Source organism: bacterium Scap17 (assembly GCA_013376735.1).
In the GTDB taxonomy this organism is placed as follows: Bacteria; Pseudomonadota; Gammaproteobacteria; order Pseudomonadales; family Halomonadaceae; genus Cobetia.
Map to the genome: position 1 here is coordinate 2991714 of VINJ01000001.1, position 230686 is coordinate 3222399.

At 63.4% G+C, this 230686-nt stretch carries 192 protein-coding genes, 5 tRNA genes, 5 pseudogenes and 2 riboswitches (2 of these 204 only partly in view); of the genes and pseudogenes, 88 read left to right on the top strand and 114 right to left on the bottom strand.

Annotation, left to right across the window (positions count from 1 at the left end; all coding sequences use genetic code 11):
* From FLM52_12655 to FLM52_12675, 5 genes and pseudogenes are all read right to left on the bottom strand, one after another.
* Window positions 1-1043: the 5' portion of a DAK2 domain-containing protein gene (locus FLM52_12655; protein ID NVN56630.1), read on the bottom strand. It extends 811 nt beyond the left edge of the window; only the first 1043 of its 1854 coding nucleotides appear in the window; its start codon is at window positions 1041-1043; its stop codon lies beyond the left edge, outside the window.
* A gap of 617 nt (window positions 1044-1660) precedes the next feature.
* A pseudogene (locus tag FLM52_12660) lies at window positions 1661-2599 on the bottom strand (sensor domain-containing diguanylate cyclase).
* A gap of 450 nt (window positions 2600-3049) precedes the next feature.
* Entirely contained in the window at window positions 3050-3754 is a 705-nt protein-coding gene (locus FLM52_12665; GenBank protein NVN56631.1) for a glutathione S-transferase, read from the bottom strand.
* Between the two features lie 53 nt (window positions 3755-3807).
* Window positions 3808-4086, bottom strand: coding sequence for a hypothetical protein (locus FLM52_12670; GenBank protein NVN56632.1), 279 nt, complete (start codon window positions 4084-4086; stop codon window positions 3808-3810).
* A 225-nt stretch (window positions 4087-4311) separates the two neighbouring features.
* Window positions 4312-5532 carry an argininosuccinate synthase gene (locus FLM52_12675; GenBank protein ID NVN56633.1) on the bottom strand — a complete coding sequence of 407 codons (1221 nt, stop codon included), beginning with the start codon at window positions 5530-5532 and terminating at the stop codon, window positions 4312-4314.
* 312 nt (window positions 5533-5844) lie between these two features.
* Between FLM52_12675 and FLM52_12680 the strand changes: the two genes are divergently transcribed.
* A complete protein-coding gene (locus FLM52_12680; protein ID NVN56634.1) occupies window positions 5845-6540 on the top strand; it encodes a ribonuclease T in 696 nt (231 codons plus the stop codon).
* A gap of 153 nt (window positions 6541-6693) precedes the next feature.
* On the opposite strand, the gene grxD is transcribed toward FLM52_12680, so the two are convergent.
* Window positions 6694-7026 (bottom strand): Grx4 family monothiol glutaredoxin, encoded by a 333-nt coding sequence (gene grxD / locus FLM52_12685; GenBank protein NVN56635.1) that lies wholly within the window; start codon window positions 7024-7026, stop codon window positions 6694-6696.
* Window positions 7027-7342: 316 nt separating this feature from the next.
* Here grxD and argF point away from each other — a divergent pair, with 316 nt between their 5' ends.
* Both argF and FLM52_12695 read left to right on the top strand, forming a co-directional pair.
* Window positions 7343-8260, top strand: coding sequence for an ornithine carbamoyltransferase (gene argF / locus FLM52_12690; GenBank protein NVN56636.1), 918 nt, complete (start codon window positions 7343-7345; stop codon window positions 8258-8260).
* Between the two features lie 126 nt (window positions 8261-8386).
* The gene (locus tag FLM52_12695) at window positions 8387-9469 is read left to right on the top strand and encodes an ABC transporter ATP-binding protein (protein ID NVN56637.1); all 1083 of its coding nucleotides are present in this window, start codon (window positions 8387-8389) and stop codon (window positions 9467-9469) included.
* Window positions 9470-9556: 87 nt separating this feature from the next.
* On the opposite strand, the gene FLM52_12700 is transcribed toward FLM52_12695, so the two are convergent.
* From FLM52_12700 to FLM52_12710, 3 genes are all read right to left on the bottom strand, one after another.
* Window positions 9557-10429: an AraC family transcriptional regulator gene (locus FLM52_12700; GenBank protein ID NVN56638.1), complete on the bottom strand. Its 873-nt coding sequence runs from the start codon at window positions 10427-10429 to the stop codon at window positions 9557-9559.
* A gap of 230 nt (window positions 10430-10659) precedes the next feature.
* A tRNA-Ala gene (locus FLM52_12705) sits at window positions 10660-10735 on the bottom strand.
* 75 nt (window positions 10736-10810) lie between these two features.
* Window positions 10811-10886 (bottom strand) — tRNA-Ala (locus tag FLM52_12710).
* Window positions 10887-11186: 300 nt separating this feature from the next.
* On the opposite strand from FLM52_12710, the gene uvrY reads away from it, so the two are divergent.
* The 7 genes from uvrY to FLM52_12745 all read left to right on the top strand — a co-directional run bounded on the left by uvrY (window position 11187) and on the right by FLM52_12745 (window position 16718).
* Window positions 11187-11849 carry a UvrY/SirA/GacA family response regulator transcription factor gene (gene uvrY, locus FLM52_12715; protein NVN56639.1) on the top strand — a complete coding sequence of 221 codons (663 nt, stop codon included), beginning with the start codon at window positions 11187-11189 and terminating at the stop codon, window positions 11847-11849.
* Between the two features lie 295 nt (window positions 11850-12144).
* Window positions 12145-14151 carry an excinuclease ABC subunit UvrC gene (gene uvrC, locus FLM52_12720; GenBank protein ID NVN56640.1) on the top strand — a complete coding sequence of 669 codons (2007 nt, stop codon included), beginning with the start codon at window positions 12145-12147 and terminating at the stop codon, window positions 14149-14151.
* Window positions 14152-14401: 250 nt separating this feature from the next.
* Entirely contained in the window at window positions 14402-14950 is a 549-nt protein-coding gene (pgsA, locus tag FLM52_12725) for a CDP-diacylglycerol--glycerol-3-phosphate 3-phosphatidyltransferase (GenBank protein ID NVN56641.1), read from the top strand.
* 156 nt (window positions 14951-15106) lie between these two features.
* Window positions 15107-15181: transfer RNA gene (locus FLM52_12730), tRNA-Gly, on the top strand.
* A 112-nt stretch (window positions 15182-15293) separates the two neighbouring features.
* Window positions 15294-15367: transfer RNA gene (locus FLM52_12735), tRNA-Cys, on the top strand.
* A 489-nt stretch (window positions 15368-15856) separates the two neighbouring features.
* Window positions 15857-15941, top strand: a tRNA-Leu gene (locus FLM52_12740).
* Between the two features lie 327 nt (window positions 15942-16268).
* Window positions 16269-16718 (top strand): STAS/SEC14 domain-containing protein, encoded by a 450-nt coding sequence (locus tag FLM52_12745; protein NVN56642.1) that lies wholly within the window; start codon window positions 16269-16271, stop codon window positions 16716-16718.
* Window positions 16719-16762: 44 nt separating this feature from the next.
* Here the strand turns inward: FLM52_12745 and FLM52_12750 are convergent, their stop codons facing one another.
* Window positions 16763-18196, bottom strand: a complete 1434-nt coding sequence (locus FLM52_12750; GenBank protein ID NVN56643.1) for a hypothetical protein — start codon at window positions 18194-18196, stop codon at window positions 16763-16765.
* A 277-nt stretch (window positions 18197-18473) separates the two neighbouring features.
* On the opposite strand from FLM52_12750, the gene FLM52_12755 reads away from it, so the two are divergent.
* Together FLM52_12755 and FLM52_12760 are read left to right on the top strand one after the other, a co-directional pair.
* Window positions 18474-20204 carry a proline--tRNA ligase gene (locus FLM52_12755; GenBank protein NVN56644.1) on the top strand — a complete coding sequence of 577 codons (1731 nt, stop codon included), beginning with the start codon at window positions 18474-18476 and terminating at the stop codon, window positions 20202-20204.
* A 176-nt stretch (window positions 20205-20380) separates the two neighbouring features.
* Complete coding sequence (locus FLM52_12760; GenBank protein ID NVN56645.1) at window positions 20381-21313, top strand: lytic transglycosylase domain-containing protein; 933 nt, start codon at window positions 20381-20383, stop codon at window positions 21311-21313.
* A gap of 147 nt (window positions 21314-21460) precedes the next feature.
* On the opposite strand, the gene FLM52_12765 is transcribed toward FLM52_12760, so the two are convergent.
* The 4 genes from FLM52_12765 to FLM52_12780 form a co-directional block, all read right to left on the bottom strand.
* Window positions 21461-23020 (bottom strand): phosphoenolpyruvate carboxykinase, encoded by a 1560-nt coding sequence (locus FLM52_12765; GenBank protein ID NVN56646.1) that lies wholly within the window; start codon window positions 23018-23020, stop codon window positions 21461-21463.
* Between the two features lie 309 nt (window positions 23021-23329).
* Complete coding sequence (locus tag FLM52_12770; protein NVN56647.1) at window positions 23330-24244, bottom strand: Hsp33 family molecular chaperone HslO; 915 nt, start codon at window positions 24242-24244, stop codon at window positions 23330-23332.
* A 154-nt stretch (window positions 24245-24398) separates the two neighbouring features.
* Window positions 24399-24791: an RNA-binding protein gene (locus tag FLM52_12775; protein ID NVN56648.1), complete on the bottom strand. Its 393-nt coding sequence runs from the start codon at window positions 24789-24791 to the stop codon at window positions 24399-24401.
* Window positions 24788-25498, bottom strand: a complete 711-nt coding sequence (locus FLM52_12780) for a GMP/IMP nucleotidase (protein ID NVN56649.1) — start codon at window positions 25496-25498, stop codon at window positions 24788-24790. The genes FLM52_12775 and FLM52_12780 overlap by 4 nt, the downstream gene beginning before the upstream one ends.
* A gap of 201 nt (window positions 25499-25699) precedes the next feature.
* Between FLM52_12780 and nudE the strand changes: the two genes are divergently transcribed.
* Entirely contained in the window at window positions 25700-26296 is a 597-nt protein-coding gene (nudE, locus tag FLM52_12785) for an ADP compounds hydrolase NudE (protein ID NVN56650.1), read from the top strand.
* Between the two features lie 224 nt (window positions 26297-26520).
* On the opposite strand, the gene FLM52_12790 is transcribed toward nudE, so the two are convergent.
* A complete protein-coding gene (locus tag FLM52_12790; GenBank protein NVN56651.1) occupies window positions 26521-26880 on the bottom strand; it encodes a hypothetical protein in 360 nt (119 codons plus the stop codon).
* A 647-nt stretch (window positions 26881-27527) separates the two neighbouring features.
* Here FLM52_12790 and FLM52_12795 point away from each other — a divergent pair.
* Together FLM52_12795 and FLM52_12800 are read left to right on the top strand one after the other, a co-directional pair.
* Complete coding sequence (locus FLM52_12795) at window positions 27528-29039, top strand: DUF853 family protein (GenBank protein NVN56652.1); 1512 nt, start codon at window positions 27528-27530, stop codon at window positions 29037-29039.
* Between the two features lie 808 nt (window positions 29040-29847).
* On the top strand, window positions 29848-31461 hold the full coding sequence (locus FLM52_12800) for a diguanylate cyclase (GenBank protein ID NVN56653.1): 1614 nt from the start codon (window positions 29848-29850) through the stop codon (window positions 31459-31461).
* A 112-nt stretch (window positions 31462-31573) separates the two neighbouring features.
* On the opposite strand, the gene ilvD is transcribed toward FLM52_12800, so the two are convergent.
* The gene (gene ilvD / locus FLM52_12805; GenBank protein ID NVN56654.1) at window positions 31574-33418 is read right to left on the bottom strand and encodes a dihydroxy-acid dehydratase; all 1845 of its coding nucleotides are present in this window, start codon (window positions 33416-33418) and stop codon (window positions 31574-31576) included.
* 428 nt (window positions 33419-33846) lie between these two features.
* On the opposite strand from ilvD, the gene FLM52_12810 reads away from it, so the two are divergent.
* Window positions 33847-34188 carry a DUF1508 domain-containing protein gene (locus FLM52_12810; protein NVN56655.1) on the top strand — a complete coding sequence of 114 codons (342 nt, stop codon included), beginning with the start codon at window positions 33847-33849 and terminating at the stop codon, window positions 34186-34188.
* Between the two features lie 96 nt (window positions 34189-34284).
* On the opposite strand, the gene lon is transcribed toward FLM52_12810, so the two are convergent.
* The 9 genes from lon to nrdR form a co-directional block, all read right to left on the bottom strand.
* Window positions 34285-36735, bottom strand: coding sequence for an endopeptidase La (lon, locus tag FLM52_12815; GenBank protein NVN56656.1), 2451 nt, complete (start codon window positions 36733-36735; stop codon window positions 34285-34287).
* A 196-nt stretch (window positions 36736-36931) separates the two neighbouring features.
* The gene (locus FLM52_12820) at window positions 36932-38212 is read right to left on the bottom strand and encodes a DUF945 domain-containing protein (protein ID NVN56657.1); all 1281 of its coding nucleotides are present in this window, start codon (window positions 38210-38212) and stop codon (window positions 36932-36934) included.
* Window positions 38213-38327: 115 nt separating this feature from the next.
* Window positions 38328-38801 carry a phosphatidylglycerophosphatase A gene (locus tag FLM52_12825; protein ID NVN56658.1) on the bottom strand — a complete coding sequence of 158 codons (474 nt, stop codon included), beginning with the start codon at window positions 38799-38801 and terminating at the stop codon, window positions 38328-38330.
* Window positions 38798-39931, bottom strand: a complete 1134-nt coding sequence (gene thiL / locus FLM52_12830; GenBank protein NVN56659.1) for a thiamine-phosphate kinase — start codon at window positions 39929-39931, stop codon at window positions 38798-38800. Before thiL ends, FLM52_12825 begins: the two co-directional genes overlap by 4 nt.
* Window position 39932: 1 nt before the next feature.
* Window positions 39933-40448, bottom strand: coding sequence for a transcription antitermination factor NusB (gene nusB, locus FLM52_12835; GenBank protein NVN56660.1), 516 nt, complete (start codon window positions 40446-40448; stop codon window positions 39933-39935).
* Window positions 40445-40927 (bottom strand): 6,7-dimethyl-8-ribityllumazine synthase, encoded by a 483-nt coding sequence (ribE, locus tag FLM52_12840; GenBank protein NVN56661.1) that lies wholly within the window; start codon window positions 40925-40927, stop codon window positions 40445-40447. Before ribE ends, nusB begins: the two co-directional genes overlap by 4 nt.
* 111 nt (window positions 40928-41038) lie before the next feature.
* Window positions 41039-42193: a 3,4-dihydroxy-2-butanone-4-phosphate synthase gene (gene ribB / locus FLM52_12845; protein NVN56662.1), complete on the bottom strand. Its 1155-nt coding sequence runs from the start codon at window positions 42191-42193 to the stop codon at window positions 41039-41041.
* A gap of 156 nt (window positions 42194-42349) precedes the next feature.
* Window positions 42350-43606: a bifunctional diaminohydroxyphosphoribosylaminopyrimidine deaminase/5-amino-6-(5-phosphoribosylamino)uracil reductase RibD gene (ribD, locus tag FLM52_12850; protein ID NVN56663.1), complete on the bottom strand. Its 1257-nt coding sequence runs from the start codon at window positions 43604-43606 to the stop codon at window positions 42350-42352.
* Window positions 43607-43748: 142 nt separating this feature from the next.
* Window positions 43749-44237 carry a transcriptional regulator NrdR gene (gene nrdR, locus FLM52_12855; GenBank protein NVN56664.1) on the bottom strand — a complete coding sequence of 163 codons (489 nt, stop codon included), beginning with the start codon at window positions 44235-44237 and terminating at the stop codon, window positions 43749-43751.
* Window positions 44238-44636: 399 nt separating this feature from the next.
* On the opposite strand from nrdR, the gene FLM52_12860 reads away from it, so the two are divergent.
* Both FLM52_12860 and FLM52_12865 read left to right on the top strand, forming a co-directional pair.
* Complete coding sequence (locus tag FLM52_12860; GenBank protein ID NVN56665.1) at window positions 44637-44885, top strand: GlsB/YeaQ/YmgE family stress response membrane protein; 249 nt, start codon at window positions 44637-44639, stop codon at window positions 44883-44885.
* Between the two features lie 363 nt (window positions 44886-45248).
* Window positions 45249-47147, top strand: a complete 1899-nt coding sequence (locus FLM52_12865; protein ID NVN56666.1) for an alpha-amylase — start codon at window positions 45249-45251, stop codon at window positions 47145-47147.
* Window positions 47148-47259: 112 nt separating this feature from the next.
* Here the strand turns inward: FLM52_12865 and FLM52_12870 are convergent, their stop codons facing one another.
* The 10 genes from FLM52_12870 to FLM52_12915 all read right to left on the bottom strand — a co-directional run bounded on the left by FLM52_12870 (window position 47260) and on the right by FLM52_12915 (window position 59709).
* Window positions 47260-48471 (bottom strand): glycosyl transferase, encoded by a 1212-nt coding sequence (locus tag FLM52_12870; protein ID NVN56667.1) that lies wholly within the window; start codon window positions 48469-48471, stop codon window positions 47260-47262.
* Between the two features lie 41 nt (window positions 48472-48512).
* A complete protein-coding gene (locus tag FLM52_12875) occupies window positions 48513-49409 on the bottom strand; it encodes an HAD-IIB family hydrolase (GenBank protein NVN56668.1) in 897 nt (298 codons plus the stop codon).
* A 304-nt stretch (window positions 49410-49713) separates the two neighbouring features.
* Complete coding sequence (locus FLM52_12880) at window positions 49714-51015, bottom strand: TRAP transporter large permease subunit (protein ID NVN56669.1); 1302 nt, start codon at window positions 51013-51015, stop codon at window positions 49714-49716.
* Window positions 51015-51659: a TRAP transporter small permease gene (locus FLM52_12885; GenBank protein ID NVN56670.1), complete on the bottom strand. Its 645-nt coding sequence runs from the start codon at window positions 51657-51659 to the stop codon at window positions 51015-51017. Before FLM52_12885 ends, FLM52_12880 begins: the two co-directional genes overlap by 1 nt.
* A gap of 166 nt (window positions 51660-51825) precedes the next feature.
* Entirely contained in the window at window positions 51826-52908 is a 1083-nt protein-coding gene (locus FLM52_12890) for a TRAP transporter substrate-binding protein (GenBank protein NVN56671.1), read from the bottom strand.
* A 102-nt stretch (window positions 52909-53010) separates the two neighbouring features.
* Complete coding sequence (locus FLM52_12895; GenBank protein ID NVN56672.1) at window positions 53011-53895, bottom strand: FadR family transcriptional regulator; 885 nt, start codon at window positions 53893-53895, stop codon at window positions 53011-53013.
* A gap of 222 nt (window positions 53896-54117) precedes the next feature.
* Entirely contained in the window at window positions 54118-54399 is a 282-nt protein-coding gene (locus FLM52_12900) for a hypothetical protein (protein NVN56673.1), read from the bottom strand.
* 277 nt (window positions 54400-54676) lie between these two features.
* Complete coding sequence (locus FLM52_12905) at window positions 54677-55939, bottom strand: serine hydroxymethyltransferase (GenBank protein ID NVN56674.1); 1263 nt, start codon at window positions 55937-55939, stop codon at window positions 54677-54679.
* A 232-nt stretch (window positions 55940-56171) separates the two neighbouring features.
* The gene (locus FLM52_12910) at window positions 56172-58913 is read right to left on the bottom strand and encodes an FtsX-like permease family protein (protein NVN56675.1); all 2742 of its coding nucleotides are present in this window, start codon (window positions 58911-58913) and stop codon (window positions 56172-56174) included.
* Window positions 58906-59709: an ABC transporter ATP-binding protein gene (locus FLM52_12915; protein ID NVN56676.1), complete on the bottom strand. Its 804-nt coding sequence runs from the start codon at window positions 59707-59709 to the stop codon at window positions 58906-58908. Before FLM52_12915 ends, FLM52_12910 begins: the two co-directional genes overlap by 8 nt.
* A gap of 233 nt (window positions 59710-59942) precedes the next feature.
* On the opposite strand from FLM52_12915, the gene FLM52_12920 reads away from it, so the two are divergent.
* Together FLM52_12920 and ppk2 are read left to right on the top strand one after the other, a co-directional pair.
* A complete protein-coding gene (locus FLM52_12920) occupies window positions 59943-60542 on the top strand; it encodes an arylesterase (GenBank protein ID NVN56677.1) in 600 nt (199 codons plus the stop codon).
* A 183-nt stretch (window positions 60543-60725) separates the two neighbouring features.
* Window positions 60726-61661 carry a polyphosphate kinase 2 gene (gene ppk2 / locus FLM52_12925; GenBank protein NVN56678.1) on the top strand — a complete coding sequence of 312 codons (936 nt, stop codon included), beginning with the start codon at window positions 60726-60728 and terminating at the stop codon, window positions 61659-61661.
* A 39-nt stretch (window positions 61662-61700) separates the two neighbouring features.
* Here the strand turns inward: ppk2 and FLM52_12930 are convergent, their stop codons facing one another.
* Complete coding sequence (locus FLM52_12930) at window positions 61701-62621, bottom strand: DMT family transporter (GenBank protein NVN56679.1); 921 nt, start codon at window positions 62619-62621, stop codon at window positions 61701-61703.
* 144 nt (window positions 62622-62765) lie between these two features.
* Here FLM52_12930 and FLM52_12935 point away from each other — a divergent pair, with 144 nt between their 5' ends.
* Window positions 62766-63791, top strand: coding sequence for a zinc transporter ZntB (locus tag FLM52_12935; protein NVN56680.1), 1026 nt, complete (start codon window positions 62766-62768; stop codon window positions 63789-63791).
* A 39-nt stretch (window positions 63792-63830) separates the two neighbouring features.
* On the opposite strand, the gene FLM52_12940 is transcribed toward FLM52_12935, so the two are convergent.
* Window positions 63831-64154 carry a SelT/SelW/SelH family protein gene (locus FLM52_12940; protein ID NVN56681.1) on the bottom strand — a complete coding sequence of 108 codons (324 nt, stop codon included), beginning with the start codon at window positions 64152-64154 and terminating at the stop codon, window positions 63831-63833.
* A gap of 222 nt (window positions 64155-64376) precedes the next feature.
* Here FLM52_12940 and FLM52_12945 point away from each other — a divergent pair, with 222 nt between their 5' ends.
* The 5 genes from FLM52_12945 (at window position 64377) to FLM52_12965 (ending at window position 70547) form a co-directional block, all read left to right on the top strand.
* Window positions 64377-65816, top strand: a complete 1440-nt coding sequence (locus tag FLM52_12945) for an MFS transporter (GenBank protein NVN56682.1) — start codon at window positions 64377-64379, stop codon at window positions 65814-65816.
* A gap of 279 nt (window positions 65817-66095) precedes the next feature.
* Window positions 66096-66536, top strand: a complete 441-nt coding sequence (locus tag FLM52_12950; protein ID NVN56683.1) for a PAS sensor domain-containing protein — start codon at window positions 66096-66098, stop codon at window positions 66534-66536.
* A 263-nt stretch (window positions 66537-66799) separates the two neighbouring features.
* Entirely contained in the window at window positions 66800-67045 is a 246-nt protein-coding gene (locus FLM52_12955) for a hypothetical protein (protein ID NVN56684.1), read from the top strand.
* A gap of 193 nt (window positions 67046-67238) precedes the next feature.
* Window positions 67239-68900: an energy-dependent translational throttle protein EttA gene (ettA, locus tag FLM52_12960; protein NVN56685.1), complete on the top strand. Its 1662-nt coding sequence runs from the start codon at window positions 67239-67241 to the stop codon at window positions 68898-68900.
* A 270-nt stretch (window positions 68901-69170) separates the two neighbouring features.
* On the top strand, window positions 69171-70547 hold the full coding sequence (locus FLM52_12965) for a DUF2254 domain-containing protein (protein NVN56686.1): 1377 nt from the start codon (window positions 69171-69173) through the stop codon (window positions 70545-70547).
* 172 nt (window positions 70548-70719) lie between these two features.
* Here the strand turns inward: FLM52_12965 and FLM52_12970 are convergent, their stop codons facing one another.
* From FLM52_12970 to ftsB, 14 genes are all read right to left on the bottom strand, one after another.
* Complete coding sequence (locus FLM52_12970) at window positions 70720-70881, bottom strand: DUF1328 domain-containing protein (protein ID NVN56687.1); 162 nt, start codon at window positions 70879-70881, stop codon at window positions 70720-70722.
* Window positions 70882-71312: 431 nt separating this feature from the next.
* A complete protein-coding gene (locus FLM52_12975) occupies window positions 71313-71696 on the bottom strand; it encodes a hypothetical protein (GenBank protein NVN56688.1) in 384 nt (127 codons plus the stop codon).
* An 8-nt stretch (window positions 71697-71704) separates the two neighbouring features.
* Window positions 71705-72622, bottom strand: coding sequence for an LpxL/LpxP family Kdo(2)-lipid IV(A) lauroyl/palmitoleoyl acyltransferase (gene lpxL, locus FLM52_12980; protein ID NVN56689.1), 918 nt, complete (start codon window positions 72620-72622; stop codon window positions 71705-71707).
* Window positions 72623-72682: 60 nt separating this feature from the next.
* Complete coding sequence (gene alr / locus FLM52_12985; GenBank protein NVN56690.1) at window positions 72683-73834, bottom strand: alanine racemase; 1152 nt, start codon at window positions 73832-73834, stop codon at window positions 72683-72685.
* 378 nt (window positions 73835-74212) lie between these two features.
* Window positions 74213-75583 (bottom strand): TolC family outer membrane protein, encoded by a 1371-nt coding sequence (locus tag FLM52_12990; protein ID NVN56691.1) that lies wholly within the window; start codon window positions 75581-75583, stop codon window positions 74213-74215.
* 373 nt (window positions 75584-75956) lie between these two features.
* The gene (rpoS, locus tag FLM52_12995; GenBank protein ID NVN56692.1) at window positions 75957-76934 is read right to left on the bottom strand and encodes an RNA polymerase sigma factor RpoS; all 978 of its coding nucleotides are present in this window, start codon (window positions 76932-76934) and stop codon (window positions 75957-75959) included.
* 61 nt (window positions 76935-76995) lie between these two features.
* Window positions 76996-78225 (bottom strand): peptidoglycan DD-metalloendopeptidase family protein, encoded by a 1230-nt coding sequence (locus FLM52_13000; protein ID NVN56693.1) that lies wholly within the window; start codon window positions 78223-78225, stop codon window positions 76996-76998.
* A gap of 4 nt (window positions 78226-78229) precedes the next feature.
* On the bottom strand, window positions 78230-79144 hold the full coding sequence (locus tag FLM52_13005; protein ID NVN56694.1) for a DUF368 domain-containing protein: 915 nt from the start codon (window positions 79142-79144) through the stop codon (window positions 78230-78232).
* A 35-nt stretch (window positions 79145-79179) separates the two neighbouring features.
* Window positions 79180-79950, bottom strand: a complete 771-nt coding sequence (locus FLM52_13010; protein ID NVN56695.1) for a protein-L-isoaspartate(D-aspartate) O-methyltransferase — start codon at window positions 79948-79950, stop codon at window positions 79180-79182.
* Between the two features lie 71 nt (window positions 79951-80021).
* Window positions 80022-80768 (bottom strand): 5'/3'-nucleotidase SurE, encoded by a 747-nt coding sequence (gene surE, locus FLM52_13015; GenBank protein NVN56696.1) that lies wholly within the window; start codon window positions 80766-80768, stop codon window positions 80022-80024.
* Between the two features lie 51 nt (window positions 80769-80819).
* On the bottom strand, window positions 80820-81881 hold the full coding sequence (locus tag FLM52_13020; protein ID NVN56697.1) for a tRNA pseudouridine(13) synthase TruD: 1062 nt from the start codon (window positions 81879-81881) through the stop codon (window positions 80820-80822).
* A gap of 106 nt (window positions 81882-81987) precedes the next feature.
* The gene (gene ispF / locus FLM52_13025; GenBank protein NVN56698.1) at window positions 81988-82488 is read right to left on the bottom strand and encodes a 2-C-methyl-D-erythritol 2,4-cyclodiphosphate synthase; all 501 of its coding nucleotides are present in this window, start codon (window positions 82486-82488) and stop codon (window positions 81988-81990) included.
* Window positions 82489-82579: 91 nt separating this feature from the next.
* Window positions 82580-83389: a 2-C-methyl-D-erythritol 4-phosphate cytidylyltransferase gene (locus FLM52_13030; protein NVN56699.1), complete on the bottom strand. Its 810-nt coding sequence runs from the start codon at window positions 83387-83389 to the stop codon at window positions 82580-82582.
* Window positions 83389-83763, bottom strand: a complete 375-nt coding sequence (ftsB, locus tag FLM52_13035; protein NVN56700.1) for a cell division protein FtsB — start codon at window positions 83761-83763, stop codon at window positions 83389-83391. Before ftsB ends, FLM52_13030 begins: the two co-directional genes overlap by 1 nt.
* A 153-nt stretch (window positions 83764-83916) precedes the next feature.
* Between ftsB and FLM52_13040 the strand changes: the two genes are divergently transcribed.
* On the top strand, window positions 83917-84228 hold the full coding sequence (locus FLM52_13040) for an NGG1p interacting factor NIF3 (GenBank protein ID NVN56701.1): 312 nt from the start codon (window positions 83917-83919) through the stop codon (window positions 84226-84228).
* 52 nt (window positions 84229-84280) lie between these two features.
* Here the strand turns inward: FLM52_13040 and FLM52_13045 are convergent, their stop codons facing one another.
* A complete protein-coding gene (locus FLM52_13045; protein NVN56702.1) occupies window positions 84281-84865 on the bottom strand; it encodes an NUDIX domain-containing protein in 585 nt (194 codons plus the stop codon).
* A gap of 142 nt (window positions 84866-85007) precedes the next feature.
* On the opposite strand from FLM52_13045, the gene FLM52_13050 reads away from it, so the two are divergent.
* Complete coding sequence (locus tag FLM52_13050; GenBank protein NVN56703.1) at window positions 85008-85637, top strand: CoA pyrophosphatase; 630 nt, start codon at window positions 85008-85010, stop codon at window positions 85635-85637.
* A gap of 257 nt (window positions 85638-85894) precedes the next feature.
* Window positions 85895-86560 (top strand): 2OG-Fe(II) oxygenase, encoded by a 666-nt coding sequence (locus tag FLM52_13055; GenBank protein NVN56704.1) that lies wholly within the window; start codon window positions 85895-85897, stop codon window positions 86558-86560.
* A gap of 12 nt (window positions 86561-86572) precedes the next feature.
* On the opposite strand, the gene FLM52_13060 is transcribed toward FLM52_13055, so the two are convergent.
* Together FLM52_13060 and FLM52_13065 are read right to left on the bottom strand one after the other, a co-directional pair.
* A complete protein-coding gene (locus FLM52_13060; protein ID NVN56705.1) occupies window positions 86573-87979 on the bottom strand; it encodes an MFS transporter in 1407 nt (468 codons plus the stop codon).
* Window positions 87980-88226: 247 nt separating this feature from the next.
* Complete coding sequence (locus tag FLM52_13065; protein NVN56706.1) at window positions 88227-88961, bottom strand: class I SAM-dependent methyltransferase; 735 nt, start codon at window positions 88959-88961, stop codon at window positions 88227-88229.
* Between the two features lie 364 nt (window positions 88962-89325).
* Here FLM52_13065 and FLM52_13070 point away from each other — a divergent pair, with 364 nt between their 5' ends.
* The 6 genes from FLM52_13070 to thiC all read left to right on the top strand — a co-directional run bounded on the left by FLM52_13070 (window position 89326) and on the right by thiC (window position 97328).
* Window positions 89326-90327: a lipid A biosynthesis acyltransferase gene (locus FLM52_13070; GenBank protein ID NVN56707.1), complete on the top strand. Its 1002-nt coding sequence runs from the start codon at window positions 89326-89328 to the stop codon at window positions 90325-90327.
* 256 nt (window positions 90328-90583) lie between these two features.
* Entirely contained in the window at window positions 90584-91771 is a 1188-nt protein-coding gene (locus FLM52_13075; GenBank protein ID NVN56708.1) for a sugar dehydrogenase, read from the top strand.
* A 510-nt stretch (window positions 91772-92281) separates the two neighbouring features.
* Complete coding sequence (locus tag FLM52_13080; protein ID NVN56709.1) at window positions 92282-93022, top strand: glycosyltransferase; 741 nt, start codon at window positions 92282-92284, stop codon at window positions 93020-93022.
* Entirely contained in the window at window positions 93015-93740 is a 726-nt protein-coding gene (locus tag FLM52_13085) for a glycosyltransferase (GenBank protein ID NVN56710.1), read from the top strand. Before FLM52_13080 ends, FLM52_13085 begins: the two co-directional genes overlap by 8 nt.
* Before the next feature lie 218 nt (window positions 93741-93958).
* A riboswitch (TPP riboswitch) is annotated at window positions 93959-94085 on the top strand.
* Between the two features lie 146 nt (window positions 94086-94231).
* The gene (tenA, locus tag FLM52_13090; protein ID NVN56711.1) at window positions 94232-94891 is read left to right on the top strand and encodes a thiaminase II; all 660 of its coding nucleotides are present in this window, start codon (window positions 94232-94234) and stop codon (window positions 94889-94891) included.
* A gap of 160 nt (window positions 94892-95051) precedes the next feature.
* Window positions 95052-95192: riboswitch (TPP riboswitch) on the top strand.
* 126 nt (window positions 95193-95318) lie between these two features.
* Window positions 95319-97328 (top strand): phosphomethylpyrimidine synthase ThiC, encoded by a 2010-nt coding sequence (thiC, locus tag FLM52_13095; GenBank protein NVN56712.1) that lies wholly within the window; start codon window positions 95319-95321, stop codon window positions 97326-97328.
* 129 nt (window positions 97329-97457) lie between these two features.
* Here the strand turns inward: thiC and FLM52_13100 are convergent, their stop codons facing one another.
* The 4 genes from FLM52_13100 to FLM52_13115 form a co-directional block, all read right to left on the bottom strand.
* A complete protein-coding gene (locus FLM52_13100; GenBank protein ID NVN56713.1) occupies window positions 97458-97736 on the bottom strand; it encodes a peptidylprolyl isomerase in 279 nt (92 codons plus the stop codon).
* A gap of 200 nt (window positions 97737-97936) precedes the next feature.
* Window positions 97937-98305 carry a phasin family protein gene (locus tag FLM52_13105; protein NVN56714.1) on the bottom strand — a complete coding sequence of 123 codons (369 nt, stop codon included), beginning with the start codon at window positions 98303-98305 and terminating at the stop codon, window positions 97937-97939.
* 467 nt (window positions 98306-98772) lie between these two features.
* Window positions 98773-100092 carry an NERD domain-containing protein gene (locus tag FLM52_13110; GenBank protein NVN56715.1) on the bottom strand — a complete coding sequence of 440 codons (1320 nt, stop codon included), beginning with the start codon at window positions 100090-100092 and terminating at the stop codon, window positions 98773-98775.
* Window positions 100093-100221: 129 nt separating this feature from the next.
* Window positions 100222-101424, bottom strand: a complete 1203-nt coding sequence (locus tag FLM52_13115) for a GNAT family N-acetyltransferase (GenBank protein NVN56716.1) — start codon at window positions 101422-101424, stop codon at window positions 100222-100224.
* A 376-nt stretch (window positions 101425-101800) separates the two neighbouring features.
* Here FLM52_13115 and FLM52_13120 point away from each other — a divergent pair, with 376 nt between their 5' ends.
* Window positions 101801-102043 (top strand): DUF4190 domain-containing protein, encoded by a 243-nt coding sequence (locus FLM52_13120; GenBank protein ID NVN56717.1) that lies wholly within the window; start codon window positions 101801-101803, stop codon window positions 102041-102043.
* Between the two features lie 159 nt (window positions 102044-102202).
* Window positions 102203-103375: a nicotinate phosphoribosyltransferase gene (gene pncB, locus FLM52_13125; protein ID NVN56718.1), complete on the top strand. Its 1173-nt coding sequence runs from the start codon at window positions 102203-102205 to the stop codon at window positions 103373-103375.
* A gap of 165 nt (window positions 103376-103540) precedes the next feature.
* Here pncB and FLM52_13130 read toward each other — a convergent pair whose 3' ends face one another.
* The 4 genes from FLM52_13130 to gap all read right to left on the bottom strand — a co-directional run bounded on the left by FLM52_13130 (window position 103541) and on the right by gap (window position 109340).
* Entirely contained in the window at window positions 103541-104335 is a 795-nt protein-coding gene (locus tag FLM52_13130) for a dienelactone hydrolase family protein (GenBank protein ID NVN56719.1), read from the bottom strand.
* A 167-nt stretch (window positions 104336-104502) separates the two neighbouring features.
* Complete coding sequence (locus FLM52_13135; GenBank protein ID NVN56720.1) at window positions 104503-106908, bottom strand: diguanylate cyclase; 2406 nt, start codon at window positions 106906-106908, stop codon at window positions 104503-104505.
* A gap of 338 nt (window positions 106909-107246) precedes the next feature.
* Window positions 107247-107639, bottom strand: a complete 393-nt coding sequence (locus FLM52_13140; GenBank protein NVN56721.1) for a hypothetical protein — start codon at window positions 107637-107639, stop codon at window positions 107247-107249.
* 696 nt (window positions 107640-108335) lie between these two features.
* Complete coding sequence (gap, locus tag FLM52_13145) at window positions 108336-109340, bottom strand: type I glyceraldehyde-3-phosphate dehydrogenase (GenBank protein ID NVN56722.1); 1005 nt, start codon at window positions 109338-109340, stop codon at window positions 108336-108338.
* Window positions 109341-109705: 365 nt separating this feature from the next.
* Here gap and FLM52_13150 point away from each other — a divergent pair, with 365 nt between their 5' ends.
* From FLM52_13150 to FLM52_13170, 5 genes are all read left to right on the top strand, one after another.
* Complete coding sequence (locus FLM52_13150; protein NVN56723.1) at window positions 109706-111556, top strand: phosphogluconate dehydratase; 1851 nt, start codon at window positions 109706-109708, stop codon at window positions 111554-111556.
* A 55-nt stretch (window positions 111557-111611) separates the two neighbouring features.
* Window positions 111612-112637: a glucokinase gene (glk, locus tag FLM52_13155; GenBank protein ID NVN56724.1), complete on the top strand. Its 1026-nt coding sequence runs from the start codon at window positions 111612-111614 to the stop codon at window positions 112635-112637.
* A gap of 37 nt (window positions 112638-112674) precedes the next feature.
* A complete protein-coding gene (locus FLM52_13160; GenBank protein ID NVN56725.1) occupies window positions 112675-113553 on the top strand; it encodes a D-hexose-6-phosphate mutarotase in 879 nt (292 codons plus the stop codon).
* Between the two features lie 204 nt (window positions 113554-113757).
* Window positions 113758-115440 carry a glucose-6-phosphate isomerase gene (locus FLM52_13165; protein NVN56726.1) on the top strand — a complete coding sequence of 561 codons (1683 nt, stop codon included), beginning with the start codon at window positions 113758-113760 and terminating at the stop codon, window positions 115438-115440.
* Complete coding sequence (locus tag FLM52_13170) at window positions 115440-116423, top strand: carbohydrate kinase (protein ID NVN56727.1); 984 nt, start codon at window positions 115440-115442, stop codon at window positions 116421-116423. The genes FLM52_13165 and FLM52_13170 overlap by 1 nt, the downstream gene beginning before the upstream one ends.
* Before the next feature lie 243 nt (window positions 116424-116666).
* Here the strand turns inward: FLM52_13170 and FLM52_13175 are convergent, their stop codons facing one another.
* The 10 genes from FLM52_13175 to FLM52_13220 all read right to left on the bottom strand — a co-directional run bounded on the left by FLM52_13175 (window position 116667) and on the right by FLM52_13220 (window position 129082).
* Entirely contained in the window at window positions 116667-117791 is a 1125-nt protein-coding gene (locus FLM52_13175) for a porin (GenBank protein ID NVN56728.1), read from the bottom strand.
* A gap of 495 nt (window positions 117792-118286) precedes the next feature.
* Window positions 118287-119672 carry a TRAP transporter large permease subunit gene (locus tag FLM52_13180; GenBank protein NVN56729.1) on the bottom strand — a complete coding sequence of 462 codons (1386 nt, stop codon included), beginning with the start codon at window positions 119670-119672 and terminating at the stop codon, window positions 118287-118289.
* Window positions 119669-120253, bottom strand: coding sequence for a TRAP transporter small permease (locus tag FLM52_13185; GenBank protein ID NVN56730.1), 585 nt, complete (start codon window positions 120251-120253; stop codon window positions 119669-119671). Before FLM52_13185 ends, FLM52_13180 begins: the two co-directional genes overlap by 4 nt.
* Before the next feature lie 97 nt (window positions 120254-120350).
* Complete coding sequence (locus FLM52_13190) at window positions 120351-121340, bottom strand: TRAP transporter substrate-binding protein (GenBank protein NVN56731.1); 990 nt, start codon at window positions 121338-121340, stop codon at window positions 120351-120353.
* A gap of 380 nt (window positions 121341-121720) precedes the next feature.
* The gene (locus FLM52_13195; GenBank protein ID NVN56732.1) at window positions 121721-122701 is read right to left on the bottom strand and encodes a hypothetical protein; all 981 of its coding nucleotides are present in this window, start codon (window positions 122699-122701) and stop codon (window positions 121721-121723) included.
* Window positions 122702-122804: 103 nt separating this feature from the next.
* Entirely contained in the window at window positions 122805-123356 is a 552-nt protein-coding gene (locus tag FLM52_13200; GenBank protein NVN56733.1) for a dihydrofolate reductase, read from the bottom strand.
* Window positions 123353-124147: a thymidylate synthase gene (locus FLM52_13205; protein ID NVN56734.1), complete on the bottom strand. Its 795-nt coding sequence runs from the start codon at window positions 124145-124147 to the stop codon at window positions 123353-123355. Before FLM52_13205 ends, FLM52_13200 begins: the two co-directional genes overlap by 4 nt.
* A 217-nt stretch (window positions 124148-124364) precedes the next feature.
* Entirely contained in the window at window positions 124365-125168 is an 804-nt protein-coding gene (locus FLM52_13210) for a prolipoprotein diacylglyceryl transferase (GenBank protein NVN56735.1), read from the bottom strand.
* Window positions 125169-125295: 127 nt separating this feature from the next.
* Entirely contained in the window at window positions 125296-126078 is a 783-nt protein-coding gene (locus FLM52_13215; GenBank protein NVN56736.1) for a sulfite exporter TauE/SafE family protein, read from the bottom strand.
* Between the two features lie 73 nt (window positions 126079-126151).
* Window positions 126152-129082: a response regulator gene (locus tag FLM52_13220; protein NVN56737.1), complete on the bottom strand. Its 2931-nt coding sequence runs from the start codon at window positions 129080-129082 to the stop codon at window positions 126152-126154.
* A gap of 57 nt (window positions 129083-129139) precedes the next feature.
* Here FLM52_13220 and FLM52_13225 point away from each other — a divergent pair, with 57 nt between their 5' ends.
* Window positions 129140-130102: a hypothetical protein gene (locus FLM52_13225; GenBank protein ID NVN56738.1), complete on the top strand. Its 963-nt coding sequence runs from the start codon at window positions 129140-129142 to the stop codon at window positions 130100-130102.
* On the opposite strand, the gene ptsP is transcribed toward FLM52_13225, so the two are convergent.
* Entirely contained in the window at window positions 130095-132395 is a 2301-nt protein-coding gene (gene ptsP, locus FLM52_13230; protein ID NVN56739.1) for a phosphoenolpyruvate--protein phosphotransferase, read from the bottom strand. The two genes, FLM52_13225 and ptsP, sit on opposite strands and share 8 nt — an antisense overlap.
* Before the next feature lie 311 nt (window positions 132396-132706).
* Window positions 132707-133180: pseudogene (locus FLM52_13235) on the bottom strand (RNA pyrophosphohydrolase).
* Window positions 133181-133440: 260 nt separating this feature from the next.
* Here FLM52_13235 and FLM52_13240 point away from each other — a divergent pair.
* Both FLM52_13240 and FLM52_13245 read left to right on the top strand, forming a co-directional pair.
* Window positions 133441-134097 (top strand): HAD family hydrolase, encoded by a 657-nt coding sequence (locus tag FLM52_13240; protein NVN56740.1) that lies wholly within the window; start codon window positions 133441-133443, stop codon window positions 134095-134097.
* Between the two features lie 258 nt (window positions 134098-134355).
* On the top strand, window positions 134356-135747 hold the full coding sequence (locus tag FLM52_13245) for an FAD-dependent oxidoreductase (protein NVN56741.1): 1392 nt from the start codon (window positions 134356-134358) through the stop codon (window positions 135745-135747).
* A gap of 110 nt (window positions 135748-135857) precedes the next feature.
* Here the strand turns inward: FLM52_13245 and FLM52_13250 are convergent, their stop codons facing one another.
* The 6 genes from FLM52_13250 to FLM52_13275 form a co-directional block, all read right to left on the bottom strand.
* Window positions 135858-136361 (bottom strand): sigma D regulator, encoded by a 504-nt coding sequence (locus FLM52_13250; GenBank protein NVN56742.1) that lies wholly within the window; start codon window positions 136359-136361, stop codon window positions 135858-135860.
* A gap of 126 nt (window positions 136362-136487) precedes the next feature.
* The gene (locus FLM52_13255) at window positions 136488-137048 is read right to left on the bottom strand and encodes a disulfide bond formation protein B (GenBank protein ID NVN56743.1); all 561 of its coding nucleotides are present in this window, start codon (window positions 137046-137048) and stop codon (window positions 136488-136490) included.
* Between the two features lie 272 nt (window positions 137049-137320).
* Window positions 137321-138919 carry a glutamate--cysteine ligase gene (locus FLM52_13260; protein NVN56744.1) on the bottom strand — a complete coding sequence of 533 codons (1599 nt, stop codon included), beginning with the start codon at window positions 138917-138919 and terminating at the stop codon, window positions 137321-137323.
* Window positions 138920-139083: 164 nt separating this feature from the next.
* Window positions 139084-141507 carry an RNA-binding transcriptional accessory protein gene (locus FLM52_13265; GenBank protein ID NVN56745.1) on the bottom strand — a complete coding sequence of 808 codons (2424 nt, stop codon included), beginning with the start codon at window positions 141505-141507 and terminating at the stop codon, window positions 139084-139086.
* Window positions 141508-141667: 160 nt separating this feature from the next.
* A complete protein-coding gene (msrB, locus tag FLM52_13270) occupies window positions 141668-142165 on the bottom strand; it encodes a peptide-methionine (R)-S-oxide reductase MsrB (protein ID NVN56746.1) in 498 nt (165 codons plus the stop codon).
* A 143-nt stretch (window positions 142166-142308) separates the two neighbouring features.
* Window positions 142309-143070, bottom strand: coding sequence for an SDR family oxidoreductase (locus FLM52_13275; protein ID NVN56747.1), 762 nt, complete (start codon window positions 143068-143070; stop codon window positions 142309-142311).
* A 576-nt stretch (window positions 143071-143646) separates the two neighbouring features.
* Here FLM52_13275 and FLM52_13280 point away from each other — a divergent pair.
* The 5 genes from FLM52_13280 to FLM52_13300 all read left to right on the top strand — a co-directional run bounded on the left by FLM52_13280 (window position 143647) and on the right by FLM52_13300 (window position 148653).
* Window positions 143647-144210: an FxsA family protein gene (locus FLM52_13280; GenBank protein ID NVN56748.1), complete on the top strand. Its 564-nt coding sequence runs from the start codon at window positions 143647-143649 to the stop codon at window positions 144208-144210.
* 641 nt (window positions 144211-144851) lie between these two features.
* Entirely contained in the window at window positions 144852-145145 is a 294-nt protein-coding gene (locus FLM52_13285) for a co-chaperone GroES (protein NVN56749.1), read from the top strand.
* A 57-nt stretch (window positions 145146-145202) separates the two neighbouring features.
* Complete coding sequence (gene groL / locus FLM52_13290; protein NVN56750.1) at window positions 145203-146852, top strand: chaperonin GroEL; 1650 nt, start codon at window positions 145203-145205, stop codon at window positions 146850-146852.
* Between the two features lie 351 nt (window positions 146853-147203).
* Window positions 147204-148022, top strand: coding sequence for an RNA methyltransferase (locus FLM52_13295; GenBank protein ID NVN56751.1), 819 nt, complete (start codon window positions 147204-147206; stop codon window positions 148020-148022).
* A gap of 427 nt (window positions 148023-148449) precedes the next feature.
* Complete coding sequence (locus FLM52_13300; GenBank protein ID NVN56752.1) at window positions 148450-148653, top strand: hypothetical protein; 204 nt, start codon at window positions 148450-148452, stop codon at window positions 148651-148653.
* 254 nt (window positions 148654-148907) lie between these two features.
* Here FLM52_13300 and FLM52_13305 read toward each other — a convergent pair whose 3' ends face one another.
* The 8 genes from FLM52_13305 to FLM52_13340 all read right to left on the bottom strand — a co-directional run bounded on the left by FLM52_13305 (window position 148908) and on the right by FLM52_13340 (window position 161009).
* Window positions 148908-150587 carry a 30S ribosomal protein S1 gene (locus tag FLM52_13305; protein ID NVN56753.1) on the bottom strand — a complete coding sequence of 560 codons (1680 nt, stop codon included), beginning with the start codon at window positions 150585-150587 and terminating at the stop codon, window positions 148908-148910.
* A 315-nt stretch (window positions 150588-150902) separates the two neighbouring features.
* Window positions 150903-151622 carry a (d)CMP kinase gene (locus FLM52_13310; GenBank protein NVN56754.1) on the bottom strand — a complete coding sequence of 240 codons (720 nt, stop codon included), beginning with the start codon at window positions 151620-151622 and terminating at the stop codon, window positions 150903-150905.
* Window positions 151619-153850: a bifunctional prephenate dehydrogenase/3-phosphoshikimate 1-carboxyvinyltransferase gene (locus FLM52_13315; GenBank protein NVN56755.1), complete on the bottom strand. Its 2232-nt coding sequence runs from the start codon at window positions 153848-153850 to the stop codon at window positions 151619-151621. The genes FLM52_13310 and FLM52_13315 overlap by 4 nt, the downstream gene beginning before the upstream one ends.
* 68 nt (window positions 153851-153918) lie before the next feature.
* Window positions 153919-155058: a prephenate dehydratase gene (gene pheA, locus FLM52_13320; protein NVN56756.1), complete on the bottom strand. Its 1140-nt coding sequence runs from the start codon at window positions 155056-155058 to the stop codon at window positions 153919-153921.
* 13 nt (window positions 155059-155071) lie between these two features.
* Complete coding sequence (gene serC / locus FLM52_13325; protein NVN56757.1) at window positions 155072-156166, bottom strand: 3-phosphoserine/phosphohydroxythreonine transaminase; 1095 nt, start codon at window positions 156164-156166, stop codon at window positions 155072-155074.
* Between the two features lie 58 nt (window positions 156167-156224).
* On the bottom strand, window positions 156225-159002 hold the full coding sequence (gyrA, locus tag FLM52_13330) for a DNA gyrase subunit A (protein NVN56758.1): 2778 nt from the start codon (window positions 159000-159002) through the stop codon (window positions 156225-156227).
* Between the two features lie 247 nt (window positions 159003-159249).
* On the bottom strand, window positions 159250-159798 hold the full coding sequence (locus FLM52_13335) for an acyl-CoA thioesterase (protein NVN56759.1): 549 nt from the start codon (window positions 159796-159798) through the stop codon (window positions 159250-159252).
* 131 nt (window positions 159799-159929) lie between these two features.
* Window positions 159930-161009, bottom strand: coding sequence for a YHYH protein (locus FLM52_13340; protein NVN56760.1), 1080 nt, complete (start codon window positions 161007-161009; stop codon window positions 159930-159932).
* A 393-nt stretch (window positions 161010-161402) separates the two neighbouring features.
* Here FLM52_13340 and FLM52_13345 point away from each other — a divergent pair, with 393 nt between their 5' ends.
* Window positions 161403-162323, top strand: a complete 921-nt coding sequence (locus tag FLM52_13345) for a recombination-associated protein RdgC (GenBank protein ID NVN56761.1) — start codon at window positions 161403-161405, stop codon at window positions 162321-162323.
* A 62-nt stretch (window positions 162324-162385) separates the two neighbouring features.
* On the top strand, window positions 162386-163654 hold the full coding sequence (locus FLM52_13350) for a glycerol acyltransferase (protein NVN56762.1): 1269 nt from the start codon (window positions 162386-162388) through the stop codon (window positions 163652-163654).
* Between the two features lie 102 nt (window positions 163655-163756).
* Here FLM52_13350 and FLM52_13355 read toward each other — a convergent pair whose 3' ends face one another.
* Window positions 163757-165298 carry a TrkH family potassium uptake protein gene (locus tag FLM52_13355; protein NVN56763.1) on the bottom strand — a complete coding sequence of 514 codons (1542 nt, stop codon included), beginning with the start codon at window positions 165296-165298 and terminating at the stop codon, window positions 163757-163759.
* 331 nt (window positions 165299-165629) lie between these two features.
* On the opposite strand from FLM52_13355, the gene FLM52_13360 reads away from it, so the two are divergent.
* From FLM52_13360 to FLM52_13455, 20 genes and pseudogenes are all read left to right on the top strand, one after another.
* On the top strand, window positions 165630-166343 hold the full coding sequence (locus FLM52_13360; protein ID NVN56764.1) for a beta-ketoacyl synthase chain length factor: 714 nt from the start codon (window positions 165630-165632) through the stop codon (window positions 166341-166343).
* Between the two features lie 8 nt (window positions 166344-166351).
* Window positions 166352-167155 (top strand): 1-acyl-sn-glycerol-3-phosphate acyltransferase, encoded by an 804-nt coding sequence (locus tag FLM52_13365; protein NVN56765.1) that lies wholly within the window; start codon window positions 166352-166354, stop codon window positions 167153-167155.
* A 144-nt stretch (window positions 167156-167299) separates the two neighbouring features.
* Window positions 167300-167569, top strand: a complete 270-nt coding sequence (locus tag FLM52_13370) for an acyl carrier protein (protein ID NVN56766.1) — start codon at window positions 167300-167302, stop codon at window positions 167567-167569.
* Window positions 167529-167831, top strand: coding sequence for an acyl carrier protein (locus FLM52_13375; GenBank protein NVN56767.1), 303 nt, complete (start codon window positions 167529-167531; stop codon window positions 167829-167831). The genes FLM52_13370 and FLM52_13375 overlap by 41 nt, the downstream gene beginning before the upstream one ends.
* A complete protein-coding gene (locus tag FLM52_13380; protein NVN56768.1) occupies window positions 167828-168445 on the top strand; it encodes a hypothetical protein in 618 nt (205 codons plus the stop codon). Before FLM52_13375 ends, FLM52_13380 begins: the two co-directional genes overlap by 4 nt.
* A gap of 72 nt (window positions 168446-168517) precedes the next feature.
* Window positions 168518-170557, top strand: coding sequence for an AMP-binding protein (locus FLM52_13385; GenBank protein ID NVN56769.1), 2040 nt, complete (start codon window positions 168518-168520; stop codon window positions 170555-170557).
* 17 nt (window positions 170558-170574) lie between these two features.
* Entirely contained in the window at window positions 170575-171417 is an 843-nt protein-coding gene (locus FLM52_13390; protein ID NVN56770.1) for a glycosyltransferase family 2 protein, read from the top strand.
* The gene (locus FLM52_13395; protein ID NVN56771.1) at window positions 171414-172469 is read left to right on the top strand and encodes a glycosyl transferase; all 1056 of its coding nucleotides are present in this window, start codon (window positions 171414-171416) and stop codon (window positions 172467-172469) included. Before FLM52_13390 ends, FLM52_13395 begins: the two co-directional genes overlap by 4 nt.
* 113 nt (window positions 172470-172582) lie before the next feature.
* Complete coding sequence (locus FLM52_13400; protein NVN56772.1) at window positions 172583-174187, top strand: aromatic amino acid lyase; 1605 nt, start codon at window positions 172583-172585, stop codon at window positions 174185-174187.
* Window positions 174188-174216: 29 nt separating this feature from the next.
* On the top strand, window positions 174217-174714 hold the full coding sequence (locus tag FLM52_13405; GenBank protein ID NVN56773.1) for an acyl-CoA thioesterase: 498 nt from the start codon (window positions 174217-174219) through the stop codon (window positions 174712-174714).
* Window positions 174714-175310 carry a hypothetical protein gene (locus tag FLM52_13410; GenBank protein ID NVN56774.1) on the top strand — a complete coding sequence of 199 codons (597 nt, stop codon included), beginning with the start codon at window positions 174714-174716 and terminating at the stop codon, window positions 175308-175310. Before FLM52_13405 ends, FLM52_13410 begins: the two co-directional genes overlap by 1 nt.
* Window positions 175307-177715, top strand: a complete 2409-nt coding sequence (locus tag FLM52_13415) for a hypothetical protein (protein ID NVN56775.1) — start codon at window positions 175307-175309, stop codon at window positions 177713-177715. Before FLM52_13410 ends, FLM52_13415 begins: the two co-directional genes overlap by 4 nt.
* A gap of 115 nt (window positions 177716-177830) precedes the next feature.
* On the top strand, window positions 177831-179225 hold the full coding sequence (locus FLM52_13420) for an FAD-dependent oxidoreductase (GenBank protein ID NVN56776.1): 1395 nt from the start codon (window positions 177831-177833) through the stop codon (window positions 179223-179225).
* Complete coding sequence (locus FLM52_13425) at window positions 179222-179938, top strand: DUF3261 domain-containing protein (protein ID NVN56777.1); 717 nt, start codon at window positions 179222-179224, stop codon at window positions 179936-179938. Before FLM52_13420 ends, FLM52_13425 begins: the two co-directional genes overlap by 4 nt.
* Window positions 179931-181274 carry a beta-ketoacyl-[acyl-carrier-protein] synthase II gene (locus FLM52_13430; GenBank protein ID NVN56778.1) on the top strand — a complete coding sequence of 448 codons (1344 nt, stop codon included), beginning with the start codon at window positions 179931-179933 and terminating at the stop codon, window positions 181272-181274. The genes FLM52_13425 and FLM52_13430 overlap by 8 nt, the downstream gene beginning before the upstream one ends.
* A gap of 68 nt (window positions 181275-181342) precedes the next feature.
* Window positions 181343-181771 (top strand): annotated as a pseudogene (locus FLM52_13435) (hypothetical protein).
* A gap of 104 nt (window positions 181772-181875) precedes the next feature.
* Entirely contained in the window at window positions 181876-182649 is a 774-nt protein-coding gene (gene fabG / locus FLM52_13440; protein ID NVN56779.1) for a 3-oxoacyl-ACP reductase FabG, read from the top strand.
* A complete protein-coding gene (locus FLM52_13445; protein NVN56780.1) occupies window positions 182649-183902 on the top strand; it encodes a beta-ketoacyl-ACP synthase in 1254 nt (417 codons plus the stop codon). Before fabG ends, FLM52_13445 begins: the two co-directional genes overlap by 1 nt.
* A 217-nt stretch (window positions 183903-184119) precedes the next feature.
* Window positions 184120-184599 carry a heavy metal-binding domain-containing protein gene (locus tag FLM52_13450; protein ID NVN56781.1) on the top strand — a complete coding sequence of 160 codons (480 nt, stop codon included), beginning with the start codon at window positions 184120-184122 and terminating at the stop codon, window positions 184597-184599.
* Window positions 184600-184782: 183 nt separating this feature from the next.
* Window positions 184783-185505 carry a hypothetical protein gene (locus FLM52_13455; GenBank protein ID NVN56782.1) on the top strand — a complete coding sequence of 241 codons (723 nt, stop codon included), beginning with the start codon at window positions 184783-184785 and terminating at the stop codon, window positions 185503-185505.
* Between the two features lie 6 nt (window positions 185506-185511).
* On the opposite strand, the gene FLM52_13460 is transcribed toward FLM52_13455, so the two are convergent.
* The 14 genes from FLM52_13460 to FLM52_13525 form a co-directional block, all read right to left on the bottom strand.
* Complete coding sequence (locus FLM52_13460; GenBank protein ID NVN56783.1) at window positions 185512-186066, bottom strand: adenylate/guanylate cyclase domain-containing protein; 555 nt, start codon at window positions 186064-186066, stop codon at window positions 185512-185514.
* A complete protein-coding gene (locus FLM52_13465) occupies window positions 186050-187054 on the bottom strand; it encodes an IS481 family transposase (GenBank protein ID NVN56784.1) in 1005 nt (334 codons plus the stop codon). Before FLM52_13465 ends, FLM52_13460 begins: the two co-directional genes overlap by 17 nt.
* Window positions 187035-187403, bottom strand: coding sequence for a hypothetical protein (locus FLM52_13470; protein ID NVN56785.1), 369 nt, complete (start codon window positions 187401-187403; stop codon window positions 187035-187037). The genes FLM52_13465 and FLM52_13470 overlap by 20 nt, the downstream gene beginning before the upstream one ends.
* A 9-nt stretch (window positions 187404-187412) precedes the next feature.
* Complete coding sequence (locus tag FLM52_13475; GenBank protein NVN56786.1) at window positions 187413-187955, bottom strand: hypothetical protein; 543 nt, start codon at window positions 187953-187955, stop codon at window positions 187413-187415.
* A gap of 112 nt (window positions 187956-188067) precedes the next feature.
* Window positions 188068-188427, bottom strand: coding sequence for a RidA family protein (locus tag FLM52_13480; GenBank protein NVN56787.1), 360 nt, complete (start codon window positions 188425-188427; stop codon window positions 188068-188070).
* A gap of 288 nt (window positions 188428-188715) precedes the next feature.
* Entirely contained in the window at window positions 188716-189606 is an 891-nt protein-coding gene (locus FLM52_13485; GenBank protein NVN56788.1) for a universal stress protein, read from the bottom strand.
* A gap of 180 nt (window positions 189607-189786) precedes the next feature.
* Window positions 189787-191274 carry a SulP family inorganic anion transporter gene (locus tag FLM52_13490; protein ID NVN56789.1) on the bottom strand — a complete coding sequence of 496 codons (1488 nt, stop codon included), beginning with the start codon at window positions 191272-191274 and terminating at the stop codon, window positions 189787-189789.
* A 264-nt stretch (window positions 191275-191538) separates the two neighbouring features.
* Complete coding sequence (locus tag FLM52_13495) at window positions 191539-192594, bottom strand: DMT family transporter (protein ID NVN56790.1); 1056 nt, start codon at window positions 192592-192594, stop codon at window positions 191539-191541.
* 6 nt (window positions 192595-192600) lie between these two features.
* Entirely contained in the window at window positions 192601-193461 is an 861-nt protein-coding gene (locus tag FLM52_13500) for an HAD-IB family hydrolase (GenBank protein ID NVN56791.1), read from the bottom strand.
* 129 nt (window positions 193462-193590) lie between these two features.
* Window positions 193591-194580 (bottom strand): cyclodeaminase, encoded by a 990-nt coding sequence (locus tag FLM52_13505; GenBank protein NVN56792.1) that lies wholly within the window; start codon window positions 194578-194580, stop codon window positions 193591-193593.
* Between the two features lie 82 nt (window positions 194581-194662).
* Complete coding sequence (locus FLM52_13510; GenBank protein NVN56793.1) at window positions 194663-195772, bottom strand: pyridoxal-phosphate dependent enzyme; 1110 nt, start codon at window positions 195770-195772, stop codon at window positions 194663-194665.
* A 3-nt stretch (window positions 195773-195775) separates the two neighbouring features.
* Window positions 195776-197251, bottom strand: a complete 1476-nt coding sequence (locus tag FLM52_13515) for an aminotransferase class III-fold pyridoxal phosphate-dependent enzyme (GenBank protein NVN56794.1) — start codon at window positions 197249-197251, stop codon at window positions 195776-195778.
* Between the two features lie 96 nt (window positions 197252-197347).
* Window positions 197348-198901, bottom strand: a complete 1554-nt coding sequence (locus FLM52_13520; protein ID NVN56795.1) for an NAD-dependent succinate-semialdehyde dehydrogenase — start codon at window positions 198899-198901, stop codon at window positions 197348-197350.
* 237 nt (window positions 198902-199138) lie between these two features.
* Window positions 199139-199687, bottom strand: coding sequence for a hemerythrin domain-containing protein (locus FLM52_13525; GenBank protein NVN56796.1), 549 nt, complete (start codon window positions 199685-199687; stop codon window positions 199139-199141).
* A 312-nt stretch (window positions 199688-199999) separates the two neighbouring features.
* Here FLM52_13525 and FLM52_13530 point away from each other — a divergent pair, with 312 nt between their 5' ends.
* Entirely contained in the window at window positions 200000-201367 is a 1368-nt protein-coding gene (locus tag FLM52_13530) for a replication-associated recombination protein A (protein NVN56797.1), read from the top strand.
* 140 nt (window positions 201368-201507) lie between these two features.
* On the opposite strand, the gene lolA is transcribed toward FLM52_13530, so the two are convergent.
* The 3 genes and pseudogenes from lolA to FLM52_13545 all read right to left on the bottom strand — a co-directional run bounded on the left by lolA (window position 201508) and on the right by FLM52_13545 (window position 206569).
* Window positions 201508-202176, bottom strand: coding sequence for an outer membrane lipoprotein chaperone LolA (gene lolA / locus FLM52_13535; protein ID NVN56798.1), 669 nt, complete (start codon window positions 202174-202176; stop codon window positions 201508-201510).
* Window positions 202177-202372: 196 nt separating this feature from the next.
* Window positions 202373-203947, bottom strand: a pseudogene (locus FLM52_13540) (DNA translocase FtsK).
* Window positions 203948-205576: 1629 nt separating this feature from the next.
* Window positions 205577-206569: pseudogene (locus tag FLM52_13545) on the bottom strand (hypothetical protein).
* Between the two features lie 86 nt (window positions 206570-206655).
* Here FLM52_13545 and FLM52_13550 point away from each other — a divergent pair.
* The 3 genes from FLM52_13550 to infA all read left to right on the top strand — a co-directional run bounded on the left by FLM52_13550 (window position 206656) and on the right by infA (window position 208754).
* Entirely contained in the window at window positions 206656-207372 is a 717-nt protein-coding gene (locus FLM52_13550) for a leucyl/phenylalanyl-tRNA--protein transferase (GenBank protein NVN56799.1), read from the top strand.
* A 36-nt stretch (window positions 207373-207408) separates the two neighbouring features.
* Entirely contained in the window at window positions 207409-208212 is an 804-nt protein-coding gene (locus tag FLM52_13555; GenBank protein NVN56800.1) for an arginyltransferase, read from the top strand.
* A 323-nt stretch (window positions 208213-208535) separates the two neighbouring features.
* A complete protein-coding gene (gene infA / locus FLM52_13560; protein ID NVN56801.1) occupies window positions 208536-208754 on the top strand; it encodes a translation initiation factor IF-1 in 219 nt (72 codons plus the stop codon).
* Between the two features lie 575 nt (window positions 208755-209329).
* Here infA and clpA read toward each other — a convergent pair.
* The 3 genes from clpA to FLM52_13575 all read right to left on the bottom strand — a co-directional run bounded on the left by clpA (window position 209330) and on the right by FLM52_13575 (window position 213778).
* Window positions 209330-211594, bottom strand: a complete 2265-nt coding sequence (clpA, locus tag FLM52_13565) for an ATP-dependent Clp protease ATP-binding subunit ClpA (protein ID NVN56802.1) — start codon at window positions 211592-211594, stop codon at window positions 209330-209332.
* Between the two features lie 33 nt (window positions 211595-211627).
* The gene (gene clpS, locus FLM52_13570) at window positions 211628-212029 is read right to left on the bottom strand and encodes an ATP-dependent Clp protease adapter ClpS (protein NVN56803.1); all 402 of its coding nucleotides are present in this window, start codon (window positions 212027-212029) and stop codon (window positions 211628-211630) included.
* 486 nt (window positions 212030-212515) lie between these two features.
* Window positions 212516-213778, bottom strand: coding sequence for an NADP-dependent isocitrate dehydrogenase (locus FLM52_13575; GenBank protein ID NVN56804.1), 1263 nt, complete (start codon window positions 213776-213778; stop codon window positions 212516-212518).
* Window positions 213779-213878: 100 nt separating this feature from the next.
* Here FLM52_13575 and FLM52_13580 point away from each other — a divergent pair, with 100 nt between their 5' ends.
* The 11 genes from FLM52_13580 to FLM52_13630 all read left to right on the top strand — a co-directional run bounded on the left by FLM52_13580 (window position 213879) and on the right by FLM52_13630 (window position 225519).
* Window positions 213879-214640 carry a pseudouridine synthase gene (locus tag FLM52_13580; GenBank protein ID NVN56805.1) on the top strand — a complete coding sequence of 254 codons (762 nt, stop codon included), beginning with the start codon at window positions 213879-213881 and terminating at the stop codon, window positions 214638-214640.
* A complete protein-coding gene (locus tag FLM52_13585; protein ID NVN56806.1) occupies window positions 214640-215089 on the top strand; it encodes an NUDIX hydrolase in 450 nt (149 codons plus the stop codon). The genes FLM52_13580 and FLM52_13585 overlap by 1 nt, the downstream gene beginning before the upstream one ends.
* Before the next feature lie 141 nt (window positions 215090-215230).
* Window positions 215231-216412, top strand: coding sequence for a tRNA 2-thiouridine(34) synthase MnmA (mnmA, locus tag FLM52_13590; protein NVN56807.1), 1182 nt, complete (start codon window positions 215231-215233; stop codon window positions 216410-216412).
* Window positions 216409-217044, top strand: a complete 636-nt coding sequence (hflD, locus tag FLM52_13595) for a high frequency lysogenization protein HflD (GenBank protein NVN56808.1) — start codon at window positions 216409-216411, stop codon at window positions 217042-217044. Before mnmA ends, hflD begins: the two co-directional genes overlap by 4 nt.
* Before the next feature lie 143 nt (window positions 217045-217187).
* Entirely contained in the window at window positions 217188-218555 is a 1368-nt protein-coding gene (gene purB / locus FLM52_13600; protein ID NVN56809.1) for an adenylosuccinate lyase, read from the top strand.
* A 270-nt stretch (window positions 218556-218825) separates the two neighbouring features.
* On the top strand, window positions 218826-220070 hold the full coding sequence (locus FLM52_13605) for a cupin domain-containing protein (protein NVN56810.1): 1245 nt from the start codon (window positions 218826-218828) through the stop codon (window positions 220068-220070).
* Window positions 220067-220498: a GNAT family N-acetyltransferase gene (locus tag FLM52_13610; protein NVN56811.1), complete on the top strand. Its 432-nt coding sequence runs from the start codon at window positions 220067-220069 to the stop codon at window positions 220496-220498. Before FLM52_13605 ends, FLM52_13610 begins: the two co-directional genes overlap by 4 nt.
* A gap of 337 nt (window positions 220499-220835) precedes the next feature.
* On the top strand, window positions 220836-221588 hold the full coding sequence (locus FLM52_13615) for a hypothetical protein (GenBank protein ID NVN56812.1): 753 nt from the start codon (window positions 220836-220838) through the stop codon (window positions 221586-221588).
* A gap of 199 nt (window positions 221589-221787) precedes the next feature.
* Window positions 221788-223098: an isocitrate lyase gene (gene aceA, locus FLM52_13620; GenBank protein ID NVN56813.1), complete on the top strand. Its 1311-nt coding sequence runs from the start codon at window positions 221788-221790 to the stop codon at window positions 223096-223098.
* A gap of 464 nt (window positions 223099-223562) precedes the next feature.
* Complete coding sequence (locus FLM52_13625) at window positions 223563-224066, top strand: glycine zipper 2TM domain-containing protein (GenBank protein NVN56814.1); 504 nt, start codon at window positions 223563-223565, stop codon at window positions 224064-224066.
* Between the two features lie 475 nt (window positions 224067-224541).
* The gene (locus FLM52_13630) at window positions 224542-225519 is read left to right on the top strand and encodes a lipid A deacylase LpxR family protein (GenBank protein ID NVN56815.1); all 978 of its coding nucleotides are present in this window, start codon (window positions 224542-224544) and stop codon (window positions 225517-225519) included.
* A 157-nt stretch (window positions 225520-225676) separates the two neighbouring features.
* On the opposite strand, the gene FLM52_13635 is transcribed toward FLM52_13630, so the two are convergent.
* Window positions 225677-225961 (bottom strand): hypothetical protein, encoded by a 285-nt coding sequence (locus FLM52_13635; protein ID NVN56816.1) that lies wholly within the window; start codon window positions 225959-225961, stop codon window positions 225677-225679.
* Between the two features lie 498 nt (window positions 225962-226459).
* Here FLM52_13635 and FLM52_13640 point away from each other — a divergent pair, with 498 nt between their 5' ends.
* On the top strand, window positions 226460-226942 hold the full coding sequence (locus FLM52_13640; protein ID NVN56817.1) for a peptidylprolyl isomerase: 483 nt from the start codon (window positions 226460-226462) through the stop codon (window positions 226940-226942).
* A gap of 202 nt (window positions 226943-227144) precedes the next feature.
* On the opposite strand, the gene FLM52_13645 is transcribed toward FLM52_13640, so the two are convergent.
* The 4 genes from FLM52_13645 to FLM52_13660 form a co-directional block, all read right to left on the bottom strand.
* Complete coding sequence (locus FLM52_13645) at window positions 227145-227843, bottom strand: DUF3047 domain-containing protein (GenBank protein ID NVN56818.1); 699 nt, start codon at window positions 227841-227843, stop codon at window positions 227145-227147.
* Window positions 227844-227925: 82 nt separating this feature from the next.
* Window positions 227926-228573 carry a CDP-alcohol phosphatidyltransferase family protein gene (locus tag FLM52_13650; GenBank protein ID NVN56819.1) on the bottom strand — a complete coding sequence of 216 codons (648 nt, stop codon included), beginning with the start codon at window positions 228571-228573 and terminating at the stop codon, window positions 227926-227928.
* 59 nt (window positions 228574-228632) lie between these two features.
* Window positions 228633-230396, bottom strand: a complete 1764-nt coding sequence (locus tag FLM52_13655) for an ABC transporter permease (protein ID NVN56820.1) — start codon at window positions 230394-230396, stop codon at window positions 228633-228635.
* On the bottom strand, window positions 230372-230686 hold the 3' end of the coding sequence (locus tag FLM52_13660) for an ABC transporter substrate-binding protein (GenBank protein NVN56821.1). 969 nt of this gene lie beyond the right edge of the window; the window shows 315 of its 1284 coding nt (coding positions 970-1284); its start codon lies off the right edge, out of view; its stop codon occupies window positions 230372-230374. Before FLM52_13660 ends, FLM52_13655 begins: the two co-directional genes overlap by 25 nt.

Sequence of the window (230686 nt, forward strand, 5' to 3'; positions counted from 1 at the left end):
ACGCCCGGCCAGGCCACCGGCGCGCAGCTGGCGCTGAGCGCCTCTTCCAGCAAGCTATCCAGCGGCAGCAGCGTCAGCGAGAAACCGTGCATGTCCAGAGAGGTCATCAGCGGTTGCGGGCCGACCACGGCATGGATGCCCAGCGCCTGCAGCGACGGATGGGTCAGCGCTTCTTCCAGCAGCAGGCTGCGCTCCAGCGCCGAGCAACCGCCCAGATCATTGATCAACAGCAGATGGCCGCTGGCCGGCAGGTCGCCGCCGACATCCTTGCGCGAATGACCCTGCACCAGCGCCGTGACCACGGTGTCCATGACCGCATGCACGCCGTGGGTGCCCGAGTCGCTGCCAAGCTCCAGCGCCATGGCGCCCGGCTCGCCGTGAATGCCCAGCCCCAGTTCCGGTGCGCGCTGCTCACGCGGCTTGCCGGGATGACGGCCGACATTGAAGGCCACGCCCAGGGTTGAACAGCTGTCGGCGACGCGACGCGCGATGGCGGTGATTTCCTTGAGGCCCGCCCCGCGTGCCGCCAGCGCACCGGTGACCTTGTGCACCAGCAGCGTGCCGGCCAGCCCACGTGGCTGCGGGTTGTCGGGCAGCGCCACATCGTCGGCGACGATGACCATCTCGACCTTGAAGCCTTCCTGGCGCGCCCGCTCGGCGGCCAGCCCGAAGTTGAGGCGATCCCCGGTGTAGTTCTTGACGATCAGCAAGGCCCCGGCCTCACCGGTGACTTCGCGGATCGCCGCCAGCACGGCGTCCACCGTCGGCGAGGCGAACAGCTCACCACACACGGCAGCCGTCAGCATGCCAGCACCGACGAAGCCTGCGTGCGCGGGTTCATGTCCCGAGCCACCACCGGAAATCAGCGCGACCTGATCACGCGCCCAGTCATCACGCACTACCAGGCGCATGCCACTGGCGGGGTCTGACAGCCGCACGCCACTGCCATCCGGGTGGCGCAGTCGTGCGCAGCCTTCCAGGGCCTCGCCGACGACCTGGCGTGGCTGATTGATGAACTGTCGGCCAGACTCGCTGCTACTCATCCTTCTCTCCTTGAGGACACTCGCCCTGCTGATAAAGGCGGCACTTGAGGCCGCCGCTCATGCCTGTCCTGTGCCACGACGCTTCCATGACGCTCGGGGGCCTCGACTCATCCTGCCTTGCCGTTCCCCCCAGCGTCGTTCGCGACCTTGCCGGATGCAATAGTCCTATCAGAAAATGATGGCATTCGCGCTGCAGCGTTGTGCCACGCCCATCAGTCGAGTGGCCTGAAAGACAAAAGCCCCCCGACGCCTGCGCGTGCGGGGGGCTTGGAGTGCCGAGTGTCACCGGGGCGTGTATTCAGGGTCATGCCTCTCACCTTTCCTCTCTCACCTTTCTTCTCTGGCCTTGATGCCGCGGCTGGCTGTCTCGCTGGCAGGGCCGGTGGCAAGGGCGCCTGACGAGGTGGTGGCGATGAGGCAGGCCTCAGTGCCGGTGCCGGCTCCAATTTGGGCTCCGGTTCCGGTTCCGGTTCCGGTTCCGGCTCCGGTTTCGGCGCAGGTCTCAGCTTCGATTCAGCCTCCGGATGCAGCCAGGAAGGCAGCCGACTGGCGGGGGCCTGCAGATTCGAGGTCTGGTATTCGCTGGCAGAGCATTCCACCGGCGCGTGCACCCTGAAGCCGTGCTTGCCGTGGTGCTTGACTCGATACATCGCCTGATCGGCCTGTTCCAGCGCCAGACCGAAGCGATTGTCGGCATCGCGCCCGAAACAGATGCCGATGCTCAGGCCGACGCAGCCGAGGCCACCGCTGATCTCGAGGGGATGCGCGAAGCGCTCCAGCCAGCGACGGGCGATATGTTCGACACGCGGCAGTGTCATGCGGGGCAGCTGAAAGAGGAATTCATCGCCGCCGAAACGCGCCGAGAGATGCTGGTGGATGCTCAGTCGGTGCAGCTCATCGTTCAGGCCATGCGCGACCAGCACCAGCACTTCATCGCCGGCACGATGGCCGAACTGGTCATTGACCTGCTTGAAGCCGTCAAGGTCGATGAAGATCAAGGCACTGTCATCGGCCAGCGGTCGCTGATGCCAGCTGTTGATGGCCTGACGATTGGCAAGCCCCGTCAGGGCATCGGTGCTGGCCAGCGCATTGAGGCGCGCTTCGTAGTCTTTCTCATGACTGATGTCGGCATGCGTGCCCAACAGGCGCAGGGCATCGCCGTGCTCATCGCGTTCGACTACCCGCCCGCGGTCGGCGACCCAGGTGATGCTGCCATCGCGAGCCAGCATGCGATGCACGACCTGATAGACCTCGGTGCGCCCCTCCAGGTGGTCATTGAGGTTGGCGAGCACTTCCTCGCGGTCTTCTGGGTGCAGGTGCTCACGCCAGACATCGAAATGGGCGTTCAGCTCGCCCGGCTGGTAGCCCAGCATGCGTCCCCAGCGATAGTTGAAGATGGTGAGCTTGCCGCTGGGCACCTCGAGTTGCCAGAGGCGCAGGCCGGTACCGTCGAGCGTCGCCGACAGTTTTTCCTCCAGTCCCGCCAGTCGGCGTTCAAGGCGGGCCTTGTCGCGCTCCATCTGCTTGAGTGCTTGTTCCAGTGATTGTTCACGCAGACTCTTGTGTGCCATGCCAGGCCCCCGGTCGACTCCTTGTCCTGCATCCTGTTTATCCATCGGCACCAGGGCGAACTCCCTGTTCGCTTGCCGATGCATCGCTCACGGTCTTCTGTTCTGTCTTGTCGTTCTGTCTTGTCGTTCTGTCTTGCGATGCTCTTCCTGGCATCCTTCGCGCTTCGCTACCCAGCCTGGTGACTGGGCGGCTGTCGCCCGCTCGAGGTCAATAAGCATTAACTGTAGCTTAAATATCTAAAGCAGAACCTACCGATATAACGTTAAGATGTGACAGCTCGGATGCCGAAAGAATCCCGACGAAAGTCTAAATGACATCAATAGCGCAGAAATGCGCAAGCCATGTGATGTTTGCGCAGCGCGCCCAGGCATCAACGCATCAGCACCTCAGAGCACAAAAGCATCAGCACCTCAGGGCGCAAAAACATCAGCGCGTCAGAGCGCCAGCTCGCCACCCTTGGCCACGGCGCGCTGAAAGGCCTCGCGCTGACGGATGCGGGCCAGCCATTCCTGGATATTCGGGTGATTCTTGAGCCCCTGGCGCGCATCAAGCACCTGGATCGGGAAGCTCATCTGGATATCGGCACCGGTCAGCGAGTCACCGGCAAGCCACTGGCGATGCTCGAGACAGGTATCCATGTAGGCGAGATGCGCCTTGATCTCCGGGCTGATGAAGCTGTCATTCACGCCCTTGGCCAGCTTGCGCGCGATCGGGCGCACCAGCCACGGCACCGGTGGCTTGTCGAGACGCGAGAATACCAGCCTGAGTATCAACGGCAGCATCGCCGAGCCCTCGGCGAAGTGCAGCCAGAAGCGATAGTCACGCTCGGCCTGGCTGCCGGCGGGCGGGCGCAGGTGTGCGGTGCTGACGCTGCCCTGGCCGGCGTACAGATCGATCAGGTATTCGATGATCGCCCCGGACTCGGCGACCACCACCGGCTCGGCATTCTCTCCCGCCAGCGTGGTGTCGGTGATGATCGGCGCCTTGCCCAGCGGGTGTATCTCCTTCAGCGCCCTGGGCGCACGCATGCTGTTGCTGTCGCGGGCATAGGTCTGCAGACGGTATTCAAGATTCAACTCTTCCAGCAGCCACAGGATGCGCTGCGAGCGCGAGTTTTCCAGATGGTGAACCGTGATCATGGGCGTGCTCCTGAAGGTAGGGTCAAGTGCGCAGCGGTCAGCTCCGGGGGCGATCAGCGCTCGAAGATGCTGTCACCCAGGTCATCGATGGTGCGCTTCGCCTTGAGCAGGGTCAGCTCCACGGCGCCCTCTTCGCCCGGCACGGTGTCGGAGCGCTCGAAACGGTGCTCCAGCATCTCGCCGCCTTCCACCGGCTTGCGGATCACGCCCGACACCCGATATTGACCATCGTGCTTCTGCGGCATCGCCACGATCAGATAGCCCTTGTATTCGGTGGCTTCCGGTTCCTTGACCGGCGCAGGCTCGCCTGCGGCAAACAGTTTCTTCAGCATACCCAGCATGATACATCTTCCTTGGCCGGCTCTCGTGACGCTCGCCGGCGGTTCACGTGCAGAAATGAGAATGAAATGGCGCTTGTGTCAGCATCACATGCCCCCGTGGGGGTGAACAGCGCTCGGCCGACCACCAGATAGCACGACGCCGACCCCTATGGCAGCGAATGGCTGCAGCAGGGGCCGGCGTCATGGTGTTCCGAGATCAGGCTATCGGATCAGAGATTACTCGATGCCACGTCCCTTGCTGGCCGCGATACGCAGGCGCAGGGAGTTCAGCTTGATGAAGCCGGCAGCATCTTTCTGGTCGTAGGCGCCCGCATCGTCTTCGAAGGTCGCGATGGACGCATCGAACAGCGAGTCTTCGGACTGACGGCCGACGACGATCACGTTGCCCTTGTAGAGCTTGAGACGCACGACGCCGTTGACGACCTTCTGGGACTCATCGATGGCCGCCTGCAGCATGCGACGCTCCGGGCTCCACCAGTAGCCGTTGTACACCAGCTCAGCGTACTTGGGCATCATCTCGTCCTTCAGGTGGGCCGCTTCGCGGTCCAAGGTGATGGATTCGATGGCACGGTGAGCACGCATCATGATGGTGCCGCCCGGTGTTTCGTAGCAGCCACGCGACTTCATGCCGACGTAACGGTTCTCGACGATGTCGAGACGGCCGATGCCATTCGCGCCGCCGACCTTGTTCAGGTACTCGAGCACTTCGTGAGCGGCCATTTCCTTGCCATCGATGGCAGTGATGTCGCCCTTCACGTAGGTCAGGTCGATGTAGGTCGCGTCATTCGGCGCCTGCTCCGGGCTGACGCTCCAGCGCCACATCTCTTCTTCGCACTCGGTCCACGGGTCTTCCAGCACGCCACCTTCGTAGGAGATGTGCAGAAGGTTCGCGTCCATGGAGTACGGAGACTTCTTCTTGTTCTTGGCGTAGTCGACTTCGATACCGTGCTGCTCGCAGTATTCCATCAACTTCTCGCGGGAGTTTAGGTCCCACTCACGCCACGGCGCGATGACCTGGATACCCGGCTTCAGCGCGTAGGCGCCCAGCTCGAAACGCACCTGGTCGTTGCCCTTGCCGGTCGCACCGTGGGAGATGGCGTCGGCGCCGGTCTCATTGGCGATCTCGACCAGGCGACGCGCGATCAGCGGACGTGCGATGGAGGTGCCCAGCAGGTACTCGCCTTCATAGATGGCGTTGGCACGGAACATCGGGAAGACGTAATCGCGGACGAAGGTCTCGCGCAGGTCTTCGATGTAGATCTCCTTCACGCCGAGGGCTTCTGCCTTGGCACGCGCCGGCTCGACTTCCTCGCCCTGACCGAGGTCAGCTGTGAAAGTCACGACTTCACAGTTGTAGGTTTCCTGCAGCCACTTGACGATGACTGAAGTGTCCAGGCCGCCGGAGTAGGCGAGAACGACCTTTTGCACGTCGGACATGCTTGACTCCTGAGTTGATGCTTGTAGTTCCCGCGTACCACTGATGAACGCCGTGGCCGCAGGTGGGGTTGGATCGCCCGGTCCAGACGAGCGAAGGCCGCGCACGCGCAGCCGCTCATCTACCCGAATCACGATGTGACGCCGATTATAGCGAGGCTGGCACCTCACCGATACTGCCAGCGGGGTCAGAGACACCCCGGCAGGCGGCCAGCGCCGCGACGCGCCCTTTTCGCCCTGCTACAATTGGCCACCTTGAGCGTCGGCGATACGCACGGCGCAGCACGAGATGCAATGACGGGATTGGAGATCTTGATGACCCAGGCGAGCGAGCGCACGCAGATGGCACAGCGCTTCCGTGGCTTTCTGCCAGTGGTGGTCGACCTCGAGACGGGTGGTTTCAATGCCGCCGGTGATGCAATGCTCGAGATCGCTGCCGTCACGCTGACCATGGACGACGATGGCAACATGGTGCCGGATGCGACCTATGCCTTCCACGTGGCCCCCTTCGAGGGCGCCAACATCGAACAGTCGGCACTGGATTTCACCGGTATCGATCTCGACAACCCGGTGCGCAAGCAGGTCGCGGTGGCCGAGAATCAGGCGCTGGGCGAGATCTTCAGCCCGGTGCGCAAGGCCATCAAGGCGCACGGCTGCACGCGTGCGGTGCTGGTCGGCCACAATGCGGCCTTCGACCAGGGCTTCCTGAACGCGGCAGTCGAGCGTTGCGGCATCAAGCGCAATCCGTTCCACCCGTTCTCGTGCTTCGATACCGCTTCGCTTGCGGGTCTGGTCTATGGCCAGACGGTACTGGCGCGCGCCTGCCGTGCCGCCGGCATCGAGTTCGACAACGCCTCCGCCCACTCGGCGCGTTATGACACCGAACGTACCGCGGAGCTGTTCTGCGCGATGGTCAACCGCTTCAAGGACCTGGGCGGCTGGGACCTGGCGATGAAGGAACAGGGCATGAATGACGAGGTGCCGGTCTCGCTCGACGCGCCCGCGCCCTGACTGGCAGAGCTTCTGACAGCTTCTCCGGCTGACAGGCTCCCCTAGAGCCAGAAAAGAAAACGCCCCCGCAGCCAGGCTGCGGGGGCGTTTTTCTGAACGGCATTTGCCTAGATCAGCGCGTGTCAGATCCAGCAGGTCAGATCAGACTGCCGATCACTCGGCGGAAGCTGCCTGAGCGGCCTGCTTGATCATCGGCTCCAGCTCGCCGCTCTGGTACATCTCGACCACGATGTCGCAGCCGCCGACCAGCTCGCCGTTGATCCACAGCTGCGGGAAGGTCGGCCAGTTGGCGTACTTCGGCAACTCGGCGCGGATGTCCGGGTTGTCGAGGATGTTGACGAAGGCGAAACGCTCGCCGCAGGACATGACGGCCTGCACGGTCTGCGCAGAGAAACCGCACTGCGGCAGCTGCGGGGTGCCCTTCATGTACAGGAGGATCGGGTTCTCGCCAATCTGCTTTTCGATCGATTCGATGGTAGTGCTCATGTGCAATCCTCGGACGGTGGGCGCAAGGCCCGTGAGTGTCATTCCCTCATTCTACTGGGGGTAAGCCATGAATTCAGCCCCCGATAGTGCCCGAGTTGTGGATTGCTGTCTGCAGCAGCGCGCATCGGCCCTGCAGCGCGCGCCATGGCTGCCCTGATAACGGCGCGAGCGTTGCACGCTCGCGCCGAGCTGGCTAGGATGGCTCTTTTGACAGGCAGCGCCATCCGGGCGCCGTGATCGTCGGCGACCTCCTTCCCTCCGACGCATGGCGCCCTTTTCAATGGTGCTGTCCGAGACCCTGACAGGAGCCCGCTCGATGGCCACCCGGCATTTTCTGACCCTGCTTGACCTTTCTCCGGAAGAACTCGACTACCTCATCCAGCGCGCCATCACCATCAAGGATGGGCTGAAGAAGGAAGGTCCGGTCTATACGCCGTTCGCCAACCGTACCCTGGCGATGATCTTCGAGAAGTCCTCCACGCGTACCCGCGTGTCCTTCGAGACCGCCATGGCGCAATTCGGTGGCCATGCGCTGTTCCTGTCACCGCGCGACACCCAGCTGGGCCGTGGCGAGCCGATCGGCGACACCGCACGCGTGCTGTCCGAGATGGTCGATGGCGTGATGATCCGCACCTTCGCCCACTCCGACATCGAAGCCTTCGCCGACGCCTCCAGCGTGCCGGTCATCAATGCACTGACCGATGACTATCATCCGTGCCAGCTGCTGGCCGACGTGATGACCTGGACCGAGTGCCGTGGCCCCGTGAAGGGCAAGACGGCGGTGTGGATCGGTGATGGCAACAACATGTGCCATTCCTGGATCAACGCCGCACGTCAGTTCGATTTCACTCTGCGCATCTGCTGCCCGGAAGGCTATGAGCCGGACAGCGAGATCGTCGCGGCCGCCGGCCAGCGCGTCAGCATCCATCGTGATCCGCAGGAAGCCGTGCAGGGCGCGGACCTGGTGACCACCGATGTCTGGGCCTCCATGGGTCAGGAAGAAGAGCAGCTCAAGCGTGAAGCCGACTTCGCCGGCTTCCAGGTCGACGAAGCCATGCTCGACAAGGCCGCCGACGACGTCATCTTCCTGCACTGCCTGCCGGCACACCGCGGCGAAGAGATCAGCATGGGCCTGCTGGATGACCCGCGCGCCGTCGTCTGGCAGGAAGCGGGCAACCGCCTGCACGCCCAGAAGGCACTGCTCGAGTTCCTGATGCTGGGCCGCCAGGACTGAGCCATCAGCACTGAAGCTCAGGACTGAGCCGCCGCCTGCATCCACGCAGGCGGCGCTCGCGTATGCTCAAGCGAGACGGACACTCCCCTGCCCCGTTGCCTTCATCGCCATCCGGACTGACCTGCCATCATGCAACCGCTCCTTCAGATCGATTCGCTGGAATGTCGCTACGACACCACCGTCGTGACTCGCGACATCAATTTCTCCCTCAACAAGGGTGACATTGCCTGCCTGCTCGGCCCCTCCGGCTGCGGCAAGACCACGCTGCTGCGCGCGATTGCCGGCTTCGAACCGGTGGCGGTGGGCGAGATTCGTCTCGAAGGCGAGGTGCTGTCCAGCGCGACTTATCTGACCGCGCCAGAGCAGCGCCATGTCGGCATGGTCTTCCAGGATTACGCACTGTTCCCCCATCTGAGCGTGGCGGACAACGTGGCCTTCGGTGTGCGCCGCATGACCCGTGAAGCGCGCAATGACAAGGTGACGGAGCTGCTGACCCTGGTCGGCCTCGCCCACCTCGGCGAGCGCTTCCCACATGAACTGTCCGGTGGCCAGCAGCAGCGCGTGGCCCTGGCTCGCGCGCTGGCACCGGAGCCGCGCATTCTGCTGCTCGATGAGCCGTTCTCGAATCTGGACGTGGAGCTGCGCCGTCAACTGAGCCAGGAGGTGCGGCGGATTCTCAAACACCTCGGCATCAGCGCGGTGCTGGTCACGCATGACCAGAATGAGGCCTTTGCGATGGCCGACCAGATCGGCGTGATCCACGGCGGTCATCTGCAGCAGTGGGACACGCCGTTCAACCTGTATCACGAACCCGCCACGCGCTTCGTCGCCAACTTCATCGGCCAGGGCTATTTCATCCCCGGCACGCTGAAGGACAACGAATGCGTGAGCACGGAGCTGGGCGTGATTCGCGGCAACCGTGCCTATCCGTATGCACCCGGCACGCCGGTGGATGTGCTGCTGCGCCCGGATGACCTGGTGTTGGCCGAAGGGGATTCGGAAGCGACCGACCTCAAGGCACGCGTGCTCAGCGCGACCTTCGCCGGTACCAGCACCCTCTACCGGCTGGCGCTGCCTTCCGGGCGGGAAGTCGAGGCCGCCTTCAACAGCCATCACGACTACCAGCCCGGTGAGCAGGTCATGCTGCGCATCCAGGCCGATCACCTGATCCTCTTCGAGCGTGTCGAGGAGAGTGAAGCGGTGCTCTAGTACCCCACGAGCAGGATGATCGCCAGCCAAGAAAAAACGGCCTCCTTTCGGATGGCCGTTTTTTCTTGCCCCGCTGGTGGCGTGTCGCTATTTGAACTGACTCCATTGCTTGGGCGACTGCCCGTACAGACGCTTGAATTCGCGACTGAATTGCGACGAGCTCACATAGCCCACGGCCATGGCCGCCTCGCTGACGGTCTTGCCATTGGCGATCTGCATGGCAGCGGTGTTGAGGCGCATGGACTTCACGAACTGGATCGGCGACATCGTGGTCGCCTGCTTGAACTTGCGGTGGAAGACGGCGCGACTCATGCCGACCCGCCCGGCCATGTCTTCAATGCTGACCGGCTCATCCAGTCGACTGGACAGGTAATCGATCGTCCGCGCGATCTCATTGCCAACCCCGAAGGCCCGTCGCGCCGACTCCCCCGCCTCACCCTTCAGGACGGCGTAGTAAAGCTCCCGCAGCCGCCCTTCTCCCAGTATCGCCGCGTCAAGGGGGTTCTGCGCCACCTGCAGCAGTCGCAACAAGGCATCGCTGAAGGCGGCGTCCCAATGCGCCAGGGCAAGCCCCGGCGGCAGCGGGCCGCTGCCCGGCTTGCGTACAAGCCCCGCGGCGCTTTCCATCTCGATGGCAAGCTCCGTCATCACCCGCGTGTCCAGCGAGACGTACACGCCCAGCAGCGGAGTTTCTGGCGAGGCCGTGGGGGCACCCGCCTCGACCGGCATCGAGATGGGACAGCACAGATACTGGCGGCTGTCGTAGACATGCCGCTCGCCGTCCAGTATCGCCTCCTTGGCACCGCTGACGATCACCACCACGGCGGGTTCATAGATGGCCGGCGCGCAACGCACGGGCTCTGTCATGCGAAAGAGCTGCACGCCCTTCACTGCGGTCCCTCGAATGCCTTCCTCGTGGGCGAGGCTCGCCACGAGTCGTGTGATCTCTTGTCTGCTCATGTCGCCAATCTAGCGCCATGCCTGCCTCTCATCAACGACTTGAGATGATCAGGCAACGATTGACGGCAATTTCAGCCAATCACGAACCCGGGTGAGATTTACCACCTATTCCAATCAGCATTGGCAGACCCGGGCACCGGTAGCTATATATGTGAAGCAGACAGGACCGAGCTGAAAACCGGGCACAAAAAAGCGGCCACCCCGAAGGATGACCGCCTTTTCAAGAATTCTGGTGGAGCCTAGCGGGATCGAACCGCTGACCTCAACACTGCCAGTGTTGCGCTCTCCCAGCTGAGCTAAGGCCCCTAATCAGACTGTCATGTCATGTGTCACCTGCAGGCAAGTGGGCACGTGAAACCTGGACAGACTTGTCGTGAATCATGGTGGAGCCTAGCGGGATCGAACCGCTGACCTCAACACTGCCAGTGTTGCGCTCTCCCAGCTGAGCTAAGGCCCCGTCTTCACGATGAGGCGCATGTTACAGAGCGACGAATACGTCGTCAACCTCTTATTTTTGCTGCGCTTTGTGGAGAGCGTGAAGTCTACGGTTCACATCGCGAGGCACGGTTTCCCGCAGGGGCTCGCTCACTGCCACACGGCCGACGACAAGGAGCAGGGATCACGCTAGCACTATATCAGCAGTGGTTATCCTGAGCGCGACTCACTGGATGACAGGGCATCGACAAGCCCTTGTCCAATGGGTACATTGGATCGCGCATTCACTTCACTACTTATTGACACCTTTACTGGAGCCGCCTTGATCAAGGTTCTTGTCGCTGACGACCACCACCTGGTGCGTACCAGCATCGTCCGTACCATTGAGCTAGAGGATGGGCTCAAGGTGATTGCAGAAGCCTCGGATGGCGAAACCGCGATCAAACTCTGCCGTGAGCACAGCCCGGATATCGTGCTCATGGACATACGCATGCCCGGCGTTGATGGCCTGGAAGCCACGCAGAAGATCGTGCGCAGTCTGCCCGACGTCAGGGTCATCGTGCTGACCGCCTATCTGGAAGAGTCCTTCGCCAAACGCCTGCTGGAAGCGGGAGCCTTCGGCTTCATCTCCAAGGGCACGCCCTTTGACGAGATGATTCGCGCCATCCATCAGGTGGCCGCAGGCGAACGCTATCTATCCCCGGAAATCGCCCAGCGCCTGGTGTTCTCGGGCATGGACACCCAGCGCAGCAATCCCTTCGATCAGCTGTCGAGCCGCGAGCTGCAGGTGGCGACTATGATCGTCAATTGCCATCGCGTCAGCGAGATCTCGGACCGCCTGCACCTGAGCCCGAAGACGGTCAACACCTACCGTTACCGCATCTTCGACAAGCTTGGCGTAACCAGCGACGTGGAGATGACGCATCTGGCCATGCGTCACCAGCTGCTGGATGACTACGTGCTGGACCGTCCTGACGAGGCTTGAACAAGCACACCTTGCTAGCCCGTCACACACTGCAGGCCCGCGCTGCTCGTGACACTCCCGAGAAGCGCCGTCAACGCCTCATGCAAGAACGCCACCTTCCCGGGTGGCGTTCTTGCATGAGGCGTTTCTGTCTGAGGCGTTCTTGAGTGGCACGTCCTGATCGGGCCGGTCATGACAGCAGGCATTGCAGCATGGCGGCGTCGCCCCCATGCCTGCGAGCAATCGCCCTTGTTTGATAGACTCGAGGCATCTCTGGACGAGGAACCTCATGGCCAAGCAGCACACTGATCCCACGATGACGGACACCACTTCTCAGTCACCCGAGAATGAGCAGCCATCAGGCAATCCTGCCCAACCTGAAGGCTCGCCAGCCCATGATGCCAGCGCGCGGGCTGACAGTCGCGCACGCAGCGATGCCGCACGGGTCTCCAGCCGTCTGATCACCAGTGACGCCAGCAGTGACCTGCTGCAGGGCAGCGAGGCAACCGGCTTCGATGCCCGCCATTTTCTCAAGCATGTCAGCGATGCACCGGGCATCTACCGCATGCTGGATAGCGCAGGCGACGTGCTGTATGTGGGCAAGGCCAAGCGCCTCAAGGCGCGCCTCTCCAGCTATTTCCGCAATACCGGCCTGAATGCCAAGACCCAGGCATTGGTGGGGCGCATTGCCGACGTGCAGGTCACCATCACCCGCAGCGAGACCGAAGCTCTGCTGCTGGAGCAGACCCTGATCAAGGAGCTGCGCCCGCCTTACAACATCCTGCTGCGTGACGACAAATCCTACCCTTACGTCTTCATCAGCCAGCATCACGACTATCCGGCGCTGGAGTTCAAGCGCGTGCGCCACAAGCGCAATGACGGACGCTACTTCGGCCCCTACCCGAGCAGCGTCGCGGTACGCGAGTCCTTGACGCTGATGCAGAAGATCTTCCGCCTGCGCAATTGCGAGGATTCGGTGTTCGCCCACCGCGAGCGCCCGTGCCTGCAATATCAGATCAACCGCTGCACCGCGCCGTGTGTCGACTACATCAGCAAGCAGGATTATCGGCGCGACATGGAACATGCGGTGATGTGCCTGAACGGCCAGAGCGACAAGGTCACCGACGAGCTCAGCCAGGCGATGGAAGACGCGGCCATGCGGCTGGAATTCGAGGAAGCGGCTCGCCTGCGTGATCAGGTCGCCCAGCTGCGCCGCATGCAAGAGAAGCAATACGTCGACACCGGCACCGGCAACGCCGACATCCTGGCGCTGGCCGAGCGCCCCGGCGGGCTCTGCATCAGCGTGGTCTCGGTCCGCCAGGGTCGTATGCTCGGCGCACGTCACTTCTCGCCGAGCAATGGCCTGGACCTGACCAGCAGCGAGCTGCTGACCAGCTTCGTCAGTCAGTACTATCTCGGCCAGGACAGGGAGATGCCTGATGAAGTACTGACCTCGCTGGCCCTCGAGGACGCCAACCTGCTGGAAGGCGCCTTGAGCGAGAAGGCCGAACGCCGGGTACGGGTCGCGCATCAGGTGCGTGGCCATCGCGCCCAGTGGCTGACACTGGCGCAGACCAACGCCGAGCAACATCTGGCCACCCAGCTGGCCAGCCGCCAGCAGCTGTCCAACCGCTTCCTGTCGCTGCGCGATGCGCTGGGACTCGATGAAGTGCCCAAGCGACTGGAATGTTTCGACATCTCCCACAGTCATGGCGAGGCGACCGTGGCCAGCTGCGTGGTCTTCGATCATGACGGCCCGATCAAGTCGGATTACCGGCGCTTCAATATCGAAGGCGTGACGGCCGGCGATGACTACGCCGCCATGCAGCAGGCGCTGACGCGGCGCTTCAAGCGCCTGCAGGAAGGCGAAGGCAAGCGCCCGGACATCCTGCTGGTCGATGGCGGCAAGGGGCAGCTCAACATGGCGCGCGGGGTGTTCGAGTCACTCGGCGTGACTGACATCATCCTGCTCGGGGTGGCCAAGGGCACCACGCGCAAGGCAGGGCTCGAGACGCTGTTCATCGAGACGGTGCATGACACCCTGGATCTTGACAGCCACTCGCCGGCGCTGCACTTGATCCAGCATGTGCGCGATGAATCACACCGCTTCGCCATCGCCGGTCACCGCGCCAAACGCGACAAGGCGCGGCGTACCTCAAGTCTGGAGGGAATCGCGGGAGTCGGCCCCAAGCGGCGCCGCGAGCTGCTCAAGTTCTTCGGCGGACTGCAGGGGGTGAAACAGGCCTCCAAACCGGAACTGGCCCGCGTGCCCGGCATCAGCGAATCGCTCGCCGAGCTGATCCACCAGGCGCTACATGGCTGATGAATCAGACGCTGCATGGCTGCCTCCCGTGCACGACATGGTGGCCTCTGGCACCATCGACTCAACGCTCAAGGAAGAGTGACAGAGCGTTGGCTTGAATAACCTGCCGTTTGGCATGGCTGAATGCACCGCCGGCAGGCTAGAATAGACGACTTGTGCGGCGTCAATCGAACGGCTTTCTTCAGGGGCTCGACTCGCCCTCGATTGCGCCCAGCCACCTACGCTTCATGCAAGGACTCGTGCCGTCACGATGAGCATCCCCAATATCCTGACTCTGATCCGCATCCTGTTCATTCCGCTGCTGGTGGTATGTTTCTATCTGCCTTATGCATGGAGCCTGCCGCTGACGGCGCTGCTTTTCGCACTGGCCGCCATCACCGACTGGTTCGATGGCTATCTGGCCCGCCTGTGGAATCAGACCACGCCCTTCGGCGCCTTCCTGGACCCCGTCGCCGACAAGCTGATGGTCGCGGTGGCACTGGGCCTGCTGATAGAACGCTACGACAGCCTGTGGATGACCATCCCGAGCCTGGTCATCATCGGTCGCGAGATCGTCATCTCGGCACTGCGTGAGTGGATGGCCGAGATCGGCAAGCGCGGCAGCGTCGCGGTGTCCTGGGTCGGCAAACTGAAGACGGCTGCCCAGATGCTCGCCCTGTTCATGCTGCTGTTCTTCGCCCCGGGCAGTGTCGGAGGGGACACCGGCCTCGCCCTGCTGTATATCTCGGCTGCGCTGACGCTGTGGTCGATGATCAGCTACCTGCGCGCCGCCTGGCCGGAACTGGTGCGCTCGGTCTGACACCCCGTTCAGCCACGAGATGCTGCGAATGCCTCAACGCCCACCGCCCCTATGGCCGGTGGGCGTTTTCGTTTCCAGCGACCTGACTCGCGAGACAATTTTTCATTAACTGTTTGACAGCATGGGAATTATCCGTATAATTCGACCTCGAGTTCAGCGGGAATAGCTCAGTGGTAGAGCACAACCTTGCCAAGGTTGGGGTCGCGAGTTCGAATCTCGTTTCCCGCTCCAGTAACACAGGTAGCGCAACATCCACCTGATTTACTGACTCATGTATCTGCAGCATCATCAGTGGATACTCCTCGGATCAGACATCAGTTTCGACTGACATCTCGATCATTGAGGCTGGATGGCAGAGTGGTCATGCAGCGGACTGCAACTCCGTGTACGCCGGTTCGATTCCGACTCCAGCCTCCATTTCAGATACCGAAACATCCCCTGTTTCTCTCTGGAATGGCTATGACACCCTCCCCCTTCAGGTCGTCACACTTCCCTTGCTTGTTTCGATTTGCATTGCTGCAACCCTGGCGCTTTTTCGCTTGGCTATCGTCTGATCTACCTCTTGCCAAGTCGTTGCCTTGCCACGTGATATCTCTGTTTTAATCTGTCCAGTGATTCTGACAGTCACCCTGATCCCATGAAGGATTTCTCCTGTGCGCCTTCGCGCTCGGTACTGACCCTCTGTTTTCCTGCCCTTCTCCACCGTGCACCTTTTCGCGTTGCTTGTCGTGATCATGCCGGGCAAAAATCGCTCTGCTCTTCCTGTCTCAATGTCACCGCTCACGAAGACCATTCAGCGTCGCAATTTCATTGCATAACAGTCAGTTGAATCACGTATTCAGCAAGGTGTCATTGCCATTAAAGTTGACCTTGATGTGAAATATGATAAGTTATGCGCCAGTCTGCGCGGCCATGGTGGAATCGGTAGACACCGGAGACTTAAAATCTCCTGCCTTCGGGCGTGCCGGTTCGAGTCCGGCTGGCCGTACCAGATCAAGCAAGAGTCAGTCTGAATTCAAGAGCGCCGCTCCTCTCACGAGGGGCGGCGCTTTTTCATGCCTGATACTTTTCATGCCTGATACTTTTCGTGTCCGATGCTTTTCTTACCTTAACACTGCCCCGCTCGTCATGCCTCGCGCGGCCAGATGCCGAAGGAGGTAACCGTAGCTGGCAGTTCCTCGACACGAACAGTGCCGACAATCGCCCGGCCAGACGCCCGCAAGCGGCTTACATGCGACTACACTGAAGAGGTAGCGACGCCAGCGCTGGTTTCCAGCCCGGCTCGCCCAGCCAACATGCATCAGTGCAGGAGCCAAACATGCTGACACTGCTCAAGAGTCCCGCCGATCACGTTGTCGCCCTGCATCTCGCGGGGCATATCGATCAGGCTTCGCTCGCCCCCATCATCAAGGAATGCGACGAACGCCTGGCGCGCCATGAGCGAATCTCGCTGCTGGTGGAGATTGAACGCTTTGGCCTGATCACGCCCGCCGCCCTGCTCAATGATATCGGCTATGCCCTGCGCCATCTGGGAGACTTCGAGCGCGAAGCCATCATCAGCAAGGCCGACTGGCTGCGCCACGTCACCGAGTTCAGCAAGCACCTGGTGCGCTCCATCGAGGTACGCCACTTCTCCCCCGACGAGCGCGAAGCTGCCTACGCCTGGGTGGCCGAGCCGCCGCGCGGCGGCTCTGGTCTCGGTGCTGGTGCCAATGAAGCCCCTGCCGGCCGTGAGGCGCAGTCTCCGCCTGAGCACCATCAGGCCTGAGATGCCAGCCATCCGGCGCCCCTCCCAGACACCCTGCCACCTGCTCATGGCAGGGTGCGCGTCAGCACCAATCCCGCCAGCAGCAGCGCCCCCATCGAAACCGCCCAGAGCGTCATCGCGCGCTCCACTTCCGCTCGCTCTGCACAGCGCAGCAACTGGAAGACCGTGATCAAGGGCAGCATGTAGCGCGTCTCGATAAGCTCGCGCGTGCAGATCATCAAGGCGAGCATTACCAGCAGCAGACCACCATGCCCCAGCCGCAGCGGTGCTCTCAGCCACCAGAGCGCCATGCTGGTAGTCAGCAACATGGTGACCCACAGCCCCACCGGGTGGTCATTGAGCCATGACAGCCAGGTATTGCGGATCGTCCAGCGCTGGAAATTGTAGTCATGCGTCACCTCAAAGCTCATCACCAGCATGACCCACACACCCGCCAGCGCCCCCAGCAGCAGAATGCCTCGCCATGGCCAGGCGCCCTGGGTGCACAGACGCCACAGCAGATGCCACTGCCTCGGCAAGTCGGCCAGCCACAATGGCAGAAACACCACGCCGATCACGCCCAGGTAATAGCCGAGATTGCCGGTGTGCCAACCGGCCTGATGACGCGTGGTATCGCCCATGGCAATGCCATCATTCCAGAGAACAAACCCGATAAAGGCGGCCACCGGAATCACGGCCACCCACCACCAGCGCACGATCAGGCCCCACCAGACGGAAAGCTGGCACAGCGGCGAGCGCAGCGGTGGTGCCATGCCGACAGCCTGCGAACAAACCCCAGGCTGCGCTTGCGTCATGAACAGCAATAGACCGCCCCACAGCCCGAGCAGCACGATGCTGTCCTGCCGCAAGCCGAGCCCGGCCAGGATCAACACCAGCAACAGCAGACGCCGCTCACGCACCAGCGCAACGAGCTGCAGCGCGATCAGGGCGATGATCCACGGGTCGGTATACACCAGCACCAGATAGGGGAAGATGATCGGCAGCCATAGCCACTGCCAGCTCTGACGATTCGCCTGTTGCTGGGCATCGTTCTCATCGAGCATGGGGTCAAGGCGCCGATAGACGCTCGGCAGCGCCCGCCAGACCATGCACACCATGACACTGAAGCCGAGCAGCGACAGGCCCCGCACCCAGTCAACCGAGGGCATTTCAGGCCAGCGCCCGGCCAGGGCGTCAGCCGCGAGAGGAAGATTGAGCCACTCCCCCAACGTCTGAAGCGTCACGAGCACCACCGCCATGGTGGCGTGATATAGCGTCAGGGTGGTCAGCTTGGGATGCTGACCCCAGTCGCCGGCGAGAAACTGGCGAATCTGCGCGAAATGCACTCCCTCATCGACGAAAGGGATCGGCAGGAAAAGACTCACCAGCCACAGGGAAACGCTCAGGCACGCCCCCAGTGCGAGCAACACAAGCCCCACCTTCAAGGGCCAGCGATGTCTGGCGCGCGCGTATCCCATGCGCTGATCGAGTGATGACATATCCCTGTCTCCTTATCGGCTCCTTATCAGGACTCCCCCGAAAGAGCCGATCGTGGCCCTCTTCAAGGGGAAACCCCGTGTCACCAGTATCGTCAGGCCGATGAGGATCTTTCCAGTCTGTCCATGCACTTTGCCCCTCCAAGGCTCGCGGCAGTACAATGCGCTCAGTCTGCTTCGCTGATGCGCCTGTAAAAGGCGTGCCGAAGACCTGCCTGTTCATGCTTCGCGACTGCGAAGCGTACCGATCAAAGCGACAAGTCGAGGGATCGCTGAGCCCATGCGTGCCAGTCAACTGCTGATTTCCACTCTCAAGGAAACCCCGTCCGACGCCGAAGTCGTCAGCCACCAGCTGATGCTGCGTGCCGGTTTCATCCGTCGCCTGACCTCCGGCCTCTACACCTGGATGCCACTGGGCCTGCGCACACTGCGCAAGGTCGAGCGCATCGTGCGTGAAGAGATGGACCGCTCCGGTGCCCAGGAACTGCTGATGCCAGCCGTGCAGCCAGCCGAGCTGTGGCAGGAGTCCGGTCGCTGGGAGCAGTACGGCCCCGAGCTGCTGCGCGTGGTTGACCGTCACCAGCGCGACTACTGTGTCGGCCCGACCCACGAGGAAGTCATCACCGACCTCGCGCGTCGTGAGCTGAACAGCTACAAGCAACTGCCGGCCAACTTCTACCAGGTCCAGACCAAGTTCCGCGACGAGATTCGTCCGCGCTTCGGCGTGATGCGCTCGCGCGAGTTCGTGATGAAGGATGGTTACTCCTTCCACTTGGGCGAAGAATCCCTGAAAGAGACCTATCAGGTGATGTACGACACTTACGTGCGCATCTTCACGCGTCTGGGTCTCGACTTCCGTCCCGTCATCGCCGACAACGGCTCCATCGGTGGCACCGGCTCCCACGAATTCCACGTGCTGGCCGCCTCCGGTGAAGACGCCATCGCCTTCTCCACCGGCTCCGATTTCGCCGCCAACATCGAGAAGTGTGAAGCGCTGCCGGCACCGCTGGGCGAGACGCCTGAGCGCGCGGCACCAACCCAGGAGATGCAGCTGGTCGACACGCCGAACGCCAGGACCATCGCCGCACTGGTCGAGCAGCACGGCCTGGACATCAAGAAGACCGTCAAGACGCTGATCGTCAAGGCGGCCGAAGGCGTCGAAGGTGGTCTGATCGCGCTGATGGTGCGTGGCGACCACGAGCTGAACGAGATCAAGGCCGAGCACCTGCCGCAGGTCGCCGAGCCGCTGACCATGGCCAGCGACGAGGAAGTGCGCGCCGCCGTCGGTGCCGGTTTCGGCTCCCTCGGCCCGGTCGGCCTCGAGATGCCGATCATCATCGATCGCAGCGTCGCGCTGATGAGCGATTTCGGTGCCGGTGCCAATATCGAAGGCAAGCACCACTTCGGCCTCAACTGGGAGCGCGATCTGCCGCTGCCGGAAATCGCCGATATCCGCAACGTCGTCGCCGGTGATCCGTCACCGGACGGCAAGGGCGTGATCGATATCGCACGCGGTATCGAGGTGGGTCACATATTCCAGCTCGGCACCAAGTACTCAGAGGCCATGAATGCCACCGTGCTCGACGAGAACGGCAAGGCACAGCCGCTGTCCATGGGCTGCTACGGCATCGGCGTGACCCGCGTGGTCGCGGCTGCCATCGAGCAGGGCAACGACAAGGGCGGTATCGTGCTGCCGGAAGCCATCGCGCCCTTCCAGGTCGCCATCGTGCCGATGAACGCCCACAAGTCCGTGCGTGTCAGCGAGACTGCCGAGCGCGTCTATCAGGAGCTGACGGCTGCCGGTTACGACGTGCTGCTGGATGACCGTGATCTGCGCCCGGGCAACAAGTTCGCCGACGGCGAGCTGCTGGGCATTCCGCATCGCCTGGTGATCGGTGATCGTGGTCTCGACAATGGCGAGTACGAGTACAAGGGTCGCACCGACGCCGAAGCGACCATGATCGCCGTCGACAGCCTGCTGGACTTCCTGGCCGAGCACAGCGCGAGCTGAACTCGAGCCGCCTGAGCCACTCGCTCACGGCTGACGCTAGCGCAGCACCCGGGACAGCCCGCTCCTCTTCTCGAGGGGCGGGCTGTTTCTTTACATGCATTCACCACGCGATCCGATTAACGTCAACGCCACTGGCACGGCATAATGACGCCATGACGGATACGCAAGGACTGCGCATGACCCTCTCATCGACTTCTCCTGCAGTGCCGCCCGTGACAGGCGCTGCAGGCAATACCTCACGTCGTCGCCTGCGCCCGTGGCTGGCCGCTGTCCTGCTGACGCTGAGCGCCGCGTCTACCGGACTGACAAGCTCCCCGGTGCAGGCCGCCGCCGCGATCCCCGAGCATGGGCTGTCGCCGGGGCTGCGTGACAGCCTGCGCGAGGCCTTGGCCGAGCCCGAGGCCTTCGAGGACCCCATCGATGCTCTACACTGGGTATTGAGCATGCAGCAGCGGCTGGAGCGCTACATGCCCGACCGCGCCGCGCGCATCGACCTGCTGCGCAAGGTGCGCCGCGAAGCGACGCGCACAGGCCTGGCACCGGAGCTGATCCTGTCCGTCATCCAGGTCGAGAGCGCCTTCAAACCCACTGCTGTCTCCCACGCCGGGGCGCGCGGTCTGATGCAGGTCATGCCGTTCTGGAAGCGTGAGATCGGCGAGCCCGACGACAACCTGCTCGATCAGGACACCAGCCTGCGCTACGGCGCCACCATCCTTGCCCACTACCTCAAGCGCGAGAAAGGCGACATCACCGATGCGCTGGCGCGCTACAACGGCAGCCTCGGCAAGACCTGGTACCCGGAGCGAGTGATGCGTGCCTGGACAACCCGCTGGTGGTATCAGCCGCCGGCGCCCTTCGTCGCCGAGCGCTCGCCCGAAGGCCTTGCCGACACCGCCGACGAAGACCTTGCCAAAACCGCCAACGAAGGCGCGTCACGCCGCACCGAGGCCAGCAACACTGAGCCCAGCCTCGAGCAAAGTGCTGGTGTTGAGCTAGATGAGGGTATCGAGCAACATACCGGCGCTGCGCAAGGCCCGGAGCCGCTCGCCGCCGAGGACACCTTCGACGGCCCTGCCAACCGCTCGCTGGCCGCCGGCGGCAGTCCCTGACAGGCTCTGACACGCCCGACAGCGCCTGACATGACCTACTGGCATGACAGCAGCTGTCGATGAGAAAAGCTGTAGACACGAAAAAGCCTCGCCCGGAATACCGGGCGAGGCTTTTTGCTTACCGCTTGCGATCAATCCCGCTGATCGTCAGACCAGGGTCGGGCCTGCCGCGATGATCGCCTCATCCACGCCGGCGAACTTCTTGAAGTTCTCGACGAACTTGGCTGACAGGTCACGCGCCTTGCTGTCGTAGGCGGCGCGATCTTCCCAGGTCTCACGCGGATCGAGCAGGCTGGAGTCGACACCCGGCACGCGCATCGGCACATCCAGGTTGAGCACGTCGATGTGACGCGTCTCGATGTCCGCCAGCGCACCGTTCTGGATCGCGCTGATGATGCCGCGCGTGGTCGGGATGGAGAAGCGTGAGCCGCCCTCACCGTAGGAGCCACCGGTCCAGCCGGTATTGACCAGGTAGACGCGTGAACCGAAGGCCTCGATGCGCTTGACCAGCAGGTCAGCGTATTCACGTGCCGGACGCGGGAAGAACGGCGCGCCGAAGCAGGTGGAGAAGGTGGCTTCGAGACCGGCGGTGGAGCCCATCTCGGTGGAGCCGACCTTGGCGGTGTAGCCGGAGAGGAAGTGGTAGGCAGCGGCCTGCTTGCTGAGCACGGACACCGGCGGCAGCACGCCGGACATGTCGCAGGTCAGGAATACGATGGCATTCGGCTCGCCGGCACGGTTTTCCGGCACACGCTTCTCGATGTGCTCCAGCGGGTAGGCGGCACGCGAGTTCTGGCTCAGACGGTCATCACCGTAATCCGCGCCACGACGGTCATCCAGCACCACGTTTTCCAGCACGGCACCGAACTTGATCGCGTTCCAGATCACCGGCTCGTTCTTCTCGGACAGGTCGATGCACTTGGCGTAGCAGCCGCCTTCGATGTTGAAGACGGTGCCTTCGCCCCAGCCATGCTCGTCGTCACCGATCAGGTAACGCGCCGGGTCGGCGGACAGGGTGGTCTTGCCGGTGCCGGACAGGCCGAAGAACAGCGTGGTCTCGCCGTCATCGCCGACGTTGGCGGAGCAGTGCATCGGCAGCACGTCCTTTTCCGGCAGCAGGAAGTTCTGCACCGAGAACATGGCCTTCTTCATCTCACCGGCGTAACGCATGCCGGCCAGCAGGACGCGGCGACGCGCGAAGTTGATCAGCACGACGCCGTCGGAGTTGGTGCCATCACGCTCAGGCTCGCAGGTGAAGTGCGGCGCGTTGAGGATGGTCCATTCACTCTTGTCCTTGGCATTGAAGCTGTCCGGACGCACGAACATGGTACGCGCGAACAGATTGTGCCAGGCCGTCTCGGTGGTCACGCGGATCGGCAGGTAGTGCTCGAGATCAGCCCCGACATGCAGCTCGGAGACGAAGCTGTCGCGCTCGCCGAGGTAGTCCTCGACGCGCTCCCACAGGGCGTCGAAACGCTCCGGGCTGAACGGGCGATTGACGCTGCCCCAGTCGATGGCGTCCGAGGTGGACGGCTCGTCGACGATGAAGCGGTCGTTCGGGGAGCGTCCGCTACGGGTTCCCGTCTCCACGACCAGCGCGCCGTTGTCGGCCAGACGTCCTTCGCCGCGAGCCACTGCCAGCTCGATCAGCTCTGCGCTGCTGAGATTGGTGTGAGTGGTCACCGCACTGTCTTGATGCTTGCTCATTCGCGTCTCCGCGGCTCAGGGCCGCCCTCTCTCTTGATGGCTGAAGCCAGATGCCCGAGGTACATGCCACAGGCTTATTTTGTGATCGATCGTTGCTGCCCGATCGCGCATGACGGCATGCCATGACACCGTCGATACCACCGGCACAGGGCATCCGGCCCTGTACTGGCAAGGCATTATGGCAAAAAGGGTGTCGGGCGGAAACGCCCATTGTTGCAACACCTTGGCGCAGGCGCCGCCGCCTGACAGACGACGATATGTCAGACAATCATCGTCCCTGGGGCCAGTCGCCGGCGCATTGGGAAAAGCTCAATGCACGACGGGACTTTCGGCGCCAGGATCTTCGATGATCGCTTCCACTTCCGCGGCACTGAAGGAATAGCGGGTATGACAGAAGTGACACTGGGTGGCCAGTTCGCCCTGCTCGGCGACGATCTGACGCAGCTCGTCGGCGGCGATGCTGTGCAGGGCAGCGCCCAGACGCTCGCGCGAACAGGTGCAGCCGAAACGCAGCGCCTTGGGCTCATAGATGCGCACGGTTTCTTCGTGATAGAGACGATGCAGCACTTCCTGCTGGTCCAGCGTCAGCAGCTCCTCGGCCTTGAGGGTCTCGGCCAGGTGCACGACGCGCTCCCAGGCATCCGGGTCCTTGTTGGCGTCATCGTTGGGCAGCTGCTGCAGCAGCACGCCGCCGGTGCGCTTGCCATCGGCCATCAGCCACAGGCGGGTCGGCAGCTGCTCTGACTGACTGAAGTAACTCTCCAGACAGCCGGCGAGGCTGTCCTGATCGATGGCCACGATGCCCTGATAGCGCTTGCCTTCGCGCGGGTCGAGGGTGATCACGATCTGGCCCTGGCCAACTAGCTCCTGCAGACTGGACTCTTCCGTCGGCAACACCGCTTCATCGCCGAGACGTGCGATGGCACGCAGCTCACCGCCGGGGTTCGACTCGGCCATCAGCTGGCGCACGATACCGGTGCCGCGCACTTCCAGCGTCATGGTGCCATCGAGCTTGATGGTCTCGGTCAGCAGCGCCACGGCCGCCAGCATCTCTCCCAGCTGGCGCGAGATGGCCTGTGGGTAGGAGTGACGATCGAGCACCTCGGCGTAGGCCTTGTCGAGTGTAACGATCTCGCCACGCACGTTGGTGGCATCGAACAGGAAGCGCTGGATCTGATCGAAGCTCGGCGCGGCCGCTTCGTCAGCTGAATGGGTATCTTGCATGTCGTGTTCGCTCATTGAGGGACCTCAAGGCAGGCGTGAAGGGAGAGCGCACAAGCGCCCCCTTGTCAGGCCGCCAACAACGATGTGCTGACACACATCGGTATGGAAATTCTGCCGGTCGGTGCAACTGCACCCGGCGGTGACTGACGCTGGCTCAGCTATCGGCATCCTGACGCTGGAAGCGATGGATGTTGCGACGCTGTTTCTTGTCAGGGCGGCCGGGAGGCGGCGTCATGCCCTGATTGCCGAGGCGACGCGTCTCGGCCTCACGCTCACGGCGCTCGCGGGACTCCTGCGTCTCCTGATAGAGCTTCTGGGCCTCGGGCGCGCCACGGCGCTGGTCGCTGAGGGCCAGCACCTCGATGACGAGGCGATCCCAGCCCTGCGGCACCTCGATCACGGCGCCGATCTCGACGGTCTTGGAGGTTTTCACCTTGCCGCCGTTGTACTGGATCTTGCCGCCTTCGATGGCCTTCTTGGCCATGCCACGCGTCTTGAAGAAGCGCGCTGCCCACAACCACTTGTCGATACGTACCTGATCGCTCATGTCGCCTCCTCGCCCTCCCCGTCGCTCGAGACTCCGGCATTGGCCACCTCGGGCCCCGCGCCTTGTGTCAGCACTGCAAAGCCGTCCAGGCCGTGCACACGTTCGAAATCACGCGCAGGGCGCTTCGAATCCGGCTGACGCACGCCCAGCAGATGGGCAATGCCATAGGTGTGGGCACTTTCCAGCACCTGCGGATTGTCATCGATGAACAGGGTACGCGCCGGATCGAAGGGCTCGATCTCGTTGAGCTTGTGCCAGAAGGCCTGCTCTTCCTTGGCGTGACCCAGATCCGCGGACGACACCACGGCGTCGAAGTAGTCGCCCATGCCGGTCAGCGCGAACTTGAGATCGATGCCATGACGGTCGGCGTTGGTCGCCAGCACCACGCGTTGCGGCTGATCGCGCAGCCAGGCGAGGAAGTCCTCGGCCTCATGGCGATAGCCGATCAGATGCTGCACTTCACGCTTCAGGGCGACGACGTCGAGCTCGAGCTCACGGCTCCAGTAATCGAGGCTGTACCAGTTGAGCGTGCCGGACTCGCTGATGATGCGCGCCTTGAGATCGGCCTGCAGCGCCTCATCGAGTCGGTGCAGCTCGCAATAGCGCCTGGGGAGGTGTTCGAGCCAGAAGTGGCTGTCGAAGTGAAGGTCAAGCAGAGTGCCGTCCATGTCCAACAGCACGGTGTCGATAGTGTTCCAGTCAAGCATCGGGTTCTGTCAGCCAGAGGGAAATTTGGCCTCATAGTGTAAAGCATGGCCCACGGGCGCGCATGTGCATCGAGGGGGGATGGCGGCTTGTGATTGCCCCGCTCGCGGCGGCCTGCCACGATGAGCGACAGTATTCTCTCTTCTCATACTGCCTCGCGAGGACTTGCGATGGATGATGCGCCAGATACCGTTCACCCGACCATGAATCAATCAGACGCCAGCCACACGCTGACGCCGCCGCGGATCGACTCACGCCGCGAGGTCGCTCGCTCGCGCCTGTTCGCCGTCGAGGCGCTGGAGTTGACCTTTTCCAATGGCGCCACCCGCAGCTTCGAGCGCCTCAAGAGCGGCGGTCACGGCGCGGTGATGATCGTCGCCATGCCCGACCCCGACCACGTGCTGATGATCCGCGAATATGCCGCTGGCCCTGAGCAATATGTGCTGACTCTGCCCAAGGGACTGATCGACCCGGGCGAGGACCCGGTGACCGCCGCCAATCGCGAATTGATGGAAGAATGCGGTTATGCCGCACACAACATCGAACCACTGGCCGAACTGAGCCTGGCGCCCAACTACATGGATCACCGCATGAACGTGATGCTGGCGCGCGATCTGTTCGAAAAGCGCCTGCCGGGCGATGAACCGGAACCGCTGGTCGTCGAGCGCCACCGCCTCGATGAGCTGCCGGCGCTGCTGGCGCGTGAGGACTTCCACGAGGCGCGTGCGGTCGCGGCGCTGTTCATGGCCCGCGAACGCCTGCTGGCCGGGGAAGATACCTACAGCCCTCGCTGGTGGTAAGGACTTGGTGGCAAGCGCCGATGACAAGCACCTGAGGGGCCAGCCCCCTCTTTCCTGCCCCCTCACCCCCTGCTTTGCATGCCCCAATACGACGACAAGCCCCCGCCAAGGCGGGGGCTTGTCGTTTCACTCGCGATGCGCTCAAGCAAGTCGTGCTGGCGACTCGTTCAGGCACCGCAAGATCCATTGCGGGTCTGGCCTGAGACCAGACCGTCAAGACATGCTTATTCAGTCTTCATGCTGCCATCGGCGGTATTGGCCGAACCGGATTCCGGGCTGACGCCCATGTGGTCTTCACCCTTGTCCATGACCTTGCCGTGCTTGGCGGACTCAGGCTGGGCCGTGCCGCCTTCCACCATCATGGAATCCTTCTTGGTGTTGGCAGAACCACTCTCGGTATTGCGTTCGCTATCGTGATGCACCTTGCCACCTTCATGACCCGCAGCGGTACCACCCTCTACCTTGGTGGAGTGGGCGCCAGTGTTGGCGGAACCGGTGTTGCTGGATTCGTGGTGATCGGCAAAGGCAGCAGTGGTCGGCAGTGCCAGGGCAGTCGCGAAAAGTGCAGCAGTCAGCTTCTTCATGATCCATCCTCCAGTAGCGGTCTGTTGCAAGAGACGAGCAGATGATTCGCTCGGCCGTTGCCGGTAAGCCTTCAAGAATCTCGAGACTGGATGTCTCGAGTTCCAGGCTCCACAAGACATTCCTGCTTATCTCAACGACGTCTTGTGGTACTGCGTAAAATCCTTGCGGCGCATGTATCGACCCTCTCCTGCGCGTCGGCTGCTTGTCGGAGCATTCTTCAAAAAACGTCACCAGAGTTGTACCCGAACCTGATGATGTCATTCTTGACGAAAACCTCAATCTGCCGAGACGTGTTGCGTCACATGCGCCCTGATGCCTAAAGATATGGAACTAAGGGGCCGAACTTTCAAGCAGAGAAGGGAAAGAAAAATATCTTTCTTCCAGATTTCCTATACAAGAGTGAGATATCGACTCGCGTTTAATTAGCGCCCATATAGGCTGCTGGCCACTCATCAGGCGGTTTTTTCACGCATCGATTGTCTGACGCCATGCGTCAAGTGGCGCAAGATGGCTTGCAGCATTTTACTCAACGAAACATTTTGTAACCCTACAGTTCCATGACATCGCCCATCTCTGCGGTCATCGGCAGTGGTCGCCACACCTCCTTCTGCATGCACCGCCACCACCTGAATGACAGGAGACTCACATGCCAGACGTGCTGATCGGGGGGCTCGCAGGACAGGGACCCAAGGGTCACATCACGCTAGCCGGGGCACTGGCCAATCGTCACGGCCTGGTCGCCGGTGCGACAGGTACCGGCAAGACCGTCACGTTGCAGGTGCTGGCAGAAGAGTTTTCGCGCATGGGAGTGCCGGTGTTCACCGCCGACGTCAAGGGTGACCTCTCCGGTATCGCCGCGGCGGGTGCCGCGCATCCACGCGTCGATGACCGCCTCGCCAGCCTCGGCATCAATGACTGGCAGCCTCAGGCCGCGCCCGTCAGGCTGTGGGATCTGTTCGGCAAGAGCGGACATGCGGTGCGCGCCAGCGTGGCTTCCATGGGGCCTGAGCTGATGTCGACCCTGCTGGAATTGAACGACACCCAGAGTGGCCTGATGCACCTGGCCTTCGATCATGCCGAGCGTGAAGGGCTGGAGCTGATCGACCTCAAGGACCTGATCAGCCTGCTCAAGCATATCGAGCGTGAACGCGAAGCCTTTGAGGAGCGCTACGGCAGCGTCAGCCCCCAGAGCCTCGGTGCCATGCTGCGCCGAGTGCATGTGCTGGCCACCCAGGGCGGCGAGCGCTTCTTCGCCGAACCCGCGCTCGACATCCATGACATGCTGGCGACCACGGGCGAGGGAGACCAGACACGCGGCTTCATCAATCTGCTCGATGGGCGTGAATTGATGCAAAGCCCACGCCTCTATACCACCTTCCTGCTGTGGTTCCTGTCGACGCTCTTTCGCACCCTCCCCGAACGCGGCGATGCCGACCGCCCGGTGCTGGTGTTCTTCTTCGACGAGGCCCACTTGCTGTTCGATGCCGCTCCCAAGGCATTGCTCGAGCGCCTCGAGCAGACGGTGCGCCTGATTCGCTCCAAGGGAGTCGGCGTCTACTTCGTGACCCAATCCCCCGCCGACATCCCCGATGACGTGCTCGGCCAGCTGGGCAACCGGATCCAGCATGCCCTGCGTGCCTTCACTCCACGCGACCAGAAGGCCGTCAAGACCGCTGCCGAGACCTTCCGCCCCAACCCGACCCTCGATACGGCTCAGGTGATCACGGAACTTGGTGTGGGCGAGGCACTGGTCTCGGTGCTCGACAACAAGGGTACGCCCACCCAGGTGGAGCGCACCTTGATCGCGCCGCCGCGTGGGCGGATCGGCCCGTTGAGTGACAGCGAGCGCGCAGCGCTGCTGGCAAGCTCATCACTGGCCGGTCGCTACGATGAGGTGATAGACCGTGAATCGGCTCACGAGCGCCTCGAGGCGCAACTGACGAGCTCGGCGACAGCCCAGGTTCGGACGGAGGAGACGCCAGCCGCGACGCCTGACATCGAGCAAACAAGTCCGGTGGCCGAAAGCGCCCCACGCAAAGGCGGCAGACAGCGTCAAGGCATCATCGAAACTCTGCTCAAGTCCGTGATGCGCGCCTTGGGATCGCAACTGGGACGGACCCTGATTCGCAGCCTGCTGCGCTCCTTCACTCGCCGCTGAGGCTCGCTGCTTTCAGTCTGACACCACGCCAACAGCCTGAGGCGCTCCTTGGCAAATAGACGCTTCCCCCGACAATCAAGCTCTCGAGACTGAGAGGCTCACCCTTCACGAAAAGCAGGACATCACCCATGGGAATTTGACCATGGGTGATGTCCTGCTTTCGCTATCCAAGGCTGCTGACATCATATCGTCGCGCAAACTTCATTCGCTCTCGGCAAGGAGACGCCATACTGATGTTTGCTGCTTATCGGCAGCACACCATGACACACACTCGATTGCCACTACTCTCGGGGAGACTTGACGATGTGCATGAGCAATGAAGCATTGGAATTGTGGCTGAACGACAACTGGTTCTCGATTGAACTGGCGTTGGAAGCCATCGAAATGGAAGCGACAGCGGAACCTCAGCTGGCCGAAGCCGCCTGAGCCAGGAGCGTTACGCATGACAACAGCGGGATCCTGCCGGCCCCATCGGTGACACCAGGTGTGAACGGCACAGGACCCGGATTACAGGACAAGCGGCACACAGACTCTGCCACGCATGGCGATGCATCATGGTGGGCAGAGAAAGAACTTGTCGGGGAGGCCGTCGATCAGCCATCGACCGGCCTCCCCGTTTCTTTTGTACCACCAGATTCACGACCTGGCGCGCCTCTAGTCCAGTCACACCTCGAAAGGCGCCGTCATTCTTACGTATATAAACAGTTGATTATCTTCTCCAGTAAAACACCCATTCATCGCTCCGAGCCAGCATAATCGATGTATGGCCATTCCCCTCTCCCCGCAACATGCAAGATAAGGATGTCACATGCTGCCTACCCCGCCCGCGCGACCATCCTCCTCGGGACGTTCGAATCCAGTTGATACCTCAGAGCTCTCGCCACAGGCCGCCGCCGCGACTGTCTTCCTCAATGAGAATCTCGGACCCGCCCAGCTGCAAGCGTTGTTTGCCCTGACACTCGCGCCTGCGGGAACCTTCAGCGAACAGCTCAGAGAGTACCTGGTGACCGCTTGCCGCCTGCTGGGGATGACCACTGGCATCCTCGGCCACGCAGAGGCCAATCGCTATGAAATCATGGCGGCGGTCAATCCGCCGCCCGGCAAGGTCGAGGGCGCGATCGCACCGCTGAACGAGACCTACTGCAATGAAGTCGTTGAGCAGGCTGGCTGCATCGCCTACGCCAATATCGCGACCACGCCAGCACTCGAGGCTCATCCGGCTCTCAAGTCGATGCCCTTCCAGAGCTATATCGCCGCACCGGTATGGACCGAAGGCCGTCTGACCGGCACCGTCTGCTTCGGCGACGACTCACCGCGCGCGACAGATTTCAACGCCAGCGATCGTGCACTGGTCGAGACACTGGCCAGCCTGCTGGGAGGCTTGATCGATCGCGAGAATGAACGCAAGCGGCTCGCCAGCGAACTGAGCAACCTGCGCCTCGCCTACCAGGAGATGGAGCTGCTGTTCTCACGCTGCCAGCTCCCGATGGCGATCATGGACTTCCATGGCCATTGGACACGTCTCAATCCGGCGCTGGCCCAACTGCTGGGGACGGAGAGGAGTGAACTGCAGCGCGGCGCGCTGGAGGATGTCTCCCATCCTGCTGACATGCAGGCCTGTCAGGAGGCGCTTCTGGCCATGCAGGCCGGCGAGATCACCCACTTCGAGCAGCCGCATCGCTATCTGGGCAGACAGGGGCAGATCATCGAAGTCATGCTGCATCTGGATGTGATCGACAGCCACTCCGGCGTCATTCTGAGTCAGCACCAGGACCTCAGCGAGCAGCGCTCCCACGAGGAGAGCCTGGCCCGCATGCGGCACAAGCTGGCCAGCATGGCACCCTCGGGCCCGGCCGTGCCGTCGGTGCTGGACAAGCTGTTGCCCGCCGAGATCTTCGAGCAACAGCTGGATGGAGAGATCGCGCGCAGTGCGCGCCACGGGCAGCCACTGTCGATTCTGCTGCTGAATGTGGATGCCTTTACCGACTTCAATCGTCAGTACGGCCGCGCCGCAGGAGACCGCGCACTGCAGCAGGTCTCCACCATCCTGCGCAACGCGACACGCAAGAGCGACCTGCTCAGTCAGCGCGACGATGGCTCGCTGATTGCGGTGCTGGGCCAGACCGATTCCAGCGGCGCCATCATCCTCGCCGAGCGCGTCCGCCATGCCACGACAGAACTGCATGGCCTCGAGGGACCAGTCACCTGCAGCATCGGGCTGACCTGCTATCACCCGGCGCCCGATACGCTCACGCTGGCCAACCGTCTCGAGCTCTGCGAGCGCGCCCAGCACGCACTCAAGAAGGCCAAACGCCAGGGACGCAATCGCGTGCGCTTCCTTGAGCTTGAGCCGGTCATCCCGACGGACACCTTCGCAAGCCCTCAGTCACCGAGCGGCTCTCCCTCGCCCGACCTGCCCTGAGTGGCAGCTTTCGAGTGTGCGCCCTGCCACGGATGCCCCTCAGGCACATCCCCATCAACGACAACGGCCACCCCTTGGGGTGGCCGTTGTCGTTTGACTCCTGCAGGCTTGCTCAATCCAGCTTGCTCAGGTCGCGCACGGCGCCCTTGTCAGCAGAGGTCGCAAGCAGGGCATAGGCCTTGAGCGCCGCGGAGACGCGACGATTGCGCTGGATGCTCGGTTTCCAGGCATCCTTGCCACGGGCTTCCATCGCCTCGCGACGCGCATGCAGCTCGGCATCGCTGAGCTGGACGTTGATGGTGCGGTTCGGGATGTCGATCAGGATGGTGTCGCCATGCTCGACCAGACCGATGGCGCCGCCCGCCGCCGCTTCCGGAGACGCGTGGCCGATGGACAGGCCCGAGGTGCCGCCGGAGAAACGTCCATCGGTGAGCAGCGCACACGCCTTGCCCAGCCCCTTGGACTTGAGATAGGACGTCGGGTAGAGCATTTCCTGCATGCCCGGACCACCCTTCGGCCCTTCGTAGCGGATGATCACGACGTCGCCTTCCTTGACCTTGTCGGCCAGGATGTCTTCCACCGCCTGATCTTGGGACTCGCAGACGTAGGCACGGCCTTCGAAGACCAGGATGGAGTCATCGACGCCAGCGGTCTTCACCACGCAACCATCCAATGCGATGTTGCCGTACAGCACGGCCAGGCCGCCCTGGGTGGAGAAGCAATGGTCGTAATCGCGAATACAGCCCTGGGCGCGATCACCATCCAGGCTCGGCCAGCGCGCGCTCTGCGAGAAGGCGGTCTGGGTCGGAATACCGCCCGGGCCGGCGCGATAGAACTCGAGGACCTCATCAGTGGGCGAGCGCATGATATCCCACTCTTCCAGCGCCTCAGACAGCGAGTCGCCGTAGACGGTCGGCACTGAGGTATCCAGCACGCCGGCACGATCCAGCTCGCCCAGAATCCCCATGATGCCGCCGGCACGATGGACATCCTCGATGTGATATTTCTGGGTGTTCGGCGCCACCTTGCACATCTGCGGCACGTTGTGGGAAAGCTTGTCGATGTCGGACATGGTGAAGTCGACACCGGCTTCCTGAGCGGCAGCCAGCAGGTGCAGGATGGTGTTGGTGGAACCGCCCATGGCGATGTCCAGCGTCATCGCATTGGTGAAGGCGGCGCGGGAGCCGATGGCCCGCGGCAGAAGGTGCTCTTCATTGCCTTCGTAGTAACGACGGGCCAATTCGACGATGCGATGACCGGCAGTCTCGAACAGGCGACGACGATCGGAGTGCGTGGCCAGTACGGTACCGTTGCCCGGCAACGCCAGGCCCAGCGCCTCGGTCAGACAGTTCATGGAGTTGGCCGTGAACATGCCCGAGCAGCTACCACAGGTCGGACAGGCACTGCGCTCGATCTCGGCGACCGTCTCGTCGTCGACGCTGTCATCGGCAGCGATGACCATGGCATCGACCAGATCGAGACCGTGATCCAGCAGCTTGGTCTTGCCGGCTTCCATCGGGCCACCGGAGACGAAGATGACCGGGATGTTGAGGCGCATGGCGGCCATCAGCATCCCCGGGGTAATCTTGTCACAGTTGGAGATGCACACCAGCGCATCCGCACAGTGGGCATTCACCATGTATTCGACGCTGTCGGCGATCAGGTCGCGCGACGGCAGCGAATACAGCATGCCGTCGTGGCCCATGGCGATGCCATCATCGACCGCGATGGTGTTGAATTCCTTGGCGACGCCGCCGGCCTTCTCGATCTCGCGCGCGACCAGCTGCCCCATGTCCTTGAGGTGAACGTGGCCCGGCACGAACTGGGTGAAGGAGTTGGCAACGGCGATGATCGGCTTCTGGAAGTCGCCATCTTTCATGCCGGTGGCGCGCCACAGGGCGCGAGCGCCGGCCATGTTACGACCTGCGGTGGTCGTACGGGAGCGATACTCTGGCATGGTGTCCTCGTCAATAGTGCTTGGCCGCTCTCCTGTGCGAAGAGGGACTGATTCATGGAATCGCGCCTGGCAGGGTCAAACTGACGCCGCCCTTCTGCGCAATCCGCTGCAGAATCACTCCGCACGGGAGCGGCTTCTGTTTTGGTCAGGCGGCGCCCCCCATGGGGTACGCACACCTGGTGTCCAGAGGAGACGCGTGCCTCACGGGTCAACGCTGTCAGCCTGGGGCCAATTCTGTCATGTACCGGCCCTGCTTGCCTACCAGATAGCACCGTCCACGCCACGCGCAGCCCCGAAAGATGCCGACAGGTGCCGAAAGCGTTGAATCAAGCGGCCTCTAGCGTGGGCCTGCGGCGGGAGGCGCTGATTACACTGAAGGACGACACATCAGGCAATGCCAGACACCCCACAAGGAACAGGAGTCACCCATGGCCGGAAAATTCGTCATCACTCGGGGCAAGGACAGCAAGTTCTACTTTGCGCTGAAGGCAGGCAACGGCGAGAAGATCCTGCAGAGTCAGGGCTATGCCGACAAGCGCGGCTGCCTGAACGGCGTGGAGTCCGTGCGCAAGAATGCCGTCGAGGAAAAACGCTTCACCCGGGAAGTCGCCAAGGACGGACGTTTCTATTTCACCCTGCTGGCTGCCAACAGCCAGCAGATCGGTCGCAGCCAGATGTACAAGTCGGAGTCCGGGCGCGACAACGGAATCGCCAGCGTCGGGCGCAATGCCACTGAGGCGGCCGTGCTGGAACAGCTCGATACCGCCTGAATGCACACGATGGCCCACTGCAAAGCAGAAGCCCCGCCGATTGGCGGGGCTTCTGCTTTTCGTCGGATGTCGCCATCCATTCTGCGCCCTGCGCTGTCAGTGTCGCTGTGCGCTGTCAGTGTCAAAGACCACACGCGAGACATCCGCGTAGCGAGCCGCGAAGTGCACGATCATGCCTTCCTTCAGGTATTCCGGCAGCTCATCGTAATCACGCTGATTGGCCTGCGGCAGGATCAGCTCGTAGATATCACTGCGCCGCGCGGCAATCACCTTCTCGCGGATACCGCCCACCGGCAGCACCTGACCGGTCAAGGTCAGTTCACCAGTCATCGCCAGCCCCTTGCGCGGGGCCTGACGCTTGGCCAACGACATCAACGCCGTGGTCATGGTCACACCGGCGCTTGGGCCATCCTTGGGCGTCGCGCCCTCGGGCACGTGCAGGTGAATGAAGGACTCGTTGAAGAAGTCCGCCTCGGCATCATAGGCCTCGAGATTGGCCAGGGTGTAGGAGTAGGCGATGTTGGCGGACTCCTGCATCACGTCACCCAGCTTGCCGGTCAACTTCAAGCCACGTGTCAGGCCATGCACCCGGGTGGCTTCGATGGGCAGGGTCGCCCCACCCATGCTGGTCCAGGCAAGCCCGGTCACCACGCCTTCGCCGGCCAGAACCTTCTCGCGACGGAAGATCGGCGCCCCGAGGAATTCCTCGAGGTTCTTGACCGAGACCTTCACGGTCGCAAGCTCTTCTTCCAGCAACTTCACCGCCGCCTTGCGCACGATGCGGTGCAGCTGTTTCTCCAGCTGGCGCACGCCGGCTTCACGCGCATAGCCCTCGATGACCTGACGCAGCGCGGCATCACTCAGATTGATGCGCTTCCTGGGGATGTTGTCGCGGGTCAGCAGCTTCGGCCACAGGTGGTGCTTGGCGATCGCCACTTTCTCCTCGGCGATGTAGCCGGAGAGGCGAATCTGCTCCATGCGGTCCAGCAGCGGGCCGGGGATGCTGTCCAGCGTGTTGGCGGTACACACGAACAGCACCTTGGAGAGATCGAGACGCACATCGAGATAGTGATCGAGGAAGTCGACATTCTGCTCCGGATCGAGCACCTCGAGCAGCGCCGAGGCCGGATCGCCCTGGAAGGACTGCCCCAGCTTGTCGATCTCATCGAGCATGATCACCGGGTTCTCGACCTTGACCTCCTTGAGCGCCTGCACCAGCTTGCCGGGCATGGCACCCACGTAGGTGCGGCGATGCCCCTTGATCTCGGACTCGTCTCGCATCCCACCGACCGAGAAGCGATAGAACTCGCGCCCCAGCGCCTGGGCGATGGAGCGCCCGATGGAGGTCTTGCCGACCCCGGGTGGCCCCACCAGCAGCAGGATCGAGCCGCCGACATCGCCCTTGAAGGTGCCCTCGGCCAGAAACTCGACGATGCGTGACTTCACGTCATCCAGCCCATCGTGATCGCGATTGAGCACGGTGCGCGCGTGGGCCAAATTGAGCTGATCGGTGGAGGTGATTCCCCACGGCAGCGAGGTCAGCCAGTCAAGATAGTTGCGTGTGGTGCCGTATTCCGGCGAACCGGTCTCCAGCACCGACAGCTTGTCGAGCTCGTCATCGATGCGCGACTGGACACGCTCCGGCACCTTGAGCTCGTCGAGACGGCCACGGAAGGTATCGACGTCGTTCTCGCGATCATCCTTGGAGATGCCCAGTTCACGCTGGATGACCTTGAGCTGTTCGCGCAGGAAGAATTCGCGCTGATGCTTCTCCATCTGCGCGTTGACCTGCTGGGAGATCTCGGTCTGCAGCTGTGCGACCTCGATTTCCTTGCGCAGCAGAGGCAGCACCTTCTGCATGCGCTCCATCACTGGCAGCGACTCCAGCACTTCCTGCAGCTCAGCACCCTTGGCCGAGGTGATGGCGGCGGCGAAATCGGTCAGCGGGCCGGGTTCATGCGGGCTGAAGCGGTTGAGGTACTGCTTGAGCTCCTCGCCGTACAGCGGGTTGATCGGCAACAGCTCCTTGATGCCGTTGATCATCGCCATCGCGTAGGCGCGGGCCTCGTCGCTCTCGGCATCGACCGGTTCGCGCGGATAGGTGACCTCGACCAGATAGGGAGGCTTGCGCGACAGCCAGCGCGTAATGCGGAAGCGACGCAGTCCCTGGGCGATAAACTGTACCTGGTCATCGCCGTCTTCGGGCTTGTGGACGCGCACGGCAGAGCCGATCTCGGGAAAGTGCTCGCCCCCCAGCTCATCCACTTCGACATCGCCGACGAAGGCCAGGCCGACAGCATGATGCGGCGTATTGCCGACCAGCTGCATGGTCTCGGCCCAACGCTGCTTGTTGATCACCAGCGGCTGAACCTGGGCCGGGAAGAACGGGCGATTGTGAATCGGCAGCAGGTAGATGCGCTCCGGTAGCTGGTCGCCACTCGGCACCAGCCCACCCGAGGCGGAAGAAGAAGGCTCTTGTGACTGGCTGTCATCCTCGAAGCCGGCAAGAATATCGTCGTTATCGGAAATCTCTTCGTGACGTGGCATGCAACCCTCATGAAACCAGGCCTCGATTGAGGCGATCATCTCCACCAATGCGGCCAGTGAGCCACTTTATCAAGGCACGCTTGCCGCGCCGGGGACGCAACACTGCGTGTTCAGAGTGGCACCGGATGCGCCCCCCTGGAAACGACAATGCCCGCCATGAGGCGGGCATTGTCGTTTCCAGCATACTGCGCGACGCTCAGTAGATCGGAGTGCCGTTGATCTTCACGCTGTCACCATCGATCTCGACCACCAGGTTGCGGTCGGCGGCCTGCGGAGAGACACCTGCCATCATGGCCATCATCGGCGGTACGTTGCGGAACTCGAAGCGCCCGCTCAGACGATTCAGGAAGGCCCGCTGAGCCGGCACGGTCTGCAACTCCTGAATGGACAGATCAGTGATGTCGGCACCATCAAGAATCATCTGGCCATCACCCTGCATGTCGACACCGAAGGCATCGCTTTTGGCATTCAGCGATTCCAGTGTCATGCGCGGAGAGGTGCTCAGCATGGTGAACAGCGGCGCTTCGACCTTCTCGAGCATGGCGACCTGCTGCGCTTCGCTCAGCTCCTCGAACGGCTTGCCCGCTTCTTCCAGCAAGCCCTGCAGCTGGGTGATGAAGTCATAGACGGCCGCACCCTGCAGACGATCGATCGAGATGGACACGTCGCCGCTGGCCATCTGCTGATCACCCGCGCTGACATCCTGCACCGACAGCTTCATCAGATAGCGCAGCTCGGTCGGGTCCAGACGCGTTTCACCGCTGTAACGGATATCGCTGGCGACCACTGGCGGCTGACCGGTGCCGTTGTCGATGGTCAGGGTGTCCAGCACGATCTTGTCGTCCTGGCGGAAGTCATTGTCCGCCCCGCGATAGATGCCGTTGAGGCTCAGAGTGCCGACGCTGACCTTCTCGGCGCCATTGGTGATATCGAACGGCGTGATCTCGCCATCCACGGTAATTTCCGGCGTGTCACCACCATCATGGGAAGCCAGCAGCTCGCCACCCTGGAAGTCGATGCGCGTACCGCTCTCCGGGTCCTGCCAGTCAAAGGCCGGCAAGGTCAGGGTAGTATCGCTAGCGCCGCTGAAGTTGTCGACGCTGCCATCGAAGGCGATCGCCTTGCCATCACCGAGCACTTCGGCGAAGACGTCGCGTGACGGCGTACCGTACAGCACCTTGACGTTGCCCTGCATGGTGGTCGACAGCAGGCCGTGGCCGGCTTCATAGGGCAATAGGATGCGCATGGGACCTTCCCCGTCCCCGGTGGCGAGTTCCATCTCTACCCGGCCCGCGGAGCCGAACCAGCCGCTGTCGACATCCTCTCGGGTCGCCTTGATGTCGGAGCTCCTGTCGAGCTCTGCCACCATGCGGGCCATCTCATCTTCAAAGCGCTGGCTTGAGTAAGCCACGCCGCCGACATAGCCAGCTGCCCCGATGACGACCACTGCCGTCGCGGTTACCAGTCCCTTGCCCATCGCATTAACCCTTGTCCGTTATTGGAGCATCACACCGTCTGCGCGGTGCCTCTTGTCGCATCTGCTTCCATCAGTGAAACATGTGCATGAGCCTCGCCGCCAAGGCAGCGAGGCGTCAGTGCAACCACAGCCACAGATGCATCGTCGACCAGGCATAGATACCGGCGAAGATGTCATCCAGCATGATGCCGAAGCCACCGGCAACCCGGCGGTCGGCCCAGCGAATCGGCCATGGCTTGAGAATATCGAAGACCCGGAAGACCACGAAGCCCCACAGCGCTGCCTGCCAAGAGAATGGCACGGCGGCCATCGTGATCCAATAGCCGACGAATTCGTCCCAGACGATCCCGGAGTGATCATGCACGCCGAGATCGCGCGAGGTGCGATCACAGATCCAGATCCCGACCAGCGAGGCGACCAGCACGGTGGCCAGATACGGCCACAGCGTGAGGTTGGTCATCAGCCAGTAGAACGGGATTGCCGCGAGAGTACCGAAGGTACCCGGTGCAAAGGGCGCGGTACCGCTGCCCAGCCCGAAGGCCAGGAAGTGGACGGGGCGCCGCCAGACACTGGCGGGTGCGCGATTCATGGTGCCACCCCGTTCTCGTTGCGTGACGACGCATCACCACAGGAGCCATCTGTCCCAGAGGCCTGTGTGGCAGAGACCTGTGTGGCAGAGACCTGTGTGTCAGAAGCCTGTGTGTCAGAAGCCTGCGAGGCAGAGAAATGCTGCCAGCTCTGCCCCGTCGCTGCCTGCTCAATGCCATTGTCCATCAGCATCACGCGTGGCGCATCGCCGCCCGCCGCCTGCATGCGCCCGATGACATTCAAGGGCAGGTTGAGCGAGCGCAGGGCAAGCCTGGCCGTCTCGAGGTTCTCCTGGGGCAACGTGAGCAACAGTTCGTAATCGTCGCCGCCATTGAGGACCGCCTCGCGGGCACCCTGCTCGCCCAGCGCCGTGACCAGCTCCGGCGCCAGCGGCAGTACGCCAAGCTCCAGCGCCGCCGACAGCTGACTGGCACGACAGATGTGTGCCAGATCGCCCATCACGCCATCGGAGACATCCAGGCCCGCACTGGCCAGCTCACGCAGCGCCAGCCCCGCATCGACCCGCGGTTCTGGTCGCAGGTAGGCCGCCAAGCAAGGGTTCAGCACATCGCGGACGCCATCCTGCCAGGCCTTGAGTCCGGCATGCGCCAACCCCGGCAGACCGGTGACCGCGATGAGATCGCCCTCGCGGGCGCCGTCACGCCGCAGGATCGGGCGGGCCACGCTGCCGGCCTGCTGAGCAGGCTCGAGCACGCACGGCAACTCGCCATGCACGGTGATCGTGATAGAGAGCGGGCCGCGCGTGACGTCGCCGCCGACCAGCGCGATGCCGTAGCGATCCGCCAGCGCGTGGAAACCGGCCGCAAAACCATGCAGCCAGTCTTCATCCACGTCCGGCAACGTCAGCGCCAGCAACGCCCAGCGCGGGGTCGCACCCATCGCCGCCAGATCAGACAGATTGACGGCCAGGGCACGATGGCCAATGGACGCCGCAGGCGCATCCGGCGGGAAGTGCACCCCCGCCACCGAGGTATCGACACTGACCGCCATCTGCATGCCATCACTGGCGGCAAGAAGTGCACAGTCGTCTCCCGGCCCCAGCAACACGCCCGGTGCCCCGGACAGATCGCGCTGGAAGTAGCGGGCAATCAGCTCGAATTCACCTGGCATGTCAGCGCAGGCGGGCCTGGGTCACCTCGGCGCTGCGCAGCTTGACTGCCAGCTTGTCGAGGATCCCGTTGACGTACTTGTGCCCGTCGGTGGCACCGAAGGTCTTGGCCAGCTCGACCCCTTCGTTGATCGCCACGCGATACGGCACTTCCATGCGCTTGGACAGCTCGTAGGCGCTCAGACGCAGGATGGCCAACTCGATCTCGTCGAGATCCTGCAGGCGGCGGTCGAGCAGCGGGCTGATGCTGGCATCCAGTTCTTTCTGGAAGCGTGGCACGTTGTGCAGCAGCTCGTGGAACAGGGCCTGGTCAGCGATGCGCATCACCTCGACCCAGTTCTCGTGCAGTTCGACATCATCGTCGATCTTTTGACCACGGAACTCGGCCTCGATGGTGGTCATGTTCTTGCCGGTCATCTGCCACTGGTAGATGCCCTGCACGGCCAGCTCGCGAGCGGCGCGCCGCGCCTGCTGCTGCCTGGACGGCTCGCGCTCGGTACGTTCATTGCGTTCGCTCACGCGTCACCTCCCATGGCCTTGAGCAGGGAGACCATTTCCATCGCCGCCATGGCCGCTTCGGTACCCTTGTTGCCAGCCTTGGTGCCGGCACGCTCGATGGCCTGCTCGATGGAATTCACCGTCAGCACGCCATTGGCGACCGGGGTGTCGAATTCGAGCTGCAGACGGGACAGCGCGGAGTTGCACTCGCCGGCGACGTATTCAAAGTGCGGCGTACCACCGCGGATCACCGCACCCAGCGTGATGACGGCGTGCGGCTTGACCTTGGCCAGCACGGCCTTGACGGCCAGCGGAATTTCCCAGGCACCCGGCACGTGGATCAGGTCGATGTTTTCCTCATCGACGCCGTGGCGTACGAGAGAATCGACCGCGCCTTCCACCAGGCTGTCGACGACATGGTGGTTGAAACGCCCGACGACGATGACGTAACGGCCATCGACATTGGTGAAAGTGCCTTCGAGTTGAGCAATCGGTTGCATGGTCAGTCCACAATGCTAGCGCCCCGGAGAACCGGGGCGGGGATATCAATCATACCGGGGCAGGTCGCCAGAAGCGCGCGACCTCCCCCGCCATTTGGGGTGCCGAAGCGCTTACGCGCCTGCGGCGTCTGCGTCTGTCTCGCCTGCCGTGTCATCACTGCCGACCAGTTCGACCACTTCGAGGCCAAACCCGGACAGGGCAGAGAATTTCCACGGCGAGCTGAGCAGACGCATCCGGCCGACACCGAGATCCCGAAGGATCTGGGCACCGGTACCGGTGGTCAGATAGTTGCCCGCACCATCGGATTCGTTGGTGCGCGGGGTACGACGTCGGCCGAGGAAGACATCGAGACGATCCTTGTAATCCAGCGTGTCGCTGCCGGTGTCCAGCAGTACCAGCACGCCGGCATCGGCGGCGGCGACTTCAGCGAGTGCATCATTGAGCGCCCAGCTGCTGCTGCCCGGCTGACGCAGGGTCAACAGGTCGCGCATCGGGTCCTGCACGTGCACGCGCACGGTAGTCAGAGACTCGGCATTCGGCGTGCCCTTGACCAGCGCCAGGTGGTGACGGCCCTGGATGCGATCGCTGAAGCAATGCAACGTCAGCTCGCCGAAGGCGGTCTCGACCTGCTCGCTATCCAGCACTTCCACGGTCTGCTCATTGTGGATGCGATATTCGATCAGATCCGCAATGGTGCCGACCTTGAGGTCGTGCTCGGCGGCGAAGCGCTCGAGCTCTTCACGACGCGCCATGCTGCCGTCATCGTTCATGATTTCACAGATCACGCCGGTCGCGCCAAAGCCCGCCATGGACGCCAGATCACAGGCCGCCTCGGTATGGCCGGCACGACGCAGCACACCACCCGGCTCCGCCATCAGCGGGAAGATGTGTCCCGGCTGGACGATGTCCTGCGGGCGCGCATTGCGCGCGGCAGCAGCCTGCACGGTCCGGGCGCGGTCAGCCGCCGAGATACCGGTGGTGACGCCTTCGGTGGCCTCGATGGAGAGCGTGAACTTGGTGCCGAAGCCGGAACCGTTGGCCTGAACCATCAGTGGCAGCTGGAGCTGTTCGCAATGCTCACGCGACATCGGCATGCAGATCAAGCCACGCGCGTGGCGTGCCATGAAGTTGATGTGCTCGGCTGTCACGGCTTCCGCGGCGATGATGATGTCGCCTTCATTCTCACGATCCTCGTCATCCATGAGGATGACCATCTTGCCTTGCCGGATATCCTCGACGAGTGCTGCGATGCCTGATAGCGCCATGCTTGCTCCACTTTACGGGCTGCGCCGGCCCATGCCGGACCCACGCGTAGTATCAAAAAGTCGGGCGTCAGGGTACCCCGCCACCCCGTTTTGCGCCAGCACCCAGCGACGCCGCTGTCGCCAGACGGCGGCAAGTGCTTGCGTGACAACAAGAAATCAGTCGTCGCTCTCCTGTGGGCCTGGCGATGCTACTGGCACCGCGGTGATGCGCCAATCACGCCCCACCGCCCGAATATCGCGAATCTCGACCCGGCGCTGCTGCGCCATGTGATCCAGCCCCGGCAGTGCCAGCAGCGGACGAGCCTCACCACCCAGCAGCGTAGGCGCCATGAACAGCTGCATCTCATCGACCAGGCCTGCCTGGATCATGGCCCCGGCCAGCACCGCGCCGGTTTCCAGCAGCACCTCGTTGGCCTGCTCGTGCTCGGCCAGATAGCGCAGCAGAGCCTCAAGGTCCACGCGGCCATCCACGCCGGCCGGCAGCGTCACCACTTCGGCACCGGCTGCCTCCAACAAGGTACGTCGCTCAGCCAGCGCCGCTGTCTCATCCGCGACACACACCAGCAGCGTACGACCGGATTGCGCCAGTATGCGCGCCGCCAGCGGCAGACGCAGGTGGCTGTCCACCACCACGCGCAACGGCTGACGCGCCACCAGCGCCTCGAGTCCCAGCGGGTGGTCGTCGAGACCGAGCTGGTCGGCGCGTACATTGAGGCGCGAATCATCGAAGATGACCGACTCGATGCCGCTCATCACCACGCTGGAGCGGGCGCGCAGACGCTGCACGGCGCTGCGCGCTTCAGGGCCGGTGATCCATTGGGACTCCCCGGAAGCCATCGCCGTGCGACCGTCCAGACTCATGGCCTGCTTGAGGCGCACGAAGGGCCGACCGCGTTCCATGCGTGACAGGAAGCCGGGATTGAGCGCTCGCGCCTCCTGCTCCAACACCCCGACCGTCACCGCGATGCCCGCACCCTGCAACAGCGCGATGCCGCGCCCGGCAACCTGCGGATTCGGATCACGCATCGCGATCACCACCCGCGAAACGCCCGCCGCGATCAGCGCCAGCGAGCAAGGGCCGGTCCGCCCGGTGTGAGAGCAAGGCTCCAGCGTCACATAGGCCACGCAGCCCAGCGCGCGCTCGCCCGCCTCTGCCAGCGCATTGACCTCGGCATGCCCTTCCCCGGCACGCACATGAAAGCCGCTCGCGATCACCTCGTCAGTCTCGGCCTCTACCAGCACACAGCCGACACGCGGATTGGGCTGCGTCGTGTAGCTGCCCAGCCGCGCCAGGCGCAGGGCGTGGGCCATGTGGCGCGCATCACGCGCCGAGGGAGCACTGCGTCCGCGAGAGTGACTGTCGCGAGAGTGGCTGTCACGGGGAGCATGAGAAGCATGGGGAGAAAGAGACATGCGATACCTTGGCGTGAAACGAGAGAAGGTAAGGCGTAGCCCAGGCGGTGACCAATACTTCGAGGCCTGAGCCACGCAGCGTGACGCGACAGAGCCAGCAGATACAGGCCTCGAGGTCATCTGCAAGGATGACCTCGAGGCATCAGGGCCGCGAATCTTCCTCGCCAGGCAGGAAGCTGGGCTCCTGGGCGAGGCGGTCGATCTCGGCGCGGAACTCATCAAGGTCCTGGAAGCGACGATAGACCGAAGCGAAGCGGATATAGGCGACCTGATCCAGCCGCTTGAGCTGCTGCATGACTTCATCCCCGATACGCCGCGCCTCGATCTCACGTTCGCCGGTGGCACGCAGACGCTGGCGAATGCGCTCCACCGCGGCCTCGATCAGTTCGGAGGACACCGGGCGTTTTTCCAGCGCACGCAGCATGCCGGCACGCAGCTTGTGCTCATCGAAGCTCTCACGCGAGCCGTCACCCTTGACCACGCGCGGCATGACCAGCTCCGCCGTTTCGTAGGTCGTGAAACGCTCACCACAGGCCGCACACTGGCGCCGACGCCGCACCTGGTCACCCTCGACCACCAGCCGGGAATCCGTGACCTTGGTTTCATGAGTTCCGCAGAAGGGACAGTGCATGTTGGAGAGCCTGCTTGGGTGCGAGGTGGCTGCGACCCCGCGCGAAGCACAGCGAGGAAGTGGCGCAGCGCAGCCGAATGACAGCGAATGGCGGGTATTGTAACCGTTAAGGCCCCGCCACGGGAGCCTATGTCAGCCCCGACCTATCTGAACTGGCCTTGGGGAGAGACCAAAGGGCGACAGGAGTTTCCTGCATTGTCGCCCCGGGAGAGCGGACACCACGGCGAAAGCGTCAATCAACCTGCTCGGCAGGCTTGAAATCCCCGCGGGATAACCGAAAGATGACATCAGGGTGCAGCGCCTCACGAGGACGCCTGCCCGAGCTGTGGAATCCTTTCACGACTGGCGGCAGATGATCTCTGCCGCGAGACTGATCACGATGACGCAAGGAGCTGCAACATGGGAATCATTGCATGGATCATATTCGGTCTCATTGCCGGCATCATCGCCAAGGTGATCGTGCCCGGCAAGGACCCGGGTGGCATCATCGTCACCAGCATCATCGGCATCCTGGGGGCCGTGGTCGGTGGCTGGGTCGGCACCCTGATGGGCTTCGGGGAAGTGACGGGATTCAATCTGGCCAGCTTTGTCATCGCCGTGCTCGGCGCCGTCATCCTGCTGATCCTGTATCGCGTGCTGCGCAAGTAAAGCGTGTCTTGAAGCGCATTGGCGTCAGCCGGCCTCAGGCCACATGACGCCCGACAGGACGGCCAGCCGGCTCATGCAGGCTGGCCGTCCTGCCTTGCAGGCTTGACGAATCTGGCCCGAGGCGTGCATGACTCAAGGGTAAAGACACCAGGCCGTCACCCACGAGCGCCGCTGAGCCGATGCGCTATTCAGGCATTTCACCAAGCGACGGCCAGCCGACTTCATCTGATATGTGATTTCCAGTCTTGCCACCGGCCCCGCAGGATTGCGCCGGCGGGCTTAACGAAGATCACCCGCGACACGCTCTGCCCATTGAGACTCACGCGCAGAGCCAGACCGCTTCTGCTGCCACGAGGATTGCCCATGTCCGATACGTCATCTTCCGATCACTCGACTTCCACTGCCTCCGATCCTGCGCCGAGCGAGGGCAACGCCAGGCCACGCACCAGAGTCTCTCTCGCCAAACGCCTCTCGCAGGCTGATTTCCAGGCCCACGCCACACGTCTGCTCGCCGAGATCTACCCGCAGCGTCATGAAGAAGTCCTCAGACGCCTGGAGACGGTGTTGGATTTCCATCGCACGCGCCTCAATCCCCGCGTACCGGAAGGCGAGCCACTCTGGAGCGAGCGCGACCAGTGGCTGATCACCTACGGCGACAGCCTGCAGCAGGAAGGCGAGGCACCACTGGCGACTCTGCACGACTTCCTCGCCAGCCGACTGGACGACAGCCTGTCCGGTGTCCACGTGCTGCCCTTCTTTCCGTGGAGCAGCGATGACGGCTTCAGCGTCATCCACTATCGCGAGGTCAATCCGGCCCTCGGCGATTGGCAGGACATCCGGCGCCTGAGCAAGCACCGCGACCTGATGGCAGACCTGGTCATCAATCACTGCTCGCGCGAGTCACTGTGGTTCGCCGACTATCTGGCCGGTGTGCAGCCCGGTCGCGACTACTTCATCGAGATGGACCCCGACACCGATGTCTCCGAGGTGGTGCGCCCGCGCCCGTCTGCCCTGCTCACGCCGGTGCATACCCGTCGTGGCCTGCGCCATCTTTGGGCAACCTTCTCGGATGACCAGATCGACCTGAACTTCGCCAATCCCGATGTGCTGCTCGAATTCATCGGCATCCTGCTTTATTACCTCGAGCAGGGCGCGGGCATCATCCGCCTCGATGCAGTGGCCTTCCTGTGGAAACGTCAGGGCACCACCTGCATCCACCTGCCGGAGACACATGCCGTGGTGCGCCTGCTGCGCGCCATCGTCGACCATCTGGCGCCGGGCAGCCTGTTGATCACCGAGACCAACGTGCCCCATGCCGAGAACATGTCCTACTTCGGGCTCGACCGTCTGTCACAGCACGACCTCGCCACCATCGAGGGCAGCGCCCAGGCCGATGAAGCACACCTGATCTATCAGTTCACGCTGCCGCCGCTGACGCTGCACACCCTGACCTCCGGCGATGCCAGCGCCCTGACCCAGTGGGCCGCCAGCCTGCCGTCGTTGCCCTCCGGCTGCAGCTACTTCAACTTCACCGCCAGCCACGACGGCATCGGCGTTCGCGCCCTTGAGGGCCTGCTGCCCGACCACGAGCGCGACACCCTGGTGCGACTGGTGCATGACTTCGGCGGCTACGTCAGCATGCGCGCCAACCCGGGCCGCGCCGACACCCCCTATGAACTCAACATCAGCTACTTCGATGCGCTCAAGGGCACGCGGCGCGGCCAGGACCCGTGGCAGATAGAGCGTTTCATCGCCAGTCAGACCCTGATGCTGAGCCTGCAGGGCATCCCGGGGCTATACATCCACTCGCTGACCGCGACCCCCAATCACCAGGAAGGCGTCGAACGCGATGGCCATCTGCGCGCCATCAACCGCCGCAAATGGCAGCGTGATGAACTGGAAGCGCTGCTGGCAAGCCCCAACACCGCAACCCATGAGGTCTTCCACGCCCTCAAGCGCCGGATGGCACTGCGCCGCAACGAACCCTGCTTCCACCCGGATGCCGACCAGAATGTCTTCGATGTCGGCCCGGACTTCTTCGTCTTCGAGCGCGTCACCCATGAAGGGCGTCGCCTGCTGTTCGCCCTCAATGTCACCGATCAGCCGCGCGTGCTGCCGCTGCCGGCAAGCTGGCAAGGCGTCGCGCTGACCGACCATCTGTGCCACGACAAGGCCTACGACCCCACCATGGCTCGCCGTCCCTATCAAGCGGCCTGGCTGATGGAGCAAACCGTGCGCCCGCCGGCCATCGAGGTCGCCTGACGCCCTCTTTTTCTCCTCCTGCCAACGACAACGGGGGCTGCCAGTGGCAGCCCCCGTTGTCGTGGGTCTTGCTGTTTCCCCCCGCGAGCCTTGCTGTTACCCGCCGCGAGCGTTACTGGTTGTCCAGCTCCACCGCTTCATGCATGCGCTCGAGCAGGTCCGGCACGGCTGACTGCACCCGGTTCCAGCTCGGGATGAAGGGCTTGTCGCGCGGATTGTCGAGGAAGGCGCTGCCGGCATCCATGATGTTGGCGGCAAACAGCTCCACCGCCGCTTCCTCACTGTGGCGGTCGACCGTCAGACCATTCATGACGGCATCGTTGTAGTAGGTCTCGATCAGATCCAGCGCGATGCGGTAGTAGGTGGCCTTGATGGTGCGGAAGGTCTCGCCGTGGATCTCGACGCCCAGCGTGGCCAGCTTGCGATACATGGCCTTGGCGATATCCAGGCTCATGCGGTTGAGCCCGCCCAGTGCGTCCTCCTCGGACAGCGGCTGGTGCTTGTGATCATAGGCATCGGCGATATCCACCTGACACAGACGCTTGGTGGAATAGTTGCGATGCACTTCCGAGAGCACACCGATCTCCAGCCCCCAGTCACTGGGAATGCGGATATCCGCCAGCACGTCGGTACGCATCGAGAACTCGCCGGACAGCGGGTAGCGATAGCTGTCGAGGTAATCCAAGTACGGCAGCGGGCCATAGACCTTCTTGAGCGCACGGATCAGCGGCGTGACCATCAGACGCGCCACGCGACCGTTGAGCTTGCCCTGGGCAATTCGCGAGTAGTAGCCCTTGCAGAACTCGTAGTTGAACTGCGGATGCGCCACCGGATAGATCAGCCGCGCCAGCAGGCCACGGTCATAGGTGACGATGTCACAGTCATGCAGTGCCACCGCTTCGGCGATGCCCGAGGACTGTACGTAACCGGAGCAGTACCAGACATTGCGCCCCTTGCCGGCCTCCATCGGCGCCAGACCATGCTCGGTCAGCTCCTCGTCCAGCGCACGCAGGCGCGGACCATCATTCCACAGGATGCGGTGATGCTGCGGCAGGTGCGAGAAGAACTCCTTGGCATGCTCGAACTGGTCACGGTCGGCGCGGTCCAGCCCGATCACGATCTCGCTGAGGTAGGGCACCTTGGCCAGCTCCTCGACGATATGCTTGAGCGCGGGGCCTTCCAGCTCGGAATACAGCGACGGCAGAATCAGGCTCATCGGCCGCTTGCGGGAGAAGCGCATCAGGTCCGCTTCGAGATCTTCCACCGGACGATCGGTCAGGTTATGGAAGTTGGTGATGATGCCATTCTGGTAAAAATCGCTCATGTCAGCTCCTTGTCATGCCGAAGACACGCATCAGGCAGGCATCAGATGCCCAGACCTCTGGATGTCCATTCTTCCGGCTGGCCATTGGCCAGCCAGTGACGCAATCCCTCGACCCATCCCTGCGGTCCGGGGGAATTGGCGCAAAAACAGCGGCGCTCATCCGCCAGTGTCGGGTAGTCGCCAAGCTCACGATCGCGCTGTGAGGTATCGCCGACGCCGGGAATCAGCACAGCATTGTCGACAGCGGCCAGCAGCGGCAGGTCATTGGCGCCATCGCCGAAGCCCAGTGTCCAGGGGCGCATCCGCTCACATAGACGGTAGCGGGCGATCAGATAGCGTGCCGCTACGCCCTTGTCGCTGTCCCCGGTCACATGGTGGAAGCGCCCACCACGTGTCAGCTTGAGGCCATGACTGGCCAAACGCGCGCGAAAGCCCTCGAGACGCTCCGGCGCGTCGCGCCACACCAGCGGTTCACTGGCATCACGCTGTCCCGCCAAGGCCGCATCCGCCTCCCCCAATCCCGTCAGCTCGCTGATTCTCGCCACCGACATCGAAGCGAAACCCTCGAAGGCGAATTCCGCGCTCAGCTCCTCCAGTACCGCGAGAATCCTGTCGCGGGGCATCGCCACCGCGATACGACACAGGCCGTGTGCATCCGGGGCGCTGGCCGCTTCCAGCGGGTAGGCGCTCAGCCAATCGGCAGGCAGTGCCACCACGCCGCCGTTCTCGGCGATCCATGGCTGGCCCGCCAGGCCCAGCGAGTCCATCAGCGGCGCCAGTTCGGCCGCCGTCTTGGAGGTATTGGGGACGACCCAGGCACCGCGCGCGCGCAGGCGGGTCAGCCAGCTGCGCGCCGGGCCCGGCGAGTAATCATGGTGATCCAGCAGCGAGCCATCCAGATCGGTCAGCAACAACAGCGGTGCTTGAGTCTCTGACATGTGAACTCTCCTCGTGAAGTGCTGCAGCGTGTCGGGGGTCACCTCGGCAGGATCTCGTGGCACCGGACAGGCATTGCAAGAGCATTGCAGGGAATGTGCCAAGATGGTGCAGCCTCCATGTCAGCCTGCCCTCTCTCGCCATGACGATGTTTATGCACCCGCTCATTTGCACCATCAAAGAGCACAAAGCCTGCCTTGCATGATGTCACGCCTCATGGCGGCGCAAATTCAACGTCACCAACGACGACGCCCTCGCATCTGCGAGGGCGTCGAGTTCTGGGCAAGTGGGCAACGTCTGTTGAGACTAGACCAGCCACAGCGACAGTTGCGGCCACAGCAGCAACATCGCCAGCACGCACAGCTGGATGGCGATGAACGGCAGCAGCGAGACGAAGATATCCTTGAGGCTGATGCCTTCCGGTGCCACGCCTTTCAGATAGAAAGCAGCAGGCCCGAAGGGTGGCGACAGGAAGGACACCTGCATGTTGACCGCGAACAGCACGCCGAACCATACCGGGTCGTAGCCGAGCTGAACGATGATCGGCACGAAGATCGGCAGGGTCAGCATCGCGATGCCGATCCAGTCGAGGAACAGCCCCAACAGCAGCAGGATCGCCATCATCACCATGATGATCGCCAGCGGCGGGATATCCAGGCCGAGAATCATGCTCGACACGAAGCGGTTGCCGCCCATCAGGTTGTAGACCCCGACCAGCGCCGCCGCGCCGATGCCGATCCAGATGATCATGCCGCAGGTGTTCATGGTCTGGGACAGCGCACGCTGCATCAGGGTGATGGAGAACTCACCACGCAGCATCACCGCCACCAGCACACCGAAGCTGCCCATCGCCGCGGCTTCGGTCACCGAGGCCACGCCACCGTAGATGGAGCCCAGCACCAGCCCCGCGATGACCGCCGGCACGCCGATGGCCTTGAGCAGCTCACGCTTGCTCTGGAAGCTGGCGCGGCGCTCTTCCTCCGGCATCACCGGCCCCAGTGAAGGGTTGCGCAGACAGCGGATCAGCACGTAGATGATGTAGCTTGCCATCAGCACGATGGCCGGGGTGATCGCCGCGGTGAACAGGTCCGCGATCGACTGGTTGGCGATCAGGCCATAGATGATCAGCACGATGGAGGGCGGCATCATGGTGCCCAGCGAGCCGCCGGCACACACCACGCCGATGGCGATGTGCTTGTCATAGCCGAGCCTGAGCATCTGCGGCAGCGCCAGAATCCCCAGCAGCACGATCTCGCCGCCGATGATGCCGGACATCGCGGCGAGGAAGAACGCCACCACGATGGTCTGGATTGCCACGCCGCCGGGCAGGCGCCCTGCCATCACGCGCATGGCATTGAACAGGTCCCTGGCGATCCCCGAGCGATCCAGCAGCGAGGCCATCAGCACGAACATCGGCACCGCCACCAGCGAATACTCGGTGACGAAGCCATAGACACGACTGGTGACCAGCGGCAGCGCCATCGGACCAAACCAGCCAAAGGTGTAGGCCAGCGCGACCAGGCCGGTGACGAAGGCCAGCGGCAGGCCGGTGACCAGCAGCGCGAAGATGCCGCCGACCAGCAGCATCGTAGCCGTTGCGATATCCATCAGCGCGGCTCCTTGTGGTCAGCTGCGGCGCCGGGAGTGGCGCCGGAGGCATCATGAGACTCACTGCCGCCCTCGGGCGGACGGGGCGAGAAGAAGGTCTGATAGAGATGCCACAGCGCCTGCAGGGTCATCACCGCCAGCGCGAACAGGATCACGCCCTTGGTCAGCGCCGGAAACGGCGGATTCCACGAGGTGCCGGAACGCTCCAGCTGCCACTCGCCCAGCGGACTGTGCGAGGCACGCCAGAACATCACCCAGCCCGCATAGCTCATCGCCAGACAGAAGACGAACGTCATCACGTCATTGAAGCAGTCCAGCACGTAGCGAAAGCGCGTGCCGACCAGGTCGTAGAGCACGCGCACGCGAATATGGCGATTGTTGGCCAGTGCCGCCGGGCCGCCCAGCGCGAAGCTGGTCGCGACCAGGAAGATCACCGTCTCGTGTACCCATGAGGTCGGTGAATCGAGGCCGTAACGCATCACCACCTCGAACACGCTGATCGCCATCGCCAGCAATACCAGCCACGCCGCGGCGCGCGTGCCCTTGCCCACCAGGCGGTCCAGCGGCGTGCGCGTGCCCAGGTTCGGGTCGTGGTCATCCGACGCCTCGGGTAGCCCCGGCGACGCCACATCATGTTCTGCCATATCGAATTCCTTGCTGACTCGCTGCCCCAAGGAGAATCGGCGCGCCCAGTGAGCACGCCGACCTTGATCTCCCGCGTCTTCATCGTTCTACGATCGTGTCGCCAAAAGCGTGGCTAGCTGCCTCTTGCCACGCAGCAGCTGGCGCCCATCCCGCGCGCCAGCGGGCTCACATCAGGTTGCGGTCGGTCAGGAAGCTGACCACGGACTCGTAGACCTTGCCGGTCAGCTCATTCTTCTCGGCCCACACCTTCCACTCCTGCTGCGCGATGCGACGGAACTTGGCGCGCTCCTCCGGCGCCATGTCGATCACCTCGATATCCGGATTGGCACGCGCCGCGCTCACCGCCTTGATGTCACGCGCCTTGAGGGTGAAGACCATGTCGTAGGCCATCGCGTCGGTAGCGGTCTCCATGATCGCCTTGAGATCCGCCGGCAGGCCGTCCCAGATGCCCTTGTTCATCGACACCGCCACCATCGGCAAGGAGTGGAAGCCGGGGTAGGACGGGTACTTGGCGAAGCTGTGCAGGCCCTGGTCATCATTGGTGGCGAAGACGGTGTAATCCGCCGCGTCGATCACGCCCTTCTCCAGGCCGGTGTAGACCTCGGAGCCCGGCAGGTTGACGGGTGCCGCGCCGGCCTTCTGGAAGATGTTGTAGACCATGCCTTCCGGCGCACGCACCTTGAGGCCCTTGAGGTCATCGACGGTGCGCACCGGCTTCTTGGAGACGAAGGACTCAAGCCCGGTAGCGCCCGCGCCGATCAGATGCACGCCGTAGGGCTCGACCAGCTCGTTGTAGAGCTCCTCACCGCCGCCGTGCTGCATGTACTCGAGATATTCCAGCGGGTCACCCCAGGCACCCACCAGGTTGCCCAGCATGCCGAAGGCCGGATTCTGGCCCGAGAAGTAGGACGGATCGGTCAGGTGGCCCTGCAGGATGCCGGCGCTGACGGCGTCAAGCGTCTGGTTGGCCTGCACCACGGCATTGACCGGCAGGATCTCGATGGCGATGCGGCCATCCGACATGGCCTTGATGCTGTCGGCCCAGGCCTTCTTGACCTCGAACTGCGGCTCCCCGGCCGTCTCGGAGGTCTGGAAGGTCCATTCGTACTCGGCGGCCCAGCTCGGTGTGGCGATCAGCGTGGCGGCCACGGCAGTGGACAGCGCCAGCGCCTTGAGCGTGACACGGGCGGGAGCGGCAGTGGTGCGCGGCGAGGTAGTAGTGAGCGACGAGATAGTGGAACGCGGCATGGTGAAACTCCTGGCTTGTTGTTATGACGTGTTATGACGTTCTGTGGTCAATCGAAGACGTGCAGGCACTTTCTGGCGTGGCGAAACGCCGCGAGGTGCCGTTCACTCGCTTGACAGCGGTGCAGACAGGCTGGGCAGCTGGCCGAAGCGACGCAGCAGCTCCAGCGGTTCCTGGGCGCGCCCGGCAGGATGGCTGCCTTCAGGGCCTGCAGGCATGGCCAGCCCGAGGTCCTGGCCGGTGCGGTCCAGCACATGCAGGCTCGCGGCGTGGGCGGCATCGGGCTGGCGCAGACGAATCGCTTCCATCACCGCGCGATGGCGGCCGAGGCTGTCACCCAGCTCCGAGGCATTGTGATTGGAGGTCGCCACCAGCAGGCTGATCGACGGCTTGAGCACATGGCCAAGCTGCGCCCAGATGACGTTGTGGGTCGCGGCGAAGATGGCGTCATGGAAGGCGATATCGGCGCGGTCGAACTCCTCCATGGCGCTGCCGCCATGCACCGCCGCGGCCATGCCGTCATAGGCCTGCTCGATGGCGGACAGGTCCTGGGCGGTGGCCTCGGTGGCCGCCAGGGCGGCGACGAAGGGTTCGATGGAGATGCGGAAGGCGTAGATGTCCCGCGCCAGCTGCGGATGTGGCATCGCGTAGCGTGTCATCCAGCCGGTCACGCGCGGATCGAGCAGATGCCACTCGCTGAGCGGATTGACGCGGGTGCCCTGGCCGGTGGTGCGGGTGAGAATCCCGGCATTGACCAGGCTCTGAATCGCGGTGCGCACGGTAGCGCGGCTCTGGGCGTGCTGATCGCACAGGTCCAGCTCACGAGGAATCAGGCTGCCCGGCGGGTAGCGATTCTCGAAGATGGCCTGCGCCAGCCATTCGGCGACATCGACACGCGCGGTCGAGGTGTCGCCGGGTGAGGCAGACGTTCCAGAAGAGGCATTGGCGCGCGGGCTGCCGCCAGCGGCACTCGTGGGAGGCGTGGTCATGATCGAACGTTCCTTGATGGCGTGGCGCGTCATTTGTAGCTCGCGCACATCCTTCACGGGATGCATCGCGGCGCGCTCTTGTCCGTCAAGGAATAGCTCATGTCAGACATGCCAACAAGACACCCTAGACCAAGGGCGAGACCCGACTTTGGTCACACCTTTACGCAACTCCCTGTTGCAAAAGGGCTATTCAGGTACTGGCAATTTCCCCCTGTGCTGGCGTCAGGCCGTGAATCGCACGCGACCGATCGACACTGTACGCTCGGCACCGCTGTCCGCGACCACCGTTCTCAGCGCTTCCTCACCTGCCGCGCCGAAACTTGCCGACAGCTCGATCTGGCTGACGCCCTGGGCGACCAGCTCACTGACCAACCGCTCGGCGGCTCTCAGCGTCCCCAGCGTGGCGACGGAAATGCGGACCTCGCCGCTGCCCTGACTGCTCAGTGAGGTATTGCCGCTATTCTCGACCAGGATCAGAAAGGCATGGTGCTGCATGACGGCCATGGAAGCCTCCTTGCACGAAGATGAGCAGAGTGTGTCCGGCATCGAGAATAGCGTAGCGCGTCCACTCCCGGGCACAGGCTGATCTTTCTGAGCGCCGGTTGACCACTCTCCCACCCCGCTGCGCACCACGCCACTCGGCCTCGGCTGGCCGTGGTGCGGGCACAAAAAAACGCCTGCCGCTTGCGCGACAGGCGTTTCTCGTCTGGTGCATGACAGCGCTACACCACTGTCAGCACTGCTGCGATGAGGGCCAGCCGAGCTGGCACCTCGTCACGCCTCAGGCGTAGACCGGCAGACGTGCACAGACGGCGGAGACCTTGGCCTGCACCTCGGCTTCGGCAGCGGCGGAATCGCCAGCGACCATCGCATCGAGGATGTCGCAGATCCAGCCGGCCAGTTCCAGACACTCCTGCTCCTGGAAGCCACGCGTGGTGACGGCCGGGGTACCGATACGCAGACCGGAAGTGACGAACGGCGACTGCGGGTCACCCGGTACGGCGTTCTTGTTGACGGTGATGTGGGCACGGCCCAGCGCCGCGTCAGCGTCCTTGCCGGTCAGGCCCTGCTTGACCAGAGACAGCAGGAACAGGTGGTCTTCGGTGCCGCCGGAGACGACTTCGAAACCGCGCTCCAGGAACACGGACGCCATCGCCTTGGCGTTCTTGACCACTTGCTTCTGGTAAGCGGTGAAGGCCGGGTCCATCGCTTCCTTGAAGCAGACTGCCTTGGCCGCGATGACGTGCATCAGCGGGCCGCCCTGGCCACCCGGGAAGACAGCGGAGTTCAGCTTCTTCTCGATGTCGGCATTGCCTTCGGCAGACAGGATCAGGCCGCCACGCGGACCGCGCAGGGTCTTGTGCGTGGTGGTGGTGACGACGTGGGCGTGGGGCAGCGGGCTCGGGTAGACGCCAGCGGCGACCAGACCGGCCACGTGGGCCATGTCGACCAGCAGGTAGGCACCCACTTCGTCAGCGATCTTGCGGAACTCGGCCCAGTCGATGATCTGGGAGTAGGCGGAGAAGCCGGCGATGATCATCTTCGGCTTGTGCTCACGGGCCAGACGCGCGACTTCGGCGTAGTCGATCAGGCCGTTCTCGCCCAGACCGTACTGTACAGCGTTGTAGTGCTTGCCGGAGAAGTTCGGACGTGCACCGTGAGTCAGGTGCCCCCCCGCGTCCAGGCTCATGCCCAGAATGGTGTCGCCCGGCGAGACCAGCGCCTGGAAGACGGCACTGTTGGCCTGGGAACCGGCGTGCGGCTGAACGTTGGCGTAGGTAGCACCGAACAGTTCGCAGGCACGATCGATGGCCAGCTGCTCGACCTTGTCGACGAACTCGCAACCACCGTAGTAACGCTTGCCCGGGTAGCCTTCCGCGTACTTGTTGGTCAGCTGGGAGCCTTGCGCCTGGATGACGCGGGGGCTGGCGTAGTTCTCGGAGGCGATCAGCTCGATGTGAGCTTCCTGGCGAACGACTTCGTCGTCCATGGCGCTCAGGAGCGCATCATCGAAACCGGCAATCTGCATGTCACGGGTGAACATCGGGTGTCCTCGCCTGAAGGGTGATGACGACAGCGAATTCCGGCACGGCCGGCTCGCCATCTGGGGGTAAGATCAGGACCAGCATGATACCTCAGCCAGCGGTCCGATTCACATGAATCAGCATCATTGTTAACGCAAGACGGCCCCATGACCGAGACAACGATCATGAGGCCGCAGGTTGACGTCGTCAGGCGTCATCATCCGGCGCAGCGATGACGAGGCCTGATGGCCCTTACTGCAGGGCGCGCAGCCCCGCCATCGGCGGCTGACGCCTAACGTCTCTCGACAGCCAGAAGCCCAGCCCGCCGATCAGCACGCCACCCGCCAGCGGCAGCAGCCCCCACAGCCACGGATGCAGCACCACCGGCAGCCCCAGCCAGCCGGAATAGAGTCCGACCGCCGCGCCTTCGGCGAGCATCGCCGCCAGCAGCCCACTGAGCAGACCGAGCAACACGAACTCAGCGGCCTGCAGGCGGGCCAGCAGCCCCTGACCGGCGCCGAACACCTTGTACAGCGCGCCTTCGTGCTCACGTGCCGGACGACTGGCCACCAGCGCCGCGTAGAGCACGCTGGCCCCCGCCAGCAGCACCAGCCCCAGAATCAGCTCCACCGCGCGCGATACCTGGGCGATCAGCTCCTGCACGCGGGTCAGGATGGCGTCGATATTGATCAACGACACGCTGGGATAGTCACGCACCAGTGGCGCCAGCTTGCGCTCGTCCTCGAGATGAAACGCCGTCATGTAGCTGTGAGCGAAGCTCTCGAGCGCACCGGGCGGGAAGATGACGTAGAAGTTGGGCAGGAAGCTGTCCCAGTCGACATGGCGCAGATTGACCACCTGCGCCTTGACGGTCTCGCTGCCGATGGTGAACGACAGGCTGTCACCGATGACCAGCCCCATGCGCTCGGCAAGCTCTTCCTCCATCGACACCGGCACGCCCTGCGCGGCGGCGAGGCGGCGGCGCGTCTCGCTGTCTGCCTCGGCGAAATCACTGATCGGCACCCACTCGCCCGCCAACAGGCGGTTGTGGTCCGGCAGATCACGATGCCAGGTCAGGTTCAGCTCACGCTGCGGGACGCCCTGCTGCTCGCCGTCCCCCTCGTCGCTGCGTCCTTCCTGCATGCCGCCTGCCGCCGGCTGATCCGACTGGGCCGACGTATTGCTGCCAGCAGCCTGGAGTCCCTGCTGGGTGCGTCCCAGCAGGGACTCGCCCTTGAGCGCCGTGATGCGTCCACGCACCATCGGGTAGAGCTCGCTCTGGCTGTCGCCGGCCTGCTCATCCACCATCGCGGTCAGCTGCTCGCCGAAGGCCTGCTGCTCTCCGGGCTGGATATTGATCGCGAAGTGATTGGGCGCATCGGTCGGAATCTGCGCCTGCCAGCGGGTGATCAGATCACCGCGTACCAGCGCGATCAACGCCATCGCCGCGAAGGTCACGGCAAAGGCCACCAGCTGACCGAGGCTGGCACCGCGCCGCCTGGCCAGCATGCCGCCGGCGAGGCGAATCGGCCGGCTCCAGCCGCCCTGACCGCGCATGCGTGCCACCACCTTGAGCATCAGCGACAGCAGCAGCTGCCCCACCACCATCAAGAGCCCCAGCGCGATGATGCCACCAACCAGCAGGCCGGCCGCCAGCATGAGGTCACCCGAGTAGAGCCACATCAGGGCGCCAAACACCAGACTGGCGATCGCCACCACCACCCACGCCGAGGCAGGCAGCGGGGCCAGTTCGCGCCGCAGCACCTTGAGTGCGCTGACCTGACGCAGGCGCAGCAGCATCGGGCCGGCAAAGCCGACCAGCACCGCCAGCGCCGTCAGAATTCCCAATGCCAGCGGCAGCGGCCCCGGTGCGGGCAGCTCCAGCGGCAGGAAGCGCTCCAGCAGCGCCACCAGTCCCATCTGGCCCAACAGGCCCAGCACCGCACCCCCGGTACTCGCCAGCAGGGCCAACCAGCCGAGCTGGGCCGCGAACAGCCGTGACAGTTGACGCTGAGAGGCGCCGAAGCAGCGCCACAGCGCGGCGCTATCCAGGTGGCGCTCCACATAACGGCGCGTCGACATCGCCACCGCGACCCCGGCCAGCAGCACCGCCACCAGCCCGGCCAGACTCAGGTACTTGTCGGCACGCTCCAGAGAGCGCCCGAGACGCGGGCGGTCTTTGCGCACGTCCTTGAGACGCACCTCGGCGTTGTCGGCACTCGCCAGCAGCGGCGCGATGGCATCACGTGCCTGCTGCACCGCCGTCGGATCGCCCGCCGCCAACAGGCGATATTCCATCCGCGAGCCGGGCTGGATCAGACCGGTGGCGTCGAGATCTTGCATGTTGAACATCAGGCGCGGGCTGAACTCGGAAAAGCCACCCTGCTGATCAGGCTCACGCGTGATCAGGCCACTGATGGTGAGCTGCTTGCGTCCGACCGTCAGGGTATCGCCGACCTCGGCCGACAGCGCCATGGCCAGGCGCGGCACGATCCACGCCTCGCCCGGCGGCGGGATCTCCGCGCGCGAGCTGGTACCTGGCGCCTGAGCCTCCTCGTCCGTGGCGTCCGACTCCAGCTCCACCCGGCCGGCAAGCGGATAGCCCGGCGACACCGCCTTGAGACTCGACAGCACGAAGCTGTCGCCGTGGGAGGCCATCGAGACCATGCCCAGCTGCGGCGACATCTCAAGCCCCGCCGCGCGGAAGGCCTCGGCGAAGCGCGGATCGAGCGGGTTGCTGGACTCCAGTACCAGGTCCCCGCCGAGCAGCTGACTCGCCTGGCGATTGAGTCCACGGTCGAGACGATCCAGGAAGAAGCCGATCATGGTGGTCGCGGCGACCGCCAGCATCAGTGCCAGAAAGAGGGCACGCACATCACTGGCGCGCAGGTCACGCAGCAGGCCACGCAGCGCCAGCGGCAGGCGCGCCCCACGCGGGCGCTGCGCATTGGCGGAAGATGTCGCCGCGCGGTCAGACACCCGGGACTCAGACATCGTCGCCTCCTTGTGGCGTCGCCACGGCCGGCGCACTCGCCTCATCCTGCCACTCCACCAGCTTGCCGGCCTCGAGGTTCAGGCAGCGATCACAGCGCCTGGCCAGCGTCAGGTCATGGGTGACCAGAATCAGCGTGGTGCCCCGCTCACGGTTGAGGGTGAACAGCAGCTCCGCGATGCGCTCGCCGGTGGCGGTATCCAGATTGCCGGTCGGCTCATCGGCGAACACCAGCCCCGCCCCCGCGACGAAAGCGCGCGCGATGGCCACGCGCTGCTGCTCGCCGCCGGACAGATGACGCGGCAGGTGATCGAGCCGCTCTCCCAGCCCGACCCGCGTCAGCCAGTCACGTGCCTGTGCCTCGATATCGCCCTGCGGAGCCAGCTCCAGCGGCATCAGCACGTTCTCCAGCGCCGTCAGCGTCGGCAGCAGCTGGAAGTTCTGGAACACGAAGCCGACCTGCCCCGCACGCAGCGCCGCACGGCCATCCTCGTCAAGCCCTGCAAGCGAGCTTCCGAACAGACGGATATCGCCCTCGCTCGGGCTGTCCAGACCCGCCAGCAGCCCTAGCAGCGTCGACTTGCCGGAACCGCTGGCCCCGATGATGGCGACGCTTTCCCCGGCCTGCACGGCAAGCTCCAGGTCTTCGAGGATGGTCAGGCGCCCTTCGCCACTGGTCACCCGCTGCGCCAGTCCGCTCACTTCCAGCACCGGTGCAGGCGTTGCGCTGGCCTGCGCGTCTGACGAGGTTTGATCCGACGCAGGGGTCACGTCGTTAATGGAGGCGTTATGTGACATCGTGTCTGCTCGCTTATGGTAGAGAACGGGGTGGGCACGAACTCCAGACCCCGAAACGGGTATGAATAGTGTGCAGATGATGGAGATGATGAATGCAGAAATGGCTAGTGAATCGCCGTGACACCCAGTGCCTGGCGAGCGGTGGCAGAGCCCTCGGCACGCCGGGACTCAAGCGGCTGCGCAATGCCCTCGCCAGTACGGCACTGAGCTTCGTGGCCGTGCTGACACCTCAGATGGCGCTGGCCGACGCGCCGGCCCCGTGGCTGGTGGTCGGTGACTCCATCTCGGCCGGCTACGGCATCGACAGCAGCCAGGGCTGGGTCGCACTGCTCGACGAGCGCCTCGAGGACCGCCTGGGCAACGATGCGCCTGAGGTCATCAATGCCAGCATCAGCGGCGACACGACCGAAGGCGGCCTCAATCGTCTGCCGGCACTGCTCGAACGGCACGACCCTGCACTGGTGATGATCGAACTTGGCGGCAACGACGGCCTGCGTGGCCTGCCACCCGCCCGCATGCAGGCCAATCTGGCCAGCATGATCGAGGCTGTGGAAGACGCCGATGCCCAGCCCGTGCTGCTCGGCATCGAGATTCCACCCAATTACGGCCCGGCCTACACCGATGCCTTCCGTCAGGTCTACCGGGATCTGGCCGACGAATATTCCGTGCCGCTGGTGCCCTTCATCCTCGAAGGCATCGCCACGGCCCCGGCCAGCGAGAAACTGATGCAGCAGGACCGCATCCACCCCACCGCCAAGGCACAACCGCAGCTGCTCGACACCATCTGGCCGACACTCGCGCCACTGGCGCAACACGCGACGTCAGCGGAGTGATCAATATCAGGCACGGCGCATGTCACGCCAGCTTGCATGCGCCTACCTTGCCGCGAGATGACAATCCGCGCCTGCCTGATCAGTGCCTGTCAGGCAGGCCATCTGGGCCATGAGACCTTGCAGCGCTGACGTCATCAGCCCGAGTCGTCGGGGCCAGGCCCCATCCTCACAGGGAATACTGCCATGAGTAAATCCAACAACAGGAAGGCGGATGCCGGCAAGGCGCATTCGAAGGCCAAGGATGCCAAGAGCAAGGATGCCAAGCGCAAGGACGCCAAGGGCAAGGCCGGCAAGAAGCACGCCACTAGCGATGCCCCGCGCATGACGCTGGGGCCGGTCTCCAGTGACGCCTACCCCTACGACGAGCGCCTAAAGCGCAAGGTCTATGAGGCCGAGAAGCGCGCGCTGCAGATCGAGCTGCTCAAGGTGCAGCATTGGCTGCGTGACAGTGGCGGACGTCTGGCCATCGTCTTCGAGGGGCGTGACGCCGCCGGCAAGGGCGGCACCATCAAGCGCTTCATGGAGTATCTGAATCCGCGTTTCGCGCGCATCGTCGCCCTCGACAAGCCCAACGAGACGGAAAAGGGCCAGTGGTATTTCCAGCGCTACGTCTCGCGCTTTCCCACCAGTGGCGAAATCGTGCTGTTCGATCGCAGCTGGTACAACCGCGCGGGTGTCGAGGCGGTGATGGGTTTCGCCACGCCGGAGGAAGTCGAACGCTTCCTGGTTCAGGTGCCCCAGCAGGAGCGTCTGTGGGTCGAGGATGGCCTGCACCTGGTCAAGCTGTACTTCTCGGTGTCCCGCGAGGAGCAATCGATCCGCTTCGCCAAGCGCGCCGCCGACCCGCTGACCCACTGGAAGCTGTCACCGATGGACGCCGTGGCGCAGGAGAAATGGGATGAGTACACCGATGCCGCCGAGGCCATGTTCGCGCGCACGCACAGCGATCATGCGCCCTGGACGCTGATCCGCTCCGACGACAAGCGCAGGGCCCGTATCGGCGCGCTGCGTCATGTGCTCAGTCAGCTCGACTACCCCGGCAAGGACAAGAAGATGATCGGCACCCCGGACCCGCTGATCGTGGTGGATGCCGATCGCCTCATCCTGCCCGACGACTGACGATCGAGTGACGGGCGGTGCACTGACGGCGCAGCTCGCTCAGGTCGACCGTGACAGCTCCGCCGGTGCCTTCTGTAGCTGCTGCAGACCGAGTCCGGCCAGAATCAGCACCAGCCCTGCCAGCGTCGAGGTCAGAATCGGCTCGCCGACGATGAAGTGCAGCAGCGTCAAGGAGATGGGCGGCGACAGGAAGATCAGATTGGAGACCTTGGCGGTGCGCGATACCTTGTGCACCGCCAGCTGCCAGAGCACGAAGGCGATACCCATCTCGCACAGGCCGACATAGATGCCCGCCGTCAGCGCCTGGGGGTTGGCGCCTGCGCCGATGAAGCTGCCGAAGCCCGGCCCGAAGGCCACCAGCAGCGTCAGCACCGGCAAGGCGATGCTGAAGTTCTGCCACTGGGCGACCAGCGGCGCGCGCGAGTCACGCGCATTGAGCAACCAGTAGAGCGCCCATAGCAGGGTCGAGCCCAGCGCCAGCCCGACGCCCAGCGGGTCGGCGAAGGCGACATCGAATATCTCGCCACGCGTGGCGATGGTCCACACACCGGCGTAGGCGATCAGCCCCGCCGCGACGTCGATGCGCGTCAGGCGCTGCGCGAGAATCGGTACGGCAAGAAAGGCCATCGCCAGCGCCCAGGTGTAATTGAGCGCCATCGCCTCCTGGCCCGGCAGTCGCGCGTAGGCGCCGAACAGCACCAGATAGTAGCCGACCGGATTCATCAGCCCGGCCCAGAGTGCCGTGCGCCAACCGCCCCGCCAACCGGTGGTGAGCGCTTCGCGCAGCTTGCCCTGACGCCACATCAGCACGCCGATCAACAGCCACGACACCAGTGCTGCCAGCCATACCAGCTCCAGCGGCGACATCTGCGCAAGTGCCAGCTTGAAGGCGGTCGCCACCGTCGACCACAGGGCCACGGCTCCCAGACCGTAGAGCATGGCTTCCCTATCCTGACTCATGGCATCCTTCCTCGCATTTCGGGTATCGCCTTCCTGGCGATGAGTGGCATGGCGATGGCAGCGATACTGCCCACGGCCTGACATTCGAGCATCGCGTGCCCTGCCCGCTGCTGCAAGCCGCGCCACCAAAAAGGAATTTCGTGAATGAGTGATGCCACCGATACGCAAGCCGCGCCGACACCTGCGCCCCCGGCGGGAGATGACTCGGCCACGGCACTGGTCAGCGCCTATCGCCTGGATGGCAAGGGCGGCGCCAGCCTGCTCGATGATGACAGCCTGCGCGAGCAATGGCAGGACCCCGACGCGCTGATCTGGATGCACCTCGATTACACCCGCGGCGACGTCAATGACTACCTGGACGACCTTGCCCAGCTGGATGAGCCAAGCATCGAGGCCCTGACTGAGCTGGACACCCGCCCGCGCGTGGCGCGCTTCGGCGGCGGCATGGTCACCACGCTGCGCGGTATCAATCTCAATCCCGGCGCCGCGCCGGAAGACCTGCTGTCACTGCGCCTGTGGATGAGCCCGACCCGCCTGATCACCCTGCGCCGTCGGCCGTTCCAGTCGATCACTCAGGTGCGTGAGCAACTGGAAGTCGGCCAGGGCGCGGAAAGCATTTCCTGGCTGCTGGCGATGCTCAGCGATGCGCTGGTCGATCGCGTGGCGGAGCTCAGCCATCGCCTCGATGAGCAGCTCGCCAACCTCGAGGAAGACCAGCTCAATGATGTCGAGATCGACCCCGATGACATTACCCGCCTGCGGCGCCCCCTGATCACTCTGCGACGCTTCATGGGGCCGCAGCGCGACTGTCTGGCACAACTCTCCCAAGGGCCATTGTGGATCGATGAGCAGGCGCGTCTGGACCTGCGCGAGATCGCCAATCAGCTGTCGCGCTACGTGGAGGATTTTCAGGCCATGCAGGAGCGCGCGCTGATCATCCATGAACAGCGCATGAGTGAGCACAACGAGCAGCTCAACCAGCGCATGTATCTATTGTCGGTGATCACCGCCGTTTTCCTGCCGCTGGGCTTTCTCACCGGGCTGCTGGGGGTCAACGTCGGTGGCATACCGGGCAGCGACAGCCAGTGGGGCTTCGCTGCCTTCGTCGGCATCACGCTGGGCGTGGTGGCGATGCAGCTGTGGCTGCTCAAGCGCAAGAAATGGTGGTGAGCGCACCCATGGCGTAGCGGAGCTGCTGGAAAACCCTGCTTACTGGCCCTGCTCACGACTGGCGCGGTCGATGTGGCCCAGATCGCGCTCTGGGTCGAGCACATCTCGCACGCGCTGCTTGAGATCACGACTGTCGGGGAAGCCGCCGTCGCGCTTGCGCTCCCAAAGTACCAGCCACTCCGAATCAGGAGTGGCCTGGCACAGCACCTCGAAATGGCCGCCGTGACTCGGCGCCAAGGCCACCTCACCGAGGTCTTCCCCGAAGGTGGACAGCAGTTCCTGTGCATACCAGGCCGCTCGCAACAGCCAGTTGCAGCCGGTGCAGTAGTGAATCCGGACTTTCAGCGTGGATGCCTGATCCATGGTGGTGCCTGCTCCAATCAATGATGTAATGATCACTTCACTGCACTGTCGCGCAATGGTCAACACCATAAAGCTACACACAAACTTTACATAAACTATACTCGGCGCAGTCATTCCTTCAGTTGAGGTCGCACTGCGATCGATCCTTCTTCAACCGGCAGTACGGACGTGATCTGCATCACGACTTCCCGTACACGACGCCGATAGCGGAGCCCTGGCCACATGTCACCCCTGCCTTCCTCTACCGAGGCCTCCTCACCGACAGACGCTCAAGACCGCGAGACTGAGCGGGAGTCTGCAGACAAAGCCCACGAGAGGCCGTCGGGCAGCGGACAGAGTCGCTTCTTCGAGCGCATGACCGGCGATGAAGATTCGCGCATGTGCAAGGACATCTCCGAGGATGCCTGTCACCAGCAGCCCGGCAACTTCTGGCGTCACCTGCTGGCCTCGCTGGGCACCAAGCTTGCCGACGAGATGGCCAGTGCACGACTGGTATTGCCGTGGCTATTGGGGTTGATCGGGGCGCCGGTGTGGATGGTGGGACTGCTGGTGCCGATTCGCGAGGCCGGCGCCCTGCTGCCTCAACTGCTGGTGGCAGGCTTCATTCGCCCACTGCCGCAACGCAAGTGGGTGTGGGTCGCCGGGGCCTCCACCCAGGCCTTGATGGCGCTGGGGCTGATGATGATCAGCCTGCTGGCCGAGGGCAACTTCACCACGCGTCACGGACTCGATGGCACACTCGCGGGCAGCCTGGTTCTGCTCCTGTTGATCCTGCTGTCGCTCGGGCGCGGAGTGGCTTCCATTGCTACCAAGGATGTGCTGGGCAAGACCATCGCCAAGCAGCGCCGTGGGCGCCTGATGGGCTGGAGTGGCAGTGTGGCGGGGGCGATGACCCTGCTGGCCGGCGTCGCCTTGATGCTGCTGGGCGAGCAGCCCGGGCAGCAGGTGCTGGCGATACTGATGGCTATCGCGGCGCTGGGCTGGACACTCAATGCCCTGTGCGCCGCCATGATCCGTGAGGACAGCGGTGCCACCAGCGGCGGCGCCAATGCCTGGGAGACGGTGCGCGACGGGGTCATCCAGCTCAAGCATGACGTCGCCTTTCGCAACTTCAATCTGGCACGCGCCCTGCTGCTCTCAAGCGCCCTGGCACTGCCCTATATTGCCTTGCTCGGCCAGCAGCAGAGCGGTGAGAGTCTGGGCGGCCTGGGCGCGCTGGTGGTGGTATCAGGACTGGCCGGGATGCTGGCCAGTCCCATCTGGGGCAGGCTGGCCGACACCTCCAGCCGCCGCGTAATGCGCAACGCAGGGGCCGGCGCCGCTGTCTGCTGCGCCCTGGCCGGCAGCATGGCCTGGTGGCCGCAGGCGCTGGCCGACAGCATCTGGAGCTACGCGCTGGTCTACGGGCTGCTGGTGATCGCCCACGCCGGTATCCGCCTGGGACGCAAGACCTACGTGGTCGATCTCGCCACCTCTGACAATCGCGCCCTCTACGTCGCACTCTCCAACACCCTGACCGGCGTGCTGATGCTGGTACTGGGGTTGTTGATCGGCGGGCTCGCCCAGTGGCTGGGCAGTGAATGGTTGCTGATGATTCTGGCGGTCGTCGCGGCCTGTGCCGCGCTTTGCGCGCAGCGCCTGCCGGAAGTGGAGGACGACTGAGCATCCGGGGCGGGCGTGACGGCTCCCCTGCTACCCCTTTTACCTCTTTACCCCTCTCTCCCCCTTATGTATCTGATCGACTCTCACGCTGACAGGGCCTGACAACGATGTCGGGCCCTGCCACATTAGCGGCTGCGATTGCATAAGCCGCGTCTCCCCGCCATAGTGAAACCGATCATGGTGCTGGAATGTCCGGGCACACGGACAGGCACCCTACTACCCGTACTCTCGGGCTCGGTCTTCAGGACCGGGTTCTCAAGCCGCAAGGATCAGAGTCAGATGAAAAGACCTCACATGATCAGCCCCGAGCTGCTCGAGAGAGTCGTGAATGCCTCGGACGATGGCATCGTAGTGGCGGAACAGGAAGGCGATGAGAACATCCTGATCTACGTGAATCAGGGCTTCGAGCGCCTCACCGGTTACAGCGCCGACGAGATTCTCTACCGCGATTGCCGCTTCCTGCAGAATGATGACCGCGATCAGCCGCAGCTGGACAACATCCGTGCCGCGCTGCGCGACAAGCGCCCGTGCCGCGAGATACTGCGCAACTATCGCAAGGATGGCAGCCTGTTCTGGAATGAACTTTCCATGACACCGGTCTTCGATGAGCATGACAACCTGCAGTATTTCGTTGGTGTCCAGAAGGATGTCACCGGCCTGATGACCGCCAAGGAAGAGCTGGAACGCCTGCGCGCGGAGCACCCCAGCGAGTCCAACTGATCGCCACACGCTAAAGATCAGGCGCCGCATTGCGCCAGCAACGACAACGCCCACCCCACCGGTGGGCGTTGTCGTTATGGGCCTCTCGCCTTTGGCAATTGGCGAAAGCCCTGACAGGCCGAGCGAAAGGCTTGCCATCCTCGCCGACGGGCGGTATATAGCCAGAGAGCCTTCGGCGCATCGCCGCTGGCGGTGCCCGGTAGCACAGGCCAGTCCAGGCGCTGGATATCGGGCAGGTCGTTCCAAGATCGTGAGGTCCGCCCATGGCCCGTGAACAATTCCTCGATGATATCGATGCCACGGCACTCGCCGAAGACAGCCCCACCGAAGTGGACTTCGAGCTGTCGCCCTCCAGCGCACCTGCCAAGCCACAACGCAGTGACTCCCGCCAACGTCTTGAAGCCCTGCTCGAGGAGCGCGCCTTGGCTCGCTCCATCCGCGAAGGCTGGGACGATGAAGCCGACGACGATGACCTGATCGGCGCCAGCGACTGGGGCGAAGAGGAGTAAGCTCGCCACCAGCGGCGTGCAGGGGAAGGGAAGCCGGGGAGCGGTCAGGCCATGGAAGGGGTCGACGTCAGGACAGGGAATGTCATGCAGTGAGTCGCCGCGCTCGCCTGGCACAGGCTGCCCGGCTGGCCAAGAGTGACGCCGGGCACTATCATCTGCGCGTCATTCCATTCTCCAACCAAATTGGGATTCCATGGCGCAATACGTCTATACCATGAACCGGGTGGGCAAGGTCGTTCCCCCGAAGCGCGAGATTCTCAAGGACATCTCGCTGTCCTTCTTCCCGGGTGCCAAGATCGGTGTGCTCGGTCTCAACGGCTCGGGCAAGTCCTCGCTGCTGCGCATCATGGCCGGCGTCGATCAGGACTACAACGGCGAAGCACGTCCCATGCCGGGTCTGAATGTCGGCTACCTCCCCCAGGAGCCGGAACTGGATGATTCCAAGAACGTGCGCGAGTGCGTGGAAGAATCCCTGGCCCACATCAAGAACGCCCAGGCCGAACTTGATGAAGTCTATGCCGCCTACGCCGAGCCGGACGCCGATTTCGACGCCCTCGCCGCGCGTCAGGCCAAGCTGGAAGACCTGATCCAGGCCTCCGACGCCCACAACCTCGAGCGCAAGCTGGAAGTGGCTGCCGAAGCGCTGCGTCTGCCGCCGTGGGATGCCAATGTCGGCGTGCTGTCCGGTGGTGAGCGCCGCCGTGTCGCACTGTGCCGTCTGCTGCTCTCCAGCCCGGACATGTTGCTGCTGGACGAGCCGACCAACCACCTGGACGCCGAATCCGTCGCCTGGCTGGAACGCTTCCTGCACGACTACTCCGGCACCGTGGTGGCCATCACCCACGACCGCTACTTCCTCGACAACGTCGCCGGCTGGATTCTCGAGCTGGACCGTGGCCAGGGCATTCCCTTCGAAGGCAACTATTCCTCGTGGCTCGAGCAGAAGGACGCTCGCCTGCAGCAGGAAGCCAAGCAGGAAGCCTCACGCAACAAGGCCATCCAGCAGGAGCTCGAATGGGTTCGTCAGAATCCCAAGGGCCGTCAGGCCAAGAGCAAGGCGCGTCTCAACCGCTTCGAGGAAATGCAGTCCGGTGATTTCCAGAAGCGCAACGAGACCAACGAGATCTACATTCCGCCGGGACCGCGTCTGGGCGACAAGGTCATCGAGCTGCACAATGTCACCAAGCGCTTCGACGACAAGCTGCTGTTCGATGATCTGTCCTTCACCATCCCCCCGGGTGCCATCGTCGGTATCGTCGGCGGCAACGGTGCAGGTAAATCCACGCTGTTCAAGCTGGTGACCGGCAAGGACACCCCGGACAGCGGTGAAGTCGTGCTGGGCGAGACCGTCAAGGTCGCCTACGTCGAACAGCTGCGTGATGGCCTGGAAGACAATCAGACTGTCTGGGAGGCCGTCTCCGGTGGTCAGGACATGCTCAACATCAACGGCCATGAAGTCTCGTCGCGCGCCTATGTCGGCCGCTTCAACTTCAAGGGCACCGACCAGCAGAAGCGTCTGTCTGATCTGTCCGGTGGTGAGCGTGGCCGTCTGCAGCTGGCCCAGACCCTGAAGCAGGCTGCCAACGTGCTGCTGCTGGATGAGCCATCCAACGACCTGGACATCGAGACCCTGCGCGCGCTGGAAGAGGCTCTGCTGGCCTTCCCGGGCTGTGCGATGGTCATCTCGCACGACCGCTGGTTCCTCGATCGCATCGCGACCCACATCCTCGCCTACGAGGGTGACTCCAACGTGGTGTTCTTCGAAGGCAGCTATACCGAGTACGAAGCGGACTATCACGCGCGCGTCGGCAACGATGCTCCCAAGCGCATGAAGTACAAGCGTATCGACGCCTGATGAGCCGGCGGGGTCAGCCACGCTGATCGACGCAAGTCTCAAGACGCCCTCACCGCTCACCCGGTGGGGGCGTCTTGCCATCGGGCCCTGCTGTCCGTTCCAGTCTGTCCGTTCCAGTTCGTCCGCTCTGTCTGCGCTGTTCTGCTTCTTCCCCACCTCCTCACCTCCTCACCTCCAGACCCCTCCTGCCAGCACGTCATGCTGACTTGCAGTGATCGACGCGAGCCGTCATAACAGGAGCTTGCCAATCCATCCGTTCGGGAATCGTCTATGAATCGCTGGCTACAGCAACCCCTCATGTGGCTGCGAACCTGGACCACCAGCATCGCCTATCTCCCCAGCATGCTGGCCATGGTCTATACCCTGCTGGGATTGATCTCGGTGATGCCCTCCGGGCTGCCGGATCCTTCCTCGCTGCCGAACAGCGACTTTTTCGAAGCACTGGCCTTCAAGGAACATGACACCCCGCGCACCCTGCTGGCGGCACTGGTCGGCGGCCTGATCTCGCTGATGGTGTTCAGCTTCACCATGGTGATGAGCGTGCTCACCCAGGCAGGCGCGCAGTTCTCCCACAAGTTGCTGCTGGGCCTGGTGACCGAGCGCCACCACCAGCTGGTGCTCGGCCACTACCTGGGCAGTCTGCTGTTCCTGCTGGTCAACCTGATGGTGCCCAATACGGGAGACTCCCCGACCCTGTGGCGCTCGCTGGCCGTCTATCTGGGCGTGCTGATGATGGTCAATTGCCTGGGGATGTTCGTCTACTTCATCCATCAGGTCTCTCAGTCGGTGCAGATCAACGCCGTTGCGCGGCGCCTGTCCGGACGCACCCGCCTCTCGCTGGAACGCCTGCGTCAGCGCAATCGTGACGATGGCTTCTGCGAGCGCGAGGTCAGCCGTGACGACGACCAATGCCAGCTGTTGCGGGCACGCCGGCGTGGCTACATCCAGCAGGTCGACTTCTCGGCGCTGCGCCAGCTGGCCATCAAGCATGACATGGTGGTGCATCTGGATTTCGCGCTGGGCGCCTTCATCGTCAGCGGCATGCCCTTGATGCGCATCGAGTGGCCCAACGGCCTGCCACAGGGTGCGACGGCGGGGGAAGAACTCGATGAAGAGCAACAGGCCGAACTGATCAAGAATCTGCGTGCCACGCTTGGCTACCTGGATGGGGAGTCCGTCGAGGACCTGCACGAGCACGGCCTGACCCAGCTGATGGAAGTCGCCATCAAGGCACTGTCACCCGGCATCAATGACCCCGGCACGGCACGACTGTGCATGCACCAGCTGACGGAGCTGCTCAGCGAGCGCATGTCGGTGCCGCTGTGCAATTGTTGTGTGGATGATCACAAGGCCGTGCGCGTCAGCTGGCAGATGGAGTCCTTCGCAAGCCTCCTCTACCGCTCCATCACGCCGATTCTGCATTATGGCCGTGATGACCTCTCGATCTGCCTGGCCCTGCTGGAGCTGTTGAAGACCCTGTCCCTGATGGGCGCGCAATACGGCCATCTGGTGCTGCTGCAACAGCATGCCGACAAGGTGGTAGAGGCGATTCTCGCCCAGGCCGAATTCGAGGTGGATCGTCGCTTCATCGAACACAGCCTGCAGGCCGGTCATCATCGCCTTAACCTGCCCAGCCCTCAGTGGTAAAAAAGGCCAGCGCCTGAACGAGCAACGCCCGCGACGGTCGATCACCGTCGCGGGCGTTGCTGTCTGTGAGCCGTACTATCCATGAACGTACTGTCTCAAAGTCTACTGTCCGATCACGTGACAGCTTGCGGCCTATTGCCGTCAGTCTGACCCGTGGCAGGGAATCAGAGCCTCACGGCTTGCGGCGGCTCTTGAAGAAGGACACCAGGAACAGCACCAGGAAGATCACGAACAGGACCTTGGCGATGGTCGCTGCGGTGCCGGCGATGCCGCCGAAGCCCAGCAATGCGGCAATGACAGCGACGATCAGAAAGATGATGGCGTAGTTGAGCATGTCAATTCCTTATGTCATGTGAGAATTGTCGCAGCGGAGTCAGGCCCTGACGGATGACGCCTCAGGCGCACTCCAGAGTGCTGAAAACAGCGGTCAGGAGGCGTGTCAGCCACCTGACTCGTTATTGCCAAAATGGTAATAAACTAAAGCTTTGTCAACATGATGTCGCACTTAAGTAAAAGAATTTCCCGCAGCCCTTCTGATGGGTTGAAAGCCTGCCCCGTCATCCGCACGTCTTGTGATAGGCACACGACAGGCGGCACTCGGTTGACCGCACGCATGCAGCTCGGGCAGATGATGTTGCTTGTCGGGTGCCGCCTTACACAGCAAAGGCCCCCGTTCGGCGAGATGCCGAACGGGGGCCTTTGCTGTGTGCATCACTCGTGTCATCCCCCTGACAGCGGCGGATGATCGTTGCCGGAGGTATCGGTTTACAGTGCGGCGATCAAGGCCTCGGCGTAGGCGACGAGATCGGGCTCGCTCATCACCTCGACGCGGTTCAAGCCACTGTCGAGGCTCGCCGGCTGACCGTGGCGAACCAACAAGGTACGTGGATAGCCCGCACCGCCGATGCGCTCACTCATCTGTGCATGAGCATCGCTGAGATAGACCCCACGGGTCTGCTGCACGCATAAGGTCACCAGTGGCAGACCGCCACGGGCAAGCGCCGCCTCGAAGGCAGGCAGTGCCGGACGCTGACGTTCGGTGCAATCCGGGCACCATTCCGCGACCTGATTGAGCACGAAGGTATCGCCAGCGGCCAGCCGCGCTTCCACCTCCGCCAGGGCGGCGTGAGAAGAGATGTCGTTGCTCATGGTTCACCTCAGTACAGGGACGGATCGGTTTTCTCGGGACGTGTCTTGAAGCGACGGTGCAGCCACAGATACTGCTCGGGATGCTTGCGGATCGCCCCTTCGATGAAGGCGTTGATGCGCGTGGCATCGGCGACGTCATCGCCGCTCGGGAAGTCGTCCAGCGCCGGCAGATACTCCAGCGTATAGGTACGATTGTCCGGATTGCGGTGGAACATCAAGGGCATCACCGGCGCGCCCGTCATGCGGGCGATCTTGGCCGTCAGCTTGATGGAGGCGGCATCGATGCCGAAGAACGGCGCGAACACGCTGACCTCGCGGCCGAAGTCCTGATCCGGTGAATACCACACGCCATGCCCGCTCTTGATGCGACGTACCACACCCCGCAGGTCGTGACGATCGATGGCGGTGCCGAAGATGCCATTGCGCGCACGGGTCATGAAGCGCTCGAACAGCGGGTTGTCGTGGGGGCGATAGACGACATCGGCCGGGAAGAACAGCGAGTGCAGTGCGCCGCCCAGGTCCAGGGTCGAGAAGTGGATGCCCACGATCAGCGCCCCCTTGCCCTGGGCCATGGCGCGCTCCATGTGCTCCTGCCCCTTGAAGGTCACGCGATCACGCATGTGCTCAGGATCACGACACCAGCCGGTGGCCGTCTCGAAGATACCGATGCCGTTGGCGTGGAAGGTCCTGCGTACCTGACGCGCGCGCTCCGCCTCACTCCACTCGGGAAAGCACAGCTTGAGGTTGGTGTCGGTGATGTGACGACGACGCTTGCCGAAGCGCCATGCCAGCTCACCCAGGCCACGCCCCAGCCACAACTTGGCACACCAGGGCAGATAGGCCGAAGCCTTCATGGCACCGATGCCCAGCCAGGTCAGCCAGTAGCGGGGGTGTGCAAAACTCTCGGGATAGCTCTTCTTGGCCATGACTCTCTCGTTCGACGGGCAACGGCGGCCATTGTAGACCGCGCGAGCCTTGCCGTCAGGTCAGGCGTGCGTATCCAGCGGCTGAGCGCTGGCCAACTGCGCGACATCCTGGTCGTCCGCCACACTGCCAACGCCACCATGATAGTGTCTGGGCACGCGCGGCAGCAGCCCCGTCAGCAGCGTATAGCTGATGGTGTCGCAACTGGCGGCGACGCGATTGACCTCAAGCCCCTCGCCCCACAGCACCACCCGTGAGCCGATACCCGCCTCGGGCAGGTCCGTGATATCCACCGTCAACATGTCCATCGACACCTTGCCGGCCAGCACCGTTTCCTGGCCATCCACCAGCACCGGCGTGCCATCCACGGCGTGGCGATCATAGCCATCGCCATAGCCGCAGGCGACGACACCGATACGCGTGGGACGCGTCGCCACGAAGCGCCCCGAGTACCCCACCGGCTCACCGATGGCGATCTCACGCACGGCAATGATGGCCGAAGACAGCGTCATCACCGGCTTCAGACGCCGGCTGGCGTCATTGGCACCTTCCAGCGGGTCTGCGCCGTAGAGCATGATTCCCGGGCGGTTCCAGGCCGCATGCGTCTCTGGCCAGGCAAGCGTCGCCGGTGAGTTGGCCAGACACAGTGGTAGCTCTGCCTCGGCCGCCAAGGCCGTCACCGCCGCCATCTGCAGCTGGAAGTAGTCTGGTGTCAGGCTGTCAGCGCTGGCGAAGTGCGTCATCAGGTGCAGGTCACGCGCCTTGTCACTTGCCTTGAGGCGCGCCTTGGCATCCAGCACCTGCTCGGCCGTGAAGCCGAGACGATGCATACCTGAGTCGAACTTGATCCAGCAGGACAAGGGCTGCGCAAGCTCACTCTGTTCGAGGGCCGCCAACTGCCATTCACTGTGAATGGCGCACCAGAAGTCATGCTCGGCCGCTAGGGCGTACTCCGCGGCCTCGAACACCCCCTCAAGCAGTACCACCGGATGAGAGATGCCGCCCGCCCGCAGCGCCAGCGCCTCCTCTATCGTGGCCACCGCAAAGGCGGGCGCGAGGTCTGCCAGTGCCTGTGCGCACGCCACCGCGCCATGCCCGTAGGCATCCGCCTTGATCACGGCCAGGGCGCGCGAATGCGGCGCCAGCTCGCAGGCCAGCTGATAGTTGTGACGCAATGCATCGAGATCAATATCAGCGCGCAGTGGGCGAGACATGAGGGGACTCCAGAGTGATAGGCGAAGATGGCAAACAGCAGAGCAAGCCCCTCAATTATTTTCCATCATCGCCGTCAGGTCACGCTGAAAACCACCAAACTTTCCCCAAATCACTGATATAAACCACTGCCTGTTAAAATACAGGCAGGATTTTCGACCAATACCACCACGAAACCGCCTGTCTCGAGGCCGCGCTGCCCTTGTGCACTGATCTTCGGCGCCTTTCTGGCTAGTCATCACTTGCCTGATGAACACAAGCTTAAGCATCAGTGGCCTGACCCACTGATGCTCTCAAACGCATGCTCGCGAAACGCATGCCCCCCGCAGGCAGGGCCTGTGGGGGGCATGCAGCACGTGGCGACAGCCAGCGCAGGACGATCAGGGCGTCACGTTTTCCAGCTCGTCGGAACTCTCATCATTCAGCACCAGGGATACCTGACGATCTGCCTTGAGGCTCTCGTTGAGGTCACGCACGCTATTGATATCGATGATACCTGCCGCCTGACGCAGGTTGAGCAGGTCGAGCACATAGGTGTAACGCGAAGAGGCGTAGTCCGCCAGCGCCTGATACAGGGCCTGCTCGGCGTCCAGCACGTCGACGATGTTGCGCGTGCCGACTTCATAACCGGAGCGAGTCGCCTCCAGTGCGCTGCGGCTGGAGACGATCGCCTGCTTGCGCGCCTTGACGGTCAGGACGTCGCTGCGCACCTGGCTGTAGAGCGAACGCACGCTCTGGGTGGTGGAGCGCTGCTGGTCGAGCAGGTCGTACTGGCTCTGCTCGAGCAGATGGGTGCTCTGACGTACCTGGGCGGAGGTGCGGCCACCGGTATAGATCGGCAGGGAGGCCTGGATACCGATCTGGTTGTATTCCTGATACCCCCCGGCAGTATCGATGTCGGTTTCATCGTAGGAGTAGGTCGCGAAGGCACCGACTTCCGGCAAGTGGCCTGCGCGGGAGGTCTTCACATCGCCTCTGGCGACATCGACACCCTTCTGGGCAGCACCGATCAGCGGGTTGTTGGACAATGCCATCTCGACCCACTTGCTGCGGCTGGCCGGCACCGGCGCTTCGATCGCCAGATCTTCTTCCAGGCCATCGATGGAATCGTACTGCTGGCCCGTCAACTGCTGCAGGGCCTCGAAGCTGACCTGAAGATCGGCTTCGGCCGCAATGCGCTGGGCGCGCGCATCATCGAAGGATGCCCTGGCTTCCTGCACGTCCGTGATCGCGATCAGACCGACCTCGAACTGCTGATTGGCCTGGTCCAGCTGGCGGGAGAAGGCCTTTTCCTGAGCAATGCGCGCATCGAGAACATCACGATTGTTCAGAATGGTGAAGTAGGCAGACGCCACGTCATAAAGCAGCTGCTGCTGATCGGAATCCAGCAGCAACTTCTGCTGACGGGTGGTGTCCTTGCTGGTCGCGAGCTCATACCAGTCGGCGGCATCGAACAGCTGCTGGTTCACGTTGATCACGATGTTGCTGTCGGTGTAATCGCCCTCGGTGCCGCTCTGGGAATTGCCGGTGACATCGGTACGCGACACGGTTCCCGTGGCAGTGATCTGGGGCAACAGGTCAGCAAGCTCGATACGCTCATTGTCCTCGACGCTCTGATAGAGCGAGCGAGAGGAGGACAGGCTGGCATTGTGGGTCAATGCATCACGGGTGATGTCGAGCAGATTGGCAGCCTGAGCCTGGGTCGCAAAACCCATCGCCAGCACCAGTGGCAGTATGCGAATGTTGGCCATGTATGCGTTGTTCCTGATCAGTGACAGTCGTGACCTGCATGGCGCCTCGAAAGCACCAGGACAAGGTAAAAGGTAGCTCACACATCGGCTGGACTACTGCCTCAGCCCTGCTCAAGCGGGTCGTGAAAAAGTGGCCTTAGTCTAATCGCCACCCATTTGGGCGTCCAGTTAGTTGGCTAACGTTATTGCACGATACAGCGTTTCCAAATTGACAACAATGTCAGGGAGCACCCTGCGCTCGAACGTCAGAACCCCCATTCTGCCAGTATAATGATGACACAATATGAAAACGGCCCACTCGAATCACGAGCGGGCCGTTTTCACTGGCAACCTGCATCAAGGCATCTACAGCCATGACGACTGTGCCCGCGCATCATTCGAAGATGGATTCGAGCGTCAACCCCTGCTTCTCGAGCATGCGTCGCAGCTTCTTGAGCGCCTCGACCTGAATCTGACGGACCCGCTCACGCGTCAGACCGATTTCCTCGCCCACTTCCTCCAGCGTCGCGGCTTCGTGACCACGCAGCCCGAAGCGACGCACCACCACTTCCATCTGCTTCTCGGTCAACTCCGCCAACCACTCATCGACATGCGCCTTGACGTCGACATCCACCAGGCTGGACTCCGGGCTGGTGTCATTCTCGTCGGCGATGGTCTCGATCAGCGGCTTGTCGCTCTCACCGCCCATCGGATAGTCGACGGATGACACGCGCTCATTGAGCCCCAGCATCTTCTTGACGGTATCGACCGGCTTGTCGAGGAATTCGGCGATCTCCTCCGCGGTGGCCTCATGATCCAGTTTCTGGGTCAGCTGGCGCGCGGCACGCAGGTAGATGTTGAGTTCCTTGACGACATGAATCGGCAGACGAATGGTGCGTGTCTGATTCATCAACGCCCGCTCGATGGTCTGGCGAATCCACCAGGTGGCGTAGGTCGAGAAACGGAAACCGCGCTCAGGGTCAAACTTCTCCACCGCGCGGATCAGCCCCAGATTGCCCTCCTCGATCAGGTCGAGCAGCGACAGACCACGATTCAGATAGCGCCGTGCGATCTTGACCACCAGACGCAGGTTGGACTCGATCATGCGCTGGCGACCGGCGGGGTCGCCCGCCTGCGCCAGACGCCCGAAGTAGACTTCCTCCTCGGGCTTGAGCAACGGGGAGAAACCGATCTCGTTGAGGTAGATCTGGGTCGCATCCAGGCTTTGGTAGTGCTTGCGCTCTTCACGATTCAAGGCGCGTTCGAATGCCGCCTCTTCCGCTTCTGCCTCAAGCGTATCGTCGTCCTCCTCGACATCCTCAAGGGACAACTCAACCTCAGCCTGATCGATATCCTTTTCCAGCATGCTCATGTCGATACCCCGTTGTCTCTGGTCTGGTGCCAGGAACTTGTTGTTGTGGCAGCGGTGGGAATCAGCGTTTAGGCAGGAATTTCAGTGGGTCCTTGGGCTGCCCATCCTCGCGAATCTCGAAGTGCAGCTGAGCACGTTCAGCGTCAGTGGCTCCCAGAGTGGCGATGACCTGTCCGGCGTCGATCACATCGTTCTCTGATACACGCAGAGTGTCGTTGTGGGCATAGGCGCTCAGATAGCGGTCGTTGTGCTTGAGAATGATGAGGTTACCGTAACCACGTACTCCGCTTCCGGCGTAGACCACGATTCCCGGCCCTGCTGCCTTGACAGGTTGCCCCTTTTGACCAGCGATATCAATGCCGCCGGTGACACTCTCGGACTCGCCGAACTTGCCGATGATCTCGCCTTGCGTAGGCCACTGCCAGTCAACGTTTTTTACCGGAACGTAGGTCTTCTTGGCCGGTGCAGCCTTGACGGTTTCGCCAGCGACGTTGGTGCCCTTTTCAACCTTGGCAGCCTCATTTTTCACGCTAGCGGCCGCTTTCTCGCGCTCTGCCGCGGCGGCAGCGACGGCTTGCTCGGCCTTTTCCTTGGCGGCCTTGCGCGCCTCGGCCTGGGCGGCGGCCGCACTGGCAGCCGCCTGGCTGGCTGTCTGACTGGCCGAACTGCTGGCTTGCGCAGCACCGCTGCTGACCTGCTCTACGCTGTCATTGGCGGCGTTGCGCGCCGTCTCGGCGAGCGCCTCTTCACTGCCTTCCTGGTAGACAGGCCCCAGCCCGGCCGCCGCCGCGGCCCCGGTGGCGGCCGATGACACGCCACCCGAGCCGGTCGTCAGCGACTGGGCCTGGCGGGTGCGCTGTTGCTGCTGAGCCATGGCGGACTCATCCGGTGCCAGCCAGTCCGGCAGTTCGCTGCCGCCGGCGATCGAACCATCGCTGCCCCCGCCCATCGGCGTGGCAACGACGCCACCGCCCGAGGAGACGCTCGTACCGGAAGCGCCCGCCGCTCTCGCCGGCAGCTGGGTATTGGGGTCCAGACGCAGCGTCTGCCCCGGCTGCAGGGTGTAGGGCGGATTCAAGCCGTTCATGCGCGCCACATCCCGGAAATCCTGACCACTCTGCCAGGAGATGCCATACAGGGTGTCACCGCGCTGAACGGTATAGGTGTCGGAGGTGATACGCGCATTGCCGGCGTTGAGGTCCTGAACCTGCGGGCGAGTGGTCGCCGTGCTGCAGGCTGTCAGCGCACCCAGCGCCAGACCTGCCAACGTCAGTTTGATTCCCTTGTCCATCCTGTCACGCATGTTCCTGCTCCTTGCGGGAATTGCTGGAGTCGTCATCCGGACCGGAGCGTTCTCCGGCAAACCAGACAAGCAATACGCCGGCCAGCATCAGGGCGAGTGCCGCCCACAGCTGGGCAGGCTCACCGGTCACACTGGTGTAGGTATCCGGCATCATGAACTGGTAATCCAGCGGAACCTGTTCACCCTTGGGTCCCAGACGATAATCGGTGATGGTGCGCCACGGCCACAATACCGGCAGCGAGCCGAGAATGAAGCCCGTCAGCAGCATCAGTGTCGCGGTGTGATGATGACGAAACAACCACGACAACAAACGCGAGAAGGTGAACAGCCCGATGGCGCAGCCGCTGCCGAACAGCACGATCAGCTGCAGATCGAAGCTCTTGATGCCAGTCATCACCGTGCCGTAGAGGCCCATGGTCAGCAACAGGAAGCTACCGGAGACGCCCGGCAGCAGCATGGCACTGATGGCGATGGCACCGCCGACCACCAGCACCCAGGAGGCATCGGTGGCGGCAGGCAACAGGCTGGGCAACTTGCTGGCCAGCACCAGCCCCAGCGCGAACCACACAAGATACCCGATCCGGAAGGTGGTGATACGCCGCGCGACCACCACCCCGGAGCACACTACCAGCCCGAAGAAGAAGGCATTGAGCAGCAGCGGCTGGGCCTCCATCAGCCAGGTCACCAGATGCGCCACGCTGATCAGGCTGGCGAAGATGCCAGCGGCCAACGGCAGCAGAAAGGCCAGATTCAAATGCTGCCACAGCGCCTTGACGCCCTGCTCACGCCATACGCCGATGGCGGAGGGGCCGAAGCGCTTGATGGACTCGATCAATTCTTCATAGATGCCGGTCACGAAGGCAATCGTGCCGCCTGATACCCCGGGCACGGCATCCGCCGCTCCCATGCCAGCGCCCTTGAAGAACACGCTCAAAGCTCGTTTCACCTGATCACTCCCTCGAGCAACGGCACGAAGCGCACAGCCTCGAACCGCTGAATATCCTGAGTGTCGCCGACGCGGCGCACTCGTGTCAGCCACTGACGATCACTGTCGTCCTCGGCCAATGGCACGATCATCACCCCCTGCGGGGCCAACTGCTTCAACAACGCCTGCGGCAGATGCGGCGCGCAGGCGGTCACCACGATCAGATCAAATGCCGAGTCATCATCCTGCCAGCCATGCCCACCATCGGCATGGCGCAACTCGACATTGTCGAGCCCGAACCAGCCAAGGCGTTGTGCGGCCCTGGCGTGCAGCACGGCGATGCGCTCGAGCGAAGACACCCGAGCGAACAGACGCGCCAGCAGCAATGTCTGATAGCCCGAACCGGTGCCGACCTCCAGCACCCGACACTCCTCGCGCGGGCGCGGCGCTTGCGCGAGGGCAAGCTCCGTCATGCGGGCGTGCATGTAAGGCTGGGACAGGGTCTGTCCCTGCCCCAGCGGCAGTGCGGTATCTTCATAGGCACGGTGCGCCAGCGCCTCATCGAGAAACAGATGACGCGGCTCACTGGCCATCAGCTCCAGCACCCGCTCATCACGGATGCCGGCATCCTCCAGGCGCGCCACCATGCGGTCTCGCGTACGCTGGGACGTCATGCCGATACCGCTCAGCTGCGCCGTGTCCGGGCGCCTGAGATGCAAGGGCCCGGCGATTCCCGCTGCGCTGTCTGACTGCGCATGCGGGAAAGCGTTCTGATACACGTCCTTCATGGTCTTGATTCATATCCTGTCGAGCGAGGACTTCACAACGAAATCTTGAGCCTTGGCTGGCGCTACGTCGCTCAGGTCAGCGCCTCGAGCCACTGCGCCACATCGTGACGCGCCCCATGGGAGGTGAGATCCGTCATCAACGGCGTGATGGACACATAGCCCGCCGCGATGGCGGCGAAGTCGGTGTCATCGCCATCATCGATGCCATCGCCGGCCAGCGCGATCCAGTAGCGGGTACGGCCACGCGGGTCCTTGACCTCGATCGGGGCGCCCGCCGGGCCACGATGGCCCTGACGCGTGACGCGAAAACCACGAATCTCGCTCCACGGCACATCCGGCACGTTGACGTTGAGCAATGAGCGCGGCGGCAATGCCAGGGTCTCGGCCGCGCCGACGAGGCTCGCCGCCACGCGTCCGGCGGTCTCGAAGTGGGTCTTGCCGCACAGTGACATCGCGATTGCCGACATGCCCAGCGAGCGCCCTTCCATCGCCGCCGCCACGGTGCCGGAATACAGCACGTCATCGCCCAGGTTGGCACCATGGTTGATGCCGGAAATCACGATGTCAGGCTTCTCGTCCCAGACACCATTGACGCCCAGATAGACACAATCCGCGGGTGTGCCGTCAACGCTGTAGAAGCCGTTCTCCATCGCGGACAGCAACAACGGCCGACTCAGCGTCAGCGAGTTGCTGGCTCCTGAGCGGTCACGGTCCGGCGCAACTACACGAATGTGTGCCTGCCCGGCCAGGGCATCATGCAGCGCCTTGAGCCCCGGAGCGTGCACGCCATCATCATTGGAAAGCAGAATCCTGCGCATCATCTCACTCCTTTGCGAATCATCGGATGGCCGTCATGTGGCCTGACGACACTACAGCAGCGGGTGGGCGATCAGCTCACGCAACAGGCCCGTCGCGAAGCTGCCACGCGGCAGATCGAAGTGCAGCCAGACACTGGCTTCACTGCCTTCGGTTTTTGCCTGCTCTGGCGTGATGTCCCACTCCAGGCGCGGCTTGCCTGGCATCAGGCGCAGCGGACGACGCTCCGCCTTGGCGCCGGCCTTCTCGAGCCCCTCGCACAGCTGCGGCCAACGCGTGGCCAGGACCTGCTCGAGCTGGGCGACCTGCGCATGAGCCTCCGCATGCCCGGTGCCCCACAGCGAGCCAGTGGGATGAATATCGCCACTCGCCAGGCGCTGCGCCAGCGTCTCGGTCGACTCGCTGCCGTCGGTGACGAAGCGCGAGCCCGTCCCGTTGAGCGCAAACACCTCACCGCTCAACGCCGTCGCCCAGCAATTCGCCTTGAGGCGCGCCGCCAGCACCTCGTTGAACAGGAAGCTGCGCGCGGTCGACAGCAGCATGCCGCTGCGGTCATCACGCTTGCGCCAGCCACGCACCAGCACGGCACGTGCCCGGCCGAGATTATGTCCCTGATGCCCGAAACGCTGCGGCCCGAAATAGTTGGGCACACCATCACGTATCAGCGTCTGCCAGCGCGCCTCGAACTCGGGATGCGCGACGGCCTCACCGCTGACACGCAGCGCGAAGCGGTTGCCGCGATGCACGCCACGCTTGAGCTTGCGCGGATGACGCACGCTGGCCAGCACGCGGACGCCCTTCTCGGCCAGTGCATCGCCGAGATCCTGCGGCGCTTCACGCCCGGGCAACCACACGGAGACCCACTGCTGGGTGATCGCCTGCTTGTCCTTGAGACCGGCCACGCCGATATCACGCGGCGCGACCTCGCATAGGCTGGCCAGTTCACGGCACAGTTCATCGGTGGTCAGGCCGCGTTTCTCGACCCACAGCCACTGATGCTCACCGTGGCCTTCGGGCACGAAGTCCATCAGCTCGGTGACCCGGAAGTCCTCCGGCGTGTGGCGGAAGTCGCCTGCTCCCAGCGGGCCGCCATGCGCATGCGGCCAGCGCTGCATCAACTCGGATTCCTTGACCCACGCCTCGCTGCCCGCGGCATCCAGCGCCGTCAGCGCCTCGGCAAACAGCGCATCCGCCTCGGGCAACTCGGACATGTCATTCACTTCAGACATGCTCGGCTCCGCCCGCGGTCGGCAGCGCGCCCAGCAGCACCACGGCCTCGGCGGCGATGCCTTCCTTGCGACCGGTGAAGCCGAGCCGCTCGGTGGTGGTGGCCTTGATGTTGACGACCGCCAGCGGCACGCGCAGGTCTTCGGCGATCACTTCCCGCATCGCCTGGATGTGCGGCGCCATCTTCGGCGCCTGCGCCATCACGGTGAGGTCGACATTGCCGACCCCGAAACCGGCGGCATTGACCAGCCCGATCACGTGGCGCAGTAGGCCACGGCTATCAGCGCCGGACCACTCGCTGTCGGTGTCCGGGAAATGCTTGCCGATATCGCCCATGCCACAGGCGCCGAGCAGCGCATCACACAGTGCATGCAGCAGCACGTCACCGTCGGAGTGCGCCACGAACCCATGCTCGTAGGCGATCTTCACGCCCCCGATCATCAGGTGATCGCCATCGCCGAAGCGATGCACATCAAAGCCGTGGCCGATGCGCAGGGCCATCGGCACATGGCCAGCCTGTTGGGGAGAGGTCGCGGATTGCGCAGAGGCAGTGGCAGCAGCGGGTGTTGCAGATTGCTCAGTCATGTCAGGCAGACGTCCGGGGGCTATCGGGAAGCGCCTCGCGCGCGGCCAGCAGCAGGCGCGCCATGGCGAGGTCTTCCGGATGGGTGATCTTGAGATTGTCGCGGGCGGCGGCGACCAGCACGGGGGCACGGCCACAGGCCTCCAGTGCCGAGGCCTCATCCGTGATGAGCGCGGGGTTCTCCCCCAGCGCTTCACGCAGCGCCCGTCGCAACAGGCCCAGCGGGAAGGCCTGCGGCGTGAAGGCATGCCACAGGCCGACGCGGGATTCGGTGTGCGAGATGCTCGGCGCACGCTCTTCATCGCCGCCACTGCCATCGCCACCGCCACCGCCATGCGGGCGCGAGTCGCCGGCCGGCGCGGCGCGTTTCATGGTGTCACTGGCGGGGGCCGCGAGGATGGCGCCATCGGCACTGCGGCGAGCGGTCGCGACCAGCGCATGGATATCGGCTTCGCGAACACAGGGACGCGCGACATCGTGCACCAGCACGAGGTCATCGTCATGGGCGTGGCGGCTCAGGCAATCCAGGCCCGCCAGCACGCTGTCGGCACGTTCGCTGCCACCATCGGCGCGCAGCCAGTCCTGCCACGGCACCATCGACGGCGTGAAATAGCCATCATCGGCGCCCAGCACCAGACAGAGCCCTGCCTCGGGCAAGGCGCGCTTGAGCGTCGCCAGCGTCGCCTCCAGCACGCAGCCGCCGGGCGACAGCTCCAGATACTGCTTGGGGCGGTCGGCCTGCATGCGGCTGCCCACGCCGGCGGCCGGCACCAGATACCACAGTCGGGGCTCTCGAGAGACGTCTGATGGCATCATGGCGTGATCACCTTGGGCAGCCCGCCTTCCAGGCCCTTGCCCTCCAGCGCACCGTCCGCCACTTCATCGGGTGAAGACGCCTTGCGTTCCGGCACCGCGACATTGGGCACCCACAGGAACTGCTCGTCCTTGCGCACCATGCCGAGGTCATTGCGTGCACGCTCCTCGATGGCCGCCAGACCATTCTTGAGGTCGACCACTTCCGCACCGAGCCGCTGATTGCGGTTGTCCAGCACCGCATCTTCCTTGGAAAGCTGCTGCACGCGTGCGCGAATATCGAATAATTCGGTGATGCCATTTTCGCCCCACCACAGCCGATACTGGAGCAGTGCCAGCAGCAGCAGCAGTGAGATATTGATCCATTTGAGCATGGCGATGTCCTTGGCCGTTGCAGCGCGCATTATGCCATCATCCGGGAGCGTGACGCAGGCACTGCCAGCATCCGTTGCCACGCTTGACGTCCCCCTGTCGATCAGGGCCACCTGATGACAGCGACCTATCACCCTTCTGCCAGGAGTCATCCGATGTACAAGCTTGCGTTCTTCGTCCCGGAGAATGACGCCGAACACGTCAAGGAAGCCGTCTTCGCCACCGGCGCAGGGCGTATCGGCGACTACGAGGCCTGCTGCTTCGAGACACGCGGCACCGGCCAGTTTCGGCCACTGGCCAGCGCCAATCCGCATATCGGGACCTGCGGCACGCTGGAGCGCGTCGCCGAACTGAAGATAGAGCTGGTATGTGACGATTCGCTCATCGCCGCTGCCGTGGCGGCGCTGCGCGAGGCCCATCCCTATGAAGAAGTCGCCTTCGATTGCTGGCGACTGGAAACGTTCTGACCCCGCGCGTCCCGAAGAACGAGGCACGCGAGGTCAGCAATGGCCAGACGATCTAGCTCGCAGGCAGGAAGGTGGTGTTGAAGAAGTGCTCGCGGGTGTCCAGGTCGATCTGCTCGAGATGCAGCGGGAAATGCTCGTCACCCTCGCCGTGGCGGCGGTCCTCGAAGTAGCGGCGCAGCGTCACTTCCATGGTCGGGAAGGCCAGCGACTGCCAGGGAACCTCCTCTTCGGCGAACAGCGCCACCTCGAGGCTCTCGACGCCGGCCGAGTAGTCGCTGATCAGCTCGGCCCGAAACAGCATGTAGACCTGATTGATGTGCGGCAGGTCGATCAACGTATAAAGCCCCTGCAGCTTGACCTCGGCGCCGGCTTCCTCCCGTGTCTCGCGAGCAGCGGCGTCGCTGGTGGTCTCGGCGTTCTCCATGAAGCCGGCCGGCAGGGTCCAATAGCCCAGGCGCGGCTCGATGGCACGCCGACAGAGCAACACCTTGCCATCGCGTACCGGCAGGGTGCCCGCGATGATGCGCGGATTCTGATAATGGATAGTGCCGCAGCTGTCACACAGGTAGCGCAGACGATCATCGCCCTGCGGCACTGCCAGACGCACCGTTTCACCACAGTGACTGCAGTAATTCATTCGCTCTCCCATGAAATCTCAAGGCACCCTTCAGTGACATCCCGTCTCAGCTTCCTCGCTGCGCGGTGGACCCAGTGGCATGGCAGTCGCCTTGACCGCCAGGACCCTCGCGCCACATGATGGATGACTACGAGGAAACGACATGCTAGAAGCCCTGCGCCAACGCCTGCAAGCACATCAACCCCTTGCGACCGACCACCAGCTGCCACGCGCCGCCGTCCTGATCGCGCTGATCGATCGTCCCGAACCGACGCTGCTGCTCACGCGGCGTGCCAGCCATCTCAGCCAGCACCCCGGCCAGGTGGCCTTTCCCGGCGGCAAGGCCGAACCCGATGATAGCAATCTGTTGGCCACCGCGCTGCGCGAAGCCGAGGAAGAAGTCGCGCTACCGCCCAGCGCCGTGGAGGTCTTCGGCCAGCTGAGCGACGTGATTTCCCTGCACGGCATGCATGTCACGCCCTTTGTCGGACGCATTCCCGCTGACCTGCCGCTGCGCGCTGACCCCGGCGAGATCGAGCAGATCTTCGAGATGCCGCTGAGCATGTTGCTCAAGGACGAGCGCGAGCATACCGACGTGATCACCGTCGGTGACGAGACCTGGTACGTGCCCAGCTATCGCGTGGCCGACCAGGTGCTGTGGGGGCTGTCCTCGATGATGCTGGTCGAACTGATGGCCATCGGCTTCGGCCATGCCGTGAGCCTCAAGGCAGCGCCACCGCCTGGTGCCCCGCTGCGCCATCTGCCGCCGCGCCCCGTGCCGCCTCGGCCCTGAAGCTCAAGACCCTGAACTCCTGAACTCCTGAACTCCTGAACTCCTGAGTTAATGAGCTCCAGAGCTCCAGAGCACCTGAACCAGGCAAGGTGTGTTCCCGCCAAGCGGCTCGCCATTGCCCTGATGTCATCGCCCTGATGTCATCGCCCTGATGGCATCGCACCGCTGCCATTGCCCCGACAATATTGCACCGACAATGGCACTGGACTATAACTCCTCGCCCACGATGCCATGCCACTTCCCGTTCGGAGCGCCTGATGCCCGCTGCACCTGCACCCGCCCCACTGCTGGACCCTGTCGCACTGAACCTGCTGATCGATGAACTGGTCGAGCATGGCTACAGCGTGCGCCCCGATTTCCTACCGCGCCAGGTCATCGCCCAGCTCAATGATGAACTGACGGCGCTGGAGACGCGCCAGCAATTGACGGCGGCGGGTATCGGGCGCGGACGCGAGCATGATCTGCGCCCGGACATCCGCGGCGACGCGATTCGCTGGCTGGACCGCAATTCGCGTGCCCAGCGCGCCTACCTGGAAGCGATGAACGTGCTCAAGGATGAGCTCAACCGCGCCCTCTATCTGGGGCTGTTCGAGTATGAGGCCCACTTCGCCCACTATCCGGTCGGCAGCTTCTACAAGAAGCATCTCGACAGTTTTCGCGGCCGCGGCAATCGCCTGATCTCCAGCGTGCTCTATCTCAATGAGGACTGGCCGCGCGATGGCGGCGGCGAGATCGTGCTCTACGACCCCGAGGATGACAGCCGTGAAATGGCACGCGTCACCCCCGAGGCCGGCACCTTCGTGTGCTTCCTTTCCGAGCAGATCCCCCATGAGGTGCTGCCGACGCATCAGGCGCGCGCCAGTGTCACCGGCTGGTTCCGGCGCAACAGCTCACAGGGCAATCTGGTCGACCCGGCACGCTGATCTGAAAGGTGACTATTTCGGGAGCATTCGCTCTTCCTGCAAGGCCTGCTCCTCCTTGACCTCGATCTCCTCGAGGCTGTCCAGCGAGGCCTCCGTGATCAGCTCCGGCATGTCAGCGACCAGCTCACGCGTGACCTCGACCAGCGGGTCATCGGCTTCGGCATCACGCAGGTGCTCCTCGGCGGCCTCGACCAGTTCAGGCCCGACCGCAAGCTCGGTGCCCAGCGGTGTCTGCGGGGCATGGGTCTCGAAGGGCGCCAACGGCTGTGGCGCCGGGCGCATCACGCGTCGCCAGACGAAGAAGAGCAGCATGCCGCCACCCATCACCGCCAGACTCAGCGCCATGCCGGGCATCGCGCCCATTTCGGCCATCGGCAACGATACCGCCGGCGGTGACAGGGTCGACCCCACCGCATTGATCAACAGCAGGCCCTGACTCATGCGCACCAGGGCGCCGGCGGGCGCACGGTCGGCAGCATGGCTGACCGCCACCGGATAGAGGGTGAAAGCGGCGCCGCCGAGCAGGAACAGCACCGTCAGCTGGGCGATGCCCTCGCGGGCCGGCCCCATCAGCAAGGCGGCGAAGCCGACGATGGCGATCGACAGAATGATCAGCACCTGCTGGCGATCATGGCTGTCAGACCAGCGGCCGATGGGGTATTGCAGCAACATGCCACCAAGAATCACCAGCGCCATGCGTTGACCGATCTCCGCGGTGCTCAGGATGCCGCCATCGCCCAGCGCCAGAGGCAGCAGACTGTAGATGACCGCCACCACCAGTCCCGAGGCCAGGCAACCGAACACGCCCGTCGGTGTGATGCGAATCAGGCGCCACGGGCTCAGGGGTTCGGACTGTTCGATCAGCGGCGAGACACGCGGCAGCAGCACCAGCGGCAATACCGAGGCCGCCGCCAGCATCGCCACCAGCATGAAAGCTGCCTCGAGGCTCAACATGGCAGTCACGCCCAGCAGCAGCTGACCGAGCACCCCCGCGCCGTAGAGCACGATCATGTAGAGCGCCAGCAGACGCCCGCGCACGGCGGGGTCGGCGGCGCTCAGCAGCCAGCTCTCGATGACCAGATACACTCCGACCAGCGACCAGCCGATCATCATGCGCAGCAGGAACCACACCACCGGGTGGTCGCCCAGCCCCATGGCCAGTGCCGCGACCGCCACCAGCGAAGCGAAGCCGGCATAGGCGCGGATATGGCCGATGCGCAGCAGCAGGCGGTCGTTGACCAGCGCGCCGAGCCCGAGGCCCAGATAGTAGGCCGAGCTGATCAGGCCGATCGCCTCGCTCGAGACGCCGGTGGCAGACAGCCGCAACGGGACCAGCGAGGTCAGCATGGCGTTACCGATCCCCAGCAAGGCAAGGCCGAGCAGGGGTGCAAGGGACATCAACAGCAGATGACGGGGCATGACCAGATCCTCGGCCGGCCGCCAGTCAGCGATCAGCCAATGCCGCAAGGTGCGGATATCGTCGGGAGGGGGAATTTGCCCTGCGAGAATACGTCAAGGCGCGGGCAATATAGTGACAGTCCGCGCCAAATCCAAGCCTTTTTGCGCCATTTGGCGACCATGTCTTCTTTCGTGCCGCTGCGCCCTGTCCTGCGCTCTATCCATGCCCTGTCCCGCGCCCTGTCCCATGCCCTGCCCCGCGCTCTTGTCAGGCGGATCGGGGCACGCGGAAGATGACACTGTCGTTGGCGACCTGCTCAAGCTCGAGTCCGTGCGTACGCGCCAGCCAGGCAAAGGTCGCCGGGCTGAACAGGCACACATGCGTCGGGTCACGCAGGTAGTGCCAGCGCCTGAGCGCTTCCGGGTCATCCGAAGCGGGCTGGGTCATCACCCCCAGCAGGCCGCCGGGCTTGAGGCAGCGCAACCACTGGCGGAAGACTTCTCCCGGGGCGTAGAGATGCTCGATCACCTCGGTGCTGACGATGAAGTCATGCTGGCGGGTGAGCGCGGCCGGGTTCGGATGATAATAGAGGTCGTGAAGCGTCATCGGATGGCCCGCCTCCTCGAACATCTGCGCCAGGGCAGGCCCCGGTCCACAGCCGAAATCGAGCCCGCTGACACCGGCCGCGAGCCGCTCGCACATCGGCGTGAAGAGCCTGGCCAGGAAGCTTCGATAACGCGGGTCTGCCGGGTCATTCTCGTGCTGGTCGTAGATGTCCTGCTCTGCCCTGGCATCCAGGCGCTGGGACGGCGCCAGATACAGCAGATGACATTCCGGGCAGCGCAGGTAATCGCGCTCATCGGCGGGCGGGCGCTTACCGGTGTCGGGGCATGGCCTGCGTCGCTGTACCAGGTGCAGTACATGCTGGCTCCGGGGCGCCTCACACAGCGGGCAGACAGTATCTGAAGGCGGATAGGGAACGGGGGAATCAGGGGCTGACATCAGGACTCCGCGGCAAGGGACACTGGCGATGAAGGTCGATGTCACCACACGGCTGGCGGTGACAACTCGCCGCCACGCGCGACACCGCGGCGGCACGAGCAATTCCGCAGCAGGTGAACGTATCGAAGGTGGCGACGGTCTGAGTGCTGAATGATACCCCGCGCCAGTGTATTGCGCCTGCCGCGATGGAGCCTGCAGGCACCGCCCCCCTCTGGCACAATGAACATCATTCGAGTGCGGCACCGCGACACCTGACGATGTCACGGCGCCTGCCTTCGCGTCAGACAGTCGCGATCTTTCACGCCAGACCACCGGAACTTCACGTGTGACGATGGACAAGACTCTCAAGCGGTTCGAACAGGCCATGGAACAGCGCCTGACTCCTCTCAAGGCCAACTCCGTGGCCTGTCTGTGGCAACGACTGGCCGGGCTCAGCACCCGCCAGCTCTGGTGGCTGGCGCGCCCGTTGGCGCGTGTGGTGCAGCTGTGCAATCCCCGCGAGCGTCGGGTCACGCGCCAGAATCTTGGCCAGGCCTTCCCGCAGCTCGACAAACAGGCGCGCGCGCGTCTGGCAAGCGACAGCCTCGCGCATTCCACCGCCACCATGCTGGAACTGGGCAAGGTGTGGCTGGGCGATGAAGACGCCGTGCGCGATTCGATTCTCGAGGTCCACGGCCGCAACCTGCTCGACGAGGCGCGCGCCGAGGGGCGCGGTGTCATCGTGCTGGCGCCGCACTTCGGCAACTGGGAAGTGCTCAATTTCTGGCTCTCCAGCCACTTCCCGTTCACCGCCATGTACGAGCCGCCCAAGTTCGAGCGCCTCGACCCGATCATCCGCAATGGCCGTGAACGCATGGGCGCGAGCCTGGTGCCCACCAACTCGCGCGGCGTGGCTGCCTTGCTCAAGGCACTCAAGCGCGCCGAAGCGATCGGCATACTGCCGGATCAGGAGCCGGGTCGTGGCAGCGGCGTCTTCGCCGACTTCTATGGCCGCCCCGCCTATACCGCCACCCTTTTGCCCAAGCTGGTGGCGAGAACCGATGCACGCGTCGTCACCGGTGTCGCCCAACGCCTGGAAGATGGCCATGGCTTCGCCATCCACTTCCTCGCCGCGGATGAAGGTGTCTATTGCGAAGAGGAAGTCGCCTCGGCACGCGGGGTGAATGCCTCGGTGGAAGCGGCGATCGCCTTGGCGCCGGCCCAGTATCAGTGGGAATACAAGCGCTGGCGCAAGAGCCCGCAGGAAATGGAGCAACAACCGGGCTGGCAGGAAGCCCGCTTCTATGCGCGCACCTATTCCTTTTTCTCGCTCAAGGGCTGGCGCCGCTACTTCAAGCATCGCCGCAAGGCCAGCAAGCGCGGCTGAGGGCAGCACTGGCGCAACAGGCCATCAGCTCCCAGACTGAATGCGCATGGCTCAATGACAGGAGGCAAGGATGCCGATCGAGACTCACGCCGCTCACGTCGCTTACCTCACAAGTGGCGCATCGCCCCGGCGCCCCTCACTGTCTCGGGCAGTATCGACACGCCTGCCGGCAAGTCTGGTGACAGGCTTGGCGACAAGGTTGGCAACACGTGTGGCGACACGCCTGGTCACAGGTGCCGCGGCGGCCTGTCTCGCCTTGTCTCTACCAGCCCAAGCCAAGACAGATGCCGCTTCCTCACTGTCGCTGGTGAGCGCTCAGCAAGTGCCCAGTGATGCCCCTGCGCTCAAGCTGCCTGAGGGCGCCACGCTCGAGCGGCTGGCCTCACTCGACAGTCCACGCATGCTGCATCTCACTGACGCTGGCGAGCTGCTGATCGGCTCGCGGGCCGAGCGTGTCTATCGCGCTCAGCTGACGCCGGACGGCAACCTCTCTGCCGTGAAGACGCTGGTCGAACTGTCGGGCTACCCTCACTCGCTGGTGGTACGCGGCGACAAGCTCTATGTCGCGACCACTGCAGCCTTGCTGATCGCCGACTATTCACACGGCGAATCTCTCACCCGCGATGACTTTCGTGAGCTGATCGCCCTGCCCGGCGGCGGTGGCCACAACTCGCGCACCCTGAGTCTCGGGCCTGATGGCGGCCTCTATCTGGCGCTGGGCATCCAGGGCAATTGCTCGAATCAATATCTCGCAGGCAGCGAGCAGGGCTACTCCTTCAGTGAACGCCGAGGCGGCGTGCTGCGCCTTGAGGAATCCGGCGATGCCCCGCACTGGCAACCCTGGGCCAGCGGGCTGCGCAACCCGGTGGGCCTCGCCTGGCAGCTGGGCATGGAAGATGAGCCGCGCCTGCTGGCCACCAACAACGGCCCCGACCACTGGGGCTATGAGCAACCTCGCGAGCTGGTGGTCGCAGCCCGCGAAGGCAGCTTCCATGGCATGCCCTGGTATCAGTGGGTCGATGGCCGCTGGCATACGGATGACTGCATCACGAGCGATTCACCGCGCGAGCGTGACGAGATTGCGCCGCCACTGGCCGAGGTTCCCGCTCGCAGTGCGCCAATGGGAATCGCGATGGTACCGCCAGATCATCCATTGGCCGCAGGCATGGATGTCGTGGTGGCCGTTCACGGCAGCTGGGGCACGGCGCCCTCCGGCAACGCGGCGGGTGACCCGGCCAGCCGTCGTGAGCCTCGCCTGCTGGGCCTCAAGCTGGCGACGCCAGACACTGAAGCACGTCTGGTGCCAGTGCTGACCGGCCTGCAGGACAGCAGCAGCGGTCAGCGCTGGATTCGCCCGCTCGATGTCCTGTTCGGCCCTGATGGCAGCCTGTACTTCACCTCGGATAGCGGCGCGGCTGGCCTCTATCGCCTCACCTTCGATTGATGGCCTCACCTTCAGCAGAACGGGCTTTTGAAGCGAGGCCCTGGCCCTTAGTCACGCGCTCTCTCCAAGCCCTCTCTTCAGGCTCTCTTTCCAGGAGATGCTTGGCAGAGAGCCTATGAACAAGACCTGTGAATAGGGCCTATGGACAGGGCCTGTAAATAGGGCCTGTAAATAGGACCGATGAATGAAGTGCTTGCCTGCTGCAGACTCTAGAACCTGGTCGTTCATGCCCCGCCTTCGAATTACAGAAATGTAGTCCCGTGCCCCCGCATGCACCCAATGGCCTTCTGGTCATCATGTGGCCACTGAGCGACACTGGCCCGACGCCAAGCGTTTAATGAACGATGACGCGTTGAGGGAGCGTCTCTCGCTCGTGCATCTAGCCTACGAACTCCTGCGTATGATCCAACGAATACGCCATCGTCGGAGCCTGCCGCCATGAATCAGCAGCCACCCTCAGCAGCACGGACGCCTGCCAGCCGTGACTCCTTGCCGAGCACATGCACGCATCTGACGCGCGCTCCCTGGCTGAGCATCGTGATGCCGGTGCATGACGAGGCAGCCGGCATCGTGCAAACCCTGATCGCCCTGAATCGCCTGCGCGCGGGAGGGGACTGTGAAGTGATCGTGGTGGATGGTGGTTCGACGGATGGCACCCCCTCACTGGCCCGTCCGCTGTGTGATGCCGTGCTGAGCAGTGAGCCGGGCCGAGCACGCCAGATGAACGCCGGAGCCGCGCGCGCGCGCGGGGAATGGCTGCTGTTTCTGCATGCCGATACCGACTTGCCCGACAATGCGCTGGCATTGCTGAAAGAGGCCGTCACGACGCATCGCCGCAGCGACTGGGGCCGCTTCGATGTCAGCATCAAGGGCGAGTCGCCGTGGTTACCGGTGATCGCCATCATGATGAATCTGCGCTCGCGGCTGACCAGCATCAGCACGGGCGACCAGACCCAGTTCGTGCAGCGCTCTACCTTCGAGGCCATCGGCGGCTTTGCCGACATGCCATTGATGGAAGATATCTGGTTGAGTGCCCAGCTCAAGCATCTGACACCGCCAATGAACCTGACAGCGCGCGTTACCACCAGCGGTCGACGCTGGGACACCCAGGGCGTCTGGCGCACCATCGTCAAGATGTGGGGACTGCGACTGGCGGCCTGGTGTGGGGTCTCTCCCACACGTCTGGCACGCCTCTACGGCTATCGCGCCGCGGCGCAGGCCTGTGAGCAGCGCGGCATGCCCCATGCGTGATGCGACGTTGCCTACCTTGCCCACAACTGATGCCGCGTCAGAGGTGCCCCCGACTCTCATCATCTTCGGTCGCCTGCCCATCGCCGGCCACTGCAAGACACGTCTGATCCCCGCACTCGGCCCAGAGGGCGCAGCTCGACTCTATGAGCGGATGCTGAGCCATATCGTTGACCAGGCCTGCGCCGCGCATCTCGGCAAGGTCGTGGTGATGCTGACGCCCGCTGCCGAGCCGTCGAGTCAGGCCCCTGAACAGGCGGCTCTGCAGGTGGCGCTGGAAGCCCGGCTGCGAAGTACTGTCGATGCTTCTGCCAACCTCACCTTCGAAGCACAGCCGCAGGGGGATCTCGGTGAGCGAATGTCCCGGGCCATGGCCCGACATCTGCCCGAAGGGCCGGTGCTGCTGATGGGCTCCGACCTGCCGGCGCTGGACAGCCAGCGTCTGCGCGAGGCAGCCCATAGACTGCGCACTCACGACGCGGTGCTGCAGCCCACCGACGATGGTGGCTATGGCTTGATCGGCCTCAAGGCACCCTGCCCGCAGGCCTTCCTGCTGCCCCGCTGGAGTCATGCCCATGTCTGCCGGGACACCCTGACGCTGTTGGCACGGGCGGGGAGAACGACCGCTTGCCTACCGATCAGTTGGGATGTCGATGAGCCACGTGACCTTGCGCGACTGTCGCGCCACCTGCCGGCGCTCATGGCCGACATTACCGCTTGAGGCTTTCATGAACCCGCCCACGGCTTTCTACAAACCCGCTCGAGGCTCATCACAAGCCCGCTTGAGGCTCATTACAAGCCCGCTTGAGGCTCTTTATAAGCCCGCCTGAGGCTCTTCACACCTTCGGCATGCCTCCCAAAGTCGTATGCATTTTTGCTCACACTGCCCTTCTTCTGCGCCGCAGGGCTGTTACACTCGCTGCATCGTGACTCATATGTCACAGCTTGACGGGGTGCCGGTAAGACCGGCTGAGATGTCATGCGCAGGCAACGTCCTTGCGTGAATGACGATCCCGCCGAACCTGATCCGGCTAGTACCGGCGTAGGGATCAAGCGCGAAGCGATGCCACTCGATATCGTCACCACTTTCTCACGGTGACTGTCGGCACCTCCCCCGCTTTTCCCCTGCTCCTGTTCCGGTACTGGCCACACTTGCGCCAGAGACCTGTCGTCCCATCACGGGTCGTCAGCACGCTCACCGAGGGATGTGTCATGCCCAGTTTCAACGACCTGACCAGTGCCTGCGCCGAGGAATGGCGTGACTATCTCGAGCACGACTTCGTTCGCCAGCTGGGCGAAGGTCGTCTGCCGGAGGAGTCCTTTCGCCACTACCTGCAGCAGGACTACCTGTTCCTGATCCACTTCGCGCGTGCCTGGGCACTGGCCGCCTACAAGAGCCGCACCCTCGCGGAGCTGCGTCAGGCCACGGCCAGTCTCGACACCATCCTCAATACCGAGCTCGATCTGCATATCGGCTACTGCCGCGAGTGGGGCATCAGCGAGGATGACCTGAGCGAGCTGCCGGAATCGCGCGCCACCCTGGCCTATACCCGTTACGTGCTCGATTGCGGCCAGCGCGGCGACCTGCTCGATCTGCACGTGGCGCTCGCGCCCTGCCTGATCGGCTACGGCGAGATCGCCGAGTGGCTGCTCGATCAGGACACCACCGAGATCGAGAACAACCCGTACGCGGACTGGATCGCGATGTACTCAAGCGATGACTTCAAGGAAGCCGTCGAAGCCGAGCGTGAATGGCTGGATGCGCGGCTCTCGGAAGTCTCGGAGCGCCGACTGGGTGAACTGGTCGATGTCTTCCGGGACGCCACGCGACTCGAGATCGACTTCTGGCAGATGGGTCTCGATCGCGCCTGAGTCATGACGGACTGACATCCCGGCGCTCGCCATGAGTCGCTCGGGATGACGCCATCCTCCATGGATGGCATGGCTGACAGGCCAACAGAGCCTGGATGCGAGAACGCTCCCCGCGGCAAGCCTGACGCTTCGGACAACACCCTCTCGCATTGAAATCTGCACACGCTTGACGGGGTGCCGGTGGAACCGGCTGAGATCCTGCATGCATGCTTCGCCGCCCTGACGCGCGAGCTTGCCAGCAAGGGGTCCCGTGGAACCTGAACCGGTTAGGACCGGCGTAGGAATCAAGCTGATGGCCAGCCGCTGCGCGCGGCCGCCTCGCTCCCGGGCCACCTGTTGGCAAGGAGTCGGCGACGACCATCCTCTCCCTGCGCACGGTCTTCCCATGATGACGTCAGCCGTGACGTCGCCCTTTGAGGAGACCTGCATGAGCACTGCCCCGACAACCCAAGACCCGCAAGCCACCAACGCCGCCGAGTCACCGCTCGCCTCGCAGCCTGAGTCTGCCCCCAAGGCACGCGCGCGCGCCGGTCGCAAGGATGGCAGCCGCCACCTCGCCAGCGAAGCACAGGTCGACGCCGCCGCCATCGCACCGCTGAGCGGCTCGCGCAAGATCTATATCGAAGGCTCCCGTCCGGACATCCGCGTGCCCATGCGCGAGATCGTCTGCTCGCCGACCCAGACCTCCAGCGGTCTGGAAGAGAACCCGCCGATCGTCGTCTACGATACCTCCGGCCCCTACACCGACCCGGCGGTCGAGATCGACATTCGCCGAGGTCTGGCGCCGCTGCGTGAACAGTGGATCGAGGAGCGCGGCGATACCGAACAACTCAATCAGCTGAGCAGTGAATACGGCCGCGTGCGTCAGGCCGACCTGCGCCTGGCGTCACTGCGCTTCGAGCTCAACCATCGCCCACGCCGCGCTCTACCGGGCAAGAATGTCACCCAACTGCACTATGCGCGCCAGGGCATCATCACGCCGGAGATGGAGTACATCGCGATTCGCGAGAACCAGCGTCGCATCGCGCTGCGTGAGGAATATCGGGGCAGTGACTCCGTGGAAAGCATCCTGGGCCATCAGCATCCGGGCCACAGCTTCGGCGCCAACCTGCCCGACGAGATCACCGCCGAATTCGTGCGTGAGGAAGTCGCACGCGGTCGCGCCATCATCCCCGCCAACATCAATCACCCGGAAAGCGAGCCGATGATCATCGGTCGTAACTTCCTGGTAAAGGTCAACGGCAATCTGGGCAACTCGGCGGTCACCTCCTCCATCGAGGAAGAGGTCGACAAGATGACCTGGGCGATCCGTTGGGGCTCCGACACCGTGATGGATCTCTCGACCGGCGCCAATATCCACGAGACCCGTGAATGGATTCTGCGCAACTCTCCCGTGCCCATCGGCACGGTGCCGATCTATCAGGCGCTGGAGAAGGTTGATGGCGTGGCCGAGAACCTCGACTGGGAAATCTTCCGCGATACGCTGATCGAACAGGCCGAGCAAGGCGTCGACTACTTCACCATCCATGCCGGCGTCCTGCTGCGCTACGTGCCGCTGACCGCCAATCGCGTGACCGGCATCGTCTCGCGCGGTGGCTCGATCATGGCCAAATGGTGTCTGGCGCATCATGAGGAAAGCTTCCTCTATCGCCACTTCGAGGACATCTGCGAGATCTGCAAGGCCTACGACATCAGCCTGTCACTGGGCGATGGCCTGCGCCCGGGCTCGGTGGCCGATGCCAATGACGCCGCCCAGTTCGGCGAGCTCGAGACCCTCGGCGAGCTGACCAGGATCGCCTGGCAGCACGATGTCCAGGTCATGATCGAAGGCCCGGGTCACGTGCCGATGCACCTGATCAAGGAGAACATGGACAAGCAGCTCAGCGAATGTGACGAGGCGCCCTTCTACACCCTCGGCCCGCTGACCACCGACATCGCCCCGGGCTACGACCACATCACCTCCGGCATCGGCGCCGCGATGATCGGCTGGTTCGGCTGCGCCATGCTCTGCTACGTGACCCCCAAGGAGCACCTGGGCCTGCCCAACAAGGACGACGTCAAGACCGGCATCATCACCTACAAGATCGCCGCACATGCCGCCGATCTGGCCAAGGGCCATCCGGGCGCGCAACGTCGCGACAATGCGCTCTCCAAGGCGCGCTTCGAGTTCCGCTGGGAAGACCAGTTCAATCTGGGCCTGGACCCGGACACCGCACGCAGCTTCCACGACGAGACGCTGCCCAAGGACTCGGCCAAGGTCGCCCACTTCTGCTCCATGTGCGGGCCGAAGTTCTGCTCGATGAAGATCACCCAGGAAGTGCGCGATTACGCCAATGAGCATGGCCTGACCGGCGATGCCGACAGCGTGATGGCCGGCATGCAGGAGCAGGCCGACAAGTTCAAGCGTGAAGGCAGCCAGCTCTATCAGGAGGTCTAGCCAAGCGCCTGACGCACAGGAAAGCTGACTTTCCAAGCGACACAAAAAACGCCCCAACCAGTGATGGTCGGGGCGTTTTCGTCACATCCTGCCAGAGGCTCATGACATCTCATGAGCGTGACAGAAGGCTCACGTGCGGCTGGTGACTTCCAGCAGGTGATAACCGAACTGGGTCTTCACCGGGCCCTGCACGGTGTTGATGGGGGCGCTGAACACGACTTCGTCGAATTCCTTGACCATCATGCCCGGACCGAAGGCACCCAGGTCGCCGCCACTGCGGCCGGACGGGCAAGAGGAGTGCTCGCGAGCGGCATCAGCGAAATCGCGGCCGTTCTCGATTTCGGTCTTGAGAGCTGCACACTGTTCTTCGCTGGAAACGAGAATATGACGCGCTGTGGCCTGTGCCATGTCTATCACCTGTCACTGATCGAATAAATGCCGCCGGCAATCACCGGCGGCGTGGCAGGTCATTGTGGCCCAAGGCAGCGCTCGCCGCTAGCGTCGCGCGCCTCCCCACCTGCTCAGCGATACTCCAGACACGCGAACGCCCATCCGGAAGACCGGATGGGCGTTGAGGACGCTCGCCTGAGAGCGTCGGCAGCAATCGCTTACTTGGCGACTTTCTGCATGGCCTCGGAGGCGGACTTGGCGTTGCTTTCTGCCAGTTCCTGACCTTTCTTGGCGTATTCCTGGTTCAGCTCGACCACTTTCTGGGTGTCGTTCTGCAGCTTCTCGCCCAGAGTCTTGACGGTTTCCTGCTGCTCCTTGACGAAGTTCTTCAGACCTTCGCTGTCCTTGATCTCGAGCATGGAACGCGCCTGGGTCAGGGAAGCATCAGCATAGGACTTGGTCAGTTCCATCTGTGCGCCGATCAGCTTCTCGCTGTAATCGATGCTCAGGGCGCTGAACGCACGCAGCGGAGACAGGAACATATCGTCGAACTGCTGAGCGGACTTCTCGAAGTTGGCATTGAACATGTAGGCACCTCCAGGGTATTGGCATCACACTGAAATGAACCGGAGCGTTGCTCCGTTCGGTTATCAGGACTGAACCGGGCTGGTGCACCGTAGTGACCGAGCCATCATTATCAAGCCGTCACTATCAAGCCGTCGCGGTCAGATAGTGCTATCGACCAGGTTCCATCCTCGCTGCAACGCAGCATAAGACAGTCTTTGTTGCACTGCAACATCAAAAACATCGCAACGACTGGTCTGTACGCCCTGATTGATGCAGTTGGCTGATTACACTGGAGAAAAACAATCAGAAGCCGAAAAGAAAATTGACGCCTTGGGGCCCCGTCATGCCACACACCACGCCCCTGGAGCACCAGACTGGGCCAAAGTGCTGGGCCATAGGGCTGGGAGGATAGAGAACTAGGACAGAGGGCTGAGACAGAAGCCCGAAGCTGAAAGGCTGAACTTGAGGAGAGCGCCGTGCTTATCCCTCACTGGCATGAGGCGTCGCGACAGCGTTTGCAGAGCAGGCGCCCGCCCAGCACGCGCGCCTGCTCTGTCTGGCGACAGAAGTCGACACTCTCGCTGGAGAGCCAACGCCGACAGCCCTGGCAGCGCGGCAAGCCATCCTCATCCTGTGACTGGGCGGAAGACGCGCCCTGCTGATTGCCGGGCACAGTCCCCGGCTGCTCGCCTGCCGTCTGCGGGCTAGCGGGATCTGCTTGGCTGTCCTGGTGCCGGGCCTGCCCCTGAGCCTGGTCCAGCGCCGGGTGCCCGGGCTGCCAATGCGCGGCCTGCAGCCCTCGCCCCCCAAAACCGCACTGCCGTTTCAGGGCAGCTGTAGATGTCACGCCACGCTGGACCGCCAGCGTCGTGTCATCCGGCGCTCCCTCCTTGTCCTCAGACTCTACCGCCATGGCAGCGCTTCCACCTGAGGTCCGCGCCAGCTCTTCAGGCGATGGCGGCGGTTGCCATAGATAGGCCAGCGGGGACAGCGGAGTGGCAGCGTCGTCCTCCGTCGCGCGCACGTCAGCGGCCAGGCCCAGCTTTGCCACCCAATCCGTATTGGGGGCCACATGCCGGGTCGCGATGGCGCGCCCCAGCTGGCGCAGGCGGCGCTGATCAAGGCGGTGGGTAAAACTGCGCAGCCGTGTCACGTAAGCGGTCTTGCCACTCACCTGCAGGCACTGACGCTTGAGGCGCGCGAAGGACAGCAGCGCACGACTGTCCACGATATCTTCCGGCGGTCGGCTGACCTGAGCCGCATCGGCCACCAGGATGCGATAGCGCAATTGCGGCTGCAGCGTCATCCCCAGCCGCACAGGCAGCAACGAGGAGGCCTCCAGCCATTGCATGATGGCGCGGCTACGCTCAGGGATCGTCTGCAAGGGACACGGTGTCACGGCATGCGCCATGGCACCATCTCCGCCAGTGGGTGTCTCGCTCCCCCGCGCGACTCGTCCGCCATGGGCCAACAGCTCACCGAAGGGGGTGATCGAGAGCGTCAGATCAAAACAGGAGGCATCCAGCACCCAGACCTGCATGAGGCTGTTGATCAGCAGGTGATCGATCTCGATCACGCCCTCTGCCTGCGTCAGGCGCACATCATGCAGCACGACCCAATCATCCCGCGTCCCCAACAAGGCATCCAGCTGGCTTGCCAGTGCACGGCGACGCGCCTGACGGGCACGTATCGCACGCAGGGCCTCCAGCACCTTGTGGCGCTCAGGTGCGGCAAGCGCAGCATCCTGCGCCAGCACCTCGAGCACCAGCAGATCGTATTCCCGTGAATCGCAGTCCTTGATCAGCATGGGCGCCTCTGGATTAGAGCATTCATATATAACTCAGTGTAGCGCTCCATTCGCAATCTTTCTTGCCTCTGACTCCGCGGGAGAATCCGCCAGCGGATAGCGGATGACAGTCACGAGGCCTGAAGGTCATCACTCCTGCGCTGGCTGGGGCGCGGCCTCCCGGTAAGGCAGCATTGCCGTCACCTGCTGTCGCGCCTTGCTGATCCAGCGTGCCTCCTCCTCGACCGCCTCTGCCACCGCCTCCTGAAGCCCGGGATGCATCAGCCAATGCAGCGACCCGGTGGCATACGCCGCGAAACCGCGGCTGATCTTGTGCTCACCCTGAGTACCGGGGTCGAAGCGCTTGAGCCCTCGCTGCAGACAGAATTCGAGCCCCTGGTAATAGCAGACCTCGAAGTGCAGACAGTCGGCATGCACTTCGCTGCCCCACCAACGACCATACAGGCAATCACTGCCGATCAGACACAAGGCTGCCGCTACCGGCACGCCCTGCTCATCGCGCGCCTGCACCAGCAGCAACCGCTCGGGCATGTGGCGCCTGAGCTGCTGGAAGAAATCGAGCGGCAGATAGGGCCGCTGGCCTCGCTCGAGATAGGTCATGCAGTAGCAGCGGTAGAAGGCCGCGATGTCATCAGGGCCAATCTGCGCTCCCTCGAGCCTGGCCAGCGTGAAGCCCTGCTCGGCGACCTTGCGCCGCTCGCGACGGATCTCCTTGCGCCGTTTGGAGCGCAGACTCTCGAGCCAGGTGGCGAAGTCAGGCTCGCCGCGTGACTGCCAGTGATATTGCATCCCGGGACGCGAAATCAGCTCCGGAATCGCCGCCTGCCAGTCTTGCCGCTCCTGTGCCGAGGCAAACAGCAGATGAAACCCGCTGTGCTCATAACGACGCAGCGCGCTACCCGGCTCAGCCGCGGGTGCGATACCCGCCTTGAGGTGCGGCCACAACCAGGCAAGCAAGGCACGCCGGGCAGCGGGCGACGTCAACTGCGGCGAGGTGACAAGACGCGGCCCGTCACTGGGGGTGAACGGCACGGCAGTCAACTGCTTGGGGTAATAGCGACCACCGGCCTGCTCCAGGGCCTCCGCCCATTGCTGGTCGAACACATATTCGCCACGCGAGTGCAGTTTGAGATAGCGCAGCAGCCCTGCCAGCAAGCGGCCGTCGGCGTCTCGCACTACCAGATGGGCAGGATGCCAACCACTGGCGGCGCTGGCCGCACCGCAGCTCTCCAGCGCGCTCAGATAGGCATGTTGCAGGAAGGGATAGTCATCGCCTGCCAGCGCATTCCACTCACTGACGGTGAGGGCGTCGAGGGAATTCAGCACCTCCAGGCGCCAACCCTGCTTCTCTGCGGCATCTGCGGCGCTCGCAACCTGCTGCTGGCCTGTCGCAGCCCCTGCCGCGTGAGCCGCCGCCCCTGTCGCCGCCTCATCCTCTACCTGCCATTGCCCTGTCACCGTACTCTCCTCATGGTCTTGCCATGCCCACCGCTGATGCAGACATGCCGCATATCCCAGGACATGCTAGTGTGTCGTCATGATGCAGGACAACGAGACCCACATGACAGAGACTCCCACGCCGCCCGACGACACGTCCACGAGCGGCTCGCAGACCCCGGGGCGCACTCAAGAGTCCTCGCAAGGGCCCTCTCAAGGCCCGTATGCGCCGACCCCGCCCGCGCAGGACACCCATGCCAGCACGAATCTCATGGCAGTGGCCGCCTTCGCCCTGAGCGTGCTCGGCTGCCTGCTCGCGCCTGCGGCACTCGGCGGCGTCGTGTGTGGCCACATTGCGCGCAGCCAGATCCGCCGCAGTGGCGAAGCCGGTGACAGCTGGGCCCTGGCCGGGCTGATTCTCGGTTATCTGCTGATCGCCCTGTCGCTGGCCGGCCTGCTGATGTTCGGCGGCATGATGCTGACCATGTTCGGCATCATGGCCTTCAGCACCTGACCAGCGCCTGGGCTCTCCGGCTTGAACGTGCAGCGCGCCTGCACGGATAATGCGTCGACATTGCTTCCCCGTGCCAGCGGGGCATGCCTGCCTCTCGCAGCGCCTGCCCTGCCAGCGATTCCGGTTCCCCCGAGCCGCCTTGATACTGAGCGAGCCTCGATGTTGTACTCGATTCTCGATAATGATTTCTACAAGTTCACCATGCAGAACGCCGTGGTGAAACTGTTTCCGTATGCGCGCGCTCGCTACGCCTTCATCAACCGTGGCGAGCATTCGTTCCCGCCGGGGTTCGGCGAGGCCTTGCGCATCGCGGTAGACAACATGGCCGAACTGGCATTGAGCGTGGAAGAGAAATCCTTCCTCGAGCTTCACTGCCCCTTCCTGGACCCGACCTACCGCGACTTCCTGGCGGGCTTCCGCTTCGATCCCTCCGAAATCACCATCACCCAGACCGGTGATGAGCTGGAGGTGCATATCGAAGGCTACTGGTATCGCACCATCCTGTGGGAAGTCCCGCTGATGGCGATGATCAGCGAGCTCTGGTATCAGCTGGGCGGAGATCAACGCGACAGCGATCAGGCCCTGCGCGACAGCACCCTGGCCAAGATCGAGCACTACAAGCGTCTCGGCATCCGCGTGGCGGAATTCGGTACTCGTCGTCGGCACTCCTACGATGTGCACGACAAGGTGGTCGCGGGCCTCAAGGATCACGGCCGCGGCTGCTTCATCGGCACCAGCAACGTGCACATGGCGCAGCGCCATGGCATCAAGCCGATCGGCACGCACGCCCATGAGTGGTTCATGTTTCATGCCGCGCGCTTCGGCTTCAAGATGGCCAACATCCTGGCGTTGGAGAACTGGGTCAAGGTCTATCGCGGCGACCTGGGGATCGCCCTGTCTGACACCTTCACCAGCCAGGCCTTCTTCAAGAGCTTCGACAAGAAATTCGCCAAGCTGTTTGACGGCGTGCGCCACGACAGTGGTGACCCCATCGACTTCGCCGAGACCACCATCCGTCACTATGAGTCGCTGGGGATCGACCCCAAGACCAAGACCATCGTGTTCTCCGATGGCCTGGACACCGACAAGGTCGATCGCATCGTGCGCTACTGCGCCGGACGTATCGGCATGTCGTTCGGCATCGGCACCAACTTCACCAATGATGTCGGCCCGCAACCGATGAACATGGTGATCAAGATGACCGAAGCCCGCCCCGAGGGTCAGGAATGGGTGCCGGTGATCAAGCTGTCGGATGTCTCGAGCAAACACACCGGTGACCCCGACATGATTCGTCTGGCGCACCAGGTGCTGTCGCTCAAGGAGCTGGATTGAGCCGCGCGCTCAGCGAGAGCTGAGCGCCTTGCCATGGCCTCCTGCCAGAGGCCTTGAAACAGGCTCATGAACCAGCTTCTGGAAAAGCCCCATGAAAAAGCCCGCCCGGAAACTTCCCGGGCGGGCTTTTGCATGTCGATCCCCTTCAGCACCGGTGACGGCGGCTCAGGTCTTGACTGACTTCTTCGGTGTCTTGAAGACCTCATTGAAGAGGTTGAGCATGACCTGCCAGGAAGCCGAATCTGCGGCTGCATCATAGCCCAGCGGCAGATCGTACCTGGCCGCCTTGGCATCCGACTCCGGATTGGTGAAGGCGTGCCTGGCGCCCGGATACTGGATCAACGTGGTGCGCGTCTCGAGTGACTGGAAGGTCGCGACCAGCTTGTCGAGATCCTCCTGCGGCACCAGCGTATCGGCCGCGCCATTCTGGATCACGACCCGGCCGGCAAACGGCTCGGGCTCCGTCACGGCAATCGACGGGCTGCCATGGAAGCTGACGACCGCCTTGAGCGGCGCTCCGGTCAGCGCCATGTTGAGCACCACGGCACCGCCGAAGCAGTAGCCGATTGCCGCCATGCGCTCGCCATCGACTTCCGGGCGTGAGCGCAGCACCGCCAGCGCCGAATTGAAGCTGGATTCGGCCTTTGGCCAGTCACTCATCACCGCAGAGGAAAAAGCACCGGCCTCCTTGGGGTGCTCGGCCGTGCGCCCACCACCATACATGTCGACGGCCATGACCACGTAGCCCAATCCTGCCAGCTGTTCGGCGCGCTTGCGGGCGTAGCTGTTCAAGCCCCACCACTCATGTACCAACAGGATACCGGGACGGCGCCCCTGCGCCTTGGCATCGCGTGCGATCAGGCCGACGTGCTCCTCACCATTGGCCCGATAGGTCACCGTCTCCGTCACCACCTGCGGCCCCTCGAGACGATTGACCAGCGGTGCATCCTCGGCGGCCATGGCCTGTCCGGCAGAAAATACCGACTGTGCAAACAACAGGGTGCCAGCGCACCAGCCACGTAACATTCGCATCGTCTACTCCTTGTATGACGTGATCCACTTGCATGACGCGATCCACAACCCGAGACACCGGCTGCCGGTGTGCCCGATTGATCACCGGTGTTGGCTCAATTGTCCTCGCTCAAGGACTGCGATGCCAGCACCACCCGATCGCGACCGCTGCGCTTGGCACTGTAGAGCGCCATATCGGCACGGTGCAGGTAGCCGTCCCGAGTCTCCCCCGACTGGGGTGTCGCCACCCCCATGCTGATGGTGCAGTGCAATGTGAGTGACTTGAAGCGAACTTCCAACGCCGCGATCTGCTGTCGCAGTCGCTCGGCCATTCCGACACCGGTGGCCGTGCCGGCATCGGTGAGCAGGACGGCAAATTCCTCGCCGCCCAGACGCGCAAAGCAGTCGTCGCGCCGCAGCTGGGCACGACACGCCTCGCCAAGACTGATCAGTACCTGATCGCCCGCCGCATGACCGTGAGTGTCATTGACGCGCTTGAAGTGGTCGATATCAAACAAGATCAACGCCACCTGCTCCCGCGATGACGAACTCAGCAGGGTATCGAGCGTGTCGAGGAAGCTGGCGCGGGTCATGGCGCCCGTCATGGCGTCCGTCATCGCTTCATGCTCACGCCGCTGTTCGATCAGCTTGCGCTCATGAATGTTGCGCGACACCGACAGCACGCGCTGATAACGCCCGGTGGCGGGGTCCATCGAGGGCGTCGAGATCGACTCGAACCACAGGGTATGCCCGGCCTTGTGTTGAATTCTGAAGTCAATGCGAAATACCTCGCCGAGACAGGCGGCACGATGGACTTCATGGGCGATGCGCTGCATGTCGTCAGGGTGGATGAGCTGCTTGATCTCATGACCGATGACCTCCTGCGGCCGGTAGCCACAGAGCTTTTCCACCGAGGGGCTGATGTACTGACAGATGCCGTGGGAGTCCTCGATGCTGACCAGATCGCTGACGGAGTTGAGGATGAATCGGTAGCGCTCCTCGCTCTGGCGCAGCTCATCCTCGATACGGTATCGAGCGGTGGCATCGTCACAATAGCCATTCCAGATCACGCCGCCCCCGGGGGAGTCGATCATCTGCGGCAAGCCGACACAGGCCAGTCTGCGCTCCTGACCATCCGGATGCTGATAGCGTATCTCCGCCTCCCAGGGCGATTGCTGCTGGGCACTGGTCTGCAGAGACGCAAGCAAAGACTCGCGCTCGCGATCCTCGATGCGCGCCAGCAGCAGCATGGGGTCGTCGATGACGGCCTGTGGATCGAGCCCCAGCACTTGCGAGGCGACCGGCGAGAGGTAGGTATAGCGCAGCTCGCCCTCCTGACTCAGGCGACACTGGAAGAGGACACCGCGCATCTGCTGGACAAGGTTATCCAATTGGCGCCGATGCGCTTCGCGCTGAGTGACATCACTGAGCTTGCCGAGCACGGCAGTGACCTTCCCTTCAGGGGAGTAACTCAGCTGCATGTCATCTTGGAGGTAGCGCTTGCGCCCATCCACATGCACGAAGGCGTAACACAGGCTCAAACGGCTATGGCGCTCCCGCACGGCCTCGCCGAAGCGCTGCTGACAGATGGCCAGCTCATCCGGCACCAACCGGGCCCGCCAGAGACCCGGGCTTGCCATCAGCAGGTCATGTGAAAGCCCGGTGAGTGCCTCGCTGCCTGCCGACAGATACTCCAATTCCTCTGGCGGCCATTCACCAGCGGTCGCGTAGTGCGCGCCGGGTGTCTCATCCACCCGCCGCGCCAGACGCTGCTGTTGATCGACCACATGCTCGAGACGTTGATGTACCTGAGTGATGTCACGCGCCATCACGGCCACCTGACGCCCCTCGTCGGCGAGCGAGCGCCCCAGACTGACCATCTGGACGGACAATCTGGATTCCCCCCGCGGCAGCGACAGGCTGATATCGCATTGCCAGGGCTCGGCTCTCTCCAGGCTACGCAGGACATGAGGGAGGTAGAGGTGCTCAAGCGAGAGGCGGGAATGTGCACAGGCCGCGCCGTGATAGAGATGCCAGGCCGGGTTGGCATGACTGATCACCAGGCTTTCATCCTTGAGCAGCAGGATCGCCATCGGGTCACGACTGCGCACCATCATCAGACGATAGGCACGTGCCAGCTGCCGCTCCTGCTCATTGGCCTTGTCACGCTGCGTGATATCCGTCACTCGTCCACACAGCGGATGCCCCACGCCGGAACTCCACAGACATTCCTCGAGCAACAACAGCTTCCCGCTGCGGTCGCGCATGCGATACGTCGTGCGCTCGACCTGCCCCATCGAGGCGCGAAAGTCACTCAACCGCTGCCGGTCGGCGGTGATCACCAGCGAAAGCCAGAGCTCCGGCTGCTTGAGAAAATCCCGCACCGTATATCCCAGCAGGCGTTCCGTCGCTGCATTCATGGCAATCAGGCGCTGACCATCAGCACTGAGCGTGAACAACACATCTGCCACGACAGCATAATGATGCTGCAGCAAACGACTATCCGCGAATGATTCAAGCAACGTGAACCCCCTTCTCTGTCATGCGGTTAGCTCAAGAATGCCCTATCCATGACGCTGGCAGCCAGCAGCCCTCCCACTCCCAATGCCTGATTGCGCGAAGATCCAGGCAGATGACGGCATATGAACGATTGCGACCTTTCCTTCTTGCGTCTGACTATCTCCCTTATCGGCAGCGGACGCGCAATGCTGTGGTCAAGTATCACGCAAGCGGCGCCGAAGGGAAAACCTCATGGATGCAAAAAGCCCGAAGCATAAGCTTCGGGCTTTTTTGAGAGCTGGCCTTGAGCAGAGCTGGCCTTGAGAAGAGCTGGCCTTGAGAAGAGCTGGCCTGGAAAGATCTAGCCTTGCGCGGAACGCGGCATGGCATCGCCGATGAGCGCGGAGGTCGGGGCATCAGGTGCGCGGCTACGGCCGTCGTTGCTCTCGCCAGCCGGCTGGGCAGTCGCGCGCGGGGCATTGCGCTTTTGGCGCCGCGACTGCCGGCTGTCCTTGTCCTGCTGGGCGGAAGGCGCCTTGTCCGGCAGGCGCGCCCGCAGATGATCGAGCAACACGCGAAAATCATCCGGCTCCATGCCGATGCGCTCCGCTGCGGCACTTTCCTGCCATAGCACATAGATCGCCGGCTGCTCACGCCCCAGGTCCATACCCACGACCTTGCCCTCACGCTGGGTACGCGGGTCACGCAAGGTAGCACCGATCAATTCATGAGCTTCGCGGATGGCATCGTGCATCTGAGACAGCCTGCTGTGGAAGTCGAGATAACTGCCGGAGAGTATGCGGCAGTGTGGCAATACCTTCCCTGAATTGCGCACAACAATGGATCACTCGCAGGCCATAGGGCCGCCTGCATGATTTGACGTTGTCATGACCTGGCTCACCAATGGATGCAAGGCCAACAGGTGCGAAGTGTAACACACCGCCACAGTTTCGCTAATTTCACTCGACCGTGCATTACGATGACGACATGTTGCCCACCTTTCTCGACGTATCAGTGCACGTTTCACACCACCTGAACCAATCCTGTCGCGATCGTGCTAAAAAAAGTTGCCATAAGACCACGCCACTGACGCAAGGCAACGACACCTTGCGCTCTGAAACACCTCCCGCACTTTCATGGTGCGCAAAAAAAAACCTCTCCCATTGGGAGAGGTTCAAGAATGGATGACGCGATGTCATTCCGAGCAGCATCGAAGCCGGTCTTGGCGCCAACCCTGACCGACCACCGATTCAAAGGGGACGAATGGCATTGCCTTGTCCGTGGAGCCTGAGCGCGACGCGAGAATCCTCGGGCCACTCGTCCTCACCTGTTGGGAGCCTGCCCTGCTATCTTGCCGACAGACTGGCAGTCCCCCGAATTCTGGCTGCCCCGTGCGGCCTTGTCGTTTGATCGTTGATGGATCAAGGGCCGCGCGGGGCTCATCAAGCGGTTACTTGGCGGCTTGCATCGCCAGCGCAGTGTCGAGCATACGGTTGGAGAAGCCCCACTCGTTGTCGTACCACGCCATGACCTTGACCAGGCGATCTTCGCTGACGCGGGTGTGGTTGCTGTCGAAGGTGGAAGAGTGTGCATCGTGGTTGAAGTCGATGGACACCAGCGGCAGCTCGTTGACGGCCAGCACGCTGGAACCTTCGGCGGCCTTGGCCACGATGGCGTTGATCTCTTCGATGGAGGTATCACGCGACGCGGTGAAGGTCAGATCGACCAGCGACACGTTGATTACCGGCACGCGGATCGCCAGACCATCCAGCTTGCCGTTCAGTTCCGGCAGCACCAGACCCACTGCCGCAGCGGCACCGGTCTTGGTCGGAATCATGGAATGGGTCGCGCTGCGGGCACGGTACGGGTCGGAGTGGTAGACATCCGACAGGTTCTGATCGTTGGTGTAGGCGTGAATGGTGGTCATCAGGCCATTCTCGATGCCGACTTCATCATTCAGCGCCTTGGCGACCGGCGCCAGGCAGTTGGTGGTGCAGGACGCGTTGGAGACGACCTGATGCTCGGCCTTCAGCACATCTTCGTTGACACCGAACACGACGGTCGCATCGGCATCGCCGCTTGGCGCGGAAATCAACACACGCTTGGCGCCGGCTTCGATGTGCTTGGCAGCGGCAGCACGCTTGGTGAACAGACCGGTGCATTCCATCACCAGGTCGATGTCCAAGCTGGACCACGGCAGCTGGGCCGGGTCACGCTCGGCCAGGATGCGGATCTTGTCGTCACCGACGAACAGATTCTCCTCGTCGTGCGAGACGGTTTCGGCGAAACGGCCGTGGACGGTATCGCGGCTCAGCAGGTGAGCGTTGAGCTTCGGATCACCCAGATCGTTGATGGCGACGACCTGGATACGATCGTTGTACTGACCTTCATACAGCGCACGCAGCACGTTGCGACCGATGCGACCAAAACCATTGATGGCGACGCGTAATGTCATGACTCAACTCCTGTGGCGTATGGCGGGTGCAGGACCAGACCTGATCGAAGAACGCCAGCTTGCAATACGTTCCATGAAATTATCCTACACGCTTTTCCCATAATTTGGCCGAAAGTCGTCCAGTCTTCAAGCAGTTTTTTTGTTAAATTTACCGAATATTCCGAACAAAACCGTTTCTCGAGCGCCATGACGCGCTACTGTAGGCTACCCCGGCAACCAAACGACGCGACACGGGTGATGCGAGAGGCTTTACACCGCCATCACCACTAGCTAGCGTCGCCGGGCAGCAGCACGCCCACACAGCGGGAAACGCTTTCTTTCGCCAGCCTCGGCGCCCTGCGCCGCCTGATACATGAGGTAAGAGCATGTCAGTCAACCAGACCGTAGAGCACGTGACCCAGCGCATCATCGACCGCTCCCGCGAACGCCGCGCCGCCTATGAGCAGTTGATGGAAAGCCAGCAGCGCCGCGGCGTGCACCGCTCCGAGCTCTCCTGTGGCAACCTGGCGCACGGCTTTGCCGCCTGTGGCGAGACCGACAAGAATCGTCTCAAGCTGATGAACTCGGCCAACCTGGGCATTATTTCGTCATATAACGACATGTTGTCCGCCCACCAGCCCTTCGAGGACTATCCGCGCATCATCAAGGAAGCCGTCCAGGCGATGGGCTCCACCGCCCAGTTCGCCGGCGGCGTGCCCGCGATGTGCGATGGCGTGACCCAGGGCCAGCCGGGCATGGAGCTGTCGCTGTTCTCGCGTGACCTGATCGCCATGGCCGCTGCTGTCGGCCTGTCGCACAACATGTTCGATGGCGCCCTGTTCCTCGGTGTGTGCGACAAGATCGTCCCGGGCCTGTTCATCGCCGCCGCACGCTTCGGCCACCTGCCGACGCTGTTCGTGCCGGCCGGCCCGATGCCCTCCGGCCTGCCCAACAACGAGAAGGCGCGTGTCCGCCAGCTGTTCGCCGAAGGCAAGGTCGGTCGCGATGCACTGCTGGAAGCCGAGTCCGCGTCCTACCACAGCCCGGGCACCTGCACCTTCTATGGCACCGCCAACTCCAACCAGCTGATGGTCGAGCTGATGGGCCTGCACCTGCCGGGCGCGTCCTTCGTCAATCCGGGCACGCCGCTGCGCGAAGCCCTGACGCGTCACGCCGCCGAGCAGACCATCCGCAACAGCGAAGTCGGCGGCGACTACCGTCCCTTCTATCGCCAGATCGATGCCCGCGCCATCGTCAATGCCATGGTCGGCCTGCTGGCCTCCGGCGGCTCCACCAACCACACCCTGCACCTGGTCGCGATGGCCGGCGCAGCGGGCGTGACCATCACCTGGGATGACTTCACCGAGCTTTCCGCGGTGGTGCCGAGCCTGACGCGCATCTACCCCAACGGCCAGGCCGACATCAATCACTTCCAGGCGGCCGGCGGCATGAGCTTCCTGATCCGTGAATTGCTCAAGGCGGGTCTACTCCACGACATCCCCACCCAGGACGGCGGCACCCTGGCCGGCTATGTCCGCGAGCCCTTCCTCGAGAACGGCAAGCTGGTCTGGAAGGACGGCCCCACCGACAGCCTCGACGAAGATGTGCTGCGTCCGGTGGCCAACCCCTTCGCCCCGACAGGCGGCCTGACCGTGCTGGACGGCAACCTTGGCCGCGGCGTGATCAAGGTCTCTGCCGTCAAGGAAGCGCATCGTCTCGTCGAGGCACCGGTGAAGCTGTTCAGCGATCAGGATGAGCTCAAGGCCGCCTTCGAAGCCGGCGAGCTGGAGCAGGACATGGTCGCCGTGGTGCGCTACCAGGGCCCGCGCGCCAACGGCATGCCGGAACTGCACAAGCTGACGCCCTACCTCGGCATCCTGCAGGACCGCGGTTTCAAGGTCGCGCTGGTGACGGATGGCCGCATGTCTGGCGCCTCGGGCAAGGTCCCGGCCGCCATTCACATGACGCCAGAAGCGCTCGATGGCGGCCCGCTGGCACGCCTGCGCGAAGGCGACGTGGTCCGTCTGGACGCCAATGCCGGCACCCTCACGGCGCTGGTCGATGAAGCCGAATGGGCCGAGCGCGAGGCCGCGACCATCACTCGCGACAGCTACCATCACGGCCTGGGCCGCGAGCTGTTCTCCGGCATGCGTTCACTGGTCGGCGGTGCCGAGGAAGGCGCTTCCAGCTTTGCAGGCTACGGCGACCTGCCGGGCAGCGGCCACGACCTGGTGTGATGGGCACACCCTGTCACTCTCCTGAGGCACTGACGCAAAGGAAGGATGCCGGACGATGACCCGCGACACCTCCCATCGCCTTGCTCTGGTAGGCGATATCGGTGGCACCAATGCCCGGCTGGCACTTGTCCAGCCGGGCAGCCACACCCTGCAGCACATCCAGACGCTCGCCTGCGCCGAGCATGCCGGACTCGAGGAGGCCATCCAGGCCTACTATCGGATGCTGGGCCTGTCAGAGGCCGAGCAACCCGTCGAGGCCTGTCTGGCCTTCGCCTGCCCCGTGCATGATGAACGCGTCAGCATGACCAACAATCACTGGACGTTTCTCAAGCGCGAGGTGCGCGACTCACTGGGGCTCGAGCGCTTCAAGTGCCTCAATGACTTCACCGCCATGGCGCTGGGCGTGCCCCATATCGAGGCCAGCGAACGCCTGGCCATCGGTGAGGAGCTCACCGAAGGTAGTGGCGATGCGGCCTCGCCACGCCTGGTGATCGGCCCCGGCACCGGGCTGGGTGTCGCGGGGCTGGTACGCGGCACGCACAACTGGATTCCGCTCGCGACCGAAGGGGGACATGCAAGCTTCGCCCCCACCGACGAGATCGAGGATGGCCTGCTCGGCATCTTCCGCCGTCGCCATGGTCGCGTCTCGGTGGAGCGCCTGTTGTGTGGCCAGGGCATGCTCGAGATCTATCAGGCCCTGGGCGAGCTTCGCGGCATGGCGACGCCTCTCGACAGTGCCGCCAGCGTCAGCCAGGCCGCCCATGCGGCGGCAGTGCAAGATGAAGCCTCCATCAGGAGCGAGGCACTGGCACTCGAGGCGGTGATGCGCTTCATGAAGATTCTTGGTGCGGTGGCCGGCGATGCAGCCCTGACACTGGGGGCACGCGGCGGTGTCTATCTGTGCGGTGGCGTGCTGCCGCGCAATTTGGATCTGCTGATGCGCAGCGATTTCCGCCACGCCTTCACCGACAAGAATCGTCTGAGCCGTTACAATGCCGCGATACCCACCTGGGTGGTGACCGCGCCGTGGACCGGCCTGCTGGGCGCCGCCGAGGCTCTGCACAATGAAGAGGTGACATGATGCATTGTCACCTCCTGAACCATCGAGGTAGCTCGAGATGATCCCCGAAAGTCTGCGCGAACTGATCGCCGACACCGCTGGCCAACGCACTGTCGAATGGCAGGGCCGCTCGCTGTTGATCCTCAACCAGGCGTGGGGCGAGCTGGTGGTCTGCCACCAGGGGGCTCAGGTGCTGCACTATCAGCCGACGGGCGATTCTCCCTGGCTGTGGGTGACGGAAACGCCCGCCTCCCTGCCGGGCAGCATTCGCGGCGGCATTCCGCTGTGCTGGCCCTGGTTCGCGGATGAGTTCCCCGAGGGCGAAAGCGAACTGCACGGCCCCGCTCGCAAGGCCGACTGGCGCATCGATGCGGTGGACGAGGAAGAGGAAGGCGTCGAGATCCATGCCTCACCGGTCTCAGCGCTGCATGCCGCCCTCTCTCCGCGTGTGGTGATCTTTGCCAGCCGTCGCTTCCTCAAGGTCGAGCTGATCACGGAAAACCGTGGCGACGCCCCCGTCAAGATGACCGGCGCGCTGCATACCTACTTCGCAGTGCCAAATGCCTTCGCGTGTCGTGTCACCGGTCTGGCCGGCGCCAGCTACCTGGACAAGCGCCAGGACTTCTCGCGCTTCGACCAGCAAGGTGAACTGGGCGTGCGCGGCCCGCTGGACCGCATCTACCAGACCAGCCGTGTCCAGGTGCTCGAGGACGGCAAGCGTCAGCTGCGCATCGCCAAGCAGGGCTCTGACTCCACGGTGGTCTGGCATCCCGGTGACGCGCCGCCGGCCGACACCAGCGTCGAGAATGCGCGCAGCTTCCTGTGTGTCGAGACCGCCTGCACGCGCCTCGATCCGGTCTGGCTGCCACCGGGCGCTCAGCATCTGCTGGCCCAGCACATTTCACCGCTGAGTGTTGATGAGGCAAGCGGCGAGTGAATGACAGCCGGCCACGCGGCTCACGGCGTGGCCGGCACCTTGCGCACCTTGTCGACCAACCGAGAGTGCTTTGCGCCTGAATCGTGTCATCGCCACGACTCCCGGCTGACAGCGACTTTCGCCTCGCCTGCAAGCGTGCGTCGGGCCGCCACAGAATGCGACCCGCCCCGATGAACTTCCACAACCCATACGATGGACACTTCCATGCTGCAATTGACCCGTAGTGTTTCCTGGCAGGCGCTGACCCGGCTGGGCGAGGTGACCCGCAACGACCGCATCCGCGATTACTTCGTGGCGGATCCCAAGCGCTTCGAGAAGATGAGCCTGCGCGTGGGCGGCCTGTTTCTCGACTACTCCAAGCACCACATCTCCGATGAGGTAATGGAGGCGCTGGTCGAACTGGCTGAGCACTCTGCACTCGTTCAACGTCGCGCGCAGATGTTCTCCGGCGACATCATCAACGTCACCGAGAATCGCCCGGTGCTGCACACCGCACTGCGCAGCCAGACCAACACGCCGGTCATCGTCGATGGCAAGGACGTGATGCCGGAAATCCACAAGACGCGCGAGCAGATCCGCGCCTTCTCGGAAGCCGTGCGCAGCGGTGAGTGGAAAGGCTTCGACGGCCAGCGGATTCACGACGTGGTCAACATCGGCATCGGCGGCTCTGATCTGGGCCCCAACATGGCCTGCCGTGCCCTGCTCAAGCATCGCCACCCGGAGCTGAACTTCCACTTCGTCTCCAACGTGGATGGCAACCACATCCAGAAGGTGCTCAAGCGCCTGGATCCGGCCACCACGCTGTTCATCGTCTCCACCAAGACCTTCTCCACCCAGGAAACCCTGCTCAACGCCAAGACGGCGCGCCGCTGGTTCCTGGAGCACGCCGGCGAAGATGCCGATGTCGGTGCCCACTTCGTCGCGGCTTCCACCAACCGCAAGGCGGCCAAGGAATTCGGCATTCGCGAAGAGAACGTCTTCGAATTCTGGGCCTGGGTTGGCGGTCGCTACTCCATGTGGTCTTCCATCGGCCTGCCCATCGCCCTGTCCATCGGCTACGAAGGCTTCATGGAGCTGCTGGAAGGCGCCCATGAGATGGACCAGCACTTCATCAATGCGCCGATGGCCGAGAACATGCCGGTCCTGATGGCGCTGATCGGCATCTGGTACATCAACTTCATGGGTGCCGAGACCCAGGCCATCGTGCCTTACGACCAGGCCCTGCATCAGCTGCCCGCCTTCCTGCAGCAGCTGGACATGGAATCCAACGGCAAGTCGGTCGACATCTTCGGCCGTCCGGTGGACTACAAGACCGGCCCGATCGTCTGGGGCGAGACCGGCTCCAACGGTCAGCATGCCTTCTTCCAGCTGCTGCACCAGGGCACCCGCTACGTGCCCATCGACTTCATCGCCTCGCTGAAGCCGGAACCGGGCACCGAAGAGCACCACTTCGCGCTGATCACCAACATGCTGGCCCAGGCCAATGCCTTCATGGAAGGCAGCCAGGATGGCAGCAACCTCGATCCGCACTACAATTGCCCGGGCAACCGCCCGTCGAGCACCCTGCTGCTGGATGAGATGACCCCGCGCAATCTCGGCGCACTGATCGCCCTCTACGAGCACAAGGTCTTCGTGCAGGGCGTGATCTGGAACATCAACTCCTTCGACCAGTGGGGCGTGCAGCTCGGCAAGCGCATCGCCGGGGAGATCAGCGCGCGCATCGATACCGACGTGAAGGCCTTCGATCCGTCCACCCAGGGCCTGCTGGCACTGGTCCGTGAGCACTTCCCTGCCGGTGGCGCCACCCAGGCAGATGACAGCAACGACAAGCCGGGCAAGCAAGCCAAAGGCTCCACGACGACCACTCGCAAGGAAACCTCCTCCTGATGACTCCGGTAATCGCGTTCGGCGAAGCGCTCGTCGACATGCTCTCCAACAAGCTCGGCGGCCAGGCCGTCGAACAGGAAACCTTCACGCCCTACGCGGGCGGCGCACCGGCCAACGTCGCGGTGGCCTGTGCCCGCCTCGGCCTGCCGAGCCACTTCGTCGGCATGCTGGGTCAGGACAGCTTCGGTGACTTCCTGCACGACGAACTGAGCGCTCATGGCGTGCAGATGGAACACGTCAAGCGCACCAGCCATGCGCGCACCGCGCTCGCCTTCGTGTCTCGCGATGAAGAGGGTGAACGCCGCTTCGACTTCTATCGTCCGCCGGCCGCTGACCTGCTGTTCCGTCCGGAACACGCCGGGCCTGAGCTGTTCGCGACTCCCGCCATCTTCCACCTGTGCAGCAACAGCCTGACCGACGCCGGCATCGCGGACACCAGCTTCGTGCTGGCATCACGCGCACGTGCGGCAGGCTCTCTGGTCAGCGTGGATGCCAATCTGCGTCACAACCTGTGGCCGAACCAGCAGGTCGATGTGACCCTGGTCACGCGCCTGCTGGACAACGCCGACATCCTCAAGCTGTCCCAGGAAGAGGTCGAGGCACTGACCGGTAGTCAGCCACAGACCGACTGGCTCGAAGCGCGCCTGAAGGCCGGTGTGCGCCTGATCGTGCTCACCGATGGCCCGGGCGTGATTCGCGCCCTGGTGCGCAAGCAGAGCGGCGACACCGAGACCGTCAGCATCACGCCGCCCACCGTCAAGGCGGTCGACACCACCGCCGGTGGCGATGCCTTCATCGGGGGCTTCCTGTCAGCGCTCAGTGAAGCCGGCATCCATGCCGACAACCTGAGCGACTGGTGCGAAGACGAGAGTCATCTCAACGCCGCACTGGAGCGTGCTGCAGCCTGCGGCGCCTTCGCCGTGACTCGTCCGGGTGCCTATGCTGCATTGCCCAAGCGTGAAGACCTCGACGCCATGCAGTAAATGGTGACGCGCCACCGCTGATCTACCAGCAGCCGGCGCCAGTTTTGCCATGAAAAGCGCATGACAAAAGCCCCCTTGATCATCAGATCAAAGGGGCTTTTTGGTGGTCATGACGCTCGTGCTTGCGTAGTGACCACCCTCCCTTCATCGCACAGGGAGTCAGTCATCACGGAAGTGACAGACGTAAAAAAGCCGGCCCCGAAGGACCGGCTTTCGTTAGCTTGCTAGACGATTGAAGACGTCTTAGAAGCCGTAGTAAATGCCGACTGCAGCACCGTCACCAGCGTCACCGGAACGATCGTATTGGGCGTACTCGATGAAGGTGTACATCGCGGAAGAGATGTTGTAAGTGGCACCGACAGTGAATTCGTTGAAGCTGTCATCACCACCATTACGAATAGCGATCAATGAGTCTTCATCAGCGTCGACATACTGATAGGCACCATAGACATCGCCCATGCCATAGCCGTAGCGCGCACCGATACCATAGAAGTCAACATCTGCATTATCTGCATCAGCTGCATATCGCTCGGCTTTTACAGCAACGCGCAGCGCATCGACGGTATACTGAGCGGTCAGGCCGTACTGCTCACCGATATCGCCCTGAGCTTGACCTGAGTCCACAGCAGAGACATCACCAGTGGCAGGATCAACGGATACATTTTGAGTCTCTGCACCATCGAACTGACCTAAGTCGTCATATACTGCAGCAACGGAGAATCCACCAACGGTGTACTTGGCGCCAGCATAGAAGGATGCTTCATTCGAGTCACGAATATTTTCATCTTCACCGTCGCCTTTGAAAACTGAGCCGACTGCAAACTGCAATCCACCCATGACCGGTGACATGTACTGCAGCTTATCGCCTTCACGAAGGTTGCCACTGTTTACATTAGTGTCAACGCGACTATCTGGGTTAGTTGAAAAAGCGACACTGGAATCACTCACATCGAAGTATTCGTTGTTGGTGATCGGATCCTGGATCCAGTCATCCATCAGCTGATCCCAGGAACCGATACGCGCATCACCGAAGGAGCCCTTGGCGCCGACGTAGGACTGATCGCCATCGTTCAGACCGTTACCACTGCCCTTGGATTCGTCAGCGTCGTATTCCCACTCGGCCTTGAAGTAACCGACGATGTCGTCGTTGATCTTGTGCTCGCCCTTGGCACCGAAGGTGGAGCCGTTGTCACCCAGTTCGCTTTCCTCGTCACCGTTGAGCTGGTCAATATAGGTGTATGCCAGCTGAACGTTACCGTAGATGTCCAGCTTGGTGCCGTCCTGGTTGTAGACGGTTGCAGCGGAAGCGGAAGTAGCAGCCAGGGCAGCAGCGCCGGCGATGGCAGTAGCCAGAAGTGTCTTTTTCATCGCGATAGTTCCTTAACTAGCGTTAACTGTTCGATCGTGTCTGCCGGTGGCAGTGGCCGAGGTTCCGGGCGCTTGATGACGCCTCTAAAACTCTGTGGCCTAGTTATTATCCAATGCTCGCAGGGAAACCATATACCGGGCTTTCAGGATGTGCAACAGAAAAAAACACTGTTTTCGATCACCACTCCTGAACCTATCCATCGGTCGGTTGTCTGGCGTGAGCATACTCTAGGGCCCACGAATGAAGGATTCATGACAACCATGCGTCTTGACGCCGATTTCTGCAGCATCGAGCGCATCGCTGAGCGTTAATCCCGGATTCATTGTGGAAAAACCTCGTTTGCGACAAAAGTCGCAGATCAAATACCCGCCAACTGCTGTGCTTGTCTGATGCCAAGCTGTGGTTTCCTCTCAGCTTTATCTTCATCAAAGGCACCGTCCCTGTGCCAATGATTCATTGATGAGTCTGCTATCAAGATCTGCAGATAGTTATCGTCAACTGCTCAACCAGTTGGGCAGGAACAGCGAGATAGCCGGCACGTAGGTGATCAACACCAGGAACAGCAGCAACAGCGACAGCCACGGCAATGCTGCCCGAATGACCCAGGTCATCGGCTTGCCGGTGATCCCCGCCGTCACGAACAGATTCAGCCCCACGGGGGGTGTCAGCATGCCGATCTCCATGTTGACCACCATGATGATGCCGAGATGGATCGGGTCGATCCCCAGCTGCGTCGCGATGGGGAACAGGATTGGCGCCATGATCAGCAGGATGGCCGAGGGCTCCATGAAGTTGCCCGCCGCCAGCAGCAGCAGATTCATCACGATCAGGAAGCCCCACGCCGGCAGTCCCCAGCCGATGATGGTTTCGGCGATGGTGTGCGGAATGCGCTCCGTGGTCAGGACATGCGCGAACAGCATCGCGTTGGCGATGATGAACAGCAGCATCATCGAGACACGCGCGCCATCCAGTACCACCTTCTTGACCTCCTGATCGGTGAAGGACCCCAAGAGACCGGCAGGTACCTGCCACAGCGCGCGCAACCCCGCACTCCCCCAGGCTTCGTTGCCCTTGCGCCACGGCACGTTCTTCAAGGGGCCCATGTCGCGATAACCCACCACGGCGATGAACCAGGCATACACCGTGGCCACGGCCGCGGCTTCGGTGGGACTGGCCACGCCGCCATAGATCGACCCCAGCACGATGAAGATCAACATCAGACCGCCCATGGCGATCAAGCCGGAGCGCGCAAGCACCCGTATGCCCGGGAAAGGCTGAGCCGGCAACTTCTTGATCCGCGCCGCGATATAGATGGCGACCATCAGGATACCGCCCATCAGGAGGCCCGGAATCAGGCCGGCCATGAACATCTTGGCCGCCGAGACCTCCGTGGCGGCGGAATACACCAACATCACGATGGACGGTGGAATCAGAATACCCAGCGTACCCGCATTGGTGATCACGCCCGCCGCGAAGGACTCGGTATAGCCCTGGCGCACCATACCCGCGATCACGATGGAGCCGATGGCCGCCACCGTGGCCGGAGAAGAGCCGGACACGGCGGCAAATAGCATGCACGCCAGCACGGAGGCCATCGCCAGCCCCCCGCGCACATGGCCGATAGCGTCGGTGGCGAAGGTGATCAGGCGACGTGCCACGCCGCCGGTCGAGAGAAAGGTGCTGGAGAGAATGAAGAACGGGATCGCCAGCAGGGTGTAGTGATGCGACAGGGCTTCGAACAGCTTGATCGCCACCGACCCCAGTGAGTCACTGGAAAACAGCAGGATCGTGGTGACGCTCGAGAAGCCCAGCGCAAAGGCGATCGGCATGCCGAGAAAGATGCCGCCGAACAGCAGCGCAAACAGAGTGGCTATGGTCATCGTGGTGTTCCCTGATCACTGTCACGGCCAGCATCGCCGTTATCCTGGCCATCCGGCTCATCCGACTGCACCAGGTGCATGCTGTCCTCGCCTTCGTCATGAAAGCCGAAGCCACTGGCATCGCCACGAATCACCTTCCAGCCCAGTACCGTAAAGCGCAGCATCAGCAACAACATGGCAATGGGCAGAATGGTGAGGGCATACCACTTGGGAATCGCGATGTCCTCAAGCTCGATGCCGATCATCTTCATCAGCGAGAGATATTCATAACTGCCGACCAGCAGCAACACGCAGTACGCCATGCAGATCGCCAGCGCCAGCAAGGTCGCCACGCGCTGCCAGAGCACCGGCAGCATCTTGACCACGACATCCACACCGATATGCGCGCCCTGCTTGACGCCCCAGGACACGCCGATCAACACGAACCAGCCCGCCAGATACAGCGTGGCTTCCTGTGACCAGCTGATGCCGGTATTGAAGACGAAGCGCAACACCACCTCGACGAAGACCAGCAGCACCATCGCTACCAGCAGCAGCGAGAACAGCGTCTCTTCCGCCTTGTGAAGCCATCTTAGTGCCATGGCAAGAATCCTCATGTCGCTCAAGGACACTTGCCCCACGCGTGATCGCCGATTTTCTGGCGCTCAAGATGGGGCAAGTGATGGATGGCCTGACGGCTTACTGGTTGGCCGCTTGCGCGGCGTCGATGATGTCCTGACCGATGTCGTCGGCAAACTCGCCCCATACCGGCTTCATGGCGTCGACCCACTGCTGACGCTGGGCATCGTCGAGCGTAATGATCTCGCTCTGGCCGGAATCGAGGATGGCCTGCTTGGCCTCCATGTTCTTGGCTTCGGAGAGCTGGTTGCCGTAGACGATGGCCTCATCGAGCGCCGACTTGACCTCGCCACGCACATCATCCGGCAGGCCATTCCAGAAGCGCGCCGAGGACACCACCATGTAATCCAGCACGCCGTGGTTGGATTCAGTGATGTACGGCTGCACCTCGAAGAACTTCTGGGAGTAGATATTGGAGTAGGTGTTCTCCTGGCCGTCGATGGCCTTGGTCTGCAACAGGATGAAGACCTCGGAGAACGGCTTCTTCAGCGAGACGGCATCCACCGCGTCAAACTGGGCCTCGAGCACATCGGAGGTCATGATGCGGAATTTCTTGCCGTCGGCGTCCCCCGGTGTCTTGAGCGGCGACGATGCGGAAAGCTGCTTCATGCCGTTATGCAGATAACCGAGCCCCACCAGCCCCTTGGATTCCAGCGACGTCAGCAATGACTGGCCCGTCTCGCTGCTCTGGAAGCGCTCGACAGCGTCCATATCCTTGAACAGGAAGGGCAGATCGAAGACCTGCAGCTGATCGGTATATTTCTGGAACTTGGACAATGACGGTGCGGCCAGCTGCACATCGCCCAGCAGCATGGCTTCCAACACCTTGTCGTCCCCGTACAGCTGCGAACTGGGGTAGAGCTCGACTTCCACCTTGTCGCCCAGACGCTCCTCTACCAGTTGCTGGAACTTCTTGCCCATCTGGCCCTTGGGGGTATTTTCCGCCACCACATGGGAGAACTTGATGGTGATCGGGTCGGCCATGGCCGTCGTAGAGGCAAACAGGATGGCAGCACTCAGGGCGGTCAGGGCTGGCTTGATAAGGCGCATGGCGAATCCTCTTGAATTGCGGATATTGTGGGTCTTGTAGGGCATTCGATATCCCGTCTGCGTGGCTCCGACACGAAGCCACGCAGAGGCGCGGCGCGAGCAGGGATGGCCGAGACACTGCGAGCATTGCGCCACAGCCGCCAGATAGACGAGAAAATCCATACAATTCAATAAGTTGCAGAAAAACAAGTCGCGCACGATTCTCACAAGACTGAGCCGAATTCCGCCGGCGCTGGCAGTTTATGAGGGAGCTGTGCGGATTTCCGCCCATCAACGACAAGGCCCCTGTGCGGGAATCCGCACAGGGGCCTTGTCTATTACCATCGATCATTGTCGATCGAGCGTCTTCACCAGCTGCCACACCACCTGCCAGCACATTCTCAGGGACGGTGCTTGGTCATCAGCTCGCTGAGCTTGTGGCTGATGCGCTGATCGGTCGCCTGCTCTTCACGCGCCCTCTGCTGACGCGTCAGCTCATCGAGCTGCTGACGGGCATGGCGTGCTTCATCTTCCGTCACGGCACCCACCGACTGACCCGAGAGATCCACGCGCTGCGTGCCCGCCCGTACCGCCTTCAGATACCGCGGCAGATGGACATAACCCGCCAGCGCGCGCCGCACCAGCTTGTCATCCCAGGGCTCGTTTTCCAGCAGCTCGATATGGATGCCGATCTTCAGCGGCCGGGTATGGCCCTTGAAGAAGGTATCCGGATAGCGCTTGTACCACTGCTTGAGCAGCGCATGCGGAGAAGGCGCCGCCTCAGGCCGAGACGCCTGCTGCGCCTCGCCCAGCGTGACTTCGTTCTGCTGATGCGCTTCCTGCTCCTGCGGTACCTGAGCTTGCGGTGCCTGATCCTCGGACGAGTCGGCAGCCGCCGCTGTCTGCGCGTCAGCTGCCGGCTGACTCACGTTCAGGCGCTCTGAGGCCAGGCGTTCTGCCTGCGCCTCCTGCTGCGCTGCCAGACCCGACTCCGCATTCGTGGAGGGTTGCGGCGCAGAAGCCTGCTCAGCCAGTTCGCGCAATTGCGCATCTCGCGCCAGCAACGCCTCATTCACCGCGTTCAACTGCGCCTGCTGCTCCTGCAGTGTCTGGCGCGCCGCCGCGAGCTGCTCAGCGAGCTGCTCTCGCTCACCACGCTCTGCGGCCAGTGCACGCTCGGCGTCTGCCAGGGCACGCTGATGCGCATCGGCATCTGCCGTGGCTGCAGACGTTGCCTGCTGCTCAAGCTGGGCCAGCGCATCGCGCAGGCGGGCATTTTCCGACTCCAGGGCCGCACGGGCCTGGCGCTCTGTGTCACGCTGCTGTCGCTGTGTGTCGGCTTCATGTTCAAGCGCAGAATACAGCGCTTCGAGGCGATCCATCGTCAAGGCCTGAGCCTCCCTTGCACGCTATGGGCAGTTCCGTTTGGCACCAGTCTGTGTCAGTACCTGCTGACTGTAAAGGTCACGCCGGCCAGCCAGTGGCTCAGACGTCGCGGCGCTCGAAGCGCACGAAATCATAGGCCGGCAGGCCCTCACCGCTCTCCCCCGGGACGCGCTGCGCTTCCTGCCAGCTCGCATCCAGCGCCGGGAAATGGGCATCGCCCTCGATCTCGACCGCAACCTCGGTGAGATAGAGGCGCGTCGCCACCGGCAGCGCCTGGGCGTAGATCTGACCGCCACCGATCACCATGATCTCATCCACGCCTTCGATCATCGCGTGGTGGTCCGCCATGCTCAGCGCGGCGGCCAGGTCACTGCAGACCCGTACGCCATCGTGACTGAACTCGCTGTCACGCGTGACCACGATGTTGAGGCGGTTGGGCAACGGCCTGCCGATGGAGGCGAAGGTCTTGCGACCCATGATCACCGGCTTGCCCTGGGTGACATGCTTGAAGAACTTCAGGTCTTCCGGCAGATACCAAGGCAACTGGTTGTCGACGCCGATCACGCGGTTGACCGACATGGCGGCAATCATCGCGACGGGCACGACGGTGTCAGCCGCCGCTGTCAGTGGAGAGAATTCATTATCGCTCATACAGCCACCTGCGCCTTGATATGCGGATGGGATTCATAGCCTTCGATGGCAATGTCATCGAAGGTGAAATCGAACAGATCCGTAACTTCCGGATTCAACACCAGCTGCGGCAGCGCCAGCGGCTCACGCGTCAACTGCTCACGCGCCTGCTCGAGATGATTGCTGTAAAGGTGGGCATCGCCGAGGGTGTGGATGAACTCGCCCGGCTTGAGGCCACATACCTGTGCGACCATCTGGGTCAGCAGCGCATAGCTTGCGATGTTGAACGGCACGCCCAGGAAGATGTCCGCGCTGCGCTGATAGAGCTGGCAGGACAGGCGGCCATCGGCGACGTAGAACTGGAACAGCGCATGACAGGGCGGCAGCGCCATCTCGTCCACCAGCGCCGGGTTCCAGGCCGAGACCATCAGGCGGCGCGAATCCGGGTTGGTCTTGATCTGCTGGATCAGCTGGCTGATCTGGTCGACGGAACCGCCTTGCGGGTTCGGCCAGCTGCGCCACTGGTAACCGTATACCGGCCCGAGATCGCCATTCTCATCGGCCCACTCGTCCCAGATACGCACGCCGTTTTCCTTCAGGTAGGCGATGTTGGTATCGCCTTTCAGGAACCACAGCAGCTCGTGGATGATCGAGCGCAGGTGCAGCTTCTTGGTCGTGACCAGCGGAAAGCCTTCGGCCAGATCAAAGCGCATCTGGTGGCCGAAGACACTCAGGGTGCCGGTGCCGGTGCGATCGCCCTTTTGTGTGCCGTTTTCCAGCACATGGCGCATCAGATCTAGATAGGGTTGCATGGTGGCGAGTCCGTACGGCGTGTCAGAGGCTGGCGCAGCGAACGGGCCAGGTGGATCGCCCTGCGCGCGCCAGCCTCTCATGAATTCGAATCGTTCACTTGACGATATTTGACGCTGCCAGATACGCAAGAACGCGGCCCGATGGCCGCGTTCTTGCGTATCTGGCAGGGGGCCAGTTTACACCGAATGCCCCCTGTATTCACGCCTGCATTGCCTCTCAGGAGGCGCGAGGTGCAGGCGGCTGCGCCACTTCCTGACCGCGCGACCAGGCCATCAACAGCAGCCCGAACAGCACCATCGGCAGCGACAGCAGCTGGCCCATGGTCAGCCAGTCGAAGGCGATGAAGCCCAGCTGGGAGTCCGGCTGACGGAAGAATTCGGTGATGAACCGGAAGCAACCATAGCAGAGCAGAAACAGCCCGGAGATCAAGCCCTTCTGGCGCGGTTCACGCGAGACGAACCACAGGATGGCGAACAGCACGACGCCTTCCAGTGCAAACTGATAGAGCTGCGAGGGATGACGCGGCTCCGGCCCGTAGAGCGGGTAGACCATGCCCCAGGAGACATCGGTGATGCGCCCCGGCAGCTCCTGATTGATGAAGTTGCCCAGCCGTCCTGCACCGAGGCCGATCGGCACCATCGGCGCGATGAAATCGGTCAGCTGGAAGAAGGTCAGCTGATGGCGACGCGCGAACAACAGCATCGCGATCAACACGCCCAGCAGACCGCCATGGAAGCTCATGCCGCCATCCCAGACCTTGAAGATCCACACCGGGTCCGCCAGCAGCTTGTCGAAGCCATAGAAGAGCGCATACCCCAGGCGGCCACCCAGCACCACACCCAGGGCGCCGAAGAAGATCAGGTCGCCCACCGCGTCCTGACTGAGGCCGACACGTGCGCGACGTGCTCGCGCCAGCCCCCAGGCCGCCGCGAAACCGATCACGTACATCAACCCGTACCAGTGAATCTTGAAGGGCCCCAGCGCCAGCGCCACGGGGTCGATCTCAGGATATTGCAACATGTGAAAACCTTGAATGAGGAAGTCGGGCTCTATCAACGCACTGGGCGATGCAGGCATCGCCTCTCAGGCGGGCAGAGCATAACAGTCAAAGCATGAACACGACCTGCCTGAGGCAGCGTATTCCCGCTCACGCCAGCAGAAACCGCAGTCCGACGACGACCAGAATCAGCGCGAACAGGCGCTTTAACAGCAGAGCTGGCAAGGCATGTGCCAGCCGCGCCCCGAGGCGCGCAAACGGCACGGACACCAGCACGATGCCCAGCCACGCCACCCAATGGACATAGCCGATGGCGTGCTCCGGCAGATTTGGGGCATGCCAGCCAACCACGATGTTGGTCAGTGCGGCGGTCAGCGCAATGGGAAAGCCTGCCGCGGCGGCGGTCCCCACCGCCTCGGTCATGCGCGCCTGCCAGCTGGAGAGCATCGGCACCATCACCGTGCCGCCACCGATGCCGAACAGCGAGGAAATCACGCCGACGGTACTGCCACCCACGAACTGGCCGACCCGCCCGGGGGCCTGTGCCATCTGGCCCACCTTGAGATCCAGCCCGAGCTTGGCCGCCACCAGCAGCACGAAGACGCCGAAGGCCAGCTTTAGGGTCTCGCCGCTCAGTTCACTGGCCAGCACCACGCCCAGCCCGGTGCCGACCACCAGCCCCGGCAACAGCCGCTTGAGCCAATCGATGCGCACCGCACCGCGCTCATGATGTGCCCGCGCCGACGACAGCGAGGTCACCACGATGGTGGCCAGCGAGGTGCCGATCGCCAGGTGCATCAATACCTCCGGCGCGACGCCTTGCAGCACGAAGGCCGCGGCCAGCACCGGCACGATGACAAGTCCTCCACCTATCCCGAACAGCCCCGCGATCATGCCGGCGACCGCGCCCAACAAGGGATACCACCACCACATACCTGACTCCTTTCATGCTGCATTGCGGTGACTGTCTGCCGAGAGTGGCCCGGGCCTCTCAGCGCCATGACCGTCAGCCGTCTGTTGATAGCGGGCCTTCGCCGCTGCCGGACACACGTGGCGTCAGTGTCACGTCAGGCAGCCACATGCTGACCTTGTCGATCAGCGCCTGGGGACGGTAGGGCTTGCCCAGATAATCATCCAGCCCGGCGGCGAAGAAGCGTTCGCGATCAGCTTCACTGGCATTGGCGGTCAACGCGATGATGACACTGCGCCGCCCGCTGCCGGCGGCGGCTTCCTGCTCGCGCCAGCGCTGACTGACACTGACGCCGTCCATGCCGGGCATGAAGATATCCATGAACACCAGCGCGTAGAAATGTTGCCCACGTGCGGCCAGTGCCTCTTCGCCGCTGCTGGCGGTATCGACCAACAACCCCTGACGACCGAGCACCGTGCGCGCCAGCATCGCATTCACCGGCCCGTCATCCACTACCAGAATGCGGGTTTCGGTCGGCTTGCCCGGCCATGTCATCGGCAGCAGGATTTCCAGCGCCTGCTCGTCGTCCAGATTGACCTGGCGATAGCTGCCGCCCAGCTCGTCGATCAAGCGCCGCGCCATGACAAGGCTCGAGGGCGATTGATGACCGATATCGAGCCCGACATGCCCCCGCAGCTCGAGCCGCATACAGCAACAGCCAGCGCCCTCGTCCTCTGAGCCCTCGTCATCTGCCCCCTCTGCAGAGAACGCTGCATCGCGACAGGTCGGCAGCTCACAGCCTTGCTGCAGCTCAAGCCGCAGAGATTGATGACTGGCGCTTTCGTGGCGCACACAGCCTTCCGCAAGATGCTCGAACAGCTGTGCAAGCCGACGCACATCACCGCGCAATGCCTCCGGCATCGCCCCCAGCTGCCACTCGAAGGGGTAGCCGACGTCATGATGGCGCTGCTGCATATCCTCGAGCAGCGCCCCCAGCGTCTCGGTCGGCGAGAAGTCATTCTCTTCCAGCGGTGCCCGTACCACTTCCTCACGCTCGGTCAGGGCATCCAGCAGTTGCGCCACGCTGTCGAGGCGGCCCTGCAGCAGGCTGAGCTCGGCATCCTCGATATGACGCTCGCGCCTGAGCTGACCAAGCTTGCGCACCAAGCCTTGCAACGGCGGCGTCAGCTCGGCGTGCAGCATGTCCAGATAATCGCTCTTCAGGCGAGCCTCTTCCCGTGCACGGTCACGCGCGACCAGCAACTGCTGACTGGCCTGATCATGTTCGGACTCGTCGATCAGCACCCCGAGCACCTGGGCCGGGTCATTGTTGAAGCGACACAGCTCCAGGCGCATGCGCCGCATGCGCCCCTCGGCGTCATGCACCCGGAGTTCACGACTGCTGGGCACGCTGGGGTTGGGCTCCAGCATCAGCAAGCTGCCCACCGACCGCCCCAGCGACTCATGCAATACCAGCCCGAACAGCTTCTCGAAGGCCGGGTTGGCCATCGCCAACAGCCCATGGCGCATCACGAAGGCCGGCAGCGGCAAGGCATCCAGCTCATGGCCGCGACCACGACGCAGCAAGGCCACGGCTCCACGATGGCGACGCAGGATGTCATCCGCCGGATAGCTCTGCCGCCCCACCGGCGGGTACTCCTCCATCACCTCTCCGTTTTCAAGACGCTCGCTCTGGCGCGCCAGCCACTCCAATGGCTGCCCCAGGCGCTGGTCCATACGCCTGAGCCGCCATTGCAAGATGAGCATGACGACAGCGAACACCAGCAGCAGCGCGCCACCACTGCCCAGCAACAGGGTCAGCAGCGGCACCTGGCCGGGCACCTCGAGTCGCGTGCTGGACACCAGGCGCCAACCCGTGACCGGCAAGCTGTCCCACACCACCACCTGGGCGCCGTGCGGGTCATCCAGCGTGGCACCGCGCAGGCTGGTATCCATTGCGCGGGCGATATCCGCAGGCAGCTCCCGTGAATGGCCGTCGCCGACATTGCTGCTGGCCGCCCAGACGTTCAGGTGGTCATCGACCAGCCAGAAGGCATCCGAGTGGGCATGCCCCGGCAGCAGCAGGCGCGCCTCCATCTGCGGCAGCGCGAGATCCAGCCCGACACGCGCCTTCTGGCCATTGCCGAGCGAGACCTCTGCCAACGCCGTGATCTGCGGCAGACCGGCAGGCCCGGGGTGCGGCGGCAGCCAGACCACGCGCGCCGCACCATTGTCGGCATTCTCGGCAAGCTGACGCACGGTGTCCGGCAGCACTCCGGTGTAGGGCATGAAATCACTGCCCGGCGCGAAGGCGTCCAGCACGTTGAACCAGGGATAGAGCATGACCATGCTGTTATCGAGACTCACGAACAGGCGTGAGATCAGGGGGTCCGACGAGTAGAGGTCCGATAGCAGCCACTGCATATGCATCAGTCGCCGCCCGGCGTCACGATCCTTATCGCTCAACGATCCTTCGAATTCACCATAAAGTGCGGCTCCCCCGCGCGATACCGGCCTGAACAACTGGCCCTGCTCGGTGAGCGAGAACTGGTCCAGGCCATCGTCATAGGCGCTGCTCTCGTTGGCGCCGAAATCGAGATGGCGCCGTGCGTAGCGCGCCAGAATCTGCAGGCGACGCTGCTGGGTTTCCAGGCGCTCGCTGACCAGCGCCGTGGCCAACGCATGCTCCTGCCTGAGTTCCCCCAGCGCGCTATCGACGGCGGCATGCTGCGTGCTGTCCCAGACCACGGCGGCCCCGACCAGAAAGCACAACGCCACCGCCAGCTCCGCCAGCAGCAGCGGGCCAGCCGTCAGCCGAATCATGCGCGCCCAGACCTTCTCCAGGCTACTGGCGGAATTCTGGGCATTCGAAGCCGCCGCCGCGGGCGGTGGCTCGACAGAGGAAGCACGGCGCGAGAACATGATCTGAAAGCATCCTGTAGGTGAGGCGTCGGCAAGCCCGACCGCTTGCCAGCGCAAGCTGTCGAGACAAAGCAGCAGCATACGCAAGCCGCCGTCAGGCGTCATGCAGTGCCCGCGTGACAGAGGCGCTATTTTCTCCCGACCCCCTGATGGAGTGGCGATATGTGCCTGATGGCATTTGACTGGCAACCGGACTCGCCGCAGGGCGAATGCCTGCTACTGATCGGCAACCGGGATGAGTTTCACGCACGCGCCACCATCGGGCTCGGCGTGTGGCCGGATGGCCTGTTGTGCGGCGGACGCGACCTGGTGGCCGGCGGCGGCTGGCTGGTCATGCACCCCGCCGGCAGCCTCGCCACGCTGACCAATGTGCGACAGCTGGACCACCCTGCCCCGACGGCCAGCATCAGCCGTGGCCAGCTGGTCGCGGCAGCGGCGCGTCAGGCGCTGGGCCGATGCTCAGACTGGGGCCTTGAGGACTGGTTGCGCGCCCTGGTCGCGGGAGAGAGCGTGCCCGCGGCACTGGAGGGAGCAGACGCACAGAAGCTGTCTGCGCTGACACTTGAGGCCGTGGACTGGTGCAACCTGCTGGTCTGCGATGGCAAGGCGTTGTGGCGCCTGCATCATGGCCCAAAAGGGGCCGAGGTGAGCCGCCTCGGCGCGGGCATCCACAGCCTGAGCAATGGCCATCCCGAGAGCGACTGGCCCAAGCAACGACGTCTGAGTGGGCGCCTGGCAGCCCTCCTCGCCCCGTCAGCCCGTGCTGGTCAGACAACCGCACGAGCATTGAGCGACGACGCGCTGCTCGACCTGCTCAAGGATGACTGGCGGCCCGCGCCGACTCAGCTGCCGGCCACCGGGCTCACGCCCGAACGCGAAGCCCTGCTGTCCAGCCCGTTCATCGTCAGCGCCGAATATGGCACGCGGGCCTCGACCCTGGTGCGCTGGCAACGCCACCCGGCAAGGGACACGACTGATCCATCTGGTGTGGTACAGACCCTGACCCTGCTGGAGCGCCGCTTCAGCCCTGAGGGCCATACCATCGCCAGCCGCAGGGCCATGACATGTTCGATCGCCCCGGGAAGCGGCGAGAAAGGAGACATCGGCAGCTGGCGGCTCAGTTAGTCGTCTCGCCGGCTTTCTGCGCCACGGGCGCGTTGTCGCGCGGCGGCAACAGATGGGCCAGATCCCAGGCCTGCAGGCGGTGGAGCAACAGGTCATGAACCTCATCGGCGGTGGGCTGACACAGCACCTCGTCCACCAGTCCCTGCGCCGCACCCAGTGACACCCGCCGAATGGCCGCACGCACGCGCGGCAGACTCGGGGCATTCATCGACAGGCTGTCAAAGCCCATGCCCAGCAGCAGCAAGGCCCCGGCGGGGTCGCCCGCCAGCTCACCGCAGACGCTCACCGGCATCTTGAGCGCACGCGACTCTTCCGCCAGGCGCGCCAGGGCGCGCAACACCGCCGGATGGCAGGCATCGTAGAGACTCGCCACGCGCGGGTTGTTGCGATCCACCGCCAGCAGATACTGGGTGAGATCGTTGGAGCCCACGGAGAAGAAGTCGACCCGAGTGGCGAGCGCTTCCAGCTGGTAGAGCGCCGCCGGCACCTCGATCATCACGCCGAGACTCGGTCGCGAGACGTTGATGCCCTCTTCGGCCAGTTCGACCAGCGCCCGATTGACCAGCGCCAGCGCCGCATCGACTTCCTCTATTCCCGAGATCATCGGCAGCATGATGCGCAGATTGTCCAGCCCTTCCGCGCCACGTAGCATGGCACGCAGCTGCACCATCAGCACCTCGGGATGATCGAGTGTCACCCGGATGCCCCGCCAGCCCAGGAAGGGATTGGCCTCGTTGATCGGGAAATAGGGCAGGTCCTTGTCGCCGCCGATATCCAGCGTGCGCATGATGACCGGCAGCGGCGCGAAGCCCGTGAGCTGCTCACGATACAGACGCGCCTGCTCCTGCTCGCTGGGGAAGCGGTCACTCATCATGAACGGCACTTCGGTGCGGTAGAGCCCGACCCCGCCGACCCGCGACTTGAGCGAAGCGACGGAATCCAGCGCCAGGCCGGTATTCACCATCAGCGGCAGAACATGACCATCCGGGGTCACGCTTGGCAGATCCTGCTCCTGCTCCAGCAGAGCACTCAACGCCTGCTCCTCCTCGATCAACCGTGAATAGTAGGCGCCGAGCTCAAGCTCGGGACGCACTACCAGTCGACCACGGTGACCATCGAGAATGACCGGTGCACCGCCCAGTCGCGACAACGGAAGATCCACCATGCCCAGCACGGTGGGAATCCCCATCGCACGCGCCAGGATGGCGACATGCGAGGTGCTCGAGCCACTGACCGCGACCAATCCCTTGAGGCGCTCACGCGGCACCTCTCCCAAGGTCGCAGGACTGATCTCGTGGCCGATGAGGATGGTGTTTTCCGGGTATTCGATCGGACCGCTGTCACCCTCTTCCTGCAGGTGTGACAACACGCGGCGCCCGAGATCCCGTATGTCGGCCGCTCTTTCGCGCAGGTAGTCGTCATCGACACGCTCGAGATACTGCACATGACGACGGACGATATCAGCGAGTGCCGCCGGCGCCCACTGTCCTTCACGGATGCGCTTCTCGACTTCCTGCCCCAGCGCCGCGTCGCCCAGCATCTGCTGATAGACCTCGAACAGCGCATGTTCCTGGGTGGAGATACGACTGGCTAGACGCTCCGCCGCGACGCGAATCTCTTCGCGCACGGCGTTGATCGCCTCCTTGAGACGTGCGATCTCGAATTCGATATCAGTGGGGATCAGGTCGGGGACGGCGTCAAGGTCGGCGGGCGGAGACAGCACGAAGGCCTTGCCGATGGCGATGCCGGGCGAGCCGGCCACGCCGGAGAAGGTCGCCTGGCCACTGGTGCCGGCCAGCTTGCCCAGCGCCCCGGTGGCCAGCGCGTGAGCCAGTACCCCCGCCAGCTGCGCGCCGAGGGTGACAAGGAAGGCTTCCTCACCTTCATCGAAGCGGCGCTTCTCGTGTTGCTGGATGACCAGCACCCCGAGCACACGACGCTGATGAATGATGGGGACACCGAGGAAGCTGGAGAAGCGCTCCTCTCCGGTCTCCTCGAAATAACGGAAATGGGGGTGTGCGGGCGCATCCTCGAGATTGAGCGGCTCTTCTCTGAGCGCCACCATCCCGACCAGGCCCTCGCCACGTGCCAGACTGACCTGCCCCACCGACGACGAGCGCAGACCGATGGTATCCTTGAGCACGAAGCGATCGCTTTCCGGTGCCAGCAGATAGACGGAGCAGACGTCCGTCTTCATGGCCTTGCGTATGCGCAACACCATGGTCGCCAGTGCCGCGTCCAGGGAACGTGCGCCATTGACCTCCTGAACGATACGACGTAGCACCTCAAGCATGGAGTACCTCAAGCATGGTGTCTCTCGCGCATCGGAGACGTCGAAAAAGTGATTGCTGGACACGGGTGGCGTGAATCAGGCTCAGCCACCCGCGCCCATCAACGCCATCAGTCGGACGAATGACGCCCGTGCCCTTCAGAGCTGGCGCCACCGGCCTCGGGGTCAGTGGCACCTGTACCATCGAGCCCCTTGGCCGCCGCCGCATTGGCAGTGCCGACCGGTGAGCCACTGGCACCAGGCGTCCCGCAGGCACCTCGCGCCTCATGCAGCGAGGTCCCCTCGGCGAGCGTCTTGAGTCGCTCGGTGTCCACCAGACGCTGCAGCCGCGGCGCCAGTTCACGCAGCGCCCGCCGGTAGACCTCGCGCTTGAAGGCCACGACCTGCCCCAGTGGATACCAGTAGCTTACCCAACGCCAGCCATCGAATTCCGGCTTGGGTGTGGTATCCACGCTTACGCGGTTGTCCTGACAGCGAATCTGCAACAGGAACCACTTCTGCTTCTGACCGATGCAGATCGGTCGGGAGTGCGTTCTTACCATGCGTCTGGGTAACCGGTAGCGCAGCCATCCACGGGTGCAGGCCAGTATCTCGACGTCCTCAGCTTTCAGGCCGATCTCTTCTTCGAGTTCACGAAACAGCGCCTGTTGCGGTGTCTCGTTTGGCTTGATGCCCCCTTGCGGAAACTGCCACGCATTCTGTCCTACCCGGCGCGCCCAGAGCAGCTGGCCCTCACAGTTGGCAATGATGATGCCAACGTTGGGGCGAAAGCCGTCAGCGTCGATCACGGATGTCACCTTTGATTCGTTAATTGAAACCATTCTTCCACAAAGGCAGAAAGCGCTTCAATACGCGGTTTGGCGGTGTGAAAGCCCGAGCACCTCTGCAATAATCGCTGCCTTCACGCTATTGCAGTGCAACACGGCCGGGCGAGACTGCTCGTCGGCCACCGTACACCCGCGCAAACACTGGGCCGGCACCCTATCGTGCTCTGTTGTCCGTGTCTGTCGCCCAGCCGAGTGTGGCTGGGCAGAGCAAGGAGTTTTCCGTGAGTCTGGCCATCTTTGATCTCGACAATACCCTGATCGCCGGGGACAGTGATCACGCTTGGGGCGAATTTCTGGTCGAACAGGGCGCTGTCGACGCCAACGTCTATCGTGAAGCCAACGAGCGCTACTACCAGCTCTACCAGAGTGGCGAGCTGGACATTCACGAATACCTGGCCTTCTCACTCAAGCCGTTGTCCGAGAACAGTCCGGAGCAGCTGGCGGCCTGGCACCAGCAGTTCATGGCCGCCAAGATCGAGCCCATCATCCTGCCGCGGGCGGAAGAGCTGCTGGCACGTCACCGGGCACGCGGCGACACCCTGCTGATCATCACTGCCACCAATCGCTTCATCACCGCTCCCATCGCTGAGCGCCTCGGCGTCGATGAGCTGATCGCCATCGAGCCCGAGATCGTCAACGGCCGCTACACCGGGCGCGTCAGTGGCGTCCCCAGCTTCCAGGCCGGCAAGGTGACCCGCCTCGAAGCCTGGCTCGCCGAACGTGACCACACCCTGGATGGCAGCACCTTCTACAGCGACTCCATCAATGACCTACCGCTGCTGGAGCGTGTCGATACTGCCATCGCAGTGGACCCGGATAAGCAACTGCGCGCCGCCGCTGACGCGCGCGATTGGCGAATCATTTCACTGCGCGACTGATAACAGACTGATTTACATGGATTTTATCGATCCATAAGGTCGAGCAGCCTCAGCTATAAGGTTTTCATGTGGCTACAAGCATTCACCATAAAGTCGACCTTATTTGCTGAATCATTTCGCACAAGATGTGTCTATAATGTGTGTCCATCGAACCGTCGAGCCTGGTGCGGCAACTTTTGCCCCGTCACGGCAGGACGGCCTCCGGAATCCCGGTCGGGTCCGGGGGATGTCCCTCACCAACCTTGAGCGTGAGCAGCCATGTCCTCAACGACATACGATGTCCTGATTGTGGGTGGCGGCGTGTCCGGCACCGCCCTTCTCTATGAACTCGCCCGCTACACCGACCTCAAGTCGGTCGGCCTGGTGGAAAAGTACGACCACGTCGCGATCGTCAACTCGCACGGTCGCAACAACTCCCAGACCATTCACTGCGGCGACATCGAGACCAACTACACGGTCGAGAAGGCGCGTGTGACCAAGCGCACCGCGGGCATGGTGGTCAACTTCGCCACCAAGCTCAGCGAGAGTGAGCGCGATCACATCGTCTACAAGTATCCGAAGATGGTACTGGCGGTCGGTGCCAAGGAATGCCAGTTCCTGCGCAAGCGTTTCGACACCTTCAAGCAGCTGTTCCCCAATCTGAAGCTGCTCGAGCGTGATGACATCGCCGAGCTGGAGCCGAAGGTGGTGGAAGGTCGTCGTCCTGACGAGGAAATCGTCGCGCTGGGTTCCACCGACGAATATACCGCCGTCAACTACACCACCCTGTCGGAAGCCTTCGTCAGCGAAGGCGAGAAGGCAGCGGCCGAGAAAGGCATGAACTTCGACGTTCGCCTCTCGACCGCCGTGGAAGACATTCGCAAGGAAGGCGACGTCTACAAGGTCAAGACCGACAAGGGCGAGCTCAGCGCACGCTATGTCGTGGTCAGCGCCGGCGGTCACTCGCTGCTGTTCGCCCACAAGATGGGTTACGGCCTGGACAAGTCCTGCCTGCCGATGGCCGGCTCCTTCTACTTCACCCCGAAGGTGCTCAACGGCAAGGTCTACACCATCCAGAACGAGAACCTGCCGTTCGCCGCCGTCCACGGCGACCCGGACGTGCTGGTGGAAGGCAAGACCCGCTTCGGCCCGACCGCCCTGATGCTGCCGCTGCTGGAGCGCTACAACGGCAAGACCTTCTGGGAGTTCCTCAAGGTGCTGCGCATGGACCGCAACGTCGTCAAGGCCCTGTGGGACCTGATGAAGGTGCGCGACATCCGCAACTACATCTTCAAGAACTTCATGTTCGAGGTGCCGGTGCTGCGTGAGCGTCTGTTCCACGGCGACATCAAGAAGATCGTGCCGAGCCTGGACGTCAAGGACGTCAGCTTCGCCAAGGGCTTCGGTGGCGTTCGTCCGCAGTTGATCGACAAGAGCAAGCAGAAGCTCGTGATGGGCGAAGCCAAGATCAATCCGGGCACCGGCATCGTCTTCAACATGACGCCGTCACCGGGTGGCACCAGCTGCCTGGGCAACGCCGAGAAGGACATGTATCTCGCCCAGGAATTCCTTGGCTTCAACATCGACAAGGATGCCTTCGAGCGTGACCTGCTGACCGGCGAGATCGAATTGACCGAGATCGAGCGTCCGGAAGCCTCCTCACTGATGTAAGCCTCTTTCGAGACACACATCGACATGAGCATCGAAAAGCCCCGCCAGCGATTGCTGGCGGGGCTTTTTGATGGGCGACTGGCTTGATGGGCGACTGGTGGAATTCGGCCTCAGGACACCGATTGGCCCGACGGGGCCGTCCGGGCAATTGGCTCGTGTACCGCATGCAGACGCTGGATCAGCTGATCCTCCAGCGCGAAACGCTCGGTCAGCCCCTGCTGCAGGCGAGCCAGCCATTCCGGCAGTCGTGCGCGATAGTGCTGGCAGCGGGTAGGGCTGGAGAAATCCTCATCGAAGGACAGCACCAGCTCGGTGGAGGGCTCCAGGCGCTGCATCAGCTGCTCGCAGACCGCCAGTGCCGCGGTGTCCTCGAAGACACGACCTTCTTCCTTGAGCTGGGGATAGACCTCGAAATGCCCCGCCGAGATGTAGTCCATCAAAAGCTCGATGAAGCGATTGACGCGTGTCATCTCGAGCTGCTCGAGGTCATTGACACAGGCCTCGTGCAGATCCATGAAGCAGACCAGCATCTCGCGTCGCTGGTCCAGCCAGCGATCAACCAACTGATGAACGCCACGAAAGCGTTCCGCCGCAGTGGTGCATTCCTCCAGCATGGGCGCCTCCTCTGGCATGACCCGAACGATAGGGGCTGACCTCCGGTGCTCGCCCCGCTGCCAACCCACTATCCTCCATGCCGTGCGCGCTGCCAACCCCCCACCATGGTGGCAGGGGCAATGGCTTCAACGGCGGAAACTGCTCCACAACATTGCCAGCGGTACCAGCGCCAGCCCACAGAAGCCGATCAACGACCACTGCGGGATCGAAAGTCCCAGCCACTGTGCGCTGATCTGGGCGCACTCACCGGAGGCGTTGAGCACTTGGGTGATCACGTCCCATACCGGCAGCACTTCCAGCATGTAGTTGAGGCCCGGGCCACAGGCCGGCACCTGATCTGGCGGCAGAGACTGCAGCCAGACATGGCGCCCCGCCAGCACGACCGCACCGAGGCTGCCGGCCAGTGCGCCCAGCGCATAGATGCGCGTGCCGATGCGTCCAGGGCCATGCAAGGCCCCCAGCAGGAAGAAGACGCCGGCCACAGCCACCGCCACGCGCTGGAAGATGCACAGTGAACACGGCGCCAGATCGAAGGCGAACTGCAGCACGAAGGCCACGCCCAGCAGAAAGGCGCATCCCAGCGCTCCCAACAGACACCATTGACGCCCGCTCCAGCTCGCCAGGCTGGCAAGCCCACCCTTGCGCGCTACCGGCTGCTGCCCAGATTGTTTGTCCGCTTGTGTCATTTGCCGTCCTTGCCGGTCGAACTCCAGTGGAGTCATGGGTGAGAAATGACGCAGCCGCAAGGCCATCAAGGCCCTGCGACTGCATGGAGGCTTGCACCGCGTCGTGCCCCGCAGCCGCGCTCAGTCTGGCTGCACAGGCCACATACATCATCGGCGCCTCAAGCCTGAGGCGCCGATGATGCAGCGATAGCCGAATCCGTCACTATCAGCGACTGATACCTATCATGCCGTGTCGCGATGACCTGAACATGAATTGGCGTTGCGTCACGAGATCACGCCGGTTGCGTAGCATGGGCGGACGCGAAGTACTCGGCCATGAAGGTGTCGAAATCCTGATGATCCCCCTTCTCGATATCACCCTGTTGCTGCAGCGAGGTCTCGACCAGCTGATCGAGCAGATAGCCGCGCGCACGCTCCGTCGGTTCTGACTTGAACTGCTCGGCCTGGCCCTTGGCCAGCGCCAGCACTTCGTCGACGAAGTTGCTGCCGTTGTCGAGCATGCTGGTCAGCAGACGGCCAGACGGTGTGGTCTGCGCATCATCGAAGCGCGGTGCGAGTGCCGCCAGCGCATCACGGTGCGCGCTGCCAGTCTTGTCGCCACTGTCGAGCAGGCCCGCGACTTCTCCCAGCTCATCCATGATATTGGCTGCCAGATCGCGCAGGCGTCGCTCTTCACCATTGACGCTCAGGGTCAGCGCCGGGTCACGCCCGGCCTCGACCACGCGACGCTTGCTGTCGTCGAGCGTGGCGCATTCCTCGTCGTCGATCCACGGACTCTCGGTCAGCAGACACCAGATCAGGAAGGTATCGAGGAAGCGGATCTGCGTCTCGTCGATCCCGACCGGCAGGAAGGGATTGAGATCCAGACAGCGCACTTCGATGTATTCGACACCGCGCCCTTCCAGTGCCTGACTGGGCGTCTCGTTCTGCCGGGTGACACGCTTGGGACGGATGTCGGAGTAGTACTCGTTCTCGATCTGCAGGATGTTGCTGGAGAGCTGCGACCAGCTGCCGTCGGCCTGCTTGACGCCCAGCTTCTCGTAGTCCTTCCACGGCGTGACGATGGCGTGACGCAGCGTGCCGACGAAGTTGTCCAGCGAGTTGAAGCAGATCTTGAGCTGCGCCTGCACCTTGTTCTGATAGCCCAGGTCCGACATGCGCAGGCTGGTGGCGTAGGCCGAGACCAGGCTGCGGTCCGCCTGACGCTTGAGGCGATCATCATTGCCGCCGTCAAGGAAGCTCTCGTCGATGCCCGGTGAGGCACCGAACAGATAGAGCAGAATCCAGCTGTGACGACGGAAGTTGCGGATCAGCTCGAAATAGCGGCGCGAGCGGAAATCACGTGCATCTTCGCCCTCTGCCCCTTCCAGCCCCTGCAGCAGGGCCCAGAAATCATCCGGCAGCGAGAAGTTGTAATGGATACCGGCGATCGACTGCATGATGCGCCCGTAACGTACATCCAGCCCCTTGCGGTAGACATGCTTCATGGTACCGCTGTTGGAGGTGCCGAAATCCGCGATCGGCACGCTGTCGTTGCCATGCAGGCGCGGCGGCATGCTGGCCGGCCAGATCAGTTCATCGCCCAGATTGCGATAGCTGAAGCGATGCAGGTCAGCCAGAAACTCCAGCGACTCCTTGGGACGAGTGGACACCGGAGTGATGTACTCGAGCAGAGACTCGGAATAGTCCGTGGTGATGTACGGGTGGGTCAGCTTCGACCCCAGGGAACGCGGATGCGGCGTCTGGCTGATCTCACCGCCAGCGGTAACCCGCAGGCCTTCCTTCTCGATACCACGGCGCAGGCGCCCGAAGAGCCCCTGACGGGCCTGGGGCGTGAGTCGCGCGATAGCGGACGCGAGTTGCTCGGACAAGGTATTAACCCTTTCGCATGGGGAGAAGCCCAGCCTCTCCGGTCGAATTGGATGACCATGGCCCGCGTGCTGCACCGGATGCCATGCAAGACGCGAACGGCAGGCACCGTTCGCGTCAGGTCAGTATGCCCACATTATGGGCGCGTAAAAAATGCTTTCAAGGCTTATGATTTTGACTTGCGCGCATTGAGCAATGCCGCGGCCATCGCATTGTTGGCCGGTGCCGCGCCGCCGTTCGCGCCAGAATTGCTGCCGCGGCCGCCACGCTCCTGACGGCCCCCGCTGCCTTGCGAGCGGCCACCACGACCACCCTCTGCACCGCGTCGCGCCTCGCCTCCCGCGCCTTTCTCTCCGGGAGTATCGCTCATGCGCATGCTCAGCGCGATGCGCGCACGCGGGATATCGACCTCCATCACCTTGACGCTGACGATATCACCCGCCTTGACCACTTCACGCGGGTCGGAAACATACTTTTGCGACAGGGCAGAGATATGCACCAGGCCATCCTGATGGACACCGATGTCCACGAAGGCCCCGAAGTGCGTCACGTTGGTGACGACACCCTCGAGCTTCATGCCCGGCTCGAGGTCCTTGAGGGTCTCGACACCTTCCTTGAATTCGGCGAAGCGGAATTCGGGGCGCGGATCACGCCCCGGCTTGTCCAGTTCACGCAGGATGTCGGTCACCGTCGGCAGGCCGAAATGCTCATCGGTGAATTCGGCCGGCTTGACGGTACGCAGGAAGGCGCTGTCACCCAGCAGACTCGGCAGTTCTCGCCCGTGCGCCTTGGCGATGCGCTCGACCAGCGGATAGGCCTCCGGGTGGACGGCGCTGGCATCCAGTGGGTTCTTGCCAGAGGCGATGCGCAAAAAGCCGGCACACTGCTCGAAGGTGCGCGGGCCCAGCCGGCTGACCTTGAGCAATTCCTGGCGCGAGGCGAAACGGCCATTGGCGTCCCGGTGCGCGACGATATTCTCGGCAAGCGTGGTGTTGAGACCCGCGACACGCGACAGCAGCGCGCTGGAGGCCATGTTGAGATCGACGCCGACACCGTTGACGCAATCCTCGACGACGGCCTCCAGGCTGCGCCCCAACTGCACCTGACTGACATCGTGCTGGTACTGGCCCACGCCGATGGACTTGGGCTCGATCTTGACCAGCTCGCCCAGCGGGTCCTGCAGGCGGCGGGCGATGGAGACCGCGCCGCGGATGGTCACGTCCAGATCCGGAAATTCGCGCGCCGCATATTCCGAGGCCGAGTAGATGGACGCGCCGGCCTCGTTGACCATCACTTTCTGCAGACGACGGCCGGACAGGCGCGTCAGCACGTCGGCGGCCAGCTTGTCAGTCTCGCGTGAGGCGGTGCCATTGCCGATGGCGATCAGCTCGACATCATGCCGTTCGATCAGCTTGACCAGCTCGGCCACCGAGGCGTCCCAGCGATTGTGCGGTGCATGCGGATAGAGGGTGGCCTGATCGACATACTTGCCGGTGGCATCCACTACCGCGACCTTGACGCCGGTGCGTAGCCCCGGGTCCAGCCCCAGTGTGGCCTTGGGGCCCGCCGGCGCTGCCAGCAGCAGGTCCTTCAGGTTGTCGGCGAAGACCTGGATGGCCTCCTGCTCGGCGCGCTCGCGCAGGCGCCCGATCAGTTCGCTTTCCAGATGGGTGTAGAGCTTGACGCGCCAGGTCCAGCGCACCACTTCCTTCAACCAGCGGTCCGCGGCGCGCCCCTGATCGTCTATGGAGAAATGCGCCGCGATGGCGCCTTCCATCGGGTGACGCGGCAGGTCGTCCTCGCCTTCCAGCTTGAGCGCGAGGCTCAGCACGCCTTCGTTGCGACCCCGCAGCATGGCCAGCGCACGGTGCGAGGGCGCCTTGTGCAGCGGTTCGTCATGCTCGAAGTAATCGGAGAACTTGGCGCCCTCCTGCTCCTTGCCCTTCATGACGCGCGCGCTGAGGATGCCGTCGTCCCACAGACGTTGACGCAGGCGACCGACCAGCGCGGCATCCTCCGCGAAGCGCTCCATCAGAATCTGCTTGGCGCCATCCAGCGCCGCCTTGGTATCGGCCACGTCCTTGTCGGCAGCGACGAAGCCAGCCGCCTGAGCCTCCGGCTCCAGCGTCGGGTCATTGAGCAGCGCATCGGCCAGAGGCTCAAGCCCCGCTTCACGGGCGATCTGGGCCTTGGTACGGCGCTTCTTGCGATACGGCAGGTAGAGATCTTCCAGACGCTGCTTGCTGTCGGCGGCCAGCACATCGCGCTCAAGCGTGGCGCTCAGCTTGTTCTGCTCGGCGATCGACTCGAGCACGACCTGACGCCGCTCCTCCAGCTCACGCAGATAGCGCAGGCGCTCTTCGAGCTGACGCATCTGGGTGTCATCAAGCCCGCCGGTGGCTTCCTTGCGGTAGCGCGAGATGAACGGCACGGTCGCGCCGCCATCCAGCAGCTCGACGGTGGCAGTGATCTGTTCTTCGCGCACCCCAAGCTCACCGGCCAGCGCCTGTTGAATGCGGCGAGTGGTGTCAGCGGGCGACAGCGTCGGTGCAGGACGGGAGGTGGTAGCGTCAGTTGCAGTAGCGTCCATGAAACGTCAGTCCCTTACAGCAGAATTCATGCGGCAATATACAGACGGCCCGGTCGTGGAGTTGACCGGGCCGTCTGTATCACGATGTCGTCACGTTACCACAAAGCGGCAAGATTGCTTTAGCCGCTCAATGCGCCAACCGGGATGCCTCCCAAGCGCCTCACGCGGGCACGAAGCGCAGCGCGACACCGTTGTTGCACCAGCGCAGGCCGGTGGGTTCGGGACCATCCTCGAAGACATGCCCCTGGTGCCCGCCACAGCGCGCACAGTGATATTCGGTGCGCGGCCAGATGAGCCCGTAGTCGGTCTTGGTCAGAAGGCGGCCTTCGATATGATCGAAGAAGCTGGGCCAGCCGGTGCCGGACTCGAACTTGGTGGCAGAAGAGAACAGCGCCAGATCACAACCGGCACAGCGATACTCGCCCTCGCGATGCTCCCTGTTGAGCTCGCTGGAGCCCGCACGCTCGGTGCCCTCCTCGCGCAGTACGCGATACTGCTCCGGGCTCAGGCGGGCACGCCATTCATCTTCCTCCAGGGTCAGCGGCGTGATGTCCGCGCCACGCTCGAGTTCCAACTGCGGACGTGCGGCAGACAGCCTGGGCAGGGCCAACATCGCTCCCGCCCCCAGCACCAGCCCCATGAATTGGCGTCGTTGCATGACGTGTCTCCTTATGACAATGAATGGCAATACTGACCTCTACGCGCAGCAACCTGCGTTGGATGCATTCGCCGCAAGAGAAAGCCCCCACGATGCTGTCATCGCGGGGGCTTCAGTCTCATCGGCTGACACAAGCCATGGGGTCAGATGCGCAGACCACCATCACATTCAATCACTCGCCCGGTGAAGTAGTCATTGTCGAAGATGAAGGCCACGCTGCTGGCGATATCTTCCGGGCGACCCAGATCGCGCATCGGGATGCCACTCTTGATCTTGTCGAGCATCTCCGGCTTCATGCCGGCAGTCATCTCGGTGGCGATGAAGCCCGGTGCCACGGCACCGACGCGAATCCTGTAGCGTGCCAGCTCCTTGGCCCAGGTCACGCTCAGCGCCGCGACACCGGACTTGGCGGCGGTGTAGTTGCTCTGCCCCATGTTGCCGGCGCGCGAGATGCTGGAGATATTGACGATCACGCCCGGCTGGCCGGCTTCGATCATCTGACTGGCCGCTTCACGGGTGCACAGGAAGACACCGGTCAGATTGACATCGATGACCTGCTGCCAGCTGGACAGCGACATGGTCTTTTCCACCACGCCATCGCGTGCCTTGATCAGCAGGCCGTCACGGGTGATGCCGGCATTGTTGACCAGACCGCTCACCGGCCCCAATGCGCCCTTGATGGCCGAGAAGGCCGCGGTGACGGAGTCTTCTTCCGCGACATTGGTCACGAAGCCCTGCGCCTTGATGCCTGCAGCTTCCAGACTCGCGACGGCGTCATCCAGGCCGTCCTGTTCGATGTCCAGCAGCGCCAGCACCGCTCCCTTCTCGCCCAGATAGCGCGCCATGGCCAACCCCAGCCCTCGAGCGCCGCCCGTAATCGCGATGACCTTGTCGTCAAGTTTCATGTCCCGTCTCCCAGGTTGTCTGCCGGCAGTCAGTAACTGCTACCGGATGCGAGGCCCGCATGCCGTACGGGCGTCACTATCTATGTGTCGAGTGTCCCGCACCGCGCCCTTCAGTGTTCAGCGTCATCGTGACAGAGAATGCCTCTGGGTGACGCCCGCTGCCAGTTCGCGGTAAATTTTCATGATGCAGTGCAACAGATCGCGGCGTGTCCTGCCTCAACGCAGGCGAGATCCGCCAACGCTAGGCAATGACAGCGTCAACGCACACTATCAACAGCGTGCGCGTAATCAGGGGATACTGATGAGTGAGCCTGGGCCCGCCCCCTGCGGCCGCCGTGGGCTCTGCCTGCCGGCGCTCCCGATCCAGCCCCTTCTATTGTGCACTGCAACATGCAACATCGTTCAGCATGGCACCGCTACCCCTGCAGCGCCAGCCATCCACGCCACCGACCATCAACCGCTCACCAGCGGATCATGGGCCGTTCAAAGGGCCCGATTCGACTGTTCCCCGTCCGGCGGCTGGTTTACCCTTGACGCATTGGCGCAACCTGCCATTTACCTGCTTCGGGAGAGACGATGCCCATACTGTTAGTGATTACCCTGTTCGGGTTATTGGATTTCGTGGTGTTGTTCAGCCTCGGCAGCCAGATCGGCCTGCTGCCGACCCTGGCGCTGGTGCTGATCACCGGCGCCGTCGGCCTCCATCTGATTCGCCGCGAAGGTCGCGCGACACTGATGCGCGCCCAGGAACGCCTGCAACGCGGCGAGATGCCTTCCGGCGAGCTGATGGAAGGCGCGGCGCTCATCTTCGGCGGCGCCCTGTTGATGGCGCCGGGCTTTCTGTCTGACGCCTTCGGCCTGCTGTGCCTGCTCCCCGCCTCGCGGGGACTGTTGACGCGCGGTCTGAGCGGCAATGGCGCGATCGCGCGCTTTTTCAAGGGGCGCTTCTCGGCTGCGGGGAGCTCGCGCAGCACCCGCACGGGTGACTGGGAAGCCGATGCCCGTGCTGACAGCGCCTCACGCAGCGGTGGCGATCAGCAGCACACAAGCAGCAACCACGCTGGACAGCAAGGCAGCAGCCAGCAGACCGGCGAGCCGCTGGAAGGTGATTACATCAGCCGTGACGAGCCGCGCCTCTAACGTCTTCCCACGCACAAGCATCACGCGCAAGCGTCTGCCTGAGAATCATGTTTGAAAGTCATGTTTGAGAGGCAGGTTAGAGAGCCATGGGCCCGGTACTGGAAGTCAGTGCCGGGCCCTTTTGATTTGTGATACCGCGCCTCACAGGCCCCATCATGCTTTCCTGTCCTCTTCTGTTCCGTAATGACCTACCCTGCCCTGCCCCTGTGCCTCACTGGTCAGATTCGCGCTCCGTGAGCTACCCATCTGAACCTTGCATCTTGCAATGACGCTCACCCTGGTCGAAAACCACCCTCTGGCGTCTTGTACCAATGGACACCGTCTGAGGGCTGCCAGCTATATGCCAACGGTGAATGGCTCGGATACACTCAAGCCGTTGATTCATCTAGTGGAACCTTGCGGAAGACAGGCGACATCCAGAGTGGGTAGCTTTCATGCGACGCACAAGATGCGCCGATTTGAAATTTTTTTATGATCGCCTACTTGAAAGCTGTCCTCCCGCCACCATAAATGCGGTGCAATGGATAACGGCCCCGCCCCCGGCGGCGGGGCCCAACACTCGCTAGGCAACCCCATTGAACGCCAGACTCACCGACAGAGAACGGGAGCTGGCGGGATTTACCATCAGGAGAACGTGAGCAATGAACATTCGTCCCTTGCACGATCGCGTCGTGGTTCGTCGCGTGGAAGAAGAACAGAAAACTGCAGGTGGCATCGTTCTGCCCGGCAGCGCCCAGGAAAAGCCGACCCGTGGCGAGATTCTCGCTGCCGGTAACGGTCGCATCCTCGAGAACGGTGAAGTTCGCCCGCTGGACGTGAAAGTCGGCGATACCGTGATCTTCAAGGATGGCTACGGCGTCGAGAAGCAGAAAATCGACGGCGAAGAGGTGCTGATCATGAGCGAGAGCGACATCCTCGCCGTGGTGGAAGGCTGAGTTTCAGCTTTTTCGGGTTCCAACGCTTCGACTTACTGATTAAAGGTAGAGATAAACATGGCTGCAAAAGACGTTCGTTTCTCCGATGATGCACGCAAGCGCATGGCGCGTGGTGTCAATGTCCTGGCCGACGCGGTCAAGACTACCCTCGGCCCGAAAGGCCGTAACGTGGTACTGGAAAAATCCTTCGGCGCTCCGACCGTCACCAAGGACGGCGTTTCCGTCGCCAAGGAAATCGAACTGAAGGACCGCTTCGAGAACATGGGCGCCCAGATGGTCAAGGAAGTCGCTTCCAAGACGTCTGACGTGGCTGGCGACGGCACCACCACCGCCACCGTGCTGGCTCAGTCCATCGTCAACGAAGGCCTGAAGGGCGTGACCGCGGGCATGAACCCGATGGACCTGAAGCGCGGTATCGACAAGGCCGTCATCGAAGCCGTCAAGGCCGTGCGTGAGCTGTCCGTGCCGTGCACCGACACCAAGGCCATCGCTCAGGTCGGCACCATCTCCGCCAATGGCGACTCTCGCATCGGCGAGATCATCGCGGAAGCGATGGAGAAGGTCGGCAAGGAAGGCGTCATCACCGTCGATGAAGGTCGTGGCTTCGAAGACGAGCTGGAAGTGGTCGAAGGCATGCAGTTCGATCGCGGCTACCTGTCTCCGTACTTCGTCACCAACCAGGACACCATGGCGGTCGAACTCGAAGACCCGTACATCCTGCTGGTCGACAAGAAGATCTCCAACATCCGCGAACTGCTGCCGGTGCTGGAAGGCGTTGCCAAGTCCGGCAAGCCGCTGGCGATCATCGCCGAAGACATCGAAGGCGAAGCGCTGGCGACTCTGGTCGTCAACACCATGCGCGGTATCGTCAAGGTCGCTGCCGTCAAGGCACCGGGCTTCGGTGACCGTCGCAAGGCCATGCTGCAGGACATCGCCATCCTGACCGGTGGCACCGTGATTTCCGAAGAAGTCGGCCTCAACCTCGAACAGGCCAACCTGGACCACCTGGGCACCGCCAAGCGCGTGACCATGTCCAAGGAAAACACCACCATCATCGATGGCGCCGGCAACGAAGGCGATATCGAAGCACGCGTTGCCCAGATTCGCGCTCAGATCGAGGAAACCTCCTCTGATTACGACCGCGAGAAGCTGCAGGAACGTGTCGCCAAGCTGGCCGGCGGCGTTGCCGTCATCCGCGTCGGTGCTGCCACCGAAGTCGAGATGAAAGAGAAGAAGGCTCGCGTCGAAGACGCCCTGCACTCCACTCGTGCAGCCGTCGAGGAAGGCGTCGTGCCTGGTGGTGGTACTGCCCTGGTTCGCGTGCTGGGCCAGCTGGCCGACCTGAAAGGCGACAACGAAGATCAGACTCACGGTATCGCCATCGCACTGCGTGCCATGGAAGCGCCGCTGCGTCAGATCGTCACCAACGCCGGTGAAGAAGCCTCTGTCGTGCTCAACAACGTCAAGGCTGGCGAAGGCAACTACGGTTACAACGCCTCTACCGGCATCTATGGCGACATGTTCGAGATGGGCGTGCTGGACCCGGCCAAGGTGACCCGCTCTGCACTGCAGTCTGCGGCCTCCATCGGCGGCCTGATGATCACCACCGAATGCATGATCGCTGAAGATCCGGAAGACAAGGAAGCTGCCGGCGGCGGCGACATGGGTGGTATGGGCGGCATGGGTGGCATGGGCGGCATGATGTAAGCCAGCCTCATCCACGACACACCCGTCGTGACCCGAACCGCTCCTGCGCAAGCAGGGGCGGTTTTTTCATGCCTGTCATTCAGCGAGCGCCGCGAGCTCCACATGGTGTGCACCGCGAGCCCCATACAGTGAACGCCGTGACTCTCATATGGCAAGCACCACGCCTCTCGGCACCTGACGCCTCCCGCTCACCACGCTACACTAGGCGCCACTTTTTGCCGCGACCCGAGACATTGCGCCTGGTGATGACAGTGAATCGAGGCTGACGTTGTATTGCGGCTGAAATGCCTACGGTCACGACCGACGACGCTACCACTCAGGCCGCGCGCCTCGCTTGCCCAGGATCTTCACATGACTGACACCCCCGCCGCTTCTCCGACCACTAGTGCCCTCGACAATGTGCGTGTCGTGCTGGTGCAGACCTTCCACCCCGGCAATATCGGCGCCACCGCTCGCGCCATCCTGACCATGGGCATCAAGGACCTGGTGCTGGTCAATCCGCGCTGCTTCCCCGATGAGGAAGCGACGCGCATGGCCAGCGGCGCCGCGGAGCTGCTGGAAAATGCACACGTAGTCGAGCGCCTGGAAGACGCCGTCAATGACTGCCAGCTGGTCATCGGGGCCAGCGCTCGCCTGCGCAGCGTCCCACTGCCCCACTTCGATGAGCCACGCGAGATGGCGGCCCACGCCATGGATATCGCGCGCGATGGCAAGGTGGCGCTGGTATTCGGCCGCGAACGCTTCGGACTGACCAACGAGGAGATCGCCTGCTGCACCCATCAGGTGTCGATCCCCACCAACCCGGACTACGGCATCCTCAACGTCTCACAGGCCGCCCAGGTGCTGGCGCACGAGTGCCGCAGTGCATGGCGCCTGACACTCGACAAGCCTCAGGAGGCGCCTGTCGCGCGCCGTGAGGACGACCAGTTGCCGACCCGCGAACAGCTCGGCTACTTCCATGAGCATCTTGGTCGCGCCCTGCAGGGCTCCGGCTTCCTCAACCAGCCCCACTCCCAGACAGAAGAGCGGCTGCGCGCCCTGTTCGCGCGTGCCGAGCCGACACGCCGCGAGCTCTCCATCCTGCGCGGCATGCTGTCCAATCTTGAGCGCCAGACGGCAGCGGCCAACGCTGGCACAGCCAGCGAGCAGAGCGATCACGAGGCGACCTGAGTCATGCACGGCCCTCCCGTCATGTACTGAGGCTCGGACTGTTGCGACTTGGCTCTTGCCACTCGGCTCTCGCCACTTCGCTACCGCCTGTCAGCGCATCGTCATCCCCCTGACATGGATCAAGGTGCACTCTAGACCTTCCGCTATGCTTGACAAGCAGGACAACAGGTACCGAGTGACACACTGTCCCATGCAGCAACTGCAGCTCCGCCGTGATATCTCGAGCGAGGGCTGCAGGTATCAGGCAAAGGCTCCCATATGATCTCAAGATCCGACCCGGGACCTGGCATGCACGATGAGAATCGTGAGCGGATCGCGAACTGACTCAAGCGCAGACAGCAGCACCGCCACGTCGCGAGAAGTCTTCAAGACAAGAAGAGCCGACCCTGACCCCATCCACGACCATGGACTCACGGAGCGCCTTTACATGACTCAGACAGCCGCACGACAGCCTCTGACCCCGGACACGACACAGCTGGCCAGTGACCTCCACCAGCTTGAAGCTCGTCTGCTCAAGACCGATCCGAAGCAGAAACCGGAACTCTATCGCAGCCTGTACTGCACGATCTCGCTGCGTCAGATGCAACTGCTGGCCAAGGTCAGCCAGCCTGGCGCCTCGCAGACGCATTGAACGCCACCAGATGAGGTGCTCGGCAGGTGGCGACGGACATTGACCGGCAACGATCAGCAATCGCCAGAACCAGCAACAACGATCAGGCATGAAAAAACCGCCACCCCGAAGGGTGGCGGTTTTTTTCGTTCCCGCATATGACATGCGCCTCATGCAGGATACCGATTCGGAGACGCCGAGATGACAACCAGAGGCATGTCACCTCAGCGTGGATCCGGACACCCCACCTCACGAGGAGGCGGAGTGTCTCGGGATCACTCCTGACCCAGCTGCTGCTTGATCAGATCACCGATGGTAGTCGGGCCGTTGCTCTCGACTTCCTGGGTGCGCGGCTTGGCAGCCTGGCCACGCGGAGCTTCAACCTGGTCCTTGGACTTGACGGACAGGTTGATCAGGCGGCTCTTGCGATCCACACCGACGATCTTGGCTTCGACAGCATCGCCGACGCTCAGGACGTTGCGTGCGTCTTCGACACGGTCAGCGCTGATTTCAGAAGCCTTCAGGATAGCAATGACGTCAGTTGCCAGCTCTACCTGAACTTCCTTGGCATCGATGTCGACAACGCGACCGGACACGACAGCGCCCTTGTCGTTGACGGCCAGGTACTCGGAGACCGGATCGCTCTCGAGCTGCTTGATGCCCAGAGAGATGCGCTCACGTTCCGGATCGATGGACAGGATGACCGCTTCAGCTTCTTCGCCCTTCTTGTAACGACGCACGGCTTCTTCGCCAGCTTCGTTCCAGGAAATGTCGGAGAGGTGAACCAGGCCGTCGATGCCGCCTTCCAGACCGATGAAGATACCGAAGTCAGTGATTGACTTGATGGTACCGGAGACGCGGTCACCCTTGTTGTGCTTGCCGCTGAAGTCTTCCCACGGGTTGGTGGTGCACTGCTTGATACCCAGGGAGATACGACGACGCTCTTCGTCGATGTCCAGAATCATCACTTCCACGTCATCGCCGACATTGACGACCTTGGACGGGTGGATGTTCTTGTTGGTCCAGTCCATTTCGGACACGTGGACCAGACCTTCGACGCCCTCTTCCAGCTCGGCGAAGCAGCCGTAGTCGGTGAGGTTGGTGACGCGTGCGTTGATCTTGGCGCCTTCCGGGTAGCGAGCCTTGATGTTGACCCACGGATCTTCGCCCAGCTGCTTGAGACCCAGAGACACACGGTTGCGCTCGCGGTCGAACTTCAGCACCTTGACATTGATCTCGTCGCCGACAGCAACGATCTCGGATGGATGCTTGATACGCTTCCATGCCATGTCGGTGATGTGCAGCAGGCCGTCAACGCCGCCGAGGTCGACGAAGGCGCCGTAGTCGGTCAGGTTCTTGACGATACCCTGAATCTGCTGACCTTCCTGCAGAGTGGCCAGGAGGGCTTCACGCTCAGCGCTGTTCTCGGCTTCGAGGACGGCACGACGAGACACGACAACGTTGTTGCGCTTGGCGTCGAGCTTGATGACCTTGAAGTCCAGTTCCTTGTTCTCGAGGTGGGCGGTGTCGCGCACAGGGCGGACATCGACCAGAGAACCCGGCAGGAAGGCACGGATGGTGTTGATGTCGACGGTAAAGCCACCTTTGACCTTGCCGTTGATCACGCCCTTGACGATCTCGTCCTTCTCGAAGGCAGCTTCCAGCTCTTTCCACGCTTCAGCACGCTTGGCCTTCTCGCGGGACAGGCGGGTCTCACCGAAGCCATCTTCCACGGCTTCCAGTGCAACCATGACTTCGTCGCCGACGCTGATGGACAGCTGGCCACTTTCGTCACGGAACTGTTCAGACGGAATCTGACCTTCAGACTTCAGACCGGCATTGACAGTGATCCAGTCGCCATCGATATCCACGATGGTAGCGGACACGATTGCGCCCGGCTCCATGTTGATGTCCTGGAGTGACTGTTCAAATAAATCAGCAAAGCTCTCGCTCATGGTATTCCTACATGATCAACGTTTGGGGCGGCTTGCACCGCAGTCTCCGTACCACCAGCAAGCACGGGCCATATCTACATATCCCCGGGGGCGTTGACGCTGGTTCGAGATACACCGGCTTTCCGCTTGCCGCCGATGCACCCCATGACACCTGGCCGGGGGGTTGATGACACCTCGGTGCCATCTGGGTTCTGCATGTCCTGCACACTCGCTCGCGAAGCGAGCGAAACCCGCTGCTGCCCGACCCGGAGGCCGCATTGCAACAGCAGGCATTCAATCCGTTGTTCTGACGACTTACAGGCTGAGACTCGAGTCTCAGCGCGCTGCTACCAGGCCGTATTCGACCAGCAGCTGCTGGATGCGTTCGATCACCTGGTCGATGTCGAGATCTGTCGTATCGAGAATCACGCCGTCGTCTGCAGGCTTGAGCGGGGCGACTGCCCGGCCCATGTCACGCGCATCGCGCGCCTGTATTTCTGTCAAAAGGCTCGAAATATTAGCATCGACACCCGCTTCCTGCAACTGGGCATGACGACGACGCGCACGTTCCTCGGCGCTCGCCGTCAGGAAGATCTTGAGCGGCGCAGCGGTGAAGACCACCGTGCCCATGTCGCGACCATCGGCCACCAGGCCCGGCGCACGCGCAAAGGCACGCTGGCGCGCCAGCAGTGCAGTCCGCACGCGCGGCTGGGCCGCGATGATGGAAGCATTGTTGCCGACCGACTCGAGACGGATGTCACGGGTGACATCCTCGCCTTCCAGAATCACGCTGGTGGCGTCGCCTTCGGCATCGAACTGCACATCGAGGTACTCGGCGATGGTCGCCACGGCGTCCTCGTCTTCCAGCGCTACGCCATGACGCTCGGCGGCCAGTGCCGTCAGGCGATACAGCGCACCGGAATCCAGCAGATGCCAGCCAAGGCTCGCCGCGACCAGACGACTGATGGTGCCCTTGCCTGCCCCGCCGGGGCCATCAAGGGTCAACACCGGCGCGTCGCAGATCTGGCTGTGATGAGGTGTCGCTTCCCCGCTCATGAAGCCTCCTGGCCGGGTGCCACGGCACCAAGGTTCTCGACCTGCATGCCGACTTCAGCGGCCAGCGCCACGAAGTTCGGGAAGGAGGTCGCGACATTGGCGCAGTCGTCGATCAGGATCTCGCCCTGGGCGCGCAGCGCCGCGACACTGAAGGCCATCGCGATGCGGTGATCGCCGTGGCTGTCGACCAGGCCGCCGCCGTAGGCGCCACCACGGATGTCGATACCGTCCGCGACCACTTCGTGCTCGACGCCGATCTGCGCCAGGCCATCTGCCATCACCTGGATGCGGTCGGATTCCTTGACGCGCAGTTCCTCGGCGCCACGTAGGCGGGTCATGCCCTCGGCGTTGGCGGCGGCGATGAACAGTGCCGGGAATTCGTCGATGGCCAGCGGCACCTGGTCTTCCGGAATGTCGATGCCCTTGAGCGGCGCATAACGGATGTGCAGGTCTGCCACCGGCTCGCCGCCGACTTCGCGCTCATTGGTGACGCTCAGGTCGGCCCCCATCGCCTTGAGGATGTTGATCACACCGATGCGCGTCGGGTTGATGCCGACGTGCTCCAGCACCAGATCGGAGCCCGGCGTGATGGCCGCGGCGACCAGGAAGAAGGTCGCGGAGGAGATGTCGGCCGGCACGTCGATCGGGCAGGCTTCGAGGCTGCCGCCACCGGTCAGCCACGCCTCGGCGCCCTCGCGCTCGACCTTGTAGCCGAAGCCATTGAGCATGCGCTCGGTGTGGTCACGCGTCGGCGCCGGCTCGATGGCACGTGTCTCGCCTTCGGCGTAGAGACCGGCCAGCAGCAGGCACGACTTGACCTGCGCGGACGCCATCGGCATCTCGTAACGGATGCCCTTGAGCGGCTGACCACCGTGGATACGCAGCGGCGGACGGCCGTTGTCTGCGGTATCGATCACCGCGCCCATCTCGCGCAGCGGATTGGCGACGCGGTCCATCGGACGCTTGGTCAGCGAGGCATCACCGGTCAGCTCGGTATCGAAGGCCTGACCGGCCAGCAGACCGGCGAACAGGCGCATCGCGGTGCCGGAGTTGCCGACATACAGCGGGCCCGGCGGCTGCTTCAGGCCGTTGAGACCCACACCGTGGATGGTGACACGCCCCTGATGCGGGCCTTCGATGACGACGCCCATGTCGCGGAAGGCCTGCAGCGTGGCCAGGCTGTCTTCCCCTTCCAGGAAGCCTTCGACTTCGGTCACGCCGGTCGCCAAGGCGCCCAGCATGATGGAGCGATGCGACATGGACTTGTCGCCCGGCACACGAATGCGCCCCTGAACCTGCCCACCCGGCAGTGCACGGTACCGCACGTTCTGCTGTTCCATGGTCTGATAACTCGTCTGTTTCAATAGGGTATTGAAGTAGTGTCGGGCGTGGCTTGCGCGGGTGAAGATCCCCAGCATCGCCTCACCATCGCCCGCGGTCACGGCAGCGCGCACCCGCGCCACCCCGGCCTCGAATTCGTCCAACGCCTCCAGCACCGCATCGCGGTTGGCCAGATAGACGTCGCGCCACATCACCGGATCACTGCCGGCGATGCGCGTGAAATCACGGAAACCGCCCGCCGCGTAGCGGAAGATCTCCAACCGCTCATCCTGGCGCGCCAGGCTGTCGACCAGCGAGAACGCCAGCAGGTGCGGCAGATGGCTGGTGCGCGCCAGCACTTCATCGTGGCGCGCCACGCTCATGCTCAGAAGCTGGGCACCACATACCGACCACATGGCCGCCACGCGTGCCACGGCCTCGGCATCGCTGTCCGGCTCCGGCGTCAGGATCACCTTGTGATCGCGATAGAGCTCGGGATTGGACGCCGCGACACCGCTCTTCTCGGACCCGGCGATCGGGTGACCGAGCACCAGATTCGGCGGCATGCGACCGAAGACGCCAAGCGCCGCATCGCGGATCGCGCCCTTGGTGCTGCCGACATCGGTGATGACGGCGTCATCCTCCAGCAACGGCGCCAGTTCGGCCATCACGCCCTGCATCGCCATCACCGGCACGCACAGCACGATCAGCGAGGCACCCGGTACCAGCGCCGCCAGTTGCGTGCTGCCACCGTCGATCAGCCCCATGCGCTGACCGAGGCAGATCTCGTTGGAGTCACGATCACAGGCGAGAATCTCGCCGCGATGGCCCGCCGCGCGCAATGCCGCCGCCAGCGAGCCACCGATCAAGCCCAGCCCGACCAGCAGGATACGCCGCTCGCCGGCCAGGCGCTCCGCTGACGGCAGCGAGGACAGCAGGTCTGACGACGCAGCATGGCGAGTGTGGTCAACCTCGCTCACAGCACACCGACCGGGTAGGACCCAAGCACCTTGACGTCCGCCGCGCACTGACGCAGCTCTTCCAGCGTCGTCGTGATGAGCGGGTCATCGCGGTGGCCACGGAAGTCGATGAAGAAGACATAGTTCCAGGCACCGGAACGTGAAGGGCGCGTCTCGACGCGGGTCAGATCGATCTGGTGACGGTGGAACGGCGCCAGCAGGTCGTGCAGTGCCCCCGGCTGGTTGCGCATCGCCACCACGATGGAGGTCTTGTCATCGCCGGACGCCGGCACCGAGCTGTCACCGATGATCAGGAAGCGCGTGGAGTTGTCGGGGCTGTCCTCGATCTTCTCCTCGACCTTCTCCAGCTCATAGAGCTTGGCCGCCATGTCACCGGCAATCGCCGCACTGTGCCACTCGGTGCGCACCTGACGCGCGGCCTCGGCATTCGAGGACACCGCGATGCGCTCGGCGTGCGGGAAGTGGGCATCCAGCCACTTGCGGCACTGGGCCAGCGACTGGGCGTGGGAATAGATGCGCGAGATCTTCTCGCGACGCGTATTCGGGCCCACCAGCAGGTGATGATGAATGCGCAGCACCACTTCGCCGGAGATCTTGAGCTGCGAGCCCATGAACGAATCCAGCGTGTGGTTGATGACGCCCTCGGTGGAGTTCTCCACCGGCACCACACCATACTGCACCGCGCCGGCCTCGACTTCGCGGAACACCTCGTCGATGGCCGCCATCGGCTTGGTCACCGCGCTGTCACCGAAGTGCTTGAGCGCGGCCTGCTGGGTGAAGGTGCCTTCCGGACCGAGATAGGCCAGGCGGATCGGCTGTTCCAGCGCCAGACAGGCGGACATGATCTCGCGGAACAGACGCGCCATCTCCTCGCCTTTCAGCGGGCCGGGGTTGTTGGCCATGATACGGCGCAACACCTGGGCTTCGCGCTCCGGACGGTAGAACTGCACCTGGCCGTCCTCGCCCACGTCACCGGCTGCCAGCTTGACCTCGGCAACCTGCTGCGCGCAGCCCGCGCGCTCGCTGATCAGGTTCAGCAGCTCATTGTCGATGGCGTCGATGCGCTGACGCAGGTCGTCCAGCGTCACCGCCTTGCCCGCCGCCTGCGACGCAGGGCTCTCCTTGGAATCCGACATCTCACCTCCTCCCTTAGCCGTGACGGCGCGCGAAGTCGCCCATGAAGTCCACCAGCGCAGTGACGGCAGCTTCCGGCACGGCATTGTAGAGGCTGGCACGCATGCCACCGACGCTGCGGTGACCGGCCAGATTCAACAGACCCGCCGCTTCGGACTCGGCGAGGAAGGTCTTGTCGAGACGCTCATCGGCCAGCACGAACGGCACGTTCATGCGTGAGCGGTTCTCGGCGACGATCGGGTTGGAATAGAAGTCGCTGCCATCGATGGCCGCGTAGAGTGCCTGCGCCTTGCGATCATTGATCGCGTTCATGGCGGCGAGACCACCGACTTCATCCTTGAGCCACTCGAATACCAGCCCGGAGAGATACCAGGCATAGGTCGGCGGCGTATTGAACATGGAATTGGCCTCGGCGGCCGTCTTCCAGTTCAGCATGGTCGGGCAGTCCTTGCGGGCGCGATCGAGCAGATCTTCACGCACGATGACCAGCGTCAGCCCCGCCGGACCGATGTTCTTCTGGGCGCCGGCATAGATGACGCCGAAACGGCTGACATCCAGCGGGCCAGACAGGATGGAAGACGACATGTCACACACCAGCGGCACGCCATCCGCTGCCACCTCGGGGATATAGTCGAACTCGAGGCCGCCGATGGTCTCGTTGGCGGTGTAGTGCAGATAGCCCACATCGCCCGAGAGCTGGATCGCGCTCTGGCGCGGCACGGCGATCAGGCCATTGCTCTCGCTGGAGGCTGCCACGTGGCTGCCCACCGCCAGATGCTCGGCTTCCTTGATCGCCTTCTTGCCCCAGATACCGGTATACAGATAGTTGGCACTGCCACCCGCGCCCAGCAGGTTCAGCGGCACACCCGCAAACTGGGTCGAGGCGCCCCCCTGCATGAACAACACGCGATAGTTGGACGGAATCTCGAGCAGTTCGCGCAGGTCCGCCTCGGCCTTCTCGGCGATGGCCACGAATTCGTCGGAGCGATGACTCATCTCCATGACGGACAGTCCGCGGCCCTGATAATCCAGCATCTCGGCGCGGGCGCGCTCCAGGACAGCGGTCGGCAGTGCAGCAGGACCGGCGCAGAAGTTGAACTTGCGTGTCATGTCGTCTTATTTCCCGAAAGTGAAGCGACCGCCCCGAAGGCGGTCGCAATCCAGCGTCTTATTCCGCGCCTGTCGGCGGGGTATCCGTCGACTCGGCGTCATCTCCCGCCTGCACCTGTTCGTCGGTGCTCAGCGCCTCTTCATCCAGCTCATCCTTTACCACGACGACCTCTTCCGGCTCGTCGACACGCACCGTCGTCACCAGACGCTCCTCTTCCGCGGTGCGGATCAAGGTCACGCCCTGGGTGTTGCGCGAGGTGGTGGACACCTCGGCGACGCGGGTACGCACCAGAGTGCCGCGGTCGGTGATCAGCATCAGTTCGTCGTTGTCGCTGACCTGCACCGCGCTGACCAGATCACCGTTGCGCTCACTGGTCTGCATCGCGATCACGCCCTGGCCACCACGGCCACGCAGCGGGAACTCTTCCAGACGCGTGCGCTTGCCGAAGCCATTGGCGGACGCGGTCAGGATGTAGCACTGCGGCACTTCACCGCTGGCGACGCTGTCTTCCGTCGCACCATCGGTGGCTGCCACATCAGCGCTCTCGACACCTTCCGCCGTCGCGTCCGCGGCCTCATCGACCTCGATCTCGTTGTCATCGATCGCGGTGGTGCGCGGAATGATCAGGCTGATGACCTGTGCATCGTCGAGCAGGCGCATGCCGCGCACACCACGGGCGGTACGGCCCATCACGCGCACGTTCTGCTCTTCGAAGCGGATCGCCTTGCCGTTGGAGGACACCAGCATGACGTGGTCGGAACCGGACGTGATGTCGGCGCCGATCAGACGGTCACCTTCCTCGATGTCCAGTGCGATCAGGCCGACACTGCGCGGACGCGAGAACTGGCTCAGCGCGGTGCGCTTGACCGTGCCGTTGGCGGTGGCGAAGAAGATGTAGCTGTCGGCAGCGTAATCGCGCACCGGCAGGATGGTGGTGACCCACTCGCCGTCGTCCAGCGGAATCAGGTTGACCAGCGGCTTGCCGCGCGAGCCACGTGACGCCTGCGGCATCTCGTAGACCTTGAGCCAGTACACCTTGCCCTTGTTGGAGAACAGCAGCACGGTGTCGTGGGTCGAGGCGACCAGCAGGTGCTCGATGACATCCTCATCCTTCATCGAGGTGGCGGACTTGCCGCGGCCACCGCGCTTCTGGGCCTGGTAGTCAGACAGCGGCTGGGTCTTGGCATAGCCGCTGCGCGAGACCGTCACCACCATGTCTTCCTCGTTGATGAGGTCTTCGATGGTCAGGTCACGACGGCTGGTCACGATCTCGGTGCGGCGCTCATCGGCGTACTGGGCGCGCACTTCGCGCAGCTCTTCGCGGATGACTTCCATCAGACGGTCGGCAGAGGACAGGATCTCCATCAGCTCGGCGATACGCTCGAGGATGGAGGAGTACTCGGCCAGCAGTTTCTCGGTCTCGAGACCGGTCAGGCGATGCAGACGCAGCTCGAGGATGGCCTGAGCCTGGGCCGGCGACAGACGGTAGTGCTTGGCGTCTTCAGATAGCCCCAGACCTTCCGGCAGGTCTTCCGGACGGCAGGACGTGGCACCGGCGCGCTCGAGCATCTCGACCACTTGACCCGGCTGCCATTCACGACCGATCAGCTTTTCCTTGGCTTCCGCCGCGCTCGGCGAGCCCTTGATCAGCTCGATCACCTCATCGATGTTCGAGATCGCCACCGCCAGACCTTCAAGAATGTGGCCACGTTCACGCGCCTTCTTGAGCTCGAACAGGGTACGACGGGTGACGACTTCACGACGGTGACGCACGAAGGATTCCAGAATCTGCTTGAGGTTCAGGATCTTCGGCTGACCTTCGTGCAGCGCGACCATGTTGATGCCGAACACGGTCTCGAGCTGGGTCTGGGAGAAGAGGTTGTTGACGACCACTTCACCGGACTCGCCACGCTTGGTCTCGATGACCACGCGCAGACCGTCCTTGTCGGACTCGTCACGCAGCTCGGCGATGCCCTCGATCTTCTTGTCCTTGACCAGTTCGGCGATCTTCTCGATCAGACGCGCCTTGTTCACCTGGTAGGGAAGCTCGGTGATGATAATGTGATCACGGCCGTTCTTGTCGTTGTGCTCGATGGTATGCACGGCACGCACGTAGATACGACCACGACCGGTGCGGTAGGCATCGAGGATGCCGGCACGGCCGTTGATGATACCGGCGGTCGGGAAGTCCGGCCCCGGAATGAATTCCATCAGCTCATCGATGGTCAGATCGCCGTTGTCGATCAGCGCCAGACAGCCGTCGATGACCTCGCCCATGTTGTGGGGCGGGATGTTGGTGGCCATGCCCACGGCGATACCGGAGGACCCATTGACCAGCAGGTTCGGGGTCTTGGTCGGCAGCACGGCAGGAATGCGCTCGGTGCCGTCATAGTTGTCGACCCAATCGACGGTGTCCTTCTCGAGGTCGGCCAGCAGCTCGTGCGCCAGGCGCGCCATGCGCACCTCGGTGTAACGCATCGCCGCGGCGCTGTCGCCATCGATGGAACCGAAGTTGCCCTGACCATCCACCAGCACATAACGCATGGAGAAGTGCTGGGCCATGCGGACGATGGTGTCGTAGACCGCACTGTCACCGTGCGGGTGGTATTTACCGATCACATCGCCGACGACACGGGCAGATTTCTTGTAGGCCTTGTTCCAGTCATTGTTCAGCTCGTGCATCGCGAACAGTACGCGACGGTGAACCGGTTTGAGGCCATCGCGAACATCCGGCAAGGCACGCCCGATGATGACGCTCATCGCGTAATCGAGATACGACTGCTTGAGCTCGTCCTCGATGTTGACTGGCAGTATCTCTCTGGCGATCTCACCCATGATTCGTCAAATCCTTGAACTCAACTGTTGGCGCCACTGCAGCAACGACGCATGCTCCGTCGGTACTGCAGCGCGGCAGTGGCGTGAAGCAGACACGGGGTGCCAGCTCCGCGGCACCGAAGTGGCGGCATTATATCACTTGCGAGCGCGCCTAGCAGCTCACACGACGCCGCAAGGACACCTCAGTACGGTAGTACGGCCGTCAATATGCGCGGCCTGCTGGCTCATGCCTCGCCGCTGAGGGCGATCAGGCCGTTTCTTCACTGACCAACGCGCCCAGCAGCGCGCCGATCTCGCCGTCCAGCGGCATGGCGCGACCGGTGTCGGTATTCATCAGCACGAAGGTGAAGTCCGCCCTGGAGACCAGCGCCCCGGAACGCGGATGCACCTCGCCCATGCGCCGCTCGCCCAGATGGATCTCCTGACGCATGATCATCTTGCGGCGCCCGAGCTCGGCCAGCCGCGTGGTGATGACCAGCTCATCATGCACGGTGGCGGGATAGTGCCAATCCAGGTTGAGGTTGACCGCCACCATCGCGATGCCTTCGCGCTTGAGCGCGGCCAGATCGAGATGCGCGAGCATGAACTCCCAGCGCCCTTCCTCATAGAACTCCAGATAGCGGGCATTGTTGACGTGCCCATAGCCATCCAGATGGTAGCCACGCACCGTCAGGGTCGTGCGACTGACGACGCCTGCGTGAGTGCCGACGTCTGTGTGAGTGCCGACGTCTGCGTGAGTGCCGACGTCTGTGTGACTGCCGTCCGCTGCCTGCGGTGGATTGCTGTCGTGTTGCATCCCTGCCTCCCGTCCGTGAAACGATCGCGCCGTGTGGCCATCGTCAGCTGATCTTATGCCGGTGACGGACAGAAAAACAAACGCTTGGCTGAATGACGGCACCGGCCCTGCTCGCCATCCCGGCAAGGCGGCTACTCGCCGGGCGGACCCTGCGGTGGCCTCTCTCCTCCCTCCTCGTCGAGGAAGTGCCCCTTCTCGCCCATGAAGCAGCCGAAGATCTGGTTAACCCCCGGCGCCAAGGCGTGATAGTGATAGCCACGCACCGGGTCCGTCTCGCCGCCACACTCATCCAGGTCAGCGGGAACATTGCCGTCCTTGTCCTCTCTGGCGTAGATGGCATAGCCATCCAGCGCATAGCCGATCATCGGTGAGTGACCATCTTCCTGAATGCCGATCTCGGAGCAGCCAGTGGCGGTGTGATAGTGATAGCCCTCATGCGGATTGGCATGCGCGCCACAATCATCGAGCACCCCCAGGGTGTGAGAGCTCAGGATCAGCTCCAGCGGTGCCGGCGGGCCGAACAGCACACCATTGAGCGCCACGCCGGTGTTGGAGCGGCCGGCAAGCGAGGTCTGCTCGGCGGCCGGTACCGGCACCTTGGGAATCACGACAGTCTTCTCGATGCCACCGCCCAGTTCCTCAAGCGGACACTCGAGACAGAAGTTGTCGAAGCCCTCGATGGGGTTCGGGTTCCCCGCCACCTCGCAGCCACGCGCGCCGTCGATCACGGTGATCTCGCCCGTGTTGACGTCGTACATCTGCCACTCCTTGTCCTTGTAGAGAGTGGCCAGATTCTTGATGAACTCGCCGTCCACCTGATAGAGAGTGCCCTCGCCATCCATCCAGGTGCCGCCTTCCTCCTCACCGGAATGGATATTGGGCGGGCAGAAAGGCCCCTCCGGCGAAGTTTGCGGGTCCGCGGGCGCACCGGCCACACGGAACTGATAGCAGGTCGTCTGCGTGCCGCCGCTCAGGGTGCAGTCGACGGTCTCGACCTCGCCGACGATCGCGCCCTCGGCAAACCTCTCAGGCTCCAGCCCGAGCGCCGCCGGGGCAGATTCGCCGTCAGAGACGTCCTCTTTCGTGACCGTTGTACTGGTCTCGGCCGCGCTGGCCGCCTTGTCGTGGGCGTCATGCTCCCCGCTGCAGCCGAACAGCAGCAGGGTCAGCGCCGCCAGCGTCAGTGGCCGTGTCCGTTTCAACGCGCTCACGCCCGAAGCTCTGCTCTTCACAACAGTCCCCACAGCAGTCCCCACAGCAGTCCTCACAACAACGTCGTCGATCACTCTGCCGCCCTCCGCGTCTCAAGTCTGATGGTCTATGCCTACAGGTCGATGCCTGCTGATCGATATCTACTGGTCTTTGCCTGCTGGTCGATATCTGTCGGGCGATACCGCAAACCGCCAGACCGCGCACCGCCAGGTCGACTCAAGACTAGCGCCACAGCGTGCACACAGTATGTCCTTGCGCTCACGCGAGATGGTCGGCAACCGCAGTGTGACGCAGGGTCACGTCCACGGCGGATGACCCGCCGCATGAGTTTCGCCATAATATGCGCCATTCAGACGGGCAGCCCCCGTTCACCGGACTCAAGGACTGGTCGCATGTGGTTCAAGAACCTGCAACTGTATCGCCTGCACGATAGCGCACCGCTGGAAGAGGGTCGTCTCGCCGACGCCCTGCCGGAGCATGTCTTCCGCCCGGTCACCGGCGTCGAAGCCAAGCGTATCGGCTGGGTCGCACCGGGCGGTCGCAACAGCGACCTGCTGGTGCACGAGATTCAGGGCCATTTCCTGATCAGCGCCCTGCGCCAGGAGCGCGTACTGCCCTCCGCCGTGGTCAAGGAAGAGCTCGAGGAGCGCGTGGCCGAGCGCGAGACCGCCGAAGGCCGTCCGCTGCGTCGCCGCGAGAAGCTGACCCTCAAGGAGCAGATCTACGAGGAGCTGCTGCCGCGCGCCTTCACGCGCTCCTCGCGCACCGACCTGTGGTGGGACAGCCGTCGCGGCCTGATCGCCGTCAACGCCTCGAATGCCAAGCGCGCTGAGGAAGTGCTGGACCTGCTGCGCCAGACGCTCGGCACGCTCAAGGTCACCCCGCTGGCCGTCGCCCAGCCGCCCTCCCAGGTGATGACCACCTGGCTCAAGGATGCCAGCTCGCGCCCGGAAGACCTGATCGTCGGTGATCAGGTCGAACTCAAGGCGCCGGGCGGCGAAGATGGCGTACTGCGTGCGCGCCAGTTCGATCTCGACGGCGAGGAAATCCAGACGGCGCTGAATCTGGGCCGTGTGGTCAGCAAGCTGGCGCTGGAAGTCGATGGCCGCGTCGCGCTGGTGCTCGGTGAGGACATGGCGCTCAAGAGCCTCAAGTTCGCCGATGCCGTGGTCGATGAAGCCAACGCCCAGGATGATGGCGAAGACCCCATCCTGCGGCTGGAGACCGACTTCGCGTTGATGGCCCAGGTGCTGTCCGGCGTGATCGAGCAGATGACCGCCTGGCTGGGTGGTGAAGCCCAGCCCGCCAGCTGAGCCTTGGGGCCGCTGCCGACTTTCTCTTTTCTCAGAATGACAAACCCGGATGACGTGCGTCGATGACTGACACTGCAACACCCAAGCCTGCCACGACCAGCGAACAGGACCCGTTCGCCGATATTCGCCCCTACCACGACGACGAGGTAGCGGAGGTGCTGGTACGCCTGGAGCAGGACCGCGAGCTGCTCGACACCCTGACGCGTTTCCGCCTGCCGGGCCTGACCCAGCGCTTCCCGTGGCTGGCGCGTCAGATCGCGCGCCTGGCCATCAAGCGCGAGATGCGTGGCGTCACCGATGTGGCCAGCTTCCAGAGCCGCATCGCCAGCTACATGGCGCGCATGATCCACACCACCATCACCAGCTTCGAGACGGTGGGACTGGAACGCCTGTCGGACGACACGCCGTATCTGTTCCTGTCCAACCATCGCGATATCTCGCTGGACCCGGCCTTCGTCAACTACGCGCTCTATCGCCACGGGCGCGACACGGTGCGCATCGCCATCGGCGACAACCTGTTGCAGAAGCCCTTCGTCACCGACCTGATGCGCCTCAACAAGAGCTTCATCGTGCCGCGCTCCGCCAAAGGCAAGCGGGCGATGCTGGCTGCCTATCAGTCACTGTCGGGCTATATCCGCCACTCGCTGATCCATGATCAGCACTCGATCTGGCTGGCCCAGCGTGAAGGGCGCGCCAAGGATGGCCGTGACGGCACCGAGAGCGCCATCATCAAGATGCTGACCATGGCGGCGCGCACCGCCGACAAGACGCGTCCGTTCAGCGAGGCGATCAGCGAGCTCAACATCGTGCCGGTGTCGATCAGCTATGAGTTCGACCCCTGTGATCTGCAGAAGGCGCGTGAGCTGGCGGCCGTCGCCAATGAAGGGCGTTACGAGAAGGTGCAGTACGAGGACATCCAGTCCATCGCGGCGGGCATCAGCGGCCACAAGGGGCGCGTCAAGCTGGTGTTCGGCGAGCCGCTCAAGGGCGACTTCGCGACCCCCGAGGACGTGGTGGCCGAGGTCGATCGCCAGGTGCTCCAGCACTACACCCTCTACCCGAGCCATCAGCTGGCACTCGAGAAGCTGGCCGCCAGCCGTCCGCAGCTGCGTGAGGAGCCGCGCCTGGCCTCGGCGCTGGATGTCTCGGCGATCAGCGGTGCCGACCGCGCCACCTTCGAGAACCGCCTCGCAGAGGTACCCGCAGAGCTCAAGGACTGGTGGCTGGTGCAATACGCCAACCCGACCCTCAATCGCGAAGGACTCTCCATCGATCTCGATGAGAAGCTCGATGCCGCCGAGGCGACGGACGGCGAGAAGGTCGCGCAGTAAGACGGCGCAAGCCATATCGCCCCTGCGCTTGGCACGACCAAAGCCACGAAAACGCCACCGTCAATCGACGGTGGCGTTTTCGTTGGGTAGGACTGGACAGTATTACTTGCGCCAGAAGCTGGGCGAGAACAACACCAGCACGGTCAATATCTCGAGACGCCCCATCAGCATGCCGATGCACAGCAACCACTTGGCGCTGTCCGGCAGGCTCGAGAAGTTGCCCGCCGGGCCGATGATCTCGCCCAGCCCCGGGCCGACGTTGGTGACGGCCGTGGCGGCGCCGGTCACCGCGGTGATCAGATCCAGCCCGATGAATGACAGCGCCAGCGCCAGGCCACCGATGGTGATGAAGAAGAAGAACGAGAAGGCGATCACGGCGCGCACCACCTCATCGGGCAGCGCACGGCCATTGTAACGCTGCGAGAAGACGCCATTGGCATGGATCAGCGAGCGCAGATGGTTGCCGAGCATGATCAGCCCGATCTGCAGGCGGAAGATCTTCATGCCGCCACTGGTCGAGCCGCTGCAGCCACCGACGAAGGTCAGGTAGAAGAAGGCCACCACCGCGAAGGGCCCCCAGGCACTGTAGTCATCGCTGGCGTAGCCGGTGGTGGTCACCACCGAGATGACATTGAAGGTCACCTGGGTCAGTGCCGTGAAGATGGCCTCGCCATTGACGACGCGATACAGCGTCAGCAAGGCGATCACCCAGCCCAGCAGGCGCAGGAAGCCGCGCACCTGGGCATCACGCCACAGGACACCGGCCTGATCCTGCCAGGCACGGATGAACAGCACGAAGGGCAGCGCCCCCAGCAACATGAAAGCCGAGGCCATCCACAGCAGATAGGGCCGGTCGGAATAGACGCCCATCGAGCTGTCGTAATTGGCGAAACCACCGGTGGCCAGCGACGTCATGCCATGTACCAGCGCATCCAACCAGTGCATGCCGCCCAGCCAGTAACAGACGATGGCCAGCAACGTCAGCCCGACGTAGACCAGCCCGATGGCCTTGGCCACGCCACCGGCACGCGGCAGCACCTTGTCTGACCAGTCCGAGGATTCGGTCTGAAACAGGCGCATGCCGCCGACCTTCAGAAACGGCAGGATCGCGATCGCCATCACGATGATGCCGATGCCGCCGACCCACTGCATCAGGCCGCGCCACAGCTTGAGGCCATCCGAGAGCCCTTCGATGTCTGACAGCACGGTCGAGCCGGTGGTGGTGATCGCCGACACCGATTCGAACACGGCATCGGTCACGCCCAGGTGGGTGGCACCGAAGATCAACGGCAGGCTCGAGTAGGCCGACACCAGCACCCAGCTCAGTGTCGTCAGCACGAACATCGCGCGCGGCTTGAGCTGCAGCTCCACCTTGCGCGATACCGTCAGCATGATGGCCGCCGAACCGAGCGTGATGCCCAGCGAGATCAGAAAGGCGCTGGCATCCGCATCCGCTTCGCCGAGCAACACCAGCAAGGGCGCCAGCATCATCAAGGCCACCACGCACAGCAGCAGGCCGAGCACCCGGATGACCGGCAACCACTCCGAGAGCGAGAGAAGGCGAACCAGCGCCTGCGAGTGCGCTCGGGTCGCCTGCCCTGCGCGCGCCCGCCTGCGCCGCCGTTTCGGCGAGCCAGCCTTCATGCCACCGACCTGTTGATGACCGTCATCATTGTGCGTCCTCAGCGTTTTACCCCATGACGCCCCGGGCGCCAGTCTCGGTGCGGCGATACCCTACACCCTCTTCCGCCGCTGTCCAGCGCCGCCACAGCGGTGACTCGCCGCAGGACATCACGCCCCGACACCTCACGTCAGGCGCCTTGTGCCACCCTGCAAGCTGCTATCCTGCCAACGACACGCAGAGCCACGCCGCCTGCTCAGTGCCAACACGCCTGAGTCCGGTTGGGCTGCCCAGCCCCTGTGCGGTACACTGAGGCCCCAAAATGGCAACGATGCGTTCACGGACAAGAACCTCATGCGTCTGACTGACTGGCGAGCCTGGCAGGCGAGTGCGTCCCGCACCGCCCACGACAGCCGCGTAGATATCACCCCTTCCCCGCGTGCCGAGCAAGTCCCGGCCATGCAGCGTCGTCGACTCAGCCCGGTCGGCCAGGCCTGCTGCAAGCTATTGTTCGCGCTCGACCCTGACGCCGACCTGCCCATCATCCATGCCTCGCGCCATGGCGATACCGGCAAGATTCTCGCCCTGCTGGATGCCGCCACCCAGTCCGACGAAGCCCTGTCACCGGCGCGCTTCTCGCTCTCGGTGCACAACGCCGTGCTGGGCATGTACTCGATCACCGGCAAGTCCCATCAGCCGCTGGAAGCCCTCGCCGCCTGCGGGGATGAATTCGAGGCGCTGATGAGCGAGGCGCTCGGCTATCTGAGCGAGCGCGAGGACGTCATCGTGCTGTTTTCCGATATCGCCGCGCCAGAGGCCTTCCTGCACCACGGTGACTACCCGACGTGCGCCAGCGCCGTCGCCATGCGCCTGAGCCGCCGCAGTGACGATGACAGCGCATGGACACTGAGCGCCACGCCAAGCGAGTCAATGACGGACAGCGCCCCGACGCCGCTTGAGGTCATCGCCTGGCTCGAGCAGGCCGGGGCCGAGACGCTCGCCTGTCGTCGCCATCACTGGCAGCTGAGCCGCGCTCACGCCGCCTCACCGACGCCGCCAGCAGACTGATGCCACGCATGCTGTCGTCACCCCTCGGACGCCTGTGGCGTGGCATCGCCACGGCCATCAGCTTCCTGACCTTCGGGCTGGGCGGCTTGCTGGTGGGCGGAATGTGGCCACTGCTGACACTGGTGGTCCGCCGCCCCGACAAGCGACAGAAGCTTGCGCGCAGCATCATCCATCACTGCATGCGCGGCTTCGTGGGCCTGATGCGCGGTCTGGGCGTGCTCGACTATCGCCTGCACGACTGCGAGCGCCTGCAACGCCCGGGTCTGCTGGTGCTGGCCAATCACCCGACGCTGATCGACGTGGTCTTCCTGCTCGCGCTGATTCCCCACGCCGACTGCGTGGTCAAGGGGCGGCTGGCGCGCAACCCCTTCACTCGCGGCCCGATCCGCGCCGCCGGCTATATCACCAACAACGAGCCACAAGGCGTGCTGGATGCCGCACGCGCGAGCCTTGCCAAGGGCAATGCCCTGATCCTGTTTCCGGAGGGCACCCGCAGCGTGCCCGGGCGGGCGCTGAAATTCCGCCGCGGCGCCGCCAACATCGCGCTGCGCACGCCAAGCGAGATCACCCCCGTGCTGATCGACTGCCAGCCCAGCACCCTGACCAAGGGCGAGCCCTGGTATCACATCCCGGCCCGGCGGGTGATGCTCAACATCAAGGTGCTGCCGGACATGACGTCACATGTCGCACCGCCACCGGCAACAGAAGATGAGGTACCGCTGTCACGCGATGCCCGCCAGTTGACGCGCCGCCTGGCCAGCGACTTTGCCGCTGAACTGGCCGCCTTTCAGCAACGGATCCGCGAGTCATGACAGCGCGGTCAGCCATGCTGCCCTGATCTCGCTATTGATCCGATAGCGAGAAAAAGCGATTAAGATATTCGGCCTTACCGCCGTTAATAACGCCTGCTGCCATTCATACCGGCCATTATCGGTACGCCGACACGAGGAATACTCATGAGCGATAGCGCCAAGCTGGAACTGGAACTCAAGCAACTGATCATCGACACCCTGGAGCTTGAAGACATCACCCCGGACGACATCGTCGCCGATGAGCCGCTGTTCGTGGACGGCCTGGGGCTGGATTCGATTGACGCATTGGAGCTCGGTCTCGCGCTGCAAAAGCAATACGGCATCACGCTGGACGCCGAAGCCGAGGACACCCGCGCGCATTTCGCCAGCCTCAATGCTCTGCGTGAACTCGTGGAGGGCCGTCGTGAGCGCTGAGCAACAGACCGCGTCCCGCGAAGAGATCTACGCCCATGTTCGCAGCACCCTGATCGAGCTGTTCGAGATCGATGCCGCTGACATCCACCCCGAGGCGCTGCTCTACGAAGACCTCGACATCGACAGCATCGATGCGGTGGACCTGGTGGTCGAACTCAAGAAGTTCACCGGCCGCCGCATCGAAGCCAATGACTTCAAGAGCGTACGCAGCCTCGATGATGTCGTGACCGCCGTCGAGCAGCTGATGCAGCGCCAGGCATGACGTCACTGTCCTCTGGTCGAAGGCGGCGCCCGTCACTGCCAAGGCTACTGCTCGGCGGGCTGGGCGTGGTGGCCGCCGTGTGCTGGCCGCTGCTGGTCTATACCCTGCTCTCGCGGCTGACGGCAGACCCGGCGGGCGACGCGACCAGCGGACATGTCTCGCCCTGGGTGTGGGCACTGATCGCGCTGGGCGCCTTGCTGATCCAGCGTCTGCCCCTGCCGTTGATCCTGCGCCTGACGCTGGCCGCGCTGCTGATCGCCATCAGCCTGCTCAGCGAGGCGGAACTGGGGCTGCGCGCCTATCCGGTGCTGGTCAATCTGGCCATGCTCAGCGTGTTTGCCACCAGTCTGTGGCGCGGCATGCCGGTCATCGAGCGTCTGGCACGTCTCAAGGAGCCTGATCTGCCCGCCGCCGGCGTGCGTTATACCCGCAAGGTCACCCGAGTGTGGTGCGGCTTCTTCGTCTTCAATGCCAGTGTGGCCGCGGCCACGGCGCTGTATGCCGACCTCGCGACCTGGACGCTCTACAACGGCCTGGTGAGCTACGTGCTGATGGGGCTGCTGTTCTGCGGCGAATGGCTGGTACGCCGTCACCTGCGCCGCGCCGATGACTGAGCGCTCAGGCTGTCGCCCACCAGCCGCCCCGCTCCCGATGAATCCGACTTTCTGAAGAGTTGCCTGCCTCACATGCCTGATGCCCGCCAGCCTGCCAGCCGCGCCACCGAGCAAGACGCCACCCAGCGCGCCACCCCCCTCATCCATCAGGGCTGGCGTCAGCTCGCCCGACTCGCGCCCGAGGCACCGGCCTGCTGGCTGGCCAGTCCCGGTCAGCCGCTGCGCCCGCTGAGTCGTGGCGAGCTGATGGCACGCGTCGATGCCTGGCATCAGTGGCTGGACAACCTGCCCGCTGCACATGCTGGCCGCCGACCTGGCGCGCGCTGGGTACTGTTCCAGCCCACGACACTTGGTGCCTGCGTGCAGCTGTTGGCGCTGTGGGAGCGCGGCATGCTCGCCGTGCTGCCCGGCGATGACCGCCCGGACACCCTGGCCCGCCTGGCCGCGAGCAGTGATGGCCAGCTGCCCGAGACCAGCCCCGCTGGCTGGCCGACCGAGCCGCTCGACTCGAGCGCCGCGCCCTGCACACGACCCGAGATCACGCTTGATGGCGCGCGTCTCGCGCTGGAACTCTGCACCTCCGGCTCCACCGGCGAACCGCTGCGCATCGCCAAGCGCTTCGCTCAGCTCGAAGCCGAACTGGCCGTGCATCGCACGCTATGGCCGCTGGCGTCAGCCACTTCAGACGCTGACCCAGCGCCTGAGCCTGAGCCTGAGCCTGAGCCTGAGCCAACCATAGACACCGTCAGCCTCAGCCAGGTCAGTCATCAGCATATCTACGGCCTGCTGGTGTCGCTGCTGCGCCCGCTCAGCGAAGGGGTGCCGTTTCTCAGCGAAGCCTGTCATTACCCGGAGCAGTTGGCCGCCGCCATCGCGCAGCTGTCCGGCCTCGGGTATTGCTGCCAGCTGGTCAGCTCGCCAGCCCAGCTGGCGCGCCTGCCCCAGGCCAGTGACGAGCCCCGCGTGGCGGACAACTCCAGGGACAACGCTCAGGTGTTGCGGGTCTTCTCTTCAGGTGCCCCGCTGCCGGTTGAGGCTGCCCAGCACGCAGAGAACTGCCTGCAGGCGCCGGTGATCGAGATCTACGGCAGCACCGAGACGGGCGGCATCGCGCATCGCCGCCAGCACGAGACGCCCGACTGGACACCGCTGCCCCAGGTCGATCTACGCTTCTCGCCCGCCTTCGCGGTGCGCTCACCGTTTCTGGAGCAGCCGAGCGAGTGGTGGCAGCAGGCCGACAACGCCGCGCCAGTGGCGGCTGAATCTCCGTCGCAAGTCGAGCAACAGGCGGCGCCACGCTTTCAGCTGCTGGGGCGCAGTGATCGGCTGGTCAAGCTGGCGGGCAAGCGGGTCTCGCTGAGCGCGGTGGAGCGCTGCCTCAGCGCACAAGCGGAGGTGCTGGAAGTACGTTGCCTGCCGATGCCCACCCGCGCTCATCGCCTGGGCGCGGTGGTGGTGATGGAGGAGCGCGCGCTGCCGCAGGACCACGCCAGCCGCCGCGATCTGATCGCCCGTCTGCGCCGTGCACTGATGCCGGGCTTCGAGCGCATCGCCCTGCCGCGCTACTGGCGCTTCGTCACGCGCCTGCCGCTGAACGCCCAGGGCAAGTTCACGGCGGACTCCGTCGCGCGGCTGTTTGCCGATCTCGACGATCATCGTCTGCCGCGCTGGCTGGGCGAAACCTCCAGCGGCCCGCAGCAGCTGACGCTGGAAGCCGAGGTGCCCGACAGCCTGTGCTACCTCGAGGGGCATTTCGCCACCCAGCCACTGGTGCCCGGCGTGGTGATGCTCAAGTGGGCACGCGACCTCGGTCGCCGCCTGCGCCTGGCGGGCGTCGGCGTGGAGGAAAGCCGTTTTCAGCGTCTGGAGCGCATCAAGTTCTCCAACCTGTTGCTGCCGGGCATGCGCTTCACGCTGGCCACGACACTGGTCGCCGACAGTCACGGTCTGCGCATCGACTTCCGTCTGGAATCCCGCGCGGGCCTGCACGCCAGTGGCCGCTTGCGCTACGGTGCTGATACCAATAGCGCACCTCTCGGTTCGCCACTTAGTTCGCTACCTAGTTCGCTACCTAGTTCACCCCAGACGACACCCACACCGGAGGCGTCATGAGCCAGCCCCAGGCGCCGATGACCGGCCACACACCCTCTCCCCCCGCCAGCGAGTCGCCACTGCGCGCCTGCGTGGTGATTCCGGTCTACGACCACCCCGCCACCATCGCCGGCGTGTGTGCGGGTCTGGCGCCGCTCGGGCTGCCCATCGTGCTGGTGGATGATGGCTGCAGCGCGCCCTGCGCCGCGGTGCTGGATCAACTGGCGGCCGAGGGCCATCACCTGGTGCGTCGCGAGCAGAACGGCGGCAAGGGGGCTGCCGTGCGCAGCGGCCTGCAGGCTGCCGAGCGGCTCGGCTTCACTCATGCCCTGCAGGTGGACGCCGATGGGCAGCACGACGTCAGTGATCTGCCCGCCTTCCTCAACGGCATGCAGGAAAACCCCGACTGCCTGCAGATCGGCTATCCGCAATACGACACCAGCGTGCCGCGCATCCGCTTCTATGGCCGCTACGCCTCGCACATCTGGGTGTGGATCAACACCCTGTCGCTGGCCATTCGCGACACCATGTGCGGCGTGCGCCTCTACCCGCTGGCCGCCACCAACCGGCTGCTGGCGCGTCATGACTGTGGCGATCGCATGTCCTTCGACACCGAGGTGCTGGTGCGCTGGTACTGGGCCGATGGCGAGGTCGCCAACCTGCCGGTGCATGTCAGCTATCCCACCGGAGGCGTCAGCCACTTCCGCCCCGGACACGACAACCTGTTGATCAGCGCCATGCACACGCGGCTGTTCCTCGGCATGCTGCTGCGCTCACCGAAACTCGCCTGGCGCACGCTGTCGGGACACAATGGCAAGTCGTCATCCACTCATGTCAGTCGCCCCTCGCAGCCTGACGACGCGAAGGGGAAACACGAATGACCCATTGGGCACGTCTGTCGGAAACCGGCTCCACCACTGGCATGCGCCTGATGGTGACGATTCGTCGTCGCCTCGGTGCCTGGCCGTTTCGTATCGCGCTGTTCCCGGTGCTGGTGTGGTACTTCCTGTTGCGCGGTGTGGCGCGGCGCGCCTCCTTCGACTTCCTCAAGCGCCTTGAGCCAGAGCTTGGCGGCGTGCGTCTGTGGACAAGAAGCTTTGCCCACTTCATGCAGTTCGGTGAGGCGATCATGGACAAGGTATCGGCCTGGAGCGGCGAGATTCCGCTGTCCTCGCTGACCGGCACCGGCCCGGAAGACCTGCGCGACGCCGCACTGCGTGGCGAGGGCGGCATCATCCTCGTCGCCCACCACGGCAATCTGGATGTGATCAATGCCATCGGCGAGCGCTACGACATTGATCTATGCGCGCTGGTGCACACGCGCCACGCCGAGAAGTTCAATCAGCTGCTGGAGCAGGCCACCGGCCGCAAGCCGCCGCAGATGATCGAGGTCAGCGAGATCACGCCTGCCACCGCCATGGCGCTGGGTGATCGCGTCAATCGCGGCGGCTTCGTGGTCATCGCCGCCGACCGCGTGCCGATTCCGCCCACGCTCGACGATGGCAAGGCAGATGCCAACGCAGACTCCCCTTCGGCAGCAGGCAGCCGACCCGCGTCACCGGCCAGTGTCGCGGCCTCACCGCGCGTGCTGCAATGTGACTTCATCGATCAGCCCGCGCCCTTCCCGCAGGGGCCCTTCATGCTGGCTGCGCTGCTGCGCTGTCATGTCTATACCCTGAGCTGCATTCGCGAACAGGGCGGCGCCCATCCGCGATTCCGGGTCGATTTCGCGCCCTTCGATGACAGCCGCGCCGTCAAGCGTAGCGGTCGCGAGGCGTGGATCCAGCAGGCCATGCAGCGCCATGCCCGTCATCTGGAAGCGCGCGTGAAGCACCATCCGCTGCAGTGGTTCAACTTCTTCGATTTCTGGCATCAGGCGCCAGACAGCACGTCGAATCCAGACAGCGCGTCGGCTCCGAAACAGGACGCCTGATCCGCGCCGGGCCTGCGACAACCCTGCTTCGCGCCCGGCTCTGCGGCCTTCACCTTGTTCGGTTTTCACGTTCAGCGCATTTTCACGCTTCTCTCTTCGCCAGGTACCTCGTCATGTCACAGCCCGCCACCTCTTCCTCCGCCCTGATTCTCGATGGCAGTGATATCACGCTTGAGCAGCTGATCGCCGTCGCCGAAGGCCAGCTTGCAGTGCGCCTCACCTCAGATACCGCCTTCCGCGCCCGTATCGAGGCCGGTCCGGCCCTGCTGGAACGCCTGCTGGAAGAAGAAGGCGTGGTCTACGGCGTCACCACCGGTTACGGCGATTCCGTGACGCGCGCCGTGCAGGGGGCAGAGGACCTCGAAGCCCTGCCGCGCCACCTGTATACCTTCCACGGCTGTGGCATGGGCGCGGACCTGGATGTGGTCAGCAGTCGCGCGGTGGTGATGGTGCGCCTCGTCTCGCTGTGCCGTGGTGTCTCCGGGGTCAGCATGGCGCTGCTGGAGCGCCTCGTATGGCTGCTCAATCACGACATCCTGCCGCGCATTCCCGAGGAAGGCTCGGTGGGCGCCAGCGGCGATCTCACCCCGCTGTCCTATGTCGCCGCCGTGCTGTGTGGCGAGCGTGAGGTCTGGGTGCGCCCCGGCGCGGGCCAGCCCCACGCGCTGCGCCCGACGGCGGAGGTCTTCGCGGCTCACGGCCTGACGCCCTATGTGCTGCGCCCCAAGGAAGGTCTGGCGCTGATGAACGGCACCGCCGTGATGACGGCCCTCGCCGCGCTGGCCTACGGCCGCACCACCTACCTCAGCCGCCTGAGCGCACGCATCACCGCGCTCAGCGTGCAGGCGCTGGAAGGCAACCCCTATCACTTCGATGCCGACCTGTTCGCCGCCAAGCCGCATCCCGGTCAGGCCCGCGTGGCCCAGTGGCTGCGCGATGATCTGGCCCACCCGGCGGCGCCGGAAGTCGATGCCACGCCGATCAACTCGCCGCGCCTGCAGGACCGCTACTCGACGCGCTGCGCGCCCCACGTCATCGGCGTGGTCGAGGACAGCCTGCACTGGTGGCGCAGCTTCCTGGAGACCGAGCTCAACAGCGCCAACGACAATCCGCTGATCGATGTCGAGGCCGGCAAGATTCTCCACGGCGGCCACTTCTACGGCGGCCATGTGGCAATGGTGATGGACAGCCTCAAGACGGCGGTCGCCAACCTGGCCGACCTGCTCGACCGCCAGCTGGCACTGCTGGTCGACAGCCGCTACAACCGTGGCCTGCCCAGTAACCTCAGCGGTGCCACGCCCGAACGCGCGCCGCTCAATCATGGCTACAAGGCGGTACAGATCGGCGCCTCGGCCTGGGCGGCGGAAGCCCTCAAGCTGACCATGCCCGCCAGCGTCTTCTCGCGCTCCACCGAGTGCCACAATCAGGACAAGGTCAGCATGGGCACCATCGCCGCGCGGGATGCGTTGCGCGTGCTGACACTGGTGGAGCAGGTCGCCGCCGCCACCCTGCACGCCGCCGTGCAGGGCAGCGAACAGCGCGCCGACATCACGGGCCAGGCCGCCACGCCGCCCAGGCTGGCCGCCTTCACCCGTGAGCTGCGTGAAGACATCGCGCCCCTCGAGGAAGATCGCGGTCTGGAAGCCGACCTGCGCCTGCTGTGCGCGCGCATCCGTGAACGTCATTGGACCCTGAGCGCCGACGAGGCCAACGCATGAGCGAGGCAGCATTGAACGAGAGACAAGCCATGAATCAGCCCACAGACACCCCGATGCCGACCGCCACGGTAGAGATGGAAGTGCCCTTCCACGACGTCGACATGATGGAAGTCGCCTGGCACGGCCATTACGTGCGCTATCTCGAGATCGCCCGCTGCAAGCTGCTCGACATGCTCGACTACAACTATCCGCAGATGCGTGAGTCGGGCTACGCCTGGCCGGTGATCGACCTGCGCCTGCGCTATGCCGGCCCGGCACGCTTCGGCCAGCGTATCGCCGTCACTGCACGGCTGCGCGAGTGGGAGAACCGCCTCAAGCTCGACTACGTGATCCGCGATGTCGAGAGCGGCAAACGCCTGACCCGTGGCTACAGCGTGCAGGTCGCGGTCGGGTTGGAAGATGGCGAGATGCTGCTGGCCTCGCCGCCCGTGCTTCGCGAGCGACTGACAAGGTGGCAAGCCGAACAGACACTGATACACGCCAACGATTCACCTGACTCCCCTTCAGACACCCGAGGAACGCCGTGATGACGTCACGCCTTGCCATTGCCGCCACTGCCCTGTTGCTGACTGCGAGTGTCTCCTGGACCAGCGCCTCTTGGGCCAGCGACTCAGACGCCAGATTCGACGCCCGTGCCCTGACACAACAGCTGGCGCGCACCGCCCCGGTCTGCGGTGATTTCCAGCAGACGCGCTGGCTCGAGGATGTCGGCGCAGAGCTCGAGAGCCAGGGTCATTTCCGCCTGATCGGCGACCCTAACGCACCCGAAGGCCTGGTGTGGGAAACCACTTCGCCGATTGAAGACCGTCTCGAGATGCGCACCGATGCCAGCCAAGGCCCGAATGGCGAACCGCTGCCGGCTGACCAGCAGGCGATGGCGGAGCTGCTGATCAGCTTCTTCCACGGCGACTGGCAGGCGCTGGAGGAGCACTTCTCCCTGACGTTGACGGGTACGCCGGATGACTGGCAGGCCAGCCTGACGCCCAACGATGCTCGTCTCGCTGAGGCCATCGAGCACCTCGAGATCGACGGTGGCAGCTGGCTGGAACACGTGAACCTCGCCAGCGGCGATGGTGACCGTCTCGAGTTGACCCTCACCGCCGGCGGTCACTGCGAACGATGACGTCACCCAGCCGTGAGCCGCGCAAGGGGCTGGATCGCGCCGTCTGGCGCTGGCTATGGGCCGCCGCCCTGCTGCTGTGCGCCTTGCTGCTGGCGGCGAAGATCGCCCCGCAGAGTCCATGGCGTGGGGCGATCGACACCCGCATCACCGCCATGCTGCCACAGCAGGAACGCAGCCCGCTGGCGGCGCGTGCCGAATCGCTGGATGACACCGCCAATCGGCTGGTGATTCTGGTTGGCAGTCGCGATGCCAGCGCCGCCGCACGCAAGCAGCGTGACGCTGCCGCCCAGGCGCTGCGTCAGGCGCTCGCGCCCATCGCGAGACTGGATGACGGCAAGAGCCTCGAAAGCCTGCGCCTGCCGGCAGAGGTCCAGCCGGCGCTGATCGCCCCGTCGCTTGCAGGCCTGAGTGACGATGAGTGGCAGGCACGCGCCCTCAGACAGCTGTTCCAGCCCGGCGGCCAGCGCGACCTGATCCGCGACCCCTTCGGTCTCGCCGGCGCCTGGCAGAGCTGGCTGACACCCGCCAACCTGTCGCTGTCCGGCGGTCAGCTGTTGCTGCGCGCGCCGACGTCAAGCGCTGACCAACCCGACAACGGTTACCGCCTGATCAGCGCCACCCTCACCGGCAGCGCCTACGCGATGGGTGACCAGCAGGCGCTGGAGCAGGCCGTGAATGGCGTGAAGGCCGACTATCCCGACATCCGGCTGCTGCGCTCCGGGCTGGTCTTCCATGCAAGCTCAGGTGCCAAACAGGCCAAGCAGGAGATGTCGACCATCGGGCTCGGCTCGCTGATCGGCGTGCTGCTTTTGCTGTGGGCGGTGTTCCACACCCCACGGCGGCTGCCGTTGCTGCTGGTGCCGGTGGCCACGGGCGTGCTGTTCGCGCTGCCGCTGACCTGGTGGGCCTTCGGCAGCCTGCATGTGCTGACGCTGGCCTTCGGCGCCAGCCTGATCGGCATCTCCATCGATTACGTGCTGCATCTGGAATGCATGCGCCGCCTGGCGACGACGAAGGGCCGTGACGGACTCGCCGCGCTATGGCCGGGCCTGACGCTGGGGCTGTGCTCCAGCCTCGCCGCCTATCTGGCCATCACCCTGACGCCGATGCCCGGGCTGCGCCAGATGGGCATGTTCGCGGCGCTCGGCTTGATCGGTGCCTGGCTGAGCGTGCGCCTGTGGCTGCCGCAACTGCCACTGCCGGCACAGGCCACTCGCGAGGACTCCCCCGCCGCCCGCGCCGCAGTCTGTCTGGCGCGCGCCATTCCCGGCAGGCGCAGCTGGCAGGCGCTGGGTCTGCTGCTGGTGGCCGCGCTGGCCAGCCTCTACGCCCTGCGCAGCGATGACCGCCTCACTCAGCTCAACCCCTCGCCTGCATCGCTGATCAACGAGCAGCGCGAGGTCCAGCGTCTGCTCGCCGAACCGGACGGCCTGCGCTACCTGATCGTGCAGGCCGAGAATGACGCCGCCCTGCTCTCGCGCCTGCATGCGCTGGAAGACACCTTTCAGCAGCTGAATGCCCAACAGCAGCTGGGCCACTGGGCAAGCCTCGCCCAGCAACTGCCGACGCTTAAACAGCAGCAGGCCAACCTCGTCGCCATGCGTGAGCTCACCCGCACCCTGCTGCCCCAGGTGCTGAGCACCGCAGGCCTGCCGCCCGAACTGGTCAAGCGCGCCGAGCAGGCCATCGCTGACGCCCACCCGCTGCGCCCGGCCGATTGGGTCGCGCTGCCCGCCGGTGAGATGGGCCAGCGACTGTGGCTCGACTCCCGCACCACCGCCATCGGCATCGTGCGCTTCGGCGATGTCACGGCTGAGGGCGGCGCAGCGCTTGCGCGCCTCGCCGCGGATGACGACAGCCTCGAGTATGTCGACCAGGTCGCCAGGCTCTCGACGACGCTGGGCAGAATTCGCAGCGAGATGGCCTGGCTGGTCGGCGGCGCGGTGGTCTTGATCAGCCTGCTGCTGGCGCTGCGCTATCGCCACAGCACCTGGCGCGCCCTGCTGCCGCCACTGGGCGGACTGGTACTGACGCTGGCGACCCTGACGCTGGCAGGCGTCGGCCTCAACCTGTTCCACCTGCTGGGCCTGCTGCTGGTACTGGGGATTGGCCTGGATGCGGGCATCTTCTGTGCCGAGCATCCGGCGCGCAGCGCAGAAAAAAGCAGTGCGGGCATCTTCTGTGCCGAGCATCCGGCGCGCAGCGCAGAAAAAGACAGGATCGGAGACACCGCCAGCCGCGCCTCGCAGGCCAGCCTGCTGGCGATTTCGCTGTCGTGCGCCTCCAGCCTGCTAGCCTTTGGTTTGTTGAGCTTCAGTCAGACACCGGCGCTGGCGGCACTGGGGCTGGCTTGCCTGCTGGGGCTGAGCGCCACCTGGTGCCTGGTGCCCTTCGCACGCAGTTGAGACGGGTCTGAAGCGAGGAGCAAAAGCGAGAGGCAAGCAAGCCGCAGGGAACGCAGCGCAACATAAACACATAACGACAACGATAACGATATCGACAACAACAGGGGACGAGGCCATGGAATCGGCAGATCGCAGCAACAACCCACCACGCAAGGAAGTCATCATCATCGGCGCCGGGCCCGCCGGTGCGGCGGCAGCAGCGTGGCTGGCGCGCGCGGGCCATGCGGTGCGCGTACTGGAGCGAAGTCACTTCCCGCGCTTCTCCATCGGCGAGAGCCTGCTGCCACGTTGCATGCAGCATCTGGAGGCCTGCGGCCTGCTGGAAGCCGCTGCCGCCGGTGGCTATCAGCGCAAGACCGGTGCGGCCTTCACCCGCCGCGGCGAGCATCGCGTGATCGACTTCCGCGACAAGTTCAGCGAGGGCTCCGGCACCACCTGGCAGGTGGAGCGCGCCGACTTTGACCAGCGTCTGATCGAAGGCGCACGGGCGGCGGGGGCCGAGGTCGAATTCGGCGTCACCGTCACGGGTTTCACTCCCGCTCGCCCCACGCAGAGTGACACCGCTGGCCATGCTCAGGGGCCGCGTCTCACGTTGGCCGATGGCCGCGAGCTTCACGCCGCCTTCGTGCTGGATGCCAGCGGCTATGGGCGCGTGCTGGCGCGGCTCGAGGCGCTTGAGCGTGATCCGCGTCTGGAGCCACGCATGGCGCTGTTCGGCCATGTCCACGATGGCATCGCCGACCTCGCGCCGCCCGCCGAGGGCTATCGTCGCGACACTATCCTGATCGCCTCACACCCGGTGCATCCCGATGTCTGGTACTGGCTGATTCCCTTCGCCAATGGCCGCGCCTCGCTGGGCGTGGTCGGCCCGCGTGAGCTGATCGAGCCTGCCGCCGGAGACGATGCGCAGACACGCCTGTGGCAGTGGGTGATGGAAGAACCGCGCCTGGCGGAGCTGCTGCGCGATGCCACGCCCGCCAATGCCGTGCAGTCGCTGGGCGGTTACAGCGCCGATGTCAGCCGCTTGCATGGCCCGGGCTATGCACTGCTCGGCAATGCCGGCGAGTTTCTTGACCCGGTGTTCTCCTCCGGCGTGACCATCGCGCTGGAATCCGCCCTGCGCGCCGCGCCGCTGGTCGCGCGCGAACTGACCGCGACCCGCGATGAGCAGCGCCCGGACTGGGCCCGCGAATACGAGCAGCCATTGCGGCGTGGCATCGAGGTGTTCCGCGAGTTCGTCACCGCCTGGTACGACAGTCGCCTGACCGACATCATCTATCATCCTCGCTCGCCGGACCGCATTCGCCAGATGATCAGCTCGGTCCTCGCCGGCTACGCCTGGGACGAGGCCAATCCCTTCGTCAGCGCCAGTCGTCGTCGCCTGACCGCACTGGCCACGCTCTCGGCAGCACAGGAGCCGCAAGCGGAGACCTGCGAGCCCGCCGCAAGCGCTCTCTCAACGGCCGGCACGCGGCAGAATGACGCCAGAAAAGGTAAAGTATCGTCATGATATCCATGCGTCTCTCGCCTCATGCCATCTCAGTCGGGCGGCGATCCGTCGGACTGCTGCTGGCGACCAGCCTGCTGTTGAGCGGCTGCAGCCTGCTCGTGCCCGGCCCGCTCAGCGCCGAGAGCCCGATGCCGGCCCTGACGAGCCTGCAGGAGAGCAGCACCCAACGTCTGATTCTGCGCGTTGAGCGTAACAAGAGTGAGGCCAGCGAGAATCGCGCGGCAGCAGACGCCGCTGAGGACGAGGCTCGCGACCTGCCGCCCCTCATCGGCGTGCTGCGCCAATCGCCCGAGGCCATGCGGCTGGTGCTGCTCAGCGTGCAGGGCCAGCGACTGCTGACACTGGTGCATGACGCCGATGGCAGCCGCTTCGAGAAAGCCCGCCCCGAGGTGCTCGACAAGCTGCCCTTCACCGCCGACTGGCTGGCCCGTCGCATCGCCTGGGTCCACTGGCCAAAGGCCACGATCGATGACGCCTTTGCGAACACAGGCTGGCAACTGGTACAACGCGGCGACTGGCAGCAACGCCGCCAGCCCGCGCAGCGCATCATCCTGCAAGACGATGTGACCATCGCCGAGCTGACCCGCGATGCCAGCGGCCGCGTGACCCTGCGCGACCCGGCGGCCGACATGCAGCTGACGCTGGAACCGCTGGCAGCGCCCAGCACGCAGAACGCCCCTGACGACTCACCGGAAGCTTCCGCGCATGACTGAATCTGTTGCAACCGTGGCTACTGCTACCACGAAGGGCCGCGACACTGGCAACGCCTGCCGCCTGTCACGCCCCGGCATCGTCTGCCCGCTGGGCGCAGACCACGGCCTGATCAGCAGTGCGCTGTTCAGCGCCAGCCGTGGCCTGCGTGTCAGCGATGACTTCAGCCCCGGCACGCCGCTGTCACTGGGACGCGTCACCGCGCGGCTGGTGGATGACAGTGACTGGCCGGCCCCGCTGCGCTCACGCAACAATCGGCTGCTGGCCACCGCGCTTGAGCAGCTGGCACCGGAGCTTGAGGCTCTCAAACTCCAAGGCATCGCGCCGGAGCGCATCGGCGTGGTGCTCGGCACCAGCACCTCCGGCATCGGGGAAACGGAAGCCGCGATGGACACCCAGCGCGCTGCTGTCGCTCAGGGCACGCCGAGCGCCGACAGCTGGCCGGAGAACTTTGAATACCGCCGTCAGGAACTGGGCGCACCCGCCGAGTGCGTGGCCTGGTTGAGCGGCGCGCGCGGGCCGGTCTATACCCTGTCCACCGCCTGCACCTCCAGCGCCAAGGCGCTGGCCAGTGCACGGCGTCTGCTGGCCTCCGGCCAGTGCGATGCGGTGATCGCCGGTGGCGCCGACAGCCTGTGCCACATGACGGTGAAGGGTTTCATGAGCCTGGAGGCCGTCAGCCGCAAGGAGAGCCTGCCGCTGGGGGCCGAGCGCGACGGCATCAATCTGGGCGAGGCCGCGGTGCTGTTCGTGGTCACGCCGGAGCGCGGCGGCGTGCAGCTGACCGGCGTCGGCGAATCCAGCGATGCCCACCATATTTCCGCGCCCTGCCCCGATGGCAGCGGCGCCGAGGCCGCCATGCGCGGCGCACTCGCCAGTGCCGGCCGCGCCCCCGGCGAGATCGACTACATCAACCTGCACGGCACCGCCACGCCGCTGAATGATGCGATGGAAAGCCTCGCCATCAGCCGCCTGTTCGGCAGGGATGCCGGCTCTGATGCCGGTTCTGACAGCGTTTCTGATGCCGGTTCTGGTACCGACGAGCCCCTTCTGCCCGCCATCAGCTCCACCAAGGCCCTCACCGGCCATACGCTGGGGGCCTGCGGCGCGCTGGAAGCCGCCTTCTGCTGGCTGGCGCTGGAACATGGCCGCCTGCCGCCGCATGCCACGCCGCGTGAGGCGCTGGACCCGACACTGCCTGCGCTCAACATCGTCTATCGTGACCGCCCCGAGACCCCGCCGCTGCGGGTGATGAGCAATGCCTTCGCCTTCGGCGGCAACAACATCTCGCTGGTGCTGGAGCGCCACACCACCGACCCGGAGTCCTCTGCATGCTGACCCCGAGCCCCGACTCAGTTTCCATTGCTGACTCTGATGTGCAGCCCCGTGAGGCGGGCTATCCCGCCATGCCCCGCCCCATCGGCCCCTATGTGCCCCACGATGCCGGCATGTGCCTGCTGGATAACGTGCTGCGCTGTGACGAGCATTCGCTGAGCGCCGACATCACCCCGACGCCAGACAACCTGTTCGCCGAGCAGAATGCCGACGGCCAGGCCGTGATTCCTGCCTGGGTCGGGCTTGAGTGGATGGCACAGGCCATCGCCGCCTGGTCGGGCCTGCAGGCCGCGCGCAGCGGCCAGCCGCCACGGGTCGGCTTCCTGCTCGGAAGTCGCCGCTATGAGAGCGAAGTCGCCGCCTTTTCCTGCGACTGCCGCTGGCAGATTCATGTTCAGCTCGACTATCGCGCCGACAACGGGCTGGGCGCCTTCGAGGCCACCATCAGCGACGAGCACGGCGCCACTGTCGCGCGTGCCGGCGTCAATGTCTTCGAGCCGGCGCCCGAGGCGCTGCCCGCCGCGGCGTCTACGCAAGAAACCACACAAGAATCCTCACCCGGACAGCAGGATGCTGCCGGCGCCTCATCGCAAGGTAATGTCTGATGTCTGTCACACCTCCCGCTACTGAAACTGCCACCGCCGCCCCTGAAGCGCGTGAGTGGATTCTGGTCACTGGCTCCAGCCGTGGCATCGGGCGCGCCATCGCGCTGCGTCTGGCCCGCGAAGGCTACAACCTGGTGCTGCATTGCCGCTCGCGCCGTGACGCCGCCGAGGAGGTCGCGCGGGAGATCAGCGCCCTGGGCGGCGAATCGCGCATCCTGAGTTTCGATGTCGCCGACCGAGACGCCGCGCGCAGCGCGCTGGAAGCCGACATCGAGGCCCACGGCTGCTACTACGGAGTGGTCTGCAATGCCGGTATCCATGCCGACAACGCCTTCCCGGCGCTCACCGATGACGACTGGGACAGCGTCATCCGCACCAACCTCGACGGCTTCTACAACGTCATCAAGCCGCTCTCCATGCCGCTGGTGCGCCGCCGCAAGCCGGGGCGCATCATCGTGATGTCCTCGGTGTCGGGCATGATGGGCAATCGGGGTCAGGTCAACTATTCCGCCGCCAAGGCGGGGCTGATCGGCGCGGTCAAGGCGCTGGCGGTGGAGCTGGCCAAGCGCCGCATCACTGTCAATGCCGTCGCACCGGGCGTCATCGCCACCGAGATGACCGAAGGCGTCGAGATGGAAGAGGCGCTGAAGATGATTCCCATGCGCCGTGCGGGGGAAGCCGAGGAAGTCGCCGCCACCGTGGCCTTCCTGTGCTCGAAGGACGCCGGCTACATCACCCGCCAGACCATCGCGGTGAACGGGGGCATGTTCTGATGACGACTACTTCATCCCTGCGCGGCAGACGTGTCGTGGTCACCGGCATGCATGGTTTCTCGCCCATCGGCAATGACTGGCCGACCCTGCGCGCCAACCTGGCCGCCGGGCGCACCGGCATCCGCTATATCGAGCACTGGGACAAGTACGACGGCCTCAACACCCGGCTCGGCGCGCCGGTCAACGATTTCGAACTGCCGAAACACTACAACCGCCGCGCACTGCGCAGCATGGGGCGTGTGGCGCAACTGGCGACCCGCTCCAGCGAACTGGCGCTGGAAGCGGCCGGCCTGAGTGACAGCCCGCTCAAGGAAAGCGGCCAGATGGGCATCGCCTACGGCGCCTCGGCCGGTGAGCCGGATGCGGTGGCGGACTTCGGCAACATGCTGATCAATCACTCCACCGATGGCCTCAATGCCAATTCCTATATCCGCATGATGGCGCACACCGCGCCGGTCAACATCGGCGTCTTCCTCGGCATCAAGGGGCGGATCCACACCACCTCCAGCGCCTGCACCTCCGGCAGTCAGGGCATCGGTTACGCCTATGAGGCGATCCGCTTCGGCCGCCAGACCGCGATGGTCGCCGGTGGCTGCGAGGAGCTGTCCGCCGCCGACGCCGCCGTGTTCGATACCCTGTTCGCGACCAGCACCTGCAATGATCGCCCGGACCGCTCACCGCGGCCCTTCGATGCCCAGCGTGATGGCCTGGTGATCGGCGAAGGCGCCGGCACGCTGATTCTGGAAGAGTTGGAGCACGCCCTGGCGCGTGGCGCGACCATCTACGCCGAGATTCTCGGCTTCGGCACCAACTCTGATGGCCGTCACGTCACCCAGCCGGACGCCAGCATGATGGAAGCCGCGATGCGCATGGCGCTGGAGGATGCCGGTGTGGAGGCCTCACAGATCGGCTATGTCAGCGCGCATGGCACCGCTACCGAGCGCGGTGATATCGCCGAGAGCCATGCCACCCATGCGGTGTTCGGCGAGCACATGCCGATCAGCGGCTTCAAGAGCTTCACCGGCCATACCCTGGGGGCCTGTGGCGCGCTGGAGGCCTGGGTCGCCATCGAGATGATGCGCGAAGGCTGGTTCCACGGCACCGCCAATCTCGAGGACATCGACCCGCGCTGCGCACCGCTCGACTACCTCACCGGCGCAGGCCGCGAGATCGCGACGGACACCGTGATGAGCAACAACTTCGCCTTCGGTGGCATCAATACCTCGCTGATTCTGCGTCGCTGGCAAGACTGAGCCGCAGAGCGAGCCAACTGGCGCACGACTGTCGCCACCAGACGACTTTGCAGCGGATCGGATCTGGCGCAAGATACGCGCCCGCTGCATGGTCTATGGTGTGATTGGCTCACGCCTCTGGCTGTCTGACGGCGATATTCGCTGGCGTCGCGCCAGTCAATCACACGGTAAGGAGAGGTTTCACATGGCGTCATCCGTTGCTCAGTCATTCTCTTGGATGTTGCGTGCCGCGCGCTCTGCACGTGGCATGGCAATGGCCACCGCCCTGGTGACCGGCTCTGCCAGCCTGCTGGCCTCCATGCCGGCAGAGGCGCGGGACACGCAGCACTTCCTGCCGATCATGCCGGTGATGGCCAGCACCGCGGCCAGTCAACGACTGGGCAAGGACGTGGTCTTCTTCTTCGGTGACAAGCAGCCCTACGAGCGGATCGAGAAGCGTGGCTGGGCGCGGGTGAACCCGAAGACCAACGCGTCCAACAAGAGCGATGCGGAGGCCTGTCGCTGGGTGTTTCTGTCGGCGCTGCGCGAGTTGCAGAAGAAGGCGCGCGAGTATGGTGCCAATGCGGTGATCAACATTCGCAGCGACTATGACAACGTGCCCTACTCCAGCAGCGAGAAGTACGAGTGCCATGCGGGCAATATCGTCGCGGGTGTGGCGCTGCGCGGGGATCTGGTGATCCTGCATCCGAAGAACTGATTCCTCGATATGGCGGTCAGGCAAGGCAGTGGCGTGAGCGGGTCAAGTGAGCCGGTTGTGGATGACGTGGCAGGCACGCCTGCGAGGCGCCCGACCGATCACCCCGCCTACCGCTGCGTGGTGCTTGGACGCGCTGCATCAGATGACATCGCTTCGCTGAGCACGGGTTCGCCGAGCGCCGACTTGTCCAACGGCGAGCCGCTGATCTCGCATGATCCCCACGCCCTCGCCGCCTCCCTGGCATCTGCAACTGGCGGCGCTGCCAGCGCCTTGCCGAATCCCTGCTCTGAATCATCCTCTCGGCCAGCCCGCCTGTGGCTGGCCGAGGCGTGTGTGCTGCCAGCCTCCTGTGCTGACTCGGCTGATTCCTCTGCCAGCCCCTCCACTGAAACCTCCAGCTGTCGCTCGCTGCGCGCTCGCCAGCCGGATGTGGATAACGCTGCCCCCCCCGTGTCATCTGCCAAGGCCCGCCGTCGCCAGCAACGTGAAGCCGAATCGCGCCTCGCCCGCCTTCTGCTCGGTGAACTCGCCGCTGCTCAAGGCATCCAGCTTGCGCTGGCCGATTGGTCGCCGCGTGGCCAGGCACCCTATCACCCTGCGCTACCGGCGGGCTTTCACGTCTCCATCGCCCACCGCCACGGCCATGTGCTCGTCGGCCTCGCCACCGCCCCGCTCGGGCTGGACCTCGAATACCGCAACCCCCGCCACGCCCACGACCTCGACACCCGCATCGCCATGCTGCCTACAGACGCACGCGAACGCCTCGCTGAGGCATCACACCTCAGCGAGACAGAACGATTGGACGGGTTTTATCGCGAATGGGTGAGGTATGAGGCAGTATTAAAAATTAATAGAAGAGCATCAAACCCTTCACCGAAAAATTATCATCATAAAATCCAAAGTTAATTAAACCTACTCGGATTCTTGAGAAACTAACTCTCTACAGTATTGCTTTCCATGTTCTTCACACCACAGTGATTTTAAAACCATAGCTTTAGAAAAATCGAAATTATCATTATCTTCAAGATTTATCTCCTCCCATAGCGGGGTAGAAACACCAGCATTATTACATCCACAAGATTCTTTAGCCTTACGACTTGTAATATTTAATAAAAATCTTGATGACGCAACAATCTTTCCTCTTTCAGACAGAGATGCTAGCTTAGCGCTCATATTCACTGGTCTACCAGCCCAAACTTCATTACGTAGATGGGAGTCATCACCTCCCCTTGGTTCTAGACCTATCCTCTTTACTAATACAGTTTTTTGATCAATCCCTATATGGCTACCTATAGATAGCTTCCTCTTCCTAAAAACTTTTTTGCTAAAATCATTTTCGCAGAAAGTTTTACAGGTTATAGCAGCACATAAAGCAGTATGGGGTCGATTGTAGTCAAATAACGCAAAGACACCATCGCCTTTAATATCGATATAAGATGCTCCAAAGCTCTTAAAGATTTTTACCATAGTTGTCGGGTTCCGTCTGATTGACTATAGCTTGCGTAAACAGCTCAGGTCGTTCGACCTGCCACTCCTTCATTGCTGCTATAGGCGCTTTGTGGTGTAGTGCTCTCTGAGGAATGTGGTGGTTATAGAGCCAGCAATAACGCTCGAGTGTCTGTTCTAAATCTTCACTTGAGTCATAACGCCGAGTCGCCAGTACATCGCTGATACGCCCATTGAAGCGCTCCACCATCCCGTTCGTTTGGGGTCTGCCTGGCCTGATCAATCGATGCTCGATGCCATGGCTCTGACATTCCTGATCGAAAAGGTGATGTCCACTGGGCTTACGTTCGCCACCCACGGTAAAGCGGTCGGTAAAGGATTTACCGTTGTCCGTGAGCACGGTTCGAATCGTGAAGGGAGCCTCCTCTTCCACACGCTTCATGAACGCCTGGGCGTCCTTTGCAGATTGACTTGATCTGACCTCCAGATACACCCACCGAGTGGCACGATCAATCGCGACGTAGAGATAACGCTTCTGATCTTCGTCAGGCATTTGGGGCAGGTGCTTGATATCAATGTGCACATACCCGGGCTCATAATCCTTGAAAGGCCGATGCTTGGGCTTCTCGTCCTCCTTCGCATCTTGACGCGCCAGCTTGGCGAGAGTCGGTACATCACGTCGTTTGAGCATGCGCTGAAGTGCGGAACGCGACAGATTGGGGTTCAGGAATTCCCGAGCAACGACAAGTAGATCATCGAGCCCCAGGCGAAGCAGTTCACGTGCGGCGATGACGATCTCTTCCTGTTCTGAGGTCAGAGTCGCGAGTAGGTTATGACGTGTGTGGGAACGATCCAGGACATCATCACGATAGCGCCAGCGCTGTATAGTTGAGACGCTGACCCCGAACTGACGAGCGAGATCTTTGTTCGTCATGCTGGAGGGAGCTGCTTGGATGTCGGCACGGATTTTCGGTGTCGTCGTCGCTTGCTTATGCAGCTTGATGTCCATGAAGCTTTTCCTGAATCAATTGCTTGATGAGCTCACGAGAGGCTAACAAAGGATAGCTTCGTTGTGAAATCCGATCATCCGGCACCCTACACATAGTTCCTGTGAAATACTGATATATTTCAGCAGTACTTTTTTCATGCCTAGTTGCAGATAACTTAGTTGATCCAGCCATATCCACAAAAACAGAAATAACACCATTTATCCTAATCCAACTATTATTCCTTTGTGGAATATTTTCAGGACTTGGAATTAATCTTTTGTTATTTACTAGCGCACCATGGTTATATTCTTCACCAGCTCTTTCTATAATACCTTTGATTTCATCAATATATTGTCCAGTGCTTGACATAAAAGGCCTCTAAATAGTGAAGAATAAAAACGATGGCAAGGCAAGACCAAGCCCTATTAAATAAGCCACATAAGCAGGAATAAAAACCCAAAACTTATCTAATGTAATCCTAGAATTTATATGAATTTGTCTTATAAATGAAATTTCTAGTTCAGTAAACTCAGAACCTTCATCCAACAATTCACATTTCATTGCTTTTATATAGGAGCTTTTATCCATGTCAGCTATATCCTTAAAAAACACCAAATCGGCGTTCTCAATATTATTTTCTCCAACTCTATTTTTATAAACATCTAACATAATATCATTAATTTTTGGAACATAAGCTGCGAGCAAAAAAATCAAACCGACTATCCAAATAAGAAATGCAAATTTATATAAAATAATTCCAAAACAATTAAACTCATATTGAGAAGTTAGTCTAAACCCTATCGCTATGCTAGCTAGCGTGAAAGTAAATAAGAATCCATTCTTAGCTTCAGCAAACTTAAGCCAACCATCGACTCTGTCCAGTAAATTTTTCAAGAAATCAATTCTATCTTTAAAACTCAACTTGTTTTCCATAAACACCCTTATAATATTAAGATAATAAAATTAATTATAAATGATAAATTAAACCCCGCCAGAGAAATCTCTGGCGGGGTTAGAAAAACCATACTGCGAGTTACTTCACCGCAGCGACCACGGTAATTTCACACAGCAGTTCCGGGCTGGCCATGGCGGCTTGTACACAGGCGCGGGCGGGGGCGTGGCCTTGTGGTACCCAGGTATCCCAGATGTCATTGAAGGGTTTGAAGTCGTCCATCGACTTGAGATAGACCGTGGCGGAGAGCAGGTGCTCGCGGTCGGTGCCGACTTCTTCCAGCAATGCATCGACACGCGCGAGCATGCTGTTGGCCTGGTCCGTGATATTCCCGAAGCGGTGGTCCGGCCCGGCGACCTGGCCACACAGGTAGATGGTGTTGTTGTGGATTACGGCGCGGCTCATGCGTGCCTTGGTGTCGTGACGTTGGATATCGCTCATGGAGAGTGTCCTTGTACCGTTCTTCTTGGAGTGTGAAAGACGCACCAGCGTAAGGGAAACCCCCTCAGCGGCATGGCGCGCAATGAGGATAAGCGGCCATCAGCGTTCCAGATTCCGGCGGGCGGCGCAACGCGACCTGCGGGGTATTTTCCAGTCGTCGAGAGGGTTTCTGCCTTGCGTACCTGTAACCACTCCCCAGGAGGCAGAAATGAAGACGCCGCGCCGTCCCGACATGACACGGGAAGGCGCGGCGTTCTCATTGCCCGGCAGGGCGTGGGCTGAACAGTGCTAGCGCAAGATCAGCAGCGGCACCGTGGCGTTGCGAATCATCTCGGTAGTGGTGCTGCCGACCAGCAACTGACGGATGCGCGAGTGGCCGTAGGCGCCCATCACCAGCATGTCGATGGCGTGCTGTCGGGCATATTCGCGCAGGCAGGCTTCTACCTCCCCCGCCTTGAAGCTGGCCTGCACGCTGAAACCTGCCGCGGTGAGAGTGTCGCGCGCGGCGTCCAGCGGTGCCTGATGCTCCACCGTTTCCGCGCCGACCATCACCAGATGCAGCTCCGCGCCCTTGAGCAGCGGGCTTGCCGCCAACACCTCGACGGCGCGCTTGATGGTGCTGCTGCAATCGAAGGCGATCAGCACCCGAGTCGGTACAGCGAACTCACCCGGCACCACCAACACGGGACGATGCAGGCTGCGAATCACGCGCTCCAGATTGCTGCCCAGGTGCTCGCTGGCCTGCTCCGCCCCTTCACCACGCTTGCCGATCACCAGCAGGCGAATCTCGTCTTCCAGTTCCTCCAGGGTCTCGACCAGCTCGCCATTGCGCTGGCGTGGGCGCGGCTCGGTGATACCCGCTTGCACGGCGCGCTTGTAGGCGGCCTCCAGCATCAGACGGCCCTGCTCCTGGGCGATGCGCCCGCGCTGCTCATCCAGGGTGGCGAGTTCTTCCAGCAGGTGCTCGCGCGCGCCGAGCCCGATGCTGCCGGAAAGATCACTGGTGGTCTCGCCCGCCCCTTCATGGCGGTCGATCACATGCAGGAAGCTCAGCGGTGCCGAGAGACGTTGGCTTGCCCATACGGCGGCATCACACACGGCGACGGCAAAGGCGGAGCCGTCAATGCAGGCGGTGATCTTGTCATGGCCTGTCGGGGCACTGGCAGAGGATTGGCTCATGGCGTGCTTCCTTATGCTGACGATCAAGGTTGGCGCTTCGGGCGCCTGTCTCGAGATTACCACCTTCCGGCCCCATGAACGCAAACGGCGGGCAGCCCGTGTGGGACTGCCCGCCGTCTTTCCGCATGAATCACGCTGCTGGCGCCATCGCTCTCGATCAGGCGGGTGGCACCAACGGGATCAGTGACCCATCAGCTTCTCGACCGCATCCGGCTTGTCATGCACCGCGAAGCGATCCACCAGCGTGGCGCTGGCTTCGTTGAGGCCACGCACCTCGACCTCGGTCCCCTCGCGGCGGAACTTGACCACCACGGTGTCCAGCGCGCCGATGGCGGTGATATCCCAGAAGTGCGCACGGCTGACGTCGATGACGACACGCTCGACGGTCTCCTTGAGGTCAAAACCGGCCTGGAACTGCTCGCTGGAGGCGAAGAACACCTGACCGACCACGCGGTATTCGCGGGTACGGCCATCGGCATTCATGTCGCTGCCGATATGCAGCACCTGACCGATCTTGTTGGCGAAGAACAGCGCCGAGAGCAGCACGCCGACCAGCACGCCGAGCGCGAGGTTGTGGGTCGCGACCACGACGGCCACCGTCGCCAGCATGACGATGTTGGTGGACATCGGGTGGGTCTTGAGATCACGGATCGACTGCCAGGAGAAGGTGCCGATGGAGACCATGATCATCACCGCGACCAGAGCGGCCATCGGAATCTGCGAGACCCACGGGCCGAGGAACACGACCAGAATCAGCAGCACGACACCCGCCACCATGGTGGAGAGACGTGTGCGACCGCCGGACTTCACGTTGATCATCGTCTGACCGATCATCGCGCAACCCGCCATGCCGCCGAGGAAGCCGGTGACGACGTTGGCCGCGCCCTGGCCCTTGCACTCACGGTTCTTGTCGGACGGCGTGTCGGTCAGGTCATCGACCAGGGTGGCCGTCATCAGGGATTCCAGCAGGCCCACGACCGCCAGCGGCAGCGAGTACGGCAGGATGATCCACAGGGTTTCCAGATTGAAGGGGATGTCCGGAATCAGGAACACCGGCAGGCTGTCCGGCAGCTCGCCCATGTCGCCGACGGTGCGGATATCCAGACCGACGACCATGGAGAAGATGGTCAGCACGATGATGCAGACCAGCGGCGACGGCAGCAGCTTGCCAACCTTTGGCACCAGCGGCAGCAGGTAGATGATGCCGAGACCGGCCGCGGTCATGGCGTAGACGTGCCAGGTGACGTTGGTCAGCTCCGGCAGCTGGGCCATGAAGATCAGGATCGCCAGCGCATTCACGAAGCCGGTGACCACCGAGCGCGACACGAAGCGCATCAGCGAGCCGAGCTTGAAGTAGCCGAAGATGATCTGGATCACGCCGGTCAGCACGGTGGCGGCCAGCAGGTATTCCAGGCCGTGGTCCTTGACCAGGTCGACCATCAGCAGTGCCATGGCACCGGTGGCGGCGGAGATCATGCCCGGACGGCCACCGGCGATGGCGGTCACCACGGCGATGGAGAAGGAGGCATACAGGCCGACCTTGGGGTCGACACCGGCAATGATGGAGAAGGCGATGGCTTCGGGGATCAGGGCCAACGCCACCACCAGGCCGGACAGGATGTCGGGCCGGAGGTTGGAGAGCCACTGCTGTTTGAGGCTGCTTGTCATCGAGTCGTCCGCAACAGGTTGGGGAAGGTGGTGTGCGTGCTGAATCCTGGCGCTGTCGAGTCAGTCTGGCGTCCGGTTGTGGCAATCTTCATCACTGCCGTCAGGGGCAGTGCCGCTCGCGCCTGGCTCGCGTCGTGAAGTCGCTATCGTTTCCGGTCGCACTGTGGCTTTCTTCGCGCCATGAGCTCTTCGCTCCGGTCGCCGTGAGGCGTCCGGAGGGCTGTCATTTGACAGTGAATAAACTCGGGGATAGGAGGAATTGTATCAGTTGCCGCCCGCAGACGCATCCGCAGAAGGCGCGCGCGTGGCCTGCAGGTGACGCAGGCGGCGGTCGATCAGGCTCTTGATCAGCATCGCGCCCAGCACCATGGCGCCGCCCACCCAGCCGCGCAGGGTCAGCGACTCGTCCAGCACCCACCACACCCACAGGATGCCGAACACGCTTTCCAGCAGCATCAGCAGTGCCACCTCGGCGGACGGCAGATACAGCGGGCCGCGCTGGATCAGCGTGAAGCCCAGCGGCGAGAGCACCAGACACAGCAGCACCAGCCAGCCGGCGCGCTGAGCGAAATCATCGCTGTGCGAGGGCCATAGCTGGGTGAGCACGCTCTCGAGGCCCTCTGCTGCACCCTCGCCTACCCCTCCCCCAGAGGCTGCCAACCATATGCAGGCCAGCAGGCCGCACAGCGCGGTCAGCAGTCCTGACAGTGTCAGCATCGGGCTCATGTCGAGGCCCGGGCGCGTGCGACACAGCGTGAAGTTGCCCGCCAGCGACAGGCTGCAGCCCAGCGCGAGCAGATTGCCGGTCAGCGAGCCGCTGCCCGCCTCGTCCATCACCAGCAGCGTGATGCCCGCCAGCGAGACCAGAATCGCGCCCCATACATGGCGCGGCTGGCGCTCGCCCAGCCATAGCCGCGACATCAGTGCCGCGAACAGCGGACTGGCGGCGAGGATGATCAGCACATTGCCGGCGCGGGTGTATTGATTGGCGAGCACGAAGCCCAGCGTGGAGCCGGTGAACAGCAGCGCGACCCACAGCCCCGTGCGCCCGCAGCCACGCATGCGTGCCAGCGCACTGATAAAGCGCTGGCCAGGCCCGCCGCGCTGGGTGAGCAGCAGAATCAGCGCGAAGCCGATGGCCGTCAGCAGGCCGCGCCAGAACACCAGCGGGCCATCGGCGACATCGGCGAGGCGCAGCAACAGCGCATCCGGCGAGATCAGCAGCACGCCCAGCGCCGTCAGCGCGACGCCACGCGCCTGCAGGGCTCTGGCATCCGGGCTGTGATCGCGGGAAAGGTGGGAGTCAGTCGCCGGCTTCATGCACGCTCAGTCCGATTCGATGGACAGGTGCGACTGGCGCCAATCGACCACCGGCCAGCCACGCGCTTCGGCGAACTGGCGCAGCGGCGCATCCGGCTGGGTGGCGTGGGGATAATCGACCCGCTCGAGCAGCGGCAGGTCGTTGTGGGAATCGGAGTAGCCCCACAGTGCCTGCGGCGCACGCTTGAGCTGGCTTGCGTCTTCCAGCCAGGCATCCAGCGCCGCCAGCTTGCCTTCGCGGAAGGTGACGATGCCGGTGGTCTCGCCGGTGAAGCGGCCCGCTTCATCGAAGGCAGGATGGGTGGCCAGCGCGCCATCGGCGGTCAGGCGACTGGCGATGGGGCCGACCAGATGGTGCATGGAGGCGGAGATGATCAGGGTGCGATGGCCCGCCTCGCCGTGTTCGGCGAGACGCGCGATGCCGCCTTCCAGCAGACGCGGCATCACCATCTCCTCCACGAAGCCATCGACCTCGCGGCGTACCTCATCGCGATGCCGCCCGATGAGCGGGCTGAGCAGATGGCCGGTGTGCTCGTGGATATCCAGAGTGCCGGCGTGATACTCGCTCTGATGGCGCTCGCCGATGGCCATGAAGGCTTCGACATCCTCGATCCAGCCACAGGCGGCCATCCAGCGCATCCACATGCCAGTGCAGTCGCCATCGAGCAGGGTATCGTCGAGATCGAACACCGCCAGCGGAGAGTCCAGCTGGCAGAAATGGCGCAGATATCCCTCACCCGGCGGGGATAGCGGTGGCAGCAGCGTCACGGCATCGCAGTCGGCGCAGAGGTCCGCCAGCGGCGAGCGGCGGACCTCTACCCCGGGAGCAGCATTGAGGGCGCGCGGCGCAGCAGGGGGTGAGGGCATGGTTCGAGTCACGACAGGCTCCGAGTGGACGAGAGAGTCAACGGCTTCCTGCCGTTACTGCGTGACCCTCGCATGCGGCGCCGCGCTGGGCAAGTCCGTCGCGCCTTCACGACCCGCTGTCGCTGCGCGCTAGCGCTGGGCGAGTCGAGCCAGCGCCAGGCTGGCAATCGCGGTGTCCTGCACGCCGGTGCCGGTCAGGTCTGCCACCGTGATGCGGGTATCAGTGGTGGTTTCGGTCTCTTCATCTCTGTTCTGGTCACCCTCACGCAGACGGCGCCCATCGGCCAGCAGCTTGCCCAGCTCGTACACCTCGCACGCCTTGGCCTGGTCGTCATCCAGCCCCTTCAGCTCGCCATTGATTTCCGACTGGGCGCGGCTGTCACACACGAAGTAGTCGCAATCGGTCAGCACGTCGGCTTCCAGTTCGCGCTTCTCGGGGCTGTCGGAACCCATAGCGGTGACATGCACGCCTTCCGGCAGCATCGTGTATTCCAGCAGCGGCGTGTGAGACGGCGTGGCAGTGACGATGATGTCGGCGTTCTGGCAGACCGCGTGCAGGCTGTCATGACTACGTATGGTGAGGCCCAGCCGCTCCTCCGTCTCACGCGCGAAACGCTCGGCCCGCTCCTTGTCGCGTGCCCAGACATCGACACTCTCGATGTCGCGCACCAGCCGCAGCGCCTCCAGCTGCAGGCTCGCCTGCTCACCGGCGCCGATCAGCGCGACACGCTTGCTGTCAGGGCGCGACAGGGCCTCGGCCGCCACGGCCCCGGCCAGTGCGGTGCGAATGGCGGTGAGATAGCCGCCGTCATTGAGCAGCGCCTCGGCAAGGCCGGTCTCGGCGGAGAACACCACCATCAGGCCATTGAGGCTCGGCAGGCCACGGGCGGGATTGTTGAAGAAGCCGGGGCTGATCTTGATCGCGAAGTGCTTGAGGCCCTGGATGTGGGCCGTCTTGACGTCCACCTCGCCATTGGCCTCCTCGATGGCCATCGACAGGATCGGCGGCTGCACCACCCTGCCTTGACCCAGCGCGATAAAGGCGTCACGGATGGTGGCAAGCGCCGTGGTATCCAGCCCCACGACCTGCTCGATCTGTTCACGGGAATATGTCTGCATGCTTTCTTGAGTCGTTTCCGTCATGCGCCCTCCTTCTGGTGTGCCGTCAGCTGTCTCACGCTGTGAGCCATGGGCGAAAAAATCACTGCTGAGCGTCCGCCAGCAGCGCTCGGGCCTGATCGAAGGTCTCCAGACTGACACCGTTGCCGCTGATGATCAGCGCGACACGCTGGCCGCGGATCGACTCGGCCAGCCCCGGGTCACTCTCCCCCAGCCGTGAGGCCTCAAGTGCGGCGAGACCGACCACGGCGGCGCCCTCGACCAGCAGCTTCTCCTCTTCCAGCAGCATCAGCATGGCGCGGGCGATGGCACGCTCGCTGACCTGATGGTGGTGATCCATCACGCGGCGCACCAGCGGCAGCGTGGTGTGATTGCCAAGCCCGATGCCGCCGCCCAGTGAGTCGCCGAGGCTGGCGACCTCTTCCACCTCCACCGGCTCGCCTGCCTGCAGGCTGTGCCACATGGCCGCGCCTTCGGTGAGGCTGATGCCATGCACGCGGGTTTCGGGGCGAATCGCCTTGAGCGCCGCCCCGATACCGCCGAGCAGGCCGCCGCCGGACAGTCCAATCAGTACCTGATCGAGCTGCGGGCAATCCTCCATCAACTCAAGCCCGATGGTGCCCTGACCGGCCGCGATCAGCGGGTCATCGAAGGGTGGCACCGCCAGCATGCCCTCCTCCTCGACCAGCCGATTGACCTCGTGGAAGGCCTCGTCCTGGCTGCGCCCGACCCGGCGCACCTCGACACTGCCACCAGTGGCACCGCCCAGCTCACCCAGCGCCTCGATGGCACGCACCTTGTTGGCGGGCACCTGCTCGGAGAGACAGATGACCGCCCTGAGGCCACGGCGCATCGCGGCGTAGGCCAGCGCGCGACCATGATTGCCGGTGGAGGCGGTGGTCACACCGCACTGGAGGCGCTCGTAGGCCTCGCCGGAGGCCTGCTCCGCCACGGCGGCCAGCAGATTGCTGGCCCCGCGCAGCTTGAAGGCGCCGGTGGGCTGGCGGGTCTCCAGCTTGAGCAGAATCTCGGCATCGAAGCGGCGCGACAGCCCCGGTGACGGTACCAGCGCCGTGCGTTCGACACCCGTGGCCGTCGATGAATGAAACAACCGCTGGCGCGCGGCATGGATATCGGCCAGCGCCAGCGGCGTTTCCCGTGTGCTCTTGAGCGGGGGCAAGGTCAATGCCATGACCTACTTGTCACCAGAAGTGGGATCACCGGAAGAGAGATCACCATTGTCGACAAGCTCCTGATGCACCTTGTCCACGGCGCGACGCGCGCGGGCGACGATGTCATCGATTTCCTCAGGCGTGACCACCAGCGGCGGCGCGAAGCCGAGGATGTCGCCCTGCGGCATGGCGCGTGCCACCAGGCCTTCCTCGAGGGCCGCCGCGGAGATGCGCGGGCCGACCTTGAGCCCTGAGTCGAATGCCTTGCGCTGTGACGGCTGCGGCGAGAACTCCAGTGCCGCCAGCAGGCCGATGCCACGCACATTGCCGACGATGGGGTGATCGGCGAAGGCGGCCTGCATGGCGTTCTGCAGATAGGCGCCGGTATCGCGGGCATTGTCGACCAGGCCCTCGCGGCGAATGATCTCCAGATTGGCGACACCGGCGGCGGCGCCCAGCGCATGCCCGGAGTAGGTCCAACCGTGGCCGATGGGGCCGAATTCGCCGGTGCCCTGCTCCAGTACCTTCCACACACGGTCGCCGACGATGACCCCGGACAGCGGCTGATAGGCGCTGGTCAGGCCCTTGGCGATGGTGACCAGGTCCGGCTTGATGCCGAAGTGCTGGAAGCCGAACTGGCTGCCGATGCGCCCGAAACCACACACCACTTCATCGCAGATCAACAGGATGTCGTGACGCTTGAGCACGGCCTGGATGGCCTCCCAGTAGCCTTCCGGCGGCGGCACGATGCCACCGGTGCCCAGCACCGGCTCGCCGATGAAGGCGCCGACGGTCTCCGGCCCCTCGGCCTGGATCATCGCCTCGAGCTTCTCGGCGCACCAGGTGGAGAATTCGCGCTCGCTCATCTCGGCGCACTCGGCAGGACGGCGGTAGTAGTCCGGCGCCTCGGTGTGCAGGATGCCCGGAATCGGCAGATCGAAGTGATCATGGAAGGCTGCCAGCCCGGTCAGCGAGCCAGAGGCGATGCCGGAGCCGTGATAGCCACGCCAGCGCGAGATGACCTTCTTCTTCTCGGGCTTGCCGATCACGTTGTGGTAATAGCGCACCAGCTTGAGCTGGGTCTCGTTGGCATCACTGCCGGACATGCCGTAATAGACCCTGGACATGCCGGGGCCGGCCAGCTCGAGAATCTTCTCGGACAGCGCGATCTGCGGCTCATTCGAGTGGCCGACGTAGGTGTGGTAGTAGCTGAGCTTGAGGGCCTGCTCGTGGATGGCATCGGCGACTTCCGTGCGCCCGTAACCGATATTGACGCAGTAGAGGCCGGCGAAGCCGTCGATCAGCTCACGTCCGTCACGCTCACGGATGCGGATGCCTTCGCCGCCGGTGATCACGCGGCCCGGTGCATCGCCCTGGGCGTAATCGCGCAGGTGGGTCGAGGCATGGAAGGTGACCTTGCGGTCACGGCGAATCAGCTCATCGGTCGAGGTCGCGTCGTCGAAGCTGGCGGCCTGGCTCAGGGTGTTATCGGTGCTCATGTGACTCTCCGAATGCTCAACTAGGGGCGATCGACCGGTGGTGCTCAATGGCCACCGGTCGCCATGATTGACATGTGACAGTGAAGGATGTCCGTCTCAACTTCCGGAGGCGCTTTCCAGCCCACCCAGACAGTAGTACTTGATATCGAGATATTCCTCGAGCCCCTGACGACCGCCTTCGCGGCCCAGGCCGGATTGCTTGACACCACCGAAGGGAATCGGCGCGCCGGTCATCTTGACGGAATTGACCGAGACCATGCCGAAGCGCAGGCCACGCATCAGTCGCCAGATGCGGCGCACATCGTGGGTATAGACGTAGGCGGCGAGGCCGTATTCGGTGTCGTTGGCCATCGCGATCACCTCTTCCTCATCGTGCCAGGCGGTGATGCCGGCCACCGGCGAGAAGGTTTCCTCGCGCCAGACGCGCATGTCCGGCGTGATGTCGGCCAGCAACACCGGCATGAAGAAGTTGGGGCCCGGCGCCATGCTCTGGTCACCGTGGATCAGCCGCGCACCACGCTCGACGGCGTCATCGACGATGGTCTGCGCCTTGGCGACGGCGTCGCGGTGGATCAGCGGGCCAAGGTCGATCCCCTTCACCTGGCCATTGCCGACCTTGAGCTGCTTCATGATGCGTGCGAAGTGGCTCAGGAAGTCCTCGTAGAGGCTGTCGTGGACCAGGATACGGTCGGCCGCGAGGCAGTCCTGACCGGAAGTCTGGAACTTGGCATCGACGGCGGCGCGCGCCGCTTCCTCGGGGTCCATGTCCGGCCCGACGATGAAGGGCGCATTGCCGCCCAGTTCCAGCGAGACGCGCTTGACGCTGTCGGCGCACTGTTGCAGCAGCAGACGCCCGACCCGGGTGGAGCCGGTGAACGAGAGTCCCGCGACGCGCGGGTCGTCACACAGCTGCCTGGAGACCTCGGAGGCCTCGCCGGTGATGACGCTGAAGACACCGGCGGGAATGCCGGCGCGCTCGGCCAGTTCCGCCAGCGCCAGCGCCGAGAACGGCGTCTCGCCGGCCGGCTTGACCAGCACCGTACAGCCCGCCGCCAGTGCGGCCGCGGCCTTGCGGGTGATCATCGCCAGCGGGAAGTTCCACGGCGTGATCAGCGCCGCGACACCGATAGGCTCACGCACGGTGCCCAGCGCGGCATTCGGGATATGGCTGGGGATGGTCTCGCCGAAGGCACGATTGCCCTCCTCGGCGAACCAGTGAACGAAGCTGGCGCCGTATTCCACCTCACCACGCGCATCGTCCAGCGACTTGCCCTGTTCACGCGTCATCAGCATGGCCAGGTCTTCCTTGTGGGCGCGGATGAGGTCGTACCAGGCATCCAGCAGCTCGCCGCGCTGGTCGACGCGCAGCTTGCGCCATTCACGCTGAGCCGTATCGGCGGCGGCGATGGCGGCGTCGATCTGCGCCTCCTCGAGCCACGGCACCTGGCCGAGACGCTCGCCGGTGGCGGGATCAAAGACCGCCTCCTCGCGTCCACCTTCGCCATGCACCCAGCAGCCATTCACGTAGGCGAGCTGGCGAAACAGGCGCGGATCTTCCAGAGCAATGCCTTCGCTGGCGAACTGGGCAGGCTCGGACGTCGCTCCGTCCTGGGAAGTTGCCCACTGTCGTGCAAGAGATTGAGCACTCATCGCTTGTCTCCCGGGCCGCTCGGCCGTCATCCAAGAAGGCGGAACACCGCCAAGGACAACGCCCACCGGAACGCGGCGGGCGTCATGGAATGACCTCAGTGTGGGGGAGATGGAACGCGGAGACTTTCGGGAATGCCCGCCGACGACTTGGCATTCTTTCTGTTGTGGCGGGCAGAGTGGGGATTCTTTCTGTGTTGCGGGGAATCGCGCCTAGCGTCACGCAGCAGAACGCATGAGTCAGGCCGTCACGACGTCACTCTCGGTCAGCTCGGCGTAGAGCTCCGGATAGGCCTCCTGGAGGCGCTCGAGTTCGGCGCGCGCATGCGGGATGGCATCGGTCAGCTGCTGCCATTCCTCGTCACTGAGATTATCGCGCATCAGCGGGAACAGCTCGGTGCGCTCGGCGCGCAGGTAGTCACGGTGTGCCTCCACATAGTCGCGCAGGTCGGCATTGAATTGGTCCATCGGGATGATCTGGTCCATCAGGATGCTGTCGAGGTTGTCGGACAGCTTGTCCAGACGCTCGTGCAGGGTGCGATATTGCTGGATGAGGCGCTGACAGAGTGGCGCGGCGTCTTCGGAGCGTTCGCACAGCATCTGGGTGCATTGACGCTCCAGCGGAATGATGAAGCCCTGCATGTAATCGAGAATGTAATCCACCACCTCACGCATCATGCGAAAGTCGGGACGCTCACCACTGACGAGCGTCTTGTGGCGATGCGAAAGCACGTGCAGCAGACGAGCCATGTTGGCGTGGTCCTGGCGCAGCTGAGTCACATTGGGCATGACTTCCTCCTCCTGACGGAACAGGTGGCCGATGCTGGCAGACAGCGCTGCCGCCTCGGGCATTGCTACCGAATGTAGCAATGTCGTCACCTAGAAGTGTAGGACACATCCCCCGAGCGCCAGTTAGACGTTGGGTGGGATTGCCTGAATGAGCGTCTCATGCTGGCAAAGAAACATGACAGTCTGGTGCAATGCCACGCGCGGCCTGAGGCCGCTGACTGAGCGCGCCGCCCCTGCTGATTTGTACAGGTCCGCAGGATCGGCCATGATGAGCGCAATACTGCCCCACGCCTGCCGGAGCCAGACTCGCCGATGGATCTTTTTGCCGATACCGCCTCGAATTCCCATGCGCCACTGGCCTTCCGCATGCGTCCACGCACCCTGGATGACTACATCGGACAGACAGCGTTGGTCGGGCCTGACATGCCGCTGCGCCAGATGGTGGCCTCCGGTGTGGTGCGCTCGATGATCCTGTGGGGGCCGCCGGGGGTTGGCAAGACGACGCTGGCCGAGATTCTCGCCAAGGGCTGTGATGCCCACCTGGAGCAGCTCTCGGCGGTGATGGCCGGCGTCAAGGACATCCGCGAGGTGGTAGAGCGCGCCAGACACTTCCAGGCCAGCGATCGCCAGACGGTGATGTTTCTCGATGAGATCCACCGCCTCAACAAGAGCCAGCAGGACGCCCTGTTGCCGCATGTGGAATCCGGCCTGCTGACGCTGATCGGCGCGACCACCGAGAACCCGTCCTTCGAGGTCAACTCGGCCTTGCTGTCACGGGCGCGGGTCTATGTGCTCAAGGCCCTGGAGACGGACGACCTGATCGAGGTGCTGACGCGCGCCCTCAAGGATGAGGTCAACGGCCTCGGCAAGCGTCATATCGAAGCCAGCCGCGAGACGCTGACCCGCATCGCGCGCTCGGCCTCCGGCGATGCACGCCGTGCCCTTGGCCTACTGGAGACCGCCTGTGACTTCGTGCGTCGTGAGCCCGACGCCCAGGGAGGAACGCGCGAGATACTCGAGGACAGTTCGCTTGAGGCCGTGCTGGGCCACCAGGCCTCCAGCTTCGACAAGCAGGGCGATGACTATTACGACCTGCTGTCGGCGATCCACAAGTCGATACGCTCCTCGCGGCCCGACGCGGCGCTGCTGTACATGGCACGCTTCATGGATGGTGGCGGCGACCCGCTGGATGTCGTTCGGCGCCTGACGGCGATTGCCTCCGAGGATGTCGGCAATGCCGACCCGCGTGCCCTGCCACTGACCATCGCCGCCTGGGACGCCTATCTGCGCCTGGGTGACTACGAGGGTCAGCGCGCCATTGCGCATGCGGCGATTCATCTGGCCATCGCGCCCAAGAGCAATGCCATCGAGGTGGCCTGGAAGGAAGCCCGCGCCTTCGTGCGCCAGCAGCCTCACTTCGGAGTGCCTGTCTACCTGCGCAATGCCCCGACCACGCTGATGAAGGAGCTGGGCATGGGCGAAGGCTATCGCTATGCCCACAACGAGCCCAATGGCTATCCGGCCGGCAGCTCCCACGATGCCTGGCCAGAAGAGCTGCCGACCCAGCAGTTCTACCGCCCGACCCAACATGGTGGCGAGAAGCGCTTCGCCGAGATCGAGCGCTGGCGCCGCGAGCAGGACGCCGCTGCAGACCGTGGCGAGACGCCCGAACAGAGCTGATCAGCGGCGAATCTCACGCACATATGGCTGCCAAGTCGCGACTGGCACAAACAGGAACGCCCGGACCGTCTGGTCCGGGCGTTCCTGTTTGTTCAGCATATTGCGATGTGCTCACAATTTGCGCTGCACCTTGGGCGCGATCACTGCTCGCGAATGACGTCGGCGCCTTGCGGGATCTGGAACACGAAACGGCTATCCTGCAGCGACGGATTGTATTGCACGTTGCTGAAGTCGATCGCCGTGCGCTGACCGGTGGAATCGGCCATCTGCAGCATGTCGAGCTGCTCGCTGTCGAAGGTCAGCTTGAGGCTTTCAAACAGCGTATCGGCCTGCTTGGGCGTCAGCGTGAAGGTCTCACGCGCGCCCTGCTGCTGGCGCTGAACCTCGTAGTTGGCGGTCAGCTCGCTGGAGCGCCCGGACAGCAGCAATGCCGGCGTGTGCGTCACGCGGTCATCCAGCGGCTGCACGGTGACCTGCTCCAGGTCCGGGTCATGCAGATAGACTTCCTTGCCATCCGAGACCACTTCCTGCCGGTACGGCGCGTCGACGCTCCAGCGGAACTTGCCCGGGCGCGACAGCCACATCTTGCCGTGGGCTTCCTGCAGGCGCTGACCGGAAGCATCGAGAATCTGCTGATCGAAATCGGCAGCATAGGTCTTGAGCGGCTCCAGCAGGCGCGACAGGCGATCGCCCGCCGACTCCTCGGCATGCGCCGGCAACGCGGCCATGCCCAGCATCAGAGCGGCACCCAGCCCCTTGGCCAGACGAGTGGTCAACGAAGAAGCGAAAGAACGCGACAATGTCTTCATGAAACTCCTTGCGATGAAGAAGACCAGTGACAAGCCTCGGCACCGAGGCCCTGCATCTGACCATCATCATTTCAGCGATTCGGGAAGGTTGCTGCCTCTATCCTGCTGACAGCGAACGGTTATCTGACATCTTTGACACGAAGGGGAGCAAAAAGCTCCCCTTCGTGCTCCAGCGTGCGGCGATGCCACAGAGTGACTAGCCGCTGTGGTTGGGCGCGATCACTTCCCGCGAGCCATTGGTGCCCATCGCGGAGACGACACCCGCCATCTCCATCGCCTCGACCAGACGCGCGGCGCGGTTGTAGCCGATCTTGAAGCGACGCTGCACGGCAGAGATGGAGGCACGACGCGACTCGACCACATAGGCCACGGCCTCATCGTAGAGCGCATCCTGCTCGGCATCGCCGTCCTCGCCTTCAGCCTCGAGACCGGCCAACGCATCCGCCTGCACACCACCGGTGAGGATCTCCTCGATGTACTCCGGCGAGCCGCGACGCTTCCAGTCGTCGACCACACGGTGAACCTCGTCATCATCGACGAAGGCACCGTGAACGCGCGTCGGCATGCCGGCACCGGCCGGCAGGTAGAGCATGTCACCGTGGCCCAGCAGGTCCTCGGCGCCGCCCTGATCGAGGATGGTGCGCGAGTCGATCTTGGAGGAGACCTGGAAGGCCATGCGCGTCGGGATGTTGGCCTTGATCAGGCCGGTCACCACGTCCACCGACGGACGCTGGGTGGCCAGAATCAGGTGAATCCCGGCGGCACGCGCCTTCTGGGCCAGACGTGCGATCAGCTCCTCGACCTTCTTGCCGACGATCATGAACATGTCGGCAAACTCGTCGATCACCACCACGATGTAAGGCAGCTTGGCGAGCACCGGCGGATGCTGATGCATCTCCCAGGGCTGCGGCTCCCACAGCGGGTCAGCGATCTGGGCACCATGTGCCTCGGCTTCATCGATCTTGGCATTGAAGCCGGCCAGGTTGCGCACGCCCATGGCGGCCATCAGCTTGTAGCGACGCTCCATCTCGGCGACACACCAGCGCAGGGCGTTGGCGGCCTCCTTCATGTCGGTCACCACCGGCGCCAGCAGATGCGGAATGCCGTCATAGACCGACAGCTCCAGCATCTTGGGGTCGACCATGATCATGCGCACTTCGTCCGGCGTGGCCTTGAGAAGCATCGAGATCAGCATCGAGTTGATGCCGACTGACTTGCCCGAACCGGTAGTACCGGCGACCAGCAGGTGCGGCATCTTGCCAAGGTTGGCCACGACAGGAGCGCCACCGATGTCCTGACCCAGTGCCAGGGTGACCGGAGATTCCGCCAGCTGGTAGGCATCGGAATCGAACACCTCGCGCAGACGGATCATGGCGCGGTTGGGGTTGGGAATCTCGATGCCGACTGTCGGACGGCCTGGAATCACCTCGACCACACGCACGCTCTTGACCAGCAGTGAACGCGCCAGGTCCGTCGACAGGTTGGAGATCTTGGACGCCTTGACGCCCGGCGCCGGCTGAATCTCGAAGCGTGTGATGACCGGCCCCGGCCAGACATCCGCCACCTCGGCCTTGACGCCATACTCGCGCAGACGCACCACCAGCAGCTCGGCCATCTGGTCGAGCTCTTCTTCGCTGTAGTTGGGCTTCTGGGCATCCGGCGGCGTCAGCAGGCTCAGCTGCGGCAAGTCCCCTTCCGGCTCCTCCTCTTGATCGGCGCCTTCATGGCGCTGACTCTGCATGTGCTCCACGGTCCACAGGGTCGGGCCGGAGGGGTCGCTGGCAGCCGCCTGTGCATCCTCCGCCGTCGCCAGACGACCGCCCCCCGGCACCATGCCGGACTCATCGCCGTCATAGGCCCAGGACGGGCGCTCGGCCGGTGCGGATGTCGCTTCCGGCGTGGCTGTCGGCGCCTCGAAAGGCGGCACATGCTCGGCCTGAGGCGCCACGGAATCCGGCTCTGCTGGCGCGACCGGCTCGGCCGGTTGATGAGGCGCTGCTGGCTGACGCGGCTCAGGGGCATGCTGCGGCGGCGTGACAGATGGGCTGCTAGGCGCCGCAGGCGCGTCTGCCGGTGTCGGCGCGTTGCCCGTCGGCTGCTCGAAGGCATCATCCCAGGAGACGACCGCCTTGCGAGCGGGAGTCTCGGATGAGGCCGCTGCGACACCGGCCGCCATCACACCCGCACCGGCTGCCAGCCCTGCGGCCGTGGCGAATTGACCACCATTGACGGGCAGGGGCGCATCATCGTCGTCCTTGGGCTCCGGCGGCTGATTGCGGCTATCCGGCGCGACACCGCTGCGCTCGCGCGCAAGTTGCGCGTCGCGCTCACGCTGTGCCTGCTTTTCAAGCAGTGCCTCTTTCTCAAGCTGTGCCTGCTTCTCGAGCTGTGCCTGCTGTTCAAGCTGCGCTTGTCGCTCTGCCGCTTGCTGCTCGGCTGTGCGCTGCACTTTCTGTTCTGCTTCGCGCTGCGCCTCCTGCTCTGCCAGACGCTGCGCTTCCTGCTCGGCCAAGCGCTGTGCCTCCTGCTCGCGAGCCTGAGCTTGCGCCTGAGACGGATCTTGAGCTTGCGACGAAGCCTTGTGAGCTTCGGCCTCGCTCTGCGCCTGAGCCTCTTGCGCTGTCTCGTGACGGGCGATCTCATGACGAGCCGTGTCATGACGAGCGGCCGGCGTAAAGGCAGAGGCAGCATCCCAGGCAGCAGGGGCAGCCGAGCTGTCGGAGGCTGATGCCGTATCTTCGACAGCAGGGCCTGGCGTCGGTGCCTTGGGAGCCTGTGCCGTGGCTGAGGCGTCAGCATGACGCTGGCGCTCAGCCTCAATGGCAGCAGCTTGCGGCAGGCGAGAGCGCGTGACATCGGCATGCGCGACACGCGGCGCGGAGGCTGTCTCTGCCGCCACGGCGGTCTTCAGGGCCGCGGCCAGGTCAACCCCTTCGATGCTGACATTGGCGCTCTGCACCGTCATGCGCTCGGTGTAGGCAGCGCCCGGCACCTTTGCGGAAGGCGTGGTTTCAGCGGTCTGCCACGGGATATCGGTGCTGCGGTCGTCCGTGAAGTCATCGCGAGTGCTGATGGCCTCGTCTGTGCCGTCATCCAGCGACGGCTCGACACGGCGCTGGCCGCGCGGTTCGGCGGCGATGCCTTCTGCCTCCTGCCGGCGACCAAGCAGAATCTCGTCGCTGTCCTCATCCCACTTCTCCTCACGGGCACGCCGGCTCGGCAGCAGACGCTGCCACCAGCTCAGTCTGGGGGCTGGTTCACGATCCGCGTCATCCTCTTCACCATCCTCGTGAGTCAGCGACTCCTCGGCGTAGGCTGCCTCGTCATCGTAGGCGTCCTGATCGTCGCGGCGGCTGTTGAAGCGCTCGGCGAACCATCCGGACACCCGCATGCAGCCATTGCCCAGCTCATCCATGACCGTCAGCCACGACATGCCGGTAAACAGCGTGAAACCGCACAGGAAACTGGCCAGCGCGACCAGTACCGTGCCGCCCATGCCGATCAGCGGCGTCAGCGCACCGGCAATGCCCTTGCCGAGAATGCCACCCGCGCCGTTGGTCAGCTGGCTGTCAGGACTGTAGAACTGGATATCGCCGATGACGCAGGTCGCCATGATCAGCAAGAACAGGCCGCCAGCACGCACGGCGATGGCCGTCGGGTCCCACACAAGTTCGGTGCTGGGCTGACGCATCAGACGCCAGGCACCGAAGCCCAGCATCGCCGGCCACCACAGGGCACTGCCGCCGAACAGCGAATACAGCACGTCTGACAGCCAGGCGCCGATGCTGCCCATCCAGTTGCTGGGCGTCAGTTCAGGGCCGCTGTAGGACCAGCCGGGGTCCGTCGGCGCATAGCTGAACAGCGCCAGCAGCATGAAGACGCATAGGCTGAGCATGAGAATGACCACACCTTCACGGCTGACGCCCTGCAGGGTGGTGGTCAGGCGTGACGGTGGTCGCGCTGCCTTCTCCGCACGCTGCTCGGCGCGGATGGCCTGGCGTTCGGCGCGTTCGGCCTGACGCTCGGCGCGGCGCTGGGCTGCAGGGCTTTCTTCCTGCACGCGTGGCGTGTTTCTGGTCTTGGCAGCAGGCTGGCCGCTGGCATCCTTCCTCGCGGGCTTGCCCGAGACGCGCGGCGTCTTGCGCGCCGAGCTAGCCTCTGTGGCTGAAGCACCGCGCAGACGCGCGAAGAAGCCCGGCGAGTCCGATTTCTGACGGGCACGCTTCCTGGGTGTTGCTGCCGCACGGCGGCTACGGGTTTCAGGCTTGGCCTGTTCCCGACTTGTCTTTCTGGCACTCTTGGCAGTCAAGTCGCCATCCCCCTTGCACCTTGTGGGCGATTTTCCATGTACCTTCAGCCGGTTATCATAACCATTCGATGGCAGTGACGTCATAATTGCCGATTCACGTCCGCTCATGACGCCAAGGCGCCAGGAGCCCATTGCTCCGTGCATGTTCCCGAACCGACAAGAGGCTGCTCATGCTTCCCTGGCTTCCCCCTGCCCCTGTCCACTTTCCGCATGCTTCCACCGCCCTGAGCGAGCCCGACGGCCTGCTGTGTGCAGGGGGCGAACTCAGTCCCGAGTGGCTGCTGGCGGCCTACCCCCGCGGCATATTTCCCTGGTTCAGTCCGGGTGATCCTATCCTGTGGTGGTCACCGGACCCACGCATGGTGCTCAAGCCAGAGGAAGTCCGTGTACGCCGCAGTCTGGCCAAGCGCCTGCGCAATGCAGGCCTGAGCTACAGTATCGACCGCGACTTTACCGGTGTGATCAATGCCTGTGCCAGCATTCCTCGCGATGGCCAGGCAGGCACGTGGATATTGCCAGAAATGCAGCAGGCCTACATCGCCCTGCATGCCATGGGACATGCCCACAGCGTTGAAGTCTGGCAGGGCGATTCTCTGGTGGGCGGCCTGTATGGCGTCGCCTGTGGACGCATCTTCTTCGGCGAGTCGATGTTCTCGCGCGTGCCCGATGCCTCGAAACTGGCGCTGGTGATCCTGTGCCAGGAATTGAAGGCACGGGATTTTCCGTTGATCGACTGTCAGATGCATACTCCGCACCTGGCAAGTCTTGGCGCCCGCAGCATCGCCCGCAGCGATTTCATCAGCTATCTTGACCAGTATGCCACTGGCCAAGGGCATGAGGGCAAGTGGTCACTGATATCTCGGCCCACGCAGCACGCCCGGGAATGATGGCCACGGCAATTCCAAGAGGGAGATGATGCAACGGTGAGCAGCAATACCCCCAAGCAACCGCAACGCGATCTGCGCTTCTTTCTGACGGTACCGCACGCCTGCAGCTATCTGGAAGGCCGCCAGGCGACCACGCTGTTTCTCGATCCGCAGGAAGCGCCCAATTCCGGTGTCTATGACGCCCTTGCCCTGCTCGGCTTTCGCCGCAGCGGCTCTCATCTCTATCGTCCGCATTGCGGTGATTGCCGTGCCTGCATTTCCGTCCGCGTGCCGATCGCCGACTTCACGCCCAACCGCACCCAGAAGCGTCTGGTGCGTCGCAATGCCGACCTGGTCATCGAAGAGGGGCCGGCACTCTTCGACCCCGAACATTATCGCCTGTACGCCCACTACATCCGCAGCCGTCATGCGGATGGCGACATGTTCCCGCCCAGTCATGAGCAGTATCGCACCTTCCTCACCTCCCGCGATGACTACGCCCGTCTGGTGAGCTTTCGCCTCGACGGCCGTCTGGTGGCCGTCGCCGCCATGGACCGCATGAGTCATGGCCTGTCCGCCATCTATACCTTCTACGATCCGGATGAATCACTGAATCAGCGCTCGCTGGGGACCTACGCGGTGCTGTGGCAGATCGAGCAGGCACGCCGCGAAAGCCTGACCCACCTCTATCTGGGCTACTGGATCCGTGACTGCCGCAAGATGAACTACAAGCAGCATTTTCAGCCGCTCGAGTATCTGGATGGCAGCCACTGGCGGCGACGCATACCGGCCAATCATACCGATAGCCATCTGCCACTGAGCCTGGTCAAGCAAGGCGCGTCAGTGACACCCGGCGAGTGACGCGCTCTGCGGGCGCCCTCTCGACGCAAGCGCGTCTGACAACGTCAAGATGAGCATCGTTCAGCTAGCAGGAGCTCACCAGACAGCGCCGACTGCCGACCAACCGCCTCCCGGAAGTTGCCCCGGCGCAAGAAGCCGATTTTTATCTTCCTCCTGAACTGCCCACAGGCGCTCAAGGAGCGTACAATCGCGCTTCGGCTTTGCCTTGCCGCCGCCCTTACGGCACAATATCGCGTATCGAAGTCCCGAATCGGGCACTTTTTGTGCTGAGGCGGCTCGGAACTACCAGCAGTATTCCCTGTAATAAGTGAGGATCAGCCTATATGGCGCGTGAAGATCATATTGAAATGGAAGGCGTCATCGTCGACACCCTTCCGAACACCACTTTCCGTGTTGAACTGGAAAACGGCCACATCGTGACCGCACACATCTCCGGCAAGATGCGCAAGAACTACATCCGCATCCTGACTGGCGACAAGGTCAAGGTTGAGCTGACTCCGTACGACCTGTCCAAGGGCCGTATCGTCTACCGTTCGCGCTAAGCACGGTCAGACTGCCCTGCCGGTTGCCATGCCATCGATCACTCTGCACGTCCTGGACCTGCATGCGATCATCATGACACCGGCTGGCTGAACCGGTCGTTCCCGGCATCTCAGGCACCAGCGTCACCTCCGCCTGAACCCTCCGCCCGGACCCGGAACGCATCGAGGTTGCAAGACTTGCCCTTCACGGCGAGACACCCGCCACCTCGATGGCGTATGCCTGAGTATTCCGATGATGCCGCCTTGTCCCATGAATGTGTCTTGAGCCCGAACGCCAATCTGGTCTTCGCTCCCATTACATGATGACAGGCGGCTCATCCCCGCTGGGCATTTTCTCCTCAATACGCATTCGCTTCCCCCGATACGCATTCGCCTCCTCGCAGTACTCATCCAACTCCCCGCCCTCCCCTTGAGGATCGCGAGCCCCTTGGCGTGCGCGCGTGTCCAGGTTGAGCAATCGACTCCATGTTAGCTACATGCGGACAGCCTGCTGACTGGCGACCATAAAAAACGGCCAGTGCTTGAGCACTGACCGTTCATGTCGCCCCCCTCAAGGCAGGAGGCTTAGCGTCAGATCACGCCATTTCCGCTTCCGTTTCCAGGTGCAGCTCGCCGTTGTCGACTGTGACATGCACGATGCCGCCCGACTCGGAAAGGTCGCCGAACAGGATCATTTCTGCCAGCGGCTTCTTGAGCTTCTCCTGAATCACGCGTGCCATCGGGCGAGCCCCCATTGCCGGGTCATACCCGAGGGTCGCCAGCAAGTCGCGCGCCTCATCAGCGACATCCAGCTGCACGCGTTTCTCATCCAGCTGCGCCTGCAGTTCGACCAGGAACTTGTCGACCACATTGCGCACCACGGCGAGATCCAGCGCGCCGAACTGGATGATGCCATCCAGACGGTTGCGGAATTCCGGCGAGAACGTCTTGCGGATGACTTCCATGGCGTCGGTGGAGTGATCCTGGTGCTTGAAGCCGATGGAGCGACGCGCCACCTGCTCGGCACCCGCGTTGGAGGTCATCACCAGGATGACGTTGCGGAAGTCCGCTTCGCGACCGTTGTTGTCGGTCAGGCGGCCGTGGTCCATTACCTGTAGCAGCAGATTGAAGACTTCCGGGTGCGCCTTCTCGATCTCATCCAGCAACAGCACGCAGTGCGGCTGCTTGGTGATGGCTTCGGTCAACAGACCGCCCTGGTCATAACCGACGTACCCCGGCGGTGCCCCGATGAGGCGCGAGACGGTGTGACGCTCCATGTACTCGGACATGTCGAAGCGCACCAGTTCGATACCCATCAGCGCCGCCAGCTGACGAGCGACCTCGGTCTTGCCGACGCCTGTCGGGCCAGCGAACAGGAAGCTGCCCACCGGCTTGTCCGGCGCCTTGAGGCCTGCACGCGACAGCTTGATCGCCGCGGACAGTCCGGTAATGGCGTCGTCCTGCCCGAACACCAGCATCTTGAGATCGCGCTCGAGATTGGACAGCAGCTTCTTGTCGGAGCTGGAGACCGTCTTCGGCGGAATGCGAGCGATGGAGGCGACGATCGCCTCGACCTGCTCGGTATCGATGGTGTCGACACGGATGCTCTCCGGCAGCAGCCGCTGGTGGGCACCGGCCTCGTCGATCACGTCGATGGCCTTGTCCGGCAGCTGACGCTCGTTGATGTAGCGATCGGCCAGACGCACTGCCGTTTCCAGCGAGGCATCGGTGTACTTGATGGCATGGTGCTCCTCGAAGCGACCACGCAACCCCTTGAGGATACGGATGGTGTCATCCACCGACGGCTCCATCACATCAACCTTCTGGAAACGACGCGCCAGGGCGCGGTCCTTCTCGAAGATGCCGCGGAATTCCTGGAAGGTAGTGGAGCCGATGCAACGCAGTTCGCCGGAAGACAGCAGCGGCTTGAGCAGGTTGGAGGCATCCATCACGCCACCGGACGCAGCACCCGCACCGATGACAGTGTGGATCTCGTCGATGAACAGGATCGAGTTCGGTTCCTTGCGCAGCTCCGCCAGCAGTGACTTGAGACGCTTCTCGAAGTCGCCGCGGTACTTGGTGCCGGCCAGCAGCGCGCCGAGATCCAGCGAGTAGACCACGGCTTCCTTGATGACGTCCGGCACGTCCTCCTCGACGATGCGCTTGGCGAGACCTTCCGCGATGGCAGTCTTGCCGACGCCCGCCTCACCGACCAGCAGCGGGTTGTTCTTGCGGCGACGCACCAGAATCTGCACCACACGCTCAAGCTCCTCGTCGCGACCGATCAGCGGGTCGATCTTGCCCAGACGCGCCTGCTCGTTGAGGTTGGTGGCGTAGTTGGTCAGCGGGTTGTTGCCGCCTTCGCTGCTCGCCTCTTCGCTCTCTTCGTTCTCGACCGACGCCTGGGGCGCCTGGGTGTGACCCGCGACCTTGGAGATGCCATGCGCGATGTAATTGACCGCATCCACACGCGCGACATTCTGCTGCTTGAGGAAGTAGACGGCCTGGCTTTCCTGCTCGGAGAAGATGGCCACCAGCACGTTGGCGCCGGTAACTTCACTCTTGCCGGAAGATTGCACGTGGAAGACGGCACGCTGCAGAACGCGCTGGAAGCCCAGCGTCGGCTGCGTCTCGCGGTCTTCCTGCTCTTCCGGAATCAGCGGGGTGGTGGAGTTGATGAAGTCCTGAAGGTCGACTCGCAGCTTGTCCAGATTGGCACCACAGGCGCGCAGGACATCGGCAGCGGAGGCATTGTCCAGCAGTGCCAGCAGGAGGTGTTCCACGGTCATGAATTCGTGGCGTTTGGAACGTGCCACGGTGAAGGCCGTGTTCAGGGTCAGTTCAAGTTCTTTGCTCAACATGGCAAGTCCCCTCTAGGCCGCGTCTTGGACGGATCACTCCGCCCGGTCGATGTCGCACAGCAGCGGATGCTGGCACTCTCGAGCATATTGATTGACTTGGTGGCATTTCGTTTCCGCGATGTCGCGACTGAAGATGCCACAGGTTCCTTTTCCCTGATGATGGACAGCGAGCATGATCTGTACTGCCTGCTCCTGATCCTTGTTGAAAAAGGTGGTCAGCACCTCCACGACGAAGTCCATCGGCGTGAAGTCATCATTGTGCAGAACGACCTTGTACATGGGCGGTGGAGCCAGTTCAGGCTCAGCGGTCTCGAATGCCAGATCACCTTCGTGGTCTTCCTGGTATCCGGGGTCCTGAGCCGACGGGGCCTGATTGCTGATCGACAGTGTCTCCAGAAAGGGAGGACTGCCGCGCGATGTCTCTGTCTTGAACATAAGGGGCTGATCCGGTGAACACAAGCCGTGACGAAGCAGATTGCCTCAACGCGCCGCGAAGAAGGTCAAGCGCTGCCACGTCGTCTCAATGTGGGTGTGATAAGGAAAAGATGGGGGCTTGTCGATCTGGTTGCAAGCTTTGGTCGCGTCCGCCCAGGCGTACACGTTCATGCCTGCATCGCGACGGTCTGACATGAATGCGGGCATTTGCATGCATTTTCGCTCACATACGCGACAGACACTTCTCGACAGGCGTCGCCACCTGACGACCCATTCAAGCGCCTCGCCGCTCAATGAAACCCGGAATGCGACCGCGCAGAACGCTCCACGCAGAATGCCCAGGAGTAGCAATCGTTGGCAGCCGTCTGGGCGCGCAACCGAGAAGCTTCCATCTCAAACGCAAGAAGGCCCCCGGACATGTCCGGGGGCCTTCTGCTGAAACCTGTCACGCAACCTGATGCCTGGGCATCAGATCAACGCAGGATCTCAGGCATCCATGTTGTCAGCGACAGCCTGACCGAACTCGGAGCACTTCAGCAGCTTGGCATCGTCCATCAGGCGATGGAAGTCATAGGTGACTTCGCCCTTGGCGATGGCCTTCTCGACGCCTTTCAGCACGAGGTCAGCCGCTTCGACCCACCCCATGTGACGCAGCATCATCTCGGCAGAGAGGATGACGGAGCCCGGGTTGACCTTGTCCTGCCCCGCGTACTTCGGTGCAGTACCGTGAGTCGCTTCGAACATGGCGACGGTGTCGGACAGGTTGGCACCCGGCGCGATACCGATACCACCCACTTCCGCCGCCAGGGCGTCGGACAGGTAGTCACCGTTCAGGTTCAGGGTGGCGATGACGTCATATTCCGCCGGACGCAGCAGAATCTGCTGGAGCATGGCGTCAGCGATGACGTCCTTGACCACGATGTCCTTGCCGTTGTTCGGGTTCTTGAAGGTCATCCACGGGCCGCCATCCAGCAGCTCGCCGCCGAACTCGTCCTTGACGATTTCGTAGCCCCAGTCCTTGAAGGCACCTTCGGTGAACTTCATGATGTTGCCCTTGTGCACCAGGGTCAGCGACTCACGGTCGTTGTCGATGGTGTACTGGACAGCCTGACGGACCAGACGCTTGGTCCCTTCTTCGGAGACCGGCTTGACGCCGATACCGCAGTTCTCCGGGAAGCGGATGTTGGTGACACCCATCTCTTCGCGCAGGAACTTGATGACCTTGTCGGCTTCCGGGGTTCCCGCTTTCCATTCGACACCGGCATAGATGTCTTCGGAGTTTTCACGGAAGATGACCATGTCGACGTCAGCCGGCTTCTTGACCGGGCTCGGCACACCAGTGAACCAGCGCACCGGGCGCAGGCAGGTGTACAGATCCAGCTTCTGACGCAGAGCGACGTTCAGAGAGCGAATACCACCGCCCACCGGAGTGGTCAGCGGGCCCTTGATGGAAACGATGTAATCCTTGACAGCCTCGAGAGTCTCTTCCGGCAGCCAGGTGTCAGCATCATAAACGTGAGTGGCTTTTTCACCGGCGTAGACTTCCATCCAGTGAATCTTGCGCTCGCCGCCATAGGCCTTGTCGACAGCAGCGTCGATGGCAATCTTCATGGCCGGAGTCACGTCCACACCGATACCATCGCCTTCGATGAACGGGATGATCGGATTATTCGGAACGTTGAGGGTATTGTCGGAATTTGCGGTGATCTTGGCACCGCCTTCCGGGACGACAATCTTCTGGAACCCCATTGATAACTCCCCTGTCATGGATTCAGTGGAGGCGCGAGTATAGCACCCGTGCCGCTTCTCACAGTAGGCTTATACGGCAGCCGCGACAAAAGTCTAAACCATGTCTCTCATATATCTGCTTCACAAGCCTTACCGCGTCCTGACCCAGTTTACCGACCGCGATCAGGGCCGCCAGACACTCGCTGACTTCATCGACGTGCCGGATGTCTATGCCGCCGGGCGCCTCGACTATGACTCCGAGGGACTGCTGCTGCTCACCAGTAATGGCGCGCTCTCCCACCAGATCGCGCACCCGAAGAAGAAGCAGCCCAAGACCTACTGGGTGCAAGTGGAAGGTGCCCCTGACGAGCAGGCCATCGCCGCGCTGCGTGCCGGTGTCGAGCTCAAGGATGGCATGACCCGGCCGGCGAAGGTCAGGCTGATTGACCCGCCGGCGTTGCCGGACAGGCAACCCCCTGTGCGCTTCCGTGCCAGCATTCCGACCCACTGGCTGGAGATCATCATCAGTGAAGGTCGCAATCGCCAGGTGCGCCGCATGACCGCCCACGTCGGCCTGCCGACCCTGCGCTTGATCCGCGCGGCCATCGGGCCGTGGAAGCTCGACGGCCTTGCCCCCGGTGAATGGCGCAGCGAGGAAGTCGAGATGCCAGCGCCACCTCGTCGCGAGTCCCGCTCGCCACGCCACAAGGGCGCGACGGGCGAGCGCCGCACCGGCAACGCTGGCCCCCGGGGCAGTGGCAGTAGAAGCAGTAAAGCCAGGAATGGCAAGGGTTTCAGCAAGGGCTCAGGTCAAGGTTCAGGCAAGACACCCGGCGCCGCCTCCCGTCGCCCCTCATCCCCCAAGAAAGGAAGGAAATCCTGATGGCTGCTCGCTGGACCCCGAATGTCACCGTCGCCTGTGTCGTCGAACGCGCCGGGCGCTACCTGATCGTCGAGGAAGACAAGGGCGGGCCCTGCACGGTGTTCAACCAACCGGCCGGCCATCTCGAACCCCATGAGCGCATCATCGACGGCGTACAACGCGAAGTTCGCGAGGAAACCGCCTGGCGCATCCTGCTCACCGGCTATCTCGGCCTCTATGTGCACGTGGCCGAGGACGGCACCCACTTCCACTCCCACAGCTTCGAGGCCGCCGCCCTTGAGCACCTGTGCACGCCGCTGGACCCTGACATCGTCAGAACGCACTGGCTGTCGCTTGAGGAGATCGAGCAGCTCGAGGACATGGGCCGCCTGCGCAGCCCCCTGGTGACCCGTCGTATCCGCGATAGCCAGCGTGGCAAGCGTTTCCCGCTGGATGTGCTACACGATTGAGCGATCGCCCGGGCGCAGGCGGGGTGAATCCCTGCCCCGCATTCAGGTATAATCCCGGCCATTCGAGCGGCGCCAGAATGACGGGTCTGCCGCCTCCCCTGTTTGTGACAACCCGCGGCCATGCGGGTGACGAGAGAACTGATGACCGCTGAAACCGGTACCGGAACCAAGGTCATCGTCGGCATGTCCGGCGGTGTCGACTCCTCCGTCTCTGCCCTGTTGTTGATGGAGCAGGGCTACCACGTCGAAGGCCTGTTCATGAAGAACTGGGACGAAGACGACGGTAGCGAATACTGTACCGCCCTCGAAGACCTGGCCGATGCCCAGGCCGTGTGCGACAAGCTCGGCATCAAGCTGCACACCGCCAACTTCGCCGCGGAGTACTGGGACAACGTCTTCGAGCACTTCCTGGCCGAGTACAAGGCCGGTCGCACGCCGAATCCCGACATCCTGTGCAACCGCGAGATCAAGTTCAAGGTCTTCCTCGAGTATGCCGAGATGCTGGGCGCCGAGCTGATCGCCACCGGTCACTACGTGCGTGGCGGCGTGCGCGAGGGTCTCCCGCGCCTTCTCAAGGGCCTGGACACCAACAAGGACCAGAGCTACTTCCTGCATGCCGTGCCGCAGGCAGCCATCGCGCGCACTCTGTTCCCGGTCGGCGAGCTCGAGAAGCACGAAGTGCGCGCCATCGCCGAGAAGCATGAGCTGATCACCGCGCGCAAGAAGGATTCCACCGGCATCTGCTTCATCGGCGAGCGGCGTTTCGCCGACTTCCTCAAGCAGTACCTGCCCGCTCAGCCCGGCAAGATCGAGACCCCCGATGGCGATGTCATCGGCGAGCACATGGGCCTGATGTACTACACCCTCGGCCAGCGCCAGGGGCTGGGAATCGGTGGCCTCAAGCGCTATCCGGACGCGCCCTGGTTCGTGTGTGCCAAGGATCTGGAGCGCAACGTGCTGATCGCCGTGCAGGGCAAGCACCACGACCTGCTCTACACTCAGGCGTTGAGCACCGAATCCGTGGACTGGGTCGCGGGCGAGCCGCCGCAGACCGACGCCAATGGCGAGCTGCGCATTCGCTGCAAGAACCGCTATCGCCAGGAAGACCAGGCCGCGACCTTGATCGTCAATGACGGCCAGCGTGTCGAGGTGCGTTTCGATGAACCGCAACGCGCCGTCACGCCCGGCCAGTCTGCCGTCTTCTATCTCGGCGACATCTGTCTGGGCGGCGGCGTGATCGATGCCACCTGGAAACTTCCGGCGGCGGACGCCAGCGCTTCCACCGCCCCGCTCTCTGGCCCCGAGGAGTCCGCCGCGCAATGACCAGCGTGCCGATCCGTCCCGTCACTGATACCACTACCCGCCAGGCACTCTCGCTGGCGGGCGTCTTCCAGGCAGCCGCGCTGGTCGATGAGCTGGCCCGCCACGGCCAGTGCGATGAGCGCGCCTGGGAAACCCTGGTCAATGCCACGCTGGATACCAATCCGAAAAGCTTCGAAGCCATCTACGGAGGGCACCATAACCGCCTGCGGCTCGGCATCGACACCGTCAGTGCGGTGATGGAACGTCGCCAGGTCTCGCCCGTGGTGATGCGTTACGGCTTCTCGCTGGTGATGCTGATGAGCAAGCTCAAGAAGGACCCGGACATGCTGGACAAGCTGGGCGCGGGCCTGACCCGCATCCAGGGCCAGGCCGAGCACTTCGGGCCGACCCACGAGAACGTGATCGCAAGCCTGGGCGAGCTTTACCAGCAGACCCTCTCCACCTTCCGCTACCGGATCGTGGTGCAGGGCGACCCCGGCCTGCTGCAGCAACGCATGATGCCGGAACGCATCCGCTGCGCCCTGCTGGCAGGCGTGCGCTTCGCCCTGCTGTGGGACCAGCAGGGTGGCCGTCGCTGGAAGCTGGTCTTCCAGCGCAGCGCGCTCAAGAAGTCATTGCAGCAGCTGGACTGAGCCCGCCTCCGCGCTCGAGCGTCACCTGCACCACCTGATTCACACCCGAATTCGCTTCAACAACGCTGGAGCCCGTGAACCGGGCTCCGAGACACTTGAACCGGCAGCGCGTCATGTCCTGCCACCATCGGAAGATTCTCATCATGCAGCTGTCCGCCCTCACCGCCCTGTCTCCCGTCGATGGCCGCTATGGCGCCAAGACCGAGGCCCTGCGCGAGCACTTCAGTGAATTCGGCCTGATCCGTGCCCGCGTCATCGTCGAGGTGCGCTGGTTGCAACGCCTGGCCGCCCACGCCGAGATCGCTGAAGTGCCGGCCTTCTCCGCGGATGCCAACGCCGTGCTGGATGGCATCGTCAGTGAGTTCAGTGTCGAGGATGCCCAGCGCATCAAGGACATCGAACGCACCACCAACCACGACGTGAAGGCGGTCGAGTACTTCCTGAAGGAAAAGGTCGAGAGCAACGCCGAACTCAACGCCGTCACCGAGTTCATCCACTTCGCCTGCACCAGTGAAGACATCAACAACCTGTCTCACGCCCTGATGCTGCGTGGCGGCCTGGACAAGGTGCTGCTGCCGCAGATGCGTGAAGTGACCGAAGCGATCGTCGCGCTGGCCCACCAGCACGCCGAACAGCCGATGCTGTCGCGCACCCACGGCCAGACGGCCAGCCCGACCACCCTCGGCAAGGAAATGGCCAACGTCGCCGCGCGCCTGCGTCGTCAGCTGGCGCAGATCGAACGCATCGAGATGCTCGGCAAGATCAACGGTGCCGTGGGCAACTACAATGCCCACCTGACCACCTATCCAGCCATCGACTGGGCGGCCAACGCCGAAACCTTCGTCGAGAGCCTCGGACTGACCTTCAACCCGTACACCACCCAGATCGAGCCGCACGACTACATCGCCGAACTGTTCGATGCCATCTGCCGCTTCAACACCATCCTGATCGACTTCGATCGTGACATCTGGGGCTACATCTCGCTGGGTTACTTCAAGCAGCGTACCGTGGCCGGCGAGATCGGCTCTTCCACCATGCCGCACAAGGTCAACCCGATCGACTTCGAGAACTCCGAAGGCAATCTGGGCATCGCCAACGCCGTGCTGGGCCATCTGGCACAGAAGCTGCCGATCTCCCGCTGGCAGCGTGATCTGACCGACTCTACCGTGCTGCGCAACCTGGGCACCGGCCTGGCGCAGGGTCTGATCGCCTACCAGGCAACCCTGAAAGGCATCAGCAAGCTGGAAGCTAACCCGGAGCGCCTGGACGCCGACCTGGACAACAGCTGGGAAGTGCTGGCCGAGCCGATCCAGACCGTCATGCGTCGTTACGGCATCGAGAAGCCCTACGAGAAGCTCAAGGAGCTGACCCGTGGCAAGCGTATCGACCAGGCCGGTTTCGCCGCCTTCATCGAGACGCTGGAACTGCCGGAAGACGTCAAGACCGAGCTGAAGGCACTGAGCCCGGCCAGCTATATCGGCAACGCCATTGCACAGGCCAAGGCGCTCTAAGCGGCGCAGGTCACTGCAAGTCTTTGGACGCCGGGGCCTCTGCTCCGGCGTCATGCATTGCGCATTAGACGCATGCAACACGCAGCACGCTGAATGACACCCTGGATTCACGACCACTGACGTTCTTCGTCAGTGGGCACGACATGCCACGCTCTCAAGGCTCGGCATGGAACGCATCGCCGTCTGCCATCCGGCAAAACGGCTTCAACGACGTCATCGCGAGACCGCCGCCCCCCTGACAGGCTGCCGTTCGCGTTCGAGAGGTTCTGCATGAGCACATCCCCTGCCCCCCGCGACACCGACACGCCTCTGGCGCTGTTGGGCGGCCTGAGCATCCGCGAATTCCTGCGCGATTACTGGCAGCAGAAGCCGCTGCTGATCCGCGGGGCCTTCGCAGACTTCGAGACGCCGCTGGAAGCCGATGAACTGGCCGGTCTGGCCTGTGAAGATGGCATCGAAGCACGTCTGGTCGAGGAAAACGGCCCGGACAAGGCCTGGCAGGTCAGCCACGGCCCCTTCGATGAGGCGACCTTCGCGCGTCTCGACGCCAAGGACGACAGCCAGTGGAGCCTGCTGGTGCAGGCGGTGGATCACTACGTCCCCGACGTCGCCGCGCTGTTCGAGCCCTTCACCTTCCTGCCGCGCTGGCGCCTCGATGACATCATGATCAGCTACGCGCCGACCGGCGGCAGCGTCGGCCCGCACCTGGACAACTACGATGTCTTCCTGCTGCAGGCCCAGGGCCAGCGTCATTGGCAACTGGGCGGCATGCACGGTGACGACGCCGAGATCATCGATGGCATCGACCTGCGCATCCTCAAGCACTTCGAGGTCACGCCGGGCGAGGACTGGGTGCTGGAACCCGGCGACATGCTCTACGTGCCGCCGCGCCTGGCGCACCATGGTGTCAGCCAGTCCGATGACTGCATGACCATCTCCGTCGGCTTCCGTGCGCCTTCCGCCGATGAAGTCGTCACCTCCTACGCCGACTATCTGGGTGCCAGCCTGCCGGAATCGCTGCGCTACCGTGACCAGGGCATGGCACCGGTCGCCAATGCCGGCGAGCTGGACGACGCCTCGCTCGAGCGCGTGCGTGAATTGCTGCTCAGCACGCTGGACAACCCGACCCAGCTGGCGCAGTGGTTCGGTCGCTACATGACCCAGCCCAAGTATCTGGAGCAGCTCGCCGCCCGCGAACCGGCCCTCAAGACCCATGAGCTGGTCGAGTATCTGGAAGATGAAGGCGTACTGGTGCGCTCCCTGGGCTCACGCTTCGCCTTCCGTCACGGCGAGAATGGCACCAGCACGCTGTTCGTCGATGGCGATGGCATTCTGGCCCCTCAGCCGCTGGCGGCAGCACTGGCCTCCGATCAGCGCCTCACGGCGGTGTTGCTTGACTACACCACGGCAGACCTTGATCGCAGTGCCGTGGCCAGCCTGCTGACGGCGCTGATCAACCGCGGCAGCCTGATACTGGAATGTGACCTTCAGGACGAAGAGGACGATGAAGAATGAGTGACGCCATGATCAGCCTGGAACGGGGCGACTGGCAGACGTTGGGCAACGAGGCCAGCGAGATCCGCCGCGTCGTGTTCATCGAGGAACAGCAGGTACCGCAGGATGAGGAGTGGGACGGGCGCGACGACGTCTGCGAACACTTCCTCGTGCATCTGGATGGCCGCACCGTCGGCACGGCCCGTCTGTTGCCGGACGGCCATGTCGGCCGCGTCGCCATCCTCTCCGAAGCGCGCGGGCTGGGGCTTGGCCAACGCCTGATGGAAGCGGTCATCCATGCTGCGCGCCAGGCTGGTCATGCTGAAGTGCTACTGGATGCTCAGACCCATGCGCTGGAATTCTATCAACGCCTCGGCTTCACGGCTTACGACGACGAGTTTCTCGATGCCGGCATACCGCACCGCAGCATGCGCTTGATTCTGAACTGAATTTTAGCGTCTTCCTTACAAAACCGGCCCCATTTGGGGCCGGTTTTTTTGTGTCTTGAAGCTTCTTGTAGTCTGGCTACAACCCGATCCTTGACCAAGTCATCATTCCACAAGGCCCATGGATACTGACATCATGACGTCATTGATAAATATTAAAACGTCTGTTTGCCAGCAGGAATTACGCAACGTTGAATCTGGTGTAAAACGATCGTTTTAATACGACCAAGGAATGAAAGACAGCACTCAATTTCAGAGCGATGCTAGAGATCAGGTCATTTACGCTGCACTGCGACATGACACGCTGCCCGATCCGGCACCGCCTTCAGGAGATTCGCCCATGCTCACCTCAGACTCACGAACGCAGACCACCCTGATGGGCGGTAGAGGTGACCAGGTACTCGGGCAGCCTGAGGATGCCGCTCTGGCCGAGCAATGGCACAACGCCGAGATCCGCACACGGATTCTCAAGCTGGCGCGTCCCCTCAAGGACCTGCTGCCACCGCAGACAGCGGAGACGGTGGCGGCACAGGCGCAGACGATCTGTCATCTGAGTCGCGACCAGCGCTGGCAACTTCCTGGCGAGCAGTGGCAACTGCGCTCACAGGGCAGTGGCTGGCAGCTTGAGCGCAACGGGCAGCCGGCAACCGCTGGCGAGACGCAGGACGCGCCTGACCAGCTGGCGCTTGCCGGCCTCACCGATGACGTGACGGGGATGCAGCTGGGCAACCGCCCGCTCCCCCGGGCCCTCTGGACCCTGGCCGCCGCGCGGCATCGCGGCGAACGTCATTCGGTGCTGGCCATTGCCCAGATCAGCAGCGTGCGCGAAGCGCTGTGCTGGGGAGAGCTGATCTCACGGCTGCGTGCGCCGGACGGCAGGCCGCCACGCATCGCCCTCACCCTCAGCCACTGCACGTTACCCACGTTGGAAGCCAGCCTGTACTTCCTGATGCCCTGGTTGGACAGCATCACGCTGACAACGGCCCCCGGCCTGGAAACTGCCTGCCTTGGCGTGATCAAGGCTCGCTTCAGACTTGCTGAGCCAGCGGAGCTCGACAACGCCACCGACGACGCCTTCTGTCGCACGGCGTGACTCCACTGGTGACGCCTGAAAGATCAATAACAACAACAAACTGTCATGCAGCAACCTCAAGACGCAGAGCACCGACACTCCCATTTCTCGCGTCGCTCTCGCGTCGAACGCCAGACGAAAGACAAGCGAACAGACACAAGACACGGACAACACGCCAGGGGGCTGAGCCCCGACGACGAAGCCATCAGGAGATGCCACCATGAGTCACACACGTGCCGATCAGATTGCCGCGCTCGAGAAGGACTGGGCCGAGAATCCGCGCTGGAAAGGGATCACTCGCCCCTATTCCGCCGAAGATGTGGTGCGCCTGCGCGGTTCCGTCCAGGAAGCCAACACCTTGGCGACCCGCGGTGCCGAGAAGCTCTGGAAACTGGTCAATGGTGATGCCAAGAAGGGCTATGTCAACTGTCTGGGCGCCCTGACCGGCGGCCAGGCCATGCAACAGGTGAAGGCCGGCATCGAGGCCATCTACCTGTCCGGCTGGCAGGTCGCCGCCGACAACAACACCAGTGAGGCCATGTACCCGGATCAGTCGCTCTATCCGGTGGATTCCGTGCCGACCGTGGTCAAGCGCATCAACAACACCTTCCGCCGCGCCGACCAGATCCAGTGGCAGAAAGGGGCCAATCCGGGCGATGCCGGCTTCGTCGATTACTTCGCGCCTATCGTGGCGGATGCCGAGGCCGGTTTCGGTGGCGTGCTCAACGGCTACGAGCTGATGACCGCCATGATCCGTGCCGGTGCTTCCGGTGTGCACTTCGAGGACCAGCTGGCCTCGGTCAAGAAGTGTGGCCACATGGGCGGCAAGGTACTGGTCCCGACCCAGGAAGCGGTGCAGAAGCTGGTGGCCGCTCGCCTGGCCGCCGACGTGGCAGGTGTGCCGACCCTGGTCATCGCACGTACCGATGCCAATGCCGCTGACCTGATCACCTCGGATGTCGACGACTACGACAAGCCGTTCCTGACCGGTGAGCGCTCCGACGAAGGCTTCTATCGCGTCAAGGCAGGTCTGGATCAAGCCATTGCGCGCGGTCTGGCCTACGCGCCCTACTCCGACCTGATCTGGTGCGAAACCGCCAAGCCGGACCTCGAGGAGGCGCGCCGCTTCGCCGAAGCGATCAAGAAGGAATACCCGGACCAGCTGCTGGCCTACAACTGCTCGCCTTCCTTCAACTGGAAGAAGAACCTCGACGACGCCACCATCGCCAAGTTCCAGCAGGAACTGTCGGACATGGGCTACAAGTACCAGTTCATCACCTTGGCCGGTATCCACAACATGTGGTTCAACATGTTCGATCTTGCCTACGACTATGCGCAGGGCGAAGGCATGAAGCACTACGTCGAGAAGGTGCAGGAAGCCGAATTCGCCGCAGCCGAGAAGGGCTACACCTTCGTGGCGCACCAGCAGGAAGTCGGCACCGGTTACTTCGATGACATGACCAACGTCATTCAGGGCGGCAACTCTTCCGTCACCGCACTGAAGGGCTCCACGGAAGAAGACCAGTTCTAGACCGCTGACATCGCGGCATGGCACCTCGCAATGGCAGGATTGCGCGAGGTGCCGCCCGCAGACTGACCGAAGCCCGCTCACGCGGGCTTTTTCGTGCTTTACGCCTTGAATGCCCGCCGCGAATGCCAACCAACGTCGACGGATGCCCTGCCACTGACATTCACGCGGCATGGCTCAAGAAGAGGCAGCACTCATGCACCGGTACTCACGTGGTCGGTACCCACGTGGTAGCACTCACGCGACAGGGAAGTGCAGAAGTTGCGTCACCTCAGCGTTTCAGGTCGGGAACCCGTCATGGTCGACGTGGTCTATAATGTTAAGAAACAGTGTTCTCGCACGCCCCTCGTGACAAGAACCTGCTGGCGGCCCAAGGAAGTGATCGCCTACCTGAGCCTTGCTCTCTCAGCACTCAGCATTCTCCATCACAACCTCAAGCTGCACCGCATCATGCGAGGAGATACACCATGACACTCTCACTGACTCACAAACGATCGACTGGCACACGCCGCTGGCTGCCCGTGATCGCGCTCGGCGTGCTGACGCTTGGCGGCTGCGCGAACAGCGACATCTATTCCGGCAACGTCTACACCGGCGATCAGGCCAAGCGCGCACAGTCCGTCAGCTACGGCACCATTACCTCGCTGCGCCCGGTGCAGATCCAGGCACAGGATGAAGGCAGCGGCGTGCTCGGTGGCTTGGGTGGTGCGGTCGTCGGCGGCCTGCTCGGCAGCCAGATCGGCGGCGGCTCCGGCCGTGCCATCGCCACCGCCGCGGGTGCCATCGGCGGCAGCGTGGCTGGCAAGTCGATCGCTGACAATGTCGATCAGATCGACGCCTACGAGATTGAAGTCCGTCGCGATGCCGGCGACAGCCTCATCGTCGTCCAGAAAGCCGACACCGCCTTCTCGGTTGGCCAACGTGTCCGCCTGGTCGGCTATGGCGCCAACCTGAGCGTCGCGCCTTACTGAGTCTCTCGACGGCTGGCGCTCCCTTGCAGGGGCGCCAGCCGCTTGGTTTCTGTGCCCTTCTGCGGTGCCTGTCACAGGCCCTGCCCAGGAAGCGTCGCCTCGCTTTCTCCTGCCTCCCCCCTCCGCTTCATCCCCCTCCTTCAAACTCACACAGCCCTGGATCGCCTCAATGGGTGGTCTGCAGATTGCCTATTGGTTAACAAGCTATGAAATCGGGATTTTGTTTGCAAAGTTATACATCTGCAGCCAAAATTGACCCTGTGTACAACTTTCAGTCCCAGGAGTTGCGATGCGTCCCGTCACTGCCCGTCCGCCAGGTTCTCGCCCAGGCACCCGCAAGCTGTCTTGTGGCACGTCATCTTCAAGAAACGCTCCCCGCGCTTACCCCAGTCCAGTCAATGACAGTCCCGGCGGTACCGCCGCCTTGAGCCACGCCCCGCAGATAGCGCCGGCCTTCTCGACCCGGCGCCTGGGCATGGCATTGATCATGCTGGGTGCGGTGGCATTGGCCCCCATGGTGGAGGCAGCCGAGGACGAGGGTGGCGTGCTGTCATTGAAGGTCGAGAACGACATTCTCACCTCTGGCGATGATGGCCATTACACCAACGGCTTTGCGTTGAGCTACACCTTCGAGACACCAGAGCAGCACTGGTCACGCTCATTCGCGGACTGGGTGCCCGGCTTCAGCGCGGCGCGACTGGACGCCACGGCCTACCGCTTCGGACAGCAGATCTATACCCCCAATGACATCAAGCGGGAGCAACCGGATCAGGATGACCGCCCCTACGCGGGCTACCTGTTCGGTGGCGTCTCGCTGTTCGCCGGTGAACAGGGAGATGACTGGCGACGGGTGGATACCTTCAATCTGGATCTCGGCATCGTCGGCCCGGCCTCGGGCGCCAAGGATGCTCAGAAGGCGGTACACAAGCTGACCGGCAGTGATGAGCCGGAAGGTTGGGACCACCAGCTGCACAACGAGCCGGTGATCAATATCGGCTGGCAGACGCAGCTATGGCTACCGGCCAGGGCCGCGGGGCTTGAGGTGGAGTACGGCCCCTCGGCTTCCGTGGCGCTGGGCAATCTCTACACCTATGCGGGCGTCGGTGGCGGGGTACGCATCGGCCAGGGGCTGACCCGCAGCTACGGGATACCGACCGTGGCGCCGGCCCAGGGCGGCCGACAGTACTTCCATCCCGACGGTGACTTCGCCTGGTACCTGTTCGCCAATATCGAGGGCCGCGCGATGGCCTACAATATGCTGTTGGATGGCAATGGCTTCGAAGACAGCGCCTCGGTGGACCGTCGCCCACTGGTCGGCGACCTGCAGCTGGGCTTCGCTCTCAGCTGGCAACGCTGGCAGCTGGCGTTCGTCAACGTGTGGCGCACTCACGAATTCGAGACGCAGCAGGAAAGCGATCAATTCGGCTCGCTGACGCTCTCGACCTGGCTGTGAGTCAGCGCTGAGCCGCGGCGGCACTGACAATACGCGATGGATGAGCAGAGCCTGATGAGAAGTGTCTGATGAGCAGAAACAGAAAGGCCGGGCAGATAGCCCGGCCTTTCTGTCTGCGGGAAACGTCATGCTTCCCGGAAGGTTGCTGCTGGTTGAATCAGTGCATCTTGACCTTGCTCATGCCCCAGCAGATCAGCTTGCCGCCGATCAGAACGATCAGCGCCAGCACGATCAATGCCATCAGCATGGAAACGGGATTGACGATGAAGGTCGCACCCAGGATACCCAGGGCCACGCCCCAGACGTAGCGGTCACCGCTATCGATGCTCAGAGCCTCCGGCAGGACACGTTTGACGGTGGCACCCAGCGAGCCTTCCCAGCGGTTCAAGCACAGCATGAAGATCGCAGCGAAGCTCACCAGCCAGATCAATGTCACGGTCATCGAAATTCTCTCCTGAAAAATAGGGTCGCATGGCGCCTGACCTGAGTTGTCATTTCCCGTCAGGCGACGGGACAGAGTGTGCAGAGCGAGGCCCCCTCGGGCCGCGCGTCAGAATCCGCAATATCCGAGTAGGCAGAGTAACCAGACCCTGTGGCCCTCGCAAGCCATCGCCACAACCTTGCATGGCCGCCAGCAGCAAGGCCGCTGTGCGCTGACAGGGCAACCCCGCCAGACACCTGATGATCCAACCGTTTTGCTCCTTTGTTCACCGATAGCGTCGGGGGTGAGAAAAAAACCTGCCTCAGGGTTGAAATGCACGCCTGCGAGCGTCACCTATACTTTCAAGACAAGGTAACGTGCGCTGGATTGCTCTCCGGCAGTGTCATCGGCGGGCCAGGAGCCACGTGATACGCGGCTTTTTTCCAGTTTCCCCCCCTGACAGTCACCTCAGGGGCACGTTACCATTGACGTTCATATACCTATCGAAAGGCTCTCATCATGCAAATCGCCCAGAATGCCGTCGTATCCTTCCACTACACCCTGACCAACAACGAAGGGGAAGTGCTGGATAGCTCCGAAGGCCGCGAGCCGCTGGCCTACATCCACGGCGCTGGCAACATCGTCCCGGGCCTCGAGAAGGAACTCGATGGCAAGACTTCCGGCGACGAGCTGAAAGTTGCCGTCTCTCCGGAAGAAGGTTACGGCGAAGTCCAGGAAGCCCTGGTCCAGGAAGTGCCGCGTGAAGCCTTCCAAGGTGTCGAAGACATCGAAGCTGGCATGCAGTTCCAGGCGCAGACCCAAGGCGGCCCGCTGATGGTCACCGTCACCAAGGTCGAAGGCGACACTGTCACTGTCGATGGCAACCACCCGCTGGCCGGCGAAACCCTGAATTTTGACGTGCAAATCACCAACGTGCGTGAAGCTTCTGCCGAAGAGCTGGAACACGGCCACGTTCACGGCGAAGGCGGCGTGGAGCACTAAGCTCCGCCTCTTCCCTCATCCAAGGCATCGCCCCGGATGAGCGCCTCCCACTCGGTGGGAGGCCGGAACCAAAAGCCCCGCGACTGAGTCATCAGTCGCGGGGCTTTTTCGTGTCTGGCTTCGTGTCGGCCTGGCTGGCTTGGCGCGCTTGTCAGACTGGCTCAGCCCTCTCTTCACAGCCCTGATCACTCATGATTCCGGATCAAACACCGCAGCTGGGCGGCGTGGCATCGCTGGAAAGGCTCAGACCACGAAACAGCGCCGTGGCATCCCCGCCGGCATTGTCACCGTCAGCCATCAGCGCCAGTCCGGCAATCTCGCTCGGCTTGCTGTCAAACAGTGACGCGTAATCAGCACGCAGATCACGCACCTCCGCCACCCACTGCCCCACCTTCTCGTCGCCGGATTCAACGGCCAGCAGCACGGCACGATCCGTGAAGGCATTGTCCCAATGACTGCCTTTAGCTTCATTGCTGGACCAGACGTAATTGATGGCCTCGACCTGCCACGGCAGGATGCCGGTCTTGTTGACCACATAGAGGCGTGCCGGATAGTCATCGCCGCCCTTGGTCTTCTCGTTCAGGCCCGGATAGATGCCATCCACCTGCCAGCACCATTTCAGGTAGGGCGTCTCTTCAAGCGAGATATCCTGCTCCAGATAGCGTGCGGACGCCTGACCCCGGGCGCGAGCCTCGAGCGCAGGGCTGCCGTCGCGCTCCACCACGCGATAGGCCGTCTGGCCTTCAAAGGTCTTCTCACCCCAGGCAAGAATCTGCGCAGGCGAGAAACTCCTGTCAGCCGCGTGGGCCACAGAGGGCAGTAGCGCCGTCAGTAGACCGCTGGAGGCGACTGCCGCGAACAGGGGCAGGAATGACGGCAACTGACGGGAAGCAATCTTCATTGGCAGAACTCCGATGTGCCTGAGCAAGGCAAGTGAGGAAGGTGAAACGCCATGTCACCGGAACGGCCAGGTTCGCAGCGCATCAATCTGGGGCGATGCCGTGATGCTCGTTCTGGTCCTGCGCTCGCAAGGTGACATACCCTCCCCATACGCGCGTCAGCGTGGTCAGGATGCATGCCGCGGCGAAGATCCACGCCAACCATGCGAAATGCTGTGGCATCAAGCAAGCCAACACGAAGAAGGCAATGGTCTCGGTGCCTTCGGTCAGGCCATCCAGATAATAGAAGGCCTTGCGCGTGAAATTGGGTCGCTCCAGCTGATGCTTGGCCGCCATGATGGCGAAGGCCAGAAAGCTCGAGCCCGTGCCGACGAAGGCGAACAGCAGTGCCACTGCCGCCATCGCATTGGCGGCAGGGTCCGCGAGTGCGAACCCCACCACCACAGCGGCGTAGAACAGGAAATCGAGACAGATATCCAGAAAGCCACCGGCATCGGAGCTCAGGCCGGCGTGCCGCGCCAGCGCGCCATCCAGCCCGTCCACCACCCGATTGATCAGGATCGCGGCCAGCGCGAGCCCGAAGTGCCCATAAGCCAGCAACGGCAACGCCAATATCCCTACGACAAAGCCGCCCAGTGTCAACTGATCAGGATGCAGACCGCGCGCCGCCGCACTTTTCGCAAGACGTTTCAGAGGCGGCTGTACCCAGCGTGAGGTCCACTTGTCCAGCATGTTGCATCTACTCCCATGAAGTCGTTGAGGTCATCGTCATTCCAGCGCCTGACAGGCGCTCAGCCGCGCGTCGGCGAGACCGAGCGCCCGGCAGGGACCGCACGCGCCAGCAGGTAGACCAGCAGCGGCAGAAAGGCCTGCAGGCAGGCAGCCACTGCCGTCAGTCGTGGGTCGGCCCCCGTCGCCAGCGCCAGGGTTTCGGTGGTCAGGGTCGGGACACGCCCGCCGCCCAGCACCACCGTCGGCACGTACTGCGCGATACTGACCGCGAAGGCCACTGCCCAGCTGATGGCCAGCGGCCTGAGCATCAGGCGCAGGCGGATACCGATCAGCACCTCGAGCCGTGAACGCCCCAGCAGGCGTGCCGCCTGCTCGAGTCGGGTATCGAAGCGTGCCCAGGGGCCGGCCAGCGTCAGCCAGGCATAAGGCAAGGCGAACAGCAGATGACCGATGACCACTCCCGTCCAACCGGGGCTGGCCCCCAGGCTCAACCAGCCGACCTGAAAACCGAACAGGAAGCTGGCCTGCGGCAGCAGCAATGGCAGATAGAGGCAGACCACAAAGCCGCGCAGGCGGCCACTTTCTCGCTCACGCTCGAACACCGCCACACTGAGGATGACGGCCAGCGTCGCCACCAGCAGCGCCAGCCACAGGCTGTTGCTGAAGGCATCCCCCAGGCCTGCGAGGGCCTGGTGCCAGCTCTCCCAGCCCCAGCGAGACGGCAACAGCGCAGGGAAGAACCAGCTTCTGGCCACCGATTGCACACCGATCACCACGAAGGCGAGCAGTGAGATCAGCGTGACCACGCCCAGCACTCCACGCGCGACACGCCCGAACATGACTTCACTCGCCAGCGCCAGGCGGCTTGCGCGCGCCGGGTGATGGCTCAATACCCAGTCGCGGTGCCAGGTGAGCAGAGCGCGCCCCAGCGCCGCGCCCAGCGCCATCATCCCGATCACCAGCAAGGCCAGTATCAGGGCGCCGACACTCGCCGGCAGGCGCGCCGTCGGGTCACTGTCACGCCACAGTTCGACCAGGCGCACCGCCAGCGTCGGCGTACGCGTCGGCCCCAGCACCTGTGCCACATCCACCACCGCCAGCGAATAGGCCAGCACCGCGCCGATGGGCAAGGCGATCGCGCGCATCACCTGGGGCATCAGAATGCGCCAGCGCAGCTGAGGAATGCTGTAGCCGAGCGCCTGTCCTGCCTGCAGTTGCGCCGTGACCGGCAGGCGTGACAGCGCCGTCTGCGCCATCAGCATCAAGAATGGCGCCTCCTTGAGCGCCAGACCGACCGCCAGCGAGATGCCATGGGCATCCGGCAGCGGATACTGCGGTGGTACCAGTACCTCGAAAGGTGCCAGCAGCAGGCGCATCAGCACGCCGCTGGGCGCCGCCAGCCACAGCAGCCCCAGTGCCAGCGCCAGATGCGGCATCGCCAGTATCGGGGCCAGCAAGCGCTCCATGCGCTCACCGAAGCGAGTCCCGGCGGCGGCCGAGACCCACCCCATGGTCAAAAGCACCGCCAGCAGCGTACCGCCGAGGCCACTGACCAGCGTCAGACGAAAGCCCTCCGCCAGTCCGGGCAAGGCCCACCAGCGTTGCCAGGCAACCGCCGAGACTTCCTCGAAGCCCAGCGTCGGCCACAGCCCGAAGGCCGGTGCGACCAGTCCGGCCAGCCCCAGCGCCGTCGGGCCGAGCAGCAACAGCAGGACGCCCCAGCGCAGCACACGGGCGGGCGTCAGCGGCGCATGACCAGTGGCGGGCGCGACACGCCAGCGATCAGCGACCCATTGCGTCAGTTGCGATAGCGTCGCGCCCACTCGGCCTCCAGCGCGTCGGTCCAGCTCGGATGTGGCTCACTGAGCGGTGTGCCCAACGCCTCGGGCGACATGCTGCCCGGCAAGCTCGGCAAGGCCTCGAAGGCGGCGCGTTCTTGTGGCGGCAGGCGGGCGACATCCAGCACCGTATCATCGCCCCAGCGCGAGGGGTCGGCCTTGGCGGCCTGGGCCTCGGCGGACATCAACTGATTGATCCACACCAGTGCAGCGGCCTTGTGCGGTGCACTGGCCGGAATCGCAAGATAGTGCACATTGCCGAGGGTGCCACCGTC

Bases quoted from the DNA above. Each gene is read 5' to 3' on its own strand.
- FLM52_12665 (NVN56631.1), bottom strand. From the start codon at position 3,754: ATGATCACGGTTCACCATCTGGAAAACTCGCGCTCGCAGCGCATCCTG.
- FLM52_12670 (NVN56632.1), bottom strand. From the start codon at position 4,086: ATGCTGAAGAAACTGTTTGCCGCAGGCGAGCCTGCGCCGGTCAAGGAA.
- FLM52_12675 (NVN56633.1), bottom strand. From the start codon at position 5,532: ATGTCCGACGTGCAAAAGGTCGTTCTCGCCTACTCCGGCGGCCTGGAC.
- FLM52_12680 (NVN56634.1), top strand. From the start codon at position 5,845: ATGACCCAGGCGAGCGAGCGCACGCAGATGGCACAGCGCTTCCGTGGC.
- grxD (NVN56635.1), bottom strand. From the start codon at position 7,026: ATGAGCACTACCATCGAATCGATCGAAAAGCAGATTGGCGAGAACCCG.
- argF (NVN56636.1), top strand. From the start codon at position 7,343: ATGGCCACCCGGCATTTTCTGACCCTGCTTGACCTTTCTCCGGAAGAA.
- FLM52_12700 (NVN56638.1), bottom strand. From the start codon at position 10,429: ATGAGCAGACAAGAGATCACACGACTCGTGGCGAGCCTCGCCCACGAG.
- uvrC (NVN56640.1), top strand. From the start codon at position 12,145: ATGACGGACACCACTTCTCAGTCACCCGAGAATGAGCAGCCATCAGGC.
- pgsA (NVN56641.1), top strand. From the start codon at position 14,402: ATGAGCATCCCCAATATCCTGACTCTGATCCGCATCCTGTTCATTCCG.
- FLM52_12745 (NVN56642.1), top strand. From the start codon at position 16,269: ATGCTGACACTGCTCAAGAGTCCCGCCGATCACGTTGTCGCCCTGCAT.
- FLM52_12750 (NVN56643.1), bottom strand. From the start codon at position 18,196: ATGTCATCACTCGATCAGCGCATGGGATACGCGCGCGCCAGACATCGC.
- FLM52_12755 (NVN56644.1), top strand. From the start codon at position 18,474: ATGCGTGCCAGTCAACTGCTGATTTCCACTCTCAAGGAAACCCCGTCC.
- FLM52_12760 (NVN56645.1), top strand. From the start codon at position 20,381: ATGACCCTCTCATCGACTTCTCCTGCAGTGCCGCCCGTGACAGGCGCT.
- FLM52_12765 (NVN56646.1), bottom strand. From the start codon at position 23,020: ATGAGCAAGCATCAAGACAGTGCGGTGACCACTCACACCAATCTCAGC.
- FLM52_12770 (NVN56647.1), bottom strand. From the start codon at position 24,244: ATGCAAGATACCCATTCAGCTGACGAAGCGGCCGCGCCGAGCTTCGAT.
- FLM52_12775 (NVN56648.1), bottom strand. From the start codon at position 24,791: ATGAGCGATCAGGTACGTATCGACAAGTGGTTGTGGGCAGCGCGCTTC.
- FLM52_12780 (NVN56649.1), bottom strand. From the start codon at position 25,498: ATGCTTGACTGGAACACTATCGACACCGTGCTGTTGGACATGGACGGC.
- nudE (NVN56650.1), top strand. From the start codon at position 25,700: ATGAATCAATCAGACGCCAGCCACACGCTGACGCCGCCGCGGATCGAC.
- FLM52_12790 (NVN56651.1), bottom strand. From the start codon at position 26,880: ATGAAGAAGCTGACTGCTGCACTTTTCGCGACTGCCCTGGCACTGCCG.
- FLM52_12795 (NVN56652.1), top strand. From the start codon at position 27,528: ATGCCAGACGTGCTGATCGGGGGGCTCGCAGGACAGGGACCCAAGGGT.
- FLM52_12800 (NVN56653.1), top strand. From the start codon at position 29,848: ATGCTGCCTACCCCGCCCGCGCGACCATCCTCCTCGGGACGTTCGAAT.
- ilvD (NVN56654.1), bottom strand. From the start codon at position 33,418: ATGCCAGAGTATCGCTCCCGTACGACCACCGCAGGTCGTAACATGGCC.
- FLM52_12810 (NVN56655.1), top strand. From the start codon at position 33,847: ATGGCCGGAAAATTCGTCATCACTCGGGGCAAGGACAGCAAGTTCTAC.
- lon (NVN56656.1), bottom strand. From the start codon at position 36,735: ATGCCACGTCACGAAGAGATTTCCGATAACGACGATATTCTTGCCGGC.
- FLM52_12820 (NVN56657.1), bottom strand. From the start codon at position 38,212: ATGGGCAAGGGACTGGTAACCGCGACGGCAGTGGTCGTCATCGGGGCA.
- FLM52_12825 (NVN56658.1), bottom strand. From the start codon at position 38,801: ATGAATCGCGCACCCGCCAGTGTCTGGCGGCGCCCCGTCCACTTCCTG.
- thiL (NVN56659.1), bottom strand. From the start codon at position 39,931: ATGCCAGGTGAATTCGAGCTGATTGCCCGCTACTTCCAGCGCGATCTG.
- ribE (NVN56661.1), bottom strand. From the start codon at position 40,927: ATGCAACCGATTGCTCAACTCGAAGGCACTTTCACCAATGTCGATGGC.
- ribB (NVN56662.1), bottom strand. From the start codon at position 42,193: ATGGCGCTATCAGGCATCGCAGCACTCGTCGAGGATATCCGGCAAGGC.
- ribD (NVN56663.1), bottom strand. From the start codon at position 43,606: ATGTCTCTTTCTCCCCATGCTTCTCATGCTCCCCGTGACAGCCACTCT.
- nrdR (NVN56664.1), bottom strand. From the start codon at position 44,237: ATGCACTGTCCCTTCTGCGGAACTCATGAAACCAAGGTCACGGATTCC.
- FLM52_12860 (NVN56665.1), top strand. From the start codon at position 44,637: ATGGGAATCATTGCATGGATCATATTCGGTCTCATTGCCGGCATCATC.
- FLM52_12865 (NVN56666.1), top strand. From the start codon at position 45,249: ATGTCCGATACGTCATCTTCCGATCACTCGACTTCCACTGCCTCCGAT.
- FLM52_12870 (NVN56667.1), bottom strand. From the start codon at position 48,471: ATGAGCGATTTTTACCAGAATGGCATCATCACCAACTTCCATAACCTG.
- FLM52_12875 (NVN56668.1), bottom strand. From the start codon at position 49,409: ATGTCAGAGACTCAAGCACCGCTGTTGTTGCTGACCGATCTGGATGGC.
- FLM52_12880 (NVN56669.1), bottom strand. From the start codon at position 51,015: ATGGATATCGCAACGGCTACGATGCTGCTGGTCGGCGGCATCTTCGCG.
- FLM52_12885 (NVN56670.1), bottom strand. From the start codon at position 51,659: ATGGCAGAACATGATGTGGCGTCGCCGGGGCTACCCGAGGCGTCGGAT.
- FLM52_12890 (NVN56671.1), bottom strand. From the start codon at position 52,908: ATGCCGCGTTCCACTATCTCGTCGCTCACTACTACCTCGCCGCGCACC.
- FLM52_12895 (NVN56672.1), bottom strand. From the start codon at position 53,895: ATGACCACGCCTCCCACGAGTGCCGCTGGCGGCAGCCCGCGCGCCAAT.
- FLM52_12900 (NVN56673.1), bottom strand. From the start codon at position 54,399: ATGGCCGTCATGCAGCACCATGCCTTTCTGATCCTGGTCGAGAATAGC.
- FLM52_12905 (NVN56674.1), bottom strand. From the start codon at position 55,939: ATGTTCACCCGTGACATGCAGATTGCCGGTTTCGATGATGCGCTCCTG.
- FLM52_12910 (NVN56675.1), bottom strand. From the start codon at position 58,913: ATGTCTGAGTCCCGGGTGTCTGACCGCGCGGCGACATCTTCCGCCAAT.
- FLM52_12915 (NVN56676.1), bottom strand. From the start codon at position 59,709: ATGTCACATAACGCCTCCATTAACGACGTGACCCCTGCGTCGGATCAA.
- FLM52_12920 (NVN56677.1), top strand. From the start codon at position 59,943: ATGGCGCTGGCCGACGCGCCGGCCCCGTGGCTGGTGGTCGGTGACTCC.
- ppk2 (NVN56678.1), top strand. From the start codon at position 60,726: ATGAGTAAATCCAACAACAGGAAGGCGGATGCCGGCAAGGCGCATTCG.
- FLM52_12930 (NVN56679.1), bottom strand. From the start codon at position 62,621: ATGAGTCAGGATAGGGAAGCCATGCTCTACGGTCTGGGAGCCGTGGCC.
- FLM52_12935 (NVN56680.1), top strand. From the start codon at position 62,766: ATGAGTGATGCCACCGATACGCAAGCCGCGCCGACACCTGCGCCCCCG.
- FLM52_12940 (NVN56681.1), bottom strand. From the start codon at position 64,154: ATGGATCAGGCATCCACGCTGAAAGTCCGGATTCACTACTGCACCGGC.
- FLM52_12945 (NVN56682.1), top strand. From the start codon at position 64,377: ATGTCACCCCTGCCTTCCTCTACCGAGGCCTCCTCACCGACAGACGCT.
- FLM52_12950 (NVN56683.1), top strand. From the start codon at position 66,096: ATGAAAAGACCTCACATGATCAGCCCCGAGCTGCTCGAGAGAGTCGTG.
- FLM52_12955 (NVN56684.1), top strand. From the start codon at position 66,800: ATGGCCCGTGAACAATTCCTCGATGATATCGATGCCACGGCACTCGCC.
- ettA (NVN56685.1), top strand. From the start codon at position 67,239: ATGGCGCAATACGTCTATACCATGAACCGGGTGGGCAAGGTCGTTCCC.
- FLM52_12965 (NVN56686.1), top strand. From the start codon at position 69,171: ATGAATCGCTGGCTACAGCAACCCCTCATGTGGCTGCGAACCTGGACC.
- FLM52_12970 (NVN56687.1), bottom strand. From the start codon at position 70,881: ATGCTCAACTACGCCATCATCTTTCTGATCGTCGCTGTCATTGCCGCA.
- FLM52_12975 (NVN56688.1), bottom strand. From the start codon at position 71,696: ATGAGCAACGACATCTCTTCTCACGCCGCCCTGGCGGAGGTGGAAGCG.
- lpxL (NVN56689.1), bottom strand. From the start codon at position 72,622: ATGGCCAAGAAGAGCTATCCCGAGAGTTTTGCACACCCCCGCTACTGG.
- alr (NVN56690.1), bottom strand. From the start codon at position 73,834: ATGTCTCGCCCACTGCGCGCTGATATTGATCTCGATGCATTGCGTCAC.
- FLM52_12990 (NVN56691.1), bottom strand. From the start codon at position 75,583: ATGGCCAACATTCGCATACTGCCACTGGTGCTGGCGATGGGTTTTGCG.
- rpoS (NVN56692.1), bottom strand. From the start codon at position 76,934: ATGAGCATGCTGGAAAAGGATATCGATCAGGCTGAGGTTGAGTTGTCC.
- FLM52_13000 (NVN56693.1), bottom strand. From the start codon at position 78,225: ATGGACAAGGGAATCAAACTGACGTTGGCAGGTCTGGCGCTGGGTGCG.
- FLM52_13005 (NVN56694.1), bottom strand. From the start codon at position 79,144: ATGGGAGCGGCGGATGCCGTGCCCGGGGTATCAGGCGGCACGATTGCC.
- FLM52_13010 (NVN56695.1), bottom strand. From the start codon at position 79,950: ATGAAGGACGTGTATCAGAACGCTTTCCCGCATGCGCAGTCAGACAGC.
- surE (NVN56696.1), bottom strand. From the start codon at position 80,768: ATGCGCAGGATTCTGCTTTCCAATGATGATGGCGTGCACGCTCCGGGG.
- FLM52_13020 (NVN56697.1), bottom strand. From the start codon at position 81,881: ATGCAGCGCTGGCCGCATGCGCATGGCGGCCCGCTGGGAGCAGGCGAC.
- FLM52_13030 (NVN56699.1), bottom strand. From the start codon at position 83,389: ATGCCATCAGACGTCTCTCGAGAGCCCCGACTGTGGTATCTGGTGCCG.
- ftsB (NVN56700.1), bottom strand. From the start codon at position 83,763: ATGCTCAAATGGATCAATATCTCACTGCTGCTGCTGCTGGCACTGCTC.
- FLM52_13040 (NVN56701.1), top strand. From the start codon at position 83,917: ATGTACAAGCTTGCGTTCTTCGTCCCGGAGAATGACGCCGAACACGTC.
- FLM52_13045 (NVN56702.1), bottom strand. From the start codon at position 84,865: ATGAATTACTGCAGTCACTGTGGTGAAACGGTGCGTCTGGCAGTGCCG.
- FLM52_13050 (NVN56703.1), top strand. From the start codon at position 85,008: ATGCTAGAAGCCCTGCGCCAACGCCTGCAAGCACATCAACCCCTTGCG.
- FLM52_13055 (NVN56704.1), top strand. From the start codon at position 85,895: ATGCCCGCTGCACCTGCACCCGCCCCACTGCTGGACCCTGTCGCACTG.
- FLM52_13060 (NVN56705.1), bottom strand. From the start codon at position 87,979: ATGCCCCGTCATCTGCTGTTGATGTCCCTTGCACCCCTGCTCGGCCTT.
- FLM52_13065 (NVN56706.1), bottom strand. From the start codon at position 88,961: ATGTCAGCCCCTGATTCCCCCGTTCCCTATCCGCCTTCAGATACTGTC.
- FLM52_13070 (NVN56707.1), top strand. From the start codon at position 89,326: ATGGAACAGCGCCTGACTCCTCTCAAGGCCAACTCCGTGGCCTGTCTG.
- FLM52_13085 (NVN56710.1), top strand. From the start codon at position 93,015: ATGCGTGATGCGACGTTGCCTACCTTGCCCACAACTGATGCCGCGTCA.
- tenA (NVN56711.1), top strand. From the start codon at position 94,232: ATGCCCAGTTTCAACGACCTGACCAGTGCCTGCGCCGAGGAATGGCGT.
- thiC (NVN56712.1), top strand. From the start codon at position 95,319: ATGAGCACTGCCCCGACAACCCAAGACCCGCAAGCCACCAACGCCGCC.
- FLM52_13100 (NVN56713.1), bottom strand. From the start codon at position 97,736: ATGGCACAGGCCACAGCGCGTCATATTCTCGTTTCCAGCGAAGAACAG.
- FLM52_13105 (NVN56714.1), bottom strand. From the start codon at position 98,305: ATGTTCAATGCCAACTTCGAGAAGTCCGCTCAGCAGTTCGACGATATG.
- FLM52_13110 (NVN56715.1), bottom strand. From the start codon at position 100,092: ATGCTGATCAAGGACTGCGATTCACGGGAATACGATCTGCTGGTGCTC.
- FLM52_13120 (NVN56717.1), top strand. From the start codon at position 101,801: ATGGCAGTGGCCGCCTTCGCCCTGAGCGTGCTCGGCTGCCTGCTCGCG.
- pncB (NVN56718.1), top strand. From the start codon at position 102,203: ATGTTGTACTCGATTCTCGATAATGATTTCTACAAGTTCACCATGCAG.
- FLM52_13130 (NVN56719.1), bottom strand. From the start codon at position 104,335: ATGGCCGCCGAGGATGCACCGCTGGTCAATCGTCTCGAGGGGCCGCAG.
- FLM52_13140 (NVN56721.1), bottom strand. From the start codon at position 107,639: ATGCACGATGCCATCCGCGAAGCTCATGAATTGATCGGTGCTACCTTG.
- gap (NVN56722.1), bottom strand. From the start codon at position 109,340: ATGACATTACGCGTCGCCATCAATGGTTTTGGTCGCATCGGTCGCAAC.
- FLM52_13150 (NVN56723.1), top strand. From the start codon at position 109,706: ATGTCAGTCAACCAGACCGTAGAGCACGTGACCCAGCGCATCATCGAC.
- glk (NVN56724.1), top strand. From the start codon at position 111,612: ATGACCCGCGACACCTCCCATCGCCTTGCTCTGGTAGGCGATATCGGT.
- FLM52_13160 (NVN56725.1), top strand. From the start codon at position 112,675: ATGATCCCCGAAAGTCTGCGCGAACTGATCGCCGACACCGCTGGCCAA.
- FLM52_13165 (NVN56726.1), top strand. From the start codon at position 113,758: ATGCTGCAATTGACCCGTAGTGTTTCCTGGCAGGCGCTGACCCGGCTG.
- FLM52_13170 (NVN56727.1), top strand. From the start codon at position 115,440: ATGACTCCGGTAATCGCGTTCGGCGAAGCGCTCGTCGACATGCTCTCC.
- FLM52_13175 (NVN56728.1), bottom strand. From the start codon at position 117,791: ATGAAAAAGACACTTCTGGCTACTGCCATCGCCGGCGCTGCTGCCCTG.
- FLM52_13180 (NVN56729.1), bottom strand. From the start codon at position 119,672: ATGACCATAGCCACTCTGTTTGCGCTGCTGTTCGGCGGCATCTTTCTC.
- FLM52_13185 (NVN56730.1), bottom strand. From the start codon at position 120,253: ATGGCACTAAGATGGCTTCACAAGGCGGAAGAGACGCTGTTCTCGCTG.
- FLM52_13190 (NVN56731.1), bottom strand. From the start codon at position 121,340: ATGCGCCTTATCAAGCCAGCCCTGACCGCCCTGAGTGCTGCCATCCTG.
- FLM52_13195 (NVN56732.1), bottom strand. From the start codon at position 122,701: ATGGATCGCCTCGAAGCGCTGTATTCTGCGCTTGAACATGAAGCCGAC.
- FLM52_13200 (NVN56733.1), bottom strand. From the start codon at position 123,356: ATGAGCGATAATGAATTCTCTCCACTGACAGCGGCGGCTGACACCGTC.
- FLM52_13205 (NVN56734.1), bottom strand. From the start codon at position 124,147: ATGCAACCCTATCTAGATCTGATGCGCCATGTGCTGGAAAACGGCACA.
- FLM52_13210 (NVN56735.1), bottom strand. From the start codon at position 125,168: ATGTTGCAATATCCTGAGATCGACCCCGTGGCGCTGGCGCTGGGGCCC.
- FLM52_13215 (NVN56736.1), bottom strand. From the start codon at position 126,078: ATGTGGTGGTGGTATCCCTTGTTGGGCGCGGTCGCCGGCATGATCGCG.
- FLM52_13220 (NVN56737.1), bottom strand. From the start codon at position 129,082: ATGACGCCTGACGGCGGCTTGCGTATGCTGCTGCTTTGTCTCGACAGC.
- FLM52_13225 (NVN56738.1), top strand. From the start codon at position 129,140: ATGTGCCTGATGGCATTTGACTGGCAACCGGACTCGCCGCAGGGCGAA.
- ptsP (NVN56739.1), bottom strand. From the start codon at position 132,395: ATGCTTGAGGTGCTACGTCGTATCGTTCAGGAGGTCAATGGCGCACGT.
- FLM52_13245 (NVN56741.1), top strand. From the start codon at position 134,356: ATGTCCTCAACGACATACGATGTCCTGATTGTGGGTGGCGGCGTGTCC.
- FLM52_13250 (NVN56742.1), bottom strand. From the start codon at position 136,361: ATGCTGGAGGAATGCACCACTGCGGCGGAACGCTTTCGTGGCGTTCAT.
- FLM52_13255 (NVN56743.1), bottom strand. From the start codon at position 137,048: ATGACACAAGCGGACAAACAATCTGGGCAGCAGCCGGTAGCGCGCAAG.
- FLM52_13265 (NVN56745.1), bottom strand. From the start codon at position 141,507: ATGGACGCTACTGCAACTGACGCTACCACCTCCCGTCCTGCACCGACG.
- msrB (NVN56746.1), bottom strand. From the start codon at position 142,165: ATGCAACGACGCCAATTCATGGGGCTGGTGCTGGGGGCGGGAGCGATG.
- FLM52_13275 (NVN56747.1), bottom strand. From the start codon at position 143,070: ATGAAACTTGACGACAAGGTCATCGCGATTACGGGCGGCGCTCGAGGG.
- FLM52_13280 (NVN56748.1), top strand. From the start codon at position 143,647: ATGCCCATACTGTTAGTGATTACCCTGTTCGGGTTATTGGATTTCGTG.
- FLM52_13285 (NVN56749.1), top strand. From the start codon at position 144,852: ATGAACATTCGTCCCTTGCACGATCGCGTCGTGGTTCGTCGCGTGGAA.
- groL (NVN56750.1), top strand. From the start codon at position 145,203: ATGGCTGCAAAAGACGTTCGTTTCTCCGATGATGCACGCAAGCGCATG.
- FLM52_13295 (NVN56751.1), top strand. From the start codon at position 147,204: ATGACTGACACCCCCGCCGCTTCTCCGACCACTAGTGCCCTCGACAAT.
- FLM52_13300 (NVN56752.1), top strand. From the start codon at position 148,450: ATGACTCAGACAGCCGCACGACAGCCTCTGACCCCGGACACGACACAG.
- FLM52_13305 (NVN56753.1), bottom strand. From the start codon at position 150,587: ATGAGCGAGAGCTTTGCTGATTTATTTGAACAGTCACTCCAGGACATC.
- FLM52_13310 (NVN56754.1), bottom strand. From the start codon at position 151,622: ATGAGCGGGGAAGCGACACCTCATCACAGCCAGATCTGCGACGCGCCG.
- pheA (NVN56756.1), bottom strand. From the start codon at position 155,058: ATGTCGGATTCCAAGGAGAGCCCTGCGTCGCAGGCGGCGGGCAAGGCG.
- serC (NVN56757.1), bottom strand. From the start codon at position 156,166: ATGACACGCAAGTTCAACTTCTGCGCCGGTCCTGCTGCACTGCCGACC.
- gyrA (NVN56758.1), bottom strand. From the start codon at position 159,002: ATGGGTGAGATCGCCAGAGAGATACTGCCAGTCAACATCGAGGACGAG.
- FLM52_13335 (NVN56759.1), bottom strand. From the start codon at position 159,798: ATGCAACACGACAGCAATCCACCGCAGGCAGCGGACGGCAGTCACACA.
- FLM52_13345 (NVN56761.1), top strand. From the start codon at position 161,403: ATGTGGTTCAAGAACCTGCAACTGTATCGCCTGCACGATAGCGCACCG.
- FLM52_13350 (NVN56762.1), top strand. From the start codon at position 162,386: ATGACTGACACTGCAACACCCAAGCCTGCCACGACCAGCGAACAGGAC.
- FLM52_13355 (NVN56763.1), bottom strand. From the start codon at position 165,298: ATGAAGGCTGGCTCGCCGAAACGGCGGCGCAGGCGGGCGCGCGCAGGG.
- FLM52_13360 (NVN56764.1), top strand. From the start codon at position 165,630: ATGCGTCTGACTGACTGGCGAGCCTGGCAGGCGAGTGCGTCCCGCACC.
- FLM52_13365 (NVN56765.1), top strand. From the start codon at position 166,352: ATGCTGTCGTCACCCCTCGGACGCCTGTGGCGTGGCATCGCCACGGCC.
- FLM52_13370 (NVN56766.1), top strand. From the start codon at position 167,300: ATGAGCGATAGCGCCAAGCTGGAACTGGAACTCAAGCAACTGATCATC.
- FLM52_13375 (NVN56767.1), top strand. From the start codon at position 167,529: ATGCTCTGCGTGAACTCGTGGAGGGCCGTCGTGAGCGCTGAGCAACAG.
- FLM52_13380 (NVN56768.1), top strand. From the start codon at position 167,828: ATGACGTCACTGTCCTCTGGTCGAAGGCGGCGCCCGTCACTGCCAAGG.
- FLM52_13385 (NVN56769.1), top strand. From the start codon at position 168,518: ATGCCTGATGCCCGCCAGCCTGCCAGCCGCGCCACCGAGCAAGACGCC.
- FLM52_13390 (NVN56770.1), top strand. From the start codon at position 170,575: ATGACCGGCCACACACCCTCTCCCCCCGCCAGCGAGTCGCCACTGCGC.
- FLM52_13395 (NVN56771.1), top strand. From the start codon at position 171,414: ATGACCCATTGGGCACGTCTGTCGGAAACCGGCTCCACCACTGGCATG.
- FLM52_13400 (NVN56772.1), top strand. From the start codon at position 172,583: ATGTCACAGCCCGCCACCTCTTCCTCCGCCCTGATTCTCGATGGCAGT.
- FLM52_13405 (NVN56773.1), top strand. From the start codon at position 174,217: ATGAATCAGCCCACAGACACCCCGATGCCGACCGCCACGGTAGAGATG.
- FLM52_13410 (NVN56774.1), top strand. From the start codon at position 174,714: ATGACGTCACGCCTTGCCATTGCCGCCACTGCCCTGTTGCTGACTGCG.
- FLM52_13415 (NVN56775.1), top strand. From the start codon at position 175,307: ATGACGTCACCCAGCCGTGAGCCGCGCAAGGGGCTGGATCGCGCCGTC.
- FLM52_13420 (NVN56776.1), top strand. From the start codon at position 177,831: ATGGAATCGGCAGATCGCAGCAACAACCCACCACGCAAGGAAGTCATC.
- FLM52_13425 (NVN56777.1), top strand. From the start codon at position 179,222: ATGATATCCATGCGTCTCTCGCCTCATGCCATCTCAGTCGGGCGGCGA.
- FLM52_13430 (NVN56778.1), top strand. From the start codon at position 179,931: ATGACTGAATCTGTTGCAACCGTGGCTACTGCTACCACGAAGGGCCGC.
- fabG (NVN56779.1), top strand. From the start codon at position 181,876: ATGTCTGTCACACCTCCCGCTACTGAAACTGCCACCGCCGCCCCTGAA.
- FLM52_13445 (NVN56780.1), top strand. From the start codon at position 182,649: ATGACGACTACTTCATCCCTGCGCGGCAGACGTGTCGTGGTCACCGGC.
- FLM52_13450 (NVN56781.1), top strand. From the start codon at position 184,120: ATGTTGCGTGCCGCGCGCTCTGCACGTGGCATGGCAATGGCCACCGCC.
- FLM52_13460 (NVN56783.1), bottom strand. From the start codon at position 186,066: ATGGTAAAAATCTTTAAGAGCTTTGGAGCATCTTATATCGATATTAAA.
- FLM52_13465 (NVN56784.1), bottom strand. From the start codon at position 187,054: ATGGACATCAAGCTGCATAAGCAAGCGACGACGACACCGAAAATCCGT.
- FLM52_13470 (NVN56785.1), bottom strand. From the start codon at position 187,403: ATGTCAAGCACTGGACAATATATTGATGAAATCAAAGGTATTATAGAA.
- FLM52_13480 (NVN56787.1), bottom strand. From the start codon at position 188,427: ATGAGCGATATCCAACGTCACGACACCAAGGCACGCATGAGCCGCGCC.
- FLM52_13485 (NVN56788.1), bottom strand. From the start codon at position 189,606: ATGAGCCAATCCTCTGCCAGTGCCCCGACAGGCCATGACAAGATCACC.
- FLM52_13490 (NVN56789.1), bottom strand. From the start codon at position 191,274: ATGACAAGCAGCCTCAAACAGCAGTGGCTCTCCAACCTCCGGCCCGAC.
- FLM52_13495 (NVN56790.1), bottom strand. From the start codon at position 192,594: ATGAAGCCGGCGACTGACTCCCACCTTTCCCGCGATCACAGCCCGGAT.
- FLM52_13500 (NVN56791.1), bottom strand. From the start codon at position 193,461: ATGCCCTCACCCCCTGCTGCGCCGCGCGCCCTCAATGCTGCTCCCGGG.
- FLM52_13505 (NVN56792.1), bottom strand. From the start codon at position 194,580: ATGCAGACATATTCCCGTGAACAGATCGAGCAGGTCGTGGGGCTGGAT.
- FLM52_13510 (NVN56793.1), bottom strand. From the start codon at position 195,772: ATGGCATTGACCTTGCCCCCGCTCAAGAGCACACGGGAAACGCCGCTG.
- FLM52_13515 (NVN56794.1), bottom strand. From the start codon at position 197,251: ATGAGCACCGATAACACCCTGAGCCAGGCCGCCAGCTTCGACGACGCG.
- FLM52_13520 (NVN56795.1), bottom strand. From the start codon at position 198,901: ATGAGTGCTCAATCTCTTGCACGACAGTGGGCAACTTCCCAGGACGGA.
- FLM52_13525 (NVN56796.1), bottom strand. From the start codon at position 199,687: ATGCCCAATGTGACTCAGCTGCGCCAGGACCACGCCAACATGGCTCGT.
- FLM52_13530 (NVN56797.1), top strand. From the start codon at position 200,000: ATGGATCTTTTTGCCGATACCGCCTCGAATTCCCATGCGCCACTGGCC.
- lolA (NVN56798.1), bottom strand. From the start codon at position 202,176: ATGAAGACATTGTCGCGTTCTTTCGCTTCTTCGTTGACCACTCGTCTG.
- FLM52_13550 (NVN56799.1), top strand. From the start codon at position 206,656: ATGCTTCCCTGGCTTCCCCCTGCCCCTGTCCACTTTCCGCATGCTTCC.
- infA (NVN56801.1), top strand. From the start codon at position 208,536: ATGGCGCGTGAAGATCATATTGAAATGGAAGGCGTCATCGTCGACACC.
- clpA (NVN56802.1), bottom strand. From the start codon at position 211,594: ATGTTGAGCAAAGAACTTGAACTGACCCTGAACACGGCCTTCACCGTG.
- clpS (NVN56803.1), bottom strand. From the start codon at position 212,029: ATGTTCAAGACAGAGACATCGCGCGGCAGTCCTCCCTTTCTGGAGACA.
- FLM52_13575 (NVN56804.1), bottom strand. From the start codon at position 213,778: ATGGGGTTCCAGAAGATTGTCGTCCCGGAAGGCGGTGCCAAGATCACC.
- FLM52_13580 (NVN56805.1), top strand. From the start codon at position 213,879: ATGTCTCTCATATATCTGCTTCACAAGCCTTACCGCGTCCTGACCCAG.
- FLM52_13585 (NVN56806.1), top strand. From the start codon at position 214,640: ATGGCTGCTCGCTGGACCCCGAATGTCACCGTCGCCTGTGTCGTCGAA.
- mnmA (NVN56807.1), top strand. From the start codon at position 215,231: ATGACCGCTGAAACCGGTACCGGAACCAAGGTCATCGTCGGCATGTCC.
- hflD (NVN56808.1), top strand. From the start codon at position 216,409: ATGACCAGCGTGCCGATCCGTCCCGTCACTGATACCACTACCCGCCAG.
- purB (NVN56809.1), top strand. From the start codon at position 217,188: ATGCAGCTGTCCGCCCTCACCGCCCTGTCTCCCGTCGATGGCCGCTAT.
- FLM52_13605 (NVN56810.1), top strand. From the start codon at position 218,826: ATGAGCACATCCCCTGCCCCCCGCGACACCGACACGCCTCTGGCGCTG.
- FLM52_13610 (NVN56811.1), top strand. From the start codon at position 220,067: ATGAGTGACGCCATGATCAGCCTGGAACGGGGCGACTGGCAGACGTTG.
- FLM52_13615 (NVN56812.1), top strand. From the start codon at position 220,836: ATGCTCACCTCAGACTCACGAACGCAGACCACCCTGATGGGCGGTAGA.
- aceA (NVN56813.1), top strand. From the start codon at position 221,788: ATGAGTCACACACGTGCCGATCAGATTGCCGCGCTCGAGAAGGACTGG.
- FLM52_13625 (NVN56814.1), top strand. From the start codon at position 223,563: ATGACACTCTCACTGACTCACAAACGATCGACTGGCACACGCCGCTGG.
- FLM52_13630 (NVN56815.1), top strand. From the start codon at position 224,542: ATGGCATTGATCATGCTGGGTGCGGTGGCATTGGCCCCCATGGTGGAG.
- FLM52_13635 (NVN56816.1), bottom strand. From the start codon at position 225,961: ATGACCGTGACATTGATCTGGCTGGTGAGCTTCGCTGCGATCTTCATG.
- FLM52_13640 (NVN56817.1), top strand. From the start codon at position 226,460: ATGCAAATCGCCCAGAATGCCGTCGTATCCTTCCACTACACCCTGACC.
- FLM52_13645 (NVN56818.1), bottom strand. From the start codon at position 227,843: ATGAAGATTGCTTCCCGTCAGTTGCCGTCATTCCTGCCCCTGTTCGCG.
- FLM52_13650 (NVN56819.1), bottom strand. From the start codon at position 228,573: ATGCTGGACAAGTGGACCTCACGCTGGGTACAGCCGCCTCTGAAACGT.